The organism is Pseudomonas sp. TUM22785, from assembly GCF_028198105.1.
Taxonomy (GTDB): Bacteria; Pseudomonadota; Gammaproteobacteria; order Pseudomonadales; family Pseudomonadaceae; genus Metapseudomonas; species Metapseudomonas solani.
On sequence record NZ_CP116239.1, the window covers coordinates 3261489 to 3492174 of the forward strand.

The following is a 230686-nucleotide window of genomic DNA, read 5'->3' on the forward strand; positions in this document are numbered from 1 at the left end:
GCCAGGGCCGCGATGCGCTGGTCATCGAATGGGACGAGAGCAAGGCCTTCAAGCTGGGCAGCGCCGAGATCTTCGCCAAGTACCGCGAGAGCGCCGGCAAGCCCGGGCTGATGGCCGCGCGCAGCGGCGACGTGGACGCCGCGCTGGCCAAGCCGGCGAAGCTGATCGAGGCGGAGTTCGAATTCCCCTACCTGGCCCACGCGGCGATGGAGCCGATGAACTGCCTGGTCAAGCTCGGCGACGGCGCCTGCGAAATCTGGAACGGCGAGCAGTGGCAGACCGGCGACCAGGTGGCCGTGGCCAAGTACCTGGGCATCCCGGTGGACAAGGTCGCTATCACCCAGCTCTACGCCGGCGGCAGCTTCGGCCGCCGCGCCAACCCGGTGTCGGACTACCCGCTGGAAGCCGTGGCGGTGGCCAAGGCCGCACGGGACCAGGGCATCAAGGCGCCGGTGAAGCTGGTCTGGACCCGAGAGGACGACACCCGTGGCGGCTACTACCGCCCGGCCTACCTGCACCGTGCGCGCCTGGCGCTGGATGCCGAGGGCAAGCTGCTGGCCTGGCACCACCGCATCGTCGGCCAATCCATCATCAAGGGCACCGGCATGGAGGCCTTCCTGATCAAGGACGGCATCGACAACACCTCGGTGGAAGGGCTGGCGAACCTCTCCTACGCCGTGCCCAACCTGCAGGTGGAACTGGCCACCCCCGACGACATCCTGGTGCCGGTGCAATGGTGGCGCTCGGTGGGCCACACCCACACCGGCTTCGCCGCCGAGGTGCTGATCGACGAAGCCGCCACCACCGCCGGCAAGGACCCCTACGACTACCGCCATGCACTGCTGGAGAAACACCCGCGCCACCGGGGCGTGCTGGAAGTGGTGGCGAGCAAGGCCGGCTGGAAGCAGCCGCTCAAGGCTGGCGCTGAAGGTGAGAAGCGTGGCCGTGGCATCGCCGTGCACGAATCCTTCGGCAGCTACGTGGCCCAGGTGGTGGAAGTGACGGTGAAGGCCGACGGTGCCTATAAGGTGGATCGCGTGGTCTGCGCCGTGGATTGCGGCGTGCCGATCAACCCCGACGTGATCCGCGCGCAGATGGAGGGCGGCATCGGCTTCGGCCTGGCGGCGGCGCTGCACAGTGCGGTGACGCTGAAGGATGGCGCCGTGGAGCAATCCAACTTCCACGACTTCCAGGTGCTGCGGATGAACGAAATGCCGACGGTGGAGGTGCACATCCTGCCGTCCACCGAACAGCCCACGGGCGTGGGTGAGCCCGGTGTGCCGCCCCTGGCACCGGCGCTGGCCAATGCCCTGCACGCGGCGGTTGGCGTACGCCTGCGGACCCTGCCATTCCCCGCCCAGGTCAAGGCCTGAGGCGGCGCGACCGGGCCGCTGTTATCAGGCGGCCTGGTTGCGGATCAGCTGGCGCAGGGCGCGGCGCTCGGCGATGGGCGTCGGGGCCTGGAGCATCTCGAAGGTGCCGTCTTCCTGGCAGATGGCGACTTCGGTCTCGAAGTGCAGGTGGAACTCATCCAGGGTCACGTGGGTGACCAGGTAGCTGCTGTCGACGAATTTCGAGTGAGCGGTCATGGCGGTCGTCTCGGTTCATGGGGCACAAGGCCGATGAGCGAATCTTGCCGGTCCGCTGGCAATCGGAGAATTGAAAGGGGCTGATGGTCAGTATCAGTGGTGTCGATGCTTGCCGTTGCGCTGACGCCCTGGTGCGGCAGCGTCCCTGTTTCCTCGCCCTCGCGGCGGCTCTATAGTGGGCGCCGGATGCCGGGCCAGGCCCCGGCGAAGCTGATTGCCAAGGAGTGAATCCCATGTCGAACCCCGTCACCATGCGCGCCCTCGTGCTCGAGGATTACCAGAGCGGCCGCTTCACCCAGCAGGAGATCGCCCGCCCGGTCGCCGGCGAAGGCCAGGTGCTGGTGCGCATCAAGGCCAGCGGGGTGAACCCCATCGACTACAAGATCCGTACCGGCCGTGCGCCCTACGCCGACCCGGTGCTGCCGGCGGTGCTGGGCACCGAACTGGCGGGCGTGGTGGAGGCGGTGGGCGCGGGTGTGACGCGCTTCAAGGCCGGTGACGAGGTCTACGGCCTGGTCGGCGGCGTGCGCGGCCTGCAGGGCACCCTGGCGGAGTTCGTCGCGGCGGACTGGCGCCTGCTGGCGCTGAAACCGAAGAACCTGAGCATGCGTGAAGCCGCGGCGCTGCCGCTGGTGTTCCTCACCGCCTGGGAAGGCCTGGTGGACAGTGCACGCCTGCATTCCGGGCAGACGGTACTGGTGACCGGCGGTTCCGGCGGCGTCGGCCATATCGCCGTGCAGATCGCCAAGGCGTTCGGCGCCGAGGTGTTCGCCACCGCCTCGCCGGCCAAGCACGAGATGGTGCGCGGCCTGGGTGCCACGCCCATCGACTACCACACCACCAAGGCGGCCGATTACGTGGCGGCCTTCACCGGTGGCAAGGGCTTCGATGTGGTCTACGACACCGTGGGCGGCAGCTCCCTCGACGACGCCCTGGAATCGGTGCGTATCCGTGGCCATGTGGTCAGCTGTGCCGCCTTCGGCAACCACAGCCTGGCGCCGTCGTCCCTGCGTGCGGCGACCCTGAACGGCATCTTCGTGCTGCTGCCCATGCTTACCGGCGAAGGCCGCGCCCACCACGGCGAAGTCCTCGCCGATGCCACGCGCCTGGTGGAAGCCGGCAAGCTCAAGCCGGTGCTCGACCCGCGTCATTTCACCCTGGCGACCGCCCACGACGCCCACGATGCGGTGGAGCAGGGCACCGCCTTCGGCAAGGTCGTCATCGATATCGCCGAGTGATCCCCGAACAGCGGCATTGATGGGGTCGCCGATGATCGCGGTGTTCCGGGCTCGGATCGATGGGTTTCGCTGCGCTCTACACCATCCTACGGGGGGCGGAATTCAACTCGTAGGATGGGTAGAGCCGTGCGAAACCCATGCTGGGGTCGCCGATGATCGCGGTGTTTCGGGCTCGGATCGATGGGTTTCGCTGCGCTCTACGCCATCCTACGGGGGGCGGAGTTCAACTCTCAGGGCGGGTGCAACCCGCGATTTCCCGCTCACGGCTTATCGGGAATTCAGGGCTCCAGCGGAACCCAGGCCGGATCGGAAAGCCGCTCCACCAGCCGATCGAACACCAGCCGCACCCGGGGTGATACCGGGCCGCGCTGGGGGCGATAGGCGAACATCTCCCAGGCTGGCGATTCGTTGTCGCTGAGCACTCTCACCAGTTGGCCGCTGCGGATATGCGGCGTCACCAGGTAGCTGGGCAGCTGGCCGAAGCCGGTGCCGGCCAGCACCGCCGCGCATTCGCATTCCTGGTCGTCGGTGGTGAAGGCGGCGCGCTGCGGCTGCATCTGCCGGCCCTCGGCGAAGGTCCAGGGCCACAGGCGCCCGGTGTTGCCATCGATCAGCGCGGTGGTCGGCACACGGTTCAGCGCCTCGATGTCCTCGGGCGCACCGACGCGCTCCAGCAACTCCGGCGACCCCACCACATAGAGCGGCACGCGCGCCGTGGCGCGGGCGATGTAGCGGCGGTCACGGATGAAGCCCATGCGCACGCCGATATCGATCTGCTCGTCGACGGAGTCGGTCATCTGGTCCGATAGACGCATGTCCAGGACGATTTCCGGGTGCTCGCGTTGCAGTTCCGCCAGCAGCGGCAGCACGTAGCGGCGGCCGATGGAGCGGGGCGCGGTGATGCCCACGCGCCCGGCCATGCCGTCCTGGCCCCGGCGTGCGTGGCGTTGGAACAGCTGGTCGAAGCTGCCCAGGGTCTCCCGCGCCTGGGTCGCCAGCTGCTCGCCATAGGCGGTGATCTGCACCTGCCGCGTGCTGCGGTGGAACAGCGGCTCGCCCACCAGTTGCTCCAGCTCCTTGATGGCCCGGGTCACGGTCTGCGGGGAGGCGCTCAGGCGCGTGGCTGCCTCGCGGAAGCTGGCGGACTCGGCGGCGATGCAGAAGATGCGCAGCATCTCCATTCGATTGAGCATGGCGGATGACCTTTGGATTGTTCCGATTCGCGGAATTCCGCAATCCTAATACTTCCATTCCCTGGTCGTCATCGGCTTCCCATACTGGCCCCCAACAGCAGGAATACCTCCTGCCGGCAGCCAACCTGAGGAACCCGACATGAGCACCAATATCAACGGCAAAGTCATCGTCATCACCGGCGCCAGCAGCGGCCTCGGCGAAGCCACCGCCCGCCACCTGGCCGCCCTGGGCGCCTCGGTGGTGCTCGGCGCCCGCCGCGTCGACCGTCTCGACGCGCTGGTCAGCGAAATCACCGCCGCCGGCGGCAAGGCCGTGGCCTTCGCCACCGACGTCACCGATGCGGCCCAGGTCCGCGCCCTGGTCCAGGGCGGCATCGACGCCTTCGGCCGCATCGACGTGCTGGTCAACAACGCCGGCCTGATGGCCATCGCGCCGCTCGCCGAAACCCCGGTGGAGGAGTGGGACCGCATGATCGACATCAACATCAAGGGCGTGCTCTACGGCATCGCGGCGGCGCTGCCGGTGTTCCAGCAGCAGCGCAGCGGCCAGTTCATCAACGTCGCCTCGGTGGCCGGGCACAAGGTGTTCAGCCCGGGCGGCACCGTGTACAGCGGCACCAAGTTCGCCGTGCGCGCCATCAGCGACGGCCTGCGTCATGAAGTGGGCGGCGACATCCGCGTCACCGTCATCTCCCCCGGCGCGGTGGATTCGGAATTGAAGCTGGGCAGCTCCCACGAAGAAAGCCGCCAGGCCCTGGGCGAGTTCTACAAGCTGGCGATCCCCGCCGAATCCGTCGCCCGGGCCATTGCCTACGCGGTGGAGCAGCCGGCCGAGGTGGATATCAGCGAAGTGGTGCTGCGCCCGACCGTGCAGGACTTCTGATCGAGCGGGTGTACCTGCGCAGCAAAACGAAACGGCCCCTATGGGGCCGTTTTTCATTCGGTCTTCAGGCATCGCGTCCTAGGTGTATTGCCGAGCTATCGGCGCTGCTGGTGAGGGCCGGAGTTCCGAACCCATCAGGACAAACGCGTGCCGTAGGGTGTGCCGTGTGCACCTCCGCTCGGTGCTTCCGGCGAGTCCCAGGTGCGCGCAGCACACCCTACATCTGAGCCACGTGCTGCTCTGGCTGTTCGCCGGCTCACTTCGACAAACGCACCGCCAGCTCATCCACTTCCACGGCCCAGTCGGCGTCCTGGACCAGGGCGTTGCGCAGGAAGGCGCTCTGGGCCTCGTTCCAGAAGGGCGCGTCCTGGATCTTCTGGCCGTCGGCGAGGGGGTGGTCGGCGATGAAGGCTTCGATCTGGCGGTGGTCGGACTCCAGGCCGAGCTGCTCGAACAGGGTGGCGAGGTTGTGCGGGGTCGTATCCATGGATGGGCTCCGGTACGGGTGGGAAAGGTGCAAGGACTATAGACCCGTGCCAGCCACTTTCGGTGCCGCCGGAAGCTGCGCTAAGGTGGCGCGCCCCGCCCACGGAGGGCGGGCGATGGAGGAGGGAACCCATGCATTTCAATGCCCTGGTACCGGAGCTGCTGGTGCGGGACTTCGCCCACAGCCTGGATTTCTACTGCCGCGTGCTGGGCTTCGAGATCGCCTACCAGCGGCCCGAGCACCGCTTCGCCTACCTGCGCCTGGGGGAAGCCCAGCTGATGCTGGAAGAGGACGACGGCGAGGCCTCGGAATGGCGCGTCGAACCCCTGGAAGCGCCGTTCGGCCGTGGTCTCAACCTGTCCATTCGCTGTGCCGATGCGCTCGCCCTGATCGCACGCATCGAGGCGGCCGGCGTGCCCTTGCGGCGCGGGGCGCTGGAGCGCTGGTACCGCCAGGACGAACAGGAGCACGGCGAGTGCAACTTCCTGCTGCAGGACCCGGACGGCTACCTGTTGCGTTTCCACCAGAGCCTGGGCATGCGGGCGTTCAGTGGGGTTCTGCCGGGGCAAGGGTGACGAGGGCCTTGAGCTGGGTTGCGGCTCCAGGATCAAGGGCTTCGCGAGCAGAGCTCGCTGCTACGGTTGGCGGCGGATGTGTGTTGCCTCGCGTGGCGGGAAATCTTTGCCGGCTCCAGGGAACCCAGCGCCGCTGCGCTGGTTCAAATCGGCACGGATTCCCCCTCACATGCCGATTCCCGGAGCTGTCATGCGCGTGCACACCAAACTTCTGTTGGCAGGTCTCTGCTTCCTTCCCATCGCCGGTTGCTTCAAGGGCGAGGTCGATCAATCGTCCCTCTGCACCTACAGCTCCGACGCCGAGGCGCGCCAGTGCAAGGAAGGCGAGCTGTCCTGGTTCAAACCCACCCAGTGGAACAACGAGCAACTGCCGCTGAGCGTTGCCGCGGCCTACTGCAATTTCAATCACGAGGTGATGTACAACAACGCGGGCGTGATCTGCGTGTTCACCGAGAAGCGCATGAGCCTGGTGAAGAACAGCCAGTAACCCCGCCGAGCGCCCACAAAAAAGCCAGCATCAGCTGGCTTTTTTTGTGCCCGGGCGCCGGATCAGCGCTTGCCCATCGAGCGGCGCGAGCCGCGCGGTGCCGCGCCGGGGCGCTGGCCGCGGTCGTGGCCCTTGAGGGTCTGGTACCAGGGCACGTTCTGTTTCTTCACAGCCTTGGCGGGGGGCGCAGCCTCGGTGCTGCCTTCGGCTTGGGGCTGTTGCTCGGGGCTGATGGGTTCGTTGGTGTTCATGGTCGGTCCGGGGGCGCCTGGGCGCCGGTTCGCTTGTGGTTGGCCGTGATTGAGGCGCGCAATCATACATCAACTCGATTTCGCCTGCCGTGGCTTCGGCCCGGTGGATTTCCGGGTTCCCAAGGCGGCCGAAAAGGGCCCTGAAAAGGCCTGACCTGACATGAGTCAAAGTGACTCATTGCCGATTGGCGGATGATTTCTTCCATCGAAATCCAGCCATTCGGGACACCAAGATGAAGCAGCCAAGCAAGCAGAAACTGACCTGGGCGGTGGCGGTGCTGGCCGCCGTGGCGGTCGCCGCCGGTGCCTGGTGGGTGTTGCGGCCCGCCGGCCTCGGCGAAGGCTTCGCCAGCGGCAACGGCCGCATCGAGGCCACCGAAGTGGATGTGGCCACCAAGCTGGCCGGCCGCGTAGCCGAGATAATGGTCGACGAGGGCGACTTCCTCACCCCCGGCCAGGTCGTGGCGCAGATGGACACCCAGGTGCTGAAGGCGCAACTGGCCCAGGCCCAGGCCCAGGTGCGCCAGGCCGAGAACGCCCGGTTGACCGCCCAGGCCCTGGTGGCCCAGCGCGAAAGCGAGCAGGCCACGGCCAAGGCGGTGGTGAGCCAGCGCGAGGCGGAGCTGGTGGCGACCCAGAAGCGCTTCGCCCGCACCGAAACCCTGGTCAAGCGCAATGCCATGCCCCAGCAGCAACTGGACGATGACCGCGCGGTGATGCAGAGCGCCCAGGCGGCGCTGGCGGCCTCGCGCTCCCAGGTGATTTCCGCCCAGGCTGGCATCGAGGCGGCCAAGTCCCAGGTGATCGAGGCGCAGTCGGCTATCGAGGCGGCCAACGCCAGCGTCGCCCGGCTGCAGGCGGACATCGACGACAGCCTGCTCAAGGCGCCCCGCGCCGGCCGCGTGCAGTACCGCGTGGCGCAACCGGGCGAGGTGCTGCCGGCCGGTGGCAAGCTGCTCAACCTGGTGGACCTGGGCGACGTCTACATGACCTTCTTCCTGCCCGCCGGCCAGGCCGGCCGCGTGCACCTGGGCGACGAGGTGCGGCTGATCATCGATGCGGTGCCGCAGTACGTGATCCCCGCCAAGATTTCCTACGTGGCCAGCGTCGCCCAGTTCACCCCGAAGACGGTGGAAACCGCCAGCGAGCGCGAGAAGCTGATGTTCCGCGTCAAGGCGCGCATCGACCCGGCGCTGCTCAAACAACACATGACCGCAGTGAAGACCGGCGTGCCCGGCATGGCCTACCTGCGCCTGGACGCTGAGCAGGAATGGCCGCAGCAGCTGCAGGTCAAGGTGCCCTGATGGACGCCTCCAGCGGCAGCGTCGCGCGCCTGGCCGGGGTCAGCCTGGGCTACGGCGAGACCTTCGCCCTGCGTGAGGTCGACCTGGTGATCCCGGCCAACCGCATGGTCGGGCTGATCGGCCCGGACGGCGTCGGCAAATCCAGCCTGCTGGCCTTGCTGGCCGGGGCGCGGAAGATGCAGCAGGGCGAGATCGAGGTGCTGGGCGGCGACATGCGCTCCGCCCGCCATCGCCGCGCCATCTGCCAGCGCGTCGCCTACATGCCCCAGGGCCTGGGCAAGAACCTCTACCCGACGCTGACGGTGTTCGAGAACGTCGACTTCTTCGGCCGCCTGTTCGGCCACGACCGCGCGGAACGGGAGCGGCGCATCGACGACCTGCTGCGCAGCACCGGCCTCGACCCCTTCCGCGAGCGGCCGGCGGGCAAGCTCTCCGGCGGCATGAAGCAGAAGCTCGGCCTGTGCTGCGCGCTGATCCATGACCCGGATTTGCTGATCCTCGACGAGCCCACCACCGGCGTCGACCCGCTGTCGCGCAACCAGTTCTGGGAGCTGATTGGCCGCATCCGCCAGGGCCGCCCCGGCATGAGCGTGCTGGTGGCCACCGCCTATATGGAGGAGGCCGAACGCTTCGACAGCCTGGTGGCGATGGACGCCGGGCGCGTGCTGGCCACCGGCAGCCCGGCCGAGATACGCCGGCAGACCGGCACCGACAGCCTGGAAGCGGCCTTTATCGCCCTGCTGCCGGAAGAGAAGCGCCGCGACCACCGTCGCCTGGTCATCCCGCCACTGCCCGCCGGCGAACGCGCGGTGGCCATCGAAGCGGACGGGCTGACCTGCCGCTTCGGCGATTTCGTCGCCGTGGACCGCGTCAGCTTCCGCATCGAGCGCGGGGAAATCTTCGGCTTCCTCGGCTCCAACGGTTGCGGCAAGTCCACCACCATGAAGATGCTCACCGGCCTGCTGCCCGCCAGCGAAGGCAGTTGCGCGCTGTTCGGCCAGCCGGTGGATGCCGGCGACATGGCCACGCGGCGGCGGGTGGGCTACATGTCCCAGGCGTTCTCCCTGTACCGCGAGCTGAGCGTGCGGCAGAACCTGGTGCTGCATGCGCAGCTGTTCCACCTGCCGGCCGAGCGCATCGAGGCGCGGGTGGCGGAGATGCTCCAGCGCTTCGACCTGGCCGGCGTGGCCGACGAGTTGCCCGACGCGCTGCCGCTGGGCATCCGCCAGCGCCTGTCGTTGGCGGTGGCGGTGATCCACCAGCCGGAGATCCTCATCCTCGATGAGCCCACCTCAGGCGTCGACCCGGTGGCCCGCGACGGCTTCTGGGAGTTGATGATCGACCTGTCGCGCAACGACGGCGTGACCATCTTCATCTCCACCCACTTCATGAACGAGGCCGAGCGCTGCGACCGCATCTCCCTGATGCACGCCGGCCGCGTGCTGGCCAGCGACACCCCGGCGGCGCTGGTGGCCGAGCGCGGCCTGCCGAGCCTGGAAGCCACCTTCATCGCCTACCTGGAAGAGGCTGCCGGCACCGCCTCGGCACCCGCCAGCGCGCCGAGCGTCACCGCCAAGGCCGAGTCCCCGCGTGACCAGCGCTTCAGCCCGCAGCGGCTGTTTAGCTATGCGCGGCGCGAAGCCATGGAGCTGCGCCGCGACCCGATCCGCCTGACCCTGGCGCTGCTGGGCACCGTGCTGCTGATGTTCATCATTGGCTACGGCATTAGCATGGATGTGGAGGACCTTTCCTATGCGGTGCTCGACCGCGACCAGACCACCACCAGCCAGGCCTACACCTTGAACCTGTCCGGTTCGCGCTACTTCATCGAGCGGGCGCCCATCCGCGACTACGCCGAGCTGGACCGGCGCATGCGCAGCGGCGAGCTGAGCCTGGCCATCGAGATTCCGCCGGGCTACGGCCGCGACCTCAAGCGTGGCGCCAGCCCCGCCGTGGGTGTGTGGATCGACGGCTCCATGCCCACCCGCGCCAACACCGTGGCCGGTTATGTCCAGGGCATGCACCTGGGCTACCTCGCCGAGCTGGCCCGGCAATCCCCGGAGGGTGGCGCCCAGGCCGCCGCCAGCGTCGAGGTGCGCTACCGCTACAACCCCGATGTGGAGAGCCTCAAGGCCATGGTGCCGGCGGTGATCCCGCTGCTGCTGATCATGATCCCGGCGATGCTCACCGCCCTCGGCGTGGTGCGCGAGAAGGAGCTGGGTTCGATCACCAACCTCTATGTCACGCCGGTCACGCGGCTGGAGTTCCTGCTGGGCAAGCAGCTGCCGTACGTGGCCATGGGCATGGTCAGCTTCCTGTTGATGGTGGCCCTGGCGGTGTTCGTGTTCGGCGTGCCGCTCAAGGGCAGCTTCGCCACCCTGGTGCTGGCGGCGCTGTGCTACGTCACGGCCGCCACCGGGCTCGGCCTGTTCCTCTCCACCTTCATGCGCAGCCAGATCGCCGCGGTGTTCGGCGTGGCCATCGCCACCATGGTGCCGGCCATCCAGTTCTCCGGGCTGGTGCACCCGGTGTCGTCCCTGGAAGGGGCGGCAGCGGCGATCGGCCAGGCCTATCCCGCCACCCATTTCCTGATCATCAGCCGGGGCGTGTTCTCCAAGGCGCTGGGGTTCTCCGACCTGGCCTTCTACTTCGTCCCGCTGCTGCTGACCATTCCCTTGCTCACCCTGTTCAGCGTGCTCTCGCTGAAGAAGCAGGAGGCCTGACCCATGCGCAGCCTGGCCAACATCTTCCACCTGGGGCTCAAGGAGTTCCGCAGCCTGCAACGCGACTACGCGATGCTGGTGCTGATCCTCTGGGCCTTCAGCCTGGGCGTGTACAGCTCCGCCACCGGCATTCCGGAAACCCTGCACCACGCGCCCATCGCCGTGGTCGACGAGGACCGCTCGCAGCTCTCCACACGGTTGGTCAACGCCTTCCAGCCGCCGTACTTCCGCCCCCCGGAACTCATCGACCAGGGGCGCATGGACCGGGGCATGGACACCGGGCTCTACACCTTCACCCTGGACATTCCGCCGGACTTCCAGCGCGACGTGCTCGCCGGGCGCAACCCGGCGGTGCAGCTCAACGTCGACGCCACACAGATGGGCCAGGCCTTCAGCGGGGCGGGGTACATCCAGAACATCGTCAATACCGAGGTCAACGAGTTCGTCGCCCGCTACCGGGGTGCGAGTGCCATGCCGGCGGAGCTGGCGGTGCGCACGCTGTTCAACCCCAACCTGACCCAGGCGTGGTTCGGCGGGGTGATGGAGGTGATCAACCAGATCACCATGCTGTCGATCATCCTCACCGGCGCGGCGCTGATCCGCGAGCGCGAGCACGGCACGGTGGAGCACCTGCTGGTGATGCCGCTGTCGGCCTTCGAAATCATGCTGGCCAAGGTCTGGTCCATGGGTACGGTGGTGCTGGTGGCCGCGGCGCTGAGCCTGGTGTTCGTGGTGCGCGGCTGGCTGGCGGTGCCCATCGAGGGCTCCCTCGGGCTGTTCCTGGTGGCGGCGGCGCTGCACCTGTTCGCCACCACCTCCATGGGCATATTCCTCGGCACCGTGGCGCGCTCCATGCCGCAACTGGGGCTGCTGACCATTCTCGTGCTGATGCCGCTGCAGATTCTTTCCGGCGGCACCACGCCGCGGGAGAGCATGCCCGAGCTGGTGCAGCAGATCATGCTGGCGGCGCCCACCACCCACTTCGTCGCCCTGGCCCAGGGCATCCTCTATTGCGGCGCGGGGCTGGAGATCGTCTGGCCGCAGTTCCTCGCCATCATCGGCATCGGCAGTGCCTTCTTCCTCGCCGCCCTGACGCGCTTCCGCCGCACCATCACGCAGATGGCCTAAGCGCCACCCCGAGGCCCGCCTTGTAGGGTGGGCTTCAGCCCACGCTGTGAAGCGAGACGCCCAGCACTCGCCATAGCTGCCAGGCAGCGAAGCACAGCAGGAACAGCCCCGCCACCTGGTCGATGCGTCGCAGCAGGCGCCCATCCAGGCGGTGGCGCACGGCGGCGACGCCCAGCGCCAGGGCCAGCCACCACAGTGCCGAACCGCAGAACACCCCGGCGACCATCAGCAGCGCGTTCGCCGTACCGGGCGCGGCGCCGGCACCCAGGCCGGCGAAGACCGCGACAAAGGCGAGGATGGTCATGGGGTTGGTCAGGGTCAGCGCGAAGACCGAGGCCAGCGCCCGCCAGCCACTGCCGGGCTCCGCCAGGCTGGCGGCTTGCCGAGCAGGCGCGGTGCGCAACAGGCGGATGCCCATCCACGCCAGGTAACCCGCACCCAGCAACGCCAAGGGCGTGGCCAGCGCCACGAAGCCCTGGATCAGCGCCTGCACCCCGAAGGCGCCCAGGGCACCGAAGCAGGCGTCGGCCAATGCAGCGCCGAGGCCGCTGAGAAAGCCGATGCGCGCCCCATGAAGCAGGCTGCGCTGGATGCAGAGCAGGCCGACGGGCCCCACCGGCGCGGCGATGGAGAGGCCGATCAAGGCGGATTTGAAGAACAGCGCTAAGTCCATCGGGCGGTACCGGGCAGGTGGCGGGATGGCATTATTTTGCGGGCCACTGAAGCGGCTTTGAATGCAGAAGCTACGGTAGTTATCGTGCTTTGCCTGAAATGCTCTCGTATTTACCCGTGAGGACCTTAATCATGGAGCTTGATGCTAAATCCTGGAAAATCCTCCAGGCCGTTCAGGCCGAGGGGCGGATTTCCCTTACCGAGTTGGCCAACCGGGTGGCGCTGTCGTTGCCGGCCACCTCGGAGCGCCTCAAGCGGCTGGAGGAAGCCGGGGTGATCGAGGGCTATCGCGCCTGCGTCTCCGCCGAGCAGGCGGGCTACGAGGTGATGGCGCTGATCGGCATGACCACGCCCCAGCCGGACAAGGCGCGGCTGGTCGCCTTGTTGCAGCAGATGCCCGAGGTGCTGGAATGCCTCCACGTCACGGGGCAGGACTCGTTCGTGCTGCGGGTGGTGACGCGCAATATCCGCCACCTGGAGCGCTTCGTCGGCAGCATCAATCACTTCGGCGAGACGCGCACATCCATCGTCATGTCGCAGCCGATTCCGCTGCGCCCACTGCAATCGCCGGAAGGCGTCGGGCAGGAATGAACGCGGGATAGAGAAAGAGGGAAGGGTAGATGCACTGAAGGCGCCTTATGGGCGCCTTCAGCATTTACGGGCTGGGTACATCGCTCAGACCTCGTGCGTGGTTCCTGGGTCGGGTTGCAAGCTGTGCAACGGCCTAATCAGGCGACGCGGAAGCCCGGGGTGCGGTCGGAGCCGTCTTCGGCAACACGGAAGCCAGGAGTGCGATCGGAACCGTCTTCAGCTACGCGGAAGCCAGGAGTGCGGTCGGAGCCATCTTCGGCAACGCGGAAGCCCGGAGTGCGATCGGAACCGTCTTCAGCAACACGGAAGCCCGGGGTGCGGTCGGAACCGTCTTCAGCAACACGGAAGCCCGGAGTGCGATCGGAGCCATCTTCGGCAACGCGGAAGCCGGGAGTGCGATCGGAACCGTCTTCAGCGACGCGGAAGCCAGGAGTGCGATCGGAGCCATCTTCGGCAACGCGGAAGCCGGGAGTGCGATCGGAGCCGTCTTCAGCAACGCGGAAGCCGGGAGTGCGATCGGAGCCGTCTTCAGCAACGCGGAAGCCAGGAGTGCGAGCGGAGCCATCTTCGGCCAGGCGGTTGATGGTGCGCTCAGCGCCGCTGGCAAGGGTCTGCTGGGGCTGTGCGGCGTCCTGGGGCAGGGCGAACGCGGTAGCGGACAGGGAAGCGATGAACAGGCTGGCAAGGATTTGCTTTTTCATTTTGGGTGCCTCGTGGTTTCAAGTGGGGTTGAAAGTGAACACGAGGCCAATGTTACGGATGGAAAATCGATAAAAAAGTGGATACGGCTAATGGTCAACATCGATGCCGTCGATAGTTGTGTTTATATTATTGAAAATCAATGAGTTGGATATATTTGTGGTGTGTTTTTAGGGTGCTGAAATGCGCTGTAAAAGTCTTTTTCGTTAAATTACAATAATCAATTAATTCGATTGATTGGCCTGTTCAAGCGGATTGTTCGGCTTCCTGGCGTATCGAGTGTTCGAGGAAAACAACGCGTGTGATGGGCCCGCTGCCATCTCGTCGCGGTGTAAAGGGGCGGTCACTCAGGCTAGGCTATGGCCCTTTCCCACCATCGGATGGCGACATGTCCAGCGAGATCGAAACCCCCTTCAGCAACGAGCCCCTTTCCGCCGTCGAGGTCCGCCTGCTCGGCAGCCTCATCGAGAAGCAGGCCACCACGCCGGAGTCCTACCCGCTGACCCTCAATGCCCTGGTGCTGGCCAGCAACCAGAAGACCAGCCGCGAACCGGTGATGAACCTGACCGCCGGCCAGGTGGGGCAGGGCATGCGCAGCCTCGAAGGGCGCAGTTTGGCGCGCCTGGTCATGGGCAGCCGCGCCGACCGCTGGGAGCAACGTGCCGAGAAGACCCTGGAGCTGGTGCACGGCCAGCTGATCCTGCTCGGCCTGTTGCTGCTGCGCGGCCCGCAGACCCTCAACGAGCTGCTCACCCGCAGCAGCCGCATGCATGAGTTCGACGATGTCGAGCAGGTGCAGCACAACCTCGAACGCCTCGTCGCCCGTGGGTTGGTCACGCTGATTCCGCGCCAGGCTGGCCAGCGCGAAGACCGCTACATGCACCTGCTGGGCGAGAAGGGCGACCTGGAAGAGCTGCTGGCTGCGCGCCAGAGCGCCCCGGAGCGCAGTGAAAGCCGTGCCGGCAGCGATGCACGCATCGAGCAGCTGGAAGCCCGCGTCGCCGAACTCGAAGAGCGCCTGGCGCTACTCGAGGCGCGTTGAGCCCCATCTGCGCAACTCTTTGTCGCTTGGCGCGTTTCCCAGGGATGGCCGACCTGCCATCCTTGCGCGCAACCCTGATCCACAGCCTTTGAGGTAGCCATGAAAATCAGCTCGGACTTCGATAGCGGCAATATCGAGGTAAAGGACGCCAGCAACCCCCAGCACGTACTGTTGGCGATGCGCCCGGACCTCAAGAGCCATCACTTCCAGTGGTTCCACTTCAAGGTCGAGGGCCTCACCCCCGGCCAGCGTCATGACTTCAGCCTGGTGAACGCCGGGCAGTCCGCCTATGCCCATGCCTGGACCGGCTACAACGCCGCCTCCTCCTACGACCACGTCAACTGGTTCCGCGTGCCCAGCCACTTCGACGAGAAGGGCCTGCACTTCGGCCTGCAGCCCCGTGAAGGGCAGATCTGGTTCGCCTACTTCGAGCCCTACAGCCGCGAGCGCCACGATCGCCTGATCGCCGACGCCCTGGCCAATGCGGGTGCCGAGCTGTTCGCCACCGGCAAGAGCATCGAGGGCCGCGACATTCAACTGTTGCGTGTCAGCCGTAACCCGGCGGCCCAGCGCAAGGTCTGGATCATCGCCCAGCAGCACCCCGGCGAGCACATGGCCGAGTGGTTCATGGAGGGCATCATCGAGCGCCTCAAGGGCAAGGCCGATGCCGAGCTGGAAGAGCTGCTGGCCAAGGCCGACCTCTACCTGGTGCCGAACATGAACCCCGATGGCGCCTTCCGTGGCCACCTGCGCACCAACGCAGCTGGCAAGGACCTCAACCGCGCCTGGCAGTCGGCCAGCGAGGCCGAGAGCCCCGAGGTGTTCTTCGTCCAGCAGCAGATGCGCAAGGTCGGTGTCGACCTGTTCCTCGACATCCACGGCGACGAGGAAATCCCCCATGTGTTCACCGCCGGCTGCGAAGGCAACCCCGGCTACAGCAAGCGCCTGGAACGCCTGGAAGACGAGTTCCGCAACCGCCTGGTGGACATCGGCGCCGATTTCCAGACCCGCTACGGCTACCCGAAGGACGAGCCCGGCAAGGCCAACACCACCCTGGCCTGCAACGCCGTGGGCATGGAGTTCGATTGCCTGTCGTTCACCATCGAAATGCCGTTCAAGGACCACGACGACAACCCCAACCGGGAAACCGCCTGGGACGGCAAGCGCTCCATGAAGCTCGGCCAGGACGTGATCAGCGTTGCCGCCGCCATGGTCGACGGCCTGCGCTGACCGCCGCTGCGCCCTTGTGAAAACGCCGCCTTCCCGGCAACGGGGAGGCGGCGTTTTTCGTTGTGGCTCCATCGCGGATGAATCTGCTCCCACGGCCCTCGCTCTTGGGCTACCCGTAGGTTGGGCTGAGGTACAAAGCCCAACAGGCGGGGCCGGGGTCTGCATCGTTGGGCCTCGCTGCGCTCGGCGCCAACCTACGGGCGAACGCGTAGCGCGTAGCCCGGGCTTCAGCCCGGGAACGCTCCTCAGGCGCGGGCCGGCACCGCGGCACCATGCAGCTCCGTAGGTTGGGCTGAGGTACGAAGCCCAACACAGCAGGGCCGGACCTTGCCAAGACCCCACCGCTTTGCACGCCTGTAGGAGCGAGCTCTGCTCGCGAAGCTGGCGGCGCTACGCGTCGCTTGGCGAATGAATTCGCCCCTACATGCGAAGCACGACGCGCCTTGGAGGAAGAACCGCACGTAGCCCGGGCTTCAGCCCGGGAACGCTCCTCAGGCGCGGGTCGGCGCCGCGGCGCCATGCAGGAAGAACAGCTCGAGCAGGGCGGCGGAGCTGGAGCTGGCGGCACGGCCGCGGCGTTCGGCGTCGACGATGCCGAAGATCAGCGACAGGAAGAGTTCGGAGAACAGCGCCGCGCTGATGTCGATGCGGAACACCCCTTCCTGCTGGCCGCGCAGGAAGAACTTGTCCAGGGCGTCGCAGTAGGTCTGCCAGCGGGCGTCCTCGGCATTCGGGTCGAGGGTGTCCGGGTTGTACTGGAACATCAGGAACACCAGCAGCTCGCGGTGCATCAGGTGCTCGGCGATCAGCCGGCGCAGCACCTGCAGCGGTTCGGCCTGCTGCAGGTCGCCGGCCGAGAGAATCTGGCCGATCACCGTCTCGCCGTGGGTGATGAGCATGTCCACCAGGTTGTCCCGCGTGCCGCAGAAGCGGTGCAGCGTGGCCTTGCTGACCCCGGCCGCTTCCGCCAGTTCCTTCAAGGTGGCACGTGGACGCTCGACGAATGCCACGGCCAGCGCCTTGAGAAGTCGTTCGTCTTGAGCTGTCAGCGACATGGATGGATCCCGTCTTGAATTTCGGATTGCGCGCATTGTGCAGAAAAAAACTCCGGCTTCAACGGTGGAGGACATGATTAATAACAAAAGATTCAAATGAGACAATATTGACTCATTTCGATCTAGATAAGATCATGCGCGCCTTTCCAGTCAAGTCGTCCGGGTGAACTAGATGGGCAGGTTGCGTGCAGTAGGAACAATCAGTGTGTTGGTGACGGCCATGGCCCTTGCGGGTTGTGGGCCGTCCGGCGAGCCGGAGGCGGCGCCCGAGCAGGCCAGGCCTGTGGACGTGGTGGCGGTGACCACCGAGCCGCTGGTGCTTACCACCGAGCTGCCCGGGCGCATCGAGCCCGTGCGCGTGGCCGAGGTGCGGGCCCGGGTCGCGGGCATCGTGGTGCAGAAGCGCTTCGAGGAAGGCGCTGACGTCAAGGCCGGCGAGCTGCTGTTCCAGATCGACCCGGCGCCGCTGAAAGCCACGGTATCCCGTGCCGAAGGCGAGCTGGCCCGCGCAGAAGCGTCGCTTTTCGAAGCCCAGGCGCGGGTCAAGCGCTACGAGCCCCTGGTGAAGATCGAAGCGGTCAGCCAGCAGGACTTCGACACCGCCACCGCCGATCTGCGCAGCGCCAAGGCGGCCGTGCGTTCGGCCCAGGCAGACCTGGAAACCGCGCGCCTCAACCTGGGCTATGCCTCGGTGAAGGCCCCCATCTCCGGCCGCATCGGCCGTGCGCTGGTAACCGAAGGCGCGCTGGTGGGGCAGGGCGAAACCACCCTGATGGCGCGCATCCAGCAGCTCGACCCGGTCTACGCCGACTTCACCCAGCCGGTGGCCGATGCCCTGCGCCTGCGTGAGGCGCTCAAGGGCGGCCAGCTTTCCGCCGGTGACAGCCAGGCGCTGAGCATCCGTATCGAGGGCACCGACTACCAGCGCCAGGGCGAGCTGCTGTTCACCGACGTCTCGGTGGACCCGGGCACCGGCCAGGTGTCCCTGCGCGGCAAGTTCGCCAACCCGGACGGCATGCTGCTGCCGGGCATGTATGTGCGCGTGAGCGCGCCCCAGGGCAGCGATGCCCAGGCCATCCTGGTGCCCCAGCGCGCCGTGCAGCGTTCGCCCGACGGCTCCGCCCTGGTGCTGGTGGTGGGTGCTGACGAGCGTGTCGAGGCGCGGCCCGTGCACACCGGCGCCATGCAGGGCGCGCGCTGGCAGATCAGCCAGGGCCTGGCCAGTGGTGATCGCGTGATCGTCGGCGGCTTCACCGGCCTGCAGCCGGGCACCAAGGTCGAACCGCGCCCCACCCAGGAGCAACAGGCGTCCCGCCAGTAAGGTCGGGATAGTCGCGAGGAATCATCCATGTCTCTGTTCTTCATCAAGCGTCCCAACTTCGCGTGGGTGGTGGCGCTGTTCATCTCCCTGGCCGGCCTGCTGGTCATCCCGTTGTTGCCGGTTGCGCAGTACCCCAACGTGGCGCCACCGCAGGTCACCATCACCGCCACCTACCCGGGCGCTTCGGCGCAGGTGCTGGTGGATTCGGTCACCAGCGTGATCGAGGAAGAGCTCAACGGCGCCAAGAGCCTGCTCTACTTCGAATCCACCAGTAACTCCAACGGCACCGCTGAAGTGGTGGTCACCTTCCAGCCGGGCACCAACCCGGAACTGGCCCAGGTGGACGTGCAGAACCGCCTGAAGAGGGCCGAGTCGCGCCTGCCCCAGGCCGTGCTCACCCAGGGCGTAAAAGTGGAGCAGACCAGCGCCGGCTTCCTGCTCATCTACGCCCTCAACTTCAAGGAAGGCGCCCAGCGCAGCGACACCACCTTCCTCGGCGACTACGCCGCGCGCAACATCAACAACGAGCTTCGTCGGGTGGCCGGTGTCGGCAAGCTGCAGTTCTTCTCCTCCGAAGCGGCCATGCGCGTCTGGATCGACCCGCAGAAGCTGGTGGGCTACGGCCTCTCCCTGGACGACGTGAGCAACGCCATCCGTGGGCAGAACGTGCAGGTCCCGGCCGGTGCCTTCGGCAGCTCGCCGGGCAGCACCGAGCAGGAACTGACCGCCACCCTGGCGGTGAAGGGCACCCTGGACGACCCGGCCGAGTTCGGTCGCATCGTGCTGCGCGCCAACCAGGACGGCTCCTCGGTGAAGCTGGCCGACGTCGCCCGCCTGGAAGTGGGCAGCGAGAGCTACAACTTCTCCTCGCGCCTCAATGGCAAGCCCTCGGTCGCGGGCGCCATCCAGCTGTCTCCGGGCGCCAACGCCATCCAGACCGCCGAGGCGATCAAGCAGCGCCTGGCCGAGCTGTCGGTGAACTTCCCCGACGACGTGGAATATTCGGTGCCCTACGACACCTCGCGCTTCGTCGGCGTGGCCATCGAGAAGGTGATCCACACCCTGCTGGAAGCCATGGTGCTGGTGTTCCTGGTGATGTTCCTGTTCCTGCAGAACGTGCGCTACACCCTGATCCCGGCCATCGTCGTGCCGGTGTGCCTGCTGGGCACGTTCACGGCCATGTACCTGCTGGGCTTCTCGGTGAACATGATGACCATGTTCGGCATGGTGCTGGCCATCGGCATCCTGGTGGACGACGCCATCGTGGTGGTGGAGAACGTCGAGCGGATCATGGCCGAGGAGGGCCTGTCCCCGCGCGACGCCACGGTCAAGGCGATGGGCCAGGTGTCCGGCGCCATCGTCGGCATCACCATGGTGCTGTCGGCGGTGTTCCTGCCGCTGGCCTTCATGGCCGGTTCCGTGGGTGTGATCTACCAGCAGTTCTCCCTGTCGCTGGCGGTGTCGATCCTGTTCTCCGGCTTCCTCGCCCTGACCTTCACCCCGGCCCTGTGCGCCACGCTGCTCAAGCCGATCCCCAAGGGGCACCATGAGAAGCGCGGCTTCTTCGGCGCCTTCAACCGTGGTTTCACCGGCCTCACCCAGGGCTACACCCGCCTCAACGGCGGCCTGGTGAAACGTGCCGGGCGCTTCATGCTGGTGTACGCCGGCCTGGTGGCGGTGCTTGGCTACTTCTACCTGCGCCTGCCGGAATCCTTCGTGCCGGTGGAAGACCAGGGCTACATGATCGTCGACGTGCAGCTGCCGCCGGGCGCCACCCGTGCGCGCACCGACGTCACCGGCCAGCAGTTGGAGCAGTACCTGGGCTCCCGCGAGGCGGTGGAGAACACCTTCCTGGTGATGGGCTTCAGCTTCTCCGGCATGGGCGAGAACGCCGCGCTGGCCTTCCCGACCCTGAAGGACTGGTCCGTGCGCAGCGACGAGCAATCGGCCGGTGCCGAAGCCATGCTGACCAACCAGAGCCTCGCCGGTGTCAGCGACGGCGCGATCATGGCGGTCACCCCGCCGCCCATCGACGGCCTCGGCAACTCCGGTGGCTTCTCCCTGCGTCTGCAGGACCGTGGCGGCCTCGGCCGTGAAGCCCTGCTGGCCGCCCGCGACCAGTTGTTGGGCCAGGCCAACGGCAACCCGAAGATCCTCTACGCGATGATGGAAGGCCTGGCCGAAGCACCCCAGCTGCGCCTGGAGATCGACCGCGAGAAGGCCCGCACCCTGGGCGTGAGCTTCGAAACCATCGGCAGCGCGCTGTCCACCGCGTTCGGCTCCTCGGTGATCAACGACTTCTCCAACGCCGGCCGCCAGCAACGCGTGGTGGTGCAGGCCGAGCAGGGCGAGCGGATGACGCCGGAAAGCGTGCTCAAGCTCTACGTCAGCAACGCCAAGGGCGAGCAGGTGCCGCTCTCCGCCTTCGTCACCACCCACTGGGAAGAAGGCCCGGTGCAACTGGTGCGCTACAACGGCTACCCGACCATCCGCATCGCCGGCGACGCCGCACCTGGCGTCAGCACCGGTGAAGCCATGGCCGAGATCCAGCGCCTGGTGAGCCAGTCCCCGGCCGGCATCGGTTACGAGTGGACGGGCCTCTCCTACCAGGAGAAGGTCGCCAGCGGCCAGGCGGTGCAACTGTTCGCCCTGGCCATCCTGGTCGTGTTCCTGCTGCTGGTGGCGCTCTACGAGAGCTGGGCGATCCCGCTGTCGGTGATGCTCATCGTGCCCATCGGCGCCCTCGGCGCGGTGCTCGCGGTGACCTCGGTCGGCATGCCCAACGACGTCTACTTCAAGGTTGGGCTGATCACCATCATCGGCTTGGCGGCGAAGAACGCCATCCTCATCGTCGAGTTCGCCAAGGAACTGATGGAACAGGGTCGCGGCCTGCGCGAGGCGGCCATCGAAGCCGCGCGCCTGCGCTTCCGCCCGATCATCATGACCTCCATGGCCTTCATCCTCGGCGTGGTGCCCCTGGCCCTGGCCAGCGGCGCCGGTGCGGCCAGCCAGCGCGCCCTCGGCACCGGCGTGATCGGCGGTATGCTCAGCGCCACCGTCCTGGGGGTGATCTTCGTGCCCATCTGCTTCGTCTGGGTGCTGTCGCTGCTGAAGCGTCGCTCCGCACCCGCTCAACAATCCACGGAGGCCTGAGCGCCATGCACAGACACGCCTTGACCGCATCGGCCCTGCTGATCGCCCTGACCCTGGGCGGCTGCTCCATGGCCCCCACCTACGAGCGCCCCGAAGCGCCGGTGGCCGCGCACTGGAACGGCCCAGCCGCCAAAGCCGACCAGGCCGCCAGCGAGCTGGACTGGCGCACCTTCATCGTCGACGCCGACCTGCGTCGGCTGGTGGGGGAGGCGCTGGCCAACAACCGCTCCCTGCGCCAGACCCTGCTCGACATCGAGCAGGCCCGCGCCCAGTACCGCATCCAGCGCGCCGACCGGGTGCCGGGGCTTTCCGCCAGTGCTTCGGGCAATCGCCAGCGGGTGCCGGGGGACCTCTCCAGCACCGGCACCTCCACCGTCACCAGCAGCTACCAGGTGGGCGTGAGCCTGCCGGAGTACGAGCTGGACCTGTTCGGCCGGGTCAAAAGCCTCACCGACTCGGCCCTGGAGCAGTACCTGGCCACCGAGGAAGCGGGCCGCAGCGCCCGCATCGCCCTGGTCGCCGAAGTCACCCAGGCCTACCTCACCTATGACGGCGCCCAGCGCCGCCTGGCCCTGACCCGGCAGACCCTGGAAAGTCGCGAGGACTCCCTCGACCTGACCGCCCAGCGCCGCGCCGCCGGTGCCGCCACCGCGCTGGATCACCAGGAAGCCCTCGGCCTGGTGGAGCAATCCCGTGCCGAGCTGGAGGCCAACCAGCGGCAAAAGCAGCAGGCGCTCAACGCCCTGGTGCTTTTGATCGGCACGCCGGACGCCGCCAAGGCACTGCCCGAGGCCCCGCGTGACGAGCTGCTGCTGATCCAGGACATCGCCCCCGGCGCGCCCTCGGCGTTGCTGGAACGGCGCCCGGACATCCTCGCCGCCGAGCATCGGCTGAAATCGCGCAACGCCGATATCGGTGCGGCGCGCGCGGCGTTCTTCCCGCGCATCAGCCTCACCGGCAGCTACGGCAGTTCCAGCGCCGAGGTGTCCGGCCTGTTCGATGGCGGCTCGCGCTCCTGGAGCTTCATGCCGACCCTGTCGCTGCCGATCTTCGATGCCGGCCGCAACAGCGCCAACCTCGACCTCGCCGAAGTGCGCAAGGACGCCGCCGTGGCCGCCTATGAAGGCAGCATCCAGACGGCCTTCCGCGAAGTGGCCGACGCCCTGGCCGCCACCGACACGCTGCGCCGCGAGGAAGCGGCCCGCCGCGCCCTGGCCAACACCAGCAACGAGACCCTCAAGCTGGCCAAGGCCCGCTACGAAGGTGGTGTCGACAGCCACCTGCGCTACCTGGATGCCCAGCGCAGCAGCTTCGTCAACGACTCCACGCTGATCGAAACCAGCACCCAGCGGCAGCTCGCCCTGGTCGACCTGTTCCGCGCCCTGGGTGGCGGCTGGAGCAGCGCCGACGCCAGCGTGGAGAGTCGATGAGTTCGAGCCACCCTCCGGGCAAACGCTGGCTGATCCTGCTGGTGGTGGTCCTGGCGTACCTGCCCATCGTCATCGACATGACGGTGCTGCACATCGCCGTGCCGTCGCTGACCCTGTCCCTCGGGGCCAGCGGCGAGCAGGTGCTGTGGATCATCGATATCTACCCGCTGATCATGGCCGGCCTGCTGGTGCCCATGGGCACCCTGGCGGACCGCATCGGCAGCCGGCCCATGCTGCTCACCGGCCTGCTGGTGTTCGTCGGCATGTCCTGCGTGGCGGCCTATGCGCCCACGGCCGGCGCCCTGATCGCCGCCCGCGCGGGCATGGCGGTGGGCGCCGCCATGGCCTTGCCCTGCACCCTGGCGATCATCCGCCGCGCCTTCGAGTCGCCCAAGGAACGCGGCATCGCCCTGGGCCTGTGGGGCACGGTGGCCTCCGCCGGCGCGGCGCTCGGCCCGTTGGTGGGGGGCGCGCTGCTGGAGCATTACTGGTGGGGCTCGGTGTTCCTCATCAACCTGCCGGTGATGCTGCTCATCTGGCCCCTGGCCTATGTACTGGTACCCCGTGATGCCGGCAGTGGCAGCGGTGGCTGGAAGATCGGCCAGGCGCTGCTGCTGATCGCCGGCATCATCGCCAGTGTCCATGCGCTCAAATCCGGCCTCAAGCCGGGCGGGCCGTCCTGGGTCAGCGGCCTCACGCTGCTGGTGGGTGTCCTGTTGCTGGCCGACTTCGTGCGCCGCCAGCTCACCAGCGCCGAACCCATGCTCGACCTGAGCCTGTTCGCGCGGCCGGCGATCCGCTCCGGGCTGATCATGGCGTTGGTGGTGTCCGGCGCCCTGGCCGGCACCGAACTCACCATCGCCCAGGAGCTGCAACTGGTGCTCGGTCGCACGCCACTGCAAGCCGGGCTGTTCCTGTTGCCGCTGATGATCGCCGCCGGCGTCGGCGGGCCGCTGGCGGGGTACCTGGCGTCCCTGGTCGGCCTGCGCCGGGTGGCGACCACCGCCTTGCTGTGCTCGGCCATCAGCCTCGCCGGGCTGGGGTTCAGCGACTTCCGCGAGGCCGGGCTGGCCGTGGTCGGCCTGCTGGTATTGCTGGGCCTGGCCCTGAGCATCGGCCTCACCGCATCCTCCATCGCCATCATGGGCGCCGCGCCGGTCAGCAAGGCGGGCGCCGCCGGTGCGCTGGAGGCCACCGCCTACGAGATGGGCACCGGGCTGGGCATCACCGCCTTCGGCGTGCTGCTCTCCAGCGTCTATGGCGCCGCCATCCACCTGCCGGGCGGCGTGTCCGAGGCGGTGAAGGACCAGGCGATCCGCTCGCTGTCGGACACCCTGGTCGCCGCCGAGCGCCTCGACGCCACCCTGGCCGCGACGCTGGCCCAGGCCGGCCGCGAAGCCTTCAGTGCAGCCCACGGCGCGGTGCTGCTCTCCGCTGCCACCTTGCTGGTCGGCCTGGCGGTGGTGGTGTTCCTCTCGCTGGGCAAGGAGGAGGGCAGCGAGCCGGCCGCAGTGGGGCACTGAGTGCGATGCGTCTGCGACTCTGGGCCGGGGCTGCGCATTCAAGGCCTGTCACAATTTCCGCGCATCCTGCGCCCGGCGGCTGCGCTATCGTTGCGCGCTTTCCATCAACGACAGGCGGGCTCCATGCCATTCGTGCTTCCTCCTTCCATCGCGCGCTTCATCGACGGCGCGCCCCTGACGCGGGATTGCGTCGGTGAATCCCCGTGCGAAGTCCACGCCTTCAGCCGGGGCAACGACCGTTTCTTCCTCAAGCTGAGCGCCGCCGTCTATGTGCCCACCACCTACAGCGTGCTGCGCGAGGCACGTGTGCTGCAGTGGCTGGACGGCAAGCTCGCCGTGCCCGAAGTGGTGGCCAGCACGGCGGATGAGGCCCATGAATTCATGATCACCCGCGCCGTGCCCGGCCAGCCGCTCTCCGAGCTGATGGCGGAGGCGCCCACCGTGCACCAGGCCTTCGGTGAGGCCCTGCGCCAGCTCCAAGCCGTGCCGGTGGAGGGCTGCCCCTTCGACTCGTCAGCCGCCGTGCGCCTGCGCGAGCTGGAGTACCTGGTGGGCCAGGGTCTGATCGCCGATGACTGGGCCCCGGACACCTGGCCCGACCTGCCGACGCCCGAGGCGCTGATCGCCCACCTCCACGCCAGCGTACCGGTCGAAGACCTTGCCTTCAGCCACGGCGACTTGTGCGACGCCAACCTCTTCCTCGATGCCCGGGAGCGCCTGCACTTCATCGACCTGGGGCGCGGCGGCCTGGCCGACCGCTGGCTGGATATCGCCTTCGCCCACCGCAACCTCGCCGAGGAGCTGTCGCCGGCAGCGGCCGAGCGCTTCATCCGCCAACTGGGCATCCCCGACCAGCCGGCCAGGCGCCTGTTCTTCGAACAGCTGGACGAGATGTTCTAAGCCCCTTGCGGGCACTGACCTAGCTCATCTGCACTATTTCGCCCCCATACCGTGTCGATGGAAAATGACCGGTCCAGGACCCGCTCCAGCCTCTATCAAGGATCGATGCATGCGACTGCCTCGCCCGCTTTACGCCCTGTCTTCCGCCTTGCTGCTTGCCCTGTCCCTCGCCGGTTGCGTGCCCGAGCCCTATACCAGCGGCTACGGCATGGACGACCCGAGCAACGGGCCCCTGCTGGACAAGGTGGACGCGGCGCTCAAGGCGAACATGGCCGTGGTGCTGGTGGCCGACGTGATGCCGCACAAGACGCTGAACGACGCGTTGACCATGACCCAGTGGACGCCCACGGTGATCTGGCAGAACGAGAACGACCCGAACATCACCTTCGGCCGCCGCTTCAAGACCAACCAGCTGCAGCGCGACCCCAAGCCCAACAACCTGTTCACGGCCTTCGAGGTGCACATCCTGCCGCCCGGCAAGTACCTGCTCACCGGGGGCGACGACTACCAGATCCGCGGCGTGCTCGACGAGGTCGGCGCCCGCAGCGGCCCGGTCGGCTCGGGTAAGGGCCCCAACGGCACCGCGTACCTGTCCACCGAGATGTACCGCGAGTACTACCGCGAAGAGGTGTGGAAGGACGCCACCTACGGCAGCGAAATCAAGACCCAGCAAGTCTGCACCGCCGTGCACGTGGCCAGCGGCGCCTGCGTGGCCTGGGGTGAGCAGCAGTACAGCCAGACCACCCAGGGCGCGGGGGCCGGCTACTACCAGCAGACCGACTCCCGGGACGTAGCCTCGATCAAGATCCAGGCGCGCCTGCCGGCAGACAAGGCCCTCGCCAGCTTCACCGTCCAGGGCGGGCAACTGGTGCTGGCCCCGCGCATGCACCTGAAGAGCCCCAGCGCCCAGTACCAGCGCTCCAAGTGCCGGGCGACCGACCCGACGAAGATCGAGTGCCCGCTGCAGAACTTCACTGTCTACACCTGGCCGGCGCCCATGGACTTCGCCACCTCCGTCATCGCCCCGCGCTACCTGAGCGACAGGCACCAGGAGATGCTGTCCCGGCTTGTGCCCCTGCAACTCACCCCGCTGCGCCAGCAGGGCAAGGAAGACCCGCTCTGGGGCGTACCGCTGTCGTTGACCCCGTAAGCCCGCCCGCCAGCGGTGTCCGGCATGACTCCGAATGGTGGACCGATGAAGCGCGGTCCACCCTACGCCCGGTCAATCGCACCTATGCACCGGAACCCCCGCGAACGCGAGGCCTCCGAACCAGCAAAACGGCCGCCTCCAGGCGAGCCCGCACTCACGGCCGCGTAGGGTGGATGGCGCTTTTTTCATCCACCAGCGAAGCGACCGGCGAGCCCGAATGGCGGACCGTTGAAGCGCGGTCCACCCTACGCCCGGTCAATCGCCCCCATGCACCGGAACCGCCGAGAACCTTAGGCCTCCGAACCGGCAACACGGTTGCTCCCTGGAGAACCCGAACTCATAGCCGCGTAGGGTGGATGGCGCTTTTTTCATCCACCAGCGACGTGTCCGGCGATCCCGAATGGTGGACCGATGAAGCGCGGTCTACGCCCAGTCCATCGCCCTCCATGGACCCACACCGAGGCCAGGAGGTGAGGGCATGCCTGCTGCAACCTATGGCGCGCTGAGGTTGGCTGGTATTCAATCAGCCCCTGGCACAAACCCGCGACCCAATGGAGACAACCCCATGAGCAATGACCGCCGCAAGGTGGAAGAGGGCGCCGACGACGTCACCCGCCTGATCGCCGCGCTCAACGCCTCGTGCCCCGCCAAGGCCCGGAAGCGCGCCTGATGACCGAGCTGCCCGGCACGCGCGACTGGGTGCTGCGCAGCGACCACCCGGCGCGGATCGAACGCATCGAGGCCTACTTCGGCGGCCACGGCTACGACCCGCACCGTCACGACACCTACGCCATCGGCCGCACCCTCTCCGGGGTGCAGAGCTTCAGCTACCAGAAGAGCCTGCGTCACAGCCTGCCCGGCGGCACCCTGGTGCTGCACCCCGACGAGCTGCACGACGGCATGGCCGGCACCGAGGCCGGCTTCCACTACCGGATGATCTACGTCGAGCCGGTGCTGATCCAGCAGGTGCTCGGGGGCAGGGCGCTGCCCTTCGTGCCGGGCGGCCTCTCCGATGACCTGCGTCTGCACCGCGCCACCGAAACCTTCATGCAGGCCATGGACCGCCCGCTGCAGGCATTGGAGGAACAGGACGCCCTCTACGACCTGGCCCAGGCGCTGCAGGCGGTGGGTGGCAGGCGGCGAGGGCGCCGGGCCTTCGATTTCGCCTCGGCCGAGCGCGCCCGGGACTACATCCACAGCCACCTCGGCAGCAACGTCACCCTCGACGAACTGGAGCGCGCCAGCGGCCGCGAACGCTGGAGCCTGTCCCGCGATTTCCGCGCGCTCTACGGCACCAGCCCGTACCGCTACCTCACTCTGCGTCGCCTCGACCGCTGCCGGCGCATGCTGCTGGACGGCTTCAGCCTCGCCGATGCCGCCCTGGCCGCCGGCTTCTTCGACCAGAGCCACATGACCCGCCACTTCACCCAGTGCTACGGCCTGCCGCCGGCGCGCTGGCTGCGCATGCACGGCCGCTGAAGCTGCAGGATCGTACAAGAGCGCTACGGCGGGCCTCGCTACTCTCGCGGCTCAATCCCCAGCCCGGAGCCGCACCATGGCCGTTCAGCCCAATCACCAGAGCATCAACCTGTTGCACAAGGTCTCGCTGTTCAGCGAGCAGTGGAGCCCCAAGGTCGTCGCCGAAATGAACGACTACCAGTTCAAGGTCGTGCGCATCGCCGGCGACTTCATCTGGCATTCCCACGCCGACACCGACGAAGCCTTCCTGGTGCTCGAAGGCCAGCTGCGCATCGATTTGCGCGACGGCACCGTCCTCCTCGGGCCGGGCGAGCTCTACGTCGTGCCTAAGGGCGTCGAGCACAAGCCCTACGCCGAAGGCGAGGTGAAAATGATGCTCATCGAGCCCCGTGGCGTGCTCAACACCGGCGAGGAAGGCGGCGAGCGCACCGCGCAGAACGACGTCTGGATCTGATCGCCCGCCTGTGTACCAGCACGGGGATGGAACCCTCAGCTGAGGGCTCGACAGGATGAACACGTGCCGTAGGGTGTGCCGTGCGCACCTCCCCACGGTGCTTCCGGCGAGCCTGATCGCCCTCCCGCATCGCACCTCCGTAGGAGCGAATTCATTCGCGATCAGCGGGCGCTGCCGCGCCCCGGGCTGAAGCCCGGGCTACACACCGATCCCACGTCGGTTGTAGGGGCGACTTCAGTCGCCCAGCGCCTTCGTGGGAGCGAATTCATTCGCGATAGGCGGGGCGGGGTGCAACCACGACCCCGCTATGTAGGGCTTCGCCCTGACACGCGACGTTGCACAGCCTTCCACCCTCACTGCGGCACAGCGTCGCGCCGATCTGGCGACGCTTCGATTCCTTCATCCCCACATCGCCCCGGCCCGCTGGAGCCCCTGCAGCGCCTGGCCGTAACCCGCAAACGCAGCGGTAAAGCGCAGCGCAGAGGACTTCCCGCAGGTTAAGGATTTACGACAGAAGGTAGGCATTTTCCCCGGATGGGGGCTATAGCAAAGAGAAGGGCAGCCGAAACAGGAATCGGCATAACTAGAAATAAAAGTCACAGCGTGACCGCCAAGTGGCTATTGGCCACTAAATAGTCTTTTTGTACAATCCGCGCCCCAATCTTGGGTACCTGCCAAAATGCTGAAGAATCTGTCGCTGACACTAAAGCTGTCTCTGCTGCCCGCTGTTGCCTTGTTGGGTCTATTGCTGTTCGTCGGCTACACCTCGATGCAGCTCTCGGCCAACGACGACCGCCTGGTAACCCTCGAAAACAACAGCTTCCCCACGCTGGAGAAGGCTGACGCGGTGAATTTCCAGTTCTCCCGCCTGCCCGGGCTGCTCAACAGCGCGGTGGCCGCTGGCGAGCTGGAAACCCTCGACGAAGCCCGCAAGGTGCTGGCCGATATCGCCGGCATGCAGCAGGCCCTGCAACCGCTGACCCGCGCCAACAGTGAGCGTGCCAGCGAGCTGGACGCCTGGCGCGCCGCCATCGGCCGCTATGCCGACAACGCGCTCTCCGCCTCCGAGCAACTGATCAAGGGCAGCGCCGGGTTCGACGACCTGCGCCCCAGCCTCGACCGCATGGCCACCGACCTGAAGGCCGCCCAGGACCTCGGCGCCGCCTTCCGCGCCCATGCCTACAAGGACTTCCAGGCCACCCTGGTGCAGGCCCGTACCGACAACGCCGAAACCACCCGCGTGGGCTTCATCCTCACCGCCTTGCTGGTGGCGCTGGTAGGCCTCGGCGCCTGGGTGATCATCCGCGGCATCATGGGCAACGTGCACGGCGTCATCGAATCCCTGCAGGCCATCGCCCGTGGCGACGGCGACCTCACCCGTCGCGTCAACGTCGACTCCCGTGACGAGATCGGCGAGATGATCCAGCTGTTCAACGGCTTCCTCGACAAGCTCCAGGGCACCATCCGCCAGATCATCGAGGCCGCCAGCCCGCTGGGGCAGATGTCCAAGGAGCTCTACCGCCTCACCCAGGGCGCGGAAGAGAACGCCAAGTCGCAGCAGGGCCACACCGACTCCATCGGGCGTGACATCCAGACCATGACCAGCAGCATCCAGGAGGTGGCCCAGCGCTCCCAGCAGGCCACCCAGGGTGCCGGCGACGCCTCGCGCCAGGCCGTCGACGCGCGCACCAGCATCAACGCGCTGTCCGGCAGCATCAGCGACCTGGGCAGCAGCGTGCTCGGTGCCGTGCAGGCCATGCAGCAACTGGAGGAGGAGACCCAGCAGGTCGGCTCCGTGCTCACCGTCATCCGCAGCATCGCCGAACAGACCAACCTGCTCGCCCTCAACGCCGCCATCGAGGCCGCCCGCGCCGGCGAACAGGGCCGTGGCTTCGCCGTGGTCGCCGACGAGGTGCGCAACCTCGCTCAGAAGACTGCCGCCTCCACTGCCGAGATCCAGCAGATCATCCAGCGCCTGCAGAACAGCGCCAATGGCGTGCTCAACGTCATGACCGCCAACGGCGACAAGGCCCAGGCCAGCATCGAACGCTCGGTCGAAGCCACCCGCATGCTCGAGTCCATCGCCACCGCGGTGGGCCAGATCGATGAACTGAACGCCGGCATCGCCCAGCTCACCCAGGAGCAGATCGGCCTCTCCAGTTCCATCCAGCAAGAGACACAAGTGTTGCAGCAGGACGCACAAGCAACCGCCCATGGTGCAGATGCCACCGCCCGCCTCGGCGAGCAGCTGGTCAGTACCGGAGATCACCTGCGCGCGGCCACGGCCCAGTTCCGCGTTTAAAACCCCATTTTCAACGGAGCATCACGATGACCAAACTTCGTCTCCTCGGCCTGTCCATCTGCCTGGCAGGCTCTCCGGCGTTCGCGCTGGAGCAGGGCGAATACCGTTTCAACGGTTTCGGTACCGTCGGCGTCACCCACCTCGGTGGCGAAGACGACGGTCGCAGCTACGGCATCACCGGCCAGACCACCGACTCCTGGCGCGGCGACCAGCTGAGCAAGTTCGGCGCCCAGCTGAGCTACGGCCTCACCGACACCGTGGGCGTCACCGTCCAGGCCACCGCCAAGCCCCAGCAGGACGAGTGGAAGGCCAACCTCGAGTGGGCCTACCTGTCGTGGCAGGCCAACGACGAGCTGATGTTCCGCTTCGGCCGCCTGCGTACCCCCGTGTACATGTACTCCGAGAGCATCGACGTAGGCTTCAGCTACCCCTGGCTGCGCCTGCCGGACGAGGTCTACAGCCAGGTCCAGCTGTCCAACTACGAAGGCGCCGACGTCGTCTACAACATGCCGCTGTCCTTCGCCACGCTGTCGTTCCAGCTCGCTGGCGGCCAGGCCAAGAACCGTGACTACTTCGCCTACGACGACCAGTTCGACATCGACTACAACAAGGTCTTCGGCGGCAACGTCAGCCTCGCCACCAACGATTTCGGCACCTTCCGCGTCGGCTACGTAGAAGCCGACATCAAGACCGACATCACCGGCACCGTGGTCGGCATCCTGCCCCCGGGCGTTGGCGTGGTGCAGCAGCAGAGCCTGCTCAACCTCGACAACAAAAAGGGCAAGTTCACCTCCATCGGCTACCAGTACGACAACGGCACCTGGCTCACCGCCAACGAGTGGACCAGCCGCAAGGTCGAAGGCGACAACACCGGCAACACCGACTCCTTCTACCTGATGGGCGGCCGTCGCTTCGGCGAGTTCCTCGGCCACGTCACCTACGCCCAGCTGGATGATGACGAAGGCCGCCAGAACTCCTGGACCCTCGGCCTGAACTACAACATCCTGCCCACCGTCGTGCTCAAGACCGAGTACAAGCGCGTGGACACCAGCGGCGGCTATGACGGCGTATTCATCCGCAACGCCCAGGAGCTCTACGAGAACACCGTCAGCGAGCGCACCAACGGTGCCTTCGGTGTACCGGCCCGCAACTACGACGGCGACATCATCAGCGCCGGCGTCGAATTCGTGTTCTGAGGAGCCGGTACATGAAGCAGTCAATCAGCCTCCTGATCGCCGCTGCCGGCCTCAGCGCCGCCACCCTGGCCAGCGCCGAAGTCGCCGTCATCGTCAATGCCGGTGCCTCGGCCAGCCCGTCGCAGTCCGACGTGGCCAACATCTTCCTCGGCAAGAACAAATCCCTCAAAGGCGTCGACCAGAAAGACTGGAACGCCACCAAGGAGAAGTTCTACACCGCCGTCACCAGCAAGAACGAAGCGCAGCTGAAGTCCTACTGGTCCGGCCTGGTGTTCACCGGCAAGGGCCAGCCGCTGCCCACCGTCGCCGGTGACGCCGACGTGGTCGCCAAGGTCGCCGCCGAAGCCGACGCCATCGGCTACGTCGACAAGGCCGCCGTGACCGACAAGGTCAAGGTGCTCTTCACCCTGCCGTAACCCGGCGCGGTAATGAAAAGGCCGACGGGGCAACCCGCCGGCCTTTTTCTTTGCCCAATCAAACCTCAACGCAACCCCCTGTAGGGGCGACTTCACTCGCCCGGCGATGCCCGGCATCGCGCCGTTTTTTTGTGGGAGCGAATTCATTCGCGATAGGCCGTCCCGCTACGAACCGAAAGCCAACAGGACGAACACCTGCCGCGCCTTCAGGGAAGCTGGCACTCGTAATAAGCACCTTGGAGCGTGCTCGTAGGGCACCACTTCGCCATGTTGACCAGGTAAGCAGTGGGATTGAGCGTCTTGGCTTGAGCCAACGCCTGCTTGGCTTCGTTGTTGTCGAGGTAGACCTTCACGCTGCGGAACGAGCCGGCCCGGCGAAATATCTGCGCATCCATCTTTAGGCTCTCTTTGATCGTCCCGACGGCTCTCTGCGCGTCGGCAAGTAGACCGCTACCGCCCATGACCACCCCCCAGGTATCCGCCGGGCTGGTTGCCGAGGGGGTAGCTGCCGCACTTGAAGGAATGGCGGGAAGCGCGGTGGCCGAGATAACCGCCTCCGCTTGATCCTTCGACATGGGAACTCCCGAATAGGCGTCCAGTATCTTCACGGCCCAGCCTCTTATCTCCTGGTCCGCTTTCGCGTTTTCGTCGGTGCGTGGGTCCTCGGTCAGGATGGTGACGGCCAGCTCCACGAACTTCACTTCCGCGTCCCGCTGCTTGTTTGCGCTGGCAACGACATCTGCCAGGACTGCGATCGCAATAGGAATGAATACGGCGGCGATGGCTTTGCTGATGTAGTCGAGTTTCTGCCAGTTGTTGATGGATTCCATTCCGTCGTCCTCGGTTGTGCCTATCCAATCACCCTAGTAATTACGAGAGTAGTTCACTTGATCCCGACAGGATGGCACGTGCCGTAGGGTGTGCCGCGCGCACCGCCGCTCGGTGCCACCGGTAAGGCTGGAACCCAGGCTATGCACGCGATCGCGCAGGGTGTAGGGGCGACTTCAGTCGCCCAGCGATGCGCAGCATCGCGCTTGCGCAGGACCGAACTCATTCGCGACAGGCGGGGGCAGGGCGCAACCCACGACCCCCGCCACGTTGGGCTTCGTTCCTCAGCCCAACCTACAGGAGCTGCAAGCCCTTCCAGCTCGGCAGGTTGCGCAGTTCCGGCTCGTCATGGATGGCCAGGAACACCGGCAGGTCACGCCGCGCGATCCAGATATCGCCCTGCCACTTGAGCACGCCCACCTGCTGGTTCGCCCAATGCATCAGGGCCCGTTGCGGCGCTGCCTCGGCATCGCGGTGGCGGTCGTGCAGGGTGGGCAGCACCACCTCGCTCAACCACTGGCCGATGCAGCGGTGCTCCGGGTGGCGGAAGCGGTACAACGCCTTGTAGGCCCCGGCATCGCTGATCACCTCCACCTCCTCGCGCAGCCCGGTGGCGTACTCCAGCAGCACCCAGCGCTTCTGGTTCGGGTCCATCCGCTGGGGTAGGCGATAGGGGCGCAGCGCACCGATCATCCGCGCGAAATCCACGGCGACGAACCAGGGCTGGTTGTCGATCATCACGGCGCGCAGGGGATAGGTGTTGCGGTGGAAGAAGAGCGGGGTGAGTGCTTCGTGCATGGTGTAGCTCCTAGCTGAGGTCTCTGGAGCCGTCACCACCCGCTGTCAAACGAAGGGTGACGGACCGCGCGGGGTTGACAGACCGGAGCTAGGGCCGGCAGACCCGAAGGTCTCCCCGCGCGATCCGCCATAAAACGGTGCAGTCATAAAACTGCATACGCACCGATGCCTGCAAAAAACATTCGCTGTTTCTCGCATGCACCTGGTGGCGCAATCGCGCCTAGCTCGTCGGGCTGTCAAACCCGGTCGCGGGATTTACCGCGACCGGCGAAGGATAGGGAGGTGGGGCGGGGAGGGCAAGAGGTGCAAGCAGTCATAGAAGCTTATTAGCCTGTTTTCATTTCACTGGGCTTTGAAGTTGCGGTAATAGTTGTATCGTCAGAGGTAATGGTTTGTATAAAGCCTCTCGTTTTAAGTGATGTAAGCAATCTGATGTTCTGATCGTTATTTGGGACTTTAATTTTTCTTGAGCTTGGAGAGAGTTTGGAGAATTCTTTGTCAGGCATAAGCATAAGCATAGGATGTGTTTCGCTCCAACTGCTAGAAGGTAGGCATTGAATTAGTAATTCTAGTCGCTGCGCCGGTTCTAGTGCCTCATTGTGAAATATGCGCTTTAGAGTTGGAATGTAGTGTGTGGAAAAATTTAATGACTCTTTATTTGCCAGTTGGCAAATTCTCAAGAGTTCCTCGATGGCTCTCTCGTTGGCTTCTAGAAAATCCGCAGGGACGCCCTCCCACATTGATATTTTATCATGCAGGGTAGGCCCGTCTTTTGGGCTGAGAAGTAGAATTAACGCCGGGGTTAGTTGAGGGGCGTTAGTGTTGGTGCTCGCTTCAGTCCAACGCTTTGCAAGATATATGGCCTCTAGCTCTTCATCAATTGTTCGGAGCTTTTCGTGAATTTCGACGCTGTATTTTATTGAGCTGGAGCGCGCGAGTATAATCCAGCGCTCTACTGATATGGTTAACTCAAGTAGTGTGGAATTTTCAATGTGTGTGTTAGAAAAAATACATTGAAGTGTATCGTTGTCTATGTGCGAGTTGCGAAGTAAATATTGTTGAAAAATTATTGTTTCGGTGTTGCTGGAGCGCCAGATTTCGTCTTGTAATTGCTTTGAGTTTTTGTTCATGAAGCTTGCGAGCGCGGACATGTCGCGATCTTCGCAGCCTTTGCTCGCTAGTGCTGGGGCAAGAATTTCATGGAAGAAGGTCCAGACGGACTCTGCTTTTGTGAGCACTCTGTTTGATTCAAGGGCATTGCACCATAGTGATTTAGGTATTTCTTTGAGTTCGTTGAATGTGCATTCTGTGCGGTTAAAAAGAGCTTCCGCAAGGTCTGGGTCTTCAGCTATGAATGCTAGTAGTTCAGAGAGACTTTCGCTAGATTCTGTCAGAGTGCCCAGTTGACTTAACAATGCTTCAGCAAATTCATGGGCTGACGATAGTAGAAGTTCTTGCAGGCCTTCTATATTCAGATTTCGAAGTTGGTAGTAGCTAAGTGGCTCTGAGTTACTGGCGGTGGTCTTGTCGGGGGTGGTGCCCTCTGTTTTATTGCGAAGCAGCAGTAGCATATGTAAATTTGGTTTGAAATGGTTTTGCTTGATTAGTGTTTTTAAGTCTTCTAGTGATGTTCTGCTTCCCAGGTTGTTGAAGAGTACATTGCCTTCTTTAAGCCATTCCCATCCTTTTTCGTATGTTTCTAGGTTGGACATAAGTCGGGATACGTCTTCTAGATTTTCTATTGCTTCATACAAATTCTCTTGATACTCGCTGCTTAGACTCTTAAATTCAATAATGTGTAGGCCGCTAATGATCGAAAATATAAGCTCTTGTTTTGAGCTTGCTGCAGCGAATCTCTCTGATTTGTTGAGGAGTTCAATAAATAATGAAGGCTCTATTGAATTGATGGCCTGAATTAGTTTTGGGCTGTCGGCTGTGTAGAGTAGTGATTCTGTTGCTTCTGCTATTCGATCTAAATGGCCATTCAGTCCGTCTTTGAAAATGGTAGATAGTTTGTTTCTATTGATGCTGTCAGCATGTCGGTATTGTGTTTTGCAGAGCTCCTTTAAGATGTCTGTAATTATTCCTTTCCCATCACTTAGATCTGCTGCGTCTAATTTTTCAATTACCTTTCTAGCTGTTCTGACTGGAGTTGCAACGTCTGGGGATATCCCGTTTCTAAGATCTAGTATTAGGTTTTTGTCTTCCGCAGATATTGAGCCTTCGTAGAAATATCCAAAGTAGTCTGTGTAATCAGTGTCGAAGTAGCCAGAGCGCATCAGGTAGCTGACTATGCTTTGATCTTTTAGCGTTGCTGCTATTGTTTCGCCATAGCTTCCTAAAGCTCCTGCTCGGAATGTAAGGTGGGTGGCTCGAGCAATTTCTTCACGCTGATTTTTTATTCGCTCATCAATTTCCGAGAGCGTGTTTTGAAGTGTGTTGTACCTTTGAGTGTAAGACGTTGATTCCAAGATTTCTTTGGTTCCAACGCTTCTTGGTGCTTGTTGAACTATTCTTTCATATTGATCAGTGGTTATTGATGTTAATAGATTGTTATTGCTGAAAATATCTTCGAAAAAATCGTCGCTAACAAACTGTTTTAGTGTGACTTTTTGGTTCTGGTTTTGGTCTCTAAGTAGCTGGTTTGGGGCAGGTATTTCGCTTGCTTCGTGAATGGCGTACCAAACATAGGCTCTTAATTCTGTTGTGCTTTTTGCGATCTCTTGAATTCGTGCCTCTCTAAGTTTTCGCAAGTCGTCAAGAGCCTCGTTTGCTTGTTTTATTTTTTCGGATCGCCACTCCCCAAAGGCAGTAATTATTTCGTAGATCGGTCCTTTTCGCTTAACTAAATCAGCATAGGCTTTAGGGAGTAAATTTCGGATTGTTATTATTGAAAATAGCTTGTTGGGATCAAGTTTTAGGCCGGAATCAGAAACCAGTATGCTTGAGAACATGTCGAACTCATTAACGATATTTTTGATTGTTCGCATGTCATCTATATAGTAGCAGATAGTTTCCGCTAGCGATGGATCAAGGGTTTTGTCAAGAGTGGTGTTGTTCAGTGTGCGAGTGCGAAGTAACTCAATAAGTTTTTCTCGAGAATTTTCAGAGTTGACCACGGGAATGATAGGGATTATTACGTCGAAGAATTTGGTTTTCTCTCCTGGCTGAAAAAGCTCGTCCCGAATTGCATATATAAAATAAATTGGTCGTTTTATCTGAGGCGATTGTTTTATTATGAAATTAATTTCTCTTAGTCGTGTAAATGCATCGTGAATGCCGAATCTATCTAGGTCCTCAATTATGATAATGTCTATATTGCTTTTTTCGAAGCAATATATTAATTCGTCAATGTGTTTGTGTAGTGCAGATCCCTGATGGACTATCTCTAGCTTCCCTCCTTTGATTGTGAGGCCGTCAATACTAAAGGGGGATAACGATTTTAGGAGTGAGAATAGTAAATAAAAACTAGCTGCCCCTAAGATAATAATGGCGATCCATGCGGGTATATTAATTAGTGCTGGAATTAGCCATGATGGATCAAGGTTTGGTAGTTTCTCAATCGTTGGTATGTAAAGCCTGCAGGCGCTAATTGCGAGCAGGGTGATTATTGTTGTTGTGGAAAATATTTTAGATGAAGAGGCCTGGGTAATGCGTTTGAGTCGAGTTTTAGGAAGACGCTCTGCTGGGACAGAGTAAAGTAGTTGTTGGACAATCGTCTCTTCAATGCGGGTCAAAATTTCTAAATTTGATTCTTTCTTGGAGGGGCTTGTGTTTTTGCTGTCATTGAGTTCGGGTTGTATGGTTGATTCAGTGCCAAATGCTGCAAGTGAGACAAATGAGTAATTAAATTCTGGGTGACGGTCAATGAATGTGTGGATTACGCTGCTTTTGCCTGCGCCATACTCCCCAGAGATAGCTATGTTTCTGATTTGTTTGTTTTTTAGTGCTTCTAGCAGTTCGCTTTCGTAGCGCCGAAATTGCGTAGGTTCCAGTAGTGTTGGCGTTAACGGTTCAAATTTATTCGTGCTATTGGGTGGTGAAAGGAACTCCGTTGCTGCGCTCACGGCCTTAATGAAGGCGCCTTTGTATCGTCTATATCTACCCACAAGGTAGCGGACTGAAGAGGCGGCTTTATCTGCTCTCTGTCGAAGATAAAACTTTACCTCTTTGAGCATATCGGTTCGCTCCTTTGTGTGGGCTAGTACACCTTAGAGAAGGTTAATTAGGTTTGAGTTGGGCGGGGTATGTGGAGTCATGTTAGTTGCTGTAACTGTTGAGCTATAGGAGGCTGGCTCCATAAATTTTTTTAGGTTTATTTTTCGTAAGTTTGAGGCCCGCCGGCGCTCCCCGCGCCAGCCGGCCCCATCCATCACTCGTGCTCTTTCACCTCAGCCTGCGGCTGCGCCACGCCATTCCGTTCATGCCGGTACACGCTCACTGTTTCGTACACCACCTTGCGCAGGCGGTTGATGCCGCCGATGGGGCGGTGTTCGGGGAGGGCGTGCCAGGGGTTGAAGGAGAGGTTGTCGCAGAATTCGTTCTGCTCGCGGCTATCGAAGTCCTGCGCGGGCACCTTGATGGTGGCGACGGTCTTGAAGGGGGAGACCTTCTCGCTCCAGGCCACGCTGGTGTCTTCGATGGGCATGTAGTACTGCGGGTTCTGCACCTGCACCTGGAGGGCGAAGCAGGCCGGTACGCGGTCCAGCGAGAGTTGCTGGTACAGGGCGTTGCGCAGGAAGTTGGGCAGGTCGGTGTTCTGCTTGGGCAGCGTGTACTGGGGGCAGGATTGCGGGTCGGGGATGACGCGGTACTTGATGTTGGCCTGGCCGAGTTTGTACGGCGAGACGGAGCTGTAGACGGTGTCGGTGGGGCTGGCCGGCGCCGGCGCGAGGGTTTGCAGGGCGATCAGCATGTGGCGGATTTCCCAGGTGCGCGGGTCGAGGCTGGGGAAGAAGGCGCCGACTTTCTGGCCGTTGGCCTGGGCTTCGAAGTTGCTGCGGTATTCGGCCACGTCGCGGATGAAGAAGACGTCGTGGTTGAACATCACGAAGTCCTGCTCGGTGGCGTGGTCCGGGGCGTTCATGAGCTTCTGGCCGGGCACGTCGAGCAGTTTGATGGCCATGCCGCGGGCGTCGCGGGCGCTGTCGAACTGCGGGTAGGCGTTGCCGTTGGAGAGGCGCATCCAGGCTTGCCAGGTCTTGCCCGGTTCGGCGAGCACGCCGGCGCGCAGGTCGCTGGCCAGGTCCTGGGCGACGGTGACTTCGGCCTTCACGCAGCCGTGGGCCTTGGCGTGGGCGTCGCGCATGACGCGGGTGTTGTCGCGGTGCTGTTCGACCACGCGCACGGCTGATTCCATGATCGCCTTGGCGTCGCTGGCTTCGTTCGGCGGGATCTGTTCGTCGGCGGAGACGGGGCCGGAGAACTTCCAGCCGTAGTAGAGCGAGCCGATGCCCCAGCCGAGCAGGCCGACGACCAGGAGGATGAGGAGGAGCTTGCCGAGGAGGCGGCCGAGCCAGAGCCAGAAGCGCTTGAGCATGGGAGCTTGAGTCCTTGTTGTTCGTTCCCAGGCCCTCCCCGTGGCGGGGAGGGGTTTTACAGCGGTCTATCAGCCTTCGCAGGCGGGGCCGGGCGTCCAGGGTTTGGGCGCGACGGGGCTGAGCTTTTCCTCCAGGGGCTGGTTGCCCATGACCTTGAGGTATTCGATCAGCGCGAGGCGTTCGTCCGGCGAGAGGGCGCGGCCGATCACGCCGTTCTGGCGGCAGCCGTCGCGGAATTCATGGCCCTGGTTGCCGTTGCCGGTGACCGAGGTCTTGAACAGGAAGCCGCCGGGGAACTTGTCGTGCTGGAAGCCGGCGAATTGCGGGTCGTACTCGAAGTTGCCGACGTAGAACTCCTTGGCGCGTTCGGGCACGGGGGAGAGCAGCTGGAAGATCGTGGGCACCGAGCCGTTGTGCAGGAAGGGCGGGGTGGCCCAGATGCCGTCCAGCGGGCGGGCCTTGTAGGCGCGCAGTTCGCGCACGCCGATCTTCAGGCCGTAGCCGTCCATCTGCTTGCGTTCCTCGCCGCTGATGCCGGCTTCCTGGTAGGCGCGGTCTTCGACGAAGGCAGTGAGGTAGGCCAGGCCCTTGGCGCTGGAGATCTTGCTGAAGTCGAGGTCTTTCAGCGGCGGTTTGCTGAACAGTTCGACGTCGAGCTTGGAGAGCTGCTCCTTGGTCCAGCCGAGCTTGGTGATGTCGAAGCGGTGGTCGGCGATGTTGTCGGCGGTGGTGGGGTCGGTGCCGATCTTGTCGGTGGCGACCATGCGCATCTTCCATTCCGGGTCGCGGTCGGGCGCCAGGCGCTTGTCCACCGGCTGCGGGTTGGGGGCGTGGCAGTAGGCGCAGTTTTCGGCGAACAGGGCGCGGCCCTGGCTGGCGCGGGGCAGGTCGATCTTGCCGAAGACCTCTTCCGGCCAGGTCGGCGGCTTCAGGGTCTTGAGGGTTTCTTCCAGGGTGTGCAGGTCACGCACGCGCACGCTGGAGGCGTAGCGCTGGTCCAGCGGCACCGGCTGGCCGTTCTCCTGGTGCAGGGTGAGGCTGGCGCCCACGCCGAGGGATTCACCGATGTTGCGTGCCATGGGTTGCATGGCGGAGCCGTTCCACTGCACCCAGTCGAACTTCCAGATGTCCCACAGCTGCGGGTAGCTCACCGGGGCGTTGGCGATGCGGTAGTTGGCCGGGTCGATGGCGTCGCCGAACACGCTGTTGGCGATGCGGCCGAAGGCGTCGGTACGGCCGAAGCCTTCCTCGGTGGGGTAGAGGCCGCGGTGGGTGTCGTTCCAGGCGGTGCCGAGCAGGCGGTCGAGCACATCCTTGAAGTCGCTGCGCAGCTCGTCCTTGCCCTTGGGGTATTCCTCACCGAGCACCGTCTTGGCGAAGCGGTTGAACTTGAGCGGGTTGTAGTAGGTGAAGGCCATGCTCATGCCCAGCGCCTGACCGAAGCCGCCGCCCTTGAGGGTGGGCACGGTGGAGGCGAGGGAGTGCAGCGCGGCGCCGCCGTCGATGCGCACGGCCTGGCCCTTGTAGTGCAGCTCGCCGGTGTGGCAGGCAGCGCAGCTGATGTCGAGGTACTGCTGGCCGGTGTCGTCGTCTTCATGCCGGGCGAAGCCCACGGGCAGGTTGCCGGGGTTCAGCTCGGTGGGCTTCTGCTTGGGGTCGACGAGGAAGCCGAAGCGGCCGAGGTATTCCGGGCGGGCGAACTTGTCGCTGGAGAAGGGCAGCTCGAGGGCGGTGAACCAGTCGTAGCGCAGGCCCTTAACCGTGGTGCCCTGGGGGGTGTAGTAGTAGGTCTGACGCGCCTGTTCGTCCCACTGGTCGAGGTAGTGCAGCTGCTCGGGGGCTTTGTAGGTGGGCAGGTTGGGGTTGGCGACGTAATAGAGGACGACCGCCAGGCCCACGAGGACGAGCACGAGCAGAAGCACCAGGGTGCGACGCAGGATTCGCATCAGATACATCCTTGTAACCAGTGTGGAAAATCCTACGTTATGCCAATCAATAGGAATATTGGCAAGGTGCTATTACCAATGTCCTCAGATTGGGGTGTTTTGTCGGTTGCGTCATGTTTTTGCAATCCCATTTCCCACGGCCTTTTCGGCATAGACCCGCGCCATCTGACGGCGCTGTGGCTTTAAGAACTTTTCGCGATCTTTCCTATAAGAAATGGTTCCATATCCCGTCAAAGATATTGCTAGCGTTACAGTCAGGCGCGCCAAACCCTTGTTTTTAAAGAATTATTCAAAAAATTGGCGCCAAGGATGGGACATGTTGGACACCATCACTCCTAGTACCCGCCGCGTGCTGATGATCGACCCTTGCGAGGAGTGCCGACAGCTATTGCCGCGCTTGCAGGCGAGCGGTTGGACTGTGGAAAGCCGCGAATCACGACAGGCCCAGGCCGGCGGTTATGACGTAGGCCTTTTATGCCTGCGCCATGAGCACCTGGATAACCCCGAACGCATCAAGACCCTGATCAGCAGCAGCGGCACCGAGTGGATCGGCCTGCTGGGGCCGGATATCGCGCCCCAGGAGCGGGTCGAGGATTTTGCCGGCGAGTGGTTCTTCGACACGCTGGAAATCCCGGTGGATTCCACCCGCTTGCAGGGGCTGCTCGGCCGCGCGTTCGGCATCGCCCGGTTGCGCGGGTTGGGCAGCCGCCAGGGCGCCGAGCACGAGCTTCTGGGGCAGAGCCGGCCGCTGCGTGACTTGCGCAAGCAACTGACCAAGTTCGGCCCGCTGGACAAGCCGGTGCTGATCCTCGGCGAGAGCGGCACCGGCAAGGAGCTGGTGGCGCGCACGCTGCACCGTTATTCGCGGCGCGTGGGCGGGCCCTTCGTGGCCTTCAATTGCGGGCTGCTGGACGAGGCCGGTTGCAGCGCCGCGCTGTTCGGCCCCAATGGGCGCCTGCAGGCGGCGAGCGGCGGCAGCCTGTTCCTCGATGCGGTGGGCGAGTTGCCCCTGGAGGTGCAGCGCACGCTGATGCACTGCCTGCGCACCCGCAAGCTGCCGCAGCCCCAGGGCCCGGCGCGCAACCTGGATGTGCGCCTGCTGGCGGCTTCCGACCGCGATATCGAGCTGATGGCCGAGCAGGGGCGCTTCCTCCCGGAGCTCTACCAACTGCTGGCGGCGCATCAGGTGCGCCTCACGCCCCTGCGTCGGCGCCAGGGCGATATCGCGCTGCTGGCCAATTACTTCGCCGATCTCTACAGCCTGGAGTCCGGGCACAAGCCGCGGCAGTTCAGCGAAGAGGCGCTGACGGCGATGGTCCGTCACCACTGGCCGGGCAACGTGCGCGAGCTGGCCAGCCGGGTGCGGCGCGGCTATGCGCTGGCGGAGGGGGAACAGATCGAGGCGGGGGAACTGGGCCTGCACAGCGTGCCGATGGACAGCGTGCTGATCGGCACCCTGGATGACTACAAGCGCCGTGCGGAATACCAGGCGCTGTGCGATGCGCTGGCACGCTACGGCAACAACCTCAGTCTGGCAGCGCGGGTACTGGGCATCTCGCGGCCGACCTTCTACCGGCTGCTGCACAAGCATCAGCTTCTCTAAGCAGCCGGGCTCCGTGCAGGGAGCCGAGCCCGCGCGCCGATGTGCTCTTGTAGGGTGTGCTGCGCGCACCTGGAGTCTGCCGGAGGCACCGTGCGGAGGTGCGCACGGCACACCCTACGGCACGCGTTCGTCCTGCCGGGCTCTGAGGAGCCAATGACTCCTGGCCACGTCTCAAGCAAGCGAAAAAGGCGCCGGGTAGGCGCCTTTTTCATGGGCATCACGCCGTCAGCTTTGCATCGCCCAGCCGCTGACATCCATGGCCGCCTGGCGCAGCGCTTCGGAGCGCGTCGGGTGCGGGTGGCAGATCAGCGCGATGTCTTCGCTGGAGGCGGAGAACTCCATCGCCACGCAGTACTCGCCGATCATCTCGCTGACGCTGGGGCCGACCAGGTGCACGCCCAGCACTTCGTCGGTGCGCTCGTCCGCCAATACCTTGGCGAAGCCTTCGGTCTCGTGGTTGATCTTGGCGCGGCTGTTGGCGGTGAAGGGGAACTTGCCCACCTTGTAGGCGCGGCCCTCGGCCTTCAGCTGCTCCTCGGTCTTGCCCACGGTGGCCACTTCCGGGCGGGTGTAGATGACGTTGGGGATCACCTCGTAATTCACCTCGGCCTTGTGCCCGGCGATGCGCTCGATGCAGACGATGGCCTCGTCCTCGGCCTTGTGCGCGAGCATCGGGCCGGAGGTGACGTCGCCGATCACCCAGACGTTGGGCGTGGTGCTCTGGTGCTTCTCGTTGGCGAGCATGCCGCGCTTGTCGACGCTCAGGCCCACGGTCTCCAGGCCCAGGCCCTGGGTGTAGGGGCGACGGCCGATGGCCACCAGCACGTAGTCGGCCTGGATGCTTTCCGCCGCGCCGCCGGCAGCCGGCTCGACGCTGAGTTCGACGCCGTTCTTGCCGCTCTTGGCGCTGGTGACCTTGGAGGCGAGCTTGAACTTCATGCCCTGCTTGGCCAGGGCGCGTTGCAGGGTCTTGCCGGTTTCCACGTCCAGCCCGGGACAGATGCGGTCGAGGTATTCCACCACCGTGACCTCGGCACCCAGGCGGCGCCAGACGGAGCCCAGCTCCAGGCCGATCACGCCGGCACCGATCACCACCAGGTGCTTGGGCACCTCGGGCAGGGACAGGGCGCCGGTGGAGTCGAGGATGCGCTTGTTGTCGATCTCCACGCCCGGCAGCGGGGTGGGCTCGGAGCCGGTGGCGATGACGATGTGCTTGGTCTCCAGCACCTGTTCCTTGCCGTCGGCGCCTTTCACGGCGACGCGGCCCGGGCCGTCGATACGCCCCCAGCCCTTGATCCATTCGGCCTTGTGCTTGCGGAAGAGGAACTCGATGCCCTTGGTCAGGGCGCTCACGCTGTCGGCCTTCTGTTTCATCATCTGGCCGAGGTTGAGCGTGGGCTTGACCTCGATGCCGAGCAGTTCGAATTCCTTGCCGCTGGCCGCTTCATAGAGTTCGGAGGCGTGCAGTAACGCCTTGGACGGCATGCAGCCGACGTTGAGGCAGGTGCCGCCCAGGGTCTCGCGGCCTTCCACGCAGGCCACCTTCAGGCCCAGCTGGCCCGCCCGGATGGCAGCGTTGTAGCCGCCTGGGCCACCGCCGATTACAACCACGTCGTATTGGCTCATGAAATTTCCTTCTGTCTCGATTGATGGCTATCAACCCAGCAAGCGTAGTGGAGCTTCACGGCGCGTCCATCGGCTTTGGATGACGGCCGTAATATCCTCGCGCCTGAATGATCGGTCAAGAAAAGATCGTGAGGGTCAGGGGGGATAGGGGCTGGCACGGCCCGTAGGTTGGGCTGAGGTTCGAAGCCCAACACAGCGGAGTCTGGGCTGGCACCAATGCGGCGCGGTGCACCGCTGGGCGAATGAATTCGCCCCTACAGGGTGCAGGCCGGTGGCGTGGGTGGGGCGGTGGGGCTTTCGCGAATGAATTCGCTCCCACGGGGTAGGTTGGGCTGAGGCACGAAGCCCGCCGCAGCGGAGCCCGCCGGGGTTAGGCGATATCCATCAGGCGCAATTCGCTTTGGAAGCGCAGCGCCTCGCCGCTGATGGGGTCGATGAAGGCCAGCTCGCGGGCCAGCAGTTGCAGGGGGCGTGCGTGGTCGTCGGGGGCGCTGGTGTCGTGCAGGTCGGGGTAGAAGCCGTCGTTGAGGATGCCGGCGCCGAGGGCGGCCATGTGCACGCGCAGCTGGTGCTTGCGGCCGGTCACCGGGTGCAGGGCGTAGCGCCACAGCTGCGGGCCGCGCTCGATCACTTCCAGGCGGGTTTCGGTGTTGGGCTCGCCGGCCACCTGCTGCATGCGGAAGAAGGGCTCGCCCGCTTCCAGGCGGGTGCGCAGGGTGCAGGGGAACTCCAGCTGCGGCAGCGGCGCGGCCACCGCCTCGTAGCGCTTGTGCACACGGCGCTCGCGGAACAGCGCCTGGTAGGCGCCACGGCTGCCCGGGTCGCGGGAGAACAGCACGAGGCCGGCGGTGTGCCGGTCGATGCGGTGCAAGGGCACCAGGCCGGGGAGGCCGAGGCGGCGGGTGAGGCGCGCCTGCAGCGTCTGCTCGACGTATTCGCCGGCGGGCATCACCGGCAGGAAGTGCGGCTTGTCGGCCACCACCAGGCGCTCGTCCTGGTAGAGCACGCGCTCCTCGAAGGGGATCTCCCGCTCCTGCGCCACTTCGCGGTAGTAGCGGATGCACAGCCCCTGCTGGTAGGGGCGCGTGGCGTCCACCGGCTGGCCTTCGCCATCGGTGACCCGGCCACGGGCCATGCGGTCCAGCCAGGTGGCGCGGTCGATGGCCGGAAAATGCGCGCACAGGCAGTCGAGCACCGTGGCCCAGGGGCCCTGGGGCAGGTGCAGCGTGCTGGGGCGCACATTGGGTTCGGTGCTCATGGCCATCTCCGGCAACGCCTGGCGGGGCGCGCATTAGGCCGCAGCGGGGGCGAGCGGTCAAACCCCGGCGTGCTTGTTTTCCCATTGCCCAGTGGGGCTTCGGCCGGCAGCAGAAGCGGACGGCCTCACCTGTCGAGCCTTTGAAACTTCAGCCTAGGATCACGGCCACTTCAAGCCACCGGGCCCCGCCATGACCGCCTTCGACATCGCTCCCTTCGCCCCGGCGCCAGCCGCCTCGCTCTCGCTGCGCGACGCCGCCTACGGGGCCATCAAGGCGCGGATCATCCGCTGCGAGTTCCGCCCTGGGGAGGTGCTCAACGAGGCCGCGCTGGCCAGCGGCCTGGGGCTGGGCCGTACGCCGGTGCACCAGGCGCTGCAACGTCTGGAGGCCGAGGGGCTGGTGTCGATCATCCCGCGCAAGGGCGTGCTGGTGACGCCGCTGTCCATCGACGAGGTGCTGGAGATGATCGAGGTGCGCCTGTGCAACGAGGTGCTCTGCGTGGGCCTGGCCATCGAACGCGCCAGCCTGGCGGAGATCGCCGCCATGGACGAGCTGCTGGCCCGCGTGCCGGCGCTGATCGCCGAGCGGGACGTGGCGGCGCTGTCCGCCCTGGACCTGCAATTCCACCTGGCCATTTCGGCGGCCGCGCGCAACCGCGTGCTGGCCGAGCTGCTGCGCAGCCTGCACGAGCGCCAGGCGCGCTTCTGGTTCCTCTCGCTGGCCACGGCCGGGCACCAGGAAGCGGTGCACCAGGAGCACCGCCGCATCCTCGAGGCCTTCCGCACGCGGGATGTGGCGGCAGGGCAGCGGGCCATGCGCGACCACATCGAAGCCTTCCGCAGCACCATCGGCAGGAGCATCTGAAACCGGGGCAACGGGCCCCGGCACCTTTTCATGCACGCAAGGAGAATGACCATGGCACTGGATTTCATCGTCGCGGGCGAGCGTCGCCTCGCCTTCGAACCCCGGGAACTGGTGATCGCCGGCTGGACCGGGCGCAACCGGGTGGCCGTCGACCGGCACATCGCCGAGCTGGAGACGCTGGGCATCCGCCCACCCACCGAGGTGCCGTGCTTCTACCAGGTGGCGGCTTCGCTGCTGACCACCGCCGAGAGCATTCAGCTGCCCCGCGACCATTCCACCGGTGAGGTGGAATGCGTGCTGATCGCCGCCTGGGACGGCCTCTACGTCGGCGTCGGTTCCGACCACACCGACCGCCAGGTGGAGGCGCTGGACATCACCCTGTCCAAGCAGCTCTGCGCCAAGCCGGTGAGCCGCCAGCTGTGGTCCTTCGACGAAGTGGCCGGGCATTGGGACAGCCTGGTGATGCGCTGCTGGCGCGAGCGCGAAGGCCAGCGCGAGCTGTACCAGGAGGGCGAAGCCGGCAGCATGCTCGACCCGCTGGACCTGATCGAGCGGCGCAACGGCGGCATGACCCTGCCCCAGGGCAGCGTGATGTTCTGCGGCACCCTCGAGGCGCTGCTGCCCATCGCCCCGGGCGAGGCCTTCTGCGTCGAACTGCACGACCCGGTGCTGGAGCGCACCCTCAGCCACCGCTACACAGTGGAAGTACTGGAGGTGGAGGCATGAACGGCCTCGTCACCCTGGCGGAATGGTCCGCGCGCCTGTCCAACGGGCGCACCAGCAGCTGCGAGCTGACCGAAGCCATGCTGACGCGCGCCCAGGAGCACTTCGCAGGCGGCGGCCATGCCTTCATGGAACTGGACGAGGAGGGCGCCCGCGCTGCCGCCGCGTTCGCCGACCAGCGCCTGGCCCTGGGGCGGCGGGTGTCGCCGCTGGATGGCCTGCCGGTGTCGATCAAGGACCTGTTCGACATCGCCGGCCAGGTGACCCGCGCCGGTTCTCGGGTGCTGGAGTGGCAGGCCCCGGCCACGGTGGATGCGCCCGCCGTGGCGCGCCTGCGCGAGGCCGGCGCCGTGCTGCTCGGCCGCACCAACATGACCGAGTTCGCCTATTCCGGCCTTGGCCTCAACCCGCACTTCGGCACGCCCCTGTCACCCGTGGGCGAGGGGCTGATCGCCGGGGGCTCCAGCTCCGGTGCCGCCGTCAGCGTGGCGCTGGGCATGTCGGTGGTGGCGCTGGGCACCGATACCGGCGGCTCGGTGCGCATCCCGGCGGCCTTCTGCGGCATCACCGGCTTCAAGCCCACGGCGCGACGGGTGCCTAGCGAGGGCATGGTGCCCCTGTCGCAGAGCCTGGACTCCATCGGCCCGCTGGCGCCCACGGTGGCCTGCTGCGCCCAGGTGGACGCGCTGCTGACCGGCGCCCAGCCCTGGCGCGATGCCGGCCTGCCGCTGCAGGGGCAGCGCTTCTTCGTCACCCCCGACTACGTTTTGGAAGACCTCGCGCCGGAGGTGGCACAGGCCTTCGACTGGGCCATCGCGCGCCTGGCGGAGCAGGGCGCGGAGATAGTCGAATTCCGCTTCCCCGAGCTGCTGCGCCTGCCGGAGATCAACGCCGGTGGCGGCTTCGCGGCGGCCGAGTCCTGGCATTGGCACCGCGAGCGCCTGCTGGCCGAAAGCGCCCGTTACGACCCGCGCGTGGCGGTGCGTATCGAGCGCGGTAGCCGGCAGAGCGCCTGCGACTACCTGGAGCTGCTGCTGGAGCGCGCCGAGCTGAAGGCCCGCGCGGCGGAGGTGCTGCTGGGCGCGGATGCCTGGCTGATGCCCACGGTTTCCATCGCGCCGCCGCGCCTGGCGGAGATCACCGATGACGACGCCTTCCAGCGCATCAATGCGCGGGTGCTGGCCAACCCCGCCGTCATCAACTTCCTCGACGGCTGCGCGCTGTCCATCCCATTGCCGGAACGCCCCGGCATCGCCCTGAGCCTGTGCGGGCTCGGCGGGCAGGACGCCAACATCCTGCAACTGGGGGCCGCGGTGGAGCGCTGCCTGGGCTGACCCTTCACCTCTGTGGGCGGCCTGGCCGCCCCGGGAGCGATCGCATGTCCATTTCCGATCCGGCCCGTTCGCGCCTGCGCGAGCGGGCCTACCGCAGCATCACCTGGCGCCTGGTGCCCTTCCTGGTGCTGCTTTTCATTCTCGCCTGGCTGGACCGGGTCAACGTCGGCTTCGCCAAGCTGCACATGCTCGACGACCTGGGCTTCAGCGAAGCCGTCTACGGCCTGGGCGCGGGCATCTTCTTCATCGGCTATTTCCTCTTCGAGGTGCCGAGCAACCTGCTGCTGGAGCGTATCGGCGCGCGGCGCACCCTGGCGCGCATCACCATCTGCTGGGGGCTGATCTCCACCGCCCTGTTCCTGGTGACCACGCCGATGCAGTTCTATGTGCTGCGCTTCCTGCTCGGGGTGTTCGAGGCGGGCTTCTTCCCCGGCGTGGTGCTTTACCTCACCTACTGGTTCCCCACCGCGCGGCGCGCCCGGGTCAATGGCCTGTTCATGACCAGCTTCGCCCTGGCCGGGGTGGTAGGCGGGCCGCTGGCGGGGTTGATCATGACGGGCATGGCCGATGTCGGCGGGCTGGCCGGCTGGCAATGGCTGTTCATCGTCGAAGGCGTGCCCTCGGTGCTCGCCGGCCTGCTGGTGTTGCGCTACCTGCCCGAGCGCCCGGCGGACGTGCGCTGGCTGAGCGCCGCGCAGCGCGCCCTGGTGAGCGCCGAGGTGGCCGCGGACGCCGCCGCGCCGGGCAAGGCTTCGAGCCTGCGCGACGCCTTCTGCAACCCCCACGTGTGGCTGTGCGCGGCCATCTACTTCTGCCTGGTGAGCGGCAACGCCACCATCGCCTTCTGGGTGCCGACACTGATCCGCGACCTGGGCGTGCAGGGCAGCCTGGATATCGGCCTGCTGGCCGCCTTGCCCTTCGCCGTGGGCACGGTGGCGATGGTGCTCAACGGCATCCATTCCGACCGCAGCGGCGAACGGCGCCTGCACTGCGCCGGTGCCGCCGCCCTGGCCGGTGTCGGGCTGGCGGCCTGCGCCGCACTCATGGGCCACGGCGTCGCGGCGATGCTGGCGCTGACCCTGGCGGCGGTGGGCATCCTCGCCGCCTTCCCGGTGTTCTGGTCGCTGCCCACGCTGTTCCTCACCGGCACCGCGGCGGCCGGCGGCATCGCCGTGATCAACTCGGTCGGCAACCTCGCCGGTTTTGCCGCGCCCTACCTCATCGGCTGGGTGAAGGACCGCACCGGCGCATTGGCCGGCGGGCTCTATGGGGTGGCCGGGCTGGAGCTGCTGGCGGCGTTGCTGGTGGTGGTGTTCATCCGCAAGACGCGGCACGGCTAGGCCCTTGCATGGGAGGGCGTGCTGGTTACCCAGGGCCGAGCGGCAGGCCGCCACACGCTGTGCTCGCCCCGCATGCGCTAGGCGCTAACTGCTAAATTCAGTATTTCGAAGATTATTGGCGCCATTCTTCAATAAGACGTGTTTTTATGAAGTTATAGGGCTTTCTGAATTTTCATATAACTCTATAATTATGCGTATTAAAGGCGATTTCTGGGTTTAACACTCGATATGATGAATTTAGGTCTGGTAAAGCCGGCGGAAGTGGTCGAACTGCTCTGCGTGCGTCTGCGCCAGGAGCGCCTGATCCAGGGGATGACCCAGGCCGAGGTGGCCGCCCGTGCCGGTATCGGCGTTGGCACCCTGTCCAACCTGGAGGCCGGGCGCAGCGTCGCGTTCGACAGCGTGGTTCGCGTGGCCATGGTCCTGGGGCGTCTCGAGGAGCTGGAGCTGTTGTTCATGCCGCAACTGGAAAGCCTGGATGACATCCTCCGCTATGAACAAGGCGCCCAGCGTCAGCGGGTGAAAAGGAAAGCCGGCGATGTCTAAGCGGGTCGACGTCTACTACGACGGCTGGGGCGCGCATTGGCGCTGGGGTTCGCTGGTTTCCTCGACCGCGCTCACCGGCCGCCCGTTGATTGCCTTCGAGTACAGCGAAGAGGCGCTGGACTCGGGGCTCGAGCTGTCGTCCCTGCGCCTGCCCCTGAAAGGGCCACGGCTGCGCAGGGATTTTCCCGATCACCAGCTGTCGCTGCCGGGGCCGGTCTACGACTCGTTGCCCGATGGTTGGGGCATGTTGCTGATGGACCGCCTGTTCAAGCGGCGTGGGCTCAACCCCGCCCATGTCGGCCCCCTGGAGCGCCTGACCTACATAGGCGCGCATGCCATGGGGGCGATGTCGTTCGAACCGGCGGCAGCAGAACCGCCGCTGCCCGCTGAAGAGATTCCCCTCGAGCAGTTGGCGGCGGAGGTCCAGGAGGTGCTCGACGGCGAGGGCGGGGAGTTCCTGCAGCAACTGATGCTCATGGGCGGCTCGCCGCACGGCGCACGGCCCAAGGTCCTGCTCTATCGCGACCCTGCGTCCGGCCGCTTCAGCACGGCGGCGGCGCCTGGCCTGGATGCCTGGCTGATCAAGTTCCCGGCGGCCTGGGAACACCCCGAGGTGTGCGCCACCGAGGCGGTCTACGCACACTGCCTGCGCGAATGCGCGATCGACACCCCGGACACCGAATACTTCGAGCTACCCAATGGGCGGGCTGCGTTCGCCAGCCGACGATTCGACCGGCAGCAGGGCATGCGCGTCCCCATGCAGAGTCTGGCCGCCTTCACCGGGGCGGACTTCCGCGCAGCCGGCGCATTGGATTACACCAGCTTCCTGCGGGCGACCCAGTTCTGCTGCAACGACGTGCGGGAGAAGGCGCGCGCCTTCGAGCGGATGGTGTTCAACGTGGTGTTCAACAACCGCGACGACCACCCGAAGAACTTCGCCTACCGCATGGCTTCCAGCGGCCAGTGGACCCTGGCCCCGGCCTACGACGTGACCTTCTGCGAAGGGCCGGGCGGCTACCACCAGATGGATGTGATGGGCGAAGCGCTGCGCATCACCCGCCAGCACCTGCTCAAGCTCGCCGTGGACGAGGCGGACCTCTCGGCGCGGGACGCCGCCGATGTCATCGCGCGGATCTGCGACGTGGCCAGTGGTTTTACCGCCTGCGCCGAGGGCCAGTTCCCTCAGGGCATCACCCGTGACACGGTGCGCACGATCCAGGCGCGCATCGACGACAACATCGCGCTGCTCGGCTGAGACCCGTACCCCGCCACGGATGTGCTAAGCCTGCATAAGGCCGGCGCAGTGACATGCCGCAAGGATTTCACCGTGCAGCGCAACGGGCAGCGGGCCGGAGCCGCGCTACAATGCGCGCCTGCGTCGGGAACGGCGAGCCGGCGGTGCGTGTCCCATGCACGCGGCCCGGGCCTTCCCAGCCACCGATTTCAGCTTCGTTTTCACTTTGTATGAGGATCGCAGTATGTCTCGCACTTCCATCACCCTTGGCCTGGCGCTCGTAGGCGCTCTGCTGGCCGGCTGCAGCTCCACCGATGCGCCGGCGGAGAAACCTGCCGCCGCTGCCACCGAGAGCCTGCCGGCCGCCGCTCCTTCGGAAGACGGCCGCTGCTCGTCCGGCCCGGTGCGCTCGCTGATCGGCAAGGCCGCCACCCCGAACTGGTGGAGCAGGCCAAGAACGCCGCCGGTGCCAGCGACGTGCGCGTACTCAAGCCGGGCAGCGTGATGACCCTGGAATACAACTCCCGCCGCCTCAACATCGACACCGACGACACCAACCTGATCAAGGGCGTCAGCTGCGGTTGAGCTGAGCTACCTCCAGGGCCCGCGTCGCCGGGCCCTGTCCCTCCCGCTGCTGCCATAAGGCTCCGTCCACACCTGTGGTGGTGCCATCCTTCAAGGGTTACGGACTTCGCCCTCTGTGCCCGCAACGTCCCGCCCCCTAGCATCTGAGCTTCATCGCTTCCCGCCCGGCTGGATCGCACCCCCTGACGATTCGGCATCACCCCGCGCGGGAAACACCGCATCACCGCAATCGACAGGAGTTAGCCATGACACTGCACTTCACCGTGGCCGGTGGGGAGTCCCTCGCGTTCGACGTGCGCAGCCTGGTGGTCGCCGGCTGGACCGGGCGCGATGCCGACCAGGCCAGCGCCCAGGCCCGTACCCTGAGTGCACCGCCGCCGCAGGAGTTGCCCCGCTTCTTCGAGCTGTCTGCCGACCTGCTGAGCACCGATGAGGACTTCCAGGTGCCGGGCAACGACTCTTCCGCCGAGGTGGAGTGCGTGCTGTTCTCCACCGGCACCGCGCTCTACGTCGGCATCGGCTCCGACCATGCGGACCGCCGCGTGGAGGGCTACGACGTAGCCGTCTCCCGCCAGCTCTGCCTCAAGCCGGTGGGGCGCGAGCTGTGGCGCTTCCACGAGGTGGCGGGGCATTGGGACCAGTTGCTGCTGCGCTGCTGGCGCCATGTGGAGGGGCGGGACGAGCTGTCCCAGACCGGGCTGGTGGCGACGCTGCTGGACCCCCGCGAGCTCATCGCCCGGCGCACCGGCGATGCCAGCCTGCCGGCCGGCACGGCAATGTTCTGCGGCACCTTGCCTTTCATTGGCGAGCCGCTGCCGGGGGAAGGCTTCAGCGTCGAGCTGCACGACCCCGTCCTGGGGCGCAGCCTGCGTCACAGCTACCGGGTCAAGCCCCTCGCCTGAGGGGCTCAGCCCAGCTTCATCACCACCACGCCGAGGGCGATCACCGCGCACGCCAGCAAGCGGATCGGCTTCATGGGCTCCTTGAGGAACAGCCAGCCGATCAGCAACGCGAACACCACGCTGGTCTCGCGCAAGGCAGAGACCAGCGCCACCGGCGCCTGGGTCATCGCCCAGATGACGATGCTGTAGGCCAGCAGCGACATGGCGCCGCCCGCCAGGCCGCTCTTCCAGTACGGGCCCAGTTGCAGGAATACGCGCGGCCCGCGCTGCACCGCGATCACCCCGGCCATCACCCAGCCATTCACCGCGAACAGCCAGGCGGCGTAGGACAGCGCATCGCCGTTGCTGCGTGCGCCCACCGCGTCGGAGAGGGTGTAGCCGGCGATGAAGGCTGCGGTCATCAGCGAGCAGAACAGCATCGAGCGATTGATCCCGCCCCCGGCACGCCCGCCGCGCCAGGCCATCAGCCAGATGCCGGTGACCAGGGTCAGCAGGCCGGCCAGTTCGGCGTGGCCGAGCCCGTCGTGGAGGAAGGCCAGGGACAGCAGCGCCACCATCAGCGGCGAGCTGCCCCGGGAGATGGGGTAGACCTGCCCGAGGTCGCCGTACTGATAGGCGCGGGCGAGGAAGTGGTTGTAGCCGATGTGCAGCACGGCGGAGAGGATGATCCAGGGCCAGGCGGCGGCCACCGGGAAGGCCACGAAGGGCAGGGCACAGAGGGAGACCAGGCCGGCGGCCATCTGGATCAGGGTGGCGGTGAGCAGGCGGTCGAGGCCGATCTTCAGCAGCGCGTTCCAGCCCGCATGCAGGGCGGCCGCCGCCATTACCACCAGAAAGACCGAGGTTTCCACGCGCGAGGTTCCTTGTACCGACGGAGCGACGGCGCCCACGAGGGGCGCCGCGAAGGAGGCGCGATAGTGACACAGCCTCTTGCTCGCTGTGAAACCGCCGTCTCCTTCTTCGTAGCCCGGGCTTCAGCCCGGGAAGCTCGCCGAGAGCCTCAGTTGATCGGCAGCGCCACCGGGCGGATCGGCGCGGCATCGGCACCGCGGAACTTCAGCGAGGCGCCGACGAAGGCGAACTCGTAGACCTTGTCCCGCGAGAGGCCTTCCAGGTCCACCAGCTCCATGATGGGTGCGCCCTGCTGGGCCAGCAGGTAGGTGTGCACCGGGATGTAGTTCTCCGGCACCTCGGTGGGGAAGGTCTCGAAGCTCAGGTTGTCCGCGCCCACCACCATGGCGCCGCCTTCCTCGATGAGGAACTTCGCCGCGTCCAGGCTCAGGCCCGGCGGGTTGGTCATGTAGCGCTGGGCGTTCTCGTAGTCGCGCATGCGCCCGGTGCGGATCAGCACCACATCGCCTTTCTCCAGGTGCACGCCCTGCTTGTTCAGGGCCTGGCGCAGGTCCAGGCGGGTGACGCGGTAGCTGTCCGGCAGCATCTCCACGCCCTTGGCGGCGGGCACGTCGATCAGCACGCCACGGGCGACGATGGGGGGCAGCTTCTCGGCGCCGGTCACGTTCCAGCCCCGGTCGCCCAGGTGGTCGGCGGCGGCATAGCCGTTCCAGATCTTGCCCTCCAGGCCGAAGTGGTTGAGCGCGTCGATATGGGTGCCCATGTGGGCGTACATGGACACTGCCGAACCGGTGTAGCTGACGTGGCGGTTCATCGCCTCGCCCACGTCCATCGGGTCGGCCAGCAGATTGCCGTGGGGCGTGTGGGTCATCCACATCTGGTAGGGCGGGTCGCCGGCGGCCTGCCAGCTGGGCATGCCGATGAAGTACTCCACGGCCAGGTCATAAGCCTTGCCGCCGGCGAGGCGGCCGAGGATGGCGGCGCGGGATTCGGGGGTGATCAGGTTGAGGCGGCCGATCTCGTCCTTTTCGCCCCAGGGGCTCTTGCCGACTTCCTCGGCGGCGAGGGCACCCTGGGCCAGGGCCAGCAGCAGGGGCAGGGCAGCGAGGCGGGAAAGGGGGCGGGGCAGGTGCATGGCGGAACTCCTGGGTGGTGATGAGTGCCGCGATGGTATTTGTTGAGTCTGGCGAGATAATCTGCGCATCCGCTGAAAGACATTCAACCAGAGGGAAAATATGGACCTGCTCGTTGCCATGCGCACCTTCCGCCGCGTCGTCGAGCTCGACGGCTTCAGCAAGGCCGCCCTCGACCTGGGCCAGTCCACCGCGGCGGTGAGCAAGCAGGTGCGCCAACTCGAGGCGCGCCTGGGCAACCTGTTGCTGCTGCGCACCACGCGGCGCATGAGCCTCACCGACACCGGGCGTGCCTACTTCGCCGAATGCTGCCGCCTGCTGGACGAGCTGGAGGCCCTGGAAAGCGCCACCGCCCAGGGTGCGGGCGAGGTCAGCGGGCGCCTGCGGGTGAATGCGCCGCTGTCGTTCAGCCTCAAGGTGCTGTCGCCGCTGCTGGCGGAGTTCATGGCGCTCTACCCGCAACTGAACGTGGAGCTGACCCTCGACGACCACCTGCTGGACCCGGTCTCCGAAGGCTTCGACGTTTCCTTGCGCATCCGCTCCAGCCTGGCTGACTCCACGTTGATCGCCCGGCGCCTGGGGGAGGTGGAGCAGGTGATCTGCGCCTCCCCGGGCTACCTCGCCGCGCGCGGCACGCCGCAGCGGCTCGAAGACCTCTGCAGCCACGACTGCCTCGCCTACCGCCTGGCCGACAGCCCCGGCGGCTGGCGCCTGGACGGCCCCAAGGGGCGCGGCGTCGAGCTGCGCACGCGGCTCTCGGTGGACAACAGCCTGATGCTCGGCGACCTGCTGGTGGCCGGTGCCGGCATCGGTGCGCTGCCGTCCTTCATCGCCGCGCCGCTCCTGGCCAGCGGCCAGCTGCAACAGGTGCTGCTGCACCAACAGCTGGCCCGGCGCAGCATCTACGCCCTCTACGCCAGCAACCGCCACCTGCAGCAGAAGGTGCGGGTGTTCGTCGACTTCCTCGCGGAGCGGCTGGCGGGGTGAAGCCTGTTCACAGGCGGGCGCCGCCGCACGTCTGCTAAGCCGTAGGTCGGGTGCAACCTGACGGCGGGGCCGATCAACTACGCAGGTTTCACCCGCCTACCACCCGAAATGTAAGTACCGGTGTTTTTGTGCGTGCGACTTGATCAAGGTCAGGGTGGGCCTTCGACGCAGAGTGCCCAATAGAAAGGATTTCAGAAGACTCTTGCGGAGGAATCGGAAGATGTCCTCAGACACCCACCCAGTGCCGCATTCGGGCGCGCTTGATGCCCGCAGCGCAGTAAACGGCCTCGACAGCAGGATGCTGAGCCTATGAGCAGTTACGAGAAACACGGCAATCCGGGCCTGGATGCCGTCATGAAGGTGATCGGCGGCAAATGGAAGGCGCAGATCCTCTACAGCCTCGGCGACCAGACGCGTCGCTTCGGCGAGCTGCGCCGGCAGATCGGCGGCATCAGCGAGAAAATGCTGGTGCTGCAGCTGCGCGAGCTGGAGCTGGAAGGCCTGGTGCTGCGCCGCGACTACCAGCAGGTGCCGCCCCGGGTGGAATACCGCATCACCCCCCTGGGCGCCTCGCTGGTGGACGCACTCAAGGTGCTCGACGACTGGGGCCAGCGCCATGGTGGCCAGATCGGCCTGCCGCCCCGGGTGATGGGGGACGAGTAGCGGCACGCGGGTTTCACCCGCCCCACGGAGCTGCGCCGGTCGGGGTTGGGCATTGGATGTAGGTCGGGTGCAACCCGACACGCTTGCCGGAAGCGCGGGCTTCACCCACCCCACGGAGCTTTGCCGGGCGTGGAGGTCGCTTTTTACCTCCACCAGCGGTGCCGCGCCGTGCTGCGAATGGTGGACGGGGGAAGCGTCGTCCACCCTACCGAACCGTCACTCCCAGTCAGCACAGACGCATCCCGGGATGTGGAGGTCGTTTTTTACCTCCACCAGGCGAGGTTGCAGGACTGCACCGACGGTACTGCCGGCTACTCCCATCGCGAATGAATTCGCTCCCACAGGTTGAGCGTCGGATGTAGGTCGGGTGCAACCCGACGTGGTTACCCCTGAATGCAAACGGCCCCGCATGTGCGGGGCCGTTGTTCATCCGTCGTCTGCGTCAGATGCGGAAGCTGCCTACCAGGTGCTTCAGGCGTTCGGCCTGTTGCTCCAGGTCGGCGCAGGCGCGCAGGGTGGCCTGGAGGTTTTCCACGCCTTCCTGGTTGAGGGTGTTGATCTCGGTGATGTCCATGTTCAGCGCTTCGACCACCGAGGTTTGCTCCTCGGTGGCGGTGGCCACGGACTGGTTCATGCCGTCGATCTCGCCGATGCGCTGGGTCACGCTGGAGAGGCGCTCGCCGGCCAGGTTGGCGATTTCCACGCTCTGCTGGCTGTAGCGCTGGCTCTCGGTCATGGTGCCCACCGCTTCACGGGAGCCGACCTGCAGCTCTTCGATCATCTTGTGGATTTCCTGCGCCGACTCCTGGGTACGGTGGGCCAGGTTGCGCACCTCGTCGGCGACTACGGCGAATCCACGACCGGCTTCACCGGCACGGGCGGCTTCAATGGCGGCGTTGAGCGCCAGCAGGTTGGTCTGCTCGGAGATGCCTTTGATCACGTCGAGGATCTGGCCGATGTTCACCGTCTTGCCGGCCAGGGTTTCGATCTGGTTGCTGGACGCGCTGATCTTGGTGGACAGCTCGTGCATGGCGGTCAGCGTCTTGCCCACCACCTGCTTGCCTTCCTCGGCCAGCTCGCGGGCGTCGGAGGCCTGGTGCGAGGCATCGGCGGCGTTGCGGGCGATTTCCTGGGCGGCGGCGCCCAGCTCGTTGATCGCGGCGGCGACGCTGTTGGTGCGCTGGGCCTGCTCGTCGGAGTTGTGCATCGAGGAGTTGGAGGCGTTGACCACCAGCTTGGCCACTTCGTTGACCTGGATGGTGGCCGAGGACACCTCGCGGATCGACGCGTGGATACGCGACACGAAGCGGTTGAAGGCCTGGGCCAGCTCGCCGAACTCGTCCTGGGAGTGCACGTCCAGGCGGCGGGTCAAATCGCCTTCGCCCTCGGCGATATCACCCATGGCGCGGCCCATCACCAGCAGCGGCTGCATCAGCACGCGGATCAGCATGCCCAGCAGGAAGAAGGTCACGACCACCGCGATGAGGGTGGCGATGACGGCCGAGGTGCGGAACTCGCCGAGCATGGAGAAGGCGGCGTCCTGGTCCAGCACCAGGGCGATGTACCAGTCGGTGGACGGCACGCCCTCGATGGGGGTGAAGGAGATGAACTGGGTGCGGCCGTCCACGTCGATTTCGGAAACGCCCGGGCGGATCACCGGGGCGGCGCCGGGGTAGAGGTCGCTGAGGTTTTTGAGGATGTACTGGTTCTGCGGGTGCAGCAGCACCTTGCCCTGGGCGCTGACCAGGAAGGCATGGCCATTGCCCTTGAAGTTCAGCGAGTTGATCAGGCGGGTGATGCTGTCCAGGTCCATGTCGGCACCGGCGACGCCGACGAAGCGGCCATCGACGCGCACCGGGGTGGCGATGGTGATCACCAGCTTGCCCGAGGAGGCGGCGATGTAGGGCTCGGTGAGGATGGTGCCCTGGGCGGCGCTGGCAGCCTTGTACCAGCCACGCTGTCGCGGGTCGTAGTCGGACGGGCGATTGCCCGCCGGCACCGAGAACATCAGGCCGTCTTCACCGCCGAAGTAGCTGAGCTGGAAGCGCTGGCCATACACCGGCAGGCCGATGGAGCGGGCCAGTTGTTCCTTCTCGGTGCCATTGGCAGCGACCTGCTGGCCGAGGGATTCGAGCAGCTGGATGCGGCCTTCGAGCCAGTTCTTGATGTTGCTGGTGGTGAGGGCGCCGAGGTCCTGCAGGGAGTTGTGCACGTCGGTGCGCAGGGTCTGGCGCTGGCGGTAATCGTTGAACAGCACGAAGCAGGCGAAGGCGGTGATCATCACCAGGGACGCTGCCAGGAGGATCTTGTGGCTGAACTTCAGGTTTTTGGGCATCGCAAGGGTATCCACGTGTTCTGGCAGCGGGTGTGCCTGTTATCGACAGCCGGGTTTTGCCAGGCTGCGGGATAGTCGTTACAGCGCGGAGTACGGGGTCGCCGTCTGGCCGCGAACACAGCCAGGGCCGGGCCGACGCACGAAGCGGGCCTTGGCTGGACGCTGTGAGGGTTCCGCAGGACGCGGAGAAGGGTCCGGGCGCCGTGGCGCTAAGGGACATGAGCCCGGGTTGCGGGCTTTGTATCTGCGGGCATTCCATCGCCGATCGGCCCGACACGGGAACGCATGGCGCCGGGCGGCGCGCATGATGTCATTTTGGTTGTGACGGGTGAATCCCCCTCGGTCATATTTACAGCGCAACGCGGACGGACGGGTGCAACCGGGTGCTACCCGTCCGCGGCCTAGGCGTGCTTCGCCAGGTCCTTCAGCAGCTCCGCCGGCGCCGTCCAGGGCAGGTTGTGGGCTTCGGCGACGCCGGCAATGGCCAGGCGGCCATGGGCGACGTTGAGGCCGTTGCGCAGGTGCGCGTCGTCCGCCAGGGCCTTGTACGTGCCCTTGTTGGCCAGGGCGATGACGAAGGGCAGGGTGGCGTTGTTCAGTGCCAGGGTGGCGGTGCGCGCCACGGCGCCGGGCATGTTGGCCACGCAGTAGTGCACCACGCCGTCGACCTTGTAGGTGGGTGCCGCGTGGGTGGTGGCGTGGGAGGTTTCCGCGCAGCCGCCCTGGTCGATGGCGACATCCACCAGCACCGCGCCTTCGGCCATCAGCGCCACCATCTCGGCGGTGATCAGTTTCGGCGCGGCGGCACCGGGCACCAGTACGCCGCCTATCACCAGGTCGGCGCCCAGCACCTGCTCGCGCAGGGCCGCGTGGGTGGAACAGAGGGTGACGATGCGGTTGCCGTAGAGGGTGTCCAGGCGGCGCAGGGCATCGACGCTGCGGTCCAGCACGGTAACGTCGGCGCCCATCCCCACGGCCATGGCCACCGCATGGCTGCCAACCACCCCGGCGCCCAGCACCACCACCTTGCCCGGGGCCACCCCGGGCACCCCGCCAAGCAGCACGCCGCGCCCGCCACGGGCCTTCTCCAGGCAGCTGGCGCCGGCCTGGATGGACATGCGCCCGGCCACTTCGGACATCGGCGCCAGCAGGGGCAGGCGGCCGAGGTGGTCGGTGACCGTTTCATAGGCGATACAGGTGGCGCCCGAGGCCATCAGTTCCTCGGTCTGCGGCCGGTCGGGGGCCAGGTGCAGGTAGGTGAACAGCGTCTGGTCCGAGCGCAGGCGCGAACGTTCCGTGGCCAGGGGCTCCTTGACCTTCACCAGCAACTGCGCGGTGTAGAAGAGCTCGTCGGCGCTGGCGGCGATATGCGCGCCGGCCTCCTGGTAATCGGCGTCGCTGAAGCCGATGCCGGCACCGGCGTGGGTCTCGATCCACACCTCGTGGCCGAGCCGGTGCAGCTCCGCGACCGATTGCGGGGTCAGCCCCACACGGTATTCGTGGTTCTTGATCTCCCTGGGCACGCCGATGCGCATGGCCATCTCCTCCAGTCGGAAGGGTTCCTGTCTGGAGTGTAGAAAAGCTTGGCTAATTCGTAGGATGGGTAGAGCTACGCGAAACCCATCAATTTGCACGGTGGGCGCGAATCCATAGGTGATTCGCGGCGCCGACAGGGGCAGAACGTAGGGCGGGTGAAACCCGCGTGGCCGGTATTCGTGTTGCGATTTGCGGGGCGTCCTGCAACTTCGCGTGATGGGTTTCGCTGTGCTCTACCCATCCTACGGGCTACGTGCAGCGCCCGGTCTACGGCTTGCGCAACCACTGCAGGAAGCCGCCCTTGCGCAAGGCGGTGGGCTTTTGCAGCAGCAGGGAGTGGCTGGCCTGCTCGCGGAAGGCATGCAGGCGGTTGAGCGCGGTGCGGATTTCGCTGCGCTGCTCCAGGCAGGTGCGGATGTTGTCGCGGTCGATGCGGTACAGGCGGCAGGAGGTGAGGGCGGTGAAGCGGGCCCGGGAGGGCGTGTCGTCGATGATGCCTTCCTCGCCCATGATCTCGCCCGGGCCCATGCGCCCGGCCTCGATCCAGGCGTCGCCGTCGGGCACCGCCGCCGAGACCACGCCGGTGCCGATCACCAGCAGGTGCTCGGCCACCTCGCCGACGTTGAGCACCACCTGGCCGGCCAGGTAGTCGCGGGCCTCCATGGCCTGGGCGATCAGGTCCTTCTCCTCGTTGCCCAGGGCACGGAAGATCTTCACCTCGTCCAGCAGCAGGCGCTGGCGCGGCTGGGGCAGGGCGTCGGCGTTCCACACCACGCCGCTGGCTTCCAGGTGGCGGTGGGCGAGGTCGAACATCAGGTTGCGCACCTCCACCTTGCTGGTCTTCGGGCCGATGAAGCCGCTGGCCTCGTAGACATTGACCGAGGCGCCGGCGCTCTTGATCGAGACTTTCGGCGCAGGGGAACTGAGCAGGGCGCTGCAGCCCTGCAGGGTCTTCTCCAGGGCATCCAGCACCCGGCGCGGGCGCACGCTGGCCGGCACTTCCAGGCTGATGGCCACCCCGTGGGCGTCGTTGGGGCGGCTGCTGTTGATGATCTTCGCCTTGGCCGCCACCGAGTTGGGGATCACTGCCGTGCTGCCCTGGCCGGTGAGCAGGTGGGTGGCGCGCCAGTCGATCTCGATGACCTTGCCCTCGGTGCCGTCGATGGAGATCCAGTCATCCAGCTGGTAGGGCTTGGTGGTGTTGAGGATGATCCCGGAGAACACGTCCGCCATGGTGCTCTGTAACGCCAGGCCGACGATGATCGCCATGGCGCCGGAGGTGGCCAGCAGGCCCTTGACCGGCAGCTGCATCACATAGCCGGCGGCGGCGACTATGGCCACGAGGAAGATCACCGCGCCCATCACGTCCTGCAGCAGGCGCCCGGTGTGGCCGTTGCGCGAGATCAGCAGCAGGCCCAGCACCACGGTGAGTGTGCGTGCGCAGTACAGCCACCAGACGATCTCCAGCACCGTGGCAGTGAGCGCCTGGGCGGTGTCGGCACCGGGCGGTGGCAGCAGCGGGCTGAGCCCGGCACCGATGATCAGCGCGCTGTAGGCGAGGAACAGCCCCAGGCGTGCCAGCACCCGCCAGGCCGGCGGATTGGCCGGCAGCAGGCGCCAGAGGACCAGGTCGAGGAGCACCAGGGCGATGCCGAAGATCAGCGGGTAGTTCTGCAGCAGGTCGGGCATTCGCGGGGGCCTCGGGGCGGTGGCGGTGTCGGGGGCGCGCAAGCATCTCGCTGGCACGCGCCCGGCGCAAGAGGGGCGATCACGGCGGTGCATTCTGGCCCAGCACGCGCCGTTCTACAGTCCCTGGAGGTGCCGGAATAGACGCTTCGGTCATCACCAGCGCACATCGGCGCCAAGCCAGCACATGCATACAAGTAACCCCTGGCCCGGCGCGGCACCATGGTCGTCGATCAACGCTGCGGGACTCGCTGTTGGCACCCGCAATGGCTCGCCGTCGCCGGCTCATTCACAGGGCCCGTGCCGCGTTTCGGCGGGTACGGCGCAACGGCGCTGCTACGCTGAATTTCCCGGCGCCGGCCGCCGGCGCTCAACCCCTGGACAGGAGCTGGACATGTCCGATGAACTCACGCGGGAAGTCGTCACCCTGCTGGTACGCCACCGTATCCGCGCGGGCAGCGAGGCCGCTTACGAAGCCTGGCTGCGCCGCACCATCACCACTGCACGGGGCTACCCGGGCCACCTGGGCATCGATGTGATGCGCGGCCACGAGGCCGGCCTGGCGCTGTTCACCTGCGTGCTGCGCTTCGCCAGCACCGGGCAGTTGCAGGACTGGCTGGATTCCACCGAGCGCCGCGCGCTGATCGCCGAAGCCGAGCCGCTGCTGGCCGACGGCGACCGCATCGAGGTGCAGGACGAGCGCGAGTTCTGGTTCACCCCGCAGGCACCGGATGCGCCCCAGCCGCCGCGCTGGAAGCAGGCCTGCGTCACCTTCCTGGTGATCCTGCCGCTGAGCCTGCTGGTGCCGCTGCTGTGGCAGCCGGCCTTCGCCCGCCTGCCCTGGCTGGGCAGCTACCTGGGCAGCAACCTGGTGATCACCGCCAGCATCGTGCTGCTGGTGGTGTACCTCTTCATGCCCCGCGCCACCCGGCTGTTCGCCGGCTGGCTCAACGCCCGCTGACCGGAGAACCCCATGGACAACGACGACACCAACCAGGGCCGCCGCCGCTTCCTCGCCAACAGCTCCCTGCTGGGCGCAGCGGGCGCGCTCTGGTCCGCCCTGCCTTTCGCCGGCATGCCCGGCGCCTCTTTCGCCGCCACTTCGGGAACCGACATGAAAGCCGACCTCATCCTCTTCAACGGCCGCCTGCACACGGTGGACCGTGACAACCCCAGCGCCACCGCCGTAGCCGTCAAGGACGGCCGCTTCATCGCCGTCGGCAGCGACGCCGAGGCCATGGCCCTGCGCGGCGACGCCACCCGCGTCGTCGACCTGAAGAAGCGCAGCGTCATCCCCGGCCTCAACGACTCGCACCTGCACCTCATCCGTGGCGGCCTCAACTACAACCTGGAGCTGCGCTGGGAGGGCGTGCCGTCCCTGGCCGATGCCCTGCGCATGCTCAAGGAGCAGGCCGACCGCACGCCCACGCCGCAGTGGGTGCGCGTGGTCGGCGGCTGGAACGAATTCCAGTTCGCCGAGAAGCGCATGCCGACCATCGAGGAGCTGAACAAAGCCGCGCCGGACACCCCGGTGTTCGTGCTCCACCTCTACGACCGCGCGCTGCTCAACCGCGCCGCGCTCAAGGTGGTCGGCTACACCAAGGACACGCCCAACCCGCCGGGCGGCGAGATCGTCCGCGACAGCCGTGGCGAGCCCACCGGCATGCTGGTGGCCCGCCCCAACGCGATGATCCTCTACTCGACCCTGAGCAAGGGGCCGAAGCTGCCGCTGGACTACCAGGTCAACTCCACCCGCCAGTTCATGCGCGAGCTCAACCGCCTGGGCATCACCAGCGCCATCGACGCCGGCGGCGGCTACCAGAACTACCCCGAGGACTACCAGGTGATCGAGCAGCTGGCCAAGGCCGACCAGCTCACCGTGCGCATCGCCTACAACCTGTTCACCCAGAAGCCCAAGGAAGAGCTGGAAGACTTCAAGCGCTGGACCGGTTCGGTGAAATACGGCCAGGGCAACGACTTCCTGCGGCACAACGGCGCCGGCGAGATGCTGGTGTTCTCCGCCGCCGACTTCGAGGACTTCCTCGAACCGCGCCCGGACCTGCCTCAGACCATGGAGCAGGAGCTGGAGCCGGTGGTGCGCCACCTGGTGGAGCAGCGCTGGCCCTTCCGCCTGCACGCCACCTACGACGAATCCATCTCGCGCATGCTCGACGTGTTCGAGAAGGTCAACCGCGACATCCCCTTCAACGGCCTGCCCTGGTTCTTCGACCACGCCGAGACCATCACGCCGAAGAACATCGAACGCGTGCGGGCCCTGGGCGGCGGCATCGCCATTCAGGACCGCATGGCCTTCCAGGGCGAATACTTCGTCGAGCGCTACGGCTCCAAGGCCGCCGAGAAGACCCCGCCGATCCAGCGCATGCTTGCCGAGGGCGTGCCGGTGGGCGCCGGCACCGACGCCACCCGCGTGTCCAGCTACAACCCCTGGACCTCGCTCTACTGGCTGGTCAGCGGCCGCACCGTCGGCGGCCTGGAGCTGTACCCCCAGGGCCTGAGCCGCGCCACCGCGCTGGAGCTGTTCACCCACGGCAGCGCCTGGTTCTCCTCGGAGCAGGGCAAGAAGGGCCAGATCAAGGTGGGCCAGCTGGCCGACCTGGTGGCGCTCTCGGCGGACTTCTTCAGCGTCGAGGAAGAAGCCATCAAGTGGATCGAATCCGTGCTCACGGTGGTGGACGGCAAGGTGGTGCACGCCGCCGCCGAGTTCGACGACCTGGCGCCGCCGACCGTGCCGGTGCTGCCGGACTGGTCGCCGGTGGCCAAGGTGCCCGGCCACTGGCGCCCCAGCGCGCCGCTGGTGGCCCAGGTGCACCAGTGCGTCGGCCCGTGCGGCGTGCATGCCCACAGCCATGAGCGGGCGCGCCTTTCCAGCGTGCCGGTGAGCGACTTCCAGGGCTTCTGGGGCGCCTTCGGCTGCTCCTGTTTCGCCTTCTGACCACCCCGAATCCCTTCCGCCGGCCCACCAGGCCGGCGCCCAACCGAAGCAAGGAGCAATGCCATGGCTTACCGCTATAACCGCCTCGACAAGGACAACGCCGTCGTTCTGCTGGTCGACCACCAGGCCGGCCTGCTGTCGCTGGTGCGCGACTTCACCCCCGACGAGTTCAAGAACAACGTGCTGGCCCTGGCCGACATCGCCAAGTTCTTCAACCTGCCGACCATCCTCACCACCAGCTTCGAAAACGGCCCCAACGGCCCCATCGTGCCGGAGCTCAAGGCCCTGTTCCCGGATGCGCCCTACATCCCGCGCCCCGGCCAGATCAACGCCTGGGACAACGCCGACTTCGTCGACGCGGTGAAGGCCACCGGCCGCAAGCAACTGATCATCGCCGGCGTGGTGACCGACGTCTGCGTGGCGTTCCCGACCCTGTCGGCGCTGGAGGAGGGCTTCGATGTGTTCGTCGTCACCGACGCCTCCGGCACCTTCAACCCGGTGGTGCGCGACGCTGCCCTCGACCGCATGAGCCAGGCCGGCGCCCAGCTGATGAACTGGTTCAGCGTCGGCTGCGAGCTGCACCGTGACTGGCGCAACGACATCGAAGGCTTCGGCGGCATCCTCGGCGGCCACCTGCCGGCCTACGCCAACCTGATCCAGAGCTACAGCCAGAAGTCCTGATCCACGGGCGGCCCCGCAAGGGGCCGTTTCTGCACAAATCTTCCAGACGCGCTTTTCCGACGACGGATAATGGCCTTTCACCCACGCCCGGTGCAGGCTTGCACCCTGGCCTTTGGAGAGCCCCTTGGAAAACCGCAACTGGATCGATCTCGCGCAGGACGGTGACACGGGCATCGAGACCATCCGCGCCCATTTCCAGGGCCACGCCTACGACCCCCATTGGCACGACAGCTACCTGGTGGGCGTCACCGAGCAGGGCGTGCAGCAGTTCAACTGCCGGCGCCGGCGCAACGTCAGCACGCCGGGGCAGGTGTTCCTGCTGGAACCGGGCGAGATCCACGACGGCCACGCGCCCACCGCAGACGGTTTCACCTATTCCATGCTCTACCTCGACCCGCAGTGGGTGGCGCGCGAGATGCACGCGCTGTTCGAGGACGCGCCGGCCGGCTGCCAGCCGAGCTTCGCCGACACCCTGGCCCACGACCCGACGCTGGCCCATGCCACCCTGCAGGCCTTCCACGCCCTGCATGGCAACGAGGTGCGCATGCTGCGCCAGGCCGCCATCGATCACCTGCTGGCGAAGATGACCGGGCACCTGCACTGGCGCCTGCGCCAGCAACAGGACCCGCGCCTGCCCCAGGTGGCGCTGCGCGCGCGGGATTACCTGCACGCGCACCTGGACGAGGAGATCGGCCTGGACGACCTGGCCCGCGCCACCGGCGTCGACCGCTTCCGCCTCACCCGTGCCTTCAAGGCCGCCTTCGGCCTGGCACCCCACGCCTACCTGATCCAGCTGCGCCTGGCCCGTGCTCGCACCCTGCTGGCCCGGGGCGATACGCCGGCGCAGGTCGCCAGCGCCCTCGGCTTCGCCGACCAGAGCCACCTCGGGCGCTGGTTCCGCCGTGCCTACCGGCTGACCCCGGCGGACTACCGCAAGCGCTGCTCAAAGCTTCCAGACTGAGCCGGGCGCGGCGGTGACCATGGGGCTCGTCTTCACAGGAGCCCTTGCCGATGTCCGTTTCCGTCTCTCTTCACCCCCGTTGCGGGGGCTGACCATGGAACAGTTGCTGCCTTTCCTGCTGTTCGCCTTCGTCGCCTCCATCACCCCCGGGCCCACCAATATCCTGGTGCTCAGCAACGCCTCGCGCTTCGGCCTGGGCGCCGCGCTGCCCATCGTCCTCGGTGCCTGTTCCGCCGCCGCAGCCATCGTGCTGCTGGTGGGGCTCGGCCTGGGCGAGGCGTTGGCCAGCCACCCCGCGCTGCAACGGGCCATGGCCTGGGCCGGCATCGCCTGGCTGAGCTGGCTGGCCTGGCAGATCTTGCGCAGCGAGGCGCGCTCGCTGGACGACCCGGCCGACCCCGGCACGCGCCTCGGCCTGGCCGGCGCCATCGGCCTGCAGCTGGTCAACCCCAAGGTGTGGATGATGGCCCTGGCGGTGGTCGGCGTATTCGCCGGGGAGGACGCCGACAAGGCCGCGCGGGTGGTGACGTTGTCCCTGGCCTTCCTGCTGGTCTCCATCCCCTGCATGGGCGTCTGGGCACTGCTCGGCTTCGGCAGCGCCCGCCTGTGGCGCAGCGCCGCCGCGCAGAAGCGCTTCAACCAGGCCATGGCCCTGCTGCTCCTGGCCTCCGCCTGGCTCAGCCTGTTGGTCTAGCCCGCATTGTCGGGTACGCCGGCACGATGCCCCACACGGCACCTGTAGGGGCGAATTCATTCGCCCATCGGCCTCGCTGCGGCCTTTCCCTGTGGGAGCGGCTTCAGCCGCGAAAGACTCCCCGCCGGCACCTGGCTTCGAATGGCCGGATGATCCATCGCGAATGAATTCGCTCCCACGAGGCGTGGCATGCGTGTGGGCTGGAAGGTCGCTTGGTGGATGAAAGAGTGCCATCCACCCTACGCCCCATTCGGCTCCATCGATCAGGCAGGGCATGTAGGTTGGCGCCGAGCGCAGCGAGGCCCAACACAGCGATGTCCGGCCTTGCTGCGGGCTTTCCTTGTGGGAGCGGCTTCAGCCGCGAAAGACCTTCCGCCGGCACCTTGCTGCGAGTGAGCAGGCACTCCATCGGCTCCCACAATGGGCCACCGCAGCCCAATAAAAAGCCCGCCATGAAGGCGGGCTCGAAGGGGGCAGGGCGCTCAGTAGTCCATGCCGTCCTCGATGGGGATGCCCTGTTCGCGCATCCGCTCGATCAGCTCGGCGCGGGTGCCGGGCAGGTTGAGCATGCTGACCTTGCGCAGACGGCTGACTTCCTCGGTGCTGTAGGGCTCGTAGCGGGCGGGCATGCTCTTGCCGGCCATGCCGTCCTCGCGCATCAGCCAGTTGAGCAGGTCGGCCAGTTGCGCGTCGTTGAGCGCGGACTGGGACATGCCCGGCACGCGCACGAGGAACTCGCGGCCACCCTCGACCTTGAGGAAGTTGCCGACGAAGCCTTTCATCCGTGGCGTGTCGTTGGCCTTGGAGCCGGTGCCGTCGCCCAGGTGGCAGCCGGCGCATTGCAGCTGGTAGTTCACCGGGGTGCTGTAGCCCGCCTGGGAGATGGGCTTCTGCTCGGCCTCGTTGCCGGGCGCGGCCCGCTGGTGCGGGTCGGGGATCGCCCGGGCGAAAGCCGGCGGGGCTGCCATGGCGCAGGCCAGCGTGACGATGAACAGTGCTCGCATGACAACCCCTCCGTTCATATCGCCACGCCGCGGATCACCGAGATGGTGCAGTGGTAGATGTGCGACTTGGCGGCCAGGCACCAGTTCACGTCGTTGTTGTTGAAGGGACGGTAGGCCGGCTCCTCGCTGTCGTTGCGGGTACAGGCGCACTGGGCGCAGCTGTGCTTACCGCAGCAGTCGTTGTAGGAAATGATGTAGTCCTTGCCGTCCGCCGGGTTGCGGCAGGTGCCGATCCAGGTCACCTGGGACACCTCGGTGCCTGGCGGGCAGGAGGTGACGGTGCCGCCGCAGCAACTGCACAGAAAGCCGTCGATGGAGCAGTAGCGCCAGTAGTCGCAGCTGGTGGGGTCGCCCGGGTCGCCGGCTTGGGGCGCCTCGGCGGCCAGGGCCTTGGCGGTGCGGTCGATGGGCAGCAGCACCGGCAGTGCGGCGCCGGCCACCATCAGCGAGCCGAAGCGGGCCAGCAGCTTGCGCCGCGAGGTGGTGTCGGCAACGTGCCGGGCGGAGCGTTCGAACAGGAGATCGAGCAGTTTCATGGAAGTCTCCCTTCCTTATTGTTGTGCGGAGTGCGAGTGGCCATGGGCATGGCCAGCGTGCAGGTACTGCTGCAGGGTCGCGCTGCCCAGGTGCTCGGTCTCGAACAGGCTGTCCAGGTGCTCGCGGGAGTTGACCAGGCCCTTGGCGCGCAGGGTGCCGGCCTTGTCGATCAGCGCGGCGTAGGGAAGCTTGCCGATCTGGTAGGTCATGCCCACTTCCGGGCCGACCACGTAGGTGGCGTCTTCCAGCTTGAACTCGCGGATCAGCGCGGCCTGGGCATCCATGTCGCCATCGCTGACGTAGATCACCTCCAGGCGGTCGGCCTGTTCCTTGGCGATGGAGCGGATGGCCGGCAGCAGCGATTTGCAGATGGGGCAGGTGGGCGAGAGGAAGAACAGCAGCTGGCTCTTCTCGCCGGCGTAGCCGAAGTTCACCGGGCGGCCGCTGCGGTCGGCGGCGGTCACCTTGGGTGCGGCGTCACCGACGGCGACGCCCTTGTCCATCATCAGCGCGCCGGCCGGGGCCAGGCGGGCATGGAGCACGCCGATCTGGCGCACCAGGCCCATCACGGCGAAGGCCAGGGCGAGCAGCAGGCACCAGAGCAGGATGTTGGAAACGATCAGGCCTTCCATATTTCACCTTCCAATGAGTTTGAGCAGACGGGGGCTGTTGGCCAGCAGGCCATCGGCCGCGGCATAGATGAGCAGGGCGACGGCGGCCGCGGCGATCACCACGAAGCCGTCGAAGGCGCCCAGTTCACGGGCGCCGGGGGTGAGGGTGGCGACCAGCGCCAGGGCCACCAGCACCGCGTTGCGCAGCAGCAGCTGCGGGCGGATGGGCTGGGACTGGTCCGGGCCGGAGCAGCCGCAATCGATGTCGCGACGGCCGCGCCACAGGTTCAGGCCGATGGCGCCGGCATAGGCAGCCAGCAGCAGGGCCGCGCCGAGGGCGGCGAGGCTGCGGCTGGCGGGCACCAGCAGGGCGAAGGCCAGGGCCACCTCCAGCAGCGGCAGCAGTCGGGCGAAGGGCTTGAGCAGCACCTTCGGCAACAGCTGGTAGGCCTCCACCTGGTCGCGGAACCGGGCCGGCGCGCGCAACTTGTGGGTCGCGGCGCTGGCCAGGATCACCGCGACGGCGAGGGCGCTGGCGATGACGAAGATCGGGTCGCTGTACATGGCGGACCTCCTAGTGGCTGAGGATCTGGATCGGCGTCTTGGCGATCTTTTCCATGGTGCCGGTGTGCTTGCCGCTGGCCAGGTCGAAGACTTCCAGCCCGCCGGTGATGTTGGTGCCCAGCAGCAACGGCTTGTCGTCATTGGTGGCGGCCAGGCTCCAGATCGGGTTGGGCGCTTCCAGGGTGGCGACCTTCTTGCCGGTCTTCAGGTCGTAGACCCAGACGAAGGGGCTCGGGTCTTCCCATTTCATCGGCTCGTGGGCGTCGTGCATCAGCACGTACAGGCGGTTGAGCTTGGGCGCCACGGCCAGCAGCTGCCAGCCACCCGGTGCCCAGCCGGCCTTGCGCTCGGCCTCGGTGGTCAGCGACCAGGGTTCGAGGAATTTCGGCTTGTCGCCGGAAACGTCCACGCCGCGCACGGTGCCGGTGGTGGTGGTGAAGTAGTAGGTGTCGCCCAGGGCGATGCCGCGCTCCACCAGCTTCTCGGCGTTGGGGTCGAAGAAGGCGGTCTGGGTGCGCGCCACTTCCTTGCCGTTGTCGTCGAGCTTGATCACCTGCAGCTTGCCGTCGCCGCACAGCGAGGCGAAGGCGCGCTTGCCCACCGGGTAGTTGAGCACGCAACCGGGGATGGCGATCTCGGCGGTCACCGCCTTGGCCTGGGTGTCGACCACGGTGACCGAGGTGGACGGGGTGAAGTTGTAGACGTAGACGAAGCGGTCGTCGCTGCTGGTGCCCAGGGAATAGCGCTGGGTGAGCATCTCGGCGCGCTTGGTGGGGATCAGCACTTCCCAGGACGGCGACAGGGTGGAGGTGTCCCAGGCGGTCAGCACGTCGGTGCGGGTGCCACGGGTGCCGCGCGAATAGAACAGGTCGGCGGTGTACAGGCGCTTGCCGTCACGGCTCAGGGTCGAGGGCGCGGCGAAGCCGGTGCTGACCATGCCGAGCATCTTCTTCTTCTCCGGGTCCACCACCGTCACGCGGCCGGCGACGAAGTTCTCGAACTCGACGTCGACGATGTAGGCGCGGTGCGGCTCCGGCGGGAAGGGCAAGGTCACCTGGCCGATGGTGTCGGCGGGAAGGTCCGCATGGGCGTTCAGCCCCGCCAGCGACAAGCCGAGGCTCAGCGCTGAGTGGACGAGGATCCTGTTTATTCGCATTAGGGGGGCTCCCTGAATTATTGGTCTGGCGGATCGCGGTGCGTTGGCAGATTTCTGCAGTCCCAGTCTGCCTCGTGGCTGCGCCAGGGAAATTGCTCTGTCTGCCAACCCGTTGTCTGCCTGTGCCAGCCATTGTGCCGCCGTGCCAGGGGCTTGCGTACAGGCACAGCGGGCAGGGGAAAGTGTAGTGCCGGCCACACGGGTTTCACCCGCCCTGCGGGGTTATGCCGGGCGGCGTGAAACCGATGCGCTGATGCCACCGGGATACGCCGCATCGCGAATGAATTCGCTCCCACGAAAGCAGGCCCTGTAGGTCGGGTGCAACCCGACGGCTCAGAGGCGGAAGCTGCCCACCAGTTGCCGCAGGCGTTCGGCCTGCTGCTCCAGGTCGGAGCAGGCGCGCAGGGTGCTCTGGAGGTTTTCCACGCCTTGCTGGTTGAGGGTGTTGATCTCGGTGATGTCCATGTTCAGGGCTTCGACCACGGCGGTCTGTTCTTCGGTGGCGGTGGCCACGGACTGGTTCATGCCGTCGATCTCGCCGATGCGCCGGGTGACGCCGGAGAGGCTGTCGCCGGCGCGCTGGGCGATCTCCACGCTCTGCTGGCTGTAGCGCTGGCTCTCGGTCATGGTGCCCACCGCTTCGCGGGCGCCGGCTTGCAGCTCTTCGATCATGCGTTGGATTTCCTGCGCCGACACCTGGGTGCGGTGGGCCAGGCTGCGCACCTCGTCGGCGACCACTGCGAAACCGCGACCCGCTTCGCCGGCACGGGCGGCCTCGATGGCGGCGTTGAGCGCCAGCAGGTTGGTCTGTTCGGAGATGCCCTTGATCACGTCGAGGATCTGGCCGATGTCCACCGTCTTGCCGCTGAGGCTTTCGATGTTGCCGCAGGAGGCCTGGATGCGGGTCGACAACGCGTTCATCGCCTCCAGGGTCTTGCCCACCACCTGGCGGCCGTCCTCGCTCTGCAGCCGGGCGTCGGAGGCCTGCTGCGAGGCGTCGGCGGCGTTGCGGGCGATCTCCTGGGCGGCGGCGCCCAGCTGGTTGATGGCCGCTGCCACGCTGCTGGTGCGCTGGGCCTGTTCGTCGGAGTTGCGCAGCGAGGCGTTGGAGCTGTGCAGCACCTGGCGGGCCACCTCGTTGACCTGCCCGGTGGCCGAGGCCACCTCGCCCAGGGAGGCGTGGATGCGTTCGACGAAGCGGTTGAAGGCGGCGGCGAGCTTGCCCAGTTCATCACGGGAGTGCACGGCCAGGCGCCGGGTGAGGTCGCCTTCGCCCTCGGCGATGTCTTCCAGCATGCGCGTCAGGCTCTGCAGCGGGCGGGTGATGCGGAAGGCGGCGAACCAGATCAGCAGCACGCCGAGCAGGGCGGCGCCGCTGCCGAGGCTGAACTCCAGCGCGGAGCTGGCCAGGCGCTCGGCATCGAGTTCCTTCTGCAAGGCTTCGGCCGGGGCCAGCAGCACCTGCTGCGGCACGTCCACTAGCACGCCCCAGGGCGCGGCGCCGGTGATCGGCGGCAGCGGTTCCAGCACGCGGATGCGTTCGGCGTCCGCCTGGGTGATGGGCTGCCCCTGGCGCAGGGTGGCGAGCAGCGGCTCGGTACCGTTGGGCAGCACCTGGTCGAGGCGCTTGCCCAGTTGCGCGGCATCGGCGCTGTGCCCGGCGACCACGCCGCCCTGGCTGATGATGCTGACCCGGCCGGCGCCGTCGAACAGCTCGCGGCTGCTGTCCAGGCTGCTCTGCTGCAGGGCATCGAGGCTGATGTCGAGGCCGACCACGGCGATCAGCTTGCCGTCCTCGATCAGCGGGAAGGCGATGCTGGTGACCAGCCGGCGGGTGCCCGAGGCCTCGTCGAAATAGGGCTCCAGCACGCAGGCGCGGCGGCTGTCGCGGGGGCAGGTGTAGAAGGCGTTGTAGGGGCTGCCGCTGGGGCCGGGGGAGGTGTCGGTGAGGATCTGCTCCGGGCCCACCACCGGTTGCAGCTCGCCCGGCTTGCCCTGCACCCAGTACAGGGAGAAGCGCCCGGCGTCGTTGCCGAAGGCCTGGTCCTGGCCGACGAACTGGCTGTCGGCGCCGTCCAGCGCGTCGCGCTCGAAGATGACGAAAAGCCCGAGCAGGTCGGGCTTGGCGAGGAGGCTGGTGCGCATCTGCTCGGCGACGCGCTGGCGCAATTCGGCGGCCGGCAATTCACCGCTGGCGCCCCGCGCCCGCAGGTAGAGGAGAAAGCGCGACAGGCCCTGGCCGTACTCGTAGGTCTGCAGGAAAGTGCGCTGGAGTTGCAGGGCCTGCACACGGGCCTGGGCCTGCATGTGGGCTTCGGCGGCGCTGGCTAGCATGCGGCCGCTGGAGGCCTTGACGCGTTCGGTGCTGAGCCGGGTCTGGTACAGCGAAAGCCCCACCAGCAACGCCACTACCAGGATCAGGCAGGCGCTGGCGAGCAGGGTGATCCGGCTCTGGATGCTCAGGGAAGGTGTACGCATGGCGTGCTCGGGGGAAGGGCGGCGGGAGGCCCGCCGCCGGAGGCTCAGAAGTGGCTGGCGAACACCAGCTGGGTATAGAGGTTGCGGTCGTTGCTGCCGATCTGGGTGCCGCCGTTGTCGGCGCTGCGGCTGGGCTCGTACACACCCACCACTGGCATGATCACCAGGTTGTCGTTGACCGCCCACTCGGCGTAGAGGTCCAGCTCGCGGCCGTCGAAGTTGCCCAGGTCGCGGTCGAGGGTGTCGAAGTCGAAGTACAGCGCGCCGATGCTCAGGTTCTCCAGCGGAGTGGCCTTGAGCGCGACGTGGTGGACGCGGGTGTTGCTGTTGAAGGGGCCGGCGTAGTTGGCCGCCACCTCGCCCTGGAACCAGGTGCCGTAGCCCCGGTTGAAGCCGAAGAACAGCGGGTCGAAGGCCTCGGAGAAGCGGCTGTAGCGGTAGCTGACGCTGGGGCTCCAGGGCGCATCGGCGAAGGTCCAGCCGGCTTCCAGGTACCAGGCGTCTTCGTTGTCGGCGGTCTTCTTGTCCTGCCAGGCGTATTCACCGGAGAGGAACAGGTTCTCCACGCCGGCATTGCCCTGGGCGCGCAGGCTGTAGGTCTTCATGCCGTCGCGGTCGAGCTGGATGGGGGAAGCGTATTCCTCGTCGACGTCGCGGATGTCGATCCAGGTCAGGCCGACGGTGCCTTGCTCGGCCACGTGCTCCAGGGTGCCGACGAACAGCTCGGGCTTGGCCTGGGAGCGGTTGTCGGACTTCAGCCACATCAGGTCGCCGCGCCAGCCGTCCTTGCCGCCGATGCGCAGCACGGCGGTCTGGTCGAAGGCCTTGCGCGCCGCCAGCCAGTAGGCGCCGCCCCGGTCGAACTCGCCGTCGGCCGGGCCGTTGCCCAAGTTCAGGGCGTCGCCGTTGATCAGGAAGCCGTCGCCCACCGAGATGTTCTGGCGGCCGAAGGAGAAGTCGATGCCGTCCTCGCCCAGGGCCTCGAACAGGGTGCCGGAGCGCCAGCCCAGGTAGGCGTCCTCGATCTTGGTGGTGCGCTCGTCACCGTCGGTGAAGCCCGCCGCGTCGCCATCTCCCCAGGTGGCGGAGCTGAGCAGGTTGAATGCGCCATAGCCGGTACCCGCGCCGCCCAGGCCCTGGTCGCCGCTGATGCCGTACTTGATGTAGCCCTCGCGCCAGCTGGAGGAACCCTTCGACTTGGTGCCGGTGGTGGCGTAGTTCTCCTGGCTGTGGAAGACGCCGAACACGGCTTCCAGGTCGGCATTGAGGTGGGTGTCTTCGTCGGCGTAGAGCTCGTAGGCCCCGGCCTGGGAGGCGCAGGCCACCAATAGGGCCAGGGTGGACAGCCGGAACAGCGGCGTGACGCGGGTGAGAGTTTGCATGCGTGGGATTCCCGTTGTTGTTGGTGTTGGCGTGGGGGCTCTACGCGGATCGGCCCATGGGGCGATGGTACGTATCGCCCTCGCGCCAGCCTTGTGCCTGCTTGCCAACCGTTTGGCTGTGCATGCCAGATTGCGTGGGAATCGTTTGGGTGTAGGGCAGAGGGGTGAACCCGGGCTGAAGCCCGGGCTACCTGGAGTTGCGGGGAGGTGCTGCGCAATACCTGGCTCAGGCCGGGCGCTTGAGCACCAGGGTGAGGATGTCGTAGCTGGCCACCAGCTCGCCGTTCTGGTTGGTGACTTCCACGTCCCAGGCCACCACGCCCTGGGGCTCGCCCTTGGCGCTCTTCTTGCCCTGGTCGATCTTGCGCTTGCAGGTCAGGCGCGCCTGGATGGTGTCGCCGATGCCCACCGGGTTGACGAAGCGCAGCGTGTCGAGGCCGTAGTTGGCCAGCACCGGGCCGGGGGCCGGGGAGACGAACAGGCCTGCGGCGGCGGAGAGCACGAAGTAGCCGTGGGCGATGCGCTTGCCGAACTGGGATTCCTTCGCCGCCAGCTCGTCGAAGTGCATGTAGAAGTGGTCGCCCGAGAGGCAGCCGAAGTTGACGATGTCGGCTTCGGTGACGGTGCGGCGGTGGGTGAGCAGGGATTCGCCGATCTGCAGCTCGTCGAACCAGCGGCGGAACGGGTGCACCTCGGTTTCGATCACCTTGGCACCGCGCACGTATTCGCCGGTGACGGCGGCGAGCATGGTGGGCGAGCCCTGCACGGCGGCGCGTTGCAGGTAGTGCTTCAAGGCGCGCAGGCCACCCAGTTCCTCGCCACCGCCGGCGCGGCCGGGGCCGCCGTGCTTGAGCACCGGCAGCGGCGAGCCGTGGCCGGTGGATTCGGCGGCGGACTCGCGGTCGAGGATGTGCAGGCGGCCGTGCAGGGCGGCGGCGCGCGGCACCACGTAAGCGGCGACGGCGGGGTCGCGGGTCACCAGGCTGGCCACCAGGCTGCCCTTGCCACGGGCGGCGAGGGCGATGGCTTCGTCGATGTCGTCATAGGCCATCAGCGTGCTCACCGGGCCGAAGGCCTCGATGTCGTGGGCGCCGCCTTCGGCGTGCGGGTCGCGGGCGCGCAGCAGAGTGGGGGCGAAGAAGGCCCCTTCGGCCACGCCTTCACCTTGCGGGGCGAAGCCGTCGCGGGCACCGAACAGCAGCTCGCTGCCGGCCAGCAGGGTTTCCACCCGCGCGGCGACGTCGGCCTGCTGGGCATGGGAGGACAGGGCGCCCATCTTCACGCCTTCCACGGCCGGGTCGCCGATCACCACCTTGGCCAGGCGTTCGCGCAGGCGCTCGGCCACGGCGTCGATGTGTTTTGCCGGCACGATGGCGCGGCGGATGGCGGTGCACTTCTGCCCGGCCTTCACCGTCATCTCCCGGGCCACTTCCTTGACGAAGAGGTCGAACTCCGGGTCGTCCGGGGTGATTTCCGGGGCGAGGATGGCGCAGTTCAGCGAATCCGCCTCGGCGTTGAAGGGGATGGAATTGCGCACCAGGTTGGCGTTCACCCGCAGCTTCGCGGCGGTGTCGGCGGAGCCGGTGAAGGTCACCACGTCCTGGCCCTGGAGGCGGTCGAGCAGATCGCCCGTGCCGCCGATCACCAGTTGCAGGCTGCCCTCGGGGAGCAGGCCGGATTCGTGCATCAGGCGCACGGCGGCTTCGGTGAGGTAGCTGGTGGCAGTGGCCGGCTTGACGATGCAGGGCATGCCGGCGAGGAAGCTCGGCGCGAACTTCTCCAGCATCCCCCAGATGGGGAAGTTGAAGGCGTTGATGTGCACGGCGACGCCGCCGCGCGGCACCAGGATGTGGCTGCCGGCGAACAGGCCCTGCTTGCCCAGTTGCATGGCCGGGCCTTCATGTACGACGTTGCCGGAAGGCAGCTCGCGGGCGCCGACGCCGGCATAGGCGAACAGGGTGCCGCTGCCGCCCTCGATGTCGATCCAGCTGTCGGCGCGGGTGGCGCCGCTGTGGCGCGACAGGGCGTAGAGCTGCTCCTTGCGCTCGTTGAGGTAGAGGCCCAGGGCCTTGAGCCGCGCGGCGCGCTGCTGGAAGTCCAGCGCCATCAGCGCGGGGATGCCGCGACGGCGGCCGAACTCGACGGCTTCGGCGAAATCCAGGTGCTCTTCATGGGTGCGGAACAGCGCGCTGCCGTCGACGGCGCTGCGCAGGGACTGGGCGCCGTGCTGGCCGATCCAGCGGCCGGCGATAAGGCTCTGCAGGGTGGTGACGTTGCTCATGGTGGTTCTCCTTGAGGCGGTGTTCGAGGGGGTGGGGCCGCCCCCGCTCGGGAGCTGGGGGCGGCCGAGGAGTCAGTGGCGGCTGGCGGCGGCTGCGCCGATGCCGGTCATGGAGCGGATGAACTGGGCCAGGTAACGGCCGCGTTCCCGGGTGGCGCGCTCGGAACGGTCGGTGACCGAGAACAGCCAGGCGCTGGAGAAGGCCAGGGTCATGGAGAACAGCGCCGGGTTGGCGTAGGGGAACAGCGCCTGCTCGTGGTGCAGCACGTTGACCCACACCGCCGGGCTGGCCACCAGCAGGGCGATGGCCGACGCCAGGCCGGCCAGGCTGCCGGCGACGGCGCCCCGGGTGGTCAGGCCCTTCCAGAACATGGAGAGGAACAGCACCGGGAAGTTGACCGAGGCGGCGATGGCCAGCACCAGGCCGGAGAGGAAGGCGATGTTCTGCGACTCGAAGAGGATGCCGAGGATCACCGCCAGCACGCCGATGCCCAGGGTGGCGAGGCGCGACACGCGCATCTCCTCGCGCTCGCTGGCCTGGCCCTTGCGGATGACGCAGGCGTACAGGTCGTGGGACACCGCCGAGGCACCGGACAGCGCAAGGCCGGCGACCACCGCGAGGATGGTGGCGAAGGCCACGGCTGAGATGAAGCCGAGGAACAGGCTGCCGCCCACCGCATGGGACAGGTGCACGGCGACCATGTTGCCGCCGCCGATGATGGCGCCGGCGGCGTCGCGGAATTCCGGGTTGGTGCCGACCATGACGATGGAGCCGAAGCCCACCACTATCAGCAGCAGGTAGAAATAGCCGATGAAGCCGGTGGCGTAGAACACGCTCTTGCGCGCTTCCTTGGCGTCGCTGACGGTGAAGAAGCGCATGAGGATGTGCGGCAGGCCGGCGGTGCCGAACATCATGCCGAGCCCGAGGGAGATGGCATCGACGGGGTTCGACAGCAACCCGCCCGGCGCCATGATCGCGGTGCCCTTGGCGTGCACCGAGGCCGCGGCGGCGAACATCGCCTCGGTACTGAAGCCGAAGTGGCGCAGCACCATGAAGGCCATGAAGCTGGTGCCCGAGAGCAGCAGCACGGCCTTGATGATCTGCACCCAGGTGGTGGCGAGCATGCCGCCGAAGGTGACGTAGCAGACCATCAGCACGCCCACCAGCAGCACCGCCTGCAGGTAGCTGAGGCCGAACAGCAGCTCGATCAGCTTGCCGGCGCCGACCATCTGCGCCACCAGGTAGAGCAGCGCCACGGTGAGGGTGCCGAAGGCGGCGGTGATGCGGATCGGGCTCTGGTCGAGGCGGTAGGACACCACATCGGCGAAGGTGAAGCGCCCGAGGTTGCGCAGGCGCTCGGCGATCAGGAAGAGGATGATCGGCCAGCCGGCGAGCACGCCCAGGGCGTAGAGCAGGCCGTCGTAGCCGTTCATGAACATCATCGCCGAGATGCCGAGGAAGGACGCCGCGCTGATCATGTCGCCGGCGATCGCCAGGCCGTTCTGGAAGCCGGTGAGGCCGCCACCGGCGGTATAGAAGTCGGCGGTGGAGCGGGTGCGCAGGGCGGCCCAGCGGGTGATGCCGAGGGTGAATACGACGAACGCCAGGAACATGTAGATGGCGGGCCAGTTCAGCGGCCGCGCGCCGGCATCGGCGGCCAGGGCGCTGCCGGAGGCCAGCAGGGCGGCGAGGGCGAGGAGGGCCTTCATGGTGCGCACTCCTGCTTGAGCTTGTCGTTCAGCGGGTCGAGCACGCGGTTGGTGCGCGTCACGTAGATGCCGGTGAGGCCGAAGGCCAGGAGGATGATGACCACGCCTACCAGCATGCCGACGCTGGTGACCCCGCCACTGAGGGAACGACCCAGCAGGCCCGGGGCGAAGGCCACCAGCAGCACGAAGCCGTAGTAGATCGCCAGCATGGCGGCGGTGAGGGACCAGGTCAGGCGCTGCTTGCGCTTGACCAGCTGGATGAAATCCGGGTGCTGCCGGATGCGATCGAGGTCTTGCGGGGTCATGGCTGCTCTCTCTTGTTGTGGTTGTAGAGACGGTGCGGCACGCAGGTGAAGCGGGTGGATCTGCTCTCGTAGGGTGGGCTTCAGCCCACCGATTGGGGCGCGTAGCGTGCTGGTGGGCTGAAACGGAGCGCCGCCCGGCCCACCCTACGGTTCGGGGTTGGGATCAGAGCTGGTCGAAGTCGAGGACGACTTTGTCCGTCAGCGGATAGGACTGGCACGAGAGCACGTAGCCGGCGGCCACCTCGTAGTCCTCCAGGGCGAAGTTGCTGTCCATCTCCACCTCGCCCTCGACCACCCGGCACTTGCAGGTGGAGCAGACGCCGGCCTTGCAGGAGTAGGGAAGCTCCAGGCCCTGGGCATTGCCGGCGTCGAGCAGGCTCTGGCTGTTGCGGGCCAGCTCGAAGCTCACTTCGCGGCCGTCGCTGATCACCGTTACCCGGCTTTGCGCAGCGTTCGTTTCGTGGGCAGCCTCGCGGGCTTCGCGCTTGTGCTCGCTGCCGGCGGCGGCGAACAGCTCGAAGTGGATGCGCTCGGCCGGCATGCCGTTGGCGCGGAGCTGGTCGCGCACGGTCTCGGTCATCGCCTGGGGGCCGCAGATGAAGGCGGCGTCCAGGGCGCGCACGTCGATCCAGCGCTGGAACAGCTGGCCGCATTTGTCGGCGTCGATGCGGCCGTTGTAGAGGTCCACGTCCTGCTGCTCGCGGCTGAACAGGAAAATCAGGTTGAGGCGCTGCAGGTAGCGGTTCTTCAGGTCTTCCAGCTGCTCGCGGAACAGTGCCGAGGCGCTGGAGCGGTTGCCGTAGAGCAGGGTGACGCGGCTGTTGGGCTCGGTCTCCAGGGTGGTCTTGACGATGGAGAGGATCGGCGTGATGCCGCTGCCGGCGGCGACCGCCAGGTAGTGGCCGTGGCGCACCGGGTCCAGCGGCACGTTGAAGTGGCCGGAGGGCGGCATCACGTCGAGGCTGTGGCCGGCCTTCAGCTGCTCGTTGGCCCAGCTGGAGAAACGCCCGCCCGCCACGCGCTTGACCGCGACGCGCAGTTCGCCGTCGTTGACGCCGGTGCAGATGGAGTAGGAGCGGCGCACTTCCTCGCCATCCAGCTGGGTGCGCACCACCAGGTGCTGACCCTGGGTGAAGCGGAAGCTGTCGCTGAGACCCGCGGGGATGTCGAAGGCGATGGACACCGCGTCGCGGGTTTCCGGGCGCACGTCCTTGATGGTCAGGCTATGGAACTTGCTCATTGTTGTTCTCCTGCGGCTTTACCGCATGGAGGACGAATACAACCGGCGCCAGTGGCAACGGCCTGTGTTCGCTCTCCTATATGCACTTGAAGTAATCGAAGGGCTCCAGGCACTCCTTGCACCGGTGCAAGGCCTTGCAGGCCGTGGAGCCGAATTCGCTCAACTGTTCGGTATGCACGCTGCCGCACTGCGGGCAGCGGATTTCCGGGGCGTCCCCCAGCAGGGCGCGCTTGCTGGTGCTGCCGCTGGGCGGGGCGATGCCGTAGGCGCGCAGGCGCTCGCGGCCGTCATCACTGATCCAGTCGGTGGTCCAGGCCGGCGCCAGGCGGCGTTCCAGGTTCGGCGCGGCGAAACCGGCGCCTTCCAGCGCCTGCTCGATGTCGCGCTCGATCACCTCGGTGGCCGGGCAGCCCGAATAGGTGGGGGTGACCACCACGTGCAGGTGGCCGCCTCGCCAGTCGAGGTCCCGGACGATGCCGAGGTCGACCACGCTGACCACCGGCACTTCCGGGTCCATCACCTCGCCGAGCACCGACCAGGCGCGGGCCAGGTCGGCGGGCGCACCGGGGCGGGCGCCACGGTCGCTGGCGATCAGCTCACCAGGACGCATCGGGATGGGCCCTTTGCAGGAACTGCATCTCGGCCAGCAGCAGGCCGAGGTGCTCGGTGTGCAGGCCACGGCGACCGGAGAGGTAGAAGTAGCTGGCCGGCTCCGGCAGCGGCAGGGTGGCGCTGGCGAAGGTGTCGGCGACCTTGGCCTTCCAGGCAGCGGCGACGTCGTCCGGCGCCGGAGTGATGCCAGCGGCGGCCAGGCGTTGCTCCACCTCGTCGCCGTTCACCAGTTCGACGGTGAAGCGCCAGGTGTCGCGGATGGCCGCCAGCATGCGGCGGTGGCTTTCCTCGGTGCCGTCGCCCAGGCGCTGCACCCACTCGGTGGAGCGGCGCAGGTGGTAGGTGACTTCCTTCAGTGCCTTGGCGGCGATGCCGGCGATGCGTTCGTCGCTGGAGCTGCTGAGGCCATGGAGCACCTGGAAGTGCCAGGCGTCATAGAGGAACTGCTTGGTGATGGTCACCGCGTAGTCGCCGTTGGGTTGCTCCACCAGCAGCAGGTTGCGGTAGGCGCGCTCGTCGCGGCGGTAGGCCAGGTGGTCGGCGTCGCGGCCGTCGTCCAGCAGCTCGGCGGCGTATTCCAGCCAGTTGCGGGCCTGGCCCACCAGGTCGAGGCCGACGTTCATCAACGCCAGCTCCTCTTCCAGGGCCGGGGCCTTGCCGCACCATTCGCAAAGGCGCTGGCCCTGCACCAGGGCGCTGTCGCCGAGGCGCAGCAGGTATTCGATCAGGTCGTGTTTGGCATTCATGGCGGGCGGCCTCACATGTGGCCGACTTCGGCCGGCAGCTCGTAGAAGCTGGCGTGGCGATAGACCTTGTCTTCGGCCGGGTCGAACAGCGGCTCCTTCTCATCGGGGGAGGAGGCGGTGATCAGCGCCGAGGGCACCACCCAGAGGCTCACGCCCTCGTTGCGGCGGGTGTACAGCTCACGGGCGTTCTCGATGGCCATGGCGGCGTCGGCGGCGTGCACGCTGCCGACATGCTTGTGGTTGAGCCCGTGCTTGCTGCGCACGAAGACTTCGTAAAGGGTCCACTCACTCATTGTGTTCTCCTGCTCATCAGGCATGAGCTGCTGCGCGTCGGCATAACGTCGTTGGAAACAGACCCGGGCTTGCTCATTTACAGTCGTAAACTCCGCGCCCGTGCCTGTTTCCGCCTAGTTCTGCTCTAGCTCGCGAGCTCAGAGGCGGAAGTTGGTTAGGCGGCGTCTTTCTTCTGTTGTTGTTTGCGGGCATGGGCCACCGCGGCTTCACGGACCCAGGCACCGTCTTCGATGGCCTTGCGGCGGGTGGCGACGCGCTCCTGGTTGCAGGGGCCGTTGCCCTTGAGCACCTCGTAGAACTCGTCCCACTGGATGTCGCCGAAGTCGTAGTGGCCGCGCGCCTCGTTCCACTTCAGATGCGGGTCCGGCGCGGTGCAGCCGAGCAGCTCCAGTTGCGGCACGGTCTGGTCGATGAAGCGCTGGCGCAGCTCGTCGTTGCCCTGGCGCTTGATCTTCCAGGCCATGGACTGGGCGCTGTTGGGGGAGTGTTCGTCGCTGGGGCCGAACATCATCAGTGAAGGCCACCACAGGCGGTTGATTGCGTCCTGGACCATGTCCTTCTGCGCCTGGGTGCCGTTGCGCATCATGTGCAGGAGGATTTCGTAGCCCTGGCGCTGGTGGAAGGACTCTTCCTTGCAGATACGGATCATGGCGCGGGAGTAGGGGCCGTAGGAGGTGCGCTGCAGCACCACCTGGTTGACGATGGCGGCGCCATCCACCAGCCAGCCCACCGCGCCCATGTCGGCCCAGCTCAGGGTCGGGTAGTTGAAGATGCTCGAGTACTTGGCGCGGCCGCTGTGCAGCTTGGCGACCTCCTCGTCACGGCAGGCGCCGAGGGTTTCCATGGCGCTGTAGAGGTACAGGCCGTGGCCGGCCTCGTCCTGGATCTTCGCCATCAGCTGCAGCTTGCGCTTCAGGGTGGGCGCACGGGTCACCCAGTTGCCTTCCGGCAGCATGCCGACGATCTCGGAATGTGCGTGCTGGGAAATCTGCCGGATCAGCGTCTGCCGGTAGGCGTCCGGCATCCAGTTCTTCGGCTCGATCTTGATTTCCGCATCGATCTTTTCCTGGAAGGCGCGCTCTTCCGGGGACATCTCCTCCAGCGCCTTCACGCGCTTCACGCCGGTCTCAACCAATTGTGCGTACATGCCGTTCTCCAGCCATGCGGGTTCGTGGGGTGGCTTGGTCATGGCGCTAGTTTTAAATGATACAAAAATAAATATCAAATTAAAAAATAAGTGTCGTATTTAGAAAGCGGCAAGCGGTAAGCTTCAAGTGGCAAGCTAGGAGCCGGAAGCTGGAAGCTGAGAGCCAGAGCCAGAGCCAGAGCCAGAGCCATGGGCTGGGGCGCTTGCTGGCTTTTTCTTCCAGCTTCAGGCTTCAAGCTTCCAGCTAAGGGGAAAGAGATTCAAAATTTCAGGAATGACTACGTTGTTCCGTTCCCTTTACTCTTTTTAACAATTGCCCTCCAAAGCTTAAAAGACCGGCGCGGCGCGCCTTTGCATACTGCTGGCCTGCCATCGGCATTGGAGGCCGTCATGTTCAGGCGCGTGTGTTCATCCTTCTGTTTCCATCCGGGTTCCGGCGCGGCGTTGGTGGCTTGGCGTGGGCCGAGGCCGTGGTCGTTCTCGGCGCCTTCGTCGGAGGCGTTCGGGCACTTGGCTCTGGCGTTGCTGGCGTGCGGGGTGGGTGTGGTGGCGCTGGTGGCTGCGCTGCGCCCGTTCCTCGCCTGCGCCGATGGCGGGCTGTGCCTGCCGCTGTTCTCGGCCGAGCTCGGTGAGCTGGTGGGCGTGCTGGTGGCGCTGGAGCTGATGGCCGTCGCCTGGCTGGTGAGCTCGCTGCGCGGGCTTGTGCGGGGCTGAACGGCCTCGCATTCCACTCAAACCCGTCATTCAGGGATGTTCGAAATGATCACGAAGGCGAAGGGCTGATGGGCGCGGGCCTAGAAGCCATCGAGGTGCTGCTGGTCACCCCGCGCGTCGCAGAACTGCACGCCCAGGCCCTGGCAGAAGGCGCCACTGAACTGGCCGCGCCTACCCGCGAGGACTCCGGCCGCCTCGCCTCGCGCCTGCGCTGGGCCGACGGCGTGCTGGTGGCGCTGCAATCCCCGGCGCTGGAGCCCTGAGCGGGTGGGCTACAGGCGTGGGGTGGGCGTAGGGTGGGCTTCAGCCCACCGTTCTAGATGCTCCGACTTCTTCGTCCAATGGATGCTGCGCATCGATTCCTTGTGGGAGTGAATTCATTCGCGAAGAAGTCCCCGGGCTGAAGCCCGGGCTAACCGGCATCAGGCGTCGACTATCACGTCGAAGCCGCCGAAGATCATGCGCTGGCCGTCGAAGGGCATCTTCTCGGGATCGGGGTGCAGGCGCGGGTCCTCCATGGATTTCTTCATGCCCTCGTCGCGGGTCTGGCGGGAAGGCCAGGTGATCCATGAGAACACCACCGTCTCGTCGTCCTTGCATTTCACCGCCATGGGAAAGGAGGTCACCTTGCCCTCTGGCACGTCATCGCCCCAGCACTCCACGACGCTGAGGGCGCCATGGTCCTTGAACACCTGGGCGGCGATGCGGGCGATGGTGATATAGGCCTCGCGCTTGGCGGTGGGCACGGGAACGACGAATCCATCTACATAGCTCATGAGCGATCTCCTGGTCGGTGGCGCGTGGCGGTCCACGTGCCGGTCTCATCCGATAGTCGATTCAGGATTGGCGATTGAGACAATTCCTGGGCGAATGCCCGGGCTGTTCCGACGAGCGGCGCGGTGGCTGCAGGTTGTGTATGATCCCATCCCGGGACTAGCATCGCTCGCCATGAGAATCATCGCGATCAGCCAGTTGAAGGCTTTCTGGGAGCGTCATCCCGATGCGCAGCAGCCACTGCTGGCCTGGGTCGATGAGGCCCGGCGGGCCGAGTGGAAAAGCCCGGCCCACATAAAGGACCAGTACCGCAGTGCGAGCGTCCTCAAGAGTCGCCGGGTGGTCTTCAACATCAAGGGCAATGACTATCGGCTGGTGGTGGCGGTTGCCTACCGCTTCGGTGCGCTCTATATCAAGTTCGTCGGTACTCACAGGGAGTACGACGCCATCGATGCCAACACTGTGGAGATGGACCCGGGACTATGAACATCCGCCCGATTCGCACTGACGATGACTACCGCGCAGCGCTCGAGCTGGTGGCGCCGCTGTTTGAGAACGAGCCTGAGCCGGACACGCCCGAAGGCGACTTCTTCGAGGTGATGCTCACCTTGATCGAGGCGTACGAGGCGCGTCACTTCCCGGTCGACCTGCCCGGGCCGGTGGAGGCCATCAAGTTCCGCATGGAGCAGTCCGGGTTGACCGTGGCCGACCTGGTGCCCGCCATCGGGCGCCCGAACCGGGTCTACGAAGTGCTCAATGGCAAGCGCTCGCTCACCTTGCCGATGATCTGGAAGCTGCACGAGATGTTCGGCATTCCCGCAGAAAGCCTGATCAAGCCGCCGACCGCCGTCTGAGTGGTTCCAGCACGGCAAAAAGCCCCGCTTCGGCGGGGCTTTTCATTTGAACTTGAGCAGTCACGCCCTTAGGGCGTGGTCATGTGTCATCGGCTTTGCCTGTGACGACTCGAACTGAGGGCACGACAGGATGAGCTCGAGCCGTAGGGTGTGCCGTGCGCACCGCCGCAGGGTGCTTCCGGCGAGCCCAGGTGCGCGCAGCACACCCTACGTCCGGAGTGAGTGGCGGCCGCAAACTCCCGAGGACTGTCTGTGCCCCTCCACGTTCTAAAAGCGTGGGCGGCTCACGCCTTGGCGCGGTTGTCGTAGACGTGGCAGGCCTTGCCCTCGGAGCGTTTCAGGGAGTACGCCGGGCGCAGCACGATGCGCGAGCTGATGCCGATGTAGGTCTTGATGTGGCGGCCCAGCTCGCTGCACAGCGCCAGTTCCTGGGTTTCGTCCAGGGGCTCCAGGCCGTGGCGGGGTTCGACGTGGACTTCCATGCTGTCGAGGTTGCCGTTGCGCGAGAGGTGGATCTCGTAGGTTTCGGCCAACTGGCGGACCTTGAGCACCTGCTCCTCGATCTGCGTGGGGAACACGTTGACGCCCCGGATGATCAGCATGTCGTCGCTGCGCCCGGTGATCTTGTCGATGCGCCGCATGGGCCGCGCGGTGCCCGGCAGCAGGCGGGTGAGGTCGCGGGTGCGGTAGCGGATCATCGGCAGCGCCTCCTTGGACAGGGAGGTGAACACCAGCTCGCCCATCTGCCCGTCCGGCAGCACCTGGCCGGTCACCGGGTCGATGATCTCGGGGTAGAAATGGTCTTCCCAGATGGTCGGGCCGTCCTTGGTTTCGGCGCATTCCATGGCCACGCCCGGGCCCATGATTTCCGAGAGGCCGTAGATGTCCAGGGCGGTGATGCCCAGGCGCTCCTCGATGGCACGGCGCAGCTCGGCGGTCCAGGGTTCGGCGCCGAAGATGCCCAGGCGCAGGGCCAGCTTGTGCGGGTTCAGGCCCTGGCGCTCGATCTCGTCGGCCAGGTTCAGCATGTAGGAGGGGGTGACCATGATGATGTCCGGCTGGAAGTCGCGGATCAGCTGGACCTGCTTCTCGGTCTGGCCGCCGGACATGGGAATCACGGTGCAGCCCAGGCGCTCGGCGCCGTAGTGCGCGCCGAGGCCGCCGGTGAACAGGCCGTAGCCGTAGGACACGTGCACCTTGTCGCCCTTGCGGCCACCGGCGGCGCGGATCGAGCGCGCCACCACGTTGGCCCAGGTGTCGATGTCGTTCTGGGTGTAGCCGACCACGGTGGGCTTGCCGGTGGTGCCGCTGGAGGCGTGGATACGCACCACTTCTTCCTGGGGCACGGCGAACATGCCGTAGGGGTAGTTGTCGCGCAGGTCGGACTTGCCGGTGAAGGGGAAGCGGGCGAGGTCGTCGTGGCTCTTCAGGTCCTCGGGGTGCACGCCCAGTTCGTCGAAGCGCTGACGGTACAGCGGCACGTTGCGGTAGGCGTGGTCGAGGCTCCAGCGCAGGCGCTCCAGCTGGTGCTGGCGGAGCTGGTCGACGCTGGCGGTTTCCATCGGGTCGAGCAAGGCGGCATTGGCGATCATGTTCATTTCATCACTCGTATTGTTCTTGTGCGTGGCGCTGGGCGCCTGAGTGCAGGAAGGCAGGATACTCCCGGCCTTCCCGGTCCGGTGTGGCGGTTACAGTTTTTCGATGATCAGGGCGATGCCCTGGCCGACGCCGATGCACATGGTGCAGAGGGCGTAGCGGCCGGCGCGGGCCTCCAGTTCGTGCAGCGCGGTGGTGACCAGGCGCGCGCCGCTCATGCCCAGCGGGTGGCCCAGGGCGATGGCGCCGCCATTGGGGTTGACCCGCGGGTCGTCGTCGGCCAGCTCCAGTTCGCGGAGCACGGCCAGGCCCTGGGCGGCGAAGGCTTCGTTGAGTTCGATCACGTCCATGTCAGCGAGCGACAGGCCGGCGAGCGCCAGCACCTTGCGCGTGGCCGGCACCGGGCCGATGCCCATGATGCGCGGCTCGACGCCGGCGCAGGCCATGGCGACTACGCGGGCGCGGGGTTTCAGGCCGAAGCGGCGGGCGGCGTCGGTGCTGGCCAGCAGCAGGGCGCAGGCGCCGTCGTTGACCCCGGAGGCGTTGCCGGCGGTGACGCTGCCGCCCTCGCGGAACGGCGTGCCGAGGCGCGCCAGCTGTTCCAGGGTGGTGTCGCCGCGCGGGTGTTCGTCCTGCTCGACCCACTTCGACGGCCCCTTGCGCTGGGCAATCTCCACCGGAACGATTTCCTTCGCCAGGCGGCCATTGGCCTGGGCGGCGGCGGCCTTGAGCTGGCTGCGCAGGGCGAAGGCGTCCTGGTCGGCGCGGGAGATGGCGAACTGCTCGGCGACGTTCTCCGCCGTCTCGGGCATGGAGTCGATGCCGTACTGGCGCTTCATCAGGCCGTTGACGAAGCGCCAGCCGATGGTGGTGTCGAACAGCTCTGCGCTGCGGCCGAAGGCCTGCTCGGATTTGCCCATCACGAAGGGCGCGCGGGACATGGATTCCACGCCGCCGGCCAGCATCAGCCCGGCTTCGCCACAGCGCAGGGCGCGGGCGGCGCTGCCGATGGCGTCCAGCCCCGAGCCGCACAGGCGGTTGAGGGTGGTGCCGGGCACGGTGACCGGCAGGCCGGCGAGCAGGGCGGCCATGCGTGCGACGTTGCGGTTGTCTTCGCCGGCCTGGTTGGCGCAGCCGTAGATCACGTCGTCGATGGCGCCCCAGTCCAGCTCGGGGTGACGCTGCATCAGGGCGCGGATCGGCACTGCGCCGAGGTCGTCGGCGCGAACGGAGGACAGGACGCCGGCGTAGCGCCCGATGGGCGTGCGCACGGCGTCGATGATCAGGGCGTCATTCATGCAGGGATTCCTCGTCGAGCAGGGTGCCGCGCACCTTGTAGGACTTGCCGTGGAACAGGGCGATCAGCTGCCCGTTCTGGTTCTCGATGCGTACGTCGTAGTTGCCGGTGCGGCCGCTGCGGCTCTGTTCGGTGGCCTGGGCGGTGAGGGTGTCCCCCAGGTGCGCCGGCGCCACGTAGTCGATGCTGCAGCCGATGGCCACGGTGACTTCGTTGTAGGTGTTGCAGGCAAAGGCGAATGCCGAGTCGGCCAGGGCGAACAGGTGGCCGCCATGGCAGGTACCGACGCCCTGCAGCATGTCGGCGCGCACGCTCATGCCGACCCGTGCAGCGCCGGGCGCCACCGAGAGCAGGCGCATGCCCATGGCCTGGCTGGCGGCGTCGCGTTCGTACAGGGTGCTGGCACAGGCTTCGGCCAGTGACAGGGCTTCACGGTTGGTCATGCAGCGTCCTCCCTTCGGCCACCCGGCGGCGCAGGGCCAGCGAGGGGCGGTAGCGCGGCTCGCCATAGGCGGCCTGCAGGTTGTCCAGGGTGCGCAGCACCTGCGGCAGGCCGATGGCGTCGGCCCAGGCCAGCGGGCCGCGCGGGTAATTGACACCGGCGCACATGGCCAGGTCGATGTCGGCGGCGCTGGCGACCCCGTGGAGCAGGGCGTCGGCGCCTTCGTTGGCGAGCATGGCCACGGTGCGCAGCACGGCAAGGCCGGGGATGTCGGCCAGCGGGCTGGCGGCGATGCCGGCGCGGGCGAGCAGGGCGACCGCCGCGTCGATGGCGGCCTGGGTGGTGCCCGCCGCCCAGCTGATGCCGAGGCGTTCTGCGCGGCCGTAGTCGAGGGCCAGGTCCAGCAGCACCAGGTTGTCGAGGCCGTCCTCGCGGGCGCGCTGGGCGGCCAGGCGGCCGTCGCTCAGCGCCAGGGTGGCGTCGCCGACCCGCAGCAGCCCGGCGCCGTCACGGCGGGTGACCCGCACGCCGGCGTTTTCCAGGCGCTGTACCAGCGGGGCTGCGACACCGAGGTCGCCTTCGATGGCGCAGGCGTCCACGGTGGCGGTGCTGGCGAGCGTCGCCGCCTGTGGGCGCTCGGCGCCTTCGGCGTAGTCGTAGAAGCCCCGGCCGCTCTTGCGCCCAAGGCGGCCGGCTTCCACCAGCTCCTTCTGGATCAGCGAGGGCTGGAAGCGGAAGTCTCCGTAGTAGGCGTCGAACACCGAGCAGGTGACGGCGTAGTTGACGTCATGGCCGATCAGGTCGGTGAGCTCGAAGGCGCCCATGCGGAAGCCGCCGGCCTCGCGCAGCAAGGCGTCGAGGGTGGCGCAGTCGGCGGCGCCTTCCTGCAGCAGGCGCAGGCTTTCGGCATAGAAGGGGCGCGCTACGCGGTTGACGATGAAGCCAGGGGTGGAGCGCGCGTGCACCGGCTGCTTGCCCCAGGCGCGGGCGGTTGCGAACAGGCGGGCGGCCAGGGTCGGGTCGCTGGCGAGGCCGGAGACGACCTCCACCAGCGCCATCAGCGGCGCGGGGTTGAAGAAGTGCATGCCGAGCACGCGGCCCGGGTGCTGCAGGCCGGCGGCGAGGCTGGTGATGGACAGCGAGGAGGTGTTGCTGGCGAGGATGCAGTCGGGGGCGCACAGGGCTTCCAGGCGCTGCAGCAGCTCGCGCTTGATCTCCAGCTTCTCGACGATCGCCTCGATCACCAGGCCGGCGTCGGCCAGCTCCTCCAGCGCATCGGCCGGGTGCAGGCGGGCGAGGGTGGCGGCCTGGGCGTCGGCCTCCAGCTTGCCTTTCTCCACCAGGCGGGCGAGCTGCCGGTCGATACCGGCAATGGCCTGGGCCGCAGCACCGGGGCGGGTGTCGTACAGGCGCACCGGGTGCCCGGCCTGGGCGGCGACCTGGGCGATGCCGGCGCCCATGGCGCCAGCGCCGATCACGGCCACCGGGGTTTCTCTGTTCAGGGCGTGCATGGGCTCAGCGTCCTTTGAAGCTCGGGGTGCGTTTCTCCATGAAGGCGCCAACGCCTTCGCGGTAGTCCTCGCTGCGGCCGGCGAGGCGCTGCAGGTCGCGTTCCAGTTCCAGCTGCTGGTCGAAGCCGTTGTCCAGGCTGGCGTTGAGGGCGCGCTTGATCAGGGCCAGGCCGTAGGTGGGCTGGGTGGCCAGGTGGCGCGCCAGCTTCAGGGCCTCGTCGCGCAGCGCGGTGTCGTCCACCACGCGGTGGATCAGCCCCCATTGCTCGGCCTGTTCGGCGGTCAGCCGGTCGCCGAGCAGGGCCAGGGCCTTGGCGCGGGCCATGCCGACCAGGCGCGGCAGGCTCCAGGTGCCACCGGAATCGGGCACCAGGCCGATCTTGCAGAAGGCCTGGATGAAGCTCGCGGAGCGCGCCGCCAGCACCAGGTCGCAGGCCAGCGGGATGTTGGCGCCGGCACCGGCGGCCACGCCGTTGACCGCGCAGATCACCGGCAGCGGCAGGTCGCGCAGGGCGCGGATCAGCGGGTTGTAGAAGCGCTCGATGGACAGCCCCAGGTCGGGCATTTCGGCGCCTGGCGCGACGTTGCGGTCGGCCAGGTCCTGCCCGGCGCAGAAGCCGCGGCCCTCGCCAGTGAGCAGCAGTACGCGCACCTCCGGGTCCTGGCGCACGCGCTTGAGGGCCTCGCGGACCTCGCCATGCATAGCGGCGTTGAAGCTGTTGAGCTGTTCGGGGCGGTTGAGGCTGAGGGTGGCGACCCCGGCCTCGATGGAAAACAGGATGTGCTCGAAATTCATGGCGTGCGCTCTATGGAGTCGAGTTGTGGGCGGCCGGGTCAGCGGCCGGTGAATTCGGGGGTGCGTTTCTCGCGGAAGGCGGCGAGGCCTTCTTCGCGGTCGGCGGTGCCGGCCAGCAGGGTGAAGGCATGGCGCTCGAAGCGCAGGCCGCTGGCGAGGTCGGTGTCCTGTGCCTTGAGCAGCGCCTCCTTGGCCAGGCGCAGCGCCAGGGGTGCCTTGCCGGCGATGACGCGGGCGATGGCCAGGGCGCGTTCGACGGTGAATTCCGGCTGGGTCACCTCGCTGACCAGGCCGGCGCGCAGGGCGTGGCGGGCGTCGATGGCCTCGCCGCTGAGCACCATCTGCATGGCCAGGGACTTGCCCACGGCGCGCAGCAGGCGCTGGGTACCACCGGCGCCGGGCATGATGCCGAGGTTGATTTCCGGCTGGCCGAAGCGGGCGTCCTCGCCGGCGATGAGGATGTCGGCGTGCATGGCCAGTTCGCAGCCGCCGCCGAGGGCGAAGCCGTTGACCGCGGCGATCAGGGGTTTGGGGAAGCGGGTGATGCGCTGCCAGTGCGCCTGGCGCGGGTCGTCGAGGATGCCCACCAGGTCGCGCTCGGCCATCTCGTTGAGGTCGGCGCCGGCGGCGAAGGCCTTGCGGCTGCCGGTGATCACCACCACGCGGGTCTGCGGGTCGTGTTCCGCATCGTCCAGTTCCTGGGCCAGTTCGCCCAGCAGCCGGGTGTTCAGGGCGTTGAGCGCCTCCGGGCGCTGCAGGGTGATCAGGCGCACGCCCCGGTCAGGGGGCAGGACGGCAAGAGTCTCGGGCATGGAACGGGCCCTCAGGGTGCACGCACGGCATCTGGGCCGGGCTTTGTTGTTGGATTGCCAGGCGTTCGTCCGTTGGGCGGGCTGGCGTTTTTCCGGAGTATACGCATGAAGCGATACAAAACAATAAGTATTAAATCGTATTTATGTGTCTCTAATGGGGTGGCTTTCCATGCTTCGATGGGTATCCGAGTGCTGGCCTGCTGCCCTTTCCCGGGAGGTTTATCCAGTATTCATGCGGGTTTCGCGAGGCGGGCGTGGGCCTCGCACCAACCGATACGCGATTGCCTGCTTTATCCGATAAAAATGATGTGATACAAGTTGCGTCATCCGTCGCATCGCTTTCCGTTGCGGCATCGCCCTGCGAGGACCGACCATGAGCCGCCTTTTCCCTCTACAGCCCGTCGCGCGGGGTGTCGCGCCATGACCTGCTACAGCCTCGACGGCCTGGTTCCGGTGGTGGACCCGAGCGCCTACGTGCACCCTTCGGCGGTGCTGATCGGCGACGTGATCATCGGCCCCAACTGTTATGTGGGCCCGCTGGCCAGCCTGCGTGGCGACTTCGGGCGGATCGTCCTGGAGGAGGGCGCCAACATCCAGGACACCTGCGTGATGCACGGCTTCCCGGAAAGCGACACGGTGGTGGAGCGCAACGGCCACATCGGCCACGGCGCGGTGCTGCACGGCTGCCGCATCGGCGAGGACGCCCTGGTGGGCATGAATGCGGTGGTGATGGATGGCGCCCATATCGGTGCGCGCTCCTTCGTCTCCGCCGCGGCCTTCGTCAAGGCGCGCTTCGAGTGCCCGGAGCAGTCCCTGGTCATGGGTGCGCCGGCGCAGGTGAAGCGCCGCCTCAGCGACGAGGAGGTGGCCTGGAAGCAGCGCGGCACCCAGGAGTACCAAGCGCTGGCGCGGCGCTGCATGGCGAGCATGGTGGCCTGCGAGCCGCTGCCGGCGGTGGAGCCGGATCGCCCGCGCAACCGCGTCGACGGCCTGCGCCCAAAGGGGGAATCGGCATGAGCGCGACTGTGGTCAGCGCGCCGATGCGGCGGGTATATTCGGCAACTTTCCAGCGCCCGGTTCGCCCATGACGTCCCTCGCTCCCCTGCAGCACCTCATCACCCGTTTCCAGGAGCAGACGCCGCTGCGCGCCAGCTCGCTGATCATCACCCTCTATGGCGATGCCATCGAACCCCATGGCGGCACCGTGTGGCTGGGCAGCCTGATCCAGCTGCTGGAGCCCATCGGCGTCAACGAGCGGCTGATCCGTACCTCGATCTTCCGCCTGACCAAGGAAGGCTGGCTCACTGCCGAGAAGGTCGGCCGGCGCAGCTACTACAGCCTCACCGGCACCGGGCGGCGGCGTTTCGAAAAGGCCTTCAAGCGTGTGTACAGCTCCAGCCTGCCGGCCTGGGACGGTTCCTGGTGCCTGGTGATGCTCTCGCAGCTGCCCCAGGAGAAGCGCAAACAGGTGCGCGAGGAGCTGGAGTGGCAAGGTTTTGGTGCGATTTCCCCCATCGTGCTGGCCTGCCCGCGCTGCGATCGCATGGATGTGAACGCCACCCTGCAGGACCTCGAGGCCCTGGAGGAAACCATCGTCTTCGAGACCACCGCCCAGGATGTGCTCGCCTCCAGGGCTCTGCGCATGCAGGTTCGCGAGAGCTGGAACATCGACGAGCTGGCGGCGCACTACAGCGAATTCATCCAGCTGTTCCGCCCGTTGTGGCAGGCGCTGCGCGAACAGGAGGCGCTGCAGCCGCAGGACTGCTTCCTGGCACGAACCCTGCTGATACACGAGTACCGCAAATTGCTGCTGCGTGACCCGCAGCTGCCCGACGAGCTGTTGCCGGGTGACTGGGAGGGGCGTGCGGCGCGCCAGCTGTGCCGCAATATCTACCGCCTGGTGCAAGCCAAGGCCGAGGAGTGGCTCAATGGCGCACTGGAAACCGCCGACGGTCCGCTGCCGGATGTCGGCGAAAGTTTCTATCGGCGATTCGGCGGGCTTAAATAGGGCTCCTGTCTCGAAATGCCCAGGAGGGCGAAGTGCTTGGCGTGATCCGCCGGGCCGCACCGCAGGTTGCGGGATGGCACGGAGGAAGAATGAACGAAGGTCGCCTCGATGCGGCCTTGAATAACAATAAGAAAGCTAGCCAGAGGCTCCATGGCCATGACTGCACGTGCACTGAGAACCGACCGCTTCGACGAATGGTTGCAGCGGATCAACCAGGTTTGCGGGCGCTTCTGCGCCAAGACCCTCGGGGAGGAATTCTCCGGGGCGGTCCGCGAATACAAATCCGGCGCGATCAAGCTCAGCTTCGTCGACGTCGCCCAGGCCCGGCTCTACCGTACCGAGCATGAGGTGGCGCAGAGCGACAGCCGACACTTCTTCGCCGCCTTCCAGCTGCAGGGCGAGTCGAACATGGAGCAGGGCGGCAACCGCGTGCGCCTGGCCCCTGGCGACATCACCCTGATCGACTCCTCGCTGCCCAGCGACTTCACCTACGGCGCCAACTCCCGGCAGCTGTCGCTGATCCTGCCGCGCCACCTGGTGGAACAGAATCTGCGCTACGGCAGCGTGCGCTGCGCGCAGAAGATCGCCGCCACCTCGCCCATCGCGCTGCTCACCCATCGCCTGATCCTTGAGGCCAGCCAGCACGAGTGCCTCAGCCAGCACGAGAGCGAGGCGACCCTGGAGGCGGTGGTCAGCCTGCTGCGCCCGGCCATCAGTGCCGCCGAAGGGGATGCCGATCCCCATGAGCGGGCGTTCCGCAAGACCCTGGACTTCATCGATGCGCACATCCGCTCCGAGGAGCTCTGCCCCGAGCTGCTGGCTCGCGAGGTGGGGGTTTCGGTGCGCGGCCTGTACCGCATGTTCTCGCGCAAGGGCCTGGTGGTGGCGCAGTACATCAAGAACCGCCGGCTGGATTTCTGCGCCGAATCCCTGCGCCTGGGCGCCGCCGAGCACAAGCTCTCGGCCCTCGGCTACTCCTGGGGCTTCTCGGACTCCAGCTACTTCTCCACGGCCTTCAAGGCGCGCTTCGGCGTCTCTCCCGGCGAATACCGCAAGCGCTACCAGCACTAGGTGCTCTTGGATTGCGCGACTGTAGGGGCGAATTCATTCGCCCAGGCAGCGCGCAGCGCTGCCACATGGCCCCAATCCGCTCCGTGTCGCCTGTCGGGATCGCGATTGCGGACGTTGGGGCGTGGGTGCGAGGGGTATGGGGCGGATGCGGGGGCGCGGCCAAGAGGGTGGGTGCGAGCGGGGGCACGGCGGGCAACTGCGTTGCCCTTGGGCGAATGAATTCGCCCCTACGGGTGCTCCCGGGTGGGTTGGTGTCGGGTTCCTTCGCGAATGAATTGGCTCTGTCTGCGTTAGCTGTTGTGGTTTTAATGCAGGCGCTCAAGCACGGTACTTTCCGGGCGCTTGAGGGTTTGTGCCACCTCCACCGCATGGGTTTCGCTTCGCTCTACACCATCCTACGAAAGCCCGTGCGCACCTGTGGTGATGCGCTGGACGAAGAAAGTTGGAGCAGCCGCCAACGCCCCTCCAGGAGGCCGAACGCAGTCGTTGCGCCGGGGGACGAGCGGCATGGATGCCGCGAGAGGCGCGCCAGGCCATGGATGGCCCATCGCGCCGGCCCCCAGAGCAACGATGGAGTGAGGGAACCCGACGCAGTCGGGCCGGATGATGGGGCAAGCCCTTTTGGTTCCTTTTAAGGCGATTGTTAAAAGGGACTCGCCCGGGGGGGGCGAAATCAGAAGCACCAACAAAACTCGGCAATCAGCTGGGCTCAATTCTTCTAGCAACACTTAACGCAGACAGAGCCAATGAATTCGCCCCTACAAAAAGCCGGTATTTTCCGCACAAATGAAAACGGCAGCGCCAAGGCGCTGCCGTCGGGTGACCGTGCTTAGCGGATCACATGTTGTATTTGCTGTGGAACAGGGCGATCTGCTTCTCGGGCTTGGGCTCTTCCTTGGTCAGGACGTAGACCACGCGCTGGCCTTGCGGGCCGCCGCCGATGTCGACGTAGCTGAAGGTGGGCTCGCCGATCTTGTACATGTCGATCATGTCGCCGTAGCGGCTGAATACGTAAATGATGCCGTCTTCGTCACGCAGCTCGCCGTAGAACGGCAGGGCCGGCGGCAGGCTCACGTCGAGGAAGCGCTGGGCGCTGGTCTTGGCTTCCTTGCCCTGGTCTTCGGCTTTGAGGATCAGGGTGATGTCGCGGTCGAAGCCGTCTTTCTTGCCGGTTGCCTTCTTCAGCGGGGCAGTGCCGTTCTCGATATAGCCGCGGTAGGTGGCGTAGTCGTCGAAGACGAACAGTTCCTTCTCGGTACGGACCTGGTACCAGTCTTCGTTGTTCAGCGCCTCGACCTTGGCCGGAGCGGCCGGCGGGGTGCTGCAGGCGGAGATGGCGACGGCCAGCGCGGCCAGGGTCAGCGATTTGATCAGGTTTTTCTTGCAGGGCATTTCATGGTCCTCCCCAGGATTGGTGAGACGCGAATCTGCCCGAGTCGTGTGACGACGAGATGACGGAGATATGCCAGAAGTATTACGGCGAGGTTTCGGCGCCTGAATCGCCTGTTTTCAACTGGATGTCGGCAGAAGTTAAAGTAAATTCTAGATTTTTCAATTTCATATGAATCAATGGGTTACGAGCGATTTGTAATCTTTAATGTGATGATTTGAGCGGCCTGCGGAGGCCCGCCTGTACCCGTTTTTGTGGGAGCGAATTCATTCGCGATGGTCGGGCACGGTGCAATTCGCGCTTGAAACCGCTCCCACAGGATCGCTCCGGTACAAGGTCGTAGGTCGGGTGCAACCCGACGTCGTTGCGCGCTGAACCACGCGGGTTTCACCCGCCCTACGCAATCCACCTCGACCCCCGCCCGTAGGAGCGAGCTCTGCTCGCGAACAGCCTTGGCACCTTCCCATTGACCACCGTTGGGCCTCGCTGCGCTCGGCGCCAACCTACGGCGGTGTGGCACGGTTCGGGATTGGGTTGTGACACCGGGCATCGCCGGTGGAGGTAAAGAGCGACCTCCACCCTACATTCCGGGATAGGCCCTGCCTTGGGTCGGAGTGCCGGAAAAAGAAAAGGCGGCGGTTTGCACCGCCGCCTTGAGGGCCTCGCTTCGGCTGGGGGAGCCTGCGGGGCATCGAGGGTGAAGCGTTAGCCGCGGTAGTAGCGCTGCGGCACGAAGGGGGTCTTGGCGACTTTCATCGCCACGCGCTTGCCGCGCACCACGGCCCAGATCTCGCTGTCGAGGGCGGCATGGGCGGCGTTCACATAGCCCATGGCCACCGGGGCGCCCAGGGTGGGGCCGAAGCCGCCGCTGCTGACGCGGCCGATCACGGTGCCGTCGGCGTCGACGATCTCGGCGCCTTCACGCACCGGTACGCGCTCCTGGGGCAGCAGGCCAACGCGCTTGGCAGCGACGCCTTCACGCTGCTGGGCGAAGATGCGCTCGGCGCCGGGGAAGCCGCCGGCGCGCTCGCCATCGGCACGACGCACCTTGGAGATGGCCCAGGCAAGGCTGGCGTCGATGGGGGTGGTGGCGGTGTCCATGTCGTGGCCGTAGAGGCACAGGCCGGCTTCCAGGCGCAGCGAGTCGCGGGCGCCGAGGCCGATGGCCTGGACTTCCGGTTCGGCCAGCAGGGCGCGGGCCAGGGTCTCGGCCTTGTCGGCGGGCACGGAGATCTCGTAGCCATCCTCACCGGTGTAGCCGGAGCGGCTGACGTAGCACTCGACGCCCAGCAGGCGGGCACTGCCGAACTGCATGAAGGTCATCTTCGCCACCTCGGGCGCCAGGCGTGCCAGCACGGTGACCGCCGCCGGGCCCTGCAGGGCGAGCAGGGCGCGTTCCTCGAACAGCGGCTCGATCTCGCAGCGGTCGCTGAGGTGCGCGCGCAGGTGGGCCAGGTCCTGGTCCTTGCAGGCGGCGTTGACCACCAGGAACAGCTCGTCCGCCCCCAGGCGCGCCACCATCAGGTCGTCGAGGATGCCGCCGTTGGCATCGGTGAACACGGCATAGCGCTGCAGGCCCACCGGCAGGTCGATGATGTCCACCGGCACCAGGCTCTCCAGGGCCTTGGCGGCGTCGCTGCCGCGCAGGCGGATCTGGCCCATGTGGGACACATCGAACAGCCCGGCCTGCTCACGGGTGTGCAGGTGCTCCTTCATCACGCCGAGCGGGTACTGCACCGGCATGTCGTAGCCGGCGAAGGGAACCATTTTCGCTCCGAGTTCGAGGTGGAGGCTGTGCAAGGGGGTCTTTGCGAGGGTCATGTAAATCTCCTTCGGAAGCTGCAAGCCACAAGCGGCAAGCCGCAAGCAGGTGGCAGCAAAACGGTGTTTTCACTTGAAGCTTGCGGCTTGAAGCTTGCCGCTGCTCTCAACATTCAATGATGTTCACGGCAAGACCGCCGCGAGCGGTTTCCTTGTATTTGCTCTTCATATCGGCACCGGTCTGGCGCATGGTGCGGATGACCTTGTCCAGGGAGATGAAGTGCTGGCCGTCGCCGCGCAGGGCCATGCGGGCGGCGTTGATGGCCTTGACCGAGCCCATGGCGTTGCGCTCGATGCAGGGCACCTGCACCAGGCCGCCGACCGGGTCGCAGGTCAGCCCCAGGTTGTGTTCCATGCCGATTTCGGCGGCGTTTTCCACCTGCTGCACGGTGCCGCCCATGACTTCGCAGAGCGCACCGGCGGCCATGGAACAGGCCACGCCGACTTCGCCCTGGCAGCCCACTTCGGCGCCGGAGATGGAGGCGTTCTCCTTGTAGAGGATGCCTATGGCGGCGGCGGTGAGCAGGAAGCGCTCCACGCCTTCGTCATTGGCGCCGGGCACGAAGCGCGCGTAGTAGTGCAGCACCGCCGGGACGATGCCCGCCGCGCCGTTGGTGGGCGCGGTGACCACGCGGCCGCCGGTGGCGTTTTCCTCGTTCACCGCCAGGGCGTAGAGGTTGACCCAGTCAAGCACCGTCAGGCTGTCGCGCAGGGCGGCTTCCGGGCGCTCGCTGAGCTGGCGGAACAGCGCGGCGGCGCGGCGCTTGACCTTGAGCCCGCCGGGCATGATGCCTTCCTTGCGGCAGCCGGCCTTCACGCAGTCCTGCATCACCTGCCAGATGCGCTGCAGCCCGGCGCTGGTTTCCTCGGGGCTGCGCCAGGCCTTTTCGTTCTCGCGCATCAGCGCGCTGATGGAGAGGCCGCTGGTGGCGCAGTGGGCGAGCAGTTCCTTGCCGGTCTTGAAGGGGTGGGCGAGCGGGGTCTGGTCTTCGACGATGCGGTCGTGCCCGGCCGCTTCCTCGTCCACCACGAAGCCGCCCCCCACCGAGTAGTACTCGCGGGAGCGCAGTTGCAGCCCGGCGGCGTCGAAGGCGCGGAAGATCATGCCGTTGGGGTGGAAGGGCAAGGGCTTGCGGATCATCGCCAGGTGATCCCTCTCGACGAAGCGGATGGTCTTTTCGCCACCCAGGCGCAGTTCGCCGTTCTTGCGCATGTGCGCCAGGCGCTCGTCGATGCCGCTGGTGTCCACGGTGTCGGGTTGCTCGCCTTCGAGGCCGAGCAGCACGGCCTTGTCGCTGCCGTGGCCCTTGCCGGTGGCGCCGAGGGAGCCGTAGAGCTCCACCTTCAGGGTTTCCGTGCCCGCCAGCAGGCCTTCGCGACGCAAGCCGTCGACGAAGCGTGCGGCCGCCCGCATGGGGCCGACCGTGTGGGAGCTGGAGGGGCCGATACCGATCTTGAACAGGTCGAAGACGCTGAGGGACATGGTGTCGCTCCTGAGCCTGGATCGCGCTCGTTGTTATTGGGTCAGCGTAGACACTGGGAGGGATCGGGCCTCGCGGCCCGACCGTTGAAGCGCAAGGCGGTGCGTAGGGGCGAGTTCATCCACGAATGAACCCGCCCCCGCGATCACGTGCCGATCAGGCGTCCTGGTACGCCTCGATGGACGGGCAGGCACAGACCAGATTGCGGTCGCCGAAGACGTTGTCGACGCGGCCCACCGGCGGCCAGTACTTGCCTTCCACCAGGCTGGCGGTCGGGTACACGGCCTGTTCGCGGCTGTAGGGGTGGGTCCACTCGCCGACCAGCTCCGCCGCGGTGTGCGGGGCGTTCTTCAGCGGGTTGTCGTTGGCGTCCAGGGCACCGGTTTCCACCGCGCGGATCTCGTTGCGGATGCGGATCATGGCGTCGCAGAAGCGGTCCAGCTCTTCCTTGGATTCGCTCTCGGTCGGCTCGATCATCAGCGTGCCGGCCACCGGGAAGGACATGGTCGGGGCGTGGAAGCCGAAGTCGATCAGGCGCTTGGCCACGTCGTCGACGCTGATGCCGCTGCTGTCCTTGAGGGGGCGCAGGTCGAGGATGCACTCGTGGGCCACCAGGCCGTTGGTGCCGGTGTAGAGCACCGGGTAGTGCTCTTCCAGGCGACGGGCGATGTAGTTGGCGTTGAGGATCGCCAGCTGCGAGGCGCGGCGCAGGCCGGCGCCGCCCATCATGCGGATGTACATCCAGGTGATCGGCAGGATGCTGGCGCTGCCGAAGGGCGCGGCGCTCACCGCGCCTTCCTTGCGCTCCATATGGCCGTGGCCGGGCAGGAAGGGCGCCAGGTGCGACTTGACGCCGATCGGGCCGACGCCCGGGCCGCCACCGCCGTGGGGGATGCAGAAGGTCTTGTGCAGGTTCAGGTGGGACACGTCGCCGCCAAACTGGCCCGGGGCGCAGAGGCCGACCATGGCGTTCATGTTGGCGCCGTCGATGTACACCTGGCCGCCGTTGGCGTGGATGATCTCGCAGATTTCGCGGATGCCTTCCTCGAACACGCCGTGGGTGGAGGGGTAGGTGATCATGATCGCGGCGAGGCGCTCGCGGTGCTCTTCGGCCTTGGCCTTGAGGTCGGCGATGTCGACGTTGCCGCGGGCGTCGCAGGCGGTCACCACCACGCGCATGCCGGCCATGTTGGCGGTGGCCGGGTTGGTGCCGTGGGCCGATTGCGGGATCAGGCAGATGTCGCGCTGGTCGTCGCCGCGGCTCAGGTGGTAGGCGCGGATGGCCAGCAGGCCGGCGTATTCACCCTGGGAGCCGGCGTTGGGCTGCAGCGACACGGCGTCGTAGCCGGTGGCGGCGCAGAGCATGGCTTCCAGCTCGGTGGTCAGTTGCTGGTAGCCCTGGGACTGCTCGGCCGGGGCGAAGGGGTGCAGGTTGCCGAACTCGGCCCAGGTGACCGGGATCATCTCGCTGGCGGCGTTCAGCTTCATGGTGCAGGAGCCCAGCGGGATCATGCTGCGGTCCAGCGCCAGGTCCTTGTCGGCCAGCTTGCGCATGTAGCGCATCAGCTCGGTTTCCGAGTGGTAGCGGTTGAATACCGGGTGGGCGAGGATCGCCGACTCGCGCAGCAGCGCGGTGGGCAGGCGGCTGGGGATGGTGGCGGCCAGCTCGGCGAAGGCGGGCAGGGCCTGGCCATCGGCGAACAGGGTCCACAGCGCTTCGATGCTGGCCTGGGTGGTGGTCTCGTCGAGGGACAGGCCCAGGCGCTGGTCGTCGACCACGCGCAGGTTGATGCGTTGCATGCGGGCGTTGGCGTGCAGCTCGGCGGTGCGGGCGCCGGTGGCCAGGGTCAGGGTGTCGAAGAAGCTCTGCTGCTCGACGGTGACGCCCAGCTTGGCCAGGCCCTGGGCCAGGATGGCGGTGAGCTGGTGCACGCGCTTGGCGATGCGGGTCAGCCCCTGCGGGCCGTGGTAGATGGCGTACATGCTGGCGATGTTGGCCAGCAGCACCTGGGCGGTGCAGATGTTGCTGGTGGCCTTCTCGCGGCGGATGTGCTGCTCGCGGGTCTGCATGGCCAGGCGCAGGGCCGGCTTGCCGTGGCGGTCGATGGAGACGCCGACGAGGCGGCCCGGCATGTCGCGCTTGAAGGCATCGCGGGTGGCGAAGTAGGCCGCGTGCGGGCCACCGAAGCCCTGGGGCACGCCAAAGCGCTGGGCGCTGCCCAGGGCCACGTCGGCACCGAATTCGCCCGGCGCCTTGAGCAGGGTCAGGGCCAGCAGGTCGGCGGCCACGGCCACCAGGGCGCCGACGGCGTGGAAGCGCTCCACCAGCTCGGCGTTGTCGAACAGGTCGCCATTGCTGGCCGGGTATTGCAGCAGCGCGCCGAAGTAGGGCGCGGCGTCGGTCAGCTCGCGCTCGTCACCTACGACCACTTCGATGCCCAGGGGCTCGGCACGGGTGCGCAGCACGTCGAGGGTCTGCGGGTGGCAGTGGCGGGAGGCGAAGAAGGCGTTGCTGGCCTTGTTCTTCGACAGGCGCTTGCAGAAGGTCATGGCTTCGGCGGCAGCGGTGCCTTCGTCCAGCAGGGAGGCGTTGGAGATCGGCAGGCCGGTGAGGTCGCTGATCAGGGTCTGGAAGTTGAGCAGCGATTCCAGGCGGCCCTGGGAGATTTCCGGCTGGTAAGGGGTGTAGGCGGTGTACCAGGCGGGGTTTTCCAGCAGGTTGCGCAGGATGGGCGAGGGCGTGTGGGTGCCGTAGTAGCCCTGGCCGATGTAGTTGGTGAACAGCTGGTTCTTGCCGGCGATGGCCTTGATCGCGGCAAGGGCGTCGGCCTCGCTCTGGCCCGGGCCCATGTCGAGCACGCTGGTGCCCTTGATGCTGTCGGGGATGACGCTGGCGCTGAGGGATTCCAGGTCGGCATGGCCGAGCAGGTCGAGCATGGCCTGGATGTCGGTCTCGCGCGGGCCGATATGGCGGGCGATGAACTCGTTGGCGGTGCCGAGGGCGTTGGTCTGGGTGGGCATGGTCAGGCTCCTCAGGCGTTCTTGATCAGGGCTTCGTACGCGGCGCGGTCCATCAGGTCGGCCAGCACGGCGTTGTCGGCGAGGCGCATGCGGAAGAACCAGCCCTTGCCGAGCGGGTCTTCGTTGACCAGTTCGGGGCTGTCGTTGAGCGCTTCGTTGATCTCGAGTACGTCGCCGTCCAGCGGCATGACGATGTTGCTGGCGGCCTTGACCGATTCCAGCACCGCCACTTCGGCGCCTTGCTCATAGGCCTGGAGCTCCGGGAGCTGCACGAAGACCACGTCACCCAGCGCCTCCTGGGCGTACTCGGTGATGCCCACGGTCACCTGGCCATCGGCCTCCAGGCGCAGCCATTCGTGTTCGGCGGTAAAACGCAACTCGCTCATTCGGAACTCCTCGGTGCTGTGGCCCGGTTCTTTGCCAGGCGCTCTATGGACCCCCGCACGGGGCCTCGCCCCGTGCTGTCTGGTCGGCTTCATAGCAAGGGCGGTGCCAGGATGCTTTCACCCAGTGAAAACAAGGGGTTGGGCGCAATTCGAGACGTCTTTCGCGAAGAAGACTGTAGCGAAAACGCTACAGAAAATAGGGGTTTTCCAATGGGGGCGCCGGGAGTGGCAGAAACGGCGGGGTGCGTGGCAGGTTGTTACGGAGTCGTTACGCTGTAGCGAAATCGATACAGATCGGGTGAGTCCATAAAAATATAATTTATAAATCAATATGTTATGTAATTTATGTAGAGATCAAGTGAGGTTATGCGCCGTAGGATGGCGTAGAGCGAAGCGAAACCCATGCTGTGCTGCAGCACATTCTCGATGGGTTTCGCGGTGCTCTACCCATCCTACGTGGTGTTTTTAATAAAATAATCAATAAAAACAGATAGATATAAATATTTGTTGAAGTGCCATATCAATTTTTGCCGGGTATCCCGTACTTGCGCAAACGGTGGGCGATGGCGGTGTGGGAGGTCTGCAGGCGGGCGGCCAGCTGGCGGGTGGAGGGGTAGCTGGTGAAGAGTTTTTCCAGCAGTGCGCGCTCGAAGTTCTCCACGGCTTCTTCCAGGCTGTTCACCTCGCCGTCGTTCTGCCGCGCCACGGCGGTGCCGGCGATGTCCAGGTCACCGATTTCTACCAGGCTGCTTTCGCAGATGGCGGCGGCGCGGAAGATCACGTTCTGCAACTGGCGCACGTTGCCCGGCCAGCGGTTGCCCAGCAGCGCCGGGTAGGTGCCCGGGGCCAGGCGGCACGGCGGGCGCTGGATCTGGGTGCAGGCCTGCTGCATGAAGAAGCGCGCCAGCAGGAGGATGTCCTGCCCCCGTTCGCGCAGCGGCGGCACTTCCAGGTTGAGCACGTTGAGGCGGTAGAACAGGTCCTCGCGGAAGCTGCCCTCGGCCACCATCTTCTCCAGGTCGCGGTGGGTGGCGCTGAGGATGCGCACGTCCACCTTCACCTCGCGGTCGCCGCCCACCCGGCGGAAGCAGCCATCGCTGAGAAAACGCAGCAGCTTGGCCTGCAGGTAGGGCGACATCTCGCCGATCTCGTCGAGGAACACCGTGCCCTGGTTGGCCAACTCCAGCAGCCCCGGCTTGCCGCCGCGCTGGGCACCGGTGAAGGCGCCCGGGGCATAGCCGAACAGCTCGCTTTCGGCGAGGTTCTCCGGCAATGCCGCGCAGTTCAGCGCCAGGAACGGCTGGTTGTGCCGCGCGCTGACGGCGTGGCAGGCCCGCGCCACCAGTTCCTTGCCGGTGCCGGTCTCGCCGTTGATCAGCAGGGGCGCGTCCAGGGCCGCCACGCGCAGGGCGCGGGCCTTGAGGGTCCGAATGGGCTGGGAGTCGCCCAGCAGCGCGTCGAAGCCTTCGGCGTGATCGTGGTGCAGGGCCGAGAGGCGTTCGCCGATGCGGTTGGGCAGGTAAAGGGTGAGCAGCGCACCGGCCAGGTGCTCGCCTTCGGTGATGGGCACGGCGTCGAGCATCAGCGCCTGGCCCTTGAGCGTCACCTCGCGCAGCGGCAGGCGGAAACCCTGCTCGCGCAGCACGTTGTGCAGGCTGTCGTCGGCGAACAGCTGGGCCAGCGTCGCGCCTTCCAGTTCGCCGCCATGCAGGGCCAGCAGCGCCGGGTTGGCCAGCAGCACGCGGCCGTCCTGGTCCACCGCCAGCACCGGGTCGGTCATGGCCGCCAGCAGTGCATCCAGCTGCAGCCGGTGGCGCTGGCCGGGGAGGATGTCCACCACCGTCACCTCCTGCACGCCATGCACCTTGTGCAGCGCGCCGCGCAGCTCGTCCAGCACCTCGGCGCTGAGGGTGGGCGCATCGATGTAGACGTTCGGCGGGACCATCTCCACCGCGTCCAGGTTGAGGTTGCGCCCGCCCAGCAGGGCGAGGACTTCCTGGGTGATGCCGACGCGATCGATGAAGGTGACGTGAATGCGCATGGAGGCGGAGCCGCTGGATGAAAGCCGCAGATTATGCCCGCTCGGGGCGGTGCGGGGCCATGGCTTGTGCCGTGCAGCGGAACCGGCCGCCGGTGGCCCCGGAGAAAGTTCGAACTTTGCCCCGCGAGGGGGTTCGGAACTAGCACACCACATCCGCAACCCGGCGCGGCCCCAGCCGGCCTCCATGCGCCGGTCAGAAGGAGCCAGACCGATGTCCCTGAACACCCCAGCCGAGTCCGCCGCGCGCCTTTCCGGGGCGCTGCAACTGGATGAGGCCCTGGCCTTCCCGCGTATCGCCATCGAGTCCGTCGAGCCCCAGCTGGAGGGCGGCCGCTTCGCCGCCAAGGCCATCGAGGGCGAGGCTCGCACCGTCACGGCGGTGATCTTCGCCGACGGCCACGACAAGCTCGCCGGCCAGGTGCTCTGGCGCCTGGTCGAGGACCCCGAGTGGCAGCGCGTGCCCCTGGAGTTCCTCGGCAATGACCACTGGCAGGCCAGCTTCGTGCCGCCGCGCGTGGGCCGCGTGGTGTTCGCCGTGGAAGCCTGGTGGGACCTCTACGGCAGCTACTGCTACGAGCTGTCGAAGAAGCACGGCGCCGGCGTGCCCATCAAGCTAGAGCTGCAGGAAGGCGAGCTGTTGCTGCGCCAGGCCCTGGAACAGGCCCCGGCGGCCCTGGTGGACGAGCTGCAGGCGTTGCTCACGCGCCTGGAGGAAACGCAGTCCATCGACGAGCGCGTGGCCCTGCTGCTGGCGCCCGAGACCGTGGCCGCCGTGACCCGGGTCGAGGCCCATCCCCACCGTGTGCGCAGCCCGCTGTACCCGCTGGACGTGGAACGCAAGTTGGCCGAGTTCGCCAGCTGGTACGAGCTGTTCCCGCGCTCGGCGGCCAACGACGGCAAGCGCCACGGCACCTTCCGCGACGTCATCGCGCGGCTGCCGGACATCCAGGCCATGGGCTTCGACGTGCTCTACTTCCCGCCCATCCACCCCATCGGCCGTACCCACCGCAAGGGTCCGAACAACTCCCTCAAGGCCGGCCCGGACGACCCCGGCAGCCCCTACGCCATCGGCAGTGCCGAGGGCGGCCACGAGGCCACCCACCCGCAACTGGGCAGCCGCGAGGACTTCCAGGCCCTGGTCCAGGCCGCCCGCGAGCACGGCCTGGAGATCGCCCTCGACTTCGCCATCCAGTGCTCCCCGGACCACCCCTGGCTGGCCCAGCACCCCGGCTGGTTCAGCTGGCGCCCCGACGGCAGCATCCGCCACGCCGAGAACCCGCCGAAGAAGTACGAGGACATCGTCAACGTCGACTTCTACGCCCGGGATGCCCAGCCCGACCTGTGGCTGGCCCTGCGCGACGTGGTCAAGGGCTGGGTGGAGCAGGGCGTGACCCTGTTCCGCGTCGACAACCCGCACACCAAGCCGCTGCCGTTCTGGGAATGGCTGATCGCCGACATCCGCGCGGCCCATCCCGAGGTGATCTTCCTCGCCGAGGCCTTCACCCGGCCGGCGGTCATGGCGCGCCTGGGCAAGGTCGGCTTCACCCAGAGCTACACCTACTTCACCTGGCGCAACACCAAGGAGGAGCTCGCCCAGTACTTCACCGAGCTCAACCAGCCGCCCCTGTGCGACTGCTACCGGCCGAACTTCTTCGTCAACACGCCGGACATCAACCCCTTCCCGCTGCACGGCCAGGGCCGCGCCGCCTTCCTCATCCGCGCCGCCCTGGCGACCATGGGCTCCGGCCTCTGGGGCATGTACTCGGGCTTCGAGATCTGCGAGTCGGCACCAGTGCCGGGCAAGGAGGAGTACCTGGATTCGGAGAAGTACCAGCTGCGCCAGCGCGACTACCGGGCCCCCGGCAACATCGTCAGCGAGATCGCCCAGCTCAACCGCATCCGCCGCGCCAACCCCGCGTTGCAGACCCACCTGGGGCTGCAGGTCTACAACGCCTGGAACGACAACATCCTGTACTTCGGCAAGCGCACCGCCGACCGCTCCAACTTCATCCTCATCGCCATCAGCCTCGACCCGCACAACGCCCAGGAGGCGCACTTCGAGCTGCCGCTGTGGGAACTGGGCCTGCCCGAGGACGCCGCCACCCACGGCGAGGACCTGATGAACGGCCACACCTGGACCTGGCACGGCAAGACCCAGTGGATGCGCATCGAGCCCTGGCACCAGCCCTTCGGCATCTGGCGCATCCGCGCCGCCACCTGAGGACAACGCCATGGCGAACCAACAGCGGCCCGAGCTGCACACACTGGTCATCGAGCAGGACCTGCAAGAGCTACTCCAGGGCGGCTCCCTGGTGGGGGACTCCCTGGCGGCCTACCTGCCCAGGCGCCGCTGGTTCTCCGGCGACGCGGCGGGCGAGGTGCACCTGCTCTATGCCGTGCCCTTCGGCGAGGCGGACGAACTCTGCGTACTGGCCGAGGTGGAGAGCCGCGACGGCGAGCGCCGCGAGCATTACCAGCTGCCCCTGGCCTTCGTCACCGAGCACCAGGCCGGCAGCGCCGCGCCCGAACACCTGGCCCTGGCGCGCCTGCACCGGGGCCGCCAGGTGGGCCTGCTCACCGACGCCTTCACCCTGCCGGGCTTCGTGCGCCAGGTTGTGCGCCAGCTGAGCCGTGGCCAGGTGCTGCGCTGGCAGGGCAGCGAGCTGCAGTTCGTGCCCACCTCGCGCCTGGTGGACTTCATCGGTGACCTGGACGGCGACGTCAGCCTGGTGTCTGCCGAGCAATCCAACAGTTCGGCGGTGATCGGCGACAGCATGGTGCTCAAGCTGGTACGCCGTGTGCTGCCAGGCATCCACCCGGAAACCGAGATGGGCGGCTACCTCACCGAACACGGCTTCGCCAACATCCCGCCCTTGCTGGGCGAGGTGCGCCGCGTCGACGAGGCCGGCACGCCGCATACGCTGATGGTGCTGCAGGCCTTCCTCAGCAACCAGGGCGATGCCTGGCAGTGGACCCTGAACACCCTGGAGCGCGCCGTGCGCGACGAACTGGCCGGCGGCGCATCCGGGCAGGAGAGCCCGCACAGCGCACTGGGGGAACTGGAAGCCTTCGCCCGCATGCTCGGCCGCCGCCTCGGCGAGATGCACGAGGTGCTGGCCCGCCCCAGCGACAACCCCGACTTCGGCTACCGGAGCAGCGATATCGCGGAAACCAACGGCTGGGCCCACAGCGTCGGCCTGCAGTTGCACGAGGCGTTGGAGCGGGTGGCCGAGTCCCGCGAAGGCCTTTCCGAGTCCGCCCGGGCGCTGGCCGACTGGCTGGGCAGCCACCAGGGCGGGCTGCTCGAGGTGGTCGGCAAGCTGGCCCGGCACAGCGCCGGTGGCATCCGCATCCGCGTCCACGGCGACCTGCACCTGGGGCAGGTGCTGGTGGCCCGGGGCGACGCCTTCATCATCGATTTCGAGGGCGAGCCCACCCGCAGCCTGGAAGAACGCCGCGCCCGCCACAGCCCGCTGAAGGACGTGGCCGGCATGCTGCGCTCCTTCGACTACGCCGCCGCCATGGCCCTGCGCAACGCCCAGGGCGCCGATGCCTCCAGCGAGGCCGCCAGCGCCCGCCAGCGCATCGCCAGCACCTACCGCAGCCAAGCGCGCACCGCCTTCCACGAAGCCTACCGGCTGGCCGCCGCGAACCTGCCCCATGCCTGGCACGAGCGTGACGGCGAAGTCGCCGCCCTGGCGCTGTTCAGCATCGAGAAGGCCGCCTACGAAATCCTTTACGAAGCCCGCTACCGCCCCGATTGGCTGGATGTGCCGATGCTGGGGCTGGTGGAGTTGGGCCGTCATCTCCTGGGGAGCACGCAATGAACGATGTAGCCATGGGGCAGGGCGCCGACCGCGCCCAGATCGAGGCGCTGGTACGGGCCGAGCACGGCGACCCCTTCGCCTTCCTCGGCCCGCACCAGGATGACCAGGGGCCGGTGATCCGCGCCTACCTGCCCGGTGCCCTGGGCGTCGAACTGCTGGACGGCGACAGCAGCCAGTCCATGGGCCGCCTGGTGGAATCCGCCACCCCCGGGCTGTTCATCGCCCGGCCCGAGCGCCTGCACCGCTATCGCCTGCGCATCCATTGGGGCGAGGGCTTCCAGGAAACCGAAGACCCCTACAGCTTCGGCCCGTTGCTGGGCGAGACCGACCTCTACCTGTTCGCCGAGGGCAACCACCGCGAACTGGGCAAGGTCTTCGGTGCCCAGCTCACCGAGCACGACGGCGTGCCCGGCGTGCGTTTCGCCCTCTGGGCACCCAATGCCCGGCGGGTTTCAGTGGTCGGGGCGTTCAATGGCTGGGATGGCCGCCGTCATCCCATGCGCCTGCGCCACCCGGCCGGGGTCTGGGAACTGTTCGTGCCGCGCCTGCAGGCGGGCGAGGTGTACAAGTACGAGCTGCTCGGCCAGCACGGCGTGCTGCCGCTGAAGGCCGATCCGGTGGCCCTGGCCACCGAACTGCCGCCGGCCACCGGCTCGGTGGTGTCCGCGCCGCTGGAGTTCCACTGGCAGGACCAGGGCTGGATGGACGGCCGCCAGCGCGGCCAGGCCCATGACCGGCCGCTGTCGATCTACGAGGTGCATGTCGGTTCCTGGCGCAAGGAGGGCGGCAACGACGGCCGCGTGCTCAGCTGGCACGAACTGGCCGAGCAGTTGATCCCCTATGTGCAGGAGCTGGGCTTCAGCCATATCGAGTTGCTGCCGATCATGGAGCACCCCTTCGGCGGCTCCTGGGGCTACCAGCCGCTGTCGCAGTTCGCGCCGACGTCGCGCTACGGCAGCCCGCGCGACTTCGCCGCCTTCATCGACGCCTGCCACCGCGCCGGCATCGGCGTCATCCTCGACTGGGTGCCGGCGCATTTCCCCACCGACGCCCACGGCCTGGGCCGCTTCGACGGCACGGCGCTGTACGAGTACGAGCACCCCTTCGAGGGCTTCCACCAGGACTGGGACACCTACATCTACAACCTTGGCCGCACCGAGGTGCACGGCTTCATGCTGGCTTCGGCGCTGCATTGGCTGCGCGCCTATCACATCGATGGCCTGCGCGTGGATGCGGTGGCCTCGATGCTCTACCGCGACTACTCGCGCAAGGACGGCGAGTGGATTCCCAACCGCCACGGCGGTCGCGAGAACCTGGAGGCCATCGACTTCCTCCGCCACCTCAACGACGTGGTCGCCACCGAGGCGCCCGGTGCCCTGGTGATAGCCGAGGAATCCACCGCCTGGCCCGGGGTCAGCCGGCCCACCCGCGAAGGCGGCCTGGGCTTCGCCTACAAATGGAACATGGGCTGGATGCACGACAGCCTGAAGTACGCCAGCGAAGACCCGGTCAACCGCAGCCATCACCACCACCAGCTGACCTTCGGCCTGCTCTACGCCTTCTCCGAGCACTTCATCCTGCCCATCTCCCACGACGAGGTGGTGCACGGCAAGCGCTCGCTGCTGGACAAGATGCCCGGCGACCGCTGGCAGAAATTCGCCAACCTGCGCCTGTACCTCAGCTTCATGTGGAGCCACCCGGGCAAGAAGCTGCTGTTCATGGGCTGCGAGTTCGGCCAATGGCGCGAATGGAGCCACGACAGCGAGCTGGACTGGTACCTGCTGCGCTACGGCGAGCACCTGGGTGTGCAGAGCCTGCTGCGTGACCTCAACGCCCTGTACCGCGCCGAGCCCGCGTTGCACCAGCTGGACGGCGTCGCCGAAGGCTTCCAATGGCTGATCGGCGACGACAAGGCCAACAGTGTCTACGCCTGGCTGCGCAAGGGCCAGGACGGCGCGCCGCTATTGGTGGTGCACAACTTCACCCCGGTGCCGCGCCCCGGCTACCGCATCGGCGTACCGCTGCCCGGCACCTGGCAGGTGCTGCTCAACAGCGACGCCGACGCCTATGCCGGCAGCAACGCCGGCACCCTCGCCGAAGCGCACACCGAGGACGACACCAGCCACGGCCAACCCCACTCCCTGGTGCTCGACCTCCCACCGCTCGGCGCGCTGATCCTCAAACCGCAGTAAAGGTGACCCGGGCTACAGACTGCGGGTGGAGGTCGCTTTTTACCTCCACCAATTGTGTTGCACGGGGCCGCGATGGTGGATGGGTGAAGCGGCATCCACCCTACACACCGGTTAACACCGTCGTTCGGGATAAGCACGGTGCCGTAGGTTGGCGCCGAGCGTAGCGAGGCCCAACGGAGCGGCATTCGGCTCTGCTGCGTTGGGCTTCGTACCTCAGCCCAACCTACACCCGTGCCAGGACGGCTCCAATTTGTAGGGGCGACTTCAGTCGCCCAGCGATGCACCGCATCGCCGTAGGGCGGGTGAAACCCGCGTGGTGTCGTGCTGGGACGTCGGGTTGCACCCGACCTACAAGGTGGCGCTGCGCCGTAGGTTGGCGCCGAGCGCAGCGAGGCCCAACGGAGCGGGGTTCGGTTCTGCTGCGTTGGGCTTCGTACCTCAACCCAACCTATATCCGTGCCAGGACGGCTCCACGTTGTGGGAGCGGCTTCAGCCGCGAAAGATCCGCCGCCGGCACAACGCTGCGTGTAGCCGGGCATTCCATCGCGAATGAATTCCCACAGACCTTGGCAAGAGCCTCGCGAGCAGAGCTCGCTCCCACGGGGTGTGCCCCAGGGTTCACTCGAACGGCCCCATCACCTGGCGGTAATGCTCGGGGCCTTGTGGTGTCTGGCGGGTGAGGGTGAGTTCGAGGCCACGGGGGTTTTCCACCGGGGTGCCGGTGAGGGTTGCCCAGCCCTTGCCGGGGCGCCAGGTGCGCAGGTCGAATTCGCTCACACCGCTCATCACCGCCACGCCCTTGCCGGGGGCCGGCAGCGGGTAGCGCGTGCCGGGGGCGGAGGCGGCGCGGTAGAGGGTGTCGCCTTCCACCCACCAACGCACCCGCAGCAGGCGGCCGGGGCGGGACGGGGCGACGCGCACCAGTTCCAGGCGCGGCGGGCCATTGCCTCCGCCGCGCAATACCAGGGCCGGCGGCCCGGAGCGGATCGGTTTTGCATCCGCGTCGGCGTCCGGGCGCAGGGGTTCCAGCAGTTCGGTGGTGGCGCGCTGGGCCAGGTCGCGCTGCAGCTGGTTGAGGGCGCGCAGCAGCTCGTCGTTGCGTTCGGCCGCCTCCTGCAGGTGGGCGTCGCTGCGGCTCACGCTTTCCAGCCCGCGCCAGGCCACCAGCGATACCAGCGCCATCAGCAGGATCGCCACCATCACCTCGATCAGGGTGAAACCACGCTGGCTCGTCATCACTGCACCTCGATGCGGCCGGACGGCTCACGCACGACCCTGACGCTGTTGCGCCCATCGGACAGCTCGATGCGCGCCGGCTCGCCTATCCACTCGGCGTCGATCAGCAGCCAGCGGCCGCTGCTCAATCGCACATCCAGCGGGTGCACCTGCCAGGTACGCGGGCGCAGTTGCGGGTCGCCGGCGAACGCCCGCTCATCGGCGCCGCCGTCGCCCAGGCGCAGGAAGCGGTAGCCGCGCTCGTCCGCCTGCCAGGCGATGGCGCGGCCGTCGGCGCGGGCCTCGTCCTGGGCGGTCTGCAGCAGCAGGGCTAGGCGCTTGGCGTCTTCCCGCAGCAGGCGCGCCGGGTCGGGGCGGATGCTCAAGGTCACCGCCGCCGTGGCGATGCCGACGATCACCAGCACCACCATCAGCTCGATCAGGGTGAAGCCCCGTTGCGTCCGCCCGGCAACCTCGGGAGGAGGTGAAATAAAACCGTGAAGATCGGCTGCTAGCGTCGGGGCCAGGAATTTTTGGAGGACCGCCGGATGCGCCTTATCAGCCGCTTCAACCCCGCCGCATGGGTCCAGGGCGCCGCGCTGGCGGCGACCCTGGCGGGCCTGGTCACCTGGGGGCTGTTGCTGGGTGACCCCACGCTTCAGCAGGCCCAGGCGCGCAGCGAAGCCCCGCAACCGGTGCCGGCCGCTGCCCACGATGCGGCGCAATGGTTCGCCAGCCGCGCCAGCCAGCTGGACGTGCGCCTCACCGGGCTGTTCGCCGGGGAGCGCGGCGCCGTGGCCATCCTCGCCATCGACGATGCACCGCCGCGCGCCTTCCTCACCGGCGAAAGCCTGGGCGAAAGCGTGCGCCTGGACGCCATCGAAGGCGACGCGGTGATCATCGCCCGGGGCGGTGAAACCCAGCGCCTGTCCATCGCGCGCCTGCCCGAGGCGCCACCGCTGCCATCCCTGCGCTGAGTTCACGGCGTCACCTGCAGGCGGTCGCGCGCCACCAGGGTTTCCAGGCGCGCCAGGGGCGGGCCGCCGCTCTCGCGGTCATGCACGCGGATGCTCAGTTGCAGCAGGTCGCCCACGGGGGTGACGCGTTGCTCGCAGCTCAAGCGCAAGCGCCCCTGATCACACTCCAGCACCTTGCGGCCGTTGCCCGGCAGCCCCTCCAGACGCAGCTCCGCCATACGCCCCTGAGCCGCCAGCAGGGCGATGGAGCGGTCGCGCAGCAGGCCATCGGCCTGGGTCATCTGCCCAGCGGCACGCACCGCCGCCGACATGGCCACGGCGACGATGGCCAGCGCCACCAGCACTTCGATCAGGGTGAAACCGGACGCTTGTCGGTGCATCGCGTGGGCCTTGCGCATGGCGGGGGTCACAGGGCAGGGAAGAAGGCTCCAGCCTAGCGGCCGCGTCTGACGAAACGGCGACGGAAACACCGGAGAACGAGGCCGCCGTTCTCCGTGGCAGCGCGTCGCAGGCCCCATGGCATGGGCATCGTGGCGCAGTGCCGGGGAAATCCTCCCGAGGATTTTCAATACCAGTGACATATGCGCTTGGAACAATCCGGGGCGAAAGGACAGGCCCGGCTCCCGGAGACGCGGCCCGATGCAAACCCAAGGAGTGTCGAGATGGATATCGCGCGGTTCAGCTCCCCGGTTCGCGGCCGGAATGGCCAGCAAGGCTTCACCCTTATCGAAATCATGGTGGTGGTGGTGATCCTCGGCATTCTCGCCGCCATGGTGGTGCCCAAGGTGCTTGACCGCCCCGACCAGGCCCGCGCCACCGCCGCGCGCCAGGACATCGGCGGGCTGATGCAGGCGCTCAAGCTCTATCGCCTCGACCAGGGCCGCTACCCCAGCCAGAACGAGGGCTTGAAGGTGCTGGTGGAGCGCCCGGCGAACGCCACGTCCAGCAACTGGCGTTCCTACCTGGAACGCCTGCCCAACGACCCCTGGGGCCGCCCGTACAACTACCTCAACCCCGGCGCCAATGGCGAGGTGGACATCTTCTCCCTGGGCGCCGACGGCCAGCCCGAGGGCGAGGGCGTGAATGCCGATATCGGCTCCTGGCAGTTGTAGGCCGCGCCATGCATCCCCTGGCCAGCCAACGCGGCATGGCGGTGATCAGCGCCCTGCTGATCGCTGCCGTAGTGGCGGTGATCGCCGCCGGCATGATCGCCCGTCAGACGCGCATCACCCGCGCCGTGGAAAGCGAGAACCAGCGCCTGCAAGGCGCCTGGGCCGCGCGCGGCGCCCTGGAGTGGAGTCGCCAGCGGCTCTGGGAGGAGCGCCTGCGCGAACCCGCCACCCGGCTCGACCAGGCCTGGGCGCAGCCCTTGCGCAACCTCAGCCTGGGCGAGGGGACCGCCTTCGAGGGCGCGATCCTCGACGAGCAGGGCCGCTTCAACCTGCGCAACCTGGTGCGTGACGAGCAGCTCGACCCCCTGGAAATGGCCACCTTCGAGCGCCTCTGCGCGCTGCTGGGGGTGCCCCAGGAGGCCGCCGCACGCATCGCCCGCCGGGTGATCGACGCCTATGCCTACCGTATCTATCCGCCCCGCAGCGAACCGGCCAACAACAGCGGCTTCGACAGCGGCCGGCTAACCTCACCGGAAGCGCAGAACCGCGCCTTCGAAGCCAAGCGCCCGATGCTGCGTCGCCTCGAAGACCTGGCCGACCTGCCTGGCGTGCCGGCCGATGCCCTGCAGCGCCTGGCGCCCTTCGTCACGCTGTTGCCCATGCCCACCTGGGTCAACGGCAACACCGCCAGCGCCGAGGTGATCGCCGCGCGGGTGCCCGGCCTCGGCCTGGAGCGCGCCCGTGCCCTGATCGCCGAGCGCGACCGCGGCCAGTGGTTCATCAACAGTGGCGACGTGCTCAACCGTCTGCGCATGCCGGATATGACCACCGAACTGGTGCGCATCGGCATTACCAGCGAATGGTTCCTGGTGCGCGGCCTGGCCCGTGCCGGTGAGCGTCGCAGCCCGGTGGAGGCGCTGTTGTTCCGTGCCGAGGAAAGCCAGCCGCGCATCGTCTGGTCGCGGGTGGGCGCATGAGCGCGCTGCTGCGGATCGCCCTGCCAGCCCTGGACGGGCTGCGCCCCGAGGCCGAGGTGGAGTACGCCTGGCTGAACCGCCAGGGCCAACTGGATAACCAAGGCATTGCCAGCCTCGCCGAGCTGGGTCGCCAGGCCCGGGGCAAGGCCGTGGAACTGGTGCTGCACCCCGACGACAGCCTGCTGGCCAGCCTCGAACTGCCGCCGTTGCCCGCTGCGCGCCTGGGGGATGCCGTGCGTTGCGCAGCAGATGGCCTGGTGCTCGGCGGTTGCGAGGGGCTGCAACTGGTGCACGGCCCGCGTCAGGCCGATGGCCGGGTGCAGCTCGCCTGGCTGGAACGCGAGCGCCTGCAACGCCTGCTGCACGGCCTGCGGCAATGCGCGCTGGAGCCCCGCGGCCTCTATGGCGCACCGTTCTTCCTGGCGGCGGACAAGGGCATGGCCTGTGCGCAGCTGCGCGACGGCCAGTTGCTGGTGCGCGACGGTGCACAGGGCGGCTGGGTGCATCCCCTGCCTGAAGATTGCCTGCCGCGCCTGCTGGAGAGCGGCGTGGCGCCGGACTGGCCCGGCGAGGTGCCCGAAGGCCTGCCCGGCGAGGCCGTGGCCGCCAGCCGCCGGTGGACCGGTGCGGTGCCCGCCTGCAACCTGCTGCAAGGGCTTGCGGGCCCGACCCAGGGGCCGCGGCGCTGGGGGCGGGCCGTGGCCTGCTGCGCCCTGGCTGCTGCCGTGTGGACCCTCGGCCTCAACCTCCATGCCTCGCAGATGGCCAGCCAAGGCCTGGCGCTCAAGCAACAGATGTCGCAGCGGGTGAAGCAGGTCTTCCCGCAGTTGCCGGTGGTGCTCAACCCCTTGCAGCAAGCTCGCCAGCAGCGCGACGCGCGCCTGGCGGGTGGCACCCAGGATGGCCCCGGCCGCTTCGCCGCCATGGTGCAGCAGGCCGTTGGCGCCATGCCCTTCGCCCTGGGCGCCATCGAGTCCATCGATTACGACGGCGAGACCTTGCGCCTGACGCCCCGCGCGGGTGCGCGCAAGCCTCCGGCGGACCCCGCCTGGCAGGCGGCCCTGGCCCAGGCCGGGCTGCAAGCCGGCATCGGCGCCGATGGCTGGAGCCTGAAACGCCTGCCGCCGGATGCGCTGAAAAACGAGGCCGGTCGTGATGAATGAACGCCTGCTGAAACTGTGGGGCACCTGGCGCGAACAGACGGCCCAGGCCCGCCAGCGCTGGCAGCGGCTGGGCCCGCGTGACCGGCGCATCCTGCGCCTGGCCGGCCTGGTGCTGCCGCCGATGCTGCTGTGGTTCGCCCTGATCGAACCCTCCCTGGCGCGCATCGAGCATTGGCAGGCCGAGCTGCCGCGCCTGCGTGCCCAGGCGCAAACCCTCGAAGCGGTGTTGGCCGAGGTGCAGGGGCCCGCAGCCCTGGCACCCGGTGCATCCCTAGAAGCGCTGCTGCGCCAGGGGCTGGATGACAACGGCCTGGCCGGCCACTACCAGTTGCGCGCGGAAGGCCCGCACTGGCGACTGGAACTGCAAGGCGCCCCCGCGCAAGGGGTGATGGATTGGCTGCTGGGCGTGACCCCGGGCCTGCCGCTGGAGCTGCGCCAGGTGCAGCTGCGGCGCGACGGCGGGACACAGAGCGAACAGACGGACGCGCGGCTTTCCGGCGTCGTCGGCATGGAACAGGCGCCAGGCGCTAAGGAATCCTCATGAAGCGGTTCGATGGACAAGGGCTGCGGCGACCGCTGCGGCATGGGGTGGCGATTTCTCTCGCGGCGGTGCTCGCCGCCTGCAGCCAGTCCGGTGGCACGCCGCCGCTGCCGATCCCCGCCGAAAGCGAACTGGGCCGGCCCATGGCCCGGGTGGGGCAGGGCGATGCCCTGGCGGAGCGCGAACGCATCCAGGCCCAGGCGGAGCGCCAGCAACGGGCGGCCCAGGCCCAGCGTGCGCAACAAGCGGCACGCCGCACGGGCACGCCGCCACGCCAGGCCCGCGCTGCGGGGCTGGGCGACCAGCCGGTGCAGCTGAATTTCGTCGAGGCGGACATCCCTGCGGTGCTGCGGGCGCTGTCCCGCGCCACCGGCCGGCAGTTCCTCGCCGATCCCCGGGTCAAGGGCCAGCTGACCCTGGTGTCCGAGGGCGAGGTGCCGGCCCATACCGCCTACGACATGCTCCTGGCGGCGCTGCGCATGCAGGGCTTCTCGGTGGTGGAAGTGGGCGGCGTCAGCCAGGTGGTGCCCGAGGCGGACGCCAAGCTGCTCGGCGGCCCGGTGAGCGACGCCGACCGCCCCGGCGGCAACGGCATGGTCACCCGCACCTACCGCCTGCAGTACGAGAACGCGGTGAACCTGATCCCGGTGCTGCGCCCCATCGTCTCGCCGAACAACCCGATCAACGCCTACCCGGGCAACAACACCGTGGTGGTCACCGACTATGCGGAGAACCTCGAGCGGGTCGCCGCGATCATCGCCAACATCGATGTGCCCGGCTCCATCGACACCGATGTGGTGCCGGTGCAGAACGGCATCGCCACCGACATCGCCGCCATGGTCTCCGAACTGATGGAGAGCCCGGGCAACGACGTTGCGCAGAAGGTCGCGGTGATCGGCGACCCACGCTCCAACAGCATCATCCTGCGCACCGGCAGCCCCGAGCGCAGCGAGCTGGCCCGCCAGCTGATCGCCAAGCTCGACAGCGCCCAGGGCAACCCCAGCAACCTGCATGTGGTCTACCTGCGCAACGCCCAGGCCAACAAGCTGGCCCAGGCCCTGCGCGGCCTGCTCACCGGCGAGGGCGAGAGCGCCGGGCAGGGTGACGGCAGCCGCGCCCAACTCAATGGCGGCAACCTGGGGGGCAGCACGCAGAGTGGCACCGGCAGCAGCGGTTCCAGCGCCGGCACCTCCACCAGCAGCAACGGGCAGAGCGGCAGCTCCGGCGGCTACGGGCAGTCGGGCGGCGGCCTGCTGTCGGCGGCCAAGGGGCAGGGCGGCCAGGAGGGCGCGGTGGCCTTCTCGGCCAACGGCGTCACCGTGCAGGCCGACACCACCACCAACACCCTGCTGATCTCCGCGCCCGACCCGCTGTACCGCAACCTGCGCGAGGTCATCGACCTGCTCGACCAGCGCCGCGCCCAGGTGGTGATCGAGAGCCTGATCGTCGAAGTCAGCGAAGACGACACCAGCGAGTTCGGCATCCAGTGGCAGGCCGGCAACCTGGCCGGCAACGGCTGGATCGGCGGCGCCAACCTCGGCGGCGCGGGCATCAACACCGGCGCCAAGAACAGCATCGACGCACTGCCGGGCGGCCTCAGCATCGGCAAGGTCTCCGGCGGTGTGGACATCCCCGGCATCGGCCGCGTGCTCGACCTCAAGGTCCTGGCCCGCGCGCTGAAGAGCAAGGGCGGCACCAACGTGCTGTCCACGCCCAACCTGCTGACCCTGGACAACGAGGCGGCGAGCATCTTCGTTGGCCAGACCATTCCCTTCGTCAGTGGCAACTACGTCACCAACGGCGGCGGTACCAGCAACAACCCCTTCCAGACCATCGAGCGCGAGGAAGTGGGCCTGCGCCTCAACGTGCGCCCGCAGATATCCGAAGGCGGCACGGTGAAGCTGGACATCTACCAGGAGGTCAGCAGCGTCGACGAGCGCGCCGACAACGACGCCGGCACCGTGACCAACAAGCGCGCCATCGACACCAGCATCCTCCTCGACGACGGGCAGATCATGGTGCTCGGCGGCCTGCTGCAGGACAGCTTCATCCAGAGCAGCGAGGCGGTGCCTGGGCTCGGCAGCCTGCCCGGCATCGGCGCGCTGTTCCGCGGCGACCGCCGCTCGCGGACCAAGACCAACCTGATGGTGTTCCTGCGGCCCTACATCATCCGCGACGACAGCGTCGGGCGCAGCATCACGATGAACCGCTACGACTTCATCCGCCGTGCCCAGGGCGCCATGCAGCCGGAGCACAAGTGGCCCCTCACCGACATGCAGGCGCCGCAACTGCCGCCGGCCGAGCAGGCCATGCCGCTGAACCCGGCCGCGCCGTTGCCGGCCCCGCAGCCCCGGCCCATGCGCGCCGTGCCGCTGCGCCCGGGCGAGCAGCCATGAGCGCGCTGCCCTACGCCTGGGCCCGCGCCCAGCGCCTGTTGCTGCAGGGCGAGGGGGAGGGCGCACGGCTGCTGGTGAGCCCGAGCACCCCCGGCTGGGCCATCGGCGAAGTGCGTCGTCGCCACGGCGCCACGCCCATCCAGCGGGTCACCGACGCCGAGCTGGAAACCCTGCTGGCCAGCGCCTACGCCGACACCGGCAGCGCTGCCGCAGTGGTCGGCGCCGCCGAGAGCGAGGTGGACCTGGACCGCCTGCTGCAGGACATGCCCGAGGTCACCGACCTGCTGGACACCGAGGACGGCGCACCGGTGATCCGCATGATCAACGCCCTGCTGACCCAGGCCGCACGGGACGAGGCCAGCGACATCCATATCGAGCCCTTCGAGACCCACTCGGTGGTGCGCTACCGGGTGGACGGCGCGTTGCGTGACGTGGTCGCCCCGCGCAAGGCGTTGCACGCGGCGCTGGTGTCGCGGATCAAGATCATGGCGCAGTTGGACATCGCCGAAAAACGCCTGCCCCAGGATGGCCGCATCGCCCTGCGCGTGGCCGGCCGGCCCATCGACGTGCGCGTCTCCACCGTGCCCACCGGCCACGGCGAGCGGGTGGTGATGCGCCTGCTGGACAAGCAGGCCGGGCGCCTGCGCCTGGAAACCCTGGGCATGGCGCCGACGCTGCTGGAACAGCTCGACCGGCTGATCCGCCAGCCCCACGGCATCGTGCTCGTCACCGGGCCCACCGGCAGCGGCAAGACCACCACCCTCTACGCCGCCCTGGCACGGCTGGACGCCGCCACCAGCAACATCCTCACGGTGGAAGACCCGGTGGAGTACGACCTGCCCGGTATCAGCCAGATCCAGGTCAACGCGCGCATCGACATGAGCTTCGCCCTGGCCCTGCGCGCCATCCTGCGCCAGGACCCGGACATCATCATGATCGGTGAGATCCGCGACCTGGAGACGGCGCAGATCGCCGTGCAAGCCTCGCTCACCGGGCATCTGGTGCTGGCCACGCTGCACACCAACGACGCGGTCTCGGCCGTCACCCGCCTCACCGACATGGGCGTGGAGCCTTTCCTGCTGGCCTCCAGCATGCTCGGCGTGCTCGCCCAGCGCCTGGTGCGCCGCCTGTGCAACCAGTGCCGCGAGCCCGACCCGGCCTTTCCCGGGCAGTGGCGCGCGGTGGGCTGCGCTGTCTGCAACAACACCGGCTACAGCGGCCGTACCGGCATCCATGAACTCTTCGTGATCGACGACGACATCCGCCGCCTGATCCACCAGGGCGAGGCTGAGCAAAGCCTGCGCGAAGCCGCCCGCGCCGCCGGCATGGCCAGCATGCGCGAGGACGGCGAGCGTTGGGTGCAGGGCGGCTTCACCACGCCCGAGGAAATCCTCCGCGTCACGAGGGACGCCTGATGAACCGCTACCGTTTCGAGGCCGCCGACGCCAGCGGGCGCATCGAGAGCGGCACCCTGGAGGCCGACAGCCCGCGCGGCGCCATGGGCCTGCTGCGCACCCGTGGGTTGACGCCCCTGGAACTGACCGAGGACGCCGCAGCCGGCAGCACCGGCGGCGGCCTGTTCGCGCCGCGGCTGTCCGATGGCGACCTGGCCTGGGCCACGCGCCAGCTGGCCAGCCTGCTGGCGGCGGGGCTGCCGCTGGAGTCGGCGCTGTCGGCCACCGTCGACCAGGCCGAGCGCCGCCATATCGCCGAAACCCTGGGCGCGGTGCGCACCGACGTGCGCAGCGGCATGCGCCTGGCCGAGGCCCTGGCGGCGCGCCCGCGCGACTTCCCCGACATCTACCGCGCGCTGATCGCCGCCGGTGAGGAGTCCGGCAACCTGGCCCAGGTGATGGAGCGCCTGGCCGACTACATCGAGGAGCGCAACAACCTGCGCGGCAAGATCCTCACCGCCTTCATTTACCCGGCGGTGGTGGGGCTGGTGTCCATCGGCATCGTCGTCTTCCTCCTCGGCTTCGTCGTGCCCCAGGTGGTCAGCGCTTTCTCCCAGGCACGCCAGGACCTGCCCGCGCTGACCCGGGTGATGCTCCAGGCCAGCGACTTCGTCCGTGCCTGGGGCGTGGTCTGCTTCGCCGGCATCGCCGGGGCCTTCTGGGGTTGGCGGATGTACCTGCGCGACGCCGCCGCGCGCCTGGCCTGGCACGCCAGGGTGCTGCGCCTGCCGCTGCTGGGGCGCTTCGTGCTGGGGGTCAACACCGCGCGCTTCGCCTCCACCCTGGCGATCCTCGGCAGCGCCGGCGTGCCGCTGCTGCGAGCCCTCGACGCCGCCCGCGAAACCCTGGCCAACGACCGCCTGGCCGCCTGCGTGGCCGACGCCACCCTCGCCGTGCGCGAGGGCATCAGCCTGGCTAGCGCACTCAAGGCCGGCGGCGTGTTCCCGCCCATCCTCATCCACCTCATCGCCAGCGGCGAGAAGACCGGCTCCCTGCCACCCATGCTCGACCGCGCCGCGCAGACCCTGTCCCGCGACATCGAGCGCCGCGCCATGGGCATGACCGCGCTGCTGGAGCCGCTGATGATCGTCATCATGGGTGGCGTGGTGCTGACCATCGTCATGGCCGTGCTGCTGCCCATCATCGAGATCAACCAGCTGGTGCAGTAGGGCGTTCGTCTCCCCTGGGAGAACCGTTTCACAAGTGCCCCGGACGCAAGGTGTGCTGCGCGCACCTGGGATTTTCCGGAAGCACCGAGCGGCGGTGCGCACGGCACACCCTACGGCACATGTTCCTCTGCCGAGCCCATTCGCGAATGAATTCGCTCCCACTTCAAGGCTTGCCGCTCACTCCAGAGCCCCGTCTTCGCGCCACTCGGGTTCATCCTTCCGTCATGCAACGAGGGCCCGGCTCAGCAATGGCGGGAGAGGGCGATCCGCACCCCATGGAAAATGGCTGAAGGGACTGGCCGACATGTCAGGAAAGTTTCGCTAACTCCCGAGAAATACTGGAAAAAATCCGCACAAGCTCCCGAGGTTTTTTCCTTTCTCTGTCACCGGAAATTGAGAACGTCTATCTCGTGGCCAGCCCACCGACGAGCAGGGGAATGTTGCTCGGGGCCAGGCCGCAGCGTGATGCAAGAGCGAACCACTCAACGTCCAGACACGATGAAAGGAGATTCTTCATGTTCAAGCGCAATGTTCTCGCTGTTTCCATGGCCGTCGCCGGCCTGTGCTCCGCCCAGGCCATGGCTGCCGTAGTCGGTGGCGGCGCCACCCTGCCGCAGAACCTGTACAACACCGCTACCGTCCTGTCGTCGGGCTTCAACGCCTACATCGGCGTGGGCAGCGGCGCCGGCAAATCCGCCGTGCTGACCAACGACTCCACCAAGCTGGGCCTGGCTTCCGGCATCACCGTCGACTACGCCGGCAGCGATTCCATCCTGTCCGCCAGCGAGATCTCCACCTACCAGGCCGCTCACCAGTCCCCGGCCGTTCCCACCAGCAGCGCCGCCAACTGGGGCCCGCTGGTCCAGGTTCCCTCGGCCGCCACCTCGGTGACCATCCCCTACAAACTGACCCTGGCCGGTGGCGCCGCGCTGAACAACCTGGACCTGACCAGCGCTCAGCTGTGCGACATCTTCTCGGGCACCATCACTACCTGGAACCAGGTCAACGCCAGCTACCCGGCTACCGCCATCACGGTCGTCTACCGTGCCGGCAGCAGCGGCACCACCGAGATCTTCACCCGTCACCTGAACAGCCAGTGCTCGGCCAAGTTCACCACCAACAGCACCTTCACCACCGCTAACGTCGGTGCCGAGCCGGCTTCCTGGATCGCTGCCACCGGCAGTGCCAACCTGGCCAGCACCGTCGCTTCCACCGAAGGCGCCATCGGCTACGTCGGCCCGGAAGACGTCGATGCCACCAACAACGCCGTAGTGGCCAAGGTCAATGGCCTGCTGCCCACCATCGGCAACGTCACCACCGCCCTGAGCACCATCGCTCCGCCTTCCACCGCTGCTGACCGTGCCGACCCCTCCAAATGGGTACCGGTACTGGCCAACCCCGCCAGCGGCTACAAGATCGTCGGCTACACCAACCTGGTGTTCAGCCAGTGCTACAAGGACAGCGCCGACCAGACTGCCATCCGTAACTTCATCAACCGCCACTACACCCTTTCCGACGCCTCCAACAACGATGACGAGATCATCGCCAACAAGCTGATCCCGCTGACCGACGACTGGAAGACCGCTGTTCGCAACAGCTTCTTCCTGGTGAGCAGCTCCCTGGCTGTGGGTAACACCACTGCCTGCAACGGCATCGGCCGTCCGCTCTAAGCCTCCAATCAGGCACCGCTCCAACGAACCGGCAATGGCCTCGCGCCATTGCCGGTTTTCCTGTTTCAGCCGCCTGCCGGGCAGATGAACTTTGCATGACAAAAGTTCGGTCGAGCGCGGCTGCTACCGCCTTGGGGTATAGCCATGGCGCGCACCTCAGGGGAGGGCGATGCGCCCGTCTTTCGCGAGAACACAAGGATCCGTAGTGATGCGTTCCCAGTCGAGCAAGCCCGCTTCCCGCACCGCCACCCGCCACGACACCTTCCTGCCGCTCAAGCCCCTGGCCCAGGCCATCGCCCTGATGCTGCTGGCCGGTGGCGCCCAGGCGGAGCAGGCATTCAGCTCCGCCTGGTTCGCGTCCAAGGGGGCTGCGCAGGCATCGGGCGCCGTTCGGCCGACCACGCCGGTGCCGGGCTCGCCGCCGCCCCTGGCCCAGCAACAGCGGGTGCAGGAACGCCTGGGGCGCAGCTTCGCCAATATGAACAACACGGTGGCCGCCATCGCCGCGGCTCAGGCCGCGCAGGCGGCGGGGCGCGCTGCCGCCTCCAGCGGGCCGCAGACCCTGCATAACGGCCTGGGCGGCAACGGCCTCAACGTGGTGATCGGCCCGGACGGCAAGCCGCTGTTCGTCAACGCAGAGGGGCCGGTGCAGACCGACGCCAACGGCAAGGTGCTGGTCTCCATCAAGCAGACCGCCGACAAGGCCATCCTCAACTGGGAGACCTTCAACGTCGGCCGCGACACCACCGTGGCCTTCCAGCAGGACGCCAGCTGGGCCCTGATGAACAAGGTCAACAACAGCACGGCGCCGAGCCAGATCCAGGGCCAGATCAAGGGCGACGGCACGGTGATGATCCTCAACGGCAACGGCGTGGTGTTCAGCGGCAGCAGTCAGATCAACGTGCGCAACCTGGTGGCCGCGGCCACCGACTTCAGCGACGAGCAGTTCAGGACCGGCGGCCTCTACAGCGGCAGCAACCCGGCCTTCACCAACGCCCAGGGCACCATCCGCGTGGAGCAGGGCGCGCAGCTCAACACCGCCGCGCCGGCCACCTCCACGGCCGGCGGCGGTTACGTGCTGCTGCTGGGCAAGGAGGTGGACAACGCCGGCACCATCGCCACGCCCAAGGGCCAGGCGCTGCTGGCGGCGGGCGACAGCTTCACCATCCGCAAGGGCTATGGCACCGACGGCAGCCCGACCTCCACCACCCGTGGCAACGAGGTGACCGTCGGCGGCACGGGCACCGTGACCAACAGCGGGGTGATCCTCGCCGCCAGCGGCGATGTGACCCTGGCCGGCAACCAGGTGCGCCAGAACGGCGCGGCCCTGGCCAGCACCACGGCCGATGCCCGTGGCACGGTGCACCTCACCGCAACCGGCGCCAACGGCAGCGTGACCCTGGGCGAGGGCAGCACCACCGCCATCCTGCTGGACGCCAGCGCCACGGCCCTGGGCAGCCAGCGCGATGCGCTGATCGCACCGGCGGTGACCCAGGACGGCAAGGTGATTCCCGGCGACGCCTACCGCCGCGACCTGTCCCTGGTGCAGATCGACAGCAGCGGCACCGTGGACTTCCAGAAGGGGTCCATCACCCTGGCCACCGGTGGCCAGGTGGCGGTCAACGCCGGCCAGCGCAGCCTGGTGCGCGATGGCGCGGTGATCGACGTCTCCGGCGCCACCGGGGTCAAGGTCGCGATGGCGTCCAACAGCGTCAAGGTCAACCTGCAGGGCAACGAACAGCGCGACTCCTCGGTCAACCGCGATGGCGGCGGCCTGAACAACAACGATGTCTGGGTCGATGTGCGCGACCTGGTGTTCGTGCCCGCCGGCACCAACGGCTACGCCACCGACCGCTGGTACACCGCCGGCGGCCTGCTGGAGGTCAGCGGCTACCTGGGCACACAGGGCCACAGCGTGGCGGAATGGATGGCCCAGGGCGGCACCGTCAGCTTCACCGGCAACGAGGTGGTGACCCAGGCTGGCTCGCAGATCAACCTCTCCGGCGGCACCCTGGATGTGCAGGCCGGCACCCTCAAGCAGACCTGGCTCAAGGGCGCCGACGGGCGCCTCTACGAGCTCTCCAGCGCACCGGGGGACATCCTCTACACCGGCATCTATAAGGGCTACGAAGACCATAGCCAGCGCTGGGGCCAGACCGATTACTACTACAACCCGCTGATCGCTTCGAACGAACGCAAGGAAGGCGGCTACACCGTGGGCCGTGACGCCGGGACCCTGGTGATCGGCACCCGCAACGCCGTGCTGGAAGGCACCCTGGCCAGCGACACCTACCAGGGTGAGCGCCAGTCCCAGGGCGCCCAGGCCGGCCTGGATGGCTACAGCCAGTCGCAAAAGGCCGTGGCCCGTGGCGCCCAGCTGGTGGTGGGCAGCTACACCCCCTGGTACGTGAAGAGCAGCGGCACCCTGGAATACGCCCTGGGCGCCGATGCCAACACCTTGAAGAACGTGATCCTCGGCGAGGGCGGCACCCGCATCGCCGATGGGCTGGACCTGGGCTCGGCCTTGCCGGCCGGCCGCCAGGGCACCCTATACCTCGACAGTGCCCAGCTCAACGGCTTCAACCTGGGGGCGATCAAGGTGGCCGCCAGCGAGGGCATCCGCGTCGATGGCGACCTGCAGGTGGCCCCGGCGGGCAACGTCACCCTGTTCGGTCCGAAGGTGGAGGTGAACGCCGACATCACCGCCCGTGGTGGCAGCATCCGGCTGGGCAACGTGCTCAACCAGATCACCGCCAACGGCAAGGCCGATACCACGCTGGGCGGAGCGGCGTCCGTCACCCTCGGCGCTGGCGCCAGGCTCGATGCCAGCGGCTTGTGGAGCAACCTGCTGCTGGACCCGAACGACAGCCGTGCGCTGGCGTACCTCGATGGCGGCAGCGTCTCCCTGCGCAGCAGCGGCAGCACCCTGCTGGGTAGCGGCAGCCTGGTGGACGTCTCCTCCGGCGCCGCCTTGCTGGCCAGCGGCAAGCTGCAAGGCGGCAAGGGCGGCAACCTGACCCTGGCGGCCAACGCCAACACCGCCAGTGGCGCAGGTGTACTGGGCCTGGGCGGCGAGCTGCGCGGCCAGGGCGTCAAGGGCGGTGGCACCCTGGCGTTGCAGGCCGGCAAGGTGCTGATCAGCGACAGCGCCACCTCGGCCGATGCCGGCACCCTGCTGCTGCGTGGCGACTTCTTCGACAAGGGCTTCTCCGCATACGAGGTGGCGGGCAACCGTGGCCTGGAAGTGGCCGAGGGCACCCGGGTGGATGTGAGCATGCCGGTGTACCGGCAGGGCGATGGGGCGACCAACCTGGCCACCGGTGGCGCGCCCCGTGACGCCCTGGAGACCTGGACGCCCCCGGTCTATCTGGACGATGCCGCCAAGGGCGTGCTGACCCAGCGCCAGGGCGCCAGCCTGTCGCTGCGCGCCGGCAGCGGCATCACGGCGGCGGGTGATATCGCCACCACCCCTCTGCTGGTGGGCAAGGGGGCGATACTCAACGTCGACCCGGGCCAATCCATCGGCCTGGCCGGCATCGGCCAGGTGACGGTGGACGGGACCCTGAACGCCTGGGGCGGAAGGATCTCGGTCAACTCGATCATCGTTTCGGCCCCGGATACCGAGCTGCAAAAACCGCTGGAGACCTACCAGTCCATCTGGATCGGCGACAACGCCGTGCTGGATGCCGCCGCACGCGCCGTCACGGCCGTGGACAGTCGTGGCAACCGCTATGGCACGGTGCGCAACGGCGGCAGCATCGTCGTCGGCGGGGAAATCGATCACGCCAAGGGCGGCCTTACCGCCACCGACGCCTTCGTGGTGGTACGCCAGGGCGCGCGCCTGGACGCATCCGGTGCCCAGGCCGTGCTGGACATCCCGGGGCAGGGCGCCACCCCCGTGGCCAGCCATGGCGGCAGCATTGCCTTCGCGTCCACCGGCGGGCTCTATCTGGATGGCCAGTTCAAGGCCGAGGCCGGTGGCGCAGGGGCATCGGGGGGCAGCCTCTCCGTTGCACTCGGTGCCCCGTCCTATCGGATAAACGACCCCAGGGCGACCGATGCGGTACGTCAGGCGCGGGAGCTGGTCCTGGCGCAACACCAGGGCGAATCGCTGCCGACCGGCGTTGAGCCGGGCCAGGGCGCCACCTGGCTGCAATACGGACATGGCCGGCTGGGCGTGGATCAGGTGGTGGGCGGCGGCTTCGATAACCTCTCCCTGCTGAGCACCGGTTTGCTCAGCTTCGACGGCACTCTGAACCTGGATATGGCCAACGCGCTCAACCTCTATGCCGGTACCTACGGCCTGGCCGAGACAGCTGCCGCAGGTTCCGTGGTCGATCTGCGCGGTGGTTACCTGCGCCTGGCCGGGGCATTGGGGGCGCCTGCTGACAGCGCAAGTACGGACACCGCCATCCGCGTCGGCAGTTCGCAGCGCCCTGCCACGGGGCAGTTGAATCTATCGGCCAGAGGCCTGCTGGATGTGCGCGATGCCGTCAGGCTCGGCGCCCGGGGCAGCATCCTGATGCTGCAGGGGGGCGCACAGGTGGTAGACCGCCGTGCCTTCTCCGATATGCACCTGAGCAGCCAGGGGGACCTGCGGCTGCTGAGCACGGAGGACGCCCGCGCCATGCGCCTGCAAGTGCCCGGCAACCTGGCCATGAGCGCCGCCCAGGTCTATCCGGGTACCGGTGTCAAAGGGCAGGTGAGTGCATCGAGGATCGACATCGCCCGCAGCGGTCAAGGCCTGCCGTCCGTTCCCTACTCGGCCTTCGGCTCGATCAGCCTGCAGGCGGACGTCATCAACCAGGGCGGCATCCTGCGTGCGCCGCTGGGCGATCTGATACTCGGCTACCAGGGCGACGCCACCCGCCCTGCCAGCATCGTCAACCTGCTGCCCGGCAGCCTGACCTCGGTCAGCGGCGCCGGGCTGGTGATCCCTTACGGCGGCACGGTGGACGGCAAGACCTGGCTCTACGACGGTGTCTCCCTGTCCACCAGTCTGCTCAAGGAAGGGCAGAGCCTGATGCCGGGCAAGGTCGACCTCGTTGGGCAGGTGATCGATGTCGCCCAGGGCGCGGTGGTGGATGTATCCGGCGGCGGCGAGCTGGTGGGCGCGGGCTTCGTCTCCGGGCGCGGTGGCTCCACCGATGCGCGCTTCAATCCGCTGATGCAGTACGGTGCCGATGGCTTCCTGCTGCCGGCCCTTGGCAGCAACCCGGTCTACGCCATCGTCCCGGGCGCGCAGGCGGGCTATGCGCCCCAGGGCGGCGAGGGCGGCGCGGTCGACCCCAGGGTGGGCCAGCAGATCACCCTCGGTGCCGGCGTGCCGGGCCTGCCGGCGGGCACCTACACGCTGCTGCCATCCACCTACGCGCTGTTGCCGGGGGCCTTCCGCGTGGAGGTCAACGGCCTGGCCGGGCAGGGCGGCGTCATCGCCACCCAGGCCATGCGCAATGGCTCCTGGTCCACCGCCGGCACCCTCGGCCTGGCCAGCGGCGCGCGGGACAGCCTGGCCAGCCAGGTGATCCTCACCTCTGCCGACGTGCTGCGCCGCTACTCCCAGTACAACGAGACCCGCTTCAGCCAGTTCCTCCAGGCCGACGCGGCGCGCCTGGGCATTCCCGCCGCGTTGATGCCCAGGGACGCCAAGGCCTTCAACCTGAGTTTTGCGAACAACACCACGGGCCAGCCCAGCTTCAGCTTCGCCGGCGAACTGCTCAAGGCGCGCGGGGAGGGCGGGCGCGGCAGCACCTCCAGCATCACCCAGACCTCCACGGGCAACCTGGAGATCGTCAGGGCCGGGCAGGGCGCCACCGCCGGCTTCAATGGTGTGACGCTGACCGATGAATCCCTCAACGCCATCGGTGCCGGCAGCCTCAACATCGGCGCCTATGCGCGCTCCTTCTACGGCCAGGGCGGCAACTTCATCCAGTTCGACGACGGTGCCAGTAGCACGGGCGGTAGTGTGGCCCGCACCGCCAACCTGGTGCTGCGCAGCGGCGCGACCCTCAAGGCCCCGGAAGTCTTCCTGGTCACCGCCGGGCCCACCGGTGGCATCACGGTGGAGCAGGGTGCCAGCATCAACACCCTGGGCCAGGGCGATGCACCCCGCGACTCCCGCGATGGTTACATCTACAAGCCGGGGCGTAACAGCGTGCTGGCGGTCTCCAACGGTTACCTGAACATGCTGGCCCCGGACGCTGCCAACCCGCAGGAGCCGCAGAAGGCCCCGGGCAGCATCCGCATCGGTGTGTGCGATGGCGTGTGCAGCGGCACCACCGGGCTCTACTCCGAGGGCACCATCGCCACGGCCACCGACAACGCCTTCGAACTGGGCGAGGCGGTGAACTATGGCACCCGCAACCTGACCCTGGCAGTTGGCGGCATCAACGTCGGCAGTGCCGAGGCGCTGGCCGACCTCGCCGCCCGCAATCGGCTGCCCAGCGGCCTGACCCTCAACCAGCAGGTACTGGACCGCCTGCTGCGCGGTGATACCAGCACCGGCGCGCCGGCCCTGGAAACCCTGGTGCTGGGCGCTCGCGACTCGCTCAACTTCTTCGGCAACGCCAGCCTGGATACCTACGCGGCCGACGGCAAATCGCGGCTCAAGGAGCTGGTACTGACCACCCCGGCCCTCTACGGCAAGGGCGAGGCGGGGGACACTGCGCGCATCCACACCTCCAACCTGATCTGGAACGGCGCCCATAACGAGGCCGGCTCCATCATCGCCGGCGGTGCCGGCACCGGTACGGGCAACCTGGTGATCGACGCCGAGCGCATCGAGTTCGGCTACCAGCCTGATGCGCAACCCACCGCCGCGACGATTCGCGATCGCCTGGCCGTGGGCTTTGCCAACGTCAACCTCAACGCCAGCGAACGCATCACCGCCAATCACAAGGGCGGCCTGTCGGTGTACCAGCGCCAGGATGGCTACGTCACCGGCAAGGGCTTCCAGTACAGCGGCGGCAACCTGAACATCAGCACCCCGGTGATGACCGGCGGCGCCGGCTCGGTCAACCGCATCACCGCCGGCGGCGATATCCGCGTCAGTGCGCCGAGTGGCAGTGCACTGCCGGGCATCGGTGGCGATGCGCTGGGTGCCGAGCTGTCCCTCAGCGGTCGCAACCTGCTACTGGAGAGCGCCGTGGTGCTGCCCAGCGGCAAGCTGAGCCTCAAGGCCGAGGCGCAACTGAGCCTCACCGATGCCGCGCGCATCGACCTGGCCGGGCGCAAGGTCACCTTCAACGACGTGAACAAGTACAGCTGGGGCGGCGACCTGATCCTGGAAAGCCGCAACGGCGACATCCGCCAGGCGTCCGGCTCGGTGATCGACCTGTCGGCCAAAAACAACCAGGGCGGCAGCCTCAAGGCCACTGCCCTGGCCGCCGATGCAGGGGTCGTCGACCTGCGCGGCAGCATCCTCGGTGGTAGCAGCGGCTATTACGACGCTGGCGGCACCCTGGTGCCGTTCAAGGCCGGCAGCATCGACATCCGTGCCCAGCACCTGGGAGATGGCAGCCTCAACGACGACTTCGCCGCCCTCAACCAGCGGCTCAACCAGGGCCAGGTGTTCGGGGCCCGCAGCTTCCAGCTCAAGCAGGGCGACCTGGTGATCGGCGACGGCCTCAAGGCCGGGGCGATCGACGTCTCGGTGGACGGTGGCACGCTCACCGTCAACGGCACCGTGGACGCCAGCAGCGAGCGGGTGGGTTCCATCCGCCTGGCCGGCAAGCAGGGCCTGACCATCGGCGGCCATGCGTTGCTGGACGCCCACGGCACCCGCCTGCGGGTGGACAGCTACGGCAAGATCATCGACTCACCCAACCGCGCCACAGTGGAACTGGGCTCCGGCGACGGCCTGCTGACCCTGGCCGATGGCGCGCGCATCGACCTGCGCCACGGCACCGCCGCCACCAGCGGGCATGACGGCAAGGCTCGCGGTACCCTGGAACTGAACGCCCCGCGCCTGGGCGGCGCCACCGCCGGTGATATCGCCATCGACGCCAGCGGCAGCCTGGACATCCAGGGCGCCAGGCTGATCGCGGTGAACGGCGTGCAGCGCTACGACGACGCCCGCGAGGTCACCGACCCCGTCAACGGGCACCGCTACCAGGAGATCGACCAGAACTACCTGAACCAGAAACACACCGACAGCCTGGCCTTCATCGGCAACGCCCTGGCCAATGGCGCGCTGGTCAATGGCAAGCTGGCCGGCCTCAACAACGCCGCCTATGCCGACGCCTTCCACCTGCGCCCCGGCGTCGAGATCGTCAGCAAGACCGCTGACGGCGACCTGGTGGTGCAGGGCGACCTGGACCTCTCTGGCCATCGCTACGAAAGCCTCAATCCCAACACCCAGAAATCCAGCGCCGTGTATGGCTCGGGTGAAGTGGGCAACCTGGTGATCCGCGCCGGCGGCGACCTGAGTGTCTATGGCAGCCTCAACGACGGCTTCATGCCGCCGCCGGACACCCCGGACAACGACGGCTGGGTCCTGACGCCCGGCAAGCAACCGTTCAACGGTGATGTGGTGGTGCCGCGTACGGGCATCGAGCTGCAGGACGGCACCACCTACCTCTCCGGGGTGGTGCTCAATTTCGATCTGCCACTGCAAGCGATCACCCTGGCCGCCGGCACCCGTCTGCCCGTAGCGGGTGAACTGGCGACCGGTATCTCCCTGCCGGCTGGCACGGTACTGGCGGGCGACATCCTCAACCCGGATCGCACCGTGGCTTACGCGGCCGGCACGCGTCTGAGTGCGGACCTGGCCCTGGCTCCAGGCATGATTCTCGGCAGCGGCTCCCTGCTGTTGGGCGACACCGCACTAGCCGGGCTGATATGGCCCAAAGGCGTGGCGCTGCCAAGCCGCCCGGCCAGTACGACCAGCCTGTCCAACCCCAGCACCGTGGCGCAGCTCGGCGCCGTGCTGTTGCCGCTGGGGGCGCTGATCCCGGCGGGCACCGATGTGAAGCTGGCGGCGGGGGTGGAGAAGATCAACCTGCGCGGTGGCGATGGCAAGGGCCGCAACTGGGCCGCCGCGCAGATGCTGCCGGAGGGCTCGCAGTCCTGGTCGGTGCGCCTTGTGGCCGGGGCTGACCTGGCCGCTGCCGACAACCGCCTGGTCGATCCCTACGCCGAGCGTGGCAGCCTGAAGGTGGCCGATACCCACTACGGGATGCTGGTCAGCCGGGTTCAGCTGCCGGGTGGCGGTCCTGTGCAGGGCGGGCCCAACGACCCGTTGGTACTGACCGAGCAGGCATCCCTGGACTACTGGGGTGACGACACCTACACCGGGCGTCCGGTAGCGGAACTGGCCGTGCAGCTCGGCATGTCCGTCGAGGATTTCTGCGCTCAGAGCGCAGGCTTGTGCATGAACAGCGCGCTGGTGGTCACGGAAGAGGGGTCGACCCAATGGTGGGGCGATCTCAGTTTTGCCGGCCGCCCGGCCAGCGAGCTGGCCGACCAGTACGGCTGGACAGTGGACGAGTTCTGTTCCCAGGGGCCAGGGTTGTGCATCGCACAATCCGGCGAGGCCCAGTACACATACGACTACAAGCCGGGTAGCAGCGCCTTCAGTGTTCTGCGCACCGGAACCGGTGACCTCGACCTCGTCAGCGCGGGCGACCTCGGCATGCAGTCCCTTTACGGCATCTACACCGCCGGCAGCTCGGCACTAAGCCTGGCGGAGTCGGCTGCCTTCAATCAGCCACGGAGTCTCAACCAGATTTTCGGTCGCACAGCGATAGACACCACCGTGTTGGGCAAGAACGGCGGCAGCTACGAGGCCCTGGTCGATGGTGGCGCCAGCAGCCTCTATCGCGCCTGGTATCCCGATCATGGCGGCAACCTGCTGCTTTCCGTCGGCGGTGACCTGACCGGCGATATCCTCGGCGCCAAGCTGTTGAAGGCGGGGGGAACCGACCAGCCCGAAAGCTCCAGCGTCAGCAACTGGCTGTGGCGCCAGGGCGGCGGCGTCAATGGCGAGGTGCCCACCGCCTGGTGGGTCAACTTCGGCACCTACATGCCCTTCAACGACAACGTCGCCTTCACCGGTTTCACCGGGTTCGGAACGCTGGGGGGAGGCAACCTCGATGTACGTGTCGGCGGCGACGCCGGCATGCTGGCGGCCCGGGGCACCCTGGACAACACCATCGCCACCCGCAGCCAGGGGCTGGTACTGGCGGTGGGCTCGACCGGGCGCATGGTGGACGGTGAACTGGTGCTTACCGGCGGTGGCGACCTCGATCTGAAGGTGGGCGGTGGGCTCAACCCGGCCTTGACGGCGCGCGCGATGCTGGACGACCGGAGCCGCCCGGTCGCACAACGCCATGACCTGAATGGCAGCCTGGCCAACCTGCGTGGCGCCGTGCGTGCCGGTGCGGGCTCCTTCGGCGGCATCGAGCAGGTCAATGGGCCGCTGCAGATGTCGCAGGACCCCCGCGAAAGCCGTGCCTACGACCCCTTCAAGGCCACCATGGCCAGCGCCACCGGCGGCCTGGTACTGGTGCCGGGCGACGCCACCATCAGCCTGGACGCCCGGGGTGACCTGGTGCTTGGCGGCGCGGCCGATGCCGGGCGGACCGACGCCCGCAATTGGCAGCCGGTGGATCTCGATGGCGGCAAGAGCATTGGCCGCTCATGGTTCAGCCTGTGGACCGACCACACGGCCATCGACCTGTTCTCCGCAGGCGGCAACCTCACTCCCTCGACGCAGGTCGGTGAGCTTCCTGCGGGCTCCAACGACAGTGTTCGTAGCGGCCTGGACTTCTCCGCCACCGATGGCCGCTTCGTCTACCCGTCGATCCTGCGTGCTACAGCACCGGGCGGCAGCCTCTACTACGGCCCATCGGCGTTGTGGACGGACAACAGCCTGAACACCACCCACTATTCGTTGTTGCTGGCACCCGGCAGCCGAGCGCAGCTGGAATTCCTGGCAGGCGACTCGATCTATGCCGGCGGTTATGCCGTCACGCCCAGCAATGCACCGGTTTCCAGCCTGGCCACTCCCTTCAGCCCGGCGTTCTACTACCTCGATTCCAGAGGCGCCAATCAAGGAGACCTGTCTGGTGCGGGGGGCCTCGGGCGCAGCCTGTTCGCCTTCGGTGGCACGGGGACCCGCAGCGCCTACCGCGGTGCCGACGAGCCAGCACGCTTCTATGCCCTCAACGGCGACATCATCGGCCTGCGCACCGGCGAGCTCATCACCTTCGGCAGTGCACCGAGGGCGGGCGAGACCTGGTACGAAGCGGCTCGGCCGGCGCGCATCATGGCCGGCCGCGATATCGTCAACAGCGGCCAGCTGACCGGCACCTTGCTGCCGCAGTTTGCAGGCCTGGCCACCAGCACCGGCAACCTCTTCATCCACGACGACCCCACCGATATCTCCATCGTCTCGGCTGGCCGCGACATCCTCTACAGCACCTTCAACGTCGCCGGCCCCGGCACGCTGGAGATCAGTGCCGGGCGCAACATCCTGATGGAAGACAAGGCCGCGGTGACCAGCCTCGGCGCGATCGTGCCGGGCGACAACCGGCCGGGGGCGGACATCGTCATGCAGGCCGGCGTTGGCGCCGGCCCGGACTACCTGGCCTTCGCCCAGCGCTACCTGGACCCGGCCAACCGCGTCGAGGCCGGCGGCAGCCTGGCGGGTGGCGGCGTGGCCAAGACCTACGAGGTGGAACTGGCGGCCTGGCTGGCCCAGCGCTTCGGCTTCAGCGGCACGAGCGAGGAAGCACGCGCCTACTACGCCGCGCTGCCGGCGGAGCAGCAGCGGGTGTTCGCCCGGGAGATCTACTTCGCCGAGCTGCGTGCCGGTGGCCGCGAGTACAACGATGCGGAGAGCCCGCGCTTCGGCAGCTACCTGCGGGGCCGCAACGCCATCGCCGCGCTGTTCCCCACCCACGACGTGGCCGGCAACCCGATCCTCTACCAGGGCGACATCACGATGTACGGCGGGGCCGGGGTGCACAGCAACTTCGGTGGCGGCATCCAGATGCTCACCCCGGGCGGGCAGCAGGTGTTCGGCATCGAGGGCGAGGCGCCGCCGTCCACCGCCGGGGTCATCACCCAGGGCGCGGGGGATATCCAACTGTTCGCCAACGGCAGCGTGCTGCTGGGCCAGAGCCGCATCATGACCACCTTCGGCGGCGACATCCTGGCCTGGTCCGCAGCCGGCGACATCAACGCCGGGCGTGGCTCCAAGACCACCCTGGTGTACACACCGCCGCGCCGGGTCTACGACAACTGGGGCAACGTCACCCTGTCGCCGAGCGTGCCCAGTACCGGCGCCGGCATCGCCACCCTGGCCCCCATCGCCGAGGTGCCGTCGGGCGACATCGACCTGCTGGCGCCCCTGGGCACCATCGATGCGGGTGAGGCGGGCATCCGCGTCTCCGGCAACGTCAACATCGCCGCGCTGCAGGTGGTCAACGCCGCCAACATCCAGGTGCAGGGCAAGTCCAACGGCGTGCCGGTGGTGGCTGCGGTGAACACCGGCGCGCTGTCCTCGGCCAGCTCGGCGGCCAGCTCCGCCAGCGACGCCGCCGAAGGCGTGGCCCGCGACCAGCAGGCCGCCTCGCGCCAGCGCCAGCCGTCGATCTTCACCGTGCAGGTGCTGGGCTTCGGCAACGAGCGCGTGGCGCCCTCCGGCGAAGGCGCCGGCCGCACCCCGACCTACGACTCCGGCAGCAGCGTGCAGGTGCTCGGCGCCGGCCAGTTGGACGACCAGGCACGCAACCAGTTGACCCCGGAGGAACAGCGCAACCTGACCCTCTGATCCCACCTCTTCACCGCCCTGCGGGGCGGTATCCCTTTCCCGAGGGCGGTAGGCGACTGTCGCTCTTTTTTTGTTGGGGGAGTGGGGGCAACCGCAGTTGGGCCTCGAAACACGCCAAGAGCGGTGGGCTGAAGCGGAGCGCCGTACGCTCGAGGTTGGCGAGGATTTAAGTGCGGTTCAGGGGACCGCTGTGCGGTCCTTGGCGAATGAATTGGCTCTGTCTGCGTTAAGTGTTGCTAGAGGATTTGAGTCCAGCTGATTGCCGAGCTCTGGTGATGTTTCTGGTTTCGCCCCCCCGGGCGAGTCCCTTTTCCAATCGTTGAAAAGGAACCAAAAAACTTGCCCCATCATCCGGCCCCGGCTTCGCCGGGGTTCCCTCACTCCATCGTTGCTCTGGGGGCCGGCGCGATGGGCCATCCATGGCCTGGCGCGCCTCTCGCGGCATCCATGCCGCTCGTCCCCCTGCGCAACGACTGCGTTCGGCCTCCTGGAGGGGCGTTGGCGGCTGCTCCAACTTTCTTCGTCCAGCGCATCACCACGTGGTGCGCACGGACTTTCGTAGGATGGGTAGAGCGGAGCGAAACCCATGCGGTGGAGGTGGCACAAACCCTTTGGGGCCCGGAAAGTGCCGTGCTTGAGCGCTTGCTTTAAAACCTCAACAGCTAACGCAGACAGAGCCAATGAATTCGCCCCTACAAGGGTGCCTTGGCTAGGCTCTGCTGCCCTACATGGCAGGCCTGATTGGGGGGCGGGAAAGGGCTTGGGCGAAGTTCCCGGCGCCATAGTGAGGAGAGGGGGTTACGGCTATCGCCAGTAGCGAGCTGCGTGAACGGGGTCGTCTATGTCACGGGGCCTCAATAAAAATTGAGAACCCCATGCGCCCTATCAGGAACACCAATAAAACCAGGAAGAAAATCCGAATGAATCCACTTCCATAACGAAGTGCTAAGAACACGCCGGTGAGGGCGCCGGCGATATTGCACAGGCTCACCATGCCACCGATAAGCCAGAGCACATTACCTGAGGGTACGAAGAAGAAGAGCGCAGCACTGAAGGTGCCCAAATTAACGAGCTTGGCCGAAGCCGACGCATTAAGAAAATCGAAGCCGAAGTACTTTACAAAAACAAACAGCAAAAGACTCCCGCTGCCAGGGCCAAATACGCCGTCATAGAATCCCAATAACGCGCCAAAGAAAACGCCCAGCACAATCTCTTTTGGCCCATGCTCGACAGATCGATGAATCCTGCCTAAGTCCTTCTTGGCAAAGGTATAGACAGCCATCACTATCAACACCACAAAGACGACGTACTCCATTGCCTCTTTAGGTATCAATGAAACAGAGAAAGCACCTAGAAAAGAGAAAATAAAGGCAGCGATCATGGTTGGAAGAATTAATTTCCAAGCAATATGTATGCGCCTCAAATAGCGGGATATGGAAAAGCAATTCCCTAGCAGCACGGCCAGCTTATTGGTCCCGAAGACCGTCGCCAGGCTTTGCTGAGGGAGTGCATGAAGCAGGGCAGGCACCTGAACAAGTCCCCCACCTCCAACTGCTGCATCGATCAAACCGCCGCAGAATGCAAAAAAACCCAATGCGACGAGGGTGTATTCAACGGTCATGAAAACATCTCTTCACCTTCCACTGTTCACATCATCTCCCGAAGCCGTATCCATGCAGAGATCAGATGAGCGAAACCGCTGATGCGCAGCCGCATCGCACCAGCGGCAAGCAGTTTTAAAACACGATCAAGCAGTTAACGCCTCGTGCAAACTACGGAATGCCTTTCCAACACGGCCGTTATAATCAATCATGATTTCTTTCAAACGATTAATGTCAAACTCCAAGTCGGCGAATCGGCAATAGGCCTGAGCGGCGGCCAATGCATGCAATCCATGCCTGTTCTCCACCTCTCCTGAATGCCCCATGACATAACCCTTGGCATTCCGAAGCGCCTTCACGTCAGCGCGAAGATCTGGATTGACGGCGTTTAGCTTCTCCTCGATATATTGCGCAATATAGTTATATTCGCGACCATTCCAGAGTTCTGACGCCACCGACGTCATCATGGCCTCCAGCATGGAGCGCTTGTATTCATGGGAATTCAAAGGCGATTTGTTTTCTGCGATGCCTACTCTGTAGAGGAAGCCTGAGAACTCATTGCACCCGGGTACGACATATTGACTTTCGACCCAGCGCGAAGCGCCGAACGCGGACGTCATGTATCCGTACATGCCATCGTGCCCTTCATGGCCGAGACCGAAGTCATCCTTGGCCACCTCATGCATATGTGCCATGACATTGTTGTACAAGGACTGCTGGTGAGCAGGGATCGCGCCTGCGTCAGCAGCCAGTCGCATGATTATTTTTGCTGAAACCAAACTTGTGGTCTTATGGGTTTCATTCCAGCCATTAAAGAATTTCAGCACACCTTCGTCGACAAACGCTTTCTCTAGAAACGCGTTGAAGCTCTTCTCTGTCCACTCCTGCGACGCTTGAGTTGTTTCATGGCCTAGCACTTCATGCATCGCCAACTGGATAGCGGGCACCTGATCTACGTGTGCCGGAATTGCAGCTTTGCGCTGATCGCCGCAAATCACTCGGCCAGGTATCTTCAAGGCTGCGAAGTGCTTGGGAAGATCGTCAATAAATGCCTCACCAAATTGCTGCATGGATAGTTGATGGTGGGGCACAACTATATTGCTTTCCATAACAATAGAATTCATTGCTTAACCTTCTTCCATAAAGTGTGTGAGCGGACGTGTTGTCGCTTCAAGTTAAGGGCGGGCACGAAGCTAGGTCACTTGTACGCGCCAAACAAGTAATTTATAATCACGCCACTATTCACTTTAAATGAATCGTCGGTGCAGCAATGGAACTGTCGCAACTCAAAATGTTTAAAGTGACTGCAGAGCAGGGAAGTATTGTCAAAGCCTCCAAGATATTGCATTGCGTCCCCTCCAACATTACCAACAGGATAAAGCTGTTGGAGCAGGAACTTGGAGTGAGTCTTTTTATACGTAAAGGTCGGGGGCTGATCATAAGCCCTTCCGGTGAGTTGCTTCTCGGTTACGTGAACAAGATTCTCGATACTTGCCAAGAGGCGAAAAGAGCGCTTGACCCTGAGGCGACCCCAGCCGGGGTGCTCAAGATAGGCGCTATCGAATCAGCCGCGACTGGCCGCCTACCTGCTCTACTGTCCCGTTACCATGTGCACTACCCGAGTGTGCATATGCAGTTCAGTACCGGCACGTGGTCACAATTGGTCGCCGAGATTATTGGGCACAAGTTGGATGGCGCAATCATCGCCGTAAAGAGCGACCACGCTGACATTGCCCAGCTGGAAATATACAAAGAGCCCTTGATACTGATCGCATCAGACTCCATAGGCGAAATCACCTCTGCTGATGATGTCAACAATCTGAATATTTTTATGTGGCCTGAAGGCTGCCCTTATCGCCACGCCCTTGAGCGCTGGCTAAAGGCCGCACAGGTATCAACACCGATAACCAGCATCGCGAGCTATGGAACCATTCTTGGCTGCGTCAGTGCAGGTGCGGGGGTTTCTCTGGTTCCCTCTGGCGTGTTCGAGCAGTACAAGAAGATTGGCAATATAAAAGGCTATGCCTTCGACGACCTGACGCCAATACAGAATTACTTCATCTGGAACAAGAATATTGGATTGCATCGAGCACGGGATGCCTTTGCAGAGTTGATAACGGATGAGTTCAGAAACATCAGTACATTCCAGGAACGGTCTGAATGAGCCCGGTATTTTCCACCGACCTCAGACTTCGCCGATATTGAAAGCAGCAAACCGATCAAAAACGTTCAGATCACCCACTCACTCGTGAATAGCGTGACCAGAAGAAGAGGCCCGGCATCAGCCGGGCTTCTTCATTTCAGGCGAGCCGTTTCTGCAGAAATGGCAGAGGTTCCGGGTGCCCCGGACAGCACATTCCCGAGCGCAGCCCTTGGCGATCCTGGAAGGGACTGCGAGATCCGCCGCATGGGTTTCGCTGCGCTCTACCCATCCTACGAAAGCTGAGCGAGGCGCGGGGCGGGGCCGTGCGTAGGGTGGATGCCGCTCTTCGCATCCACCAGGTGGAGGCGGGCATGGGCACTCTGTAATGCCCATTCCAGACGCTTTTCACCCTGTCAGTGGCTCGCCGGAAGCACCGTGCGGCGGTGCGCACACGGCACACCCTACGATCCTGTCGGGTCCTCCGATTGAATCCTCACAAGCAGAACCGATGACTCATGACCACGTCCTAAGAACCTGGCTTCCCACGCTCAAATGAAAACGCTCTTTCTGCGTTAGCTTTTTGTGGTTTTAAAGCAAGCGCTCAATCACGGTGCTTCCTCCACTCACATGCAAAGCTGCCCTTGCAGGCTTTTCCACTGCCTCATATAGTCCGCCCGTTGCGGTCAATCCCGCAGCCGATCTTGGCCGGTCGAACTCTCTAGGTGCACAGGCGCCGCCTATCCGATTGCAGGCGCCTTCTTCTCACACCAGGAGCATCACGTCATGACTCGCGCCGCTCTCGATAGCTTCATTTCTTCTGTATTCGCACCCAGCCACCGTTGCAGTGGTGGAGGTGTTCATCATGGCTGACCTGCGCCCGCTCTCCGCCAACCCTTCCGGTTCTTCTGTCCTCTTGCTCGATGGCAGCCGGTCATACATGGAACTCCAGGAGACAGCCGAGTACCGCCTGGTTGCTGCGCGAGATTTGCTCGCCAGTCTCTCGTGCATGGAGGGCTCCTGTGTCGATGGGCGTGATCTGGCCAATGTGGCCGACGCGGCCTATTTGCTGTTGTCCGATGCCAGCGACTTGTTCCGTGCTGCCCGCGAGGCGGTGCGGCGTGATCGCCTGGGCGTTCGTCGCTAAGCCCTTTACGTGCCCATGAAGAGGCCCGGCATCAGCCGGGCTTCTTCATTTCGGGCGAGCCGTTTCCGCAGAGACGGCAGAGGTTCCGGGTGCCCCGGACAGCACGTTTACGAGCGCAGCCCTTGGCGATCCTGGGAGGGGCTGCGAGATCCGCCGCATGGGTTTCGCTGCGCTCTACCCATCCTACGAAAGCTGAGCGAGGCGCGGGGCAGGGCCGTGCGTAGGGTGGATGCCGCTCTTTGCATCCACCGGGCGGAGGTGGGTATGGGCACTCTGTAATGCCCATTCCAGACGCTTTTCACCCCGCCAGGTCCTTCCCGCCGTTCTCCGTTCATGAAGATTCGATGACAAAAGTTCGGTGGTGCCATCCGGCCTCGGTCAAGGTGATGTACGGAGCGTCAACGGCGAGGGATATCGCCGAGAGGGAACGTGTCGCCAGGGATGGCGACGACTTTCGCCCGCGGTTTGCGGGCGTGCCGAGGCCACTGGAACAAGGGCGATGGGGAATATGGACGGTTACTCGAAAGTGGGGATGCAGGAGCTTGACCAGCGGCTGTCGAAAATCGTCGAGGCGGCGCGCAAGAAGCCGGTCTCGGTCTACCGCTACGGCGCACCCTGGGTGTGGATCGTGTCCCAGGACGACTGGCAGAGCGCCCTCAAGGAAGTGTCCAGCTACATCCCGCCCGGCCATTCGCTGGTCCTGTTGCGACCGCAGATCGACGAGGTGATGGGCAAGGCCTTGGCCGAACTCCAGGGCTGGGCCGCGACCCAGCAGCTGCAGGTGCCGCTGCCGGCCTTGCTCCATGCGTTGCTGCTGCAACTGCTGTATTCGCTGCCCAGCGAGAAGCAGCTCTACGAGCAGCTCAATTACAACCTGCTGTTCCGCTGGTTCGTCGGCCTCGAGCTGAACCAGCGGGTCTGGGGCTTCGCCACCTTCGTCCGTGATCTCGGCGTGGTGCTGGACAACCCCCAGGCGGTACGCCTGATCGAGCGGGTGATTGGCGAGGTGTTCTCCGGCGGGTTGATGCAGATGCCGGAGTTCTCGCTGAACTTCGCCCAGCTGCACACCTGGCTGGCCCGGCCCGCCGCCGGCGCAAGGCAACGCTGAGGCGGCCTGCGAACCAACAACGAAACGTTCACTGATGCGGTGGGGTACGCGCGTTCGGCGCGGCCACGCCTGCACGGAAGGCAGCCCGGGATGCCGGGCGCCATTTCACGAGGGGGCTGTGTGGGTCATCTGTCATTCAACCAACGAGGCGTCGCCGCGGCCCTGAGCCTGCCGTTCGCGCCGGCCTGCCTGGCCCTGGCGATCCACGCCGCGCCGGTGTTCGCGGAGGAGGGGGCGCAGCCGGTGGCGAGCGCCGACGCTCCGCCGCGGCTGGTCGACGTTAACGAATACGTGGTGCGCGGCAACACGGTGCTGGAAGCCCGCGACATCGAGGAGGCGGTCTATCCCTTCCTCGGCCCGCAGCGCAGCCTCGCCGACATCGAGGGCGCCCGCGACGCCCTGCAGCAGCGCTACCAGGGCAAGGGCTACCAGTCGGTGTTCGTCGAGCTGCCGGAGCAGCAGGTCGAAGGCGGCGTGGTCTACCTGCAGGTCAGCGAAACCAAGGTCGGCCGCGTGCGCGTGGTCGGTGCCAAGCACTACTCGCCGGTGGCCATCCTCGACGACGTGCCGGCATTGGAGGAGGGCAAGGTGCCCGACTTCGCCAAGGTCCAGGGCGAACTGGCGGCGATCAACCGCAACCCCGGGCGCCAGGTGGTGCCACTGGTACGCGAGGGCCAGCGCCCGGGGACCATGGATGTGGACCTGCAGGTGGAGGACAAGAACCCCTGGCAGGCCAGCGTCGGCCTGAACAACGATTACAGCGCCGACACCGAGAAGCTGCGCTCGGTGGTCAGCCTCGGCTACAACAACCTTTTCCAGCGCGGCCACAGCGCCTCGCTGACCTACTTCACCGCCCCCGAGGACCGCAACAACGCCGAGGTCTGGTCCGGCTCCTACGCCGCGCCCCTGGACGAGCGCTGGACGCTGCAGTTCTCCGGCTACCAGTCCGACAGCGACGTGGCCACCATCGGCGGCAGCAACGTGCTGGGCAAGGGCCACTCCTATGGCGTCTCGCTGATCTACGGCCTGCCGCCGCAAGGCCCCTGGGCCCACTCGCTGTCGGTGGGCGTGGACTTCAAGGATTTCGAGGAGTCGCTGCAATTCGGCGGCGCCGAGGACAAGGTGCCGCTCAAGTACGCCCCCATCACCCTGGGCTACAACGGCTACCGCTACACCGAGGCCTCGCAGCTGGGCCTCGGCCTGGCGCTGGTGGCCGGCACCCGCGAGTTCCTCGGCTACGGCAGCGACGCCGAGGAATTCGACTACAAGCGCTACCGCGCCAACCCCAGCTTCGCCGTGTTCAAGGGCGACGCCACCTACACCTTCGGTTTCGGCGGCGACTGGCAGTCGGCGACCAAGCTGGGCTTCCAGCTGGCCTCCGGGCCGCTGGTCTCCAACGAGCAGTTCTCCGCCGGCGGCGCCACCAGCGTGCGCGGCTACCTGGCCGCCGAGCGCACCGGCGACGACGGCTGGCTGCTCTCCCAGGAGCTGCGCACGCCGTCGCTGGTCAGCTTCCTCGGCAAGGGCCTGGGCAGCCATGTCGAGGACTGGCGCTTCTACGCCTTCGCCGAGGGCGCGCACCTCTCCCTGCAGGACCCGCTGCCCGACCAGGAAGACAGCTACAGCCTCGCCAGCGTGGGCCTGGGCACCCGCGCCACGCTGCGCGAATGGCTGTCCGGCAGCCTCGACTGGGGCTACCCGCTGAAAGACGGCCCCAACACCAAAAAACGAGACCCGCGCGTGCACTTCAGCGTGCAGGCGAACTTCTGACCCCACAGGCACAGACTTCGGAGTGACACACATGCAACGCTTGATCTTCACCGCGCTCATCAGCCTGGGGCTTATGTACCCGGCGATCGCCAGTGCCTGGTGGCAGGACGACTGGCTCTACCGCAAGCAGATTTCCGTCGACACCACGCCCCAGGGCGCGGCCATTGACCAGGCCGCCGGGCGCACGCCGCTGCTGGTGCGCCTGCACACCGGCAACTTCAGCTTCGACGGGGTCAACGAGAACGGCTCGGACATCCGCTTCGTCGCCGCCGATGACAAGACCGTGCTCAACCACCAGGTGGAAAGCTTCGACCCGCTGATGGGCATGGCGCTGATCTGGGTCGACGTGCCCCAGGTGGAAGGCGGCCAGCGCCAGGACATCTGGATGTACTACGGCAACGCCAAGGCCCCGGCCACCGGCAACGGCCAGCTGACCTTCGACCCCGACTACAGCCTGGTCTACCACTTCGACGGCGCCGTCGGTGCGCCCCCCCGTGACACCACCGCCTACGGCAACCACGGGCAGACGCCCCCCGCCAGCAGCATCGACGGCGTGATCGGCCGCGCCGCCCAGCTCAATGGCCAGCCGCTGATGCTGCCGGCCAGCCCGTCCCTGGCCCTGCCGGCCGGTGGCGCCTTCACCTTCAGCGCCTGGGTGCGCGCCGATCAGTCCGCCGGCGACCAGCTGCTGCTGGCCCGCCGCGACGGCGGCAACACGCTGTTGCTGGGCCTGGCCCAGGGCCTGCCCTTCGTCGAGGTCAACGGCCAGCGCGCCCAGGCTACCCAGGCCCTGGCCGCCGGGCAGTGGCAGCACCTGGCCCTGAGCGCCGATGGCAGCGCCCTGCGCCTGTACGTGAATGGCCGCGAATCCGGCAGCCTGGCACTGTCGCTGCCGGCCTTCGCTTCGGTGATCGCCATCGGCGCCGACCTGCCGAACACCCAGGCCGCACCGGCTGCACCCGTCGAAGGCGCCACCGCCGAGACCCCGGCCCCGGCTGCCTTCGGTGCCTTCGCCGGCGCCATCGACGAGCTGCGCCTGTCCAAGGTGGCGCGCCCGGCGGCGCTGATCCTCGCCGACGCCACCGCCCAGGGCGCCGAATCGCGCCTGGTGGTCTACGGCGTCGATGAAGAACAGTCCGGCTTCGGTTTCGGCAGCCTCGGCTTCCTGCTCAAGGCGGTGCCGGTGGATGCCTGGGTGATCATCGCCGTCCTGATCCTGATGATGATCCAGTCCTGGGTGATCATGATCCGCAAGAGCCGCAGCGTGGCCCGCGTGATCCGCGCCAACGAGCTGTTCCGCGAGCAGTTCGCCCGCGTCGGCACCCGCCTGGAAATGCTCGCCGACGACCGCGCCCTCAACGAGGGGCTGGTGAATTCCTCGCTCTGGCGCCTGTACCAGGTGGCGGTGAAGGAGATCCGCACCCGCCGCGACCAGGGTGCCGACACCTCGTCCATCTCCGCCGCCACCATCGAAGCCATCCGCGCCTCCATGGACGGCGTGCGCACCCGTGAGAACCAGCAGCTGTCCTCGCGCCTCTCCACCCTGTCCAACGCCATCGCCGGCGGCCCCTACATCGGCCTGCTGGGCACGGTGCTGGGCATCATGGTGGTGTTCCTCGGCACCGCCATGGCCGGCGACGTCAACATCAACGCCATCGCCCCCGGCATGGCCGCCGCGCTGCTGGCCACCGCCATGGGCCTGTTCGTCGCCATCCCCGCGCTGTTCGGCTACAACCGCCTGACCACGCGCAATCGCGAGGTCAGCGCCGACATGCGGGTGTTCGTCGACGAGTTCGTCACCCGCCTGGCCGAAGTGCATGGCGAATCCCAGTTCAGCGAAGCGGCTCACCGGCGGGGTTTCCATGCCGGCAGCGCACCGCTGACCGCTTGAGGACGCAGCCATGGCCAACCTGAGCAGCAGCCATGACGACGACGAGGACGCCGCCGTCGACAGCATCAACATCACACCCCTGGTGGACGTGCTGATGGTGGTGCTGGTGATGTTCATCCTCACCGCCACCGCCCAGGTCTCGGGCATCCAGATCAACCTGCCCAAGGCCAGCGCGGCCATCTCCCTGGCGCAGCCGAAGACCAAGGCCATCTCGGTCAACGACGGCGGCCAGGTGTTCCTCGACGCCTACCCGGTGACCCTGCCGGAACTGGAGGACCGCCTGCGCACCGAGAAGGCGCTGAACCCCGACTTCCCGGTGATCGTGCGCGGCGACGCCACGGTGCAGTACCAGAAAGTCATCGAAGTGCTCGACCTGCTGCGGCGCCTGGAGCTTTCCCAGGTCGGGCTGGTCACCGGCAAACCGAACCAGGGCTGACCATGACCACCTTTCCCAGCAAGGGCCCGGACAGCGGGCTCGCCGAAGTCCGCAGCGCCGAGCCGAAATGGCGCCGGCCGCTGGTGTGGGGCGTGGGGGCGCTGGTCGCCGCCGGCCTCGCCTGGCTGCTCTGGCAGTGGGCCAACGACATGAGCGGCATACGCCGCGAGGCGCCGAAGATCCCCGCGATCATCCCGCTGCCACCGCCGCCGCCCCCACCGCCGGTGCAGGAGAAGCCGCCGGAGCCGGAAACCCCGGTGGAGGAGAAGATCGTCGAGCCGGAGCCCACCCCCGAGCCCGAAGAGGTCAAGCCGGAGGAAGAGGCGCCGCCGACACCCGCTGACGACCTGGCCAACCCCATGCAGATGGATGGCGACGCCCAGGCCGGTTCCGACGCCTTCAACATCGGCGCCGGCAAGGGTGGCGGCATGGCCGGCAGCGGCAGTGGGCGCCTGGGCAACGGCACCTACAGCCAGTTCCTCTCCTATGCCTTCCAGCGCCTGATGCGCGACAGCCCCGAACTGCGTTCGCTGGCGTTCCGCGTGAACCTGGAGGTGTGGATCAACCAGAGCGGCCAGGTCACCCGCGTGGAGCTGACCCGCTCCACCGGCGACCCGGAACTCGACGCCAAGGTGCTGGCCGCGCTGCGCGGCTCGCCGCCCCTGGAACGCCCGCCGGCCTCGATGTCGATGCCGGTCCGCCTCTCATTGCAAGGACGCCGGCCCAGCTAGGCCGCGCCACTCAAGAACAGCCAAGGAGTAGAACAATGATCTGCAGAATGAGCCGACTGGCGCTGGGGATTGGTGCCGTGGTCGCCGGCCTGGCCGGCCCGGTACTGGCGCAACCGCCGGCACCCTCGGAAAACGCCACCATCAACCTGATCCGCCTGCTGGTGCAGCAGGGCGTGCTCAAGCAGGACCAGGCCCAGGCGCTGATCCAGCAGGCCGAGGCCGAAGCCGTGCAGGCCCGCCAGGCTACCGCTTCCGCTCCGGCGGCCCCGGCCGGCGTACCGGGTGAGGTGCGTGTGCAATACGTGCCGGCCATCGTCCGCGACCAGATCCGTGACCAGGTCAAGGCTGAGGTCATGGCCCAGGCCAAGCAGGAAAACTGGGCCGCGCCCAACACCTTCCCCGACTGGGTGTCGCGCATCAGCCTGGAGGGCGACGTGCGCCTGCGCAGCGAGTCGCGCTACTTCGCCGACACCAACAGCGACCGCATCACCGACTTCGCGCGGCTCAACGACCGCGGCCCCTACGACGTCAACAAGAACACCAACACGCAACTGCCACCGCTGCTCAACACTCGCGAAGACCGCGAAAACCTGCTGCGCCTGCGGGCCCGCCTGGGCATGCGCGCGGTGCTTTCGCCGAGCTGGACGGCGGTCATGCGCGTCGGCACCGGCTCCGACAGCGGCCCGGTGTCCACCACCCAGACCCTGGGTGGCGGCTTCGGCAAGAAGGACCTCTGGCTCGACCAGGGCTACCTCGCCTACAAGCCCGACGAGCGCCTGACCCTCACCGGCGGGCGCATGCCCAACCCGTTCTACACCACCGACCTGCTGTACTCCGGTGACCTCAATTTCGACGGCCTGGCGGCGGTGTTCGACCAGCCGCTGGACCGCGACATGGGCCTGTTCGGCACTGTTGGCGCGTTCCCGGTGGAGTACACCTCCGACACCGCCAGCAGCAACGGCTTCGACAAGGAAAGCAGCGAGAACAACTGGCTCTACGGCGCCCAGTTCGGCGCCCGCTGGCAGCTGGATGCGGACAATAGCGTCAAGGGTGCGCTGGCCTACTACCGCTTCGACGATATCGAAGGCAAGCGCTCCAGCCCCTGCTCGCTGTACTCGGGGCAGCCGGCCTGCGACACCGACGAATCGCGCCCCGCCTTCATGCAGAAGGGCAACACCCTGATGCTGCTGCGCGACGTCGTCATCGACCCCACCCGGCCCACCACCACGCCGCAGCCGCAGTTCGTCGGCCTGGCCTCGGAGTTCAACCTGGTGGACCTCAACCTCGCCTGGGACACCGCGCTGTTCCACGACTTCAAGCTGCGCAGCCAGGCCCACTACGTGCGCAACCTCGGCTACGACGAAGGCGAGATGCGCAAGCGCTCCGCCGGCCAGCTGGCCAGCAACGTCGATGCCAACGGCAACATCGAAAGCGGCGATACCGCCTGGATGCTGCAGTTCACCCTGGGCAACGCCCTGGACCTGAAGAAGCACGGCGACTGGAACCTCTACGCCGGCTACAAGCGCATCGAACCCGACGCCCTGCCGGACGGCTTCAACGACTCGTCCTTCCACCTCGGCGGCACCAACGCCAAGGGCTGGTTCCTCGGCGCCAACTACGGCTTCGACAAGAACGTGGTCGGCAGCGTGCGCTGGCTGAGCGCGCAAGAGGTGTACGGCGCGCCCTTCGATATCGACGTCCTGCAACTGGAGGTCAACACGCGCTTCTGATGCGCGTGTGGCCAAGGAGCGAGAGCATGAACACCCGATCGCACACAACGCTGAAGCTGGGCCTGGCCCTGCTGCTGGGGGCTTGCGTCGCCAACTCGGCCTCGGCCGAAGGCATGGAGGAGCGCCTGCGCGCCCAGTTGCGCACCACCACCCAGCAACTGCAGGCGTTGCAGAGCGAACAGGCCCAGGCCGCCGCCGCGCGTACTGCGGCGGAAGGCCAGCTGACGGCCGCCCAGGCGCAGATCAAGCAGCTCACCGCCGAGCTGGCCAAGGCCAAGGGCCAGGCCGAGCAACTGAGCGGCCAGCAGGACAGCCTGCGCAACGCCGCCCAGGCCCAGGTGGCTGCCAGCAACGAGCAGGTGGGCAAGTTCAAGCAGGCCTACGAGGAGCTGCTGGGGCGTGCCCGTGGCATCGAGTCGGCCCGCGCCCAACTGGCCACCGACCTCGCCACTCGGGATGAGCAGGTGCAGCAGTGCACCACCAAGAACCAGCAGATGTACCAGGTGGCCAAGGGCATCCTCGAGGCCTACGAGAAGATCGACGTCAGTGATGTGATGAAGATCCGCCAGCCCTTCGCCGGCAGTGCCCGGGTGAAGTTCGAGGAGCTGGGGCAGGTCTACGGCGACGCGCTCTACAAGAACCAGTTCGACGCCGCCATGGTGCCCGCCACCGGGCAGTGATCCAGGACGCCGGCAGTGCCGGCGCCAACCGCAGACAAGGAGTAGCGCAATGACCGCAATCGACATGATCCACAGCATCAGCCCCGACCAGCTCACCGAGCGCCTGCGGGCCGCCGGCTACCGCGTCAACCGCACTGAACAGGGCGGCGTGGTGCAACTGCTCAGCGCCAGCCAGGGCATCGGCTTCGCCGTGCGCTTCGGCAACCCGGCCCAGGAGCCGGGCGCCTACCTCGACTACTGCTTCAGCTGCGCGCTGCGCATCCAGGGCGAGCTGCCGGCGGGCATGGCCGAGGTGTGGAACGCCACCCGCCGCTTCGCCCGCCTGTCGCGCCAGGGCGAGTTCCTCGTGCTGGAAATGGACGCCATCGTCGCCGCCGGGGTCAGCCCGCAGCACCTGCAAAGCCAGATGGAACTGTGGGACCGCCTGCTGCAGGAATTCATCGCCTACCTGCGCGACTACAGCCAGGCCATGGCCCGCGAGCAGGCCGCCGCCACCCCGGCGCCGGTCGAAACCGCAGACAGCGAGGCGTGAGCCGGATGAACGCCAAGGGCTGGATGCTCGGTTGCGGTGCACTTGCTGCCGTGGCGCTGGCCGTGGGCCTGGCCCTCGGGCTGCGCCCGGGCAGCGGCCTCGAGGCGGCGGTGCAGGCCGTGCCCGAGGTGCAGCAGGCGAAGGCGGCCAGCCAGGCCGCCCCTGCAGAGCGGGCAGTGGCGCGCCTGGGTGAACTGGCGCTGGGCGAGGGCGAACTGCAGGCGGTGCTGGACGGCCTGCCGGCGGCCAGCCGCGAGCAGCTGCGCGCCGACCGTGGCGCCCTGGAAGGCTGGATACGCGGGCGCCTGGCGGAGAAGGCCCTGTTGCAGCAGGCCCAGGCCCAGGGCTGGGAGGAGCGCCCGGAAATCCAGCGCATGACCCGCGCCGCCACCGAGCAGATCCTCCTGCGCACCTACCTGGAATCGGTGAGCCAGGTGCCTGCCGACTACCCCAGCGATGCCGAGTTGCAGGCCGCCTATGAGGCCGGCAAGGACAACTGGGTGACCCCGCCGCTGTACCGCGTCAGCCAGATCTTCCTCGCCGTCGGTCCCGGTGCGGCGGAAGAACAGGTGCGCAAGCAGGCCATCGAGCTGGCCCGCCGCGCGGCGGCGCCCAACGCCGATTTCGCCGCCCTGGCGCGCCAGTATTCCCAGGATGCCCGCACGGCCGAGCAGGGCGGCGACACCGGCCTGCAGCCGCTGCAGCAGTTCGTTCCGGCGATGCGCCAGGTGCTTGCCCGCCAACGGGTGGGCAGCGTCTCCGAGCCGCTGCGTAGCGACGCGGGCTACCACATCCTCAAGCTCACCGAGCAGCAGCCCGGGCGCAGCGCCAACCTCGACGAGGTGCGCGACCGCCTGCGCCAGGCCCTGCGTGCCCAGCGCCAGGAACAGGTGGCACGGGCCTACCTGGACGGCATGGTCAGCTCGGCGACCCTGAGCATCGACGGGGCGAGCCTCAACCAGGCACTGGAGAAGGGCCGCTGACACAGCGCCGGGCGGGAGGCCCGGCGCGCCGCAACCTTACGGAGGAGGGCATATGGCATTTCAGGAGAACGAACAGGCGACGACCCATGGCGCGGCCGTCGCAGGCGGGCATGCGGCGGACGACGGCTTCTTCGGCCTGGACGTGGAGGCGGCGCATTACTTCGTGGTGGCGGCCCGTTGCGGCTGCTTCATGCAGGCGGCGCGCAGCCTCAGCATCAAGCCGACGCTGCTGCGCAAGAAGCTCGGGTTGCTGGCCGCCTGGGCCGGGCACCCGTTGTTCCTGCACCAGGGCAACGCCCTGGTGCTGAGCCCCGAGGGCCGGCGCCTGCGCACCCAGCTGGTGGCGCGCCTGGCGGTGCTGTCGCCGGGCCTGGCGCAAAACGAAGACCAGCCCCTGGTGCGCATCGCCGTCGCCGAGCCGCTGCTGCACGACATCCTCGGCCGCGACCTGCTGGCCTTCCTCCGCCAGCACGCCAACGTGCGCCTGGAACTGGCGCGCCTGGACGAGGGCGAACCCCCCGCGCCGGACACCGACCTGCGCGTCTGGCTGGCCCCGCCCGACGACGTCGAACCCTGGCCGGGCTTCGCCAGCGCCCACCTGGAGTGCCTCGCCCAGCTGGAATACCTGCCCCACGTCGCCAAGCGCTACTCCCGCGAGACCAGCCGCCCGCGCAGCCTGGTGGAGCTGGAGGACTACATGCTCGTCGACCTGCAGGGCTACGCCGGCATCGATGCACTGCAACCCTGGAACCTGGCCATCGCCGAACGCCGCGCCGGCGTCACCCGGGTCAACTCCTATGAAATGCTCCGGCAGATGATCCAGTGGAGCGCCTGCATCGGCCTGTTGCCCCATTACGTCGGCCAGTTGGACAAGAACCTCATGGCCCTGCCGGCGCTGTTCGAACCGCGCATGGACATGCAGGCCTGGCTCGCCGTGCGCGCCGGCGAAGAAGAACGCGAGGAAGTCCGCCGCCTCATCGCCCTGGTGCATGCCGCCTTCGATGAGCGTCGGGATTGGTTCTAGCGGAATATGCGGATTGCTATCCGCCCCGGCCACATCGTTGCCTGGGGAATTTGAGCCCAGCTGTTTGTCGAGTTCTGGTGATGCTTTTGGTTTCGCCCACCCGGGCGAGTCTCTTTTGGCAATCGCCCCAAAAGAAACCAAAAGGGCTTGCCCCTCCATACGGGTTCGACTTCGTCGAACTTCCCTCACTCCATCATCGTTCCAGGGGCACGCCGCGAAGGGCCATCCCTGGCCCATCGCGGCTCTCGCGACATCCATGTCGCTCAACCCCTTACACGACGATTCGCTCGGCCTCCTGGGAAGGGGCGTTTGGCGGCTGCTCCAACTTTCTTAGCCTAATGCCCGAATGATGTACGCATCATCTCTAGGTGCGCGCAGCACACCCTACGTGGCGACGGCTTTCGTAGGGTGGATGACGCTCTTCTCATCCACCATCTGGCGGCACCGGCACCCCGGGAGCATCAGCATGGGTTTCGCTTCGCTGTACCCATCCTACGAAGCACCATGCCCGTAGGATGGGTAGAGGTACGAAACCCATCAATTCCCTGGCTCCGGGGCATTCGGCTTGCTCGTGTGAGTCCAATCCCGCTTGCGGATCTGCTTGGCACGGCGTTCGAGCACGAGATAGACCACGCAGGCGATGGCCAGGGGCAGGAGGAAGTAGATGGCCCGGTAGCCGATCAGCGCGGCGAGGAGGGTGCCCTTGGACATCTGGTGCTGCATCAGCGCGATGAACACCGCCTCCAGCACGCCGAGCCCGGCGGGGATGTGGGTGATGACCCCGGCGATGCTGCTGATCAGCAGGATGCCGAGGATGGACGGGTAGAAGGCCTCCTTGGGCAGCAGGATCCAGATCAGCGCCGCCATCAGCGACCAGTTGAGCATGCCCAGGCCGACCTGGATCAGCGCCATGCGCAGGCTCGGCAGGGTCAGCTCCTGGTCGCGGAAGTGCCAGTTGCGGCGCTTGGAGAAGCGGCAGGCGGCCAGGTAGGCGAGGGCGGCCGCGACCAGGGTGAAGCCGATCGCTTGCAGGCCGGTCTCGCCGATCTTCCAGCCCTCGGGCAGGTCCACCAGGCGCAGGGAGAACACGCAGCCGGCCAGCAGCATGTAGCCCAGCCAGTTGGTGATCAGGCTCAGGCTGAGCACCTTGGTGATGGTCGGCACATCCAGCCCCAGGCGCGAGTAGAGGCGGTAGCGCAGGGCGATGCCGCCCACCCAGGAGCTGAGGTTGAGGTTGAAGGCGTAGCAGACGAAGGTCACCGGGATGGTCTGCCAGGCCGGCAGCTTGTGCGCGGTGTAGTGGCGGCCCACCAGGTCGAAGCAGCAGTAGGTGGCGTAGCTCGCCGCGCAGGCCAGGCCGGCCAGGGCCAGGGTGGTGGCGCTGTAGTTGGTGATGGCCTGGCGCACTTCCTGCCAGTCGAGGTTCTTCACCAGCATGAACAGCAGCACCGGCACCAGGCAGAAGAAGAACGCGGTCAGGCCGCGCTTGGCCCAGGTCTTCCAGGTGGCCTTGCCTGCGCTCATGAGCTCTTCTCCTGCTCGTAGACCGGCTCGGCGCCGGCCTCTTCCAGGGGCTGCAGCGACTTGATGCGCGGCGAGTGGGCCGGGAACCAACCGGCGATCGCCGGGAAGTGACGCAGGAAGTGGAAGCTGAGGAAGATCAGCGGCGCCCGCCACCAGTGGCCGCGGGTGATGCGCTGCAGGGTCACGCGTTTGCACTTGGCGTCGGCGAGCTGCTGCAGGTGGTCGTGCAACTGCTGGTTGAAGGCCGGGTCGCGGATGATCAGGTTGGCCTCCAGGTTCAGCGACAGGCTCAGCGGGTCGAGGTTGCTGGAGCCCACCGTGGCCCATTCGCTGTCCACCAGCGCCACCTTGCCGTGCAGCGGCCGCTGGCAGTATTCGTGGATCACCACGCCGTCGCGCAGCAGGTAGTTGTAGAGCAGTCGCGAGCACAGGCGCACCAGGGGCATGTCCGGCTGGCCCTGCATGATCAGCGTCACCTGCACGCCACGGCGGGCGGCGTTGCGCAGCTCTCGCAGCAGGCGATAGCCGGGGAAGAAATAGGCATTGGCCACCACCAGCCGTTGCCGGGCCGAGCGCAGGGCGCGCAGGTACTGCTCCTCGATGTCGTTGCGATGGCGCTCGTTGTCGCGGATCGATAGCAGCATGCGCGCCTGCCCGGCCGCGCGGTTTTCCGGCGATTCCGGCAGCAGGCTATGCACCTCGCTGGCGCTGTGGGCCAGCAACTGGCTGCAGGCGTGGTGCAGGTCGCAGACGATGGGCCCACGCACCGCCACGGCGTAGTCCTGCTTGGCCATGGGGCCGAAGTCGGCGAGGTGGTCGGCGCAGAAGTTGATGCCGCCGATGAAGCCCAGCTCGCCGTCCACCACCACCAGCTTGCGGTGCAGGCGGCGGAACAGGTTGGTGCGCAGGCCCAGTACCCGGGGGCGCGGGTCGAACATGTGCAGGTTGACGCCGGCCTCGGTCATCTCGCGGATGTAGCGGGTGCCGAGGTCGGCGGTGCCGTAGCCGTCCACCGTCAGCTCCACGCGCACGCCGCGCCGGGCGGCGGCGATCAGGGTCTCCTTGAGGCGCAGGCCGACCTTGTCCTCGAAGACGATGAAGGTCTCCAGCAGCACTTCGTGGCGGGCCTTGTCGATGGCCTCGAACACTGCGGGGAAGAAGTCCTCGCCATTGATCAGCAACTCGACCTGGTTGCCTTCACGCCAGTCGAATTTCACAGGTGCACCTCCACAAGCAAAGGGGCGTGGTCGGACAGGTGGGACCAGGGTCGGCGCAGCAGCACCTGGGGCGAATGGCTGGTGGCGTTGCGCACGTAGACGCGGTCCAGGCGCAACAGCGGCCAGCGTGCCGGGAAGCTGCGTGCCGGGGTGCCATAGGCATTGGCGAAGGCCTCGACCATGCCGCGGCTGGCGAGGATGTCGTCGGCGCGCACGCGCCAGTCGTTGAAGTCGCCCGCGACTATCACCGGCGCCAGGGGCGGCAGGCTGTCGAGCAGGCGGCAGAGCAGTGCCAGTTGCTCGCGGCGATGGGCTTCGCGCAGCCCGAGGTGCACGCACACGGTGTGCACCTCGCGGTGGCCGGGCACATCGAGCACCGAATGCAGCAGGCCGCGTTCCTCGTTGCCGGCGATGGACACGTCCAGGTTCTCGTAGCGCAGGATGGGGAATTTCGACAGCAGCGCGTTGCCGTGGTCGCCTTCCGGGTACACCGCGTTGCGGCCGTAGGCGAAGTCGGTCCACATGCTGTCGGCGAGGAATTCGTACTGCGGCGTCGGCGGCCAGTTCCTGAAGCGCCTGGCGTGGGATTGGTGGGTGCCGAGCACCTCCTGCAGGAACACCAGGTCGGCGCCCAGGGTGCGCACGGCGTCGCGCAGCTCGGGGAGGATGAAGCGCCGGTTCAGCGCGGTGAAGCCCTTGTGGGTGTTCACCGTGATGATGCGCAGCTGGTGCACGGCCGGCAGCAGGTCGGTGGCGGGCAGCGGGGCGGTGGTGACGGTATTCACAGGTCGGCTCCTTCCAGGGCCTGGCCGGGTTCGGTCTGCAGGTGCGTGGCCAGTTTGAGGGTCTCCAGCAGGTGGCGCGCGTCGTAGGGGGCGCGCACCTTGATGTCGTTGTCGAAGTAGCAATACACATCGCGGCTGGCGCGTTTTGCGGGGGGCTCGGCGCTGATCAGCCGGGCGTCGTCGGGCTGGCCGCCCTGGCTCCAGGCTTCGATCCGCTTCTTCCAGGCCTTCAGCGCGGCGGGCGAGTAGCCGCTGGCGTAGAGCTGCTTGTCGCCGTGCAGGCGCATGTAGACGAAGTCGCTGGTGAGGTCTTCGGCGTAGGGCCACTTTTTCGCCGTGTCGGCGACCACCAGGGCCACCCCGTGCTGGCGCAGCAGGGCGATGAAGGCCTCGTCGCGGAAGCTGTCGTTGCGGATCTCCACCGCATGGCGCAGGGGCCGGCCCTTGGGAATGTCGAGGTAACCGGCCTGGTGCAGGCGCGCATCGCTGTGGCGGGCCAGGGTCCGGGCGGCGTCACTGTCCCTGGGCAGCAGGGCGAGGAAGTCGGCGAACAGCGCGGGATCGAAGGCGAAGCTGGGCGGGAACTGCCAGAGCAGCGGCCCGAGCTTGTCGCCCAGGTGGAACAGCCCCGAGGCCATGAAGTTGGCCACCGGCTGCTGCACGTCGCGCAGGCGCTTCACATGGGTGATGTAGCGCGGTGCCTTGACGCTGAAGAGGAAGTCCTCGGGGGTGTCGGCGGCCCAGCCGGCGTAGCGCTCTGGGGTTTGCAGGGCATAGAAGGAGCCGTTGATCTCGATGCTGTTGACCGCCCGCGAGGCGAAGCGCAGCTCCTTCTTCTGCACCAGGCCCTTGGGGTAGAAGTCGCCGCGCCAGGGGGCGTAGCGCCAGCCGGAAATGCCGATACGGATCTCTGCCATCACCGCGTCCCCGTTAACGAGCCTGGCCCTTGGATGCGGACAGGGTCCGTTCCAGCTGTTCCTCGCCTTTGATGATCTCCTCGCCGCTGTCGCCGGCCGGCTGCTGCCGTTGCGGGTGCAGCTCCACCTTGATCCAGCCGTTCTCGCGGCGGTCGAAGGCCTTGAAGGCTTCGATGGCATCGCTCATGGGTTTGACCTGGGTGAGGATCTTCGCCGGGTCCACGCGCTTGTTCAGGGTCAGCTCGATGAGCGTGGGGATGTACTTGCGGTGGTGGCAGTTGCCCATGTTGATGGTGAGGTTCTTGTTCATCGCCAGGCCGATGGGGAAGCTGCGCGCCTGCTGCGGGTAGACGCCGATGATCGACAGCGTGCCGGCCTTGGCCAGCCCCTCGACGGCCCACTGCAGCGCCTGGCTCGGGGCATCGCCGGGGTGCCAGTTATCGCCGTCGGGATGGGTGCGCGGGGTCAGCTCGGCCATTTCCCGGCGCATGCGACCGGCGCCGTGGTGGTCGTGGCAGGCGTGCTCGGCGTCCACGCCCACGGCGTCGATGGCGCGGTCGACGCCGATGCCGTCGGTGAGGCGACGCAGGGTCTTCACCGGGTCTTCCAGATCGAAGTTGATCACCTCGGCGCCTTGCTGGCGGGCCATGTGCAGGCGGTCGTCGAGGTGGTCGATGGCGAACACCCGGGCGGCCCCCAGCAGCTTGGCGCTGGCGATGGCGAACTGGCCCACCGGGCCGCAGCCGAACACCGCCACTGTGTCGCCGGGGGTGATCTCGGCCATCTCCGCGCCGAAGTAGCCGGTGGGGAAGATGTCCGACAGCAGGATGGCCTGGTCGTCGCTGATTTCGCTGGGCAGCTTGATCAGGCCGATGTTGGCGTAGGGGATGCGCGCCTTCTCCGCCTGCAGGCCCTGGAAGAGCCCGGTGGTCTTGGGGCCGCCGTAGAAGGCGGTGCCGGCCTGCTTGCCGTTGGGGTTGGCCAGGTCGCACTGGGCGTAGTACCCGGCGCGGCAATAGGAGCAGTTGCCGCAGGCGATGGTGGAGGGCACCACCACCCGGTCGCCGATCTGCAGGTTGCGCACGTCGCTGCCCAGGGCCTCGACTATGCCGACGCCCTCGTGGCCAAGGATGGTGCCCTTGACCATGCCGCTGACGGTGCCGCGCACGAAATGCAGGTCGGTACCGCAGATGGCCGAGGCGGTGAGGCGGATGATGGCGTCGGTGGGAGCCTGGAGGGTGGGCTCGGGGACATCGTCGAGGCGGATGTCACCTACGCCATGGAATACGACTGCCTTCATGGAGGGCTCCTGTTCGGGGCCGGGCCGCTGTTCGTCGGCGACCAGGCATGGGAAACGGCAGGCGCCGGAGCGGCACCTGTGCTAGTTCCGACTGGGCGGCATAGGAGCGGTTCAGGTTTTCTGCCCGTTGGGCTCGTGGCGCAGCCCGGGCTTAGGCCCGGCGTGTGGGGTGACACCGATCGCGACTGAATCCGCTTGTGCACGGGCGGCGCTGCGCACCGCTTGGCGAATGAATTCGCCCCTACAGGTGCAGGAGTCCCGGGAGGCACGGTGCAGCGCCGTAGGGTGTGCTGCGCGCACCTGGGAAGACGGCGCGCACACCGATGTGAGGCCCGGGGCATCGATGGTGGGGCGGCGGGTAGGCCGGGTGAAACCCGGCGTGCGGTGTGGCATCGATCGCGAGTGGGCTCGCTGCTACAGCAACCCGCGCAGGAACTCCGCGAAGCCTTCCGGGGCGCGGGCGTCGAGGCGGGCGCTGGTGTGCACGGCGGGGCGGCTGCTCCAGGAGATGCGCGCGCCGCTGCGTTCGAAGGCGCGCACCAGGTGCAGGTCCTCGTGGGCGGCCAGGGGCGGGAAGCCCCCGGCGCGCAGGTAGGCCTCGGCGCTGAAACCGAGGTTGGCGCCGTGCACGTGGCGGTGGTCGTCGTGCTGCTGGTAGTGGGCGTGGTAGCGCGCCTGGGCGTCGAGGTGGATGCCGTCCCACTGGGCGATGCGCACGGTGCCGCAGACCACATCGGCACCCAGGGCCAGCTGCGCGGCCAGCCAGTTGGCGCCGGCGATGCTGTCGGCATCGGTGCAGGCGATCCAGCGCGCGCCTCGGTCCAGCAGCCAGCGCACGCCGGTGGCGCGGGCCTGGCCGACGTTGCGCGCATCGATGGCCAGGGTGGCGATGCCGGCGGCCTCGGCGATGGCGGCGGAGCCGTCGCTGCAGGCGTCCAGCACCGCCAGCACCTGGACGGTTTCGCCGCCGAGTTCGGGGTGCGCGGCGGCCTGCAGCACCGAGTCGATGCAGGCGCCCAGCAGCTGTTCCTCGTCATGCACGGGGATGACGACGCCGATCATGCTTCGCGCTCCCGCAGCCCTTCGCGCTCGGCCACCGAGGTGGCGTCGTGGCACCAGACCTCCAGCAGCAGGTCGGGCTCCTCGTGGCGCAGCAGGCGCGGCATGCCGAGGCCTTCATGCAGGCGCGCGTGGACCTGGTCGCCGGTCAGCGGGCAGCCTTCGATCACCGGGCGCCAATGGCAGGCGAGCAGGGTGCCGCCACGGTTCAGGGCCCGTAGCGCGCATCCGATCAGGCGTTCGAGGTCGGCGGCGTCGAGGTAGTAGCACAGCTCGCTGAGGACGATCAGGTCGAAGCGCCCGCTGGGCCATTGCTCCGGCAGGCGCGCCTGCTGCAGGCGCACGTTGGGCTTGTTGGCCAGGCGCTGGGCGGCCAGCTCGATGGCGCGGCCGGAGGTGTCGCAGCACAGCAGGTCATGGCAGCGGTCGGCCAGGCGCAGGCTCAGCTCGCCGTTGCTGCAGCCGGGCTCGAAGACCTTGTCGTAGAAGCCGCGGGGCAGGGCGGCCAGCACCAAGTTGCGCTTGCGCTTTTCGTACCAGCGCTTGCGGAAGGCCCAGGGGTCGCGGCTGTCCTGGTAGAGCGTGTCGAAATAGCTGTCGGCCACGCTCACAGGAAGACCAGCTCGAAGGGTTGCTGCAGGCGTTCCAGGCTGGCGGGGGTGAGCACCGGCTGGCCGCCGTCCGGGTCCGCGTACAGCTGGCTGGCGAAGGCCTGCACGGCATGGCGCTTGCGGGCCAGGGTCCAGTTGTCCAGTTCCACCTTGCGCGCACGTTCCCAGGGGATGCGCGGGTCCTCGGGGGCGGCCCAGTGCCAGGCCCAGATGGGCACTTCATGGACCAGCGCGCCGACTTCCATGCCGGCTTCGAGCGTGGCCAGGCCCACCGCCTCGTGATCGGCGTGGCCGTCCTCGCGCCAGGTGGTGAAGACCACGTCCGAGGGTTGCAGGTAGGTGGTGAGGAAGCGCTTGAGCTCGCCCAGGTGGCGCTCGACGCCGGTGTCCGGGAAGCCGCCGCGCAGCCATTTCAGCTCGGCCACGGGGATGCCCAGCCGGTGCAGCGCCTCGGCGCTCTCCTGGGGGCGCACGATGCCGAGGCGGTGCGCCGTCCAGTAGGGCGAGCCGGGGTGGCTGGCGCTGCCGTCGGTGACCGAGATCAGCAGCACCTGGCGGCCCAGCTGGAACAGCAACTGCAACAGGCCGCCGCAGCCGAGCACCTCGTCGTCCGGGTGCGGGGCGACGATCACCGCGCGGGCTTCCGGCGGCACCAGGCGCTCGCAATCGATGCTGGGCACCAGGCCCAGGTGGTGCGAGGCGTTCCAGGCCTGCAGCGGCGTTCCGTCGCCATGGATGAGGTGGGCTCTCATGGCATCCAGCTCCCTTGTGGGGCCAGGGCGGCGAGGCGACCGAGTGCGGCGAGGTCGCGCTCGGCGTGGCTCTGGCGGAGGTACACCGGCAGGTCGGCGAGCAACCTGGCCAGGTAGGGGTCGAGGCAATAGGGGGCCGCGCCCAGGGCGTGGCCGACATGCAGGAGGGCCGCTTCGGCCGCGCTTTCGCAGAGGGCGCGCAGGCGGCGCACCTGGCCTTCGGCGTCGGCGCGTGGGTGGCGGTCGATCCAGGCGGCGCATTCGCGCAGGGCGCAGGCCGCCCCATGCAGGTGCGCGTCCAGGGCGCCCAGGTGGGCCAGGGCGTGGGGTTCGTCATGCTTGGCACAATGGCGGCGCAGGGCCTCGCCCAGGGCCTGGGCGGCGCCGAACCAGCAGGTGGCGATGCCGGCGCCCCCGTGCCAGAAGCCGGGGCGCTCCAGGTAGCCTCCGGCGGCGCCGATGCAGTGGGCGCGGGCCTGCTCGAAGTGCACCGCAACGCTGCCGGTGGCGGCCATGCCCACCGCGTTCCAGCCGCCTTCGCCGACGCGCACGCCGGGCTGGTCCAGGGCCACGGCCACCAGTTGCTGCCGGCCTTCCTCGTTCCAGCCGGTGAGCAGCGCGTGGCTGAGCACGGCGGCACCCGAGCACCAGGCCTTGGTGCCATCCAGGCGCACGTCCTGCTGCGAGGTGCGGGCGTTGATGCGCACCCGTGCCTGGGGCGGTTCGGCGGCCCAGACGCCCCAGGTGCTGCCGGCCGGCGGAGCGTCGGCGCCCAGTTCATGGAGGATGGCCAGGGCGTCGGTGTGGCCTTCGTAGAGCTTGCACAGGCCCAGGTCGCGGGCAGCGACCCGGGCCAGGGCCTGCCAGCGCGCCAGGGTGGCGCCCGCGCCGGGCAACGGCAGGCGGTCGAGGCCCGCCGCCACCAGTGCGGCCAGGCGATGACCGAGTTCGCGGGCGTCGGCGCCCGGGCACGGGTGTTCCGCCAGGCACCCTTCCAGGCGCTCGGCAGGAACGGCCGGGGCACCCTGCATCAGCCGATCTCCCGTTGCAGCTCGAAGAGCAGCAGCGAGCGGTTGGTGAGGGTGAACTCGGTGTCGAACTCGAAGCGCTCCAGGGAGCGTTCGTCGGGGCGGTTGGTGTCCAGCAGCAGGGTCCAGGCGGTGCCCTGGGCGACCTCCGGCAGGCGAAAGTTGACCACGTCATGGTGGGCATTGAGCAACAGCAGCAGGGTGGCGTCGGCACCGCTCTTGCGGATGCCGGTGGGTTGCGCGCGTCCGTCCAGGAGCATGCCCAGGCAGCGGGCGTTGCCGTCCTGCCACTGTTCCTCGGTCATCTCGTTGCCGCAGGGCGACAGCCAGGCGACGTCCTTGACCCCGAGTTCTTCGTTGTACTCGCCCACCAGGAAACGGCCCCGACGCAGGATCGGGTAGGCACGGCGCAGGCTGATCAGCCGGCGGGTGAAGTCCAGCAGGCTGCGGCCCTCGTCGTCGAGTTCCCAGTCCACCCAGCCCAGTTCGTTGTCCTGGCAGTAGACATTGTTGTTGCCCTGTTGGGTGCGGCTGAACTCGTCGCCCGCCACCAGCATCGGCGTGCCCTGGGAGAGCAGCAGCGTGGCCATCATGTTGCGCATCTGGCGCAGACGCAGCGCGCGGATGTCGGCGTCGTCGGTGTGGCCTTCGACGCCATGGTTCCAGGAGTAGTTGTTGTCGCTGCCGTCGCGGTTGCCTTCGTCGTTGGCCTCGTTGTGCTTGTGGTCGTAGCTGACCACGTCACGCAGGGTGAAGCCGTCGTGGGCGGTGACGAAGTTGACCGAGGCGTAGGGCCGCCGGCCGCGCTGGTTGAACAGGTCGCCCGAGGCGGTGAGGCGGCTGGCGAGCCCGGCGATCTGCCCGCCATCGCCGCGCCAGAAGGCCCGCACGGTGTCGCGGAAGCGGTCGTTCCATTCCACCCAGCCGGGCGGGAAGCCGCCCACCTGGTAGCCGCCGGGGCCGCAGTCCCAGGGTTCGGCGATGAGCTTGAGCTTGCTCAGCACCGGGTCCTGGCGGCAGGCGACGAGGAAGCCGTGGCGTTCGTCGAAGCCGTGGGGGTGGCGGCCGAGGATGGTGGCGAGGTCGAAGCGGAAGCCGTCCACGTGCATCTCGGTGGCCCAGTAGCGCAGCGAGTCGGTGACCATCTGCAGCACGCAGGGGTGGCTGAGGTCGAGGGTGTTGCCGGTGCCGGAATCGTTGATGTAGTGGCGGCGGTTGTCGGGCATCAGCCGGTAGTAGGTGGCGTTGTCGATGCCGCGCATGCTCAGGGTCGGGCCCAGCTCGTTGCCCTCGGCGGTGTGGTTGTAGACCACGTCGAGGATCAGCTCCAGGCCGGCGTCGTGCAGGTGCGCGACCATTTCCTTGAACTCGTTGATGTGGCCGCTGGCGAGGTAGGCAGCGTGGGGCGCGAAGAACGCCAGGCTGTTGTAGCCCCAGTAGTTGTTCATGCCCTTTTCCAGCAGGTGCTGGTCGTTGACGAAGCCGTGGATCGGCAGCAGCTCGATGCTGGTGATGCCCAGGGAGCGGATGTGCTGCAGCAGCTCGGCGTTCATCAGCCCGGCGCAAGTGCCGCGCAGGTGCTTGGGCACCGCCGGGTGGCGCATGCTGGTGCCGCGCAGGTGGGCCTCGTAGATGACCGTGGCATCCCAGGGCACTCGCACCGACTTGTGCTCGGGCCAGGTGAAGGCCGGGTCGATGACCTTGGACTTGGGCACGAAGGCAGCGCTGTCGCGCTCATCGAACGACAGGTCGCCGTCCTTGTGGCCGATGGTGTAGCCGAACAGCGCCTCGGACCAGCGTAGCCCACCCACCAGTTGGCGAGCGTAGGGGTCCACCAGCAGCTTGTTGGGGTTGAAGCGGTGGCCGGCGTCGGGCTCGTAGGGGCCGTGCACGCGGTAGCCATAGATCTGCCCGGGGTGGGCGTCCGGCAGGTAGCCGTGCCAGATCTCGTCGGTGTATTCGGGCAGTTCGATACGTTCCAGTTCCTGTTCGCCCTTGGCGTCGAACAGGCAGAGTTCCACCTTGGTGGCATGGGCGGAAAACAGCGCGAAGTTCACCCCCAGCCCGTCCCAGGTGGCGCCCAGGGGGAAGGGGTGGCCTTCGGTTATCCGTGAGCGTTGCCTGCTCATTGGGTGGTTCTCCTCATAGGGCGTTCAGTGCGGTTCAGGCCTTGGATGGCTTGGGTGCGGTTTTGGTGGCGCGGGGTTTCTTCAGCAGTGCCGGTTTCTCTTCGGCGGCGGCCTTGCTGGTTCGGGGCTTGCGCGCTGCCGGCGGAGCGGTGATGGCTTCGGGGTCAGCGGCAGCCGCGGCCTTGGCCGGCACTTCCTTGGGCTTGTTCACGCGCCGTGGCTTGGGCGCTGGCGGGCGCTCGCCCCGGGTTTCCGATTCGGCGAGCTTGCGCGCCATCTCCCAGTGGCGCGCTTCCTGGCCGCTGGGTTTGCCTTCCGATTCCCAGATCTGGTAGGCGAATTCGCGGATGCGCTGTTCATCTGCACTCATGGCTGCTGCTCCTGATGGGGTCTGAAACACAAGAGGTTGACGGGGAAGTCGGCCAGCGCCTCGGACAGGGCGATGCACCCTTCGATGGGGTGCAGCGGCGCCCGGGAGAACACGCCGGTCAGCGGGCTGTCGCCGATGGCGGCGGGCAGCACCACGCGGGTGTCGGCCCAGCGTTCGGGCGGAATATGGGGGGTGACGGCCTCGCCCAGCAGCTCGCTGGCCAGGCGCGGGACCAGCACCACCAAGTAGTCGCCACCCAGGCTGCGGGCGAAGGCCAGCACCTGCCCGGCGTGGGCGCCTTCCACCTGCAAGGGCTGGTAGTCGCCCCGGGCGAACAGATCGGCGCGGGCGTAGCGCACCGACAGCACGGTCGCGATCAGCGCTTGCTTGATGCGGCCATCACGCCAGGACGCGATCAGCCCGGGCTGGTCGGCCAGCTCGGTGAGGGCGTCGATGCGCCGGGCGAAATCCACTTCGCGTCGGTTGTCCGGGTCCACCAGGCTGAAGTCCCAGAACTCGGTGCCCTGGTAGAGATCGGGGATGCCCGGCGTGGTCATGCGCAGCAGGCACTGGGCCAGGCCGTTGAGGGCGCCGGCGGGGGCGATGGCGTTGGCCGCCGCGGCGATCTCGATGCGCAGCTCGCGGGCGGTGTCGCGGGCCAGCAGGTCATGCAGGAAGGTGCGGCAGGCCACTTCATAGGCGGCGTTGGGTGCGCTCCAGCTGCTGTGCAGCTTGGCCTCGCGCAGGGCCTTTTCCTGCCAGCGCAGCAGGCGCTCCAGGTAGGCGTTGAGGGCGTGGCGGTCGTCGGCGTCCAGGTCCAGCGGCCAGCTGCCGAGCAGGCACTGGTAGAGCATCAGCTCGTCGGCTGCGCTGGGCGCGCCCTGGTTGTCCAGCACCTCGCGCAGCGGCGTGGCCAGGCGGCGCCAGTGCTCGCAGCGGGCGGCGAACCAGGCGGAGCGTTCGCTGAGCACCGCCAGGCGTGCGCGGTTGTCTTCGCCGCGCTTGTGGTCGTGGGTGGCAGTGGTCAGCAGGTTGCCGGGGAAATGCTGCGAGCGTGCCAGGCACTGGGCGTGGAAGTCACCGACCGGGCCGCTGAACTGCTGCGGGTCGAAACCCACGTCGTTGCGCGAGAGCAGCACCGCCGAGCGGTAGCAGGCGGTGTCTTCCACCGCCTTGGCCGCCGCTGGCGAGGTGAGCTGCTGAAAGCGCGCGAGCACCTTGCGCCGCAGCGTGCGCTGCGGCCCCGGCGGCACCTCGCGCAGGGGCTGGCCGCCCAGCCAGCGGTCGAGGTGCTGCAGCAGGGGCTGGTCGGCTTCGCCCAGGGTGCTGCGGGCGCCGGCCAGGGCCTGCTCGAAGACCCGCCGGTCCTGTTCGGAGCGGCCGAGGGCGCCGGCATAGGTGCGGTACACCGGGAAATGCACGATGAGCTCCAGCAGCGCGCGGCGGATGGCGCCCAGGGTCAGGTCGCGGGTGGCGATGTCCTCGCGGGCCACCAGCAGCAGGTTCTGCGCGAGGTTTTCCAGGTCGCCCGCCAGGGAGCTGGTGAGCACCAGTTGGCGGGCTTCGCGCACCTCGTCCTCGAAGCGCCCGGAGCGGCCGCTGAGGGTGCTCCACAGGGCCGTGAGCTGCAGCTCGCCCAGGGGCGAGTGCTGCAGCAGCGACACCTGGTTCATGAATTCGTAGCCGGTGGTGCCGTCCACGAGCCAGTCGCGGGACAAGCACTCCCCGGGGCCGAGGATCTTCTCCACGTAGATGGGGAAGTGCTGGCCGAGCAGGGCGCGCGGACGCTTGTCCAGCAGGCCCTCGACGCGCCGGCGCAGGCGGCGGCAGTAGCCGCGCGGGTCGGCCAGGCCGTCGATGTGGTCGATGCGCAGGCCGTCCACCAGGCCGGCTTCGATCAGCTCGAAGACCTTGGCGTGGGTGGCCTCGAACACCTCGGGGCGTTCCACCCGCAGGCCGCCCAGCTCGTTGATGTCGAAGAAGCGCCGCCAGTTGATGTCGTCGGCGGCGGTGCGCCAGCTGGCCAGGCGGTAGTGCTGGCGCTCCAGCAACTGGTGCAGGCGTTCCAGGCCCTCGGGCGTGTCGGGGTGGTAGCGCTCCAGGGCGCGCAGCAGGGGCTCGTCGCTGGGCGCGGCGGCGGCCAGCTGGCGGCGCAATTCACCGGCCTGTTGCCAGGCCTCGGGCTGCCCCTCCAGGGCCTCGAAGCGCGCGGCCAGCTCGGTGAGCGTGGGGGCATCGCTGGCCCGCAGCAGCTCGCCATAGCTGGGCGGGGTGAGGGGGAAGCGGTGGTCGAAGTGCTGGGCATAGAGGCTGCCGCTGTCGGCGTCGTAGCGCAGGGCGATCTCCCCGGCGGCCAGCACCTCGCCATAGTCGCTGCGCAGGAAGGGCACCAGCAGCTGGCCGCGCAGCAGCGGATCGTGGGAGCGCCACTGGATGTCGAAGAACTGCGCGTAGGGGCTGCCACGGCCCCATTCGAGGACGTCGAGCCACCAGGGGTTGTCGTCGCCGCCCACGGCCATGTGGTTGGAGACGATGTCGAGGATCAGCCCCATGCGCTGTTCACGCAGGGCGGCGACCAGGCGCTTGAGCGCCGCCTCGCCGCCCAGCTCGGGGTTGACCCGGGTGGGGTCGACCACGTCGTAGCCGTGGGTGGAGCCGCTGCGCGCGGTGAGCAGCGGCGAGGCGTAGAGATGGCTGATGCCCAGGCGCGCGAAGTAGTGCACCAGGGGCACCGCGTCGTCGAGGGTGAAGCCCCGGTGGAACTGCAGGCGCTGGGTGGCGCGGATCTCACTCATGGCCCTGGTCCTCCACCTGGCGGCGTGCTTCGTCGAGGCGGTGCAGGCGTCGCTCGGCGGCGGGGCCGTCGAGCATGGTCGCGGCGGGTTCCGCCCAGCGCCGCCGCCAGTTGGGGTGGTGGTCACCGGGGCCGGGCAGGTTGGGCTGTTCGTCGCTGCCCATCACGTCTTCCAGGGGCAGCAGCACCAGGGGCGCGGGGGTGCGGCCGATGAAGCCGATGCAGGCATCCAGCTGCTCGTCGTTGTCGCGTTCGCCCTGCAGCGCCTGGGACTGGTCGCTGGCGTAGAGCGCGGTGGTCAGGGCGAGCTTTTCCCGGGCGCGGGTTTCGCGGTCGCCGTGGCTGTGCTCGGCGCTGCGCTGGCCGGTGATTTCGCGCCACTCGATATCGCGGCCCAGCAGCCAGCCGCGCATGCTCGGCAGGTCGTGGGTGGTGGTGGTGGCGAGGGCGTCGCGGGGCCAGCTGTGGGGCGGCAGGAAGCGGCCGTCGCTTTGCTCGAAGAGCAGCACGCGCATGCCGAGGATCATCCGCTGCGCCAGTTCCTCGCGCAGGCCGGCGGGCACGGTGCCGAGGTCTTCGCCGATGACCAGGGCGCGGTGGCGGAAGGATTCCAGCGAGAGCAGGCGCAGCAGGTCCTGCAGCGGGTAGTTGAGGTAGGCGCCGGCTTCCGGCGGCGCGCCCTGGGGCAGCACCCAGAGGCGCTTGAGGCCCATCACATGGTCGATGCGGATGCCACCGGCGCGGGCCAGGTTGGCCTGGAGCATCTCGATGAAGGCGCGGTAGCCTTGGCGTTGCAGCCCTTCGGGGGAGAAGGCCGAGACGCCCCAGCTCTGCCCGGAGCGGTTGAGGATGTCCGGCGGCGCACCCACGGTCACGGCGGGCAGCAATTCGGCCTGGCGCGCCCAGGCCTGGCTGCCGGCGCCGTCGGCTCCCACGGCGAGGTCGGCGATCAGGCCGATCTTCATGCCGGCGCCACGGGCGGCGCTCTGCACCCGATCCAGCCCCCGGGCCACCAGCCACTGGCAGAAGGCGTGGAAGGTGACTTCCTGTTCGTGCTCGGCGGCGAAACGCTGCACGGCCTCGTGGTGGGGGTCGCGGTATTGCTCGGGCCACACGCGCCAGTCGGTGGGCAGGCCGCTGCGGCTCATGAAACCGTGCAGGGCCTCGAAGCGGCAGTGTTGCAGCAGGGCATCGCCGCCGTGCTGGCGGAAGCTGGCGAAGTCGGCGCTGAAGGCGTTCTCCGGGCCGGCGAAGCCCGCGAACAGCTGGCGCAGGATGGCCTGGCGGCTGGCGGCCACGGCGGGCCAGTCGATCAGCGGCTCGGCCTCCAGGCGCGCCAGTTCGGCGCCCAGGCCGCTGGCGCTGATGGCTTCCTGCAGGGCGCGTTCACCGAGGATGCAGCCGGGGGCGGCGTGCAGCACGTTGAACAGCAGGCGGCTGGAAGGCGAGTAGGGGCTGTAGGTGTAGCTGTTGGCGCTGAACATGGCGTGCACCGGGCTCAGGGCGATGGCATCGGCGCCCTTGGCCGCGGCGCTGCGGGCCAGTTCCTCCAGGGCCTGGGTGTCGCCGAGGCCACCGTCGCCGGGGCGGCGCAGGGAGTACAGCTGGGCGGTGAGGCCCCAGATGTGGCGGCGCTGGTGGTCGCTGAGCTGGGCCACGCTCTGGCAGGCCGGTGGCGCCACGGCCAGGGTCAGGGCCTGGTCGCCGATCAGCAGGCGCTGGTAGCCACAGGCGGCGATGGCGGGCAGGCGGCCTTCGTGGTCGAGGCGGGCGTCGATCCGGGCGCCATCCTCCAGCTGCAGCTGGAAGGGGGTACCGGCGGCGAAGTGGCGGGCCAGGGACAGCGGCTGGCCCTGGTCCAGGGTCAGCAGCGGGGCGAGGGCGGCCTGGCTGCGCTGCTGTTCGAGGTGGGCAAGGGCGGCGTGCAACTGCTGCTCGCTCTGCGCCGGGTAGCCGAGGGCTTCGAGCAGCGCGCGCTGGGCCTCGGGCGCCACCTGCTGGGGGCGGCCGTCGGCGTCGGTCCAGTGGATGCTGAGGCCGGCGGCACCGGCCAGTTCGGCCAACAGGGCGTCGCTCATGCGCTGTCCTCCAGGGTTACGGCGACGCTGCGCGCGGCCAGCAGGCCCTGGCGGTAGTCGTCCAGGTCCATGCGGTGGGAAAAGATCACCCGCGCGCCTTCACGGGGCAGCGGGGCGCGTACCGGCTCGGCGGCGAGGTTGAGGTCGATGCGCAGCAGGCTGCCGTCGCCCAGGCGCCAGCTGGCCGAGACGGCCTTTTCCTCCAGCACCCGGGTGCCGATGGCCTGGCTGCCGGGCAGGCGCGGCACCAGATGCGCGTGGCGCAGTTCCAGCAGGCGCCGGTAGTACACGCGCCAGGCCTGCTGGGCGGGCTCGGTGCAGGTGGCGCAGTCGGGAATGGAGCCGGTGAAGGTGCCCAGGGCGTTGGGGTCGGGGATGCTCTGGCGGATCTGCTCGTCGGCGAACACCGTGAACTCGCGGAACTCGTTGCGCCGACCGTCGCGCACCGCGCGGCCCAGTTCCTCGTTGTGCGAGGTGAAGAACAGGAAGGGCTGGCGTGAGCCCCATTCCTCGCCCATGAACAGCAGCGGGATCATCGGGCTGAGCAGCAGCAGGGCAGTGGCGGCCTTGAGTTCGTCGGGCTCGGCCAGGCTCGCCAGGCGTTCACCAAAGGCGCGGTTGCCCACCTGGTCATGGTTCTGCAGGAACAGCACGAAGGCGGTGGGCGGCAGGTGCACGCTGGGTTCGCCGCGCAGGTGGCCGCGGCGGGTGGCCTCGCCCTGGTAGACGAAACCCTCGCCCAGGCAGCGCGCCAGCTTGCTGGTGGAATCGCTGGCGAAGTCGGCGTAATAGCCCTCGCGCTCGCTGGTGAGCAACGTGTGCAGCACGTTGTGGCCGTCGTCGTTCCACTGCGCGTCGTAGCCCTGTTCCAGCAGGCCGGCGTCGTTGTCTTCGTTCTCCAGCACCAGGTGCAGGTGGCGGCCGTTGCCGGCGGCCGCGCGCAGGCGGCTGGCCAGTTCGGTGAGGAAATCCTTCTCGGCGATGGCGTGCACGGCGTCGAAGCGCAGGCCGTCGACCCGGTAGTCGAGCACCCACATCAGGGCGTTCTCGCAGAAGAAGTCGCGCACCTGCACCTGGCGGAAGTCGATGGCCGGGCCCCAGGGCGTCTGCCGTTCGGCATTGAAGAAGGCGCTGGCGTACTGGCCGAGGTAGTTGCCGTCGGGGCCGAAGTGGTTGTAGACGACGTCGACGAACACCATCAGGCCCAGGCCATGGGCGCTGTCGATCAGCCGCTTCAAGGCTTCCGGCGTGCCGTAGGTGCTGTCGGGGGCGAAGGGCAGCACGCCGTCGTAGCCCCAGTTGCGTGCGCCGGGGAACTCTCCCAGGGGCATGAGTTCGATGGCGGTGACGCCCAACTCCTTGAGCCCGGGCAGCAGGGCCTCGACCCGGTCGAAACCGCCCAGCAGGCCGACGTGCAGCTCGTAGATCACCGCCTCGTGCCAGGGCCGCCCGCGCCAGTCCGGGTGGCGCCAGCGGTAGGCCTCGGGGTCGACCACCCGGCTGAAACCGTGGGGGCCGTCCTCCTGGGCCCGCGAAGCCGGGTCGGGCACCCGCAGGCGCTCGTCGATCAGGTAGCGGTACAGGGTGCCCGCGCCCAGGGGCAGGCGGCTGCAATGCCAGCCTTCGCCGTGGGCACGCAGCGGGTGGCGACTGCCGTCGGCCAGTTCCACTTCGACGAAGCGGGCGTCGGGTGCCCAGAGGGCGAAGCGCGTGGTGCCGTCCTCCTCGAGCAGCGCCCCATGGCTGCGCGTGAGGGGAAACATCAAGCCGGGCCCTCCGCCTGCAGCGCCACCGAGGTGGCCTTGAGCAGCCGCTTGTAGAGCCGGTCGTAGGGCTTCACCGATTGCCGCCAGTAGAGCGGCGAGGCCATGGCCTGGCAGCGCATGGCGTTGAGCAGCTCGGGGTGGCGGTAGACGTTGAGGGCGCGCTGCACGGCATCCAGGTAGCTGGCGGCATCGGCCTCGCGGAACAGGAAGCCGGTGACACCATCCTCGATGGTGTCGGCCAGGCCGCCGGTGCGCCGGGCGATGGGCAGCGAACCGAAGCGCTGGGCGTACATCTGGCTCAGGCCACAGGGCTCGAAGCGCGAGGGCATGAGCAGGAAGTCGCTGCCGGCAAACATGCGCCGGGCGTCGGTCTCGTTGAAGCCCACGTGCACGCCGATGCGCCGCGGGTGGCGCTGGGCGAGGTCCTGCATGGCCGCTTCCAGGGCCGGTTCGCCCCGGCCGATGATGGCCATGCGACCGCCGCCTGCGACGATGGCGTCGGCGATCTCCAGGGTCAGGTCGATGCCTTTCTGCTGCACCAGGCGCGAGACCACGGCGAACAGCGGGCCGTCCATGGGCTCCAGGTCGAAGAGCTTCTCGACGTATTCGCGGTTCTCGCGTTTGCCCTGCCACAGCTGGGCGCTGAAGCTGGCCACCAGGTGCTCGTCGGTGCGCGGGTCCCAGCTTTCGTCGATGCCGTTGGTGATGCCGCTGAGCTGGCCCTGGTCGACACGGTGCTTGAGCATGCCTTCCAGGCCGCAGCCGAAGTCCTCGGTGGTGATCTCGTGGGCGTAGTTCTCGCTCACGGTGGTCACGTGGTTGGCGTGGGCGATACCGGCCTTGAGGAACGACAGCTTGCCGTAGAACTCCATGCTCTCGTGGCTGCAGGCTTCCGGCGGCAGGCCCAGTTCGGGGCTGCATTGCGGGTCGATCAGGCCCTGGTAGGCGAGGTTGTGGATGGTGAACACGCTGGGTGTGGTCTGCCCGCGCCAGGCCATGTAGGCCGGGGCGAGGCCGGCGGGCCAGTCGTTGGCGTGGATCAGCTCCGGACACCAGCTGAGGCACGCGGTGCCGGCGGCCAGCTCGGCGGCGGCCAGGCCCAGGCGGGCGAAGCGGATGTGGTTGTCCGGCCAGTCGCGGCCGTTGGCGTCGCCGTAGGGCGTGCCTTCGCGCTCGTAGAGCTCGGGGCAGATGATCACGTAGACGATCAGGCCGTCGGGCAGGTCCATGCGGCCGATGCGGCAGGCGGGCAGGGCGGCGTGCCCCGGCACCCGGCCGATCACGCGGATCGGGTGGCCGCTCTCCAGCACCTGTCGGTAACCGGGGATGAGGACGCGAACGTCATGTTGGGAAGCCAGGGCACGGGGCAAGGCAGCAGAAACGTCCCCCAGGCCGCCGACCTTGACCAGGTCGGCGAACTCCGAGGTGACGAAGAGAATTCTTTTCTTGTTGGTGTGCAGGCTTTCAACATGCAGCTGGGGGCGATTGGTCATGGAACTCAAACCCCCGAGCTGAGCGCTCGCTACAGCATTTCCCATATCATCCTCCGCTATCCGAGATTCCCTGATACGGGGATGCCGTCCTCGCCACCCATGCGCGGGCCATCGTTCCTGCATCGCACAAACGCCGATGCCAGTTGGAAAGATGAGTTTGAAAACCGGGCACAGACGTCACATCCCCACATAAACCCTGACTGGACGCAGCGCGGAGAAGTTTCGACTTTTTTTCCTTCCGGCCGGCTGTCGGGGAACTTTGGCGATGGCGGTTGTCGTCGAGAGCGGTGGGCTGAAGCAGAGCGCCGCACGGCCCACCCTCTGGAGCATCGTGGGTAAACATCCACGCCCTCAGGACACCTCGGAGCATGCAGCCGCCGCTAACTAGGGACGTGTGCTGCGCGCACCTGGAGCTCGCCGGAAGCACCGTGCGGCGGTGCGCACGACATACCCTACGGCACGCGCTCATCCTGTTGAGTCCTCACACAGGCAGAGCCGGTGACTCATGACCACGTCCTAAGGACATGCGCGCCCGTCGCCTGGGACGGTGGATTGGGGGAACTCGGGGGCGCGGGGGTATTCCTAGCCTCTACAACAGGTACAGCGATACCCGGAGGCCGTCATGCAGAGCGTCGAGCAGGTTGTGAGTTTCCTCGAGAAGTACCAGCTGTCCCTGGTGACCGCCGAATCCTGCACCGGGGGGCTGATGGCCTCTCTGCTGGCCGGCGTGCCCGGCTGTGGCGCGGTGCTGGACCGCGGTTACGTGGCCTATTCGCCCACCGCCAAGCAGCAGTGCCTGGGGGTGGACCCGGAGACCATCGCCCGTTACGGGCTGACCAGCGAAGAGGTAGCGCGGGAGATGGCCCTGTGCGCCCTGGCCAACAGCGAGGCCAGCGTGGCCCTGGCCAATACCGGCATGGCCGAGGCTGAAGGCCCCCTGGACGGCCTGGTGTGCTTCGCCTGCGCCATGCTGATGGACGGCGAGCCCTGGGTGGTCAGCGAGCAGCTGCGCTTCGACGGCGACCGCAACCAGGTGCGCGAGGCCGCCGCCCAGCATGTGCTGCTGCAATTGCCCTATTACTACGAGCGCCTGCACCAGGCCATCGCCGCGCGGCTGCCAGGCGCGGCGGCCAACGGCTGAGTCACACCGGCGGCTGGCGCTCGGGCTCGACGATGGGTTCCGGGTGCCGCCCGACCAGCTCCGGCGCTTCGCTGCGGGTCAGTTCGGCGCGTAGCTGCGGCAGGCAATGCGGGTAGCGGTGGGCGATGAAGTTCAGCAGGTTCTCCCGCAGGTAGCAGCGCAGGTCCCAGTTGCGCGAGGAGTCGATGGAGCTGACCAGCACCCGCAGCTGGATGGAGCGCTCGGTGGTGTCCACCAGCTGCAGCACGCTGACGCGGCCGTCCCACAGCTGCGGCACTTCCTTGCACAGGCGGTCCAGCTCCTGGCGCAGCGGGTCCAGCGGCATCTCGTAATCGGCCCAGAGCACCACCGCCCCGGTGATCGACGAGCTGACCCGGGTCCAGTTCTGGAAGGGGTTCTCGATGAACCACTGCAAGGGCACCACCAGGCGCCGGTCATCCCAGATGCGCACCACCACGTAGGTGCCGGTTATTTCCTCGATGCGCCCCCATTCGTTCTCGACGATCACCACGTCATCCAGGCGGATGGGCTGGGTGATGGCGATCTGCAGGCCGGCGATCAGGTTGCCCAGCACCGGTTTGGCGGCGAAGCCCACCGCCAGGCCGGCGACGCCCGCCGAGGCCAGCAGGCTGGTGCCGAACTGGCGCGCGGTGGGGAAGGTCATGAGCATGGTGGCGGCGCCGAACAGCAGCACGAAGAAGCTCAGGGTGCGCACCAGGACGCGGGTCTGGGTCTGGATGCGGCGGGCGCGCAGGTTGTCGCTGATGTCCACCGGGTTGTGCAGCAGGATCACCTGTTGCACCGCGTCCACCGCACGCAGGCCGAGCCAGGTGAAGGTGCCGATGATGGCCATCGAGGTGAGCTGGCGCAGCGGGCCGATGAACAGCAGGTTGTCCGGGGCGGCGCTCCACACCGTCTGCAGGCCCAGCAGGGGCAGCAGCAGGTAGAGCGGACGGCGCACGCGCTGCAGCAGCTCGCGCAGGAACAGCACCGGCTTGGCCAGGCGAACCAGCACGCGCATCACGCCGCGCGCCACCAGGCTCAGGATCAGCACCACCGCTGCGGCGGTGAGCAGGGCCTTGAGCTCCGGCAGCGGCAGGTAGGGCAGCCAGTCTTCGAGCATGGGAAACCTCCGGGATCGCGGTAACCCTGTTAGTGACCCGGAGCCCGATGATGGGTTCGGGTGGATGTCCAGGCGGCCATGGCACGCCTGTAGGTTGGCGCCGAGCGCAGCGAGGCCCAACGGAGCGGGGTTCGGCTCTGCTGCGTTGGGCTTCGTGCCTCATCCCAACCTACGGGAGCTACGGCGCCGAGAAATCCCCTGAACCGCCGCGCAACGGCGCGGCCGAAGTACAGGAGCCCCTTGCCTGGAGAAGCCTATGAATGCCGAAGCCCAAGCCTGTGCCGATGCCTGCCTGGTGTGTGCCGACGAATGCGCGCAATGCGTGACCGCGAGTCGCCTGGATGAGGGCGGGGAGTACCTGGAACGCTGCATCGAGCTGAGCCGCGAATGCGCGGACAGCTGCCTGCTGATGCAGGAGCTGGTGGAGCGTGAGAGCGCGCAGGTGGTGGGCTTCGGCAGGTTCTGCGCGAGTATCTGCCGGCTGTGCGCCGCCGAATGCCGGCGCCATGACCTGGCGCACTGCCAGCGGCTGGCCCAGGTCTGCGAGGACTGCGCGCAGCAATGCCAGGGCCTGGCCCTGGCTGCCTGAGGCTCAGGGCAAGAAGCGCAGGGCGCTGGGGGCCGGGGTGCTGACCCTTTGCACCTGCTCCACCAGCAGGCCGCTTTGCGGGTCGCGGCTGAACACCACCAGGCTGTCGCTCTTCTGGTTGGCCACCAGCAGGAAACGCCCGTCCGGGGCGAAGGTGAATTCCCTCGGCTCATCGCCCCCGCTGGCGTGGCGCTGCACCTCGCTGAGGCTGCCGTCGGCGGCGCTCACCGCATAGACCACGATCTGGTTCTCCACGCCTCGACGGGCGACGTAGAGAAAACGCCCGTCCGGCGACAGCTGGAGGGCGCCCAGGCGGCGATCGCCCGTGGCGTTGGCACCGGGCGGGTCCAGGTCCACCAGACCCTGCTGTTCCAGCTTGGCCTCGTCGCGGCCGAGGATGGCGATCTGGTTGGACAGCTCCAGGGTCAGGTAGGCGCGGTTGCCGCTGCGGTCGAACACCAGGTGGCGCGGGCCGCTGCCCTTGGGCAGGGCGAAGGCGCCGGGCTTGGCCGCCTGCAGCGGCTTCTTCGGTTTATCCCCGTCGTAACGGTAGGCGTAGACCTTGTCGGCACCCAGGTCGGTGACGAAGAGGAAGTCGCCGGCCGGCACCGCCGCGTGCATGTGCGAGGAGCCCTGGCGCTGCGAGCCGCGCCGGGAGAAAGGCTGGCGCACCAGCTGGGCGACCGGGCCGAAGGTGCCGTGGGCGCTGACCGGGATGGCCGCCAGGCTGCCACCGGGCGTGGGCTTGCTGCCGTAATGAGCGACGAAGAGGAAACGGCCATCCTCGCTGAGGCTGGCATGGGTGGGCTCGGCGCCCTTGCTCGCCACCTGGCTCAGGGGCGTGAGGCTGTGCTCGTCACCTTCGCCGATGGCGAAGCTGCTGACCTGGCCGGCCGGGTCGCGGCCCTTGGGCGGGTTCTCGTTGGTGACGAACAGCTGGTGGCCATCCGGCGAAAGCACCAGCCACGAGGGGTTGGCGCTGGCGAGGGTCTGCAGCGGCTTTTCCGTCAGCCGGCCCTGGGTGCCGTCGAAGGCGAAGCGCTGGATGCCGGGGCAGGTCTCGCCACTACAGCCCACCAGCAGTTGGGAGGTGTCGACGGGCGCCCGGCCGGCACAGCCGGCGAGCAGGGTCATGGCGCAGAACAGCAGTGGGACGTTACGCGGCATCGATCATTCCTTGGGCAGGGCGAAGGCCAGGACGTAGTCGCCCTGGCGGGTGTGCAGGGAACCATGGCCACCGGCGACCACCAGCACGTACTGGCGGCCATCCTTGCCGGTGTAGCTCATGGGTGTGGCCTGGCCGCCGGCGGGCAGGCGGCCTTCCCAGAGCTGCTTGCCATTGCGCACGTCGTAGGCGCGCAGGTACTGGTCGAGGGTGCCGGCGAGGAAGGCGACGCCCCCGCCGGTCATCACGCTGCCGCCCAGGCTGGGTACGCCCATGGGCAGCGGGATGGGGATCGGCGAGCTGTCGCGCACGGTGCCGTTCTTGTGTTTCCAGGCGACTTTCATGGTGGTCAGGTCCAGGGCCGCGACGTAGCCCCAGGGCGGCGACTGACAGGGCAGGCCGAGGGGCGAGAGCAGCGGCGATAACAGGGCGCCGAAGGGCGCACCCTTGTTCGGCTGTACGCCTTCGATCTCGCTCTTGCGCGCAGGTTCATCGATGGCACTGCCTTCGGGCACCAATTTCGAGGTGAAGGCCATGTAGCTAGGGTTGAGGAAGGCGATCTGGCGCTCCGGGTCCACCGCGATGCCGCCCCAGTCGAAGACCCCGAAGTTGCCGGGGTAGACCAGGCTGCCCTGCTCGGAGGGCGGGGTGTAGATGCCCTCGTAGCGCAGGGAACGGAAGGCGATGCGACAGAGCATCTGGTCGATCGGCGTGCCGCCCCACATGTCGCGCTCCTGCAGGGGCGGTGGCATCAGGTTGAGTGCGGACATGGGCTGGGTGGGGGCGGTGAAGTCGCCCTTGGCGGCGCCCTGGGGCACGGGGGTTTCCCTGACCGGGACGATGGGCTCGCCGGTGCGCCGGTCGAGCACGTAGAGGCTGCCCTGCTTGGTGGAGGCGATCAGTGCCGGGCGCGGGGCCTCGCCAGCCTTCTGCGGCGGCAGGTCCACCAGGCTCGGCTGGCCGCCGACGTCCATGTCCCAGAGGTCGTGGTGGGTCATCTGGAAGGTCCAGCGCACCTTGCCGGTGGCGATCTCCAGGGCGGTGACCCCGGCGCTGTAGGTTTCCGAGGCCTTGGTCCGGCGACCGCCCCATTGGTCCGGGGTCTGGTTGCCCATGGGCAGGTAGAGCAGGCCGAGCTTCTCGTCGAGGCTCATCACCGACCACATGTTCGGCGAGTTGCGGGTGTAGGTGCGGCCCTCGGGCAGCGGCGCGGTGTCGTCGGGGTTGCCGGCATCCCAGTTCCACACCAGGTGGCCGTCGTGCACGTCGTAGGCGCGGATCACGCCCGAGGGCTCGTCTTCTGAAATGTTGTCGGTGACATGGCCGCCGATGATCACCAGGTCGCGGCTGACGCCGGGTGGCGAGGTGGAGTAGTAGCCGCCCGGGGTGAAGCTGCCGATGCCACGGGTGAGGTCGATGGAGCCCTTGTCGCCGAATTCCTCGCAGGGCTTGCCGTCATCGGCGTCCAGGGCCATCAGGCGGGTGTCGGCGGTGGGCAGGAACAGGCGCCGCTCGCAGCGTTTGCTGTCACTGGGGCTGTCTTCCTGGTGGTAGGCGACACCGCGGCAGGTCATGTGCGCCCAGCCCTTGAAGCTGTCGGCGTTCTGGGTGCTGATCTTCGGGTCGAAGCGCCAGATCTCGCGGCCGCTGTCCGGGTCCAGGGCGATCACCTGGCTGTGCGGGGTGCACACGTAGAGCATGCCGTTGGCCTTGAGCGGGGTGTTCTCGGCGGTGGTTTCCTGCGGGTCGTCCGGGCCGGGCAGGTCGCCGGTGCGGTAGCTCCAGGCCAGTTCCAGCTTATGGGCGTTCTCCGGGGTGATCTGGCCCAGGGGCGAGTAGCGGTCGCCGGCGTTGCTGCGCCCGTAGGCCTGCCAGTCGCCTTCCGGCATCGGCGGCTCGCTCTGCACTGCCAGGGGGTTGCCGCGACCAATCTCGCCTTCCAGGTTGTGGGGCTCGGTGAACTGGCTGAGCAAGGCCACGGCGCCGGCCAGCAGCACCGCCACCAGCAGTGCACCGCCATTGGCCCGCGAGGTGCCGCCGGCCAGGCCACCGCGCGCCCAGGGCAGCAGCAACAGCACACCGATGCCGAACCACAGGGCCAGGCGCGGCACTAGTTGCCACCAGTCCAGGCCCACCTCCCAGAGCGCCCAGGCGGTGGAGGCGGCCAAGGTCACGGCGAACACCAGCAGGGCCGAGCCGAGGCCTTTCCACAGCAGGAAGCCGGCCACCAGCAGGGCGCCACCGGTGAGCGGGTAGTACCAGGAGCCGCCGACCCAGACCAGGCGGATGCCGCCGATGAGCAACGCGAGGCCGAGCAGCAGCAGGAATAAGGCGAGCAGGCGGGCGAGGGGAGAAGGGCGGGCGCCGGGGGCGGACATGGGCAGTCCTCCGAATGGGGTTCTTGTGGGTGTAGTCGGGGGCGGCGGAACACGTGAATGGCGTGGCCTCGCTGAAGAGATCGAACCCCGCTGGGGTGAATAGTTCAGCGCCAGGCCGGCTGGATGGCATTTGGTCATCATTCCGTCATGGGCTTCGGGTTAGCTGTGCGCCACGCCTTCCAGCCTGGCTGGAGGGCCCGGCGTGCCTGGCCTGCGAATTTTCCCTGAACCGTCCTCGTCCAGCCTCCCTCTGAACCTCTGTGATCCCTTTCCTGGTGAGCAAGACCATGAACCAGTTATTCGCAATGCTGCTCGGCCTGTTCGGCGCGGGCGAAACCGTCGCCGATGAGCAGAAGTCCGTGCAGCCGCTCCCCGAGCCCATCAGCGTGCAGCAGTGGCAGGCGGCCTTCGACGAGGCGCTGGCGTTGCCGGAGGTCCGCTACTCGTCGTCGGACCTGGTGACTATCGTCAAGAACGAGCGCGACGGCTCGGTCTACCTGTTCACCACCAGCAAGCACCCGGCCTACCCGGCGATGATCGAGCGGCGCCTGGTGGGGTCGGATGGCCTGCGCTATTCCAGCACCGGCAGCTACGCGGGAAATGGCCAGGCCTATGCGGCGTGGCTGGAGAAGTACCGCCAGTTCGACAACCGTCCCTATGAGTCGATGGCTGCGAGCAAGGGCACGGAGCTGTCTTCGGCCAACTGACGGGTGCCTCTAACAACGTAGGCGAAGCCGTCAATGCAAGGCAAAACAGGCGAAAAAGCGCAGGTTACGCCGTGTAAATGAGCATTTTGATCGGACTCGCGCACGAGCCTGTTCTTAACGCCGCAATGGCAACGCAGGTAGTTTCTAGAGGTGCCCGACGAGCCGGGCGGGGAATCAGGGCTCGGCCTTGAAGGCCGCGCCCCGGCGGGTGAGGGTGATGCCGGTGGCGCTGACCAGCAGCAGGCCCTGGCCGTCGCTCTGCTCACCGTGAGACAGCTGGCCGCTGATCAGGCCAAGCTCCGCGAGATCGCGCAAGCCGATCATGACCCGGGCAGGGTCGCCTTCCAGAACGGCGGCATCACGAGGGGCGTCCTCACTGAGCTGGGCAAGGAGGGAACGCAGGAGCAGGGTGCGGCTTTGGATATCCATGAACGGGACTGCGGTGGGGACCGTCGCTGATTCTAGATCAGCTTGGCCCGGCGTGGTGTGGCGATTGTCGGACATCCAGTGAAATGGCATGTGCGCTGGGCTGGTGGGTGGGCTCCGCCCCATGGGTTTCGCTTCGCTCGCGGAACGCCGCCCGACCCATCCTACGGAAGCACGCCACCACCTGCGTGCTGGACTCGCGATCAGTCATCGCCGCCAACCGACAAATTTTTCACGTCTTCTTGATCCAGCCTTTACGGGTGTTGCTCCAGGGTATGGCCATCTTCTGGAGGATGCGCCATGACGCCCGGACCCCGACTCTCGCTGTTTTTCGCAGGCCTCTTGGCCGTCGCTTCGCTGGCCGTGCCGCTGGCCCAGGGCAATAGCCAGGTGCCGGAGCCGGCGGCCATGCTGTCGCGCCAGGCCTGGGCGGTGTCGCTGGACCCGGGCTTCAACCTGTACCGCATGACCCCTTCGCTGTTTCGCAGCGCACTGCCGGATGCCCGCGACCTGCCGCATCTGCAGCGCCTGGGCGTGCGCACTGTGGTGAGCTTCATCAAGGAGGACGACGCCGAGTGGCTGGGTGATGCCCAGGTGCGCCGGGTGAGCATTCCGCTGCATGCCGACCGGGTCGATGACGTGGACGTGCTCCGCGTGCTGCGGGTGTTGCGCCAGGCCGAAGCCCAGGGGCCGGTGCTGATGCACTGCAAGCACGGCCGCGATCGCACCGGGCTGATGGCGGCCATGTACCGCACCGTGGTGCAGGGCTGGAGCCGTGCCGATGCGCTGGCGGAGATGAAGGCCGGCGGCTTCGGCGATGCGCGGCAGATGGACGATGCCATCGCCTATGTCGAGGGCGCTGATATCGACGCCCTGCGCCAGGCCCTGGATAGCGGCGCCTGCAGCACCCGCGCCCTGGCTGCCTGCCAGGTGGGGCGCTGGTTGCGGGCCACCTTCGGCGAGGGGCCGGACGAAGAGGTGGCCCAGGGCGATGCCGTCCAGCAGGGCCGTTCGGATTCCTAACGGCGGCTTTCGGTGTGCTGCGCGCACCTGGAGGGTCGAGCGCACCCAACAGCCGACATTGAGCGATTTGGCGAGGGGCGTTCGACAGCGAGTTGGCGGAATAAGAGCGGTGGGCTGAAGCGGAGCGCCGCCCGGCCCACCCTACGAGGGTGCGTCGAGGGGCGTCGTGGCTCGGCGGCAATCCGTAGGTGCCGGCAGCTCCGTTTGGTGGATGGAAAAAGCGTCATCCACCCTACACAACCCTCACCATCGTGAGGCTGGGTTCAATCGTCCGGGCTGATGATGCCCTTGCGCACGGCGTAGAGGACCAGGCCGGGGATATCGTGGATGTCCAGGCGCTTCATGATCTGGGCGCGGTGGGCCTCCACGGTCTTGACGCTGAGGCCGAGGCCGTCGGCGATGGAACGGGTGGAGGCGCCGCGGCTGATCAGGCGGAGGATCTCCACCTGGCGCTGGGTGAGGCCGGGGTCTTCGCTGCCGTGCTGGCGGGACAGGGCCTGGTCGATCACCGGCTGGGCGATGGCCGAGCTGAGGTAACGCTGGCCACGGTCGACGGCCTTGAGGGCGAGGGCCAGCTCGACCATGGCAGCGTCCTTGAGCAGGTAGCCGTAGGCGCCTTTCTCCAGGGCGGAGAGCACCACTTCGGCATCGGTGTGCATCGACAGCATCAGTACGCGGGATTCGGGCACACGGGTGCCGAGGCGCTGCAGGGCCTCCAGGCCATCCACACCGTGCATGGAGATGTCGAGGAGAATGATGTCCGGCTTCAGTCGCTCGGCCATCTCGACGGCCTGTTCGCCGTCCTCCGCTTCTCCAACTACTTCGTAACCCTCCAGGTCGTTGACCATGGCGCGGACGCCAACGCGGATCAGTGCGTGGTCGTCGGCCAGCAACAGGCGACAGGTCATGGGCGCTCCTTGCGCAACGCGTCGTTCATGCATTACTCCAGGTGCAGGCTGCCCTGAAAAAGAGCAGGCCTACAGGTACGGAGTAGCATCCGACACGAAGGTTCGCCCGGATCGACCGGACGGACGGTAGCACCGGGCCAGTATCCTGCTGGCCCGTTTCAGTGGTTGCAGCCCTCTATTTAGCGGCTTCGGCGGTCTTGTCGGGTGTTTGCCCCCGTGAGTAGCGAATGATGACTTCGGAAAGTTTCGACAGGGGTTCGGTGCTTTGCGCGGCGCCCATGCGCAGGGCTTCCTTGGGCATGCCGAAGACCACGCAGCTGGCTTCGTCCTGGGCCACGGTGCGGGCGCCGGCTTCGCGCATGGCCAGCAGGCCCCGCGCACCGTCGTCGCCCATGCCGGTCATGATCACGCCCAGGGCGTTGTGCCCGGCGTGGCGGGCGACGGAGCGGAACAGCACGTCCACCGAAGGTTTGTGGCGGTTGACGTGGGGCCCGTCGAGCACTTCGACGAAGTACTGCGCGCCGCTGCGCTTGAGCTGCATGTGGCGCCCACCGGGGGCGACCAGGGCCAGGCCGGGGCGCACGCGGTCCATGTGCCGGGCTTCGCGCACGTCGATCTCGCAGACGGTGTCCAGGCGCTGGGCGAAGGCGGCGGTGAATTTCTCCGGCATGTGCTGGACGATGACGATGCCGGGGCAATCCACCGGTAACTGGCGCAGCACCACTTCCAGGGCCTGGGTGCCGCCGGTGGAGGTGCCCAGGGCCACCACCCGGTCGGTGGTGGCGTAGCCGGTGGGGCGTGCCGCCGGTTCGGTCGGCGCCGCTGCCGGCGTGGCCTTGGCCGGCGGTGGCGGCGCGCTGCGCGGCATGGCGTGGGGGCGGCTGCGGGCGGCCAGTTCGATCTGCCGGATGAGGTCGCCGGAGAGCTGCTGCAGGCTGTCCTTGAGCCCCTGGCGGGCTTTTGTGAACACGCCCACGGCGCCGGCGGCGAGGGCTTCCAGGGTGATGGCGGCGCCGGCTTCGGTGAGGGTGGAGCAGATGATCGAGGGCGTCGGCCGCTCGGCCATGATCTTGCGCAGGAAGGTGATGCCGTCCATGCGCGGCATTTCCACGTCCAGGACCAGCACGTCGGGCCATTGCTTGCGCATCTTGTCGAGGGCGAACAGCGGGTCGGCGGCCTGGCCGATGACCTGGATGCCGGGGTGGTTGTCCAGGCAGGCGGTGAGCACCTGCCGCACCAGGGCGGAGTCGTCGACGATGAACACCTTGATCGGGTTCGGGGCGGGTTTGCTGAGCGGGCTCATGTGCGTTGGAATACCGAAGGCCGCACGGCACGCAGCGGCAGGTTGAAGCCATGCAGGCTTTCCGCATGGCCGATGAAGAACAGGCCGTCCGGGCGCAGGCGCTCCACCAGGCGCGCGACCATGGCGCGTTTTTCCTCCTGGCCGAAGTAGATGAGCACGTTGCGCAGGAAGATCACGTCGAAGGGGCCGATCTCCTTGGGGATCGGCCGGGTCAGGTTGAGTTCGGCAAAGGTCACCCGGTGGCGCAGGGCCTGGCTCATGCGGAACAGCCCCTCGCTTTCCTCCACGCCCTTGAGGCAGTGGCGCTTGAGCCAGCCGGTGGGGAAGTTCTCCGCCTGCTCCATGGGGTAGGTGGCCAGGCGCGCTGTTTCCAGCACGCGGCGGCTGAGGTCGCTGGCGAAGATCGACCAGTCCTGGGTGCGGGCGTTCTCGGCCAGGGTCATGGCCATGCTGAAGGCTTCCTGGCCGGAGGAGCTGGCGGCGCTCCACAGGTGCAGCGGGCGGCGCTGGTGGGTGACCCATTCGCCGAGCTGCTTGAAGTGCTGCGGCTCACGGAAGAAGTAGGTTTCGTTGGTGGTGAGCAGGTCGATGACCGTGCGCCGCTCCTCCTGGGAGGCGGGGTCGTCGAGCACCTTCATGTAGTCGCCGTAGCTGGTCAGGTCGAGGGCGCGCAGGCGGCCCATCAGGCGGCCGGCCATCAGCGTGCGCTTCTGCTCGGCCATGCGGATGCCGGACGCCTCCAGCATCATCTGCTGCAGGCGGCGGAAGTCGCTGTCGCTGAGCTTGGGCAGGTGGCTGGTGGGCATCAGCCGGCCTGCTGGGCGAGGCTCAGCTGGCGGATGTCGTCCAGCGAGAGCACGCGGCGCACGTCGAGGATGATGGTGAAGCCGCGCTCGTCGCGGGCCATGCCGGCGATGAAGTCGGTGCGGATGCCGGCGCCGAAGGGCGGCGCCTGCTCGACCTTGTCGGATTCGATGTCCAGCACCGCATCGACGGCGTCCACCACTAGGCCGATGCGTTGCTGCTGCTCATCCAGGTTGAGTTCGATGATGACGATGCAGGTGCGCTTGTTCGGCACGCTCAGCTCGAAGCCGAAGCGTGCCGCCAGGTCCAGCACCGGCACCACGTTGCCGCGCAGGTTGATCACCCCGTGGATGAAGGGCGGCATCATCGGCACGGTGGTGACCTGGCCGTACTCGATGATTTCGCGCACCAGGTCGATGGGCAGGGCGTAGCGCGCCTGGCGCACCCGGAACGACAGGTGCTGGATGCTGGTGGGCAGGGCCACCGGCACCATGGCCTTGGCTTCGTTCATGCCGCCTCCTCAGTTGAAGCTGACGAACTGGCCTTCGTCGGCCAGCGGCTGGTTCGGTTTGCGCGGTGCCGGCGGGCGACGCAGTTCGCGCACGTTGCCGGGGCCACGGTCGTTGCGCACCGCAGGCAGCTTGTTGGCGTGGGCGGCGTTGTCCAGGCGGAAGTAGCCGATCAGCTCCTGCAGCTGGCTGGCCTGGGCGTTCATTTCCTCGGCGGTGGCGGCCAGCTCTTCGGAGGCAGAGGCGTTCTGCTGGGTGATCTGGTTCATCTGGCCCATGGCGATGTTGATCTGCGCGGCGCCAGTGGTCTGCTCCTGGGATGCGGCGGTGATTTCCTGCACCAGGTCGGAGGTTTTCTGGATGTTGGGCACGATCTGGTCGAGCAGCGCGCCGGCCTGCTCGGCCAGGTGCACGCTGTTGCTGGCGACGCCGCCGATCTCCTGGGCGGCCACCTGGCTGCGTTCGGCGAGCTTGCGCACCTCGGCGGCGACCACCGCGAAGCCCTTGCCATGGTCGCCCGCGCGGGCGGCCTCGATGGCGGCGTTGAGGGCCAGCAGGTTGGTCTGGTAGGCGATGTCGTCGATGATGCCGATCTTGTCGGCGATCTGCTTCATGGCCTGGACCATCTCGCGCACCGCCTGGCCACCCTGCACGGCGTCGTTGGCGGCCTTGCCGGCGATGCCGTCGGTGATCTGCGCGCTTTCGGTGTTCTGCGCGATGGAGGCGGACATCTGCTCGACCGAGGCGGTGGTTTCCTCGACGCTGGCGGCCTGTTCGGTGGCGGCCTGGCTGAGGGATTGCGAGGTGGCGCTGACTTCCTCGGAGGCCGAGGACAGCGAGTCGGCGGCGCTGCGCACGTCGGCCATGACACTGCGCAGGCGCTCGGTCATGTGCTGCATGGAGGCCAGCAGGCGCCCGGTCTCGTCGCGGCTGTCGGATTCGACGTTCACCGTCAGATCACCCTCGGCCAGGCTGTTGGCCACGCCCATGGCGCGGTTCAACGGCCGCGAGATGGAGCGGGTGACGAGAATACCGATGGCGAAGCCGAGCACGGCGGCGATGAGGATCAGCACGATCATCTGCGTACGCGAGCCCAGGTAGATGTCGGTGATGCTGTCGTTGGCGTCCTTGGCGCGGGTTTTCTTCTGCACCACCAACTCGCTGATGGTGGCGTCGGCGGCGTTGCCCTGGGCGCGCAGCTGCGGCATCAGTGCGGTGGCCTCGGTGCCCTGCGCCAGGGCAGCGTTTTTATTCGCCTCGAGCATCTGCAGCACGATTTTCTCGTATTCGGCCAGTTGCGTGTCGAGGGCGGCGAGCTTGGCGAGGGACTGCTCGCTGTCGAAGCTGCCACGCGCCTTGTCGAGGTTCTCGTGCAGGTTCTTCATGGCTTCGTGGACCTGCGCGGCGGTGGCGTCGCGCTCCTGCTGCGAAGACGACAGCAGGTTGCTGCGCAGGTGGCGGCCCATGTAGATGAGGTCCATGTTGGCGTTCATCATGGTTTCCAGGGCAGCCATTTCGCGGCTGTACATCTGGTCGGAGAGGTCATTGACCTTGCCCAGGTTGACAATGCCCAGGACCCCTACCACGGCGGTCAGGAGCACCACCAGGGAGAAGCCGGCGATCAGCCTGACGCCGATCTTCAGGTTGCTGATGAATTGCATGGCGGTGTTCTCCTACGAGCCCGCGAGGTCGGGGCGCGGTTGGGTTGACGGGGTACGTGCGTCGGCATCGACGCGTCCTTGCAGGTGCCGGAACAGGCTGGCGATATCGATGATCAGGGCGACCTGCCCTGAGCCGAGGATGGTGGAGCCGCTGATGCCTTCCAGGTGCTGGAACAGCAGGCCGAGCGGCTTGATGACGGTTTGCAGCTCGCCGTGGAGGTTGTCGACGATCAGCCCGGCCTGCTGGCGCCCGAGGCTGACGACCACGATGTTGCGGCGCTTGCCGCGTTGCACCGGCAGCTCGAAATGCGCGGCCAGGTCGATGCAGGGCAGGGGGCGGCCGCGCAGGTCGAGGTAGCCGTAGGCGGCATCGGCCAGTTGCCCGGCTTCCAGCTCCAGGCACTCGGTGACCATGTCCAGCGGCACCACGAAGTGTTCCTCGCCCAGGCTAACCAGGAAGCCATCGATGATCGCCAGGGTCAGCGGCAGGCGGATGCGGAAGGTGCAGCCGAGGCCGGGGCGCGAGTCGATCTCGATGCTGCCGCGCAGGGCGTCGATGGCGCTGCGCACCACGTCCATGCCGACGCCACGGCCGGAGAGGTCGGAGACGTTGTCGGCGGTGGAGAAGCCGGCGGCGAAGATCAGCCGCTGGATATCGTGTTCGGGCAGGTTGGCCTGGGGGTCGATGAGGCCGCGGGCGATGGCCTTCTCGCGGATGCGCGCGGTGTTCAGGCCGTGGCCGTCGTCCGCCACTTCGATGACGATCATCCCCGACTCGTGGTAGGCGTTGAGGCTCAGCCGGCCTTCGGCGCTCTTGCCGGCGGCCAGGCGCTGCTCGGCGGATTCGATGCCGTGGTCGATGGCGTTGCGCACCAGGTGGGTGAGGGGGTCGGCGAGCTTGTCGATCACCGACTTGTCCAGTTCGGTGTCGGCGCCGCGGATTTCCAGGCGGATGTCCTTGCCCAGCTGCTGGCTGACGTCGCGCACCACGCGGTGGAAGCGGTTGAAGGTGTCGCCGATCTCGATCATGCGCAGCTTCAGCGCCGCCTCGCGGATCTGCTCGACACGCTGGTTGACCGTCTGCGCGCCTTCCTGGCACAGGGCGTTGCCGTGCATCTGCGCTTGCAGCTGGGCCCCGGCGGCGCTGATCACCAGCTCGCCGACCAGGTTGATCAGCTCGTCCAGCTTGTGCGCGGCAACGCGGATCTGGCTGCTTTCCTGGACCTTGCGTTCCCGCGAGCTCTTCTGCTTGGCCAGGGCGGCATTGACCGCTTGCGGCGCGACGATGCCTTCCTCCACCAGCACCGCGCCGAGGGCCGGTTTGAGCTCGGCGGCAACGGCCTGCAGGGCCAGGCCCTGGGCCAGTTCGTGCTCGGTGAGCAGCCCGCTGGCGACGAGGATGGCGCCGATGCGCTCGTCGGTTTCGGGCAGTTCCTGGATCAGGTGGATGTAGTCGTCCTGGGCGCTGTTGGGCGGCAGGATGCGCAGGGTGCAGAAGTCGTGGATGAATTCAAAGACGTCCTCGATCTCGGCCTTGGCGGCGTCGCTGAGCAGATCGATCTCCATGCCCAGGTAGCAGCTTTCCGGGTCCAGCTCGGCCAGGGGCGGCAGGGCGTCGTCGATTACCTGGAGGTTGAGCACATCGCCCAGGCGGCTCAGGTACTGGACGAAGGCGATGGGGTCGAAACCGTTGCGCAGCAGGTCGGCATGGAAGCGCAGGGAGATGTGCCAGGCGCCGTCTTCGGCGACGTTGCCATCGGCCGGCGGCACCGCTTCACCCGGCACCTTGGCCGCCGGCGCGGCCGTGCCCAGGTGGGCGGCGAGGGCGGCGAGCAGTTCGGTCTGGTGTTGTTCGTCCACCGGCAGCTCGCCGGTTTCCGGGTCGATGAGGGCGATCATCGAGACGATTTCGTCGAGGCAGCGCAGCATCAGCGACACCAGCGACGGGTCGAGGGCGCGCTGGCCGTCGCGCACCGCCATGAGCAGGTTTTCCAGGTGGTGGGTGAAGCTCACCAGGGGCGTAAGGGAGAACAGCCCGGCAGAGCCCTTGAGGGTGTGCATGGCGCGGAACAGGCCGTTGATGGCCGCCGCGTCCTCGGGCTGCTGGTCCAGCTGCAGCAGGTACTCCTCGGCCTGCTTGCCGAGGTCGCGGGCTTCCTCGATGAAGCCCAGCAGCAGCTGGCTCCACTGTTCGCCATTGAGCATGGGGGCGCCTCCATTCAGGCCGCGGCCGGTTGCTCACCGGGCAGCAGCACGTCCAGGCGCAGCAGGCTGACGATTTCCAGCGCGGCGCCTTGCAGGTTCACCACTTCGACCGTGTTGCCGGCCAGCACCAGTTGCCGGCGCAGGCCGAGGAGCAGCTGCACGCCGGCGCTGTCCAGTTCTTCCAACTCGGCGAGGTCCAGGCGCCAGGCCTCGACCCGCGCATTGGCCGCCAGCAGGGCCAGCAGCTCGCCGTGGGCCTGGGCCACCTCGTAGATGGTCAGGCTGCCGCTCAGGGCGAGCTGGGCCGGGGTGGCGGCGGTGTCGAAGGCGATGCTTAGCATCTCAGCCCACCAGCTTTTCGACGGCCGCCAGCAGTTGCTGCGGCTGGAACGGCTTGACGATCCAGGCCCGCGCGCCGGCCGCCTGGCCTTCGGCCTTCTTGCTCTGCTCGCTTTCGGTGGTGAGCATGACGATGGGGGTAAAGCGGTAGTCCTTGTGCGCCTTGATTTCCTTGACCAGGCCGATGCCGTCGAGGTTGGGCATGTTCACGTCGCTGATGATCAGGTTGATCTTCTGGCCGTTGAGCTTGGTCAGGGCGTCGCGCCCGTCGACGGCTTCGATGACCTGGTGGCCGGCGCCGCCGAGGGTCATCTTCACCAGTTGGCGCATCGACGAGGAGTCGTCGACTATCAGGATGGTCTTGGCCATGGGGCCTCCAATGATCAGAAAAAGGTGACTTCGCTGTTCTGCGCAGGCTGGCCGTGGCGGCCGGTGCGCTCTTCGTCCGTGGTGAACTGCCGGCGCAGTTCGGTGAGCCAGCGCTGCGGCTGGCCGAGGATCGGGTCCTGCTCGCGCAGGGCACGTTGCAGGCGCCCCAGGTCGCCTTGCAGGTGGTCGAGCATCTGGTCGGAGCGGTCCTGGAATTGCAGGCTGACGATGATGTCCTGGATGTCCGCCTGGGTGGTGCGGGCGTCGCGCTGCAGGTCGCGGGAGGTGTCGGTGAGCTCGTCGAGGTTGGCGCTGAGGCCCTGCATGATGTCGCCGGCCACCTGGTCGAGGTAGCGCAGGTTGTTCTCCTCGCTGACCGAGAGTTCCTCGGCGGCGCTGACGGTGGAGCGGATCGCCTGGTTGATCTCGCCGACCTTCTCGACCATGCGCTGGCCGGTTTCGGCGGAGAGGCTGGAGAGCTTGCGCACCTCGTCGGCCACCACCGAGAAGCCGCGCCCGTAGTCACCGGCTCGGGCCGCTTCGATGGCGGCGTTGAGGGCCAGCAGGTTGGTCTGGCTGGCGATGTCCTGGACGTGCTTGGACATGCTCTGCAGCTCGCTGGCGTAGCTGTTGAGGTGGCCGATGGTGGCCAGCAGTTCGTTCTTGTGGGCGGTGGCGCCGTGGAAGGCGGTGGTGACCTCGTCCAGGCGTTGCTGGGCCTGGCGCAGGTTGTCGGTGACCCCGGCGCCGCCGATCACGCTTTCCGAGCGCTGCAAGGTCTGCTCGAGGCGCTGGGCCAGGCTGGCGAAGCGCTCGAACAGCTTGCTGACATTGCCGCTGACCAGTTGGCGCACCTGGCCGATGTTCTGCTCCCAGGCGGGCAACACGGCGCTGAGCAGGGGCTGGCAATCGGTGGTCGGCGGGGCCACATCCACCGGCGCCGCTTCCACCACCACCGGGGCGCGGGGGCGCAGGAGGAGGGCGGCGACGGCGGCGAGGGCGATGCCGGCACCCGTGACCCAGGGCATCTCCAGCCCCAGGCCGGCGAGGCCGAGGAGGAGGGCGAACCAGAGAACGGAATAGGCCAGCACGGCAACTTCCCGGTAGTGGATGGATACCCGGAACCATAGGAGCTGAAGCGCTTCGTCGAAATCGGGGTGGCCCCTAGGGGCGTCTAGGGGAATCCGGTCATAGCGGAAATGGCGCGGGCGATCAGGGCACGCAGTCGCTGATCACCAGGCGGTTGCGGCCCAGGGCCTTGCCTTGGTAAAGGCGCTTGTCGGCACGGCGGTAGAGCTCGTCGCCGCTATGGCCGTCGACCTGCCATTCGGCCAGGCCGAAGGTGGCGGAGAGGGGGATGAGCTGTTCGCCGTAGTGCAGGGGCGACTGTTGCAGGTCGAGGCGCAGCGCCTCGACCAGGTGCGCGGCGGCGTCGCGGCGGGTTTCGCGCAGCAGCAGGCCGAACTCCTCGCCGCCCAGGCGGCCGATCAGGTCGGTGGCGCGCAAGCGTTGCTGCAGGCGCTGGCAGATGTGCCGCAGGGCCTGGTCACCGGCATCGTGGCCCCAGCGATCGTTGACCTGCTTGAAATCGTCCACGTCCAGCACCACCAGCACCAGGCTGAGACCGCCCCGTTTGGCCTCCTCGATGCTGCGCTCCAACGCACGCTGGAAGAAGTCGCGGCTGGCGACGCCGGTCAGCGCATCGCTGTGGGCCAGGCGCCGCAACTGGGCGTGGGCCACTGCACGGCGGGCCTCGTAGATGTGCACGAAGGCCATGATCAGCAGCCCGCAGAGCATGGCGTTGCCCAGGTCGATCAGACCCCTGGCATCGGCTGCCGGGGGGAAGCGCAGCAGGTAGGCGATGACCGCCACGGCCAGATAGGGCATGGCCAGGAGAAAGCCGCGCAGCTTGCCCAGCAACAGGTAGGAGAGCACCGGGATCAGGTAGATCCAGACGAAGGCCGTGGGCGAAGCGTCGGGCATGACGATGATGTAGATGAGGAAGCTGAAGGTGGGCAGCAGATAGGCATAGAGCCAGGGCGTGAGGACCTGGACGTGGCGGATGCGCTGGCAGGCCCAGCCGAGCAGGATCGCGGTGGCCATTTCCAGGAAGGACAGGACGAGGTTGCCGGCGATGAACTGCAGCACGGAGAAGCAGGCCAGGGTCAGGGCGGTGGAGCTGAAGATCAGCCGCACCAGGGCTCGCTGGTCGGCGTCTTCGAGGCCGGTGGCGCTTTCGTGGGGCTGCTGCATCGACGGGCTCATCCTGCATGCCGTGAGCGCCTAGGCTATCGCAAGGCATTGGCGCCCCGTTAGCCTTTCCTCCGGTTCCGCTCACTTTTTGTACAGGGCATTCGCGCCAGAGGCAGGCCGCCCGTCCTACGGCAAGTGGCGTGCATTGCCGTAGGAATAGGACTGGATTACTGTATATAGATACAGTTATTCATGCCGAGCCCTCCATGCCTGCCTCCTTTCCCCCTGCCGTAACGGGCGCTTCCAGCCGGAGCGACGCCTGATGGGCGCCGTGGTCGCCCTCGATGCGCTGCTGGACGAGCGCCGGGTCTGGAAAGGCCAGGCCAGCACCCAGCCGAGCGGTGCTCAGCCCACCGGGCATGCGGCCCTGGATGCGGCATTGCCGGCGGGCGGGTGGCCGGAGTCCGCGCTCAGCGAAATCCTCGTGCCGGGCACTGGCCTGGGTGAGCTGCAATTGCTCTGGCCGACCCTGGCGCGCCTCACCGCCAGCGCCGAGCGCGTGGCCCTGGTGGGCGCGCCGTACCTGCCGTATCCCCAGGCCTGGCAGGCCGCCGGGGTGGACCTGCGCTGGCTGGTGCTGATCGAGGCCGAGGGCCGCGATGGGCTTTGGGCCGCCGAGCAATGCCTGCGCTCGGGCAGCTGCGGCGCAGTGCTCTGCTGGCCACGCCAGGTGGATGACCGCGCCCTGCGCCGGCTGCAGGTGGCGGCGGAAACCGGGCAGACCCTGGCCTTCGCCTATCGCCCCCAGCAAGAGGCGCACAACCCCTCGCCGGCGGCCCTGCGTCTGGCCTTCGACGGCCCCGGCCGGGTGCGGGTGCTCAAGTGCCGGGGTGGCCTGGCGCCGGCCGCCAGCCTGGCCCTGGCGGGGCACTGACATGCGCTGGGCCTGCATCCTCCTGCCGCAGCTGGCCCTGGACGCCGTGCTGCGCCGCCGCGACGACCCTGAGGCGCCCCTTGCGCTGCTCACCGGTACGCCCCAGCGCCGCGTGCTGCAGGCGGTGAACCCAGCCGCCCGGGCCCTGGGCCTGCGCGCGGGCATGGGCCTGACCGCTGCCCACGCCCTGACCCGCGATTTCGCCCAGGCCGAGTACAACGCCGCGGAGATCGAGCACTGGCAGCGCTTTCTCGCTGCCTGGGGCTACGGCTTCAGTTCCCATGTGAGCCTGCGCTACCCCCGTGTGCTGCTGGTGGAGATCGCCTCCAGCCTCGGCCTGTTCGGCCCCTGGCCGCGTTTCGAGGCACGCCTGCGCGAAGAGCTGACGGCGCTGGGCTTCCGCCACCGCATCGTCGCGGCCCCCAACCCGGTGGCGGCGCGCATCCTGGCCAACGCCCACGACGGCCTGGCGGTGGCGGAGGGCACAGCCCTGCGTGAGGCCCTGGAGCGTCTCCCGGTAGAGCGTGCCGGCTTCGAGCCCGAGGTGGCCACGGCCCTGGGGCGCATGGGGTTGCGCCGCCTGAAACAGGTGATGACGCTGCCGCGCGACACCCTGGCCAAGCGCTTTCCTGCACGGGTGCTGCAGCACCTGGACGAACTGCAGGGCAGCCGTGCCGTGGTCCTGGACTGCTACCTGCCACCGGATGAATTCAATGGCCGTATCGAGCTGAACTTCGAGGTGGAATCCAACCAGGCGCTGCTGTTCCCCCTGCGCCGGCTCACCGCCGACCTGGCCGCCTTCCTCGCCGGGCGCGACAGCGGCGTGCAGCGTTTCGTATTGCATCTGGAACACGCCAGCCAGGCGGACAGCCAGGTGCCTGTGGGCCTGCTGGGGGCCGAGCGCGACCCGGCGATGCTCTTCGAGCTGGCCCGTGGCCGCCTGGAGCAGCTGCAGGTGGTGGCGCCGGTGCGCGGCATGCGCCTGCAGGCCCGTGACCTGCCGCGCTTCGTGCCCGAGCACCGCGAGCTGTTCGACCCGCGCCCGCAGCAGAACCTGCCCTGGGAGCAATTGCGCGAACGCCTGCGCGCACGCCTGGGGGATGACGCCGTGCGCGGCCTGCAGGCCCACGCCGACCACCGCCCCGAACATGCCTGGCGCCTGGGGGTGGACGGCCTGGCCGGGCCCTTGCTGCAGGGGCCGCCACGGCCCGGCTGGCTGCTGCGCGAGGGCCAGCCGCTGCGCGAGTTCGCGCCGCGCATCCTCGCCGGGCCGGAGCGGGTGGAATCCGGCTGGTGGGATGGCGACGACCAGCGCCGCGACTACTACCAGCTGGAAACCCGTGACGGCCGCCGCGCCTGGGCCTGGTGCCCGGCCGGGGAACTCGGCCCCTTCACCCTGCTGGGCTGGTTCGCATGAGCGCCGGGTACGCCGAGCTGCACTGCCTGTCCAACTTCAGCTTCCAGCGCGGAGCCTCCAGCGCCGCCGAGCTGTTCGAGCGCGCCAAGCAGCAGGGCTACGCCGCCCTGGCGATCACCGACGAATGCACCCTGGCCGGCATCGTGCGGGCCTGGCAGGCCGCCAAGGACAGCGAGCTGCCGCTGATCGTCGGCAGCGAGATGGCCATCGAGCACGGCCCGCGCCTGGTGCTGCTGGTGGAGAACCTGGCCGGCTACCAGCACCTGTGCCGGATCATCACCCGGGCCCGGCGCCGCGCCGCCAAGGGCGAATACCGCCTGCTGGCGGAGGATTTCGACGACGCCCTCGACGGCCTGCTGGCCCTCTGGCTGCCCGGCGAGGCGGCGAACGCAGAGGAAGGCCGCTGGTTGCGCGAGCGCTTCCCCGGCCACTTGTGGCTGGCGGTGGAACTGCACCGCGGCGCCGATGACGCCAGCCGCCTGGCCCGCTTGCAGGCCCTGGCGGCGGAGCTGGGCATTCCCGCCGTGGCAGCCGGCGATGTGCACATGCATGCCCGGGGCCGCCGCGCGCTGCAGGACTGCATGACCGCCATCCGCCACCACTGCACCCTGGCCGAGGCCGGGCAGCGGCTGTTTCCCAATGGCGAGCGGCACCTGCGTTCGCGGGCGGTACTGGAGCGTTTCTACCCGCCGGCGCTGCTGGCCGAGACCCGGGTGATCGCCGCGCGCTGCCGCTTCGACCTCGGCGAGATCAACTACCAGTACCCTCGCGAGCTGGTGGCGGAAGGGCACACGCCGGTGAGCTGGTTGCGCCATCTGGTGGCCGAGGGCATCCCCAAGCGTTGGCCCAAGGGCGCCAGCCCGAAGGCGCTTGAGACGGTGGCGCACGAGCTGTCGCTGATCGAGGAGCTGGGTTACGAGAGCTACTTCCTCACGGTGCACGACATCGTCCGCTTCGCCCGCTCGAAAGGCATCCTCTGCCAGGGGCGCGGCTCGGCGGCCAACTCGGTGGTGTGCTTCGTACTCGGCATCACCGAGCTGGACCCGAGCCGCTTCAACCTGCTGTTCGAGCGCTTCCTGTCCAAGGAGCGCAAGGAGCCGCCGGATATCGATGTCGACTTCGAGCACGAGCGCCGCGAAGAGGTGATGCAGTACGTGTTCCGCCGTTACGGCCGCGGCCGCGCTGCACTCACAGCCGTCGCCAGCACCTACCACGGCACCGGGGCGGTGCGGGATATCGCCAAGGTGCTGGGCCTGCCGCCGGACCAGGTCAACGCCCTGGCCGATTGCTGCGGCAGCTGGAGCGACCACGCACCGCCCGTGGATCGCCTGCTGGAGGCCGGCTTCGACCCGGAAAGCCCGGTGATGCGCCGCGTCCTGGCGCTGACCCATGAACTGATCGGCTTTCCCCGGCATCTGTCGCAACACCCGGGCGGCTTCGTCATCTCCGAAGCGCCGCTGGACACCCTGGTGCCGGTGGAGAACGCCAGCATGGCCGAGCGCACCGTGGTGCAGTGGGACAAGGACGACCTCGACGCTCTGGGCCTGCTCAAGGTGGATGTGCTGGCCCTGGGCATGCTCACCACCCTGCGCCGTTGCTTCGGGCTGATCGAGCGGCATCGGGGCAGGAAATTGACCTTGGCGGGACTGCCTGAGAAAGACGCCGCCACCTACGAAATGATCAGCCGCGCCGACACAATTGGCGTGTTCCAGATCGAATCCCGCGCGCAGATGGCCATGCTGCCGCGCCTGCGGCCCAAAGAGTTCTACGACTTGGTGATACAGGTGGCCATCGTGCGGCCGGGGCCGATCCAGGGGGATATGGTTCATCCCTATTTGCGGCGGCGGAACAAGGAGGAGCCGGAGGATTACCCCTCCGAGGAGTTGCAGACGGTGCTCCAACGCACCCTGGGTGTTCCGCTGTTCCAGGAACAGGTGATGCAGATCGCCATGGTGGCGGCCAAGTACACAGCGGAGGAGGCCGATGGGCTGCGCCGTTCCATGGCCGCCTGGAAGCGCCATGGCGGCCTGGAGCCCCATCGCATCCGCCTGACCGAGCGCATGCTGGAGAGGGGTTACAAGCCCGAGTTCATCGCGCGCATCTTCGAACAGATCAAGGGCTTCGGCAGCTACGGCTTCCCCGAGTCCCACGCCGCCAGCTTCGCCCTGCTGGCCTATGCCAGCAGCTGGCTCAAGTGCCACGAGCCGGCGATCTTCGCCTGTGCCCTGGTGAACAGCTGGCCCATGGGCTTCTACACCCCCGACCAGGTGCTGCAGGACGCCCGCCGCCATGGCATCGAGGTGCGCCCGGTGGATGTGCGCCACAGCGATTGGGATTGCGACCTGGAGCCCGATGCGCGCGGGCGCCTGGCCATCCGCCTGGGGCTGCGCATGGTCAAGGGCTTCAACGAGGAGGCGGCCCAGCGTATCTCCGCTGCACGTGCCCTGCGCGCCTTCGACGACGTGGCCGACCTTTGCCACCGTGCCCGCCTGGATGCCCGCGCCCGTGAACGCCTGGCCGATGCCGGCACCCTGCGCGGCCTGGCCGGCCATCGCCACCGGGCGCGCTGGGCGGTGGCGGCAGTGGAGGAGGAACTGCCGCTGTTCGCCGGCCTGCCGCAGCAGGCGGAACTGCCCGTGGACCTGCCGCTGCCCAGCCGTGGCGAGGACCTGTACGCCGACTACGACACCCTGGGCACCACCCTCGGTCCCCATCCCCTGGCCCTGCTGCGCGGTGCCCTGGCCAAGCGGCGCTGCCGCAGCTCGCGGGACCTGGCCGCCACCGAGCACGGCCAGGGGGTGAGCGTCGCCGGCCTGGTCAAGGGCCGCCAGCGCCCGCAGACCGCCAGCGGGGTGATCTTCGTCACCCTGGAAGACGAGTTCGGCATGGTCAACGTGGTGGTCTGGAACGACATCGCCGTACGCCAGCGCCGCGTGCTGGTGGGCTCGCAGATGCTCCAGGTGGATGGCCGCCTGGAGAGCAAGGACGGCGTGCGCCACCTCATCGCCCGCCGCCTGCACGACCTCACGCCCTTGCTGGAGGGGCTGGATGTGCGCAGCCGGGATTTCCATTGATCGTAGGCATCGTGAAAGCCGCCAGCCCCGCTGGAGCATGAGGGGGTGTAGGGTGGATGGCGCTTTTTTCATCCACCAGCGGTGTTCGGCATGACCTCGAATGGTGGACCGATAAAGCGCGGTCCACCCTACGTCCGAGGTTGGTGCCGAGCCCAACGGTGAGCCGGATGAAGGTCGCCCATGCACAAAGCCGCCAGCCTGAGGGGGCTTGACCGCTGTGGGTGGAGGTCGTTTTTTACCTCCACCAGCGGTGTTTCCGGCGAGCCCGGATGGTGGACGGGTGGGGCGTCGCCCACCCGGCGACTGGCCTGCGAAGCCGGGTGTAAGGGAAATGAGACAGCTGTCACATGATGGCAACCTGGCACTGCTTGAATGGCGCCCATTCTCAGTGGAAGGAGCCTTGGATCATGGCAGCCGAAAGCAGTCTGGCGCGCCTGCTCAAACCCGTTGCGGGGCTGGAACCGGCGATGAGCATCAGCGATGTGGCCGACCGGCTGCTGACCCCGGAACACAAGACCTTCCTCTCCCTGCCGGTGGTGGACGCCGAGGCCCGGCCGCTGGGGCTGGTGAGCCGCTACACGCTGCAGGACATCTTCATGCAGCGCTTCGGTCGCGACCTCTGGGGCCGCCGCCCGGTGAGCGAGGTGATGAACGCCACGCCCCTGGTGCTGAGCCTGGAAATGAGCCTGGAGCAGGCCGCCAAGCAGATCACCGCCGAGCTGCAGTACCCCATCACCGAGGATTTCATCCTGGTGGACGGCGAGGGCCGCTACCAGGGCCTGGGCACCGTGCTCGACCTGCTCAAGGCCATGGAGCTGCGCATCGCCCAGCGCAACCAGGTGCTGCGCAAGGCGCTGGTGGACCTCAAGGAATCCCAGGCCCAGCTGGTGCAGTCGGAGAAGATGGCTTCCCTGGGCCAGATGGTCGCCGGCGTCGCCCATGAGCTGAACACCCCGCTGGGCTACGTGAAGAACAACGTGCAGCTGCTCGACCAGCTCACCGCGCCGCTCACCGGCCTGGCCCGCAGCCAGGCGGCCCTGGCCGATTGCCTGCGTGACCCGGACTGCGACGAGCAGCGCCTGGGCGATGCCCTGGATGCCGCCGCGGCGATGCGCGAGCAGGTGGCGCCGGAGCTGCTGGCCGAGGACCTGCGCCAGCTCTATGGCGACACCCTCTATGGCCTGGAGCAGATCGGCGAGCTGGTGGCCGGGCTCAAGGACTTCGCCCGCCTGGACCGCGCCATGAGCGAGGAAGTGGACCTCAACGACTGCATTCGCAGCGCGCTGCTGATCGCCCGCAACCACATCAAGGACAAGGCCGAGGTGCAGCAGCAGCTGGGCGAACTGCCTCGGGTGGCCTGCGCGCCGTCGCAGATCAACCAGGTGCTGCTCAACCTGCTGACCAACGCCGCCCAGGCCACGGTCGGCTTCGGCCGCATCCAGATCAAGAGCTGGACCGAGGCGGACTGGGTGTGCATCTCGGTGCAGGACAGCGGCTGCGGCATGGCACCGGACGTGGTGCGGCGCATCTTCGATCCCTTCTTCACCACCAAACCGGTGGGCGAGGGCACGGGGCTGGGCCTGTCCATCAGCTACAAGATCATCCAGGACCACGGCGGCAGCATTCGCGTGGCCTCTGAAGTGGGGCGCGGCACGCGCTTCCTCATCCGCCTGCCGCGCGTGCAGGCCCGTGAAATGAAACGGAGCGCCTGACCCCATGACTTCGCCCATCCGCGTGATGTTCATCGACGACGAGGAACGCATCCTGCGCAGCCTCGCCATGCAGTTCCGCCGTGACTACGAAGTGCTCACCGAGAGCGACCCGTTGCGCGCCCTGGAGCGCCTGGCCAAGGAGCCGGTGCATATCGTCGTCAGCGACCAGCGCATGCCGCAGATGAGCGGCGCCGAGCTGCTGACCCAGGTGCGCGAGATGGCGCCGGACTGCCTGCGCATCCTGCTCACCGGCTACTCCGACCTGGATGCGGCGGTGGAAGCGCTGAACAGCGGCGGCATCTTCCGCTACCTGACCAAGCCCTGGGACCCGCAGGAAATGGCCTTCACCCTGCGCCAGGCGGCGGAGATCGCCGGGCGCCAGGTTGCCGCCCCGGCCGCACCCTTGCCGGCTGCCACGAAGACCGTTGCATTGAGCGTTCTGCTGCTGGACGACGACCCGGAAACCCTGGCCAGCGTCGCCGACTTCTGCATGGGCGGCGGCCATCGCCTGCTGCGCCCGCACAACCTGGCCGAGGCGGTGGGCCTGCTCAACGACGAGCCGGTGGACCTGCTGGTGGGCGACCTGACGTTTGCCGGGGAAGACACCGCGCCCCTGCTCAAATCCCTGGCCCAGGCCCACCCGCGCCTGCTGAGCCTGGTGGTGACGCCGTTCCGCGACACCCAGGCACTGCTCAAGCTGATCAACGAGGCGCAGATCTTCCGTTACCTGCCCAAGCCGATCCGCCGCGGGCTGTTCGAGAAGGGCCTCAAGGCCGCCGCCGACCAGGCCCAGGCCTGGCGTGCGCAACCGCAGCAGGCCCTGGCCCGCCAGGCCGAGGCGCCCCGCGAGGCGCGCGAACGGGAGAAGGTGGGCAGCCTGCTGGGGATGCTCGGGCGGCTGCGGGAGCGGTTGAGCGCCTGAGTGCTCTGCGGCGGCAGACGGGCGGCCATACCGCGCGTGCTGCCGGCCAGAGAGTCCGCTCGCAGCGCGGGCATAAAGTTCCTGCCTTTCGTCCGCATTTATCTACCGCTTATCGTGTCGACTGACATCAAGGCGCCACCAACCGGTTGAGCGCTTCCTACAGTTTTTCCCAATTAAATTGATGACTTAGCCCCCGTTCCACGCGGCCTTGAAAAAGCGTCAAACAACCGTATGACGCGGCCGTGGAGGGATTGCACGATTCTCGAAATGAACTAGAACTCCAAAATGACAATTCGTACAGTTCGACGCGTAAAGCGACGTCGGACATTGACCGGTTGGCTAGGAGAAGAATCGTGGCAGTCGACAAGCAAGATGAGACCCAGGACGAAGGCGGTGTTTCCCGGCGGCTGTTCCTGGGCATGGCGGGGGTGACCCTGGCGGCCTCGGTGCTGCCCAATGCGGCACAGGCCACCAGCGCCTCGGCGTCGCGCCCGAAAGCGGCTGCGACGGGCAAGCGCGCCGGCAGCCCGAACGTGCTGTTCATCTTCACCGACCAGGAGCGTTTCTCCCGCACCCTGCATGAGGACCTGGCCCTCAGCGGCCACCAGCGCCTGATGGACAGCGGCACCACCTTCCACAACCACTACAGCTCGGCGGTGATGTGCACCAGCTCCCGCGCGGTGCTGATGACCGGCCTGCAGACCGCGGACAACGGCATGTTCGAGAACGTCGACATGCCCTACGTGAAGCCCCTCTCCACCGCCACCCCAACCATCGGCCACATGCTCCGCAAGCACGGCTACTACACCGCCTACAAGGGCAAGTGGCACCTGGACCGCGCCTTCGATCCGGACGCCCCGGAGCGCCTGTTCACCCGTGAGATGGATGCCTACGGCTTCTCCGACTACGCCTGGCCCGGTGACGTGCTGACCCACACCCTGGGCGGCTACCAGAACGACCACATGATCGCCGGCAGTGCCATCTCCTGGCTGCGTGGCACCGGCAAGGCGCTGGCCGACGAGGGCAAGCCCTGGTCGCTGTTCGTCAGCCTGGTGAACCCCCACGACATCATGTACTTCAACACCGACCAGGGCGCCGAGCAGGTGCAGGACAACGGCAGGCTGATGATGCCGGCGGCGCGCGCACCGAAGCACCCGGCGTACGAGAAGCGCTGGTCCCTGCCGCTGGCCGCCACCCGCTACCAGAGCCTGACCGAGGCCGGCCGACCCAAGGCCCACGGCGAGTTCGACCGCGCCTGGGGCTACACCCTGGGGCACATCCCCAACGAGGACGCCCGCTGGCGGCGCTTCAACGATTTCTACTACAACTCCCTGGTCTCGGTGGACAGCCAGCTCAACCGCCTGCTCGACGAGCTGGACCAGCTCGGCCTGGACCAGAACACCCTCGTGATCTTCACCTCCGACCACGGCGAAATGGGCGGCGCCCATGGCCTGCGAGGCAAGGGCCCGTTCGCCTACGAGGAGTCCGTCCACGTGCCGATGATCATCCGCCACCCGGACGTGCAGGGCGGGCAGCGCTGCCTGTCGCTGACCAGCCACCTCGACCTGGTGCCCTCGGTGCTGTCGCTGTGCGGGCTCGATGCGGGCAAGGTGGCCGACGTCGCCGGCCGCGACCTGCCGGGGCACGACATCTCCCGCGCGCTGAACAATGTCCAGGCCAGTGGGCTGCACACCGTGCGTGAGCAGATCCTCTTCACCTACAGCGGCATCGCCACCAACGACAGCGAGCTGATCCGCATCGTCTCCGAAGGCCGCACCCGGGGCGTGCCACCCAACGTGGCGATGCAGGAGGCCGGCTACCGCCCCGACCTGAAGAAGCGCGGCAGCCTGCGTACGGTGTTCGACGGGCGCCACAAGTTCACCCGCTACTTCGCACCGGTGGAGCGCAACACCCCCACCACCCTGGAAACGCTGCAGCGCTGGAACGAACTGGAACTGTTCGACCTGGCGGCCGACCCGCTGGAGAAGACCAACCTCGCCGCCTCGGCGGACGGAGCGCTGCTGATGGCGCTCAACGCCAAGCTCAACACCGTGATGGCGGCCGAGTTCGGCGCCGACGACGGCCGCGAGATGCCCGACTTCAAGGGCATCGACTGGGCCATCTCCAGCATCGACCTCTGAACGCCAGGAGCCTGCAGATGGACGCACGCCACGTTCTCGTCCTCGCCACCCTGCTGCTGGGTGGTGCGATCACCAGCGTTTCCACCCAGGCGGCCGACAGTGCCGATCCCGATGCCTGGGCGGTGAAGATCAACCCCTACCTCTGGGCCACCCGCATGCACGGCAGCACCCGGATCCGCGACCTGCCCGAGGCCCAGGTGGACATGAGCTTCTCCGACATCCTCCATACCCTGGATGCCGGCTTCATGGGGGCCATGGAGTTCCAGAAAGGCCGCTGGGGCATCCTCGTCGACAGCCTGTACATGAAGACCTCCGACTCGGTAGGCGTCGCCTCGCCCGGCGGGCGCGCCAGGGTGGACGCCGACATGACCACCAGCCAACTGATGCTCTCTAGTGCGCTTGCCTACAGATGGCTAGACTCGCCAGTCGTTTCGGACGGCTTCGTCGGCATTCGCTACAACCGCATCAAGGCGTCCCTCGACCTGGATGCCGCCGTATTCGGGGCCACGGCCGAGCTGGACCACACCCAGAGCGTCGACTGGGTCGAGCCCTTCATCGGCATGCGCGGGCGCGTCCCGCTGACCCATGAGGTGGCGGTGGTGGCCAGCGGCGATGTCGGCGGGTTCGGGCTCGGCTCCGACCTGACCACCCAGGCGTCGCTGGGGCTGTCCTGGATGCTGAGCGACCCGTTCGAGGCGGAAATGGGGTTCCGCTACATGAAGGTCGACTACGACAAGGGCGACTTCGTCTACGACATGGAAAACGAGGGCCCCTACCTCGGGATGTCCTATCACTTCTAGGAGGCTTCGATGCATCAGGTGGCACGTGCCTGATCACCGCACCAAGGTGGGCGCCGAGCGCCGCCAGCGTACCCGTCGCAAGCTGGTCCTCACCGCATTCCGCCTGCTGGCGGAGCGGGGTATCGACGAGCCGATCATCGACCTGGTGATCCGTCAGGCGGAGCTGTCGCGAGGCACCTTCTACAACCACTTCCGCTCGGAACGGGAGCTGTTCCTGGCGGTGGCGGCGGAGGTGAGCGTGGAGATCATCGGCTCGGTCGACCCGATCGTGCTCCGCCACGACAACCCGGCCGTGCGCATGGCCTGTGGCGTGACCTTGTGCGTGAAGCTGGCGCGGCGTTATCCGGTCATCGCCGCGTTTCTCGCCAAGGGCGGCGCCCAGGCGGTGTTTGCGGGCGGTGCGGCCATGGCGGTGATCGGCCGCGAAGTGCTCGACGGGCGCGAGCAGGGGTTGTTCAAGGTGCAGGAGACATCGCTGGCGATCGACCTGGTGCTCGGTCCGGTGCTCTGCACTTTCGGCACCCTGTTGCAGCGGGAGGTCGACGAGGTCTACATCCAGACGCTGGCCAGAAGCATCCTCCTGGCACTGGGGCTGGAGCCGCAGCTGGCCGAGCAGGCCAGTCGGATCGACTTCGGCGAACCCGAGCCCGCAGCGGATTCGATTTTCCGGGAGCTGTAGCCGCTTCCCGGCTGTTTTTGATGCAGGTTTCAACGAAACGGGGCGCGGCCACGGCAGGGCGCCGGCTTCCGCACACCCCGAAAACGACCGTTTCACCCCCCGGAGGAACACCCGCATGAACCCGATCCGCACGCTGCTCCCCGTTGTCCTGGCCGTTGGTGTTGCCCTTGGCGGCTGCACCAGCAAGACCGTGAGCCAGGACCAGTATTCCGGCTTCCTTTCCAGCTACGAAGGCTTGCAGAGCGCGCGTTCCGCCTCGGGCGTGCCGGTGATGCGCTGGGTGGACCCCGGCTTCGACCTGTCCCGCTATGACAGCCTGGTGCTGCAACCGCTGGGCTTCTACCCGCAACCCAAGCCCGATGCGCGGGTCGACCAGGCCACCCTGGATGCCGTGCTGGCCCGTGCCAACCAGCAGATGGCCGCCGCCCTGGCCCAGCGCCTGCCGCTAGTGCGCCCCGAGCAGGCCGGCCCACGTACCCTGGTGTTCCGTGGCGCCATCACCGGTGTCGCCGCCGAGAACCAGGGCCTGCGTCCCTACGAGGTGCTGCCGATCGCCCTGGTACTGGGCGGCGCCATGGCCGCCACCGGCGAGCGCGACCAGAACACCGAGCTGTTCCTCGAAGGCGAACTGGTGGACAACGCCTCCGGCAAGTCGGTGTTGCGCCTGGTGCGCAAGGGCTTCGGCAAAACCCTGAGCAACGACCGGCAGAAGGTCACCGCCGCCGACCTTGCTCCGGTGATCGACCAGCTCACCCGCGACGCCCTGCAGTTCCAGACCGCCAAGGCCGCGCAGTAGCCCCCTCCGCAAGGCCATCGACCGCCCCGGGCCACGGCCCGGGTGCAACCCGAGGTGCTACCCACAGAAACCGTGGATGACTCTGTGGATAACCTGGGTGCGGATGGGTGCAGGCCACGAGCTTCGGGCGCTGTAGCGGGGTGGTGGTTTTATGACCGCTCGTCAGGGATGAGCGGCCTGCGCGTCATGATTGACGCGCAGTCGCCCTCGCAGGCACGCGGGAACGCACCGGCTTGCGCCTGGGGCGCAACCGGCGCCAACCGATCACCACGCCGCTGACGCTGATGGCCAGGCCACCGAGGCTGAAGGCGATGATCAGCACCTCCCGCAGCCACGGCCGTTCCAGCAGCGGCTGCCAATCCCAGCTGTGCAGCAGGTTGAACAGCCAGCGGCCAACGCGACGGTTGTCGTCCAGCACATCCAGCACGGCGCCGCTGTAGGGGTCGATCTGCACCCAGCTGTGGCCGGGGTCGTCGAAGGCCAGGCGCAGCAGCGGCAGGCGCTTCGGCTGGCCGCCGTACATGCTGGCTTCGCCCCGAGGGTAGTAATAGGCGTCGTAGGCCTCCAGCCAGTCGGCTTGCGCCACGGGCTCCGGTGCGGCGGCTTCCAGGGTGCTGCGTGGCAGCATCGCCAGGGCCGGGCCAACGCCGTTCAGAGGCAGTACGCGGCTGTCGCCCCGGGCATCCAGGGCGCCGAGGTAGGCCGCGCCGCCGAGCATCCGCCATTGCAGTTCCACCGGCTCCAGGCCGGTTTCGCGGAAGCGTTGCAGGGCCTCGTTCACGCCCACATGGAAGGCGTCGCCTCGCAGCTCGCCGCCCTGGAAATCCCGCGCGGTGAGGGGCGAGCGGCCTTCGGTGAGGTGCCAGGGGCGCATGGACATCAGCCCGCTGAAGATCCAGGCGATCAGCAGCAGGCCGAAGCCCAGGCCGGTGAGGTGGTGCCAGCGGGCGAAGCCGGCCGGGTAGGGCGAGCGCGAACCGCTGCGGTAGGGCCTGGAGAAACGCCAGCGCAGCAGGCCGACCACCGCCCCCAGCACGGCCATCGCCGTGGCCGCCAGGGACAGGTAGATGACGATGTTGGCCCAGAGGCCATCCAGCACACCGCCGCGCAGTGGGTAGAGCCAGTGCAGCCAGGCGCCCAGGTAGTTCCAGGCGCGTTCGGCGCGGCTGGCGTCGCGCACCACCTCGCCGGTGCGCGAGGAGACATAGAGCAGGCTGCGCGCCGTATCGTCGACCCGCACCTTGTGCAGCGGGCGGTCGGCATCCAGGGCGCGGCTGTGGCTCCAAAGGTCTTCGTCCACCCCTTCCAGGTAATGGGCTTCGGCGCCGCTGAAGCTGCGCGCGCTGGCCAGGGCCTGCAGCGGCCCTTGGGCGCCCAGCAGGACGCCGTCGCGGGCGTCCACCGCCAGGTTGGCGTCGCGGTAGCCGAGCAGGTAGCGCGGCTCGCCGGCGATGCTGACCAGGCGCAGGCTCGAGGGGGCTTCGCTGCGGCCGCTGGCCGCGAGCGCCACGCCGGGCTCGACGCAGCAGCCCGCTGCCAGGGGCGGCAGCGGGGCGAGGCGCTCGGCCTGGGTCAGCTTCGGGTAGCCGACGAAGAGCATGACCACGCCCGAGACGAACCACAGGGCCATGAACAGGCACAGGCCGATGCCCAGCCAGCGGTGCCAGAGGTACAGGTGGCGTTTCATCCGGCGGCCCTCAGAAGCGCATGTCCAGGGCCAGTTCCAGGCTGCGCGGCTCGCCCAGGTAGTACTGCGCACCGGTCTGGTGGATGAAGCGCGCGTAGACCTCGTCGGTGAGGTTGCGCAGGCGCGCGGTGACCTTGGTGTCGGCACTCAGGCGGTGTTCGAGGAAGGCGCCGTAGAGGGTGTAGGAGGGCACCCACTGGGTGTTGGCGTTGTTGGCGTAGACCGAGGACACGTAGCGCGCGTCGACGCCGGTGCGCCAGTCCTCGGCCAGCTCGTAGCTGAGCCAGAGGTTGGCCAGGCGATCGGGGATGTTGACCGGGGTCTTGCCCTTGCGCGAGACGTTGGCGCCACTGACCACCTCGTTGAACTCGTCGAAGCGCGCGTCGACCCAGGCGAAATTGCCTTCGGCGGTGAGCGTGGGCGTGAGCCGGTAGGAGGCGGCGATCTCGATGCCGTCGGAGGTCTGCTGGCCGGCCTGGATGGTGCTGTTGGGGTTGGTGGCATCGGCGATGGGGAAGTCCTTGCGCACGATGCGGTAGGCGGCGACGGTGGCCGAGCCGCGGCCTTCGTCGAAGTCCAGCTTGCTGCCCACTTCCACCTGGCGGCCGGTGCTCAGGTCGTAGTCGCGCACCTGGGTAAAGCTGGCGCCGGTGAGGGTGCCGCCCGGCGGCTCGGCCGAGGTGCTGTATTGCACGTAGAGGTTGGCGTCGGAGGTGAACTGCCAGACCAGCCCGGCACGCCCGGTGACGGCGTCCCAGCGGCGCGAGAAGGCGGCCGGGGCGTTGGCGCTGACGGCGCCGTGGTTGGTGGCGTCCAGCTCGATGTGGTCGTAGCGCAGGGCGGTGACCAGGGCCAGCTCGTCGGTGAGCTGCTGGCGGTTCTCGGCGAAGGCGGAGGTGGTCTTCACTTCGTTGCTGCGCGCCTTGACCAGGCTGGCGGCCATGCCAGGGATGTCGTCGAAGTGGTCGGGGTCGAAGGCGCCGGGTTGCACGGTGTCGAATATCGCCGAGGAGGAACGCGGGTAGACCGCCTGCTGGTTGACGCTGTAGTCGAGGCCGAAGGCCCAGTCGCTGGCCCGGCCAAGCAATTCGGCCTTGTGCAGGAACTCCACGCGGTTGCCGTTGAGCTCCTGGTCGTGGCGCTGCAGGTAGGCGCCAGTGCGCTGGATGGCACTGTTGTCGGCGGTGTAGCGGTAGGTCTCGAGGTTGCGGTAATCGCGCTGGCCTTCGTAGTGGTAGAAGGTGTTGCGCAGGCTGCTGGCGTCATCGAGGCGGTAGTCGGTGATGGAGCGCAGCCAGCGGGTGCGCTGCTCGTAGCGGCCGTCTTCGACGTTGTAGTTGGAGAAGCGGTCGTGGCGGTCGATCTTCAGTTCGCCGGCCTTGGGGTTGAGGGTCGGCGCGCCCCAGTAGGGGCTGTCTTCCTTCTCTTCCAGGTACTCGATGGCCAGGGTGTGGGAGAGGTTGTCGGTGAGGTCGCTGAGCAGGGAGAAGGCGAAGTTGCCGGCGCCGCGCTCCTGGCGATCGATGTAGCCGTTGCCGTCGTTGCGGCTGTAGTCGAGGCGGGCGTAGTGGTGCGGGCCGGGGCCGTCGTTGAGCACGCGGTTGATGCCGATGGAGACCTCGCGGTCGTCGAAGCGGGCATAGCGGATGCGCGCCTCGCCGCTGTTCTCGCGGCTGGCCAGGCGGGTGACGTAGTTGAGGCTGCCGCCCACCGAACCGCTGCCGTGGAGGAAGGAGGAGGGGCCGCCGATCAGCTCGACGCGGTCGTAGATCCAGGCGTCCACCGGGCGGTTGGCACTGGTGTATTGCAGGCTGATGCCGTTGTACAGCTGGTTGACCTGGGCGCCGTTGAAGCCGCGGTAGGCGACGTAGCCGCCCCAACCGGGCGGGGCCGAGGCGTTGACGCCGGGCAGGGCGTTGGCGACATCGAGGGAGTTGCGCGCGCCGATGCGCTCGATCTTCTCGCGGCCGGCGATGGCCACCGAGGCGGGGTTCTCGCGGGGGCTGAGGCCCAGGCGCGAGGTGCCTTCGGCAGCGGCGTCGAGATCAAGGCCGGGCTTTTCCCCGGCGGCACTGATGGTGCTGGCGGGCAGTTCCAGGGCGTTACTGGCGTGTTGGGCGTAGGCGGGCGAGCAGGCACAGGCCAGCAGCACCAGGCAGGTGTGTTTCGGGTTCATCGGCTCTTCCTAGTCGAGCGTGCACAGGGGGTCCGGCGCGAAGGCGCCAAGTGGTCAGGCGAGCGAGGAAGAGGTGGGGGAGGCGCGGGGGTTGAGGGAAGGCCAGAGTTCACGCGGCGGCGGTTGCGGCCAGCTGTGGGCTTCGATCGGTGTCGCGGGCACGCCGAGGAAGGCGTCGATCTGCCAGCCGATGCTGCTGAGGGCCACGGCCGGGGCGAAAGAGGAGCAGAGCGGGCAGCTGTACTGGGAGGCGAGCTGGGGCAGTTGCTTGCCGCTGTCGTCGATCCCGGCACCTTCGGCGTCGGTGGCCGAACAGAAGGCACCGCCCAGGCCGCTGAGGGCCAGGCCGCTCATCTGGCCGTGGTGAATACCGCAGGCGAACAGGCTGAACAGGACGCTTGCGTAGAGCATCCAGGCGATCAGCGGGCGTTCGGTGCGGGTGAATTTCATGGGCGGCGACTTTAGCAGGTCGATGGGCTGCTCGGGAGTGGCCGCTCGTGGCGTTTTGCCGCAGGGCCGTGCGGGCAGGAATAACCGGGAAAGTGGGCAATGGGCGCGCATCGGGCCAGCCGACAGCGCCCTGGCTATCACTCGCTGTTGCAGCCCCAGCTGCGCACCAGGCAGGCGTTGCCGCCGCGGTCCTGGCATTCGGAAATGGCGCGCGACTGGGCGTTGCCGGCGTTGAAGTCGGCGCCCCAGCCATAGGCGGTGGAGCCATTGACCTGGTCGGCGGCGTAGGCGGCGCAGCCGCTTTCGAAATTCAGCACCACTTCGCAGTTGCTGCCGCACTCGCTGAGGGCGCGGTCCTGAGCCTGGGACAGGTCCGGGTAGTCGTAGGCGAAGCCGTATTGCAGGCCCTGGTTGCTGTCGATGGCCAGGGCGCCGGCAGCGTGCACCTGGGTGGCGGCCAGGCCGAATGCCAGGCACAGGGAGAGTTTGCGGGCGATAGCCAGGGTCCGCTGCATGGTGAGTCCTCGAAGGGCCCGCAGGGTGGGAAGGTGGGTGCGGGTGGAGGGAGACTAAAGGGAAGGGATGACGATGGCTAGTATTTCGCCATCACTCGCTGCACTGACACCGTACGCGCAGTCCTCGCGTGCCAGGACTCACACTGCCCCCTATGAATAAGCAGACAATTAGGGGGTCTTTCCAAGTAAGTAAGTTCTTACGGCAAAACTTAAATTACTTACAACGCTCGCAATAAAAGATCACTTGGATATTCCACTGATATGACACTTGCCTGGCGCGGACAGGTAATTATCGGGCTGATTCACGTAGTGCCTCATTCATGGGCCTGATGGTTCTTGTTTAAGTTTGCCTGGACTTTAGCCTCGGCCTCGTCAGTTCAAGGCGTCATGCGGTCAATAAAACCCCTTAATGACCTGGAAATTGTCGAGCCAGAGTTACACCTGCACCTGCACCTGCACCTGCCGCGCAAGTGAATAAACCTGCAACGCTTCAATAAAAACGCCACACGTCGCCTTGCTCCAAGAACAACAATAAAAGAGGACGATGCAATGCTTTCAAGATGCTTGCTACTTCAAAGACGCAATTACTCGATCCTGCTGTGTACAGGGGCGCTGGCCATGCCGGCAGCGGCCGATCTGATCGACGACAGCAGCGCTCGGCTGGACCTGCGCAACTACTACTTCAATCGTGACTTTCGCGAGGGCCGTGTTGCCGACCGTGAGGAGTGGGCACAGGGTTTCATCCTGCGCCTGGACTCGGGCTTCACCGAAGGCAGCATGGGCGTTGGCGTCGATGCCATCGGCATGCTCGGCGTCAAGCTGGACTCGGCGCCGGGGAGCAGCGGTACCGGGTTGCTGCAGGTGGACCGCAATGGCCGTGCGAAGGATGACTATTCGAAGCTCGCCCTGGCCGGGAAGATCAAGTCCGGCAAGACCCAGCTCAAGCTCGGGGCACTCGCGCCGCCGGTCCTGCCGACACTCAAACCCAACGATGGTCGCCTGTTCCCGCAGCTGTTCGAAGGCGGGCTGCTGACCTCCGCCGAGTTCGAGAACCTGGAGCTGACCGCAGGGCGTTTGAGCCGGGTCATGCAGCGCAACGCCACGCAGTACACGCCACTGCGGCTGAACACCCTGAACCGGCGCTTCCAGGGGCATGGCGCGACGGCGGCGCACTTCGACACGGCCGGGGTCGACTACCGATTCCAGGCGCACTGGCTGGGTCGCTACCACATCGCCCAACTGGAGGATATCTACCGCCAGCAAGTCTTCGTCCTGAGCCACAAGGGCGCCCTGGGTGCCGGAGCCCTGAGCAGCGACCTGCGCTTGAGCCTCATGCGCGACCATGGCGGCGCCAAGGGCGGCAAGATCGACAACCGGGCCCTGCAGGGGTTTCTCGGGTATGCCTACGCCGGCCACAGTCTCGGTGTGGCCTACCAGCGGATGATGGGGGATACCGGCTACGCCTACCTCCTGGGCTCGGATGCCAACCTGATCAACTTGTCGATACTCGGCGACTTCGCCAATGCCAAGGAGCGTTCCTGGGCATTGCGCTATGGGTATGACTTCGCCGGCCTGGGATTACCCGGCCTTAGTCTCAATAGCCGTTATATGTTCGGCGACCATGCCGAGATCATCGGAACTCGCAAGATCGGTAAGTCCTGGGAGCTGGATAATGAACTGCGCTATGTCGTGCAGAACGGTCCGCTGAAGGACGTCAGTGTTCGCTTGCGCAGTGCGGTCTTTCGTTCCAATCACGCGGTTAACTTCCAGCGCGACACCAACGATACACGCCTGATGTTCAACTACTCGTGGGTCATCCGGTAGTTAATTTCGGCGATTCAATAACGAAACCACTGCAATGGCTCGCACCTATAAATATAAAGAGGCTATTCCTATGCAACGTCACGTATCGAACTGTCTGGCCAGCCTGTTGTTGCTGACGCTCATCAACCCAAGCGAAGCCAGGCAAGCTGACCCGGAGCAAGCGATCCCGGAATTCCGCCCGGGTTACCTGGTGGGCTACCTGCAGAAGGAAGACCTACCCAATAGCCTGGCGCTGCTACCGCCACCGCCTGCTGCTGGCACGCCGGCGTTCCTGCTGGACCAGACACTGGCTGCAAAAAGCCAGGCTTTGCGGGGCAGTGCGCGCTGGGAGCTGGCTATCCGCGATGCCGACCTGAAATTCCCCGCTGCCGCCGGGACCTTTTCCTGTGCCCTGGGTGCGCCCATCAGCGAGCAGCAGACACCGGCGTTGTACAGGCTACTGCGCCGGACCTTGGCCGACGCCGGCCTGGCGACCTACAGCGCCAAGACGCGCTACAGCCGTACTCGGCCCTTCGTGCTGAACCGGCAGCCCAGTTGCACCCCGGAGGATGAGCCGAAGCTGGCAAAGGATGGTTCCTATCCATCCGGGCATAGCGCGATTGGCTGGGCCTGGGCACTGGTGCTGAGCGAACTGGCTCCGGAACATGCCGACGCCATCTGGGCCCGTGGCCGGGCCTATTCGGAGAGCCGCATGGTGTGCAACGTGCACTGGTACAGCGATATCCGTGAGGGGCGTGAGGTGGGTTCCACCGCCGTGGCACGCCTGCACAGCGATCCGACCTTCCAGGCCGATTTCGCCATGGCCCGAAAGGAGCTCGCAACCGCGCGCAGCCAGGGTCTGGACAGCGGTTGCGACTGTGCCGCTGAGGCTCGGACCCTGGCGGTGGGCATCGATTAGAGCGCCAGGGAGAAGACCTTGACGCTGTTGGGCCCGCTTCGGCAGGCGCGGCAACCACGCGGGAAGCGTGGTTGCCCGCAGGCTGGTCACTGGCTGCCGCTGGAGCCGCCGGTGGCGCTGCCGCTCCCACCCGAGGAACCCGAGCCGCCTGTACCGCCGGTGCCGGCGGGAGCGCCGGTACCCGTGCCCGCACCGCCAGTCCCGGAGCCGGTGCCAGCGCCGCCCGTTCCCGAACCGCCGGTTCCGGTGCCGCCAGGCGCGGTGCCAGTGCCGGTTCCTGTACCCGTGCCGGTGCCATTGGTGCCCGGCGTGGGGGCGCCGCCCTGGCCTCCGGTGCCGCTGCCGGCTCCGCCAGTCCCTGACCCGGTTCCGCCCGGTGCGCTCGGGCCGCCGATGCCATTGCCCGGTGACTGGGCGCCGGAGCCGGTCCCGCTGCCACTGTCGGTGGAAGGCGCGGTGGGCGAGCTGGGCGTGCTCGGGCCGGGCACGGTGGGGCCGGTGCCGCCATCGGTTTCGGCCAGCGCGGTGAGGGAGGCTCCGGCCAGGCAGCCGCTGAGCAGGAAGGCAGTCAATGTGTTCAGTCTCATGGGGTTCTCCAGAACAGTGGGGTTACAGGAATTACGGCCCATGGCGGCGGGAAGGGTTCGGGAAGAATGATCAACGGTGGCTCGGCGCCATTGGTCAGGGGAGCGGCAGCCGCAAGCCGGCGTGCTTGATCATGCGGGAGGGTGGCGCATAAGGTGTCACCCTCAAAAAAGGACGAGGCCCGTTCAACCGGGCACCCTGAACGGACAGGACTCCGCATGACCGCTCCCCGCAGTAGCGCCATCGACACCGAACGCTCCCAGGCGGTCGTCCGCCTGGTGATCACCAGCCTCGCAACGCTCTACACCGCGGCTGTCCAGCTCATGGGGCGCATGCCCGAAGAGCTGGCAGTGCCCATCCTCGTCTACAACTCGCTGTTTCTGGTGGTGTCCTTCGTGCTGCTGATGGCCATCGTGCGGCGGCCCGGCAACTACCCCGCGCGGCGGCTGTTCTCCATGGTCCACGACTACGCCGGCATCGGGTTTTCCATGGGCGTGGGCGGGGCGGCGATGCTGCCGGCCTACGGCCTGCTGCTGTGGGTGACGGTGGGCAACGGCCTGCGCTTCGGCTCGCGCTACCTGGCGGTTTCCACCCTGCTGGCACTGGCGGCGCTGGGGGTGATCACCCTGTTCAACTCCTACTGGCAGGAACAGCCCTATGTGGTGCTGACGCTGGTGGTGACCACCATCATCGTGCCGGCGTACGTGAACATCCTGCTGGGCCAGACCCGCCGCGCCACCGAGGCGGAGAGCGCCGCCAACCTGGCCAAGTCGCGCTTCCTCGCCCAGGCCAGCCACGACCTGCGCCAGCCGATCCACAGCATCAGCCTGTTCACCGCCTGCCTGCGCGATGCCGACCTTGGCCACGAGGAACGGCAACTGGTGGACAGCATCGACAAGTCGCTGCACAGCGTGTCGCAGTTGTTCCGCTCGATCCTCGACATGTACAGCCTCGACGGCGGCAAGGTGGTGCCCCGGGCGCAGCCGGTGGCGCTGGGGGAGTTGCTGGAGGACTTGGTGCAACAGAATGCCGAGGCCGCGCGCTGGGCCGGGGTGCGCATCCGCCTGCGGGTGCCGCGCGGGCTGCATGTGTTGAGCGACCCGCATCTGCTGGCGACCATGGTGCAGAACATCCTCTCCAACGCCCTCAAGTACGCGCCGGGCAAGCCGCTGCTGATCGGCTGCCGCCGCCGTGGCGGGCGCTTCGTCATCCAGGTCCACGACCAGGGCCGGGGCATTCCCCCGCAGCACCTGGAGAACGTCTTCGACGAGTTCTACCGGGTGCGCCAGGTGCGCGACAAGGACATCGAAGGTGTCGGCCTGGGCCTGGCCATCGTCAAGCGCCTGGCCGAGCTGATGGGGCTGGAGATCCGCATCGCCTCGCGCCTGGGGCGGGGCACCAGCGTGTCCATTGGCGGCCTGATCGCCAGCGAGGCGCCGCGCCATGCACCGCTGCCGGCACGGCGCGCGCCACTGCGCATGCTCGACGGCCTGCGGGTGATCCTCATCGAGGACGACGGCAACGTGCTGCGCGCCACCGCCACGTTGCTGGAGAAATGGGGCTGCATCGTCGAGGCGCGGCCCTCGCTGCCGCCGGGCGATGTGCAATGCGACCTGGTGATCACTGACTTCGACCTGGACACCGAGCTGTCAGGGGCCGATTGCATCGACCAGGTCCGCGCCCGCAGCGGCTGGAAGGTGCCGGCGGTGGTCATCACCGGCCACGAAGTACGCCGGGTGCAGGAATCAGTGGCCGACCCGGACATCCCCATCCTCTCCAAACCCATCCACCCGGCCGAGCTGCGCTCCGTGTTGATGGCGTTGAAGCTGGGCATGCCGGAGCAGGCCGCGGCTAGTTAAGCGGGGTGGTGTTGGGCCTCGCTGCACTTGGCGCCAACCTACGGCGCCGTGCCCAACCCGAACCACGGCGCTGACCGATGTGTAGGGTGGATGACGCTTTTTTCATCCACCAAACGACCTTGAAGCCCACACACATGCCCGCCTCGTGGGAGCGAATTCATTCGCGATGGGGTGTCCGGCCGCTCGCATGGCCATGGGCTGGCGACAGGTCTTTCGCGGCTGAAGCCGCTCCCACAGGGAGAGCCTGAAGCGGGGCCGAACATGGTTGTGTCGGGCCTCGCTGCGCTCGGCGCCAACCTACGGCGCCGTGACCAACCCGAACCAGGGCGTTGACCGACGTGTAGGGTGGATGACGCTTTTTTCATCCACCAAGCGACCTTGAAGCCCCCACACAAGCCCGCCTCGTGGGAGCGAATTCATTCGCGATGGAATAACCGCCCACCCATAGCAGGTGCCTGCAGAAGGTCTTTCGCGGCTGAAGCCGCTCCTACAGAGAGGGCCTTCGCTGCTCCCGGGCTGAACCCGGGCTACCTGTGGGGGTTTAGATCCCCGCCTTGGCGGCCTTGGCTGCGGCGGCGGCGCGGGTGTTGACGCCCAGGGTGCGCAGCAGCGAGGAGACATGGATGCGCACGGTGAAGGGCGAGATGTCCAGCTCGCGGGCGATTTCCTTGTTCGACAGGCCGTTGGCGATCAGCCGCAGCACGTCCTGCTGACGCGGGGTGAGCTGGGTCAGTTCGGCGTCGTGGGCGAGCAGGCCGGTTTCGCCGAAGCGCACCACGAAATCTCCCTCGCGAATGGCCAGCAGCGCCTCGCCGACCTCGTCGGGGGCGATGGCCTTGCCGATGAAGCCGTCGGCACCGGCGGCCATGACTTCATCGACGGCCTTCTGGCTGTCGACCATGGAGACGATGACGATGGAGCTGCGCTTGAAGGCCTGGCGCAGTGCGCCGATGGCCTCGACGGACTGGCCGGGGAAGAGCAGGTCGAGGATGAACATGCTGGGCGCGGCGCCCTCATTGGCCAGGGCGAGCACTTCCTCCATGCTGCCGGCTTCCTCCACCTGCACGGTGGGCAGTACACGCTGGACGATACGCCGCAGACCATCGCGGAATACGGGGTGATCGTCGGCAACGATGATGCGTTCGGAACTGTTTTCTTCGGACATCCGTTTCTTGTCTTGTTCTTGGGAAGCCGCAAGCCCTCGACGGCGTGTCGACCTGGCCCGCGTGCTTCGGATAATCGACTGCCTGCATCCTGCAGCCCGTGGTTCTTCCCTGAAAGTGTCTCAGGTTAGAGACAAATCGCCGGTCACGCCATCGAACAGATCGCCGCATCGACCATCGGCAATGTCCCTCGAAAGAGTGCTTTTCAGCCCTTCAGCGCTCGCAACTGTCACCGCCACCGCCGCATACCAGGCGCCCGAATAGCGTGGCGGTGCGCTGACGGTAGGCGTCGATACGCCCGGCTGGCGCGCTGTCCATCCGCTTGCGGCGCGTACCTCCCTGGCTGGCAACGGGCATAGCCAGCTCGAGTCGCAGGTGCCTCTCTGCTCTGGCGATATCCGTGGAGTGGGCAAGAATGCATAGGCGTACATCCATCATTCATTGCGGCCAGGTGGTCGCCGTCATCGCCCCTGTGGGCGCAAGGAGCAGTACCCATGATCCGACGCATTGCCCTGGCCTTAGGCCTGTTGTTCGCCTGCCTGGCCCATGCCGACCCGGCGCAGGATGCAATGAAGGCGCGGGCGCTGCTGGACCGCGCCGTCGACTATTACCAGGCGCACGGTGATGCGGCGCTGGCCGTCTTCAGCCGCCAGGGCGAGTTCATCGAGGAGGACCGCTACGTGTTCGTTGTGGACACCCACGGCGTGATGCTGGCCAGCGGCGGACCCTCGGCGGTGCTGATCGGCCGCGATGTGTCCCAGGTGCTGGAGCCGGAGTTGCGCGACGCCTTCCAGAAGGTGCTGGCCACCACCGAGCAGCAGGGCGTGCAGACCGCCGAATACCGCTGGAAGAACTGGCGCGATGGCCATGTGGAGCGCAAGGAGGTCTACTTCCGCCGGGTCGGCGAGCGCATCATCGCCGTCGGCCACTACCTGCCCCGGGCCACGCCCGAGCAGGCCCACCAGTTCATGGCCCGCGCGGTGAAGGCGATGGAGGCCGACGCGGCGGGGAGCATCAAGGCGATCAACGCGCTGTCGCCCGATTTCCGTGAGGACGACCTGTACCTCTTCGTCATCGACCTGCAGGACCGCCGCTACGTCGCCCACGGCTACAACCTGCGCCTGGTGGGCGTGGATTTCGCCACCATCGACGACCCCGAAGGCAAGCCAGTGGGCGCGCCGATCCTCGAGCTGATGACCAAGGCCGACAAGGGCGACTACGAGTACCGCTGGAAGAACCCGGTGACCGGCAAGGTGGAGTACAAGCACGCGCTGCTGCGCAAGGTCGGCCATTACCTGGTGGTGACCGGCTACTACAGCGACTGACGGGCGCGCGGGGGCGGCCGGCGGGCAGCCCCCGCTGCGGGGCTAGCGGCTGGGGGCCTCGCCGACCACCGTGGTGCGGTACATCTCGCGACGCATGCCGTGGTAGTCGGAAATGGGCAGGTGCCAGGTGCTGCGGTTGTCCCAGATGGCCAGGGTGCCGGGGCTCCAGCGCATGCGGCAGGTGAAGGTGGGCTGGGCGGCGACGCTGAACAGGTGGGTCAGCAGCGCCGTGGCCTCCGAGGGCCGCAGCCCTTCGATGCCGCTGGTGTAGGCCGGGTTGACGAAGAGCACCCGCTGCCCGGTTTCCGGGTGGCGGGTGATCAGCGGATGGCGGCGCACCTCGCCGTCGGTGGCTTCGCCGAAGCGGATGTCCATGTTCTCCAGCAGCTTGTTGTGCGCGGCGCCGACGCCATAGGCGCGCTCCGGGCTGTGGATGGCGTCCAGCCCCTGGAGGAAGGCCTGCAGCGGCGGCGACAGCCAGTCATGGGCCAGCGCCAGGTTGGCGAAGAAGGTGTCGCCGCCGAAGGGCGGGATGTTCTTGCCGTAGAGCAGGGTGAAGGCCGGCGGCCTCTCCTGGAACGACCAGTCGGTGTGCCAGGCGCCGCCGAAGACCACCGGGGTCTTCTCGTCGGCTTCCTTGACCACGTGGACCACGTTCGGGTGATCGGGCATGCACTTCACATAGGGCTCGCGGCCGAATTCGCCGAAGGCCAGGGTCACCCGTTCCAGGTCCTCGACTTCCAGCTGCTGGTCTCGGATGAACAGCACCTTGTGGTGCAGCAGCGCCTGGCGCAGTTCGGCGAAGCCGTCCTCGTCCAGCTGTTTCAGGTCGACCCCGCTGACATCCGCGCCCAGGGCGCCGGTGGCGGGAAGGGTCTGGAATCGGCGGGTCTGCAGGGCACGGTTGACGCTGGGATGGGCATGGTAGAACTCGAACATGGCGGCCACCTCTTATCGTTGTCATGGGCCTGCTCAGCATGGCCAAGCTGGCCGCGCCTTGCCACGGCGAGTCCGGCCAAAGTCCGGACGGGAAGTGAAAGGGAGGTGCTGGGCCTCCCTTGGTTCAGGCGCCCCGGGCTGAAGCCCGTGCTACATCATCACGAAAGTTCGCGGGCGAGGGTGGTCACCAGTTCGGCGGCGGGCAGTGCGCGGGCCAGGGGCGCCCCCTGGCCGGCCCATTGCACGGCGTAGTCGTCGCAACCCTTGGCCGAGGCGGCGGCGTGCAGCGCCTTGGCGGCGTCGTAGGTGATGGGGTAGTCGGGCAGGGCAGGGGCCCGGGGGTGGCCGACATCGCTGAACAGCCGGTTCGGCAGGCCCCGGGCGGCGCGGCCGGAAATGGCGGCGGTGAGGGCGGTGCGCTCGACCCGTGGGCTTTTCATGGCCTCGCGGTAGGCGGCGTTGGCGGCGGATTCCGGGCAGAGGATGAAGGCGGTGCCGAGCTGTGCGCCGCTCGCACCCAGCTGCAGGGCGGCGCGGATGCCGGCGCCGTCCATGATGCCGCCGGCGGCGATCACCGGCAGGCGGGTCTGGCTGGCCAGGGTGCGGGTGAGGGCGAAGGTGCCGATCAGCGCATCCTGCTCGGGCTCGAACACGCCGCGATGGCCGCCGGCCTCCACGCCCTGGGCGACGATGGCGTCGACCCCGGCCGCTTCGATCAGCCGTGCTTCGGCCAGGCTGGTAGCGGTGGCGAGCAGGCGGATGCCGCGAGCCTTCAACGGGTCGATCCAGCCTTGTGGCGGCAGGCCGAAGTGGAAGCTGACCACCGCCGGGGCTTCTTCCAGCAGCACCTGGAGCATGGCCGGGTCATCGAGGAAGCTGCGGTAGATCTCCCGCAGGGTGGCCGGCGGCTCGGCGTCGAATTCGGCGAACAGTGGGCGCAGGTGCTCAAGCCAGGCCTGCTCGCGCGCCGGGTCGGCCTGGGCCGGCTGGTGGCAGAAGAGGTTGACGTTAAACGGCTTGGCGGTGAGCGCGCGGGTGTCGCGGATCATCGTCCGCGCCTGCTCGGGCGTGCTGGCGCCGATGCCGATGGAGCCCAGGGCGCCGGCATTGGACACGGCGGCGGCCAGCTTCGGCGTGGAAACCCCCACCATGGGCGCCTGGATAAGGGGGATGTCGATCCCCAGCAGTTCGGTGAGCAACATGTTCGGCAGGCCTCTCGGTCGATGGTTGGCTTGACGCAAAATCTCATAAAGAGAATATTTAGATCAACTTGTTCTCCAAAAGAGATTGAAAGTGGACCTGACCAGCCTCGAGATCTTCCGCGCCGTCGCCACCGAGCAGAGCGTGACCCGTGCCGCCCAGCAGCTGCAACGGGTGCAATCGAACGTCACCACGCGCATCCAGCAACTGGAAGATGAGCTGGGCGTGCCGCTGTTCCAACGGGACGGCAAGCGCATGGCGCTGACCGACAAGGGCCGTGAATTCCTCGCCTATGCCGAACGCCTGCTGGCCCTGGCGGCGGAGGCGCGGCAAGCCATGCATCCGGACCTGGCTAGCGGCACGTTGCGCCTGGGCAGCATGGAGAGCACCGCGGCCAGCCGCTTGCCGGCGGTGCTGGCGCGCTACCACCGCGAGTGCCCGGCGGTGTCCCTGGAGGTGTCCACCGGCACCAGTCAGGCGTTGATCGAGGGGGTGCTGTCCAGCCGCCTCGATTGCGCCCTGGTGGCCCACCCCGATGCCTTGCACCGCGAAGACCTCGCCGGCCAGGCGCTGGAACGCGGCCTGTGCGCCAGCCCGGTGTTCCATGAAGAGTTGGTGATGGTGCTGCCGCCGGACCACCCGCCAGCGGCCTCGCCGGGGGACATCCGTGTCGGCACGCTGGCCTGCTTCGCCCGGGGCTGCACCTACCGCCTGCTCGCCGAGCGCTGGCTGGCCGAGCACCGTAGTGAAGGTACGCCGTTGCAGGTGCGCGAGGTGGGTTCCTACCACGCCATCCTCGCCTGCGTCAGCGCGGGGGACAGCGCCGGCATCGTGCCGCGCTCGGTGCTCGCGCTGTACCGGGAGAGCCCGGCGCTCACCGCGCTGGCGGTGATGCCGGTGGATACGCTGCTGGTCTGGCGCGAGGGCTATGCCACGGCGGCGTTCGAGCGTTTGCGCGGGTCATTGCTGGCGCGCTAGCCAGGCGGCGGGGCGCTGCACACTTGCGGCTGGCCGCTCGAGCCCATGGCGGCGCAGTCGCTCGATCGAGGGAGGCACAGGCCTCCCTGCGCGTTTGCTGCCGTTCGCCCTCAACTGGGCTGGCTCTTGCGGTACTCGGTGGTGGTGACACCGGCATAGCCCCAGTTATCGGTGTCGATCTCCTCGATGACGATATGGGTGTATTCCGGTGCCTTGCCCAGGACCCGTTGCAGGGTCTCGGTGATCTCGGCGATGACCTGGGCCTTCTGTTCGCGGGTGACGCCGTCACGGGTGATACGGACATTGACGAATGGCATCTGGAGCTCCTTTGGCGGTAGCGAATGGGACCGTAGCGAATGCTGCCGGCCGGGGGACTCTAGCGGCATTTGTTCCCCTTCCGTGGATGAGTGCAGGGTCGGAATTTTCAGTTATCACCCGTGAGCGGGCTTGCTAGGCGGCCTGGCCCTTGCCGGCACGGATGTCGAAGGCACCGCCGGTGAAGTTGCCGTCGACAGTGACCTTGCCCTTGCCGGGCAGCAACGGGAACACCAGTTCGGCGAAGCGGTAGGCCTCTTCCAGGTGCGGGTAGCCGGAGAGCACGAAGCTGTCGACGCCCAGGTCGGCGTATTCCTGCAGCCGCGCGGCGACGGTCTGCGGGTCGCCCACCAGGGCCGTGCCGGCGCCGCCACGTACCAGGCCGACGCCGGCCCAGAGGTTGGGCGCCACTTCCAGGCGGTCACGCCGGCCCTGGTGCAGGGCGGCCATGCGCCGCTGGCCTTCGGAGTCCATGCGCGCGTAGTTGGCCTGGGCGGCGGCGATGGTGGCGTCGTCCAGGTGGCTGATCAGCTCGTCGGCAGCGGCCCAGGCCGCCTCCTCGGTTTCCCGCACGATCACGTGCAGGCGTACGCCGAAGCGCACGGTGCGCCCATGCCTGGCCGCGCGGGCACGCACGTCGGCGATCTTCTCGGCCACCGCCGCCGGCGGCTCGCCCCAGCTCAGGTAGGCGTCCACATGCTTGGCGGCGAGCTCGTGGGCGGCCACCGAGGAGCCGCCGAAGTAGAGCGGCGGGTAGGGCTTCTGCAACGGCGGGAAGAAGTTCTGCGCGCCACGGACCTTGTGGTGCTCGCCGTCGAAGTCGACGGTTTCGCCCTGCAGCAGGCGGCGCCAGATGGTGAGGAACTCGTCCGAGGCGGCGTAGCGCGCGTCGTGGTCAAGGAACACGCCATCGGCGGCCAGCTCGGTGGCGTCGCCACCCGGCACCACGTTGAGCAGCAGGCGCCCGCCACTGGCCTGGTCGAGGCTCGCGGCCTGGCGTGCGGTGGCGGTGGGGTTGCCGAGGGTGGTGCGCAGGGCCACCAGCAACTTGATGCGCTGGGTGACGGGCACCAGGCTGGCGGCGGTTACCCAGGGGTCGAGGCAACTGGCGCCGGTGGGGATCAGCACGCCGTCGTAGCCGAGCTGCTCCGCCGCCACGGCGATCTGCCGCATGTAGGCGTTGGTGGCCGGGCGGCCAGTCTCGGAACGGCCCAGGAAACGGGTATCGCCGGACGTCGGCAGGAACCAGAAAAGGTCGAAGCTCATGGATCAATCCTCGTTGCAGACTAGCGTCCCGCAGGGGGCAGGGCGCATCGATGGTGTGCAACGCAGGGCAGGAAGGTGCTTGCTTGGGCAAGTCTCTGTAACGGGCTGGGCCCGGTAGAACGACATATATCCTAAAAGCGCCAAACGACCTTGGATAAATAATTTCGGGGAATAAGTATGTGCCAAAACAGGCTGCGACCGGGGGCGGCCGAGGGGGAGGGAGCCGGCAGGCCCGCGCCGGGCGGGCCTGCCGTGCATCAGGCCGGGTGCAGGGGCTGCCCCCAGCGGTTGTGACCCGCCAACTGCGGGTCTTCGCCCGGGCAGCGTTCGGAACTCATGCGGGCCTTCTTCTCCACGTCGCAACCGCACAGCGCGCAACTGGCCCGGGTCTTCATGAGCTTTTGCAGGGCGCTGGGGGCGCTGTCCGAGGGCCGCAGGTTGGGGCAGGCGACGCAGGCCCCCAGGCGCCGCTCGAACACCTCGCTGTCGACCACCGAGAAGCCCACGGCGCTCCAGCTGGCCAGCGCAGTGGACGCCTGCTTCATCAGCTCGCGCGTTCCCTTGACGGGGACTGCTGCCGTTGTGGGCGCGACCGTCGGATTGGCCAGCAAGGTGTCGAGGAAGGCCGGCGTGCGGCGGCAGACCAACAGGTTGCGGGCGTACTCCTCGGACTGCACCGCCGCGATCAGCACCGCGGATGCGACCGGGGCATCCAGCCCGAGGATGTCGGCCAGCTGGCGACAGCCGTCTTCGATGGAGCGCAGCCGGATACCGGCGATGGCCTGTAGTTCGCTCATGTCGGGCCTCCTGGCTACTTGGCCGCTGGGAAGTTGAAGTCCGCGCTGTTGTGCTCGCCCAGCACCGAGCCGTTCTCTGCGGCGACATCGGTCAGGGTGATGGTGAACGCCCTGCCGAGGGGCGCGCTGACGGCCAGCACGACCACCGAGGCGTCCTGCGGGTTGAGCTGGGCGGAGAGCACCTTGGGCGGCTTGGTCACGACTTCGCTCGCGCCGGCGGGGGTGAACTTGAAGTTGTAGAGGTCCTCGATGCTCAGGGGGTCGATGTTCTTGTTGAAGGACAGCGCGAGAAGCAGGTTCTTGGGGTCGCTGCCGTTCGGCGTGGCCGCCAGCAGCGCCAGGTCGTCGCAGGCGCAGGGCAGCACGTTGCCGCCGAAGATGCCGGTGTTGATGGAACCGATGCGGCACTTGATCGAGGGGTTGTTGGCCAGGTCGTTGTCGTCGCCGCCGGCATGGATCGGGAGGATGTAGCCGAACACCGTCTTGATCTGGTCCAGTGCGTTGTTGAACAGGTCGTCGGAGTCGAGGAAGAAGACGTTACGGAAGATCGACGAAACCGCATAGAAGTCGGCGGCCGCCGTATAGGTGAAGCCATTGGCGTCTTTCGGCGTGCTGCCCAGGAGCCGGGCGATGCCCTGGGCGATGATGAACTTGTAGCCATCGGCATAGAGGCCATTGAGCCGGGTGATCTCGCCACTGATCACCAGGTGCTGCTGCCCGTACATCTCGAAGGCGTAGGTGTTGAAGCTGGGGTTGGCGCGGTCGATGAGGACGTTGATCGAGGGGTAGAAAGCCTTGAACACCTTGATCAGGTAGTTGACGGCGTCGATGCCGGCTTCGCTGGTCAGGTCGCGGAAGCTGGCCTGCTTGCTATTGACGATGTCGTCGGCCTGCTCCTCGGTGAGGAAGCGCGCGGCCCCGGCCGGAATGTAGATGTCACCTGCGGGGTTGAAGGCGCTGAAACCTGCGGGGGCAGCCACGCCCTCCAGGTTCTCGCCGGCATGCAGCGCAGCGGCACGGGTCACGCTGAGGTGCGGGTTGGCGGCGGCAAACGACTCGCTGCCGAGGACGGGGGTGTCGTCCGGGCCGTCCATCAGGCCCATCTTGGCCAACTCGTGCTGGTTGATCTGCAGGCAGTAATCGCCGGACACCACGCCCGCCGAATTGATCAGGTGGCCATCGAGAGTACCGGTGAAGTGCAAGCCGGTGGCGATGTGGTGCAGGCCTCCCCTCCATATGCCGATCTGGCAGCTGTTGATGTCGAGCGCGGTGCCCTCGGCGGTCATCAGCTGGTCCCTGCCCGGGACCAGGCGATCCGCGCGCTTGAGCTTGCCGTTGCTCATCAGGAACAGGTGGTCGAAGGAGGCGACCCACTGGCGGTCACCGGCAGCGCGGATGTACACCATGGTGCTGTGCCCGCCAGCGTCGGTGCCGCTGGAGAATTTCACCGTGCCGGTCTTCCAGGACAGCTTCTGCGCGTCCCAGCCCCCCACCGTGACGTCGTCGCCGATGTTGAACTGCTCGATGGCCTTGACCCCGTTCGGGATGGCGATCGGCGTGCCGTTGGCCAGGCAGGAGCAGCAGCAGTAGCAGGTCTGGGTGGCGTAGCCGTCCGGGCAGCTGTAGCCCCAGGTGGGGTCGTAGTCCGGCTCCTTGATGTCATGGGGCGGCTGCCTGTTGATGCACTGCGCGGTGGAGACGGGGTAGAGCGGGTGGCCCTTGCCGAAGGTGTTGCAGTCGTCGTGGAAGGTCTGCGACTCGGTGAAGTTGTCGCAATGCTGCTCGCTGCAGACCTTAGCGTTCGGATTCAGGTCATGCACGGAGTTTTCGCATCCCGGAAAGATCGATCCCATTTCAAGTCCCTCTGGTTCTGGTGGTTGTGCGGATAGGTTCTGTCGGTGCAACGGCCGGCTCAGGAACTCGAACTGACGCACCCCGGCAGCGCCTCACCGAAGATGCCTGCGGTGATGGCGCGGTAGCGGCAGGGGATGCCCGGGTTGGCCGCGAGGTCATTCGGGTCGGGCTTCTGGTTCTGGCTGGAGATGCCCTGCTGGAACAGGGTCTTGATCTGGATCTCGATGCCGCTGTTCAGGGCGCTGTTGTCGGAGACGGAGAAGAACACCCGCGAGAGCAGGGTGACGGTGGTGGTGTAGTCGGCCACTCCGACGTAGCTCAGGCCGTTGCCGTCCACCGGCGTCTGCCCGCTGAAGCGCGCCACGCACTGGCCGACGATGAAGCAGAAGGCTTCGTAGTACAGGCAGGTGATGCGTACCAGGCCACCATTGACCACGACCTTCTGCCGGCCGTCGATGTAGACGAAGCTGCGCGCATTGGCCGTGTCATTGGCCCAGTCGAGGTAGAAGTCGACGTTTGGGTACACGCTCTTGAAGGCGCGGAAGATCGCCTCCATCAGCGGCGGCACCACCTCGTCGTCGATGGCTCGGGCCGGCATCTTGCCGAGGTCCACGGCCTGGGCGTCGGTGACGAACTGGGCGTAGTTGCTCTTCAGGTGGGGGATGCTCGTGCTGACGGCGATGCTCAGGGTGCTGGCGGCCACCAGCTGGGGCGCAGCGCCGTCCTGGCCACCCTGGAAGGCCTGCAGCTGGTACTGCGCGGACATGGAGATCGCCGGCAGATCGACCGTCAGCATGCCTTTGGCCAGGGCCGTGGCGTCCAGCTTCCAGCTGGCGCCGCTCTGCAGGCAACTGATGGTGGCGCTGGTCACGCTCTCGGCCACCCGCCAGTTGAGCACGACGCTGTCGCCGGGGGCGCCGACGCTTTCCGCTGCCCAGAACGCGGCGATGGCCGGGTTGACGGTGATGGGGTAGACGCTGGACTGGAAGGTGAACGAGGTGGTTTCGTCGCTCGCGGCGGTGACGTGCAGGTAGTAGATGCCCGAGGCCTCCACCGCATCCAGGGTGTAGATGTAGGTGCGCGCCGGGATGTTCACGAGGGTGCTCTGGCCATCCACGCTGTAGCTGATGCTGTAGTTGGCCAGGTGCAGGTTCTGCCCGGTCCAGACCAGGGTCACGCTGTCGCCCTGGTTGATGATCGGCGTGGCGCTGTAGAAGGCGTCGAGGCGGAAGTCCTGGGGGAACTTGGGCACCGCCAGGGAGCCGCGGTTGGCCCGCGTCGAGCCGTCTACCTCGATGTGTTCGGTGATGGCGATCAGCGCGGTGCCGACCATGGGGCTGACCGTGAGGTCGAAGACGAAGATCAGCCCGTCGCGGCCGATGCTGTAGGGCGCCGCCGGCAACATCGAGAACCTGCCGCCGCTGGGCGTCGGGTGCGACCAGCCGTCGGGCAGGCTGGGTGTGGTCGGGGTCACGCCGCTGGCGATGTCCCGTGCGCCGCTACCCTGGGTTAGCACGAAGTCGATGCCATTGAGGGTGAAGGGCGCCCCGGCATTCGACACGATGATGGTCAGGCGCGCGGTATTGCCCGCCTGCAGCACCCCGGGCTCGGTGAGGAACGAGTAGGACAGCAGGAGCTCACTCATCGTCGGCATTCCTATCAAGGTGGGTCATGAACTTCAGCCAGCCGTCCTGGACCTGCATGGATGGAGCCGAGAGCTGGGCGTTGGGCGAGCTGAAGTCCACCGCCGAGGCGGTGAACTGGGTGGGGCTGGTGTGGCTGATCCACGACCACTCGCCGTTCTGCTCCGCCAGGCGCGGGATCTGGATCGACGCCGCCGAGGTCAGCAGCGAGCCGACGCTGAAGGTGATTTCCATATTGCTCAGGGTGTTTTCGAAGAAGCGGTTGGGCAGGGCGATGTTCTTGACCGGCAGGATGCCGGTGCTGCCGTGCAGGGTGCCGCGCGGGTCCATCAGCAGGGTGATGAAGGCCGGGGTGCCATCGGCGGTCAGCGACAGGTAGTTGCCGGCCTTGCCGCCGATGGCCTGGACGTAGCTGGAGCCGGTGTCGAGCCCGGCGGGGTAGTGCACCGCGTTGAAGGTCTGGAAGGCCGGGTCGGCGTAGTAGCCGATCAGCCCGTCTTCGCGCACGGCCAGGCTGCCCAGGCGCAAGGCGAAGGCGGTCTGGCCCACGCCGTTGTCATTGTCGGTGAAGGTGTCGGCCCAGCTCTGGTTGGTGTAGCGCTCGCCGGCCAGCTCCAGGGCCAGCTTCAGTCGCAGCACGGCCAGGGGCCGGCCGATCAGCACCGCCATGTCCGGGTCGCTGCGGGGGCCGAGCGGGTCCACCAGCCACAGTGATTCGTCGATCACCGTGAGGAAGTTGTCGAAGGTGCCGCCGGCCTGGCGCTGCGCCGCCATCAGGCCGCTGACCACGCCACGCAGGTGCAGGTTGGGAATCTGCTCCGGGCTGGTGATGGGGTTCAGGCTATCGGGCGCCGGGAACCAGGCGACCGTCTGCCGGCTGGGGTCTTCACGCACCTCGCCCAGCAACTGGCCCTGCTGGTCGTAGATGGCCAGGGCGACGTCCAGGTGGTTGGGCAGTACCCAGCCGCACACGGGATCGGCGGAAGCCACCAGGCCGACCTCATCGCTGTCCTTGTCGGCGTCGACCCAGCGCATGCTCAGTTGCCCGGGCTGGACCAGGCCGAAGCGCTGCTGCACGAACTGCGCCGGCGTGTAGTCGCCGACGGCGATATTCGGGTTGGCCGGGGTGAGTTGCCGCGAGCGGATGGGGGTAAAGGTCGAGGCCTTGCCACCGGAGGGGTTGTTGTTGGCGGGCAGCAGGCTGACGGACTGGCCAAAGCTGTCGACCACCTCGATATCGTCGATCACGAAGAATCCGCCCAGCTGCGGGAAGAAGGTCGGCGACACCGGGCCGTAGTCATAGTCCTGGTCGCCTTTGCTGGGGTCGGGTGCGCTCTGGTACTGGTTCTGCACCAGGGCAGCGATGTCGCCGATGGGGGGCCAGGACTGGCCTGCCGAACGGGTCGCGAACTCGCCATGCAGGCCGCTGAGGCGCTGCGACATCACCCCCCAGGAACGGATCGCCTGGAGCAGGGCATCGAGCCTTTCCAGCTTCGGCTGCGGCGTCCTGGACTTGTCGATGTAGTCGCGCAGGCGGTTCTCGAAGTTGAACACCGAGTGCGACGACAGCAGCGTGCGCCCGGTATAGCCGACCATCAGGCTTTCGTTCAGGTGCACCCCGGTCCAGTTGTAGTCGTCGCCGTCGAATTGCCATTCATTGCGGTTGAACTGCCAGGGCGAGTCGCCATCCTTCTGGCTGTAGGTGGGGTACCACTTCAGGCTCCACTCCAGGAACAGCGGGTTCCAGGGTTGCACCCAGGCCGCCACCGAGAGCGCCAGGGGTCCCTGGGAGCCGGCGGCCGCCCAGGTGCCCTTGGCGATGGCTGCGCCGATGTCGGCAGGTTGCACGTTGCCCATGAACAGGTTGGCGGCGATGTTCGTCCAGTTCGCCGGGTCGAGGAAGAACGCCTCCTTGCACAGCGCGTACAGCGCAGGCGGAATTCCCGGGTTGGCCAGGGGCAGGGGGATCAACGCTGCCGCGCCATCGGCGGTGACGGTCTTGCCGTTGATGCTCAGGCCGGTGACGACCTGGTCCAGGGTGCGGCACTGCAGGGCCGGGCCGGCACTGTCGTTGTCGGGGTTGGCGATACCGGCAACCACCAGCACCGGGTCATTGGGCTGCCAGTAGCGGGGCGCGTTCCTGGGTTTGAGCACCAGAGAGGCCGGCAGCTTGAGCACATTGCGGGCATAGGCCTCGATGGCCGTCTCGTCGCTGTAGAGCGGCACCTGGCCGCTGCTGAGGGTGACGCTGATGCTCTGCTGCAGCTGCTGGATCTGGCTGACCAGGGCCTGGTATTGCGCCGAGCTGGGGTCCAGTGCGCTGGCGATCTGGGCCATGTTGGCCGGCGGATTGGTCGGCCCCAGGCCGAGCACGTTGTAGTTCTGGTTCTTCCACCAACGCGCGTACAGCGTCCATTGCAACGACGTCAGCTGGCGCTGGTTGGCGTTGAGGAGGGCCTGGGCGCGATTCAGGGCGGCGAGGCCGGCGGCGTAGTCGGTGCTGTCGACAGGGGCGCTGGCATTCGTCGTGCCGGTGGTTTCCCGCGCGCGGACTTCCCAGGCCTGGCCGCCCGGGATGGCGCCGTAGCGGGCCTGGCGTGCCTTGTCCGCCACCAGGGTGCGGCCACCGACCTGGTCGAGGGTGTCCAGCGAGCCATATTGCAGGGCTTCGAGCAGGGTCAGGTCGACATCCTGGTCACCGCTGGTCACCCCCACCAGGGCTGCGAGGGCTTCCACCGAGGTGTTGCCGATGGCGACCTTCACGTTCTTGCCGATGTCGCCCGGCACTTGGGTCTGGTCGCCGGTCGGCATGGTCGCGGTTTGCCAGACCAGGGAATGGCGCATGCCGTGGACGATGCAGCGGTTGGCCAGCGCACCGGTGTACTGGCTGAGGTCGGGGAACCCGGCCAGGGCCCAGTTGAGGTCGCCGAGCTGGGCGCTGAAGGCGTCCAGCTGTGCGCCGGCACCCTGCAGCGGATCGAAGTCCGGATTGGCGTACCAGCCGGCCACCAGGTAACTCAAGGCCGTGTTTTCCGGCAGGTTGGCGGCATCGCCGTCGACGAAACTGAAGACGTTCTGCGCGGCCGGAGCATAGGCGCTGAAGGTCACGTCCCCGGGGCCTATGGCGCGCAGGAACATGGCATTGCCGGCGGCGGTTTCGCTCCAGCTGGCACTGAGCAGCTGGGACTTGCCGATCTTGGTCACGGCGTTCGGGCTGCCGAGGTTCTGCGCCTTGGGGTCGAGGAAGGACATCGAGCCGGCGCTGGCATCGAGGTAGTCGCTTTCGATGATCCAGGAGGTGGGGTCGATCTTGTTCGGGCCAGGCTGGAAGCGCACCACCAGCCAGCGGTTGGGCACCTGGGGAAAGCTGATCTGCGCGTCGCTGACGGCCAGGTAGGGCTGTTTCGCCGCATCCTGCCGGGGTTCGATCAGGTAGTGCCGGGCGTTGCGCCAGTCGATCAGTTGCCAGCCGGTGTCGCCGGTGTCCGCCTGGGGGGCGATCGAAACGCCACTGGCGGCCAAGACCAGGCCGTTGCTGCTGAAGGCGGCGAGCAGCTCGGCGCTCGGCTGGTTCTGCTCCAGGGCACGGGTGATGGTGGCAACCGCGGCGGTGATGGTGAACAGCTGCGCGCCCGGCTGCCCGTGCTTGAGGGCCTGGGGCAGTTGCCAGTGCAGGTGGATGCCCGGTTTCGGTGGGTCGCCGCCGTCCTGGAAGGGCGCCGGCGTGGGGCTGTCCATGTTGTTGACCAGGTAGCTGTAGTTGTTCCGCCAGCGCCGGAACCTGCTGCCATTGAGCACGGGCTGGTTCACCAGCAGGGCTTGCAGCGCCATGGGGATCAGCAGTTGGGTCGTCCCTGTCATCGTTTTCACCTGGCCTTCTGTGCCTGATTGGTAAACACCATCTGCTCGGGCACCTTGACCAGTTGCAGCGCGAACTGCGCTGCATTCAAGGTGGTCTTGCCCAGCTTGGCGGCGAGGGCCGCGTTCAAGTGCTTGATGTTCAAGACGCGGTCGGCCTGCGGGCCGCGAAAGTCCGCCACGCCGTCCAGGGTGTAGGTCACGCCGGGCATGATTTCGCCGTTGTCCGGGTCACGCAGGTCGATTTCCAGGGCCTGCTGCACGGGCTCCACGCCAAAGCACAGGCCTTCGCTGGGCTGGTCGAACTCGATCCAGGCCGGGGCATCGGGGAACAGGCAGATCAGCACGTTGGGCGACAACCGGTCGAGCCGAAGGATCTGCATGCGGTCGATGCCCAGCGGCGCGCCTTCGTCGTCCTTGCCCACGCTGCGGTAGCCCTTGATCTCGATGCCCGGGTATTGCACGAGCACGTCGGAGCGCAGGAGGAAGCCGGCGATCACCCCATCGGTGGGGTCCTGTTGGGTGGCGGGCAGGCCCAGCAGCTGTTCGCGGATGCCCAGGGTCAGCCGGTCGAGGGCATCGCGGATGAGGTCCTTGGTGATGGTGTAGTAGTGGCTGTCCCTGGACGACTGCACGCCGATGCTCATGGCGCCGTCCACCAGGCTGTCGATCCAGGCGCGGTCGAGGTAGAAGAAGCGGATCGATTCGATCGGCAGCAGGCGCGGGTCGGCCACCAGGTGGTCGAAGGGCACGTCGTACAGCAGCGAGGTGCGTGCCAGCCACTCGACGATGGTTTGCAGTTCCTGGCCC

Annotated in this window: 184 protein-coding genes and 3 pseudogenes (2 of these 187 only partly in view); 88 read left to right on the forward strand and 99 right to left on the reverse strand. The window is 67.2% G+C overall.

Annotated elements, in window-relative coordinates:
* Positions 1-1373, forward strand: partial view of a xanthine dehydrogenase family protein molybdopterin-binding subunit gene (locus PI990_RS14920; protein ID WP_271661127.1) — the 3' portion only. It extends 865 nt beyond the left edge of the window; 1373 of the gene's 2238 nt are visible here — the last part of the coding sequence; its start codon lies off the left edge, out of view; the stop codon is at positions 1371-1373.
* A gap of 24 nt (positions 1374-1397) precedes the next feature.
* On the opposite strand, the gene ptrC is transcribed toward PI990_RS14920, so the two are convergent.
* Positions 1398-1589, reverse strand: coding sequence for a type III secretion system co-regulatory protein PtrC (gene ptrC, locus PI990_RS14925; protein WP_021217305.1), 192 nt, complete (start codon positions 1587-1589; stop codon positions 1398-1400).
* A 233-nt stretch (positions 1590-1822) separates the two neighbouring features.
* On the opposite strand from ptrC, the gene PI990_RS14930 reads away from it, so the two are divergent.
* Positions 1823-2827 carry a zinc-dependent alcohol dehydrogenase family protein gene (locus tag PI990_RS14930; protein WP_271661128.1) on the forward strand — a complete coding sequence of 335 codons (1005 nt, stop codon included), beginning with the start codon at positions 1823-1825 and terminating at the stop codon, positions 2825-2827.
* 278 nt (positions 2828-3105) lie between these two features.
* On the opposite strand, the gene PI990_RS14935 is transcribed toward PI990_RS14930, so the two are convergent.
* Entirely contained in the window at positions 3106-4020 is a 915-nt protein-coding gene (locus PI990_RS14935) for a LysR family transcriptional regulator (RefSeq protein ID WP_043244771.1), read from the reverse strand.
* Between the two features lie 139 nt (positions 4021-4159).
* Between PI990_RS14935 and PI990_RS14940 the strand changes: the two genes are divergently transcribed.
* Positions 4160-4903 carry an SDR family oxidoreductase gene (locus PI990_RS14940; RefSeq protein ID WP_021217302.1) on the forward strand — a complete coding sequence of 248 codons (744 nt, stop codon included), beginning with the start codon at positions 4160-4162 and terminating at the stop codon, positions 4901-4903.
* A 256-nt stretch (positions 4904-5159) separates the two neighbouring features.
* Here the strand turns inward: PI990_RS14940 and PI990_RS14945 are convergent, their stop codons facing one another.
* Entirely contained in the window at positions 5160-5390 is a 231-nt protein-coding gene (locus tag PI990_RS14945) for a DUF2789 domain-containing protein (protein WP_021217301.1), read from the reverse strand.
* Positions 5391-5521: 131 nt separating this feature from the next.
* Here PI990_RS14945 and PI990_RS14950 point away from each other — a divergent pair, with 131 nt between their 5' ends.
* The gene (locus PI990_RS14950; protein ID WP_021217300.1) at positions 5522-5965 is read left to right on the forward strand and encodes a bleomycin resistance protein; all 444 of its coding nucleotides are present in this window, start codon (positions 5522-5524) and stop codon (positions 5963-5965) included.
* Between the two features lie 190 nt (positions 5966-6155).
* A complete protein-coding gene (locus PI990_RS14955) occupies positions 6156-6452 on the forward strand; it encodes a hypothetical protein (protein WP_271661129.1) in 297 nt (98 codons plus the stop codon).
* A 62-nt stretch (positions 6453-6514) separates the two neighbouring features.
* On the opposite strand, the gene PI990_RS14960 is transcribed toward PI990_RS14955, so the two are convergent.
* Positions 6515-6703 carry a hypothetical protein gene (locus PI990_RS14960; RefSeq protein ID WP_021217298.1) on the reverse strand — a complete coding sequence of 63 codons (189 nt, stop codon included), beginning with the start codon at positions 6701-6703 and terminating at the stop codon, positions 6515-6517.
* Between the two features lie 233 nt (positions 6704-6936).
* Here PI990_RS14960 and PI990_RS14965 point away from each other — a divergent pair, with 233 nt between their 5' ends.
* From PI990_RS14965 to PI990_RS14975, 3 genes are read left to right on the forward strand one after another with little or no spacing between them, the layout of a single operon-like run.
* Complete coding sequence (locus tag PI990_RS14965; RefSeq protein WP_184489108.1) at positions 6937-8007, forward strand: HlyD family secretion protein; 1071 nt, start codon at positions 6937-6939, stop codon at positions 8005-8007.
* The gene (gene rbbA / locus PI990_RS14970) at positions 8007-10730 is read left to right on the forward strand and encodes a ribosome-associated ATPase/putative transporter RbbA (protein ID WP_271661130.1); all 2724 of its coding nucleotides are present in this window, start codon (positions 8007-8009) and stop codon (positions 10728-10730) included. The genes PI990_RS14965 and rbbA overlap by 1 nt, the downstream gene beginning before the upstream one ends.
* Before the next feature lie 3 nt (positions 10731-10733).
* Positions 10734-11858 (forward strand): ABC transporter permease, encoded by a 1125-nt coding sequence (locus tag PI990_RS14975; protein ID WP_271661131.1) that lies wholly within the window; start codon positions 10734-10736, stop codon positions 11856-11858.
* 34 nt (positions 11859-11892) lie between these two features.
* Here PI990_RS14975 and PI990_RS14980 read toward each other — a convergent pair whose 3' ends face one another.
* Positions 11893-12531 carry a LysE family translocator gene (locus PI990_RS14980; RefSeq protein WP_271661132.1) on the reverse strand — a complete coding sequence of 213 codons (639 nt, stop codon included), beginning with the start codon at positions 12529-12531 and terminating at the stop codon, positions 11893-11895.
* A 131-nt stretch (positions 12532-12662) separates the two neighbouring features.
* On the opposite strand from PI990_RS14980, the gene PI990_RS14985 reads away from it, so the two are divergent.
* A complete protein-coding gene (locus PI990_RS14985; protein ID WP_043244780.1) occupies positions 12663-13121 on the forward strand; it encodes an Lrp/AsnC family transcriptional regulator in 459 nt (152 codons plus the stop codon).
* A gap of 137 nt (positions 13122-13258) precedes the next feature.
* On the opposite strand, the gene PI990_RS14990 is transcribed toward PI990_RS14985, so the two are convergent.
* Complete coding sequence (locus PI990_RS14990; RefSeq protein ID WP_271661133.1) at positions 13259-13822, reverse strand: hypothetical protein; 564 nt, start codon at positions 13820-13822, stop codon at positions 13259-13261.
* Between the two features lie 386 nt (positions 13823-14208).
* On the opposite strand from PI990_RS14990, the gene PI990_RS14995 reads away from it, so the two are divergent.
* Positions 14209-14862, forward strand: a complete 654-nt coding sequence (locus tag PI990_RS14995; protein WP_263404470.1) for a YceH family protein — start codon at positions 14209-14211, stop codon at positions 14860-14862.
* A gap of 99 nt (positions 14863-14961) precedes the next feature.
* Entirely contained in the window at positions 14962-16092 is a 1131-nt protein-coding gene (locus PI990_RS15000; protein ID WP_271661134.1) for a M14 family metallopeptidase, read from the forward strand.
* A 491-nt stretch (positions 16093-16583) separates the two neighbouring features.
* Here the strand turns inward: PI990_RS15000 and PI990_RS15005 are convergent, their stop codons facing one another.
* Complete coding sequence (locus PI990_RS15005) at positions 16584-17147, reverse strand: TetR/AcrR family transcriptional regulator (protein ID WP_271661135.1); 564 nt, start codon at positions 17145-17147, stop codon at positions 16584-16586.
* A 172-nt stretch (positions 17148-17319) separates the two neighbouring features.
* On the opposite strand from PI990_RS15005, the gene PI990_RS15010 reads away from it, so the two are divergent.
* The 11 genes from PI990_RS15010 to PI990_RS15060 all read left to right on the forward strand — a co-directional run bounded on the left by PI990_RS15010 (position 17320) and on the right by PI990_RS15060 (position 32471).
* Complete coding sequence (locus PI990_RS15010) at positions 17320-18468, forward strand: MexC family multidrug efflux RND transporter periplasmic adaptor subunit (RefSeq protein WP_271661136.1); 1149 nt, start codon at positions 17320-17322, stop codon at positions 18466-18468.
* A 27-nt stretch (positions 18469-18495) separates the two neighbouring features.
* Positions 18496-21621: an efflux RND transporter permease subunit gene (locus PI990_RS15015; RefSeq protein WP_271661137.1), complete on the forward strand. Its 3126-nt coding sequence runs from the start codon at positions 18496-18498 to the stop codon at positions 21619-21621.
* Positions 21622-21626: 5 nt separating this feature from the next.
* Positions 21627-23051: an efflux transporter outer membrane subunit gene (locus tag PI990_RS15020; RefSeq protein ID WP_271661138.1), complete on the forward strand. Its 1425-nt coding sequence runs from the start codon at positions 21627-21629 to the stop codon at positions 23049-23051.
* A complete protein-coding gene (locus PI990_RS15025) occupies positions 23048-24574 on the forward strand; it encodes an MFS transporter (RefSeq protein WP_271661139.1) in 1527 nt (508 codons plus the stop codon). Before PI990_RS15020 ends, PI990_RS15025 begins: the two co-directional genes overlap by 4 nt.
* Before the next feature lie 123 nt (positions 24575-24697).
* Complete coding sequence (locus PI990_RS15030; RefSeq protein WP_271661140.1) at positions 24698-25474, forward strand: APH(3') family aminoglycoside O-phosphotransferase; 777 nt, start codon at positions 24698-24700, stop codon at positions 25472-25474.
* A gap of 109 nt (positions 25475-25583) precedes the next feature.
* Positions 25584-26624, forward strand: coding sequence for a hypothetical protein (locus PI990_RS15035; protein ID WP_271661141.1), 1041 nt, complete (start codon positions 25584-25586; stop codon positions 26622-26624).
* Positions 26625-27293: 669 nt separating this feature from the next.
* Positions 27294-28103, forward strand: a complete 810-nt coding sequence (locus PI990_RS15040) for an AraC family transcriptional regulator (protein ID WP_271661142.1) — start codon at positions 27294-27296, stop codon at positions 28101-28103.
* A 76-nt stretch (positions 28104-28179) separates the two neighbouring features.
* Positions 28180-28557: a cupin domain-containing protein gene (locus PI990_RS15045; RefSeq protein ID WP_271661143.1), complete on the forward strand. Its 378-nt coding sequence runs from the start codon at positions 28180-28182 to the stop codon at positions 28555-28557.
* Positions 28558-29236: 679 nt separating this feature from the next.
* Positions 29237-30859 carry a methyl-accepting chemotaxis protein gene (locus PI990_RS15050; RefSeq protein ID WP_271661144.1) on the forward strand — a complete coding sequence of 541 codons (1623 nt, stop codon included), beginning with the start codon at positions 29237-29239 and terminating at the stop codon, positions 30857-30859.
* Between the two features lie 26 nt (positions 30860-30885).
* Positions 30886-32055, forward strand: coding sequence for a hypothetical protein (locus PI990_RS15055; RefSeq protein WP_271661145.1), 1170 nt, complete (start codon positions 30886-30888; stop codon positions 32053-32055).
* A gap of 11 nt (positions 32056-32066) precedes the next feature.
* Positions 32067-32471, forward strand: a complete 405-nt coding sequence (locus tag PI990_RS15060; RefSeq protein WP_263404454.1) for a phosphate ABC transporter substrate-binding protein — start codon at positions 32067-32069, stop codon at positions 32469-32471.
* 206 nt (positions 32472-32677) lie between these two features.
* Here the strand turns inward: PI990_RS15060 and PI990_RS15065 are convergent, their stop codons facing one another.
* The 5 genes from PI990_RS15065 to PI990_RS15085 form a co-directional block, all read right to left on the reverse strand.
* The gene (locus PI990_RS15065) at positions 32678-33301 is read right to left on the reverse strand and encodes a hypothetical protein (protein WP_271661146.1); all 624 of its coding nucleotides are present in this window, start codon (positions 33299-33301) and stop codon (positions 32678-32680) included.
* Between the two features lie 292 nt (positions 33302-33593).
* Positions 33594-34097 carry a BRO-N domain-containing protein gene (locus tag PI990_RS15070; RefSeq protein ID WP_271661147.1) on the reverse strand — a complete coding sequence of 168 codons (504 nt, stop codon included), beginning with the start codon at positions 34095-34097 and terminating at the stop codon, positions 33594-33596.
* A gap of 326 nt (positions 34098-34423) precedes the next feature.
* On the reverse strand, positions 34424-38275 hold the full coding sequence (locus tag PI990_RS15075) for a YobI family P-loop NTPase (protein WP_271661148.1): 3852 nt from the start codon (positions 38273-38275) through the stop codon (positions 34424-34426).
* 194 nt (positions 38276-38469) lie between these two features.
* Positions 38470-39636, reverse strand: coding sequence for a catalase family protein (locus PI990_RS15080; protein WP_271661149.1), 1167 nt, complete (start codon positions 39634-39636; stop codon positions 38470-38472).
* Between the two features lie 69 nt (positions 39637-39705).
* Positions 39706-41583, reverse strand: a complete 1878-nt coding sequence (locus tag PI990_RS15085) for a di-heme-cytochrome C peroxidase (RefSeq protein ID WP_021217275.1) — start codon at positions 41581-41583, stop codon at positions 39706-39708.
* A 316-nt stretch (positions 41584-41899) separates the two neighbouring features.
* Here PI990_RS15085 and PI990_RS15090 point away from each other — a divergent pair, with 316 nt between their 5' ends.
* On the forward strand, positions 41900-43186 hold the full coding sequence (locus tag PI990_RS15090; protein ID WP_271661150.1) for a sigma-54-dependent transcriptional regulator: 1287 nt from the start codon (positions 41900-41902) through the stop codon (positions 43184-43186).
* A 225-nt stretch (positions 43187-43411) separates the two neighbouring features.
* Here PI990_RS15090 and lpdA read toward each other — a convergent pair whose 3' ends face one another.
* Positions 43412-44812 (reverse strand): dihydrolipoyl dehydrogenase, encoded by a 1401-nt coding sequence (gene lpdA, locus PI990_RS15095; RefSeq protein WP_184489045.1) that lies wholly within the window; start codon positions 44810-44812, stop codon positions 43412-43414.
* A 370-nt stretch (positions 44813-45182) separates the two neighbouring features.
* On the reverse strand, positions 45183-46070 hold the full coding sequence (locus PI990_RS15100; RefSeq protein WP_271661151.1) for a pseudouridine synthase: 888 nt from the start codon (positions 46068-46070) through the stop codon (positions 45183-45185).
* Between the two features lie 190 nt (positions 46071-46260).
* Here PI990_RS15100 and PI990_RS15105 point away from each other — a divergent pair, with 190 nt between their 5' ends.
* From PI990_RS15105 to PI990_RS15140, 8 genes are all read left to right on the forward strand, one after another.
* Positions 46261-46935 (forward strand): GntR family transcriptional regulator, encoded by a 675-nt coding sequence (locus PI990_RS15105; protein WP_271661152.1) that lies wholly within the window; start codon positions 46261-46263, stop codon positions 46933-46935.
* A 51-nt stretch (positions 46936-46986) separates the two neighbouring features.
* Entirely contained in the window at positions 46987-47661 is a 675-nt protein-coding gene (locus tag PI990_RS15110) for a DUF2848 domain-containing protein (protein WP_263404447.1), read from the forward strand.
* Positions 47658-48992, forward strand: coding sequence for an amidase (locus tag PI990_RS15115; protein ID WP_271661153.1), 1335 nt, complete (start codon positions 47658-47660; stop codon positions 48990-48992). Before PI990_RS15110 ends, PI990_RS15115 begins: the two co-directional genes overlap by 4 nt.
* Positions 48993-49036: 44 nt before the next feature.
* On the forward strand, positions 49037-50332 hold the full coding sequence (locus PI990_RS15120) for an MFS transporter (RefSeq protein WP_184489040.1): 1296 nt from the start codon (positions 49037-49039) through the stop codon (positions 50330-50332).
* 228 nt (positions 50333-50560) lie between these two features.
* The gene (locus tag PI990_RS15125) at positions 50561-50878 is read left to right on the forward strand and encodes a helix-turn-helix domain-containing protein (RefSeq protein WP_265168507.1); all 318 of its coding nucleotides are present in this window, start codon (positions 50561-50563) and stop codon (positions 50876-50878) included.
* Positions 50871-52133, forward strand: coding sequence for a type II toxin-antitoxin system HipA family toxin (locus PI990_RS15130; protein WP_271661154.1), 1263 nt, complete (start codon positions 50871-50873; stop codon positions 52131-52133). Before PI990_RS15125 ends, PI990_RS15130 begins: the two co-directional genes overlap by 8 nt.
* 420 nt (positions 52134-52553) lie before the next feature.
* Entirely contained in the window at positions 52554-52697 is a 144-nt protein-coding gene (locus PI990_RS31450; protein ID WP_333945559.1) for an I78 family peptidase inhibitor, read from the forward strand.
* A gap of 245 nt (positions 52698-52942) precedes the next feature.
* Entirely contained in the window at positions 52943-53599 is a 657-nt protein-coding gene (locus PI990_RS15140; protein ID WP_021217264.1) for a DUF2848 family protein, read from the forward strand.
* A 5-nt stretch (positions 53600-53604) separates the two neighbouring features.
* On the opposite strand, the gene PI990_RS15145 is transcribed toward PI990_RS15140, so the two are convergent.
* Both PI990_RS15145 and PI990_RS15150 read right to left on the reverse strand, forming a co-directional pair.
* The gene (locus tag PI990_RS15145; RefSeq protein ID WP_271661155.1) at positions 53605-54450 is read right to left on the reverse strand and encodes an EamA family transporter; all 846 of its coding nucleotides are present in this window, start codon (positions 54448-54450) and stop codon (positions 53605-53607) included.
* A gap of 149 nt (positions 54451-54599) precedes the next feature.
* Positions 54600-55586, reverse strand: a complete 987-nt coding sequence (locus tag PI990_RS15150; protein ID WP_271661156.1) for a cyclase family protein — start codon at positions 55584-55586, stop codon at positions 54600-54602.
* Between the two features lie 100 nt (positions 55587-55686).
* On the opposite strand from PI990_RS15150, the gene PI990_RS15155 reads away from it, so the two are divergent.
* Together PI990_RS15155 and PI990_RS15160 are read left to right on the forward strand one after the other, a co-directional pair.
* Positions 55687-56571 (forward strand): LysR family transcriptional regulator, encoded by an 885-nt coding sequence (locus PI990_RS15155; protein ID WP_271661157.1) that lies wholly within the window; start codon positions 55687-55689, stop codon positions 56569-56571.
* Between the two features lie 309 nt (positions 56572-56880).
* Positions 56881-57234, forward strand: coding sequence for a winged helix-turn-helix transcriptional regulator (locus tag PI990_RS15160; RefSeq protein WP_043245394.1), 354 nt, complete (start codon positions 56881-56883; stop codon positions 57232-57234).
* Between the two features lie 442 nt (positions 57235-57676).
* Here the strand turns inward: PI990_RS15160 and PI990_RS31590 are convergent, their stop codons facing one another.
* From PI990_RS31590 to PI990_RS15175, 4 genes and pseudogenes are all read right to left on the reverse strand, one after another.
* A complete protein-coding gene (locus PI990_RS31590) occupies positions 57677-58441 on the reverse strand; it encodes a methyl-accepting chemotaxis protein (RefSeq protein ID WP_371877155.1) in 765 nt (254 codons plus the stop codon).
* Positions 58442-58582: 141 nt separating this feature from the next.
* Positions 58583-59569: pseudogene (locus PI990_RS31595) on the reverse strand (cache domain-containing protein); the annotation flags it as partial.
* A gap of 401 nt (positions 59570-59970) precedes the next feature.
* The gene (ald, locus tag PI990_RS15170; RefSeq protein WP_021217258.1) at positions 59971-61104 is read right to left on the reverse strand and encodes an alanine dehydrogenase; all 1134 of its coding nucleotides are present in this window, start codon (positions 61102-61104) and stop codon (positions 59971-59973) included.
* A 268-nt stretch (positions 61105-61372) separates the two neighbouring features.
* Positions 61373-62794: a mechanosensitive ion channel family protein gene (locus PI990_RS15175; RefSeq protein ID WP_271661159.1), complete on the reverse strand. Its 1422-nt coding sequence runs from the start codon at positions 62792-62794 to the stop codon at positions 61373-61375.
* A gap of 391 nt (positions 62795-63185) precedes the next feature.
* Here PI990_RS15175 and PI990_RS15180 point away from each other — a divergent pair, with 391 nt between their 5' ends.
* The 5 genes from PI990_RS15180 to PI990_RS15200 all read left to right on the forward strand — a co-directional run bounded on the left by PI990_RS15180 (position 63186) and on the right by PI990_RS15200 (position 68080).
* Positions 63186-63752: an antibiotic biosynthesis monooxygenase gene (locus tag PI990_RS15180; protein WP_271661160.1), complete on the forward strand. Its 567-nt coding sequence runs from the start codon at positions 63186-63188 to the stop codon at positions 63750-63752.
* A 153-nt stretch (positions 63753-63905) separates the two neighbouring features.
* Positions 63906-65744 (forward strand): amidohydrolase, encoded by a 1839-nt coding sequence (locus PI990_RS15185; RefSeq protein ID WP_271661305.1) that lies wholly within the window; start codon positions 63906-63908, stop codon positions 65742-65744.
* A 63-nt stretch (positions 65745-65807) separates the two neighbouring features.
* Positions 65808-66425: an isochorismate family cysteine hydrolase YcaC gene (ycaC, locus tag PI990_RS15190; RefSeq protein ID WP_021217254.1), complete on the forward strand. Its 618-nt coding sequence runs from the start codon at positions 65808-65810 to the stop codon at positions 66423-66425.
* A gap of 124 nt (positions 66426-66549) precedes the next feature.
* Positions 66550-67386 (forward strand): AraC family transcriptional regulator, encoded by an 837-nt coding sequence (locus PI990_RS15195; RefSeq protein WP_043245391.1) that lies wholly within the window; start codon positions 66550-66552, stop codon positions 67384-67386.
* Positions 67387-67480: 94 nt separating this feature from the next.
* Positions 67481-68080 (forward strand): LysE family translocator, encoded by a 600-nt coding sequence (locus PI990_RS15200; protein WP_271661161.1) that lies wholly within the window; start codon positions 67481-67483, stop codon positions 68078-68080.
* Positions 68081-68562: 482 nt separating this feature from the next.
* On the opposite strand, the gene PI990_RS15205 is transcribed toward PI990_RS15200, so the two are convergent.
* The 16 genes and pseudogenes from PI990_RS15205 to paaA all read right to left on the reverse strand — a co-directional run bounded on the left by PI990_RS15205 (position 68563) and on the right by paaA (position 84147).
* Positions 68563-69084: a cytochrome C gene (locus PI990_RS15205; RefSeq protein ID WP_271661162.1), complete on the reverse strand. Its 522-nt coding sequence runs from the start codon at positions 69082-69084 to the stop codon at positions 68563-68565.
* A 14-nt stretch (positions 69085-69098) separates the two neighbouring features.
* Positions 69099-69620, reverse strand: a complete 522-nt coding sequence (locus PI990_RS15210) for a methylamine dehydrogenase light chain (protein WP_021217250.1) — start codon at positions 69618-69620, stop codon at positions 69099-69101.
* Positions 69621-69635: 15 nt separating this feature from the next.
* On the reverse strand, positions 69636-70253 hold the full coding sequence (gene mauD / locus PI990_RS15215; protein ID WP_021217249.1) for a methylamine dehydrogenase accessory protein MauD: 618 nt from the start codon (positions 70251-70253) through the stop codon (positions 69636-69638).
* A gap of 3 nt (positions 70254-70256) precedes the next feature.
* Positions 70257-70796, reverse strand: a complete 540-nt coding sequence (locus PI990_RS15220; protein ID WP_021217248.1) for a MauE/DoxX family redox-associated membrane protein — start codon at positions 70794-70796, stop codon at positions 70257-70259.
* A 10-nt stretch (positions 70797-70806) separates the two neighbouring features.
* Complete coding sequence (locus PI990_RS15225) at positions 70807-71952, reverse strand: amine dehydrogenase large subunit (protein WP_031286963.1); 1146 nt, start codon at positions 71950-71952, stop codon at positions 70807-70809.
* Between the two features lie 333 nt (positions 71953-72285).
* Positions 72286-73197, reverse strand: coding sequence for a methyl-accepting chemotaxis protein (locus PI990_RS31600; protein ID WP_442969336.1), 912 nt, complete (start codon positions 73195-73197; stop codon positions 72286-72288).
* Positions 73189-74430, reverse strand: a pseudogene (locus PI990_RS31605) (PDC sensor domain-containing protein); the annotation flags it as partial. The gene PI990_RS31600 and the pseudogene PI990_RS31605, both read right to left, overlap by 9 nt.
* Positions 74431-74474: 44 nt before the next feature.
* A complete protein-coding gene (locus PI990_RS15235) occupies positions 74475-75812 on the reverse strand; it encodes a hypothetical protein (protein ID WP_271661164.1) in 1338 nt (445 codons plus the stop codon).
* 226 nt (positions 75813-76038) lie between these two features.
* Positions 76039-78093: a phenylacetic acid degradation bifunctional protein PaaZ gene (gene paaZ, locus PI990_RS15240; RefSeq protein ID WP_271661165.1), complete on the reverse strand. Its 2055-nt coding sequence runs from the start codon at positions 78091-78093 to the stop codon at positions 76039-76041.
* A 72-nt stretch (positions 78094-78165) separates the two neighbouring features.
* Complete coding sequence (locus tag PI990_RS15245; protein ID WP_271661166.1) at positions 78166-79803, reverse strand: cation acetate symporter; 1638 nt, start codon at positions 79801-79803, stop codon at positions 78166-78168.
* Entirely contained in the window at positions 79800-80108 is a 309-nt protein-coding gene (locus PI990_RS15250; RefSeq protein WP_043246341.1) for a DUF485 domain-containing protein, read from the reverse strand. The genes PI990_RS15245 and PI990_RS15250 overlap by 4 nt, the downstream gene beginning before the upstream one ends.
* Positions 80109-80271: 163 nt before the next feature.
* Positions 80272-81348, reverse strand: a complete 1077-nt coding sequence (gene paaE / locus PI990_RS15255) for a 1,2-phenylacetyl-CoA epoxidase subunit PaaE (RefSeq protein ID WP_271661167.1) — start codon at positions 81346-81348, stop codon at positions 80272-80274.
* Positions 81349-81424: 76 nt separating this feature from the next.
* A complete protein-coding gene (gene paaD, locus PI990_RS15260) occupies positions 81425-81958 on the reverse strand; it encodes a 1,2-phenylacetyl-CoA epoxidase subunit PaaD (RefSeq protein ID WP_271661168.1) in 534 nt (177 codons plus the stop codon).
* Positions 81945-82706 carry a 1,2-phenylacetyl-CoA epoxidase subunit PaaC gene (paaC, locus tag PI990_RS15265; RefSeq protein ID WP_184489023.1) on the reverse strand — a complete coding sequence of 254 codons (762 nt, stop codon included), beginning with the start codon at positions 82704-82706 and terminating at the stop codon, positions 81945-81947. The genes paaD and paaC overlap by 14 nt, the downstream gene beginning before the upstream one ends.
* Before the next feature lie 11 nt (positions 82707-82717).
* Positions 82718-82999, reverse strand: a complete 282-nt coding sequence (paaB, locus tag PI990_RS15270) for a 1,2-phenylacetyl-CoA epoxidase subunit PaaB (protein WP_021217238.1) — start codon at positions 82997-82999, stop codon at positions 82718-82720.
* A 155-nt stretch (positions 83000-83154) separates the two neighbouring features.
* Entirely contained in the window at positions 83155-84147 is a 993-nt protein-coding gene (gene paaA / locus PI990_RS15275) for a 1,2-phenylacetyl-CoA epoxidase subunit PaaA (RefSeq protein ID WP_184489022.1), read from the reverse strand.
* 510 nt (positions 84148-84657) lie between these two features.
* Here paaA and PI990_RS15280 point away from each other — a divergent pair.
* Together PI990_RS15280 and PI990_RS15285 are read left to right on the forward strand one after the other, a co-directional pair.
* Complete coding sequence (locus tag PI990_RS15280; RefSeq protein WP_169708331.1) at positions 84658-84861, forward strand: hypothetical protein; 204 nt, start codon at positions 84658-84660, stop codon at positions 84859-84861.
* Between the two features lie 68 nt (positions 84862-84929).
* Positions 84930-85124 carry a hypothetical protein gene (locus tag PI990_RS15285; protein WP_236209119.1) on the forward strand — a complete coding sequence of 65 codons (195 nt, stop codon included), beginning with the start codon at positions 84930-84932 and terminating at the stop codon, positions 85122-85124.
* A 159-nt stretch (positions 85125-85283) separates the two neighbouring features.
* Here the strand turns inward: PI990_RS15285 and PI990_RS15290 are convergent, their stop codons facing one another.
* Positions 85284-85637, reverse strand: a complete 354-nt coding sequence (locus tag PI990_RS15290) for a DUF1428 domain-containing protein (RefSeq protein ID WP_271661169.1) — start codon at positions 85635-85637, stop codon at positions 85284-85286.
* 172 nt (positions 85638-85809) lie between these two features.
* Here PI990_RS15290 and PI990_RS15295 point away from each other — a divergent pair, with 172 nt between their 5' ends.
* Both PI990_RS15295 and PI990_RS15300 read left to right on the forward strand, forming a co-directional pair.
* On the forward strand, positions 85810-86121 hold the full coding sequence (locus PI990_RS15295) for a type II toxin-antitoxin system HigB family toxin (protein WP_271661170.1): 312 nt from the start codon (positions 85810-85812) through the stop codon (positions 86119-86121).
* The gene (locus PI990_RS15300) at positions 86118-86489 is read left to right on the forward strand and encodes a helix-turn-helix domain-containing protein (protein ID WP_111262637.1); all 372 of its coding nucleotides are present in this window, start codon (positions 86118-86120) and stop codon (positions 86487-86489) included. The genes PI990_RS15295 and PI990_RS15300 overlap by 4 nt, the downstream gene beginning before the upstream one ends.
* 284 nt (positions 86490-86773) lie before the next feature.
* Here the strand turns inward: PI990_RS15300 and paaK are convergent, their stop codons facing one another.
* From paaK to paaF, 6 genes are all read right to left on the reverse strand, one after another.
* Positions 86774-88087: a phenylacetate--CoA ligase PaaK gene (paaK, locus tag PI990_RS15305; protein ID WP_271661171.1), complete on the reverse strand. Its 1314-nt coding sequence runs from the start codon at positions 88085-88087 to the stop codon at positions 86774-86776.
* Between the two features lie 90 nt (positions 88088-88177).
* Positions 88178-89383 carry a 3-oxoadipyl-CoA thiolase gene (gene pcaF, locus PI990_RS15310; protein ID WP_271661172.1) on the reverse strand — a complete coding sequence of 402 codons (1206 nt, stop codon included), beginning with the start codon at positions 89381-89383 and terminating at the stop codon, positions 88178-88180.
* Entirely contained in the window at positions 89376-89825 is a 450-nt protein-coding gene (gene paaI / locus PI990_RS15315; RefSeq protein WP_021217229.1) for a hydroxyphenylacetyl-CoA thioesterase PaaI, read from the reverse strand. Before paaI ends, pcaF begins: the two co-directional genes overlap by 8 nt.
* On the reverse strand, positions 89812-91335 hold the full coding sequence (gene paaH / locus PI990_RS15320) for a 3-hydroxyacyl-CoA dehydrogenase PaaH (protein ID WP_184489016.1): 1524 nt from the start codon (positions 91333-91335) through the stop codon (positions 89812-89814). The genes paaI and paaH overlap by 14 nt, the downstream gene beginning before the upstream one ends.
* 4 nt (positions 91336-91339) lie before the next feature.
* On the reverse strand, positions 91340-92131 hold the full coding sequence (paaG, locus tag PI990_RS15325; RefSeq protein ID WP_271661173.1) for a 2-(1,2-epoxy-1,2-dihydrophenyl)acetyl-CoA isomerase PaaG: 792 nt from the start codon (positions 92129-92131) through the stop codon (positions 91340-91342).
* A gap of 38 nt (positions 92132-92169) precedes the next feature.
* Positions 92170-92943 carry a 2,3-dehydroadipyl-CoA hydratase PaaF gene (gene paaF, locus PI990_RS15330; protein WP_271661174.1) on the reverse strand — a complete coding sequence of 258 codons (774 nt, stop codon included), beginning with the start codon at positions 92941-92943 and terminating at the stop codon, positions 92170-92172.
* A 420-nt stretch (positions 92944-93363) separates the two neighbouring features.
* Here paaF and paaY point away from each other — a divergent pair, with 420 nt between their 5' ends.
* The 3 genes from paaY (at position 93364) to feaR (ending at position 96022) form a co-directional block, all read left to right on the forward strand.
* Positions 93364-93960 carry a phenylacetic acid degradation protein PaaY gene (paaY, locus tag PI990_RS15335; RefSeq protein ID WP_271661175.1) on the forward strand — a complete coding sequence of 199 codons (597 nt, stop codon included), beginning with the start codon at positions 93364-93366 and terminating at the stop codon, positions 93958-93960.
* A 67-nt stretch (positions 93961-94027) separates the two neighbouring features.
* The gene (gene paaX, locus PI990_RS15340; protein ID WP_111262644.1) at positions 94028-94951 is read left to right on the forward strand and encodes a phenylacetic acid degradation operon negative regulatory protein PaaX; all 924 of its coding nucleotides are present in this window, start codon (positions 94028-94030) and stop codon (positions 94949-94951) included.
* 156 nt (positions 94952-95107) lie between these two features.
* Positions 95108-96022: a transcriptional regulator FeaR gene (gene feaR / locus PI990_RS15345; protein WP_031286962.1), complete on the forward strand. Its 915-nt coding sequence runs from the start codon at positions 95108-95110 to the stop codon at positions 96020-96022.
* An 837-nt stretch (positions 96023-96859) separates the two neighbouring features.
* On the opposite strand, the gene PI990_RS15350 is transcribed toward feaR, so the two are convergent.
* From PI990_RS15350 to PI990_RS15375, 6 genes are all read right to left on the reverse strand, one after another.
* On the reverse strand, positions 96860-97414 hold the full coding sequence (locus PI990_RS15350; protein ID WP_263401865.1) for a hypothetical protein: 555 nt from the start codon (positions 97412-97414) through the stop codon (positions 96860-96862).
* A 703-nt stretch (positions 97415-98117) separates the two neighbouring features.
* On the reverse strand, positions 98118-99233 hold the full coding sequence (gene gcvT, locus PI990_RS15355) for a glycine cleavage system aminomethyltransferase GcvT (RefSeq protein WP_271661176.1): 1116 nt from the start codon (positions 99231-99233) through the stop codon (positions 98118-98120).
* Between the two features lie 106 nt (positions 99234-99339).
* Positions 99340-100716, reverse strand: coding sequence for an L-serine ammonia-lyase (locus PI990_RS15360; protein ID WP_184492229.1), 1377 nt, complete (start codon positions 100714-100716; stop codon positions 99340-99342).
* Positions 100717-100870: 154 nt separating this feature from the next.
* On the reverse strand, positions 100871-103735 hold the full coding sequence (gcvP, locus tag PI990_RS15365; protein ID WP_271661177.1) for an aminomethyl-transferring glycine dehydrogenase: 2865 nt from the start codon (positions 103733-103735) through the stop codon (positions 100871-100873).
* 11 nt (positions 103736-103746) lie between these two features.
* Positions 103747-104121: a glycine cleavage system protein GcvH gene (gcvH, locus tag PI990_RS15370; protein ID WP_021217648.1), complete on the reverse strand. Its 375-nt coding sequence runs from the start codon at positions 104119-104121 to the stop codon at positions 103747-103749.
* Between the two features lie 520 nt (positions 104122-104641).
* Positions 104642-106162, reverse strand: coding sequence for a sigma-54-dependent transcriptional regulator (locus PI990_RS15375; RefSeq protein ID WP_271661178.1), 1521 nt, complete (start codon positions 106160-106162; stop codon positions 104642-104644).
* Positions 106163-106373: 211 nt separating this feature from the next.
* Between PI990_RS15375 and PI990_RS15380 the strand changes: the two genes are divergently transcribed.
* From PI990_RS15380 to glgB, 3 genes are read left to right on the forward strand one after another with little or no spacing between them, the layout of a single operon-like run.
* Positions 106374-108383, forward strand: coding sequence for an alpha-1,4-glucan--maltose-1-phosphate maltosyltransferase (locus tag PI990_RS15380; protein ID WP_271661179.1), 2010 nt, complete (start codon positions 106374-106376; stop codon positions 108381-108383).
* A gap of 10 nt (positions 108384-108393) precedes the next feature.
* Positions 108394-109989, forward strand: a complete 1596-nt coding sequence (locus tag PI990_RS15385) for a putative maltokinase (RefSeq protein WP_271661180.1) — start codon at positions 108394-108396, stop codon at positions 109987-109989.
* On the forward strand, positions 109986-112181 hold the full coding sequence (gene glgB, locus PI990_RS15390) for a 1,4-alpha-glucan branching protein GlgB (RefSeq protein ID WP_271661181.1): 2196 nt from the start codon (positions 109986-109988) through the stop codon (positions 112179-112181). Before PI990_RS15385 ends, glgB begins: the two co-directional genes overlap by 4 nt.
* A 618-nt stretch (positions 112182-112799) precedes the next feature.
* On the opposite strand, the gene PI990_RS15395 is transcribed toward glgB, so the two are convergent.
* Positions 112800-113417, reverse strand: coding sequence for a PulJ/GspJ family protein (locus PI990_RS15395; RefSeq protein ID WP_271661182.1), 618 nt, complete (start codon positions 113415-113417; stop codon positions 112800-112802).
* Complete coding sequence (locus PI990_RS15400; protein ID WP_271661183.1) at positions 113417-113827, reverse strand: GspH/FimT family pseudopilin; 411 nt, start codon at positions 113825-113827, stop codon at positions 113417-113419. The genes PI990_RS15395 and PI990_RS15400 overlap by 1 nt, the downstream gene beginning before the upstream one ends.
* Before the next feature lie 117 nt (positions 113828-113944).
* On the opposite strand from PI990_RS15400, the gene PI990_RS15405 reads away from it, so the two are divergent.
* Positions 113945-114373: a type II secretion system protein N gene (locus PI990_RS15405; protein ID WP_271661184.1), complete on the forward strand. Its 429-nt coding sequence runs from the start codon at positions 113945-113947 to the stop codon at positions 114371-114373.
* Positions 114374-114375: 2 nt separating this feature from the next.
* Here the strand turns inward: PI990_RS15405 and gspI are convergent, their stop codons facing one another.
* Positions 114376-114753: a type II secretion system minor pseudopilin GspI gene (gene gspI, locus PI990_RS15410; RefSeq protein WP_271661185.1), complete on the reverse strand. Its 378-nt coding sequence runs from the start codon at positions 114751-114753 to the stop codon at positions 114376-114378.
* Between the two features lie 282 nt (positions 114754-115035).
* Here gspI and gspG point away from each other — a divergent pair, with 282 nt between their 5' ends.
* The 9 genes from gspG (at position 115036) to PI990_RS15455 (ending at position 137630) form a co-directional block, all read left to right on the forward strand.
* Complete coding sequence (gene gspG, locus PI990_RS15415; protein ID WP_021217637.1) at positions 115036-115485, forward strand: type II secretion system major pseudopilin GspG; 450 nt, start codon at positions 115036-115038, stop codon at positions 115483-115485.
* 8 nt (positions 115486-115493) lie between these two features.
* On the forward strand, positions 115494-116462 hold the full coding sequence (gene gspK / locus PI990_RS15420; protein ID WP_271661186.1) for a type II secretion system minor pseudopilin GspK: 969 nt from the start codon (positions 115494-115496) through the stop codon (positions 116460-116462).
* Entirely contained in the window at positions 116459-117625 is a 1167-nt protein-coding gene (gene gspL / locus PI990_RS15425; RefSeq protein ID WP_271661187.1) for a type II secretion system protein GspL, read from the forward strand. Before gspK ends, gspL begins: the two co-directional genes overlap by 4 nt.
* Positions 117618-118169 (forward strand): type II secretion system protein GspM, encoded by a 552-nt coding sequence (gene gspM, locus PI990_RS15430; RefSeq protein WP_271661188.1) that lies wholly within the window; start codon positions 117618-117620, stop codon positions 118167-118169. Before gspL ends, gspM begins: the two co-directional genes overlap by 8 nt.
* Positions 118166-120562 (forward strand): type II secretion system secretin GspD, encoded by a 2397-nt coding sequence (gspD, locus tag PI990_RS15435; protein ID WP_271661189.1) that lies wholly within the window; start codon positions 118166-118168, stop codon positions 120560-120562. The genes gspM and gspD overlap by 4 nt, the downstream gene beginning before the upstream one ends.
* Positions 120559-121977, forward strand: coding sequence for a type II secretion system ATPase GspE (gspE, locus tag PI990_RS15440; RefSeq protein ID WP_271661190.1), 1419 nt, complete (start codon positions 120559-120561; stop codon positions 121975-121977). The genes gspD and gspE overlap by 4 nt, the downstream gene beginning before the upstream one ends.
* Complete coding sequence (gspF, locus tag PI990_RS15445; RefSeq protein WP_271661191.1) at positions 121977-123185, forward strand: type II secretion system inner membrane protein GspF; 1209 nt, start codon at positions 121977-121979, stop codon at positions 123183-123185. Before gspE ends, gspF begins: the two co-directional genes overlap by 1 nt.
* A gap of 515 nt (positions 123186-123700) precedes the next feature.
* Positions 123701-124855: a substrate-binding domain-containing protein gene (locus PI990_RS15450; RefSeq protein ID WP_271661192.1), complete on the forward strand. Its 1155-nt coding sequence runs from the start codon at positions 123701-123703 to the stop codon at positions 124853-124855.
* A gap of 208 nt (positions 124856-125063) precedes the next feature.
* Positions 125064-137630 carry a filamentous haemagglutinin family protein gene (locus PI990_RS15455; protein WP_271661193.1) on the forward strand — a complete coding sequence of 4189 codons (12567 nt, stop codon included), beginning with the start codon at positions 125064-125066 and terminating at the stop codon, positions 137628-137630.
* 844 nt (positions 137631-138474) lie between these two features.
* Here the strand turns inward: PI990_RS15455 and PI990_RS15460 are convergent.
* Together PI990_RS15460 and PI990_RS15465 are read right to left on the reverse strand one after the other, a co-directional pair.
* A complete protein-coding gene (locus PI990_RS15460) occupies positions 138475-139251 on the reverse strand; it encodes a sulfite exporter TauE/SafE family protein (protein WP_271661194.1) in 777 nt (258 codons plus the stop codon).
* Positions 139252-139377: 126 nt separating this feature from the next.
* Positions 139378-140355 carry a hypothetical protein gene (locus tag PI990_RS15465; protein ID WP_271661195.1) on the reverse strand — a complete coding sequence of 326 codons (978 nt, stop codon included), beginning with the start codon at positions 140353-140355 and terminating at the stop codon, positions 139378-139380.
* A 146-nt stretch (positions 140356-140501) separates the two neighbouring features.
* Between PI990_RS15465 and PI990_RS15470 the strand changes: the two genes are divergently transcribed.
* The 12 genes and pseudogenes from PI990_RS15470 (at position 140502) to PI990_RS15525 (ending at position 153403) form a co-directional block, all read left to right on the forward strand.
* Positions 140502-141395 (forward strand): LysR family transcriptional regulator, encoded by an 894-nt coding sequence (locus PI990_RS15470; protein ID WP_271661196.1) that lies wholly within the window; start codon positions 140502-140504, stop codon positions 141393-141395.
* An 841-nt stretch (positions 141396-142236) separates the two neighbouring features.
* Positions 142237-142518, forward strand: a complete 282-nt coding sequence (locus PI990_RS15475; protein ID WP_111264383.1) for a hypothetical protein — start codon at positions 142237-142239, stop codon at positions 142516-142518.
* A gap of 790 nt (positions 142519-143308) precedes the next feature.
* A pseudogene (locus PI990_RS15480) lies at positions 143309-143423 on the forward strand (transposase); the annotation flags it as partial.
* Between the two features lie 323 nt (positions 143424-143746).
* Entirely contained in the window at positions 143747-145396 is a 1650-nt protein-coding gene (locus tag PI990_RS15485) for a ShlB/FhaC/HecB family hemolysin secretion/activation protein (protein ID WP_442969329.1), read from the forward strand.
* 31 nt (positions 145397-145427) lie between these two features.
* Positions 145428-147287 (forward strand): DUF2341 domain-containing protein, encoded by a 1860-nt coding sequence (locus PI990_RS15490; protein ID WP_271661197.1) that lies wholly within the window; start codon positions 145428-145430, stop codon positions 147285-147287.
* Between the two features lie 10 nt (positions 147288-147297).
* The gene (locus PI990_RS15495; protein WP_021221719.1) at positions 147298-147723 is read left to right on the forward strand and encodes an ExbD/TolR family protein; all 426 of its coding nucleotides are present in this window, start codon (positions 147298-147300) and stop codon (positions 147721-147723) included.
* A gap of 2 nt (positions 147724-147725) precedes the next feature.
* Positions 147726-148454, forward strand: coding sequence for an energy transducer TonB family protein (locus tag PI990_RS15500; protein WP_184492168.1), 729 nt, complete (start codon positions 147726-147728; stop codon positions 148452-148454).
* A gap of 35 nt (positions 148455-148489) precedes the next feature.
* Positions 148490-150184, forward strand: a complete 1695-nt coding sequence (locus tag PI990_RS15505) for a putative porin (RefSeq protein ID WP_271661198.1) — start codon at positions 148490-148492, stop codon at positions 150182-150184.
* 26 nt (positions 150185-150210) lie between these two features.
* Entirely contained in the window at positions 150211-150864 is a 654-nt protein-coding gene (locus tag PI990_RS15510; RefSeq protein ID WP_271661199.1) for a DNA repair protein, read from the forward strand.
* 49 nt (positions 150865-150913) lie between these two features.
* Entirely contained in the window at positions 150914-151396 is a 483-nt protein-coding gene (locus PI990_RS15515; protein ID WP_271661200.1) for a YbjN domain-containing protein, read from the forward strand.
* 5 nt (positions 151397-151401) lie between these two features.
* Complete coding sequence (locus PI990_RS15520) at positions 151402-152379, forward strand: peptidylprolyl isomerase (RefSeq protein ID WP_271661201.1); 978 nt, start codon at positions 151402-151404, stop codon at positions 152377-152379.
* A 52-nt stretch (positions 152380-152431) separates the two neighbouring features.
* A complete protein-coding gene (locus PI990_RS15525; protein WP_271661202.1) occupies positions 152432-153403 on the forward strand; it encodes a LysR family transcriptional regulator in 972 nt (323 codons plus the stop codon).
* 537 nt (positions 153404-153940) lie between these two features.
* On the opposite strand, the gene PI990_RS15530 is transcribed toward PI990_RS15525, so the two are convergent.
* The 15 genes from PI990_RS15530 to glgA form a co-directional block, all read right to left on the reverse strand.
* Positions 153941-154927, reverse strand: a complete 987-nt coding sequence (locus tag PI990_RS15530) for a lysylphosphatidylglycerol synthase domain-containing protein (RefSeq protein ID WP_271661203.1) — start codon at positions 154925-154927, stop codon at positions 153941-153943.
* Positions 154924-156144: a cardiolipin synthase ClsB gene (gene clsB / locus PI990_RS15535; protein WP_043245504.1), complete on the reverse strand. Its 1221-nt coding sequence runs from the start codon at positions 156142-156144 to the stop codon at positions 154924-154926. Before clsB ends, PI990_RS15530 begins: the two co-directional genes overlap by 4 nt.
* A complete protein-coding gene (locus PI990_RS15540) occupies positions 156141-156929 on the reverse strand; it encodes an endonuclease/exonuclease/phosphatase family protein (RefSeq protein WP_271661204.1) in 789 nt (262 codons plus the stop codon). Before PI990_RS15540 ends, clsB begins: the two co-directional genes overlap by 4 nt.
* Entirely contained in the window at positions 156926-157846 is a 921-nt protein-coding gene (locus tag PI990_RS15545; RefSeq protein WP_271661205.1) for a DUF72 domain-containing protein, read from the reverse strand. Before PI990_RS15545 ends, PI990_RS15540 begins: the two co-directional genes overlap by 4 nt.
* A 13-nt stretch (positions 157847-157859) precedes the next feature.
* Entirely contained in the window at positions 157860-159146 is a 1287-nt protein-coding gene (locus PI990_RS15550; protein WP_271661206.1) for a zinc-dependent alcohol dehydrogenase, read from the reverse strand.
* A gap of 414 nt (positions 159147-159560) precedes the next feature.
* Positions 159561-160208, reverse strand: a complete 648-nt coding sequence (locus PI990_RS15555) for a glycosyltransferase (protein WP_271661207.1) — start codon at positions 160206-160208, stop codon at positions 159561-159563.
* Positions 160205-160816 (reverse strand): class I SAM-dependent DNA methyltransferase, encoded by a 612-nt coding sequence (locus PI990_RS15560; protein WP_021221706.1) that lies wholly within the window; start codon positions 160814-160816, stop codon positions 160205-160207. The genes PI990_RS15555 and PI990_RS15560 overlap by 4 nt, the downstream gene beginning before the upstream one ends.
* Entirely contained in the window at positions 160813-161568 is a 756-nt protein-coding gene (locus PI990_RS15565) for a PIG-L deacetylase family protein (protein ID WP_271661208.1), read from the reverse strand. Before PI990_RS15565 ends, PI990_RS15560 begins: the two co-directional genes overlap by 4 nt.
* Positions 161565-162599, reverse strand: a complete 1035-nt coding sequence (locus PI990_RS15570) for an acyl-CoA dehydrogenase (protein ID WP_271661209.1) — start codon at positions 162597-162599, stop codon at positions 161565-161567. Before PI990_RS15570 ends, PI990_RS15565 begins: the two co-directional genes overlap by 4 nt.
* The gene (gene glgX, locus PI990_RS15575; protein ID WP_271661210.1) at positions 162599-164725 is read right to left on the reverse strand and encodes a glycogen debranching protein GlgX; all 2127 of its coding nucleotides are present in this window, start codon (positions 164723-164725) and stop codon (positions 162599-162601) included. The genes PI990_RS15570 and glgX overlap by 1 nt, the downstream gene beginning before the upstream one ends.
* Positions 164726-164759: 34 nt before the next feature.
* Positions 164760-165095 (reverse strand): DUF2934 domain-containing protein, encoded by a 336-nt coding sequence (locus tag PI990_RS15580; RefSeq protein WP_271661211.1) that lies wholly within the window; start codon positions 165093-165095, stop codon positions 164760-164762.
* Positions 165092-167890, reverse strand: a complete 2799-nt coding sequence (locus tag PI990_RS15585; RefSeq protein ID WP_271661212.1) for a malto-oligosyltrehalose synthase — start codon at positions 167888-167890, stop codon at positions 165092-165094. Before PI990_RS15585 ends, PI990_RS15580 begins: the two co-directional genes overlap by 4 nt.
* On the reverse strand, positions 167883-169967 hold the full coding sequence (gene malQ, locus PI990_RS15590; RefSeq protein WP_271661213.1) for a 4-alpha-glucanotransferase: 2085 nt from the start codon (positions 169965-169967) through the stop codon (positions 167883-167885). The genes PI990_RS15585 and malQ overlap by 8 nt, the downstream gene beginning before the upstream one ends.
* Entirely contained in the window at positions 169964-171730 is a 1767-nt protein-coding gene (treZ, locus tag PI990_RS15595; protein WP_271661214.1) for a malto-oligosyltrehalose trehalohydrolase, read from the reverse strand. Before treZ ends, malQ begins: the two co-directional genes overlap by 4 nt.
* On the reverse strand, positions 171730-173271 hold the full coding sequence (gene glgA / locus PI990_RS15600) for a glycogen synthase GlgA (protein WP_031288567.1): 1542 nt from the start codon (positions 173269-173271) through the stop codon (positions 171730-171732). Before glgA ends, treZ begins: the two co-directional genes overlap by 1 nt.
* 577 nt (positions 173272-173848) lie before the next feature.
* Between glgA and PI990_RS15605 the strand changes: the two genes are divergently transcribed.
* Positions 173849-174367: a CinA family protein gene (locus PI990_RS15605; RefSeq protein WP_271661215.1), complete on the forward strand. Its 519-nt coding sequence runs from the start codon at positions 173849-173851 to the stop codon at positions 174365-174367.
* A 1-nt stretch (position 174368) separates the two neighbouring features.
* Here PI990_RS15605 and PI990_RS15610 read toward each other — a convergent pair whose 3' ends face one another.
* Positions 174369-175490, reverse strand: a complete 1122-nt coding sequence (locus tag PI990_RS15610) for a mechanosensitive ion channel family protein (protein ID WP_316924976.1) — start codon at positions 175488-175490, stop codon at positions 174369-174371.
* Between the two features lie 256 nt (positions 175491-175746).
* Between PI990_RS15610 and PI990_RS15615 the strand changes: the two genes are divergently transcribed.
* A complete protein-coding gene (locus tag PI990_RS15615; RefSeq protein ID WP_184490389.1) occupies positions 175747-176079 on the forward strand; it encodes a four-helix bundle copper-binding protein in 333 nt (110 codons plus the stop codon).
* A gap of 3 nt (positions 176080-176082) precedes the next feature.
* Here PI990_RS15615 and PI990_RS15620 read toward each other — a convergent pair whose 3' ends face one another.
* Complete coding sequence (locus PI990_RS15620) at positions 176083-177246, reverse strand: lactonase family protein (protein ID WP_271661216.1); 1164 nt, start codon at positions 177244-177246, stop codon at positions 176083-176085.
* 3 nt (positions 177247-177249) lie between these two features.
* A complete protein-coding gene (locus PI990_RS15625) occupies positions 177250-179622 on the reverse strand; it encodes a glucose/quinate/shikimate family membrane-bound PQQ-dependent dehydrogenase (RefSeq protein WP_271661217.1) in 2373 nt (790 codons plus the stop codon).
* A 287-nt stretch (positions 179623-179909) separates the two neighbouring features.
* Between PI990_RS15625 and PI990_RS15630 the strand changes: the two genes are divergently transcribed.
* Positions 179910-180329: a hypothetical protein gene (locus PI990_RS15630; RefSeq protein WP_148304340.1), complete on the forward strand. Its 420-nt coding sequence runs from the start codon at positions 179910-179912 to the stop codon at positions 180327-180329.
* Between the two features lie 174 nt (positions 180330-180503).
* Here the strand turns inward: PI990_RS15630 and PI990_RS15635 are convergent, their stop codons facing one another.
* Complete coding sequence (locus PI990_RS15635; RefSeq protein WP_021221691.1) at positions 180504-180758, reverse strand: hypothetical protein; 255 nt, start codon at positions 180756-180758, stop codon at positions 180504-180506.
* Between the two features lie 297 nt (positions 180759-181055).
* Here PI990_RS15635 and PI990_RS15640 point away from each other — a divergent pair, with 297 nt between their 5' ends.
* The gene (locus tag PI990_RS15640) at positions 181056-181778 is read left to right on the forward strand and encodes a phosphatase domain-containing protein (protein ID WP_271661218.1); all 723 of its coding nucleotides are present in this window, start codon (positions 181056-181058) and stop codon (positions 181776-181778) included.
* A 263-nt stretch (positions 181779-182041) separates the two neighbouring features.
* Here PI990_RS15640 and PI990_RS15645 read toward each other — a convergent pair whose 3' ends face one another.
* The 10 genes from PI990_RS15645 to PI990_RS15690 form a co-directional block, all read right to left on the reverse strand.
* Entirely contained in the window at positions 182042-182686 is a 645-nt protein-coding gene (locus PI990_RS15645; RefSeq protein ID WP_021221689.1) for a response regulator, read from the reverse strand.
* A gap of 175 nt (positions 182687-182861) precedes the next feature.
* The gene (locus PI990_RS15650) at positions 182862-183989 is read right to left on the reverse strand and encodes a protein-glutamate methylesterase/protein-glutamine glutaminase (RefSeq protein WP_271661219.1); all 1128 of its coding nucleotides are present in this window, start codon (positions 183987-183989) and stop codon (positions 182862-182864) included.
* Positions 183986-184795: a CheR family methyltransferase gene (locus PI990_RS15655; RefSeq protein WP_043247064.1), complete on the reverse strand. Its 810-nt coding sequence runs from the start codon at positions 184793-184795 to the stop codon at positions 183986-183988. Before PI990_RS15655 ends, PI990_RS15650 begins: the two co-directional genes overlap by 4 nt.
* Positions 184795-185304: a chemotaxis protein CheW gene (locus PI990_RS15660; RefSeq protein WP_021221686.1), complete on the reverse strand. Its 510-nt coding sequence runs from the start codon at positions 185302-185304 to the stop codon at positions 184795-184797. Before PI990_RS15660 ends, PI990_RS15655 begins: the two co-directional genes overlap by 1 nt.
* Before the next feature lie 9 nt (positions 185305-185313).
* Positions 185314-186963: a methyl-accepting chemotaxis protein gene (locus PI990_RS15665; protein WP_021221685.1), complete on the reverse strand. Its 1650-nt coding sequence runs from the start codon at positions 186961-186963 to the stop codon at positions 185314-185316.
* A gap of 12 nt (positions 186964-186975) precedes the next feature.
* The gene (locus tag PI990_RS15670; RefSeq protein WP_271661220.1) at positions 186976-189168 is read right to left on the reverse strand and encodes a chemotaxis protein CheA; all 2193 of its coding nucleotides are present in this window, start codon (positions 189166-189168) and stop codon (positions 186976-186978) included.
* 14 nt (positions 189169-189182) lie between these two features.
* On the reverse strand, positions 189183-189509 hold the full coding sequence (locus PI990_RS15675; RefSeq protein WP_271661221.1) for an STAS domain-containing protein: 327 nt from the start codon (positions 189507-189509) through the stop codon (positions 189183-189185).
* A gap of 1 nt (position 189510) precedes the next feature.
* Entirely contained in the window at positions 189511-189876 is a 366-nt protein-coding gene (locus tag PI990_RS15680) for a response regulator (protein WP_021221682.1), read from the reverse strand.
* 14 nt (positions 189877-189890) lie between these two features.
* Positions 189891-190904: a methyl-accepting chemotaxis protein gene (locus tag PI990_RS15685; protein ID WP_442969337.1), complete on the reverse strand. Its 1014-nt coding sequence runs from the start codon at positions 190902-190904 to the stop codon at positions 189891-189893.
* A 184-nt stretch (positions 190905-191088) separates the two neighbouring features.
* Positions 191089-192129 carry a GGDEF domain-containing protein gene (locus tag PI990_RS15690; protein WP_271661223.1) on the reverse strand — a complete coding sequence of 347 codons (1041 nt, stop codon included), beginning with the start codon at positions 192127-192129 and terminating at the stop codon, positions 191089-191091.
* A 262-nt stretch (positions 192130-192391) separates the two neighbouring features.
* Here PI990_RS15690 and imuA point away from each other — a divergent pair, with 262 nt between their 5' ends.
* The 9 genes from imuA to PI990_RS15735 all read left to right on the forward strand — a co-directional run bounded on the left by imuA (position 192392) and on the right by PI990_RS15735 (position 204544).
* A complete protein-coding gene (gene imuA, locus PI990_RS15695; protein ID WP_271661224.1) occupies positions 192392-193003 on the forward strand; it encodes a translesion DNA synthesis-associated protein ImuA in 612 nt (203 codons plus the stop codon).
* A gap of 1 nt (position 193004) precedes the next feature.
* On the forward strand, positions 193005-194420 hold the full coding sequence (locus tag PI990_RS15700; RefSeq protein ID WP_271661225.1) for a Y-family DNA polymerase: 1416 nt from the start codon (positions 193005-193007) through the stop codon (positions 194418-194420).
* Positions 194417-197494, forward strand: coding sequence for an error-prone DNA polymerase (locus PI990_RS15705; protein WP_271661226.1), 3078 nt, complete (start codon positions 194417-194419; stop codon positions 197492-197494). The genes PI990_RS15700 and PI990_RS15705 overlap by 4 nt, the downstream gene beginning before the upstream one ends.
* A gap of 467 nt (positions 197495-197961) precedes the next feature.
* Positions 197962-199206 carry a sensor histidine kinase gene (locus tag PI990_RS15710; protein ID WP_184490507.1) on the forward strand — a complete coding sequence of 415 codons (1245 nt, stop codon included), beginning with the start codon at positions 197962-197964 and terminating at the stop codon, positions 199204-199206.
* A gap of 4 nt (positions 199207-199210) precedes the next feature.
* Positions 199211-200128 (forward strand): response regulator, encoded by a 918-nt coding sequence (locus tag PI990_RS15715; protein ID WP_271661227.1) that lies wholly within the window; start codon positions 199211-199213, stop codon positions 200126-200128.
* A gap of 353 nt (positions 200129-200481) precedes the next feature.
* The gene (locus PI990_RS15720; protein ID WP_271661228.1) at positions 200482-202269 is read left to right on the forward strand and encodes a sulfatase-like hydrolase/transferase; all 1788 of its coding nucleotides are present in this window, start codon (positions 200482-200484) and stop codon (positions 202267-202269) included.
* A gap of 17 nt (positions 202270-202286) precedes the next feature.
* On the forward strand, positions 202287-203069 hold the full coding sequence (locus PI990_RS15725) for a hypothetical protein (RefSeq protein WP_271661229.1): 783 nt from the start codon (positions 202287-202289) through the stop codon (positions 203067-203069).
* 25 nt (positions 203070-203094) lie between these two features.
* On the forward strand, positions 203095-203748 hold the full coding sequence (locus PI990_RS15730; RefSeq protein ID WP_271661230.1) for a TetR/AcrR family transcriptional regulator: 654 nt from the start codon (positions 203095-203097) through the stop codon (positions 203746-203748).
* Positions 203749-203863: 115 nt separating this feature from the next.
* Positions 203864-204544: a DUF3313 domain-containing protein gene (locus tag PI990_RS15735; RefSeq protein ID WP_184490404.1), complete on the forward strand. Its 681-nt coding sequence runs from the start codon at positions 203864-203866 to the stop codon at positions 204542-204544.
* A 184-nt stretch (positions 204545-204728) separates the two neighbouring features.
* Here the strand turns inward: PI990_RS15735 and PI990_RS15740 are convergent, their stop codons facing one another.
* The 4 genes from PI990_RS15740 to PI990_RS15755 all read right to left on the reverse strand — a co-directional run bounded on the left by PI990_RS15740 (position 204729) and on the right by PI990_RS15755 (position 209372).
* On the reverse strand, positions 204729-206231 hold the full coding sequence (locus PI990_RS15740; RefSeq protein ID WP_271661231.1) for a PepSY domain-containing protein: 1503 nt from the start codon (positions 206229-206231) through the stop codon (positions 204729-204731).
* A 10-nt stretch (positions 206232-206241) separates the two neighbouring features.
* Positions 206242-208407 carry a TonB-dependent receptor gene (locus tag PI990_RS15745; RefSeq protein WP_271661232.1) on the reverse strand — a complete coding sequence of 722 codons (2166 nt, stop codon included), beginning with the start codon at positions 208405-208407 and terminating at the stop codon, positions 206242-206244.
* 54 nt (positions 208408-208461) lie between these two features.
* Entirely contained in the window at positions 208462-208857 is a 396-nt protein-coding gene (locus PI990_RS15750; RefSeq protein WP_021221672.1) for a DUF2946 domain-containing protein, read from the reverse strand.
* 137 nt (positions 208858-208994) lie between these two features.
* Positions 208995-209372, reverse strand: coding sequence for a DUF4189 domain-containing protein (locus PI990_RS15755; protein ID WP_021221671.1), 378 nt, complete (start codon positions 209370-209372; stop codon positions 208995-208997).
* Between the two features lie 549 nt (positions 209373-209921).
* On the opposite strand from PI990_RS15755, the gene PI990_RS15760 reads away from it, so the two are divergent.
* Together PI990_RS15760 and PI990_RS15765 are read left to right on the forward strand one after the other, a co-directional pair.
* Positions 209922-211196, forward strand: a complete 1275-nt coding sequence (locus tag PI990_RS15760; RefSeq protein ID WP_442969330.1) for an OprD family porin — start codon at positions 209922-209924, stop codon at positions 211194-211196.
* A 34-nt stretch (positions 211197-211230) separates the two neighbouring features.
* The gene (locus PI990_RS15765) at positions 211231-212094 is read left to right on the forward strand and encodes an acid phosphatase (RefSeq protein ID WP_271661234.1); all 864 of its coding nucleotides are present in this window, start codon (positions 211231-211233) and stop codon (positions 212092-212094) included.
* Positions 212095-212180: 86 nt separating this feature from the next.
* On the opposite strand, the gene PI990_RS15770 is transcribed toward PI990_RS15765, so the two are convergent.
* A complete protein-coding gene (locus PI990_RS15770; RefSeq protein WP_271661235.1) occupies positions 212181-212681 on the reverse strand; it encodes a hypothetical protein in 501 nt (166 codons plus the stop codon).
* A 216-nt stretch (positions 212682-212897) separates the two neighbouring features.
* On the opposite strand from PI990_RS15770, the gene PI990_RS15775 reads away from it, so the two are divergent.
* Positions 212898-214538 carry a hybrid sensor histidine kinase/response regulator gene (locus PI990_RS15775; protein ID WP_021221667.1) on the forward strand — a complete coding sequence of 547 codons (1641 nt, stop codon included), beginning with the start codon at positions 212898-212900 and terminating at the stop codon, positions 214536-214538.
* A gap of 541 nt (positions 214539-215079) precedes the next feature.
* On the opposite strand, the gene PI990_RS15780 is transcribed toward PI990_RS15775, so the two are convergent.
* Together PI990_RS15780 and PI990_RS15785 are read right to left on the reverse strand one after the other, a co-directional pair.
* Complete coding sequence (locus tag PI990_RS15780) at positions 215080-215703, reverse strand: LuxR C-terminal-related transcriptional regulator (RefSeq protein ID WP_184490411.1); 624 nt, start codon at positions 215701-215703, stop codon at positions 215080-215082.
* A 211-nt stretch (positions 215704-215914) separates the two neighbouring features.
* On the reverse strand, positions 215915-216058 hold the full coding sequence (locus PI990_RS15785; RefSeq protein WP_271661236.1) for a hypothetical protein: 144 nt from the start codon (positions 216056-216058) through the stop codon (positions 215915-215917).
* 137 nt (positions 216059-216195) lie between these two features.
* Here PI990_RS15785 and PI990_RS15790 point away from each other — a divergent pair, with 137 nt between their 5' ends.
* Complete coding sequence (locus PI990_RS15790) at positions 216196-217026, forward strand: cache domain-containing protein (protein WP_184490412.1); 831 nt, start codon at positions 216196-216198, stop codon at positions 217024-217026.
* 42 nt (positions 217027-217068) lie between these two features.
* Here the strand turns inward: PI990_RS15790 and PI990_RS15795 are convergent, their stop codons facing one another.
* Together PI990_RS15795 and PI990_RS15800 are read right to left on the reverse strand one after the other, a co-directional pair.
* Positions 217069-217965 (reverse strand): TauD/TfdA dioxygenase family protein, encoded by an 897-nt coding sequence (locus PI990_RS15795; protein ID WP_271661237.1) that lies wholly within the window; start codon positions 217963-217965, stop codon positions 217069-217071.
* 158 nt (positions 217966-218123) lie between these two features.
* Entirely contained in the window at positions 218124-219167 is a 1044-nt protein-coding gene (locus PI990_RS15800; RefSeq protein WP_271661238.1) for an NAD(P)H-dependent flavin oxidoreductase, read from the reverse strand.
* A gap of 91 nt (positions 219168-219258) precedes the next feature.
* Between PI990_RS15800 and PI990_RS15805 the strand changes: the two genes are divergently transcribed.
* Complete coding sequence (locus tag PI990_RS15805) at positions 219259-220143, forward strand: LysR family transcriptional regulator (RefSeq protein WP_271661239.1); 885 nt, start codon at positions 219259-219261, stop codon at positions 220141-220143.
* A gap of 110 nt (positions 220144-220253) precedes the next feature.
* On the opposite strand, the gene PI990_RS15810 is transcribed toward PI990_RS15805, so the two are convergent.
* The 7 genes from PI990_RS15810 to PI990_RS15840 form a co-directional block, all read right to left on the reverse strand.
* Positions 220254-220460, reverse strand: coding sequence for a tautomerase family protein (locus tag PI990_RS15810; RefSeq protein WP_021221661.1), 207 nt, complete (start codon positions 220458-220460; stop codon positions 220254-220256).
* Positions 220461-220593: 133 nt separating this feature from the next.
* Complete coding sequence (gene ssuD / locus PI990_RS15815) at positions 220594-221724, reverse strand: FMNH2-dependent alkanesulfonate monooxygenase (protein WP_271661240.1); 1131 nt, start codon at positions 221722-221724, stop codon at positions 220594-220596.
* Positions 221725-221981: 257 nt separating this feature from the next.
* The gene (locus PI990_RS15820; RefSeq protein ID WP_271661241.1) at positions 221982-222521 is read right to left on the reverse strand and encodes a hypothetical protein; all 540 of its coding nucleotides are present in this window, start codon (positions 222519-222521) and stop codon (positions 221982-221984) included.
* Between the two features lie 14 nt (positions 222522-222535).
* Positions 222536-224341: a hypothetical protein gene (locus tag PI990_RS15825; RefSeq protein WP_271661242.1), complete on the reverse strand. Its 1806-nt coding sequence runs from the start codon at positions 224339-224341 to the stop codon at positions 222536-222538.
* A 92-nt stretch (positions 224342-224433) separates the two neighbouring features.
* Entirely contained in the window at positions 224434-226020 is a 1587-nt protein-coding gene (locus PI990_RS15830; protein WP_271661243.1) for a hypothetical protein, read from the reverse strand.
* On the reverse strand, positions 226013-229879 hold the full coding sequence (locus PI990_RS15835) for a hypothetical protein (protein ID WP_271661244.1): 3867 nt from the start codon (positions 229877-229879) through the stop codon (positions 226013-226015). The genes PI990_RS15830 and PI990_RS15835 overlap by 8 nt, the downstream gene beginning before the upstream one ends.
* Before the next feature lie 5 nt (positions 229880-229884).
* Positions 229885-230686, reverse strand: partial view of a hypothetical protein gene (locus PI990_RS15840; protein WP_184490421.1) — the final stretch only. The gene runs 1574 nt beyond the window's last position; the window shows 802 of its 2376 coding nt (coding positions 1575-2376); its start codon lies off the right edge, out of view; it ends in the stop codon at positions 229885-229887.

Excerpts from the sequence above, each read along its gene's own strand:
- ptrC (WP_021217305.1), bottom strand. The coding sequence starts at position 1,589 with ATGACCGCTCACTCGAAATTCGTCGACAGCAGCTACCTGGTCACCCAC.
- PI990_RS14930 (WP_271661128.1), top strand. The coding sequence starts at position 1,823 with ATGTCGAACCCCGTCACCATGCGCGCCCTCGTGCTCGAGGATTACCAG.
- PI990_RS14935 (WP_043244771.1), bottom strand. The coding sequence starts at position 4,020 with ATGCTCAATCGAATGGAGATGCTGCGCATCTTCTGCATCGCCGCCGAG.
- PI990_RS14940 (WP_021217302.1), top strand. The coding sequence starts at position 4,160 with ATGAGCACCAATATCAACGGCAAAGTCATCGTCATCACCGGCGCCAGC.
- PI990_RS14945 (WP_021217301.1), bottom strand. The coding sequence starts at position 5,390 with ATGGATACGACCCCGCACAACCTCGCCACCCTGTTCGAGCAGCTCGGC.
- PI990_RS14950 (WP_021217300.1), top strand. The coding sequence starts at position 5,522 with ATGCATTTCAATGCCCTGGTACCGGAGCTGCTGGTGCGGGACTTCGCC.
- PI990_RS14955 (WP_271661129.1), top strand. The coding sequence starts at position 6,156 with ATGCGCGTGCACACCAAACTTCTGTTGGCAGGTCTCTGCTTCCTTCCC.
- PI990_RS14960 (WP_021217298.1), bottom strand. The coding sequence starts at position 6,703 with ATGAACACCAACGAACCCATCAGCCCCGAGCAACAGCCCCAAGCCGAA.
- PI990_RS14965 (WP_184489108.1), top strand. The coding sequence starts at position 6,937 with ATGAAGCAGCCAAGCAAGCAGAAACTGACCTGGGCGGTGGCGGTGCTG.
- rbbA (WP_271661130.1), top strand. The coding sequence starts at position 8,007 with ATGGACGCCTCCAGCGGCAGCGTCGCGCGCCTGGCCGGGGTCAGCCTG.
- PI990_RS14975 (WP_271661131.1), top strand. The coding sequence starts at position 10,734 with ATGCGCAGCCTGGCCAACATCTTCCACCTGGGGCTCAAGGAGTTCCGC.
- PI990_RS14980 (WP_271661132.1), bottom strand. The coding sequence starts at position 12,531 with ATGGACTTAGCGCTGTTCTTCAAATCCGCCTTGATCGGCCTCTCCATC.
- PI990_RS14985 (WP_043244780.1), top strand. The coding sequence starts at position 12,663 with ATGGAGCTTGATGCTAAATCCTGGAAAATCCTCCAGGCCGTTCAGGCC.
- PI990_RS14990 (WP_271661133.1), bottom strand. The coding sequence starts at position 13,822 with ATGAAAAAGCAAATCCTTGCCAGCCTGTTCATCGCTTCCCTGTCCGCT.
- PI990_RS14995 (WP_263404470.1), top strand. The coding sequence starts at position 14,209 with ATGTCCAGCGAGATCGAAACCCCCTTCAGCAACGAGCCCCTTTCCGCC.
- PI990_RS15000 (WP_271661134.1), top strand. The coding sequence starts at position 14,962 with ATGAAAATCAGCTCGGACTTCGATAGCGGCAATATCGAGGTAAAGGAC.
- PI990_RS15005 (WP_271661135.1), bottom strand. The coding sequence starts at position 17,147 with ATGTCGCTGACAGCTCAAGACGAACGACTTCTCAAGGCGCTGGCCGTG.
- PI990_RS15010 (WP_271661136.1), top strand. The coding sequence starts at position 17,320 with ATGGGCAGGTTGCGTGCAGTAGGAACAATCAGTGTGTTGGTGACGGCC.
- PI990_RS15015 (WP_271661137.1), top strand. The coding sequence starts at position 18,496 with ATGTCTCTGTTCTTCATCAAGCGTCCCAACTTCGCGTGGGTGGTGGCG.
- PI990_RS15020 (WP_271661138.1), top strand. The coding sequence starts at position 21,627 with ATGCACAGACACGCCTTGACCGCATCGGCCCTGCTGATCGCCCTGACC.
- PI990_RS15025 (WP_271661139.1), top strand. The coding sequence starts at position 23,048 with ATGAGTTCGAGCCACCCTCCGGGCAAACGCTGGCTGATCCTGCTGGTG.
- PI990_RS15030 (WP_271661140.1), top strand. The coding sequence starts at position 24,698 with ATGCCATTCGTGCTTCCTCCTTCCATCGCGCGCTTCATCGACGGCGCG.
- PI990_RS15035 (WP_271661141.1), top strand. The coding sequence starts at position 25,584 with ATGCGACTGCCTCGCCCGCTTTACGCCCTGTCTTCCGCCTTGCTGCTT.
- PI990_RS15040 (WP_271661142.1), top strand. The coding sequence starts at position 27,294 with ATGACCGAGCTGCCCGGCACGCGCGACTGGGTGCTGCGCAGCGACCAC.
- PI990_RS15045 (WP_271661143.1), top strand. The coding sequence starts at position 28,180 with ATGGCCGTTCAGCCCAATCACCAGAGCATCAACCTGTTGCACAAGGTC.
- PI990_RS15050 (WP_271661144.1), top strand. The coding sequence starts at position 29,237 with ATGCTGAAGAATCTGTCGCTGACACTAAAGCTGTCTCTGCTGCCCGCT.
- PI990_RS15055 (WP_271661145.1), top strand. The coding sequence starts at position 30,886 with ATGACCAAACTTCGTCTCCTCGGCCTGTCCATCTGCCTGGCAGGCTCT.
- PI990_RS15060 (WP_263404454.1), top strand. The coding sequence starts at position 32,067 with ATGAAGCAGTCAATCAGCCTCCTGATCGCCGCTGCCGGCCTCAGCGCC.
- PI990_RS15065 (WP_271661146.1), bottom strand. The coding sequence starts at position 33,301 with ATGGAATCCATCAACAACTGGCAGAAACTCGACTACATCAGCAAAGCC.
- PI990_RS15070 (WP_271661147.1), bottom strand. The coding sequence starts at position 34,097 with ATGCACGAAGCACTCACCCCGCTCTTCTTCCACCGCAACACCTATCCC.
- PI990_RS15075 (WP_271661148.1), bottom strand. The coding sequence starts at position 38,275 with ATGCTCAAAGAGGTAAAGTTTTATCTTCGACAGAGAGCAGATAAAGCC.
- PI990_RS15080 (WP_271661149.1), bottom strand. The coding sequence starts at position 39,636 with ATGCTCAAGCGCTTCTGGCTCTGGCTCGGCCGCCTCCTCGGCAAGCTC.
- PI990_RS15085 (WP_021217275.1), bottom strand. The coding sequence starts at position 41,583 with ATGCGAATCCTGCGTCGCACCCTGGTGCTTCTGCTCGTGCTCGTCCTC.
- PI990_RS15090 (WP_271661150.1), top strand. The coding sequence starts at position 41,900 with ATGTTGGACACCATCACTCCTAGTACCCGCCGCGTGCTGATGATCGAC.
- lpdA (WP_184489045.1), bottom strand. The coding sequence starts at position 44,812 with ATGAGCCAATACGACGTGGTTGTAATCGGCGGTGGCCCAGGCGGCTAC.
- PI990_RS15100 (WP_271661151.1), bottom strand. The coding sequence starts at position 46,070 with ATGAGCACCGAACCCAATGTGCGCCCCAGCACGCTGCACCTGCCCCAG.
- PI990_RS15105 (WP_271661152.1), top strand. The coding sequence starts at position 46,261 with ATGACCGCCTTCGACATCGCTCCCTTCGCCCCGGCGCCAGCCGCCTCG.
- PI990_RS15110 (WP_263404447.1), top strand. The coding sequence starts at position 46,987 with ATGGCACTGGATTTCATCGTCGCGGGCGAGCGTCGCCTCGCCTTCGAA.
- PI990_RS15115 (WP_271661153.1), top strand. The coding sequence starts at position 47,658 with ATGAACGGCCTCGTCACCCTGGCGGAATGGTCCGCGCGCCTGTCCAAC.
- PI990_RS15120 (WP_184489040.1), top strand. The coding sequence starts at position 49,037 with ATGTCCATTTCCGATCCGGCCCGTTCGCGCCTGCGCGAGCGGGCCTAC.
- PI990_RS15125 (WP_265168507.1), top strand. The coding sequence starts at position 50,561 with ATGATGAATTTAGGTCTGGTAAAGCCGGCGGAAGTGGTCGAACTGCTC.
- PI990_RS15130 (WP_271661154.1), top strand. The coding sequence starts at position 50,871 with ATGTCTAAGCGGGTCGACGTCTACTACGACGGCTGGGGCGCGCATTGG.
- PI990_RS15140 (WP_021217264.1), top strand. The coding sequence starts at position 52,943 with ATGACACTGCACTTCACCGTGGCCGGTGGGGAGTCCCTCGCGTTCGAC.
- PI990_RS15150 (WP_271661156.1), bottom strand. The coding sequence starts at position 55,586 with ATGCACCTGCCCCGCCCCCTTTCCCGCCTCGCTGCCCTGCCCCTGCTG.
- PI990_RS15155 (WP_271661157.1), top strand. The coding sequence starts at position 55,687 with ATGGACCTGCTCGTTGCCATGCGCACCTTCCGCCGCGTCGTCGAGCTC.
- PI990_RS15160 (WP_043245394.1), top strand. The coding sequence starts at position 56,881 with ATGAGCAGTTACGAGAAACACGGCAATCCGGGCCTGGATGCCGTCATG.
- PI990_RS31590 (WP_371877155.1), bottom strand. The coding sequence starts at position 58,441 with ATGCACAACTCCGACGAGCAGGCCCAGCGCACCAACAGCGTCGCCGCC.
- ald (WP_021217258.1), bottom strand. The coding sequence starts at position 61,104 with ATGCGCATCGGCGTGCCCAGGGAGATCAAGAACCACGAATACCGTGTG.
- PI990_RS15175 (WP_271661159.1), bottom strand. The coding sequence starts at position 62,794 with ATGCCCGACCTGCTGCAGAACTACCCGCTGATCTTCGGCATCGCCCTG.
- PI990_RS15180 (WP_271661160.1), top strand. The coding sequence starts at position 63,186 with ATGTCCGATGAACTCACGCGGGAAGTCGTCACCCTGCTGGTACGCCAC.
- PI990_RS15185 (WP_271661305.1), top strand. The coding sequence starts at position 63,906 with ATGAAAGCCGACCTCATCCTCTTCAACGGCCGCCTGCACACGGTGGAC.
- ycaC (WP_021217254.1), top strand. The coding sequence starts at position 65,808 with ATGGCTTACCGCTATAACCGCCTCGACAAGGACAACGCCGTCGTTCTG.
- PI990_RS15200 (WP_271661161.1), top strand. The coding sequence starts at position 67,481 with ATGGAACAGTTGCTGCCTTTCCTGCTGTTCGCCTTCGTCGCCTCCATC.
- PI990_RS15205 (WP_271661162.1), bottom strand. The coding sequence starts at position 69,084 with ATGCGAGCACTGTTCATCGTCACGCTGGCCTGCGCCATGGCAGCCCCG.
- PI990_RS15210 (WP_021217250.1), bottom strand. The coding sequence starts at position 69,620 with ATGAAACTGCTCGATCTCCTGTTCGAACGCTCCGCCCGGCACGTTGCC.
- mauD (WP_021217249.1), bottom strand. The coding sequence starts at position 70,253 with ATGGAAGGCCTGATCGTTTCCAACATCCTGCTCTGGTGCCTGCTGCTC.
- PI990_RS15220 (WP_021217248.1), bottom strand. The coding sequence starts at position 70,796 with ATGTACAGCGACCCGATCTTCGTCATCGCCAGCGCCCTCGCCGTCGCG.
- PI990_RS15225 (WP_031286963.1), bottom strand. The coding sequence starts at position 71,952 with ATGCGAATAAACAGGATCCTCGTCCACTCAGCGCTGAGCCTCGGCTTG.
- PI990_RS15235 (WP_271661164.1), bottom strand. The coding sequence starts at position 75,812 with ATGCAAACTCTCACCCGCGTCACGCCGCTGTTCCGGCTGTCCACCCTG.
- paaZ (WP_271661165.1), bottom strand. The coding sequence starts at position 78,093 with ATGAGCAACGTCACCACCCTGCAGAGCCTTATCGCCGGCCGCTGGATC.
- PI990_RS15245 (WP_271661166.1), bottom strand. The coding sequence starts at position 79,803 with ATGAAGGCCCTCCTCGCCCTCGCCGCCCTGCTGGCCTCCGGCAGCGCC.
- PI990_RS15250 (WP_043246341.1), bottom strand. The coding sequence starts at position 80,108 with ATGACCCCGCAAGACCTCGATCGCATCCGGCAGCACCCGGATTTCATC.
- paaE (WP_271661167.1), bottom strand. The coding sequence starts at position 81,348 with ATGAGCAAGTTCCATAGCCTGACCATCAAGGACGTGCGCCCGGAAACC.
- paaD (WP_271661168.1), bottom strand. The coding sequence starts at position 81,958 with ATGCGTCCTGGTGAGCTGATCGCCAGCGACCGTGGCGCCCGCCCCGGT.
- paaC (WP_184489023.1), bottom strand. The coding sequence starts at position 82,706 with ATGAATGCCAAACACGACCTGATCGAATACCTGCTGCGCCTCGGCGAC.
- paaB (WP_021217238.1), bottom strand. The coding sequence starts at position 82,999 with ATGAGTGAGTGGACCCTTTACGAAGTCTTCGTGCGCAGCAAGCACGGG.
- paaA (WP_184489022.1), bottom strand. The coding sequence starts at position 84,147 with ATGTACGCACAATTGGTTGAGACCGGCGTGAAGCGCGTGAAGGCGCTG.
- PI990_RS15285 (WP_236209119.1), top strand. The coding sequence starts at position 84,930 with ATGGGCGCGGGCCTAGAAGCCATCGAGGTGCTGCTGGTCACCCCGCGC.
- PI990_RS15290 (WP_271661169.1), bottom strand. The coding sequence starts at position 85,637 with ATGAGCTATGTAGATGGATTCGTCGTTCCCGTGCCCACCGCCAAGCGC.
- PI990_RS15295 (WP_271661170.1), top strand. The coding sequence starts at position 85,810 with ATGAGAATCATCGCGATCAGCCAGTTGAAGGCTTTCTGGGAGCGTCAT.
- PI990_RS15300 (WP_111262637.1), top strand. The coding sequence starts at position 86,118 with ATGAACATCCGCCCGATTCGCACTGACGATGACTACCGCGCAGCGCTC.
- paaK (WP_271661171.1), bottom strand. The coding sequence starts at position 88,087 with ATGAACATGATCGCCAATGCCGCCTTGCTCGACCCGATGGAAACCGCC.
- pcaF (WP_271661172.1), bottom strand. The coding sequence starts at position 89,383 with ATGAATGACGCCCTGATCATCGACGCCGTGCGCACGCCCATCGGGCGC.
- paaI (WP_021217229.1), bottom strand. The coding sequence starts at position 89,825 with ATGACCAACCGTGAAGCCCTGTCACTGGCCGAAGCCTGTGCCAGCACC.
- paaH (WP_184489016.1), bottom strand. The coding sequence starts at position 91,335 with ATGCACGCCCTGAACAGAGAAACCCCGGTGGCCGTGATCGGCGCTGGC.
- paaG (WP_271661173.1), bottom strand. The coding sequence starts at position 92,131 with ATGAATTTCGAGCACATCCTGTTTTCCATCGAGGCCGGGGTCGCCACC.
- paaF (WP_271661174.1), bottom strand. The coding sequence starts at position 92,943 with ATGCCCGAGACTCTTGCCGTCCTGCCCCCTGACCGGGGCGTGCGCCTG.
- paaY (WP_271661175.1), top strand. The coding sequence starts at position 93,364 with ATGACCTGCTACAGCCTCGACGGCCTGGTTCCGGTGGTGGACCCGAGC.
- paaX (WP_111262644.1), top strand. The coding sequence starts at position 94,028 with ATGACGTCCCTCGCTCCCCTGCAGCACCTCATCACCCGTTTCCAGGAG.
- feaR (WP_031286962.1), top strand. The coding sequence starts at position 95,108 with ATGACTGCACGTGCACTGAGAACCGACCGCTTCGACGAATGGTTGCAG.
- PI990_RS15350 (WP_263401865.1), bottom strand. The coding sequence starts at position 97,414 with ATGCCCTGCAAGAAAAACCTGATCAAATCGCTGACCCTGGCCGCGCTG.
- gcvT (WP_271661176.1), bottom strand. The coding sequence starts at position 99,233 with ATGACCCTCGCAAAGACCCCCTTGCACAGCCTCCACCTCGAACTCGGA.
- PI990_RS15360 (WP_184492229.1), bottom strand. The coding sequence starts at position 100,716 with ATGTCCCTCAGCGTCTTCGACCTGTTCAAGATCGGTATCGGCCCCTCC.
- gcvP (WP_271661177.1), bottom strand. The coding sequence starts at position 103,735 with ATGCCCACCCAGACCAACGCCCTCGGCACCGCCAACGAGTTCATCGCC.
- gcvH (WP_021217648.1), bottom strand. The coding sequence starts at position 104,121 with ATGAGCGAGTTGCGTTTTACCGCCGAACACGAATGGCTGCGCCTGGAG.
- PI990_RS15375 (WP_271661178.1), bottom strand. The coding sequence starts at position 106,162 with ATGCGCATTCACGTCACCTTCATCGATCGCGTCGGCATCACCCAGGAA.
- PI990_RS15380 (WP_271661179.1), top strand. The coding sequence starts at position 106,374 with ATGTCCCTGAACACCCCAGCCGAGTCCGCCGCGCGCCTTTCCGGGGCG.
- PI990_RS15385 (WP_271661180.1), top strand. The coding sequence starts at position 108,394 with ATGGCGAACCAACAGCGGCCCGAGCTGCACACACTGGTCATCGAGCAG.
- glgB (WP_271661181.1), top strand. The coding sequence starts at position 109,986 with ATGAACGATGTAGCCATGGGGCAGGGCGCCGACCGCGCCCAGATCGAG.
- PI990_RS15395 (WP_271661182.1), bottom strand. The coding sequence starts at position 113,417 with ATGACGAGCCAGCGTGGTTTCACCCTGATCGAGGTGATGGTGGCGATC.
- PI990_RS15400 (WP_271661183.1), bottom strand. The coding sequence starts at position 113,827 with ATGGTGGTGCTGGTGATCGTCGGCATCGCCACGGCGGCGGTGACCTTG.
- PI990_RS15405 (WP_271661184.1), top strand. The coding sequence starts at position 113,945 with ATGCGCCTTATCAGCCGCTTCAACCCCGCCGCATGGGTCCAGGGCGCC.
- gspI (WP_271661185.1), bottom strand. The coding sequence starts at position 114,753 with ATGCACCGACAAGCGTCCGGTTTCACCCTGATCGAAGTGCTGGTGGCG.
- gspG (WP_021217637.1), top strand. The coding sequence starts at position 115,036 with ATGGATATCGCGCGGTTCAGCTCCCCGGTTCGCGGCCGGAATGGCCAG.
- gspK (WP_271661186.1), top strand. The coding sequence starts at position 115,494 with ATGCATCCCCTGGCCAGCCAACGCGGCATGGCGGTGATCAGCGCCCTG.
- gspL (WP_271661187.1), top strand. The coding sequence starts at position 116,459 with ATGAGCGCGCTGCTGCGGATCGCCCTGCCAGCCCTGGACGGGCTGCGC.
- gspM (WP_271661188.1), top strand. The coding sequence starts at position 117,618 with ATGAATGAACGCCTGCTGAAACTGTGGGGCACCTGGCGCGAACAGACG.
- gspD (WP_271661189.1), top strand. The coding sequence starts at position 118,166 with ATGAAGCGGTTCGATGGACAAGGGCTGCGGCGACCGCTGCGGCATGGG.
- gspE (WP_271661190.1), top strand. The coding sequence starts at position 120,559 with ATGAGCGCGCTGCCCTACGCCTGGGCCCGCGCCCAGCGCCTGTTGCTG.
- gspF (WP_271661191.1), top strand. The coding sequence starts at position 121,977 with ATGAACCGCTACCGTTTCGAGGCCGCCGACGCCAGCGGGCGCATCGAG.
- PI990_RS15450 (WP_271661192.1), top strand. The coding sequence starts at position 123,701 with ATGTTCAAGCGCAATGTTCTCGCTGTTTCCATGGCCGTCGCCGGCCTG.
- PI990_RS15455 (WP_271661193.1), top strand. The coding sequence starts at position 125,064 with ATGCGTTCCCAGTCGAGCAAGCCCGCTTCCCGCACCGCCACCCGCCAC.
- PI990_RS15460 (WP_271661194.1), bottom strand. The coding sequence starts at position 139,251 with ATGACCGTTGAATACACCCTCGTCGCATTGGGTTTTTTTGCATTCTGC.
- PI990_RS15465 (WP_271661195.1), bottom strand. The coding sequence starts at position 140,355 with ATGAATTCTATTGTTATGGAAAGCAATATAGTTGTGCCCCACCATCAA.
- PI990_RS15470 (WP_271661196.1), top strand. The coding sequence starts at position 140,502 with ATGGAACTGTCGCAACTCAAAATGTTTAAAGTGACTGCAGAGCAGGGA.
- PI990_RS15475 (WP_111264383.1), top strand. The coding sequence starts at position 142,237 with ATGGCTGACCTGCGCCCGCTCTCCGCCAACCCTTCCGGTTCTTCTGTC.
- PI990_RS15490 (WP_271661197.1), top strand. The coding sequence starts at position 145,428 with ATGCAACGCTTGATCTTCACCGCGCTCATCAGCCTGGGGCTTATGTAC.
- PI990_RS15495 (WP_021221719.1), top strand. The coding sequence starts at position 147,298 with ATGGCCAACCTGAGCAGCAGCCATGACGACGACGAGGACGCCGCCGTC.
- PI990_RS15500 (WP_184492168.1), top strand. The coding sequence starts at position 147,726 with ATGACCACCTTTCCCAGCAAGGGCCCGGACAGCGGGCTCGCCGAAGTC.
- PI990_RS15505 (WP_271661198.1), top strand. The coding sequence starts at position 148,490 with ATGATCTGCAGAATGAGCCGACTGGCGCTGGGGATTGGTGCCGTGGTC.
- PI990_RS15510 (WP_271661199.1), top strand. The coding sequence starts at position 150,211 with ATGAACACCCGATCGCACACAACGCTGAAGCTGGGCCTGGCCCTGCTG.
- PI990_RS15515 (WP_271661200.1), top strand. The coding sequence starts at position 150,914 with ATGACCGCAATCGACATGATCCACAGCATCAGCCCCGACCAGCTCACC.
- PI990_RS15520 (WP_271661201.1), top strand. The coding sequence starts at position 151,402 with ATGAACGCCAAGGGCTGGATGCTCGGTTGCGGTGCACTTGCTGCCGTG.
- PI990_RS15525 (WP_271661202.1), top strand. The coding sequence starts at position 152,432 with ATGGCATTTCAGGAGAACGAACAGGCGACGACCCATGGCGCGGCCGTC.
- PI990_RS15530 (WP_271661203.1), bottom strand. The coding sequence starts at position 154,927 with ATGAGCGCAGGCAAGGCCACCTGGAAGACCTGGGCCAAGCGCGGCCTG.
- PI990_RS15545 (WP_271661205.1), bottom strand. The coding sequence starts at position 157,846 with ATGGCAGAGATCCGTATCGGCATTTCCGGCTGGCGCTACGCCCCCTGG.
- PI990_RS15550 (WP_271661206.1), bottom strand. The coding sequence starts at position 159,146 with ATGAAGGCAGTCGTATTCCATGGCGTAGGTGACATCCGCCTCGACGAT.
- PI990_RS15555 (WP_271661207.1), bottom strand. The coding sequence starts at position 160,208 with ATGATCGGCGTCGTCATCCCCGTGCATGACGAGGAACAGCTGCTGGGC.
- PI990_RS15565 (WP_271661208.1), bottom strand. The coding sequence starts at position 161,568 with ATGAGAGCCCACCTCATCCATGGCGACGGAACGCCGCTGCAGGCCTGG.
- PI990_RS15570 (WP_271661209.1), bottom strand. The coding sequence starts at position 162,599 with ATGCAGGGTGCCCCGGCCGTTCCTGCCGAGCGCCTGGAAGGGTGCCTG.
- glgX (WP_271661210.1), bottom strand. The coding sequence starts at position 164,725 with ATGAGCAGGCAACGCTCACGGATAACCGAAGGCCACCCCTTCCCCCTG.
- PI990_RS15580 (WP_271661211.1), bottom strand. The coding sequence starts at position 165,095 with ATGAGTGCAGATGAACAGCGCATCCGCGAATTCGCCTACCAGATCTGG.
- PI990_RS15585 (WP_271661212.1), bottom strand. The coding sequence starts at position 167,890 with ATGAGTGAGATCCGCGCCACCCAGCGCCTGCAGTTCCACCGGGGCTTC.
- malQ (WP_271661213.1), bottom strand. The coding sequence starts at position 169,967 with ATGAGCGACGCCCTGTTGGCCGAACTGGCCGGTGCCGCCGGCCTCAGC.
- treZ (WP_271661214.1), bottom strand. The coding sequence starts at position 171,730 with ATGTTTCCCCTCACGCGCAGCCATGGGGCGCTGCTCGAGGAGGACGGC.
- glgA (WP_031288567.1), bottom strand. The coding sequence starts at position 173,271 with ATGGGAAATGCTGTAGCGAGCGCTCAGCTCGGGGGTTTGAGTTCCATG.
- PI990_RS15605 (WP_271661215.1), top strand. The coding sequence starts at position 173,849 with ATGCAGAGCGTCGAGCAGGTTGTGAGTTTCCTCGAGAAGTACCAGCTG.
- PI990_RS15610 (WP_316924976.1), bottom strand. The coding sequence starts at position 175,490 with ATGCTCGAAGACTGGCTGCCCTACCTGCCGCTGCCGGAGCTCAAGGCC.
- PI990_RS15615 (WP_184490389.1), top strand. The coding sequence starts at position 175,747 with ATGAATGCCGAAGCCCAAGCCTGTGCCGATGCCTGCCTGGTGTGTGCC.
- PI990_RS15620 (WP_271661216.1), bottom strand. The coding sequence starts at position 177,246 with ATGCCGCGTAACGTCCCACTGCTGTTCTGCGCCATGACCCTGCTCGCC.
- PI990_RS15625 (WP_271661217.1), bottom strand. The coding sequence starts at position 179,622 with ATGTCCGCCCCCGGCGCCCGCCCTTCTCCCCTCGCCCGCCTGCTCGCC.
- PI990_RS15630 (WP_148304340.1), top strand. The coding sequence starts at position 179,910 with ATGAACCAGTTATTCGCAATGCTGCTCGGCCTGTTCGGCGCGGGCGAA.
- PI990_RS15635 (WP_021221691.1), bottom strand. The coding sequence starts at position 180,758 with ATGGATATCCAAAGCCGCACCCTGCTCCTGCGTTCCCTCCTTGCCCAG.
- PI990_RS15640 (WP_271661218.1), top strand. The coding sequence starts at position 181,056 with ATGACGCCCGGACCCCGACTCTCGCTGTTTTTCGCAGGCCTCTTGGCC.
- PI990_RS15645 (WP_021221689.1), bottom strand. The coding sequence starts at position 182,686 with ATGACCTGTCGCCTGTTGCTGGCCGACGACCACGCACTGATCCGCGTT.
- PI990_RS15650 (WP_271661219.1), bottom strand. The coding sequence starts at position 183,989 with ATGAGCCCGCTCAGCAAACCCGCCCCGAACCCGATCAAGGTGTTCATC.
- PI990_RS15655 (WP_043247064.1), bottom strand. The coding sequence starts at position 184,795 with ATGCCCACCAGCCACCTGCCCAAGCTCAGCGACAGCGACTTCCGCCGC.
- PI990_RS15660 (WP_021221686.1), bottom strand. The coding sequence starts at position 185,304 with ATGAACGAAGCCAAGGCCATGGTGCCGGTGGCCCTGCCCACCAGCATC.
- PI990_RS15665 (WP_021221685.1), bottom strand. The coding sequence starts at position 186,963 with ATGCAATTCATCAGCAACCTGAAGATCGGCGTCAGGCTGATCGCCGGC.
- PI990_RS15670 (WP_271661220.1), bottom strand. The coding sequence starts at position 189,168 with ATGCTCAATGGCGAACAGTGGAGCCAGCTGCTGCTGGGCTTCATCGAG.
- PI990_RS15675 (WP_271661221.1), bottom strand. The coding sequence starts at position 189,509 with ATGCTAAGCATCGCCTTCGACACCGCCGCCACCCCGGCCCAGCTCGCC.
- PI990_RS15680 (WP_021221682.1), bottom strand. The coding sequence starts at position 189,876 with ATGGCCAAGACCATCCTGATAGTCGACGACTCCTCGTCGATGCGCCAA.
- PI990_RS15685 (WP_442969337.1), bottom strand. The coding sequence starts at position 190,904 with ATGCCCTGGGTCACGGGTGCCGGCATCGCCCTCGCCGCCGTCGCCGCC.
- PI990_RS15690 (WP_271661223.1), bottom strand. The coding sequence starts at position 192,129 with ATGCAGCAGCCCCACGAAAGCGCCACCGGCCTCGAAGACGCCGACCAG.
- imuA (WP_271661224.1), top strand. The coding sequence starts at position 192,392 with ATGGGCGCCGTGGTCGCCCTCGATGCGCTGCTGGACGAGCGCCGGGTC.
- PI990_RS15700 (WP_271661225.1), top strand. The coding sequence starts at position 193,005 with ATGCGCTGGGCCTGCATCCTCCTGCCGCAGCTGGCCCTGGACGCCGTG.
- PI990_RS15705 (WP_271661226.1), top strand. The coding sequence starts at position 194,417 with ATGAGCGCCGGGTACGCCGAGCTGCACTGCCTGTCCAACTTCAGCTTC.
- PI990_RS15710 (WP_184490507.1), top strand. The coding sequence starts at position 197,962 with ATGAGCATCAGCGATGTGGCCGACCGGCTGCTGACCCCGGAACACAAG.
- PI990_RS15715 (WP_271661227.1), top strand. The coding sequence starts at position 199,211 with ATGACTTCGCCCATCCGCGTGATGTTCATCGACGACGAGGAACGCATC.
- PI990_RS15725 (WP_271661229.1), top strand. The coding sequence starts at position 202,287 with ATGGACGCACGCCACGTTCTCGTCCTCGCCACCCTGCTGCTGGGTGGT.
- PI990_RS15735 (WP_184490404.1), top strand. The coding sequence starts at position 203,864 with ATGAACCCGATCCGCACGCTGCTCCCCGTTGTCCTGGCCGTTGGTGTT.
- PI990_RS15740 (WP_271661231.1), bottom strand. The coding sequence starts at position 206,231 with ATGAAACGCCACCTGTACCTCTGGCACCGCTGGCTGGGCATCGGCCTG.
- PI990_RS15745 (WP_271661232.1), bottom strand. The coding sequence starts at position 208,407 with ATGAACCCGAAACACACCTGCCTGGTGCTGCTGGCCTGTGCCTGCTCG.
- PI990_RS15750 (WP_021221672.1), bottom strand. The coding sequence starts at position 208,857 with ATGAAATTCACCCGCACCGAACGCCCGCTGATCGCCTGGATGCTCTAC.
- PI990_RS15755 (WP_021221671.1), bottom strand. The coding sequence starts at position 209,372 with ATGCAGCGGACCCTGGCTATCGCCCGCAAACTCTCCCTGTGCCTGGCA.
- PI990_RS15760 (WP_442969330.1), top strand. The coding sequence starts at position 209,922 with ATGCTTTCAAGATGCTTGCTACTTCAAAGACGCAATTACTCGATCCTG.
- PI990_RS15765 (WP_271661234.1), top strand. The coding sequence starts at position 211,231 with ATGGCTCGCACCTATAAATATAAAGAGGCTATTCCTATGCAACGTCAC.
- PI990_RS15770 (WP_271661235.1), bottom strand. The coding sequence starts at position 212,681 with ATGAGACTGAACACATTGACTGCCTTCCTGCTCAGCGGCTGCCTGGCC.
- PI990_RS15775 (WP_021221667.1), top strand. The coding sequence starts at position 212,898 with ATGACCGCTCCCCGCAGTAGCGCCATCGACACCGAACGCTCCCAGGCG.
- PI990_RS15780 (WP_184490411.1), bottom strand. The coding sequence starts at position 215,703 with ATGTCCGAAGAAAACAGTTCCGAACGCATCATCGTTGCCGACGATCAC.
- PI990_RS15785 (WP_271661236.1), bottom strand. The coding sequence starts at position 216,058 with ATGCCCGTTGCCAGCCAGGGAGGTACGCGCCGCAAGCGGATGGACAGC.
- PI990_RS15790 (WP_184490412.1), top strand. The coding sequence starts at position 216,196 with ATGATCCGACGCATTGCCCTGGCCTTAGGCCTGTTGTTCGCCTGCCTG.
- PI990_RS15795 (WP_271661237.1), bottom strand. The coding sequence starts at position 217,965 with ATGTTCGAGTTCTACCATGCCCATCCCAGCGTCAACCGTGCCCTGCAG.
- PI990_RS15800 (WP_271661238.1), bottom strand. The coding sequence starts at position 219,167 with ATGTTGCTCACCGAACTGCTGGGGATCGACATCCCCCTTATCCAGGCG.
- PI990_RS15810 (WP_021221661.1), bottom strand. The coding sequence starts at position 220,460 with ATGCCATTCGTCAATGTCCGTATCACCCGTGACGGCGTCACCCGCGAA.
- ssuD (WP_271661240.1), bottom strand. The coding sequence starts at position 221,724 with ATGAGCTTCGACCTTTTCTGGTTCCTGCCGACGTCCGGCGATACCCGT.
- PI990_RS15820 (WP_271661241.1), bottom strand. The coding sequence starts at position 222,521 with ATGAGCGAACTACAGGCCATCGCCGGTATCCGGCTGCGCTCCATCGAA.
- PI990_RS15830 (WP_271661243.1), bottom strand. The coding sequence starts at position 226,020 with ATGAGTGAGCTCCTGCTGTCCTACTCGTTCCTCACCGAGCCCGGGGTG.
- PI990_RS15835 (WP_271661244.1), bottom strand. The coding sequence starts at position 229,879 with ATGACAGGGACGACCCAACTGCTGATCCCCATGGCGCTGCAAGCCCTG.